150 protein-coding genes (1 of these 150 only partly in view) are annotated in these 165,152 nt (G+C 73.7%); 64 read left to right on the top strand and 86 right to left on the bottom strand.

The genetic code is table 11. The features are described from left to right. Both E4P39_RS09940 and E4P39_RS09935 read left to right on the top strand, forming a co-directional pair. Positions 1–804 (top strand): ThiF family adenylyltransferase (locus E4P39_RS09940; RefSeq protein WP_135136354.1); only part of this gene is annotated, 804 nt, incomplete at its 5' end. 69 nt (positions 805–873) lie between these two features. Then, positions 874–2,196 (top strand): AarF/ABC1/UbiB kinase family protein, encoded by a 1,323-nt coding sequence (locus tag E4P39_RS09935; protein ID WP_245159743.1) that lies wholly within the window; start codon positions 874–876, stop codon positions 2,194–2,196. A 44-nt stretch (positions 2,197–2,240) separates the two neighbouring features. Here E4P39_RS09935 and E4P39_RS22305 read toward each other — a convergent pair whose 3' ends face one another. The 4 genes from E4P39_RS22305 to E4P39_RS09925 form a co-directional block, all read right to left on the bottom strand. After that, on the bottom strand, positions 2,241–2,405 hold the full coding sequence (locus E4P39_RS22305; protein ID WP_167761732.1) for a hypothetical protein: 165 nt from the start codon (positions 2,403–2,405) through the stop codon (positions 2,241–2,243). Between the two features lie 62 nt (positions 2,406–2,467). Next, positions 2,468–2,812: a WhiB family transcriptional regulator gene (locus E4P39_RS22890; RefSeq protein WP_245159742.1), complete on the bottom strand. Its 345-nt coding sequence runs from the start codon at positions 2,810–2,812 to the stop codon at positions 2,468–2,470. A 143-nt stretch (positions 2,813–2,955) separates the two neighbouring features. After that, positions 2,956–3,285 (bottom strand): hypothetical protein, encoded by a 330-nt coding sequence (locus tag E4P39_RS22885; RefSeq protein ID WP_245159741.1) that lies wholly within the window; start codon positions 3,283–3,285, stop codon positions 2,956–2,958. Between the two features lie 222 nt (positions 3,286–3,507). Then, positions 3,508–5,520 carry an ATP-dependent DNA helicase UvrD2 gene (locus E4P39_RS09925; protein ID WP_135136352.1) on the bottom strand — a complete coding sequence of 671 codons (2,013 nt, stop codon included), beginning with the start codon at positions 5,518–5,520 and terminating at the stop codon, positions 3,508–3,510. Between the two features lie 208 nt (positions 5,521–5,728). Between E4P39_RS09925 and E4P39_RS09920 the strand changes: the two genes are divergently transcribed. The 3 genes from E4P39_RS09920 (at position 5,729) to E4P39_RS09910 (ending at position 7,390) form a co-directional block, all read left to right on the top strand. After that, positions 5,729–5,995 carry a glutaredoxin domain-containing protein gene (locus E4P39_RS09920; RefSeq protein ID WP_135136351.1) on the top strand — a complete coding sequence of 89 codons (267 nt, stop codon included), beginning with the start codon at positions 5,729–5,731 and terminating at the stop codon, positions 5,993–5,995. 121 nt (positions 5,996–6,116) lie between these two features. Then, the gene (locus E4P39_RS09915) at positions 6,117–6,740 is read left to right on the top strand and encodes an ANTAR domain-containing protein (protein ID WP_245159740.1); all 624 of its coding nucleotides are present in this window, start codon (positions 6,117–6,119) and stop codon (positions 6,738–6,740) included. 95 nt (positions 6,741–6,835) lie between these two features. Then, complete coding sequence (locus tag E4P39_RS09910; protein WP_245159739.1) at positions 6,836–7,390, top strand: uridine kinase; 555 nt, start codon at positions 6,836–6,838, stop codon at positions 7,388–7,390. Between the two features lie 7 nt (positions 7,391–7,397). On the opposite strand, the gene nudC is transcribed toward E4P39_RS09910, so the two are convergent. Genes nudC through E4P39_RS09890 form a run of 4 tightly spaced genes read right to left on the bottom strand, consistent with a single transcriptional unit; the run spans position 7,398 to position 11,880 of the window. Then, positions 7,398–8,312 (bottom strand): NAD(+) diphosphatase, encoded by a 915-nt coding sequence (nudC, locus tag E4P39_RS09905; RefSeq protein ID WP_135136348.1) that lies wholly within the window; start codon positions 8,310–8,312, stop codon positions 7,398–7,400. Beyond that, positions 8,309–9,661, bottom strand: coding sequence for a pitrilysin family protein (locus tag E4P39_RS09900; RefSeq protein ID WP_135136347.1), 1,353 nt, complete (start codon positions 9,659–9,661; stop codon positions 8,309–8,311). The genes nudC and E4P39_RS09900 overlap by 4 nt, the downstream gene beginning before the upstream one ends. Further along, the gene (locus E4P39_RS09895; protein ID WP_135136346.1) at positions 9,658–10,968 is read right to left on the bottom strand and encodes a pitrilysin family protein; all 1,311 of its coding nucleotides are present in this window, start codon (positions 10,966–10,968) and stop codon (positions 9,658–9,660) included. Before E4P39_RS09895 ends, E4P39_RS09900 begins: the two co-directional genes overlap by 4 nt. Positions 10,969–10,992: 24 nt before the next feature. Further along, positions 10,993–11,880 (bottom strand): DUF2510 domain-containing protein, encoded by an 888-nt coding sequence (locus E4P39_RS09890; protein ID WP_135136345.1) that lies wholly within the window; start codon positions 11,878–11,880, stop codon positions 10,993–10,995. Between the two features lie 96 nt (positions 11,881–11,976). On the opposite strand from E4P39_RS09890, the gene E4P39_RS09885 reads away from it, so the two are divergent. Then, positions 11,977–12,771: a putative protein N(5)-glutamine methyltransferase gene (locus E4P39_RS09885; protein ID WP_135136344.1), complete on the top strand. Its 795-nt coding sequence runs from the start codon at positions 11,977–11,979 to the stop codon at positions 12,769–12,771. Here E4P39_RS09885 and E4P39_RS09880 read toward each other — a convergent pair. Continuing rightward, positions 12,757–14,181 carry a M20/M25/M40 family metallo-hydrolase gene (locus E4P39_RS09880; RefSeq protein WP_135136343.1) on the bottom strand — a complete coding sequence of 475 codons (1,425 nt, stop codon included), beginning with the start codon at positions 14,179–14,181 and terminating at the stop codon, positions 12,757–12,759. The two genes, E4P39_RS09885 and E4P39_RS09880, sit on opposite strands and share 15 nt — an antisense overlap. A 36-nt stretch (positions 14,182–14,217) precedes the next feature. Between E4P39_RS09880 and E4P39_RS09875 the strand changes: the two genes are divergently transcribed. Beyond that, positions 14,218–15,069, top strand: a complete 852-nt coding sequence (locus E4P39_RS09875; RefSeq protein ID WP_135136342.1) for an alpha/beta hydrolase — start codon at positions 14,218–14,220, stop codon at positions 15,067–15,069. A 105-nt stretch (positions 15,070–15,174) separates the two neighbouring features. Here the strand turns inward: E4P39_RS09875 and E4P39_RS09870 are convergent, their stop codons facing one another. The 8 genes from E4P39_RS09870 to E4P39_RS09840 form a co-directional block, all read right to left on the bottom strand. After that, positions 15,175–18,627 (bottom strand): ATP-dependent DNA helicase, encoded by a 3,453-nt coding sequence (locus tag E4P39_RS09870; protein ID WP_135136341.1) that lies wholly within the window; start codon positions 18,625–18,627, stop codon positions 15,175–15,177. After that, the gene (locus E4P39_RS09865) at positions 18,624–21,824 is read right to left on the bottom strand and encodes an ATP-dependent DNA helicase (RefSeq protein WP_135136340.1); all 3,201 of its coding nucleotides are present in this window, start codon (positions 21,822–21,824) and stop codon (positions 18,624–18,626) included. Before E4P39_RS09865 ends, E4P39_RS09870 begins: the two co-directional genes overlap by 4 nt. A gap of 69 nt (positions 21,825–21,893) precedes the next feature. After that, positions 21,894–22,058, bottom strand: coding sequence for a hypothetical protein (locus tag E4P39_RS22300; RefSeq protein WP_167761730.1), 165 nt, complete (start codon positions 22,056–22,058; stop codon positions 21,894–21,896). Between the two features lie 91 nt (positions 22,059–22,149). Continuing rightward, positions 22,150–22,443 carry an MGMT family protein gene (locus tag E4P39_RS09860; protein ID WP_245159738.1) on the bottom strand — a complete coding sequence of 98 codons (294 nt, stop codon included), beginning with the start codon at positions 22,441–22,443 and terminating at the stop codon, positions 22,150–22,152. A 114-nt stretch (positions 22,444–22,557) separates the two neighbouring features. Further along, positions 22,558–23,136: a TIGR03086 family metal-binding protein gene (locus E4P39_RS09855; RefSeq protein WP_135136338.1), complete on the bottom strand. Its 579-nt coding sequence runs from the start codon at positions 23,134–23,136 to the stop codon at positions 22,558–22,560. A gap of 79 nt (positions 23,137–23,215) precedes the next feature. Then, the gene (gene moeZ, locus E4P39_RS09850) at positions 23,216–24,376 is read right to left on the bottom strand and encodes an adenylyltransferase/sulfurtransferase MoeZ (protein WP_135136337.1); all 1,161 of its coding nucleotides are present in this window, start codon (positions 24,374–24,376) and stop codon (positions 23,216–23,218) included. Positions 24,377–24,512: 136 nt separating this feature from the next. After that, the gene (locus E4P39_RS09845) at positions 24,513–25,445 is read right to left on the bottom strand and encodes a DUF3152 domain-containing protein (protein ID WP_245159737.1); all 933 of its coding nucleotides are present in this window, start codon (positions 25,443–25,445) and stop codon (positions 24,513–24,515) included. A gap of 105 nt (positions 25,446–25,550) precedes the next feature. Next, positions 25,551–26,651 (bottom strand): alpha/beta hydrolase, encoded by a 1,101-nt coding sequence (locus E4P39_RS09840; protein WP_135136335.1) that lies wholly within the window; start codon positions 26,649–26,651, stop codon positions 25,551–25,553. Positions 26,652–26,722: 71 nt separating this feature from the next. On the opposite strand from E4P39_RS09840, the gene E4P39_RS09835 reads away from it, so the two are divergent. Together E4P39_RS09835 and E4P39_RS09830 are read left to right on the top strand one after the other, a co-directional pair. After that, positions 26,723–27,367 carry a TetR/AcrR family transcriptional regulator gene (locus E4P39_RS09835; protein WP_135136334.1) on the top strand — a complete coding sequence of 215 codons (645 nt, stop codon included), beginning with the start codon at positions 26,723–26,725 and terminating at the stop codon, positions 27,365–27,367. A gap of 105 nt (positions 27,368–27,472) precedes the next feature. Then, positions 27,473–27,709, top strand: a complete 237-nt coding sequence (locus E4P39_RS09830) for a DUF3107 domain-containing protein (RefSeq protein WP_135136333.1) — start codon at positions 27,473–27,475, stop codon at positions 27,707–27,709. A 57-nt stretch (positions 27,710–27,766) separates the two neighbouring features. Here E4P39_RS09830 and E4P39_RS09825 read toward each other — a convergent pair whose 3' ends face one another. Both E4P39_RS09825 and E4P39_RS09820 read right to left on the bottom strand, forming a co-directional pair. Next, positions 27,767–28,429, bottom strand: a complete 663-nt coding sequence (locus E4P39_RS09825; RefSeq protein ID WP_135136332.1) for an SDR family NAD(P)-dependent oxidoreductase — start codon at positions 28,427–28,429, stop codon at positions 27,767–27,769. Between the two features lie 11 nt (positions 28,430–28,440). Beyond that, positions 28,441–29,091, bottom strand: coding sequence for a ferritin-like fold-containing protein (locus E4P39_RS09820; RefSeq protein WP_135136331.1), 651 nt, complete (start codon positions 29,089–29,091; stop codon positions 28,441–28,443). A 441-nt stretch (positions 29,092–29,532) separates the two neighbouring features. On the opposite strand from E4P39_RS09820, the gene E4P39_RS09815 reads away from it, so the two are divergent. The 4 genes from E4P39_RS09815 to E4P39_RS09800 are packed head-to-tail and all read left to right on the top strand — an operon-like array spanning position 29,533 to position 34,150. After that, entirely contained in the window at positions 29,533–31,146 is a 1,614-nt protein-coding gene (locus E4P39_RS09815) for a DEAD/DEAH box helicase (RefSeq protein WP_209306462.1), read from the top strand. A gap of 10 nt (positions 31,147–31,156) precedes the next feature. Beyond that, on the top strand, positions 31,157–32,314 hold the full coding sequence (locus E4P39_RS09810; protein WP_245159736.1) for a PQQ-binding-like beta-propeller repeat protein: 1,158 nt from the start codon (positions 31,157–31,159) through the stop codon (positions 32,312–32,314). A gap of 46 nt (positions 32,315–32,360) precedes the next feature. Next, the gene (locus E4P39_RS09805; protein WP_135136329.1) at positions 32,361–33,278 is read left to right on the top strand and encodes an alpha/beta hydrolase; all 918 of its coding nucleotides are present in this window, start codon (positions 32,361–32,363) and stop codon (positions 33,276–33,278) included. After that, positions 33,275–34,150, top strand: coding sequence for an oxygenase MpaB family protein (locus E4P39_RS09800; protein WP_245159735.1), 876 nt, complete (start codon positions 33,275–33,277; stop codon positions 34,148–34,150). Before E4P39_RS09805 ends, E4P39_RS09800 begins: the two co-directional genes overlap by 4 nt. A gap of 6 nt (positions 34,151–34,156) precedes the next feature. Here E4P39_RS09800 and E4P39_RS09795 read toward each other — a convergent pair whose 3' ends face one another. The 5 genes from E4P39_RS09795 to E4P39_RS09780 form a co-directional block, all read right to left on the bottom strand. Further along, entirely contained in the window at positions 34,157–35,014 is an 858-nt protein-coding gene (locus tag E4P39_RS09795) for a PD-(D/E)XK nuclease family protein (protein WP_245159734.1), read from the bottom strand. Positions 35,015–35,051: 37 nt separating this feature from the next. Next, positions 35,052–35,909: a PHP domain-containing protein gene (locus tag E4P39_RS09790; protein ID WP_135136328.1), complete on the bottom strand. Its 858-nt coding sequence runs from the start codon at positions 35,907–35,909 to the stop codon at positions 35,052–35,054. 43 nt (positions 35,910–35,952) lie between these two features. After that, positions 35,953–36,636 (bottom strand): PH domain-containing protein, encoded by a 684-nt coding sequence (locus E4P39_RS09785; RefSeq protein WP_167761728.1) that lies wholly within the window; start codon positions 36,634–36,636, stop codon positions 35,953–35,955. Between the two features lie 47 nt (positions 36,637–36,683). Continuing rightward, complete coding sequence (locus E4P39_RS22295; protein WP_167761726.1) at positions 36,684–36,842, bottom strand: hypothetical protein; 159 nt, start codon at positions 36,840–36,842, stop codon at positions 36,684–36,686. Between the two features lie 164 nt (positions 36,843–37,006). Beyond that, a complete protein-coding gene (locus E4P39_RS09780) occupies positions 37,007–37,630 on the bottom strand; it encodes a DUF6758 family protein (protein WP_135136327.1) in 624 nt (207 codons plus the stop codon). A gap of 111 nt (positions 37,631–37,741) precedes the next feature. Between E4P39_RS09780 and E4P39_RS09775 the strand changes: the two genes are divergently transcribed. Next, a complete protein-coding gene (locus E4P39_RS09775; RefSeq protein WP_135136326.1) occupies positions 37,742–38,176 on the top strand; it encodes an NUDIX domain-containing protein in 435 nt (144 codons plus the stop codon). A gap of 27 nt (positions 38,177–38,203) precedes the next feature. Here the strand turns inward: E4P39_RS09775 and E4P39_RS09770 are convergent, their stop codons facing one another. Then, complete coding sequence (locus tag E4P39_RS09770; protein WP_135136325.1) at positions 38,204–38,710, bottom strand: MaoC family dehydratase; 507 nt, start codon at positions 38,708–38,710, stop codon at positions 38,204–38,206. Positions 38,711–38,924: 214 nt separating this feature from the next. After that, positions 38,925–39,218: a WXG100 family type VII secretion target gene (locus E4P39_RS09765; RefSeq protein WP_135136324.1), complete on the bottom strand. Its 294-nt coding sequence runs from the start codon at positions 39,216–39,218 to the stop codon at positions 38,925–38,927. Positions 39,219–39,368: 150 nt separating this feature from the next. Here E4P39_RS09765 and E4P39_RS09760 point away from each other — a divergent pair, with 150 nt between their 5' ends. Beyond that, positions 39,369–43,661: an FtsK/SpoIIIE domain-containing protein gene (locus E4P39_RS09760; RefSeq protein ID WP_167761724.1), complete on the top strand. Its 4,293-nt coding sequence runs from the start codon at positions 39,369–39,371 to the stop codon at positions 43,659–43,661. A 3-nt stretch (positions 43,662–43,664) separates the two neighbouring features. On the opposite strand, the gene E4P39_RS09755 is transcribed toward E4P39_RS09760, so the two are convergent. From E4P39_RS09755 to E4P39_RS23185, 4 genes are all read right to left on the bottom strand, one after another. Further along, complete coding sequence (locus E4P39_RS09755; protein WP_135136322.1) at positions 43,665–44,177, bottom strand: hypothetical protein; 513 nt, start codon at positions 44,175–44,177, stop codon at positions 43,665–43,667. Positions 44,178–44,223: 46 nt separating this feature from the next. Next, positions 44,224–45,603 carry a wax ester/triacylglycerol synthase family O-acyltransferase gene (locus E4P39_RS09750; protein ID WP_135136321.1) on the bottom strand — a complete coding sequence of 460 codons (1,380 nt, stop codon included), beginning with the start codon at positions 45,601–45,603 and terminating at the stop codon, positions 44,224–44,226. 70 nt (positions 45,604–45,673) lie between these two features. Further along, on the bottom strand, positions 45,674–46,969 hold the full coding sequence (locus tag E4P39_RS09745) for a chromosome partitioning protein (RefSeq protein ID WP_135136309.1): 1,296 nt from the start codon (positions 46,967–46,969) through the stop codon (positions 45,674–45,676). After that, positions 46,969–47,727 (bottom strand): SAF domain-containing protein, encoded by a 759-nt coding sequence (locus E4P39_RS23185; RefSeq protein ID WP_135136306.1) that lies wholly within the window; start codon positions 47,725–47,727, stop codon positions 46,969–46,971. The genes E4P39_RS09745 and E4P39_RS23185 overlap by 1 nt, the downstream gene beginning before the upstream one ends. A 199-nt stretch (positions 47,728–47,926) precedes the next feature. Here E4P39_RS23185 and E4P39_RS09735 point away from each other — a divergent pair, with 199 nt between their 5' ends. Next, positions 47,927–48,193 (top strand): helix-turn-helix domain-containing protein, encoded by a 267-nt coding sequence (locus E4P39_RS09735; protein ID WP_135136304.1) that lies wholly within the window; start codon positions 47,927–47,929, stop codon positions 48,191–48,193. Here the strand turns inward: E4P39_RS09735 and E4P39_RS09730 are convergent, their stop codons facing one another. Further along, entirely contained in the window at positions 48,194–48,763 is a 570-nt protein-coding gene (locus E4P39_RS09730) for a hypothetical protein (protein WP_135136302.1), read from the bottom strand. It lies immediately after the preceding gene. Between the two features lie 100 nt (positions 48,764–48,863). Here E4P39_RS09730 and E4P39_RS09725 point away from each other — a divergent pair, with 100 nt between their 5' ends. Beyond that, on the top strand, positions 48,864–49,565 hold the full coding sequence (locus E4P39_RS09725; protein WP_135136300.1) for a hypothetical protein: 702 nt from the start codon (positions 48,864–48,866) through the stop codon (positions 49,563–49,565). A 44-nt stretch (positions 49,566–49,609) separates the two neighbouring features. Then, positions 49,610–50,170: an Rv3235 family protein gene (locus E4P39_RS09720; RefSeq protein WP_135136298.1), complete on the top strand. Its 561-nt coding sequence runs from the start codon at positions 49,610–49,612 to the stop codon at positions 50,168–50,170. 55 nt (positions 50,171–50,225) lie between these two features. Here E4P39_RS09720 and secA read toward each other — a convergent pair whose 3' ends face one another. Next, positions 50,226–53,198, bottom strand: coding sequence for a preprotein translocase subunit SecA (secA, locus tag E4P39_RS09715; RefSeq protein WP_280790845.1), 2,973 nt, complete (start codon positions 53,196–53,198; stop codon positions 50,226–50,228). A 97-nt stretch (positions 53,199–53,295) separates the two neighbouring features. Here secA and E4P39_RS09710 point away from each other — a divergent pair, with 97 nt between their 5' ends. Then, positions 53,296–53,688, top strand: coding sequence for a PPOX class F420-dependent oxidoreductase (locus tag E4P39_RS09710; RefSeq protein ID WP_135136294.1), 393 nt, complete (start codon positions 53,296–53,298; stop codon positions 53,686–53,688). A 42-nt stretch (positions 53,689–53,730) separates the two neighbouring features. On the opposite strand, the gene raiA is transcribed toward E4P39_RS09710, so the two are convergent. The 15 genes from raiA to E4P39_RS09635 all read right to left on the bottom strand — a co-directional run bounded on the left by raiA (position 53,731) and on the right by E4P39_RS09635 (position 73,247). Beyond that, a complete protein-coding gene (gene raiA / locus E4P39_RS09705) occupies positions 53,731–54,414 on the bottom strand; it encodes a ribosome-associated translation inhibitor RaiA (protein ID WP_135136292.1) in 684 nt (227 codons plus the stop codon). Positions 54,415–54,536: 122 nt separating this feature from the next. Then, positions 54,537–55,238: a ComF family protein gene (locus E4P39_RS09700; RefSeq protein WP_209306455.1), complete on the bottom strand. Its 702-nt coding sequence runs from the start codon at positions 55,236–55,238 to the stop codon at positions 54,537–54,539. Positions 55,239–55,324: 86 nt separating this feature from the next. Continuing rightward, positions 55,325–57,046 carry an LpqB family beta-propeller domain-containing protein gene (locus E4P39_RS09695; protein WP_135136290.1) on the bottom strand — a complete coding sequence of 574 codons (1,722 nt, stop codon included), beginning with the start codon at positions 57,044–57,046 and terminating at the stop codon, positions 55,325–55,327. After that, positions 57,043–58,794: an MtrAB system histidine kinase MtrB gene (mtrB, locus tag E4P39_RS09690; protein ID WP_135136288.1), complete on the bottom strand. Its 1,752-nt coding sequence runs from the start codon at positions 58,792–58,794 to the stop codon at positions 57,043–57,045. The genes E4P39_RS09695 and mtrB overlap by 4 nt, the downstream gene beginning before the upstream one ends. A gap of 112 nt (positions 58,795–58,906) precedes the next feature. Beyond that, complete coding sequence (mtrA, locus tag E4P39_RS09685; RefSeq protein WP_135136286.1) at positions 58,907–59,623, bottom strand: MtrAB system response regulator MtrA; 717 nt, start codon at positions 59,621–59,623, stop codon at positions 58,907–58,909. A 128-nt stretch (positions 59,624–59,751) separates the two neighbouring features. Further along, on the bottom strand, positions 59,752–61,236 hold the full coding sequence (gene ahcY, locus E4P39_RS09680; RefSeq protein WP_135136284.1) for an adenosylhomocysteinase: 1,485 nt from the start codon (positions 61,234–61,236) through the stop codon (positions 59,752–59,754). Between the two features lie 119 nt (positions 61,237–61,355). After that, positions 61,356–63,224 carry a glycosyltransferase gene (locus E4P39_RS09675; RefSeq protein ID WP_245159733.1) on the bottom strand — a complete coding sequence of 623 codons (1,869 nt, stop codon included), beginning with the start codon at positions 63,222–63,224 and terminating at the stop codon, positions 61,356–61,358. A gap of 133 nt (positions 63,225–63,357) precedes the next feature. Continuing rightward, entirely contained in the window at positions 63,358–65,658 is a 2,301-nt protein-coding gene (locus E4P39_RS09670) for a hypothetical protein (protein WP_209306454.1), read from the bottom strand. A gap of 237 nt (positions 65,659–65,895) precedes the next feature. Beyond that, the gene (gene manA / locus E4P39_RS09665; protein ID WP_135136282.1) at positions 65,896–67,068 is read right to left on the bottom strand and encodes a mannose-6-phosphate isomerase, class I; all 1,173 of its coding nucleotides are present in this window, start codon (positions 67,066–67,068) and stop codon (positions 65,896–65,898) included. A gap of 97 nt (positions 67,069–67,165) precedes the next feature. Then, the gene (locus tag E4P39_RS09660) at positions 67,166–68,914 is read right to left on the bottom strand and encodes a glycerol-3-phosphate dehydrogenase/oxidase (protein ID WP_135136280.1); all 1,749 of its coding nucleotides are present in this window, start codon (positions 68,912–68,914) and stop codon (positions 67,166–67,168) included. 53 nt (positions 68,915–68,967) lie between these two features. After that, the gene (locus E4P39_RS09655) at positions 68,968–69,924 is read right to left on the bottom strand and encodes a DUF808 domain-containing protein (protein WP_135136278.1); all 957 of its coding nucleotides are present in this window, start codon (positions 69,922–69,924) and stop codon (positions 68,968–68,970) included. A 124-nt stretch (positions 69,925–70,048) separates the two neighbouring features. Further along, positions 70,049–71,191, bottom strand: coding sequence for an SIS domain-containing protein (locus tag E4P39_RS09650; protein ID WP_135136276.1), 1,143 nt, complete (start codon positions 71,189–71,191; stop codon positions 70,049–70,051). After that, entirely contained in the window at positions 71,188–71,391 is a 204-nt protein-coding gene (locus E4P39_RS09645; protein ID WP_135136372.1) for a Trm112 family protein, read from the bottom strand. The genes E4P39_RS09650 and E4P39_RS09645 overlap by 4 nt, the downstream gene beginning before the upstream one ends. Positions 71,392–71,423: 32 nt before the next feature. Next, entirely contained in the window at positions 71,424–72,788 is a 1,365-nt protein-coding gene (locus tag E4P39_RS09640; RefSeq protein WP_135136274.1) for a phosphomannomutase/phosphoglucomutase, read from the bottom strand. A 108-nt stretch (positions 72,789–72,896) separates the two neighbouring features. Further along, positions 72,897–73,247, bottom strand: a complete 351-nt coding sequence (locus tag E4P39_RS09635; protein ID WP_135136272.1) for a DUF3499 domain-containing protein — start codon at positions 73,245–73,247, stop codon at positions 72,897–72,899. 164 nt (positions 73,248–73,411) lie between these two features. Here E4P39_RS09635 and E4P39_RS09630 point away from each other — a divergent pair, with 164 nt between their 5' ends. After that, positions 73,412–73,879 carry a metallopeptidase family protein gene (locus E4P39_RS09630; RefSeq protein WP_135136270.1) on the top strand — a complete coding sequence of 156 codons (468 nt, stop codon included), beginning with the start codon at positions 73,412–73,414 and terminating at the stop codon, positions 73,877–73,879. 56 nt (positions 73,880–73,935) lie between these two features. Next, positions 73,936–74,931 (top strand): hypothetical protein, encoded by a 996-nt coding sequence (locus E4P39_RS09625; RefSeq protein WP_135136268.1) that lies wholly within the window; start codon positions 73,936–73,938, stop codon positions 74,929–74,931. Here E4P39_RS09625 and E4P39_RS09620 read toward each other — a convergent pair. Next, positions 74,909–75,763 carry a hypothetical protein gene (locus tag E4P39_RS09620; RefSeq protein WP_135136266.1) on the bottom strand — a complete coding sequence of 285 codons (855 nt, stop codon included), beginning with the start codon at positions 75,761–75,763 and terminating at the stop codon, positions 74,909–74,911. The two genes, E4P39_RS09625 and E4P39_RS09620, sit on opposite strands and share 23 nt — an antisense overlap. 66 nt (positions 75,764–75,829) lie before the next feature. Beyond that, positions 75,830–76,096: a WhiB family transcriptional regulator gene (locus E4P39_RS09615; RefSeq protein ID WP_167761738.1), complete on the bottom strand. Its 267-nt coding sequence runs from the start codon at positions 76,094–76,096 to the stop codon at positions 75,830–75,832. A gap of 351 nt (positions 76,097–76,447) precedes the next feature. Between E4P39_RS09615 and cofD the strand changes: the two genes are divergently transcribed. The 6 genes from cofD to E4P39_RS09585 all read left to right on the top strand — a co-directional run bounded on the left by cofD (position 76,448) and on the right by E4P39_RS09585 (position 80,687). Beyond that, positions 76,448–77,407 carry a 2-phospho-L-lactate transferase gene (gene cofD / locus E4P39_RS09610; protein WP_348633813.1) on the top strand — a complete coding sequence of 320 codons (960 nt, stop codon included), beginning with the start codon at positions 76,448–76,450 and terminating at the stop codon, positions 77,405–77,407. Further along, positions 77,400–78,461 (top strand): coenzyme F420-0:L-glutamate ligase, encoded by a 1,062-nt coding sequence (locus E4P39_RS09605; RefSeq protein WP_135136260.1) that lies wholly within the window; start codon positions 77,400–77,402, stop codon positions 78,459–78,461. The genes cofD and E4P39_RS09605 overlap by 8 nt, the downstream gene beginning before the upstream one ends. Before the next feature lie 26 nt (positions 78,462–78,487). After that, entirely contained in the window at positions 78,488–79,108 is a 621-nt protein-coding gene (rfbC, locus tag E4P39_RS09600; RefSeq protein ID WP_135136258.1) for a dTDP-4-dehydrorhamnose 3,5-epimerase, read from the top strand. Between the two features lie 68 nt (positions 79,109–79,176). Then, complete coding sequence (gene rfbA / locus E4P39_RS09595; RefSeq protein ID WP_135136256.1) at positions 79,177–80,043, top strand: glucose-1-phosphate thymidylyltransferase RfbA; 867 nt, start codon at positions 79,177–79,179, stop codon at positions 80,041–80,043. Positions 80,044–80,100: 57 nt separating this feature from the next. After that, entirely contained in the window at positions 80,101–80,349 is a 249-nt protein-coding gene (locus E4P39_RS09590; protein WP_135136254.1) for a ribbon-helix-helix protein, CopG family, read from the top strand. Further along, a complete protein-coding gene (locus tag E4P39_RS09585) occupies positions 80,343–80,687 on the top strand; it encodes a type II toxin-antitoxin system PemK/MazF family toxin (protein WP_135136252.1) in 345 nt (114 codons plus the stop codon). The genes E4P39_RS09590 and E4P39_RS09585 overlap by 7 nt, the downstream gene beginning before the upstream one ends. Before the next feature lie 5 nt (positions 80,688–80,692). Here the strand turns inward: E4P39_RS09585 and E4P39_RS09580 are convergent, their stop codons facing one another. From E4P39_RS09580 to E4P39_RS09565, 4 genes are all read right to left on the bottom strand, one after another. Then, the gene (locus tag E4P39_RS09580; RefSeq protein ID WP_245159730.1) at positions 80,693–81,589 is read right to left on the bottom strand and encodes a DNA-3-methyladenine glycosylase 2 family protein; all 897 of its coding nucleotides are present in this window, start codon (positions 81,587–81,589) and stop codon (positions 80,693–80,695) included. 89 nt (positions 81,590–81,678) lie between these two features. After that, a complete protein-coding gene (locus tag E4P39_RS09575) occupies positions 81,679–82,452 on the bottom strand; it encodes an SDR family NAD(P)-dependent oxidoreductase (protein WP_135136250.1) in 774 nt (257 codons plus the stop codon). Between the two features lie 35 nt (positions 82,453–82,487). Further along, the gene (locus E4P39_RS09570) at positions 82,488–83,588 is read right to left on the bottom strand and encodes a mannose-1-phosphate guanylyltransferase (protein WP_135136248.1); all 1,101 of its coding nucleotides are present in this window, start codon (positions 83,586–83,588) and stop codon (positions 82,488–82,490) included. A 2-nt stretch (positions 83,589–83,590) separates the two neighbouring features. Continuing rightward, a complete protein-coding gene (locus tag E4P39_RS09565) occupies positions 83,591–84,523 on the bottom strand; it encodes a glycosyltransferase family 2 protein (protein WP_209306452.1) in 933 nt (310 codons plus the stop codon). A gap of 62 nt (positions 84,524–84,585) precedes the next feature. On the opposite strand from E4P39_RS09565, the gene glf reads away from it, so the two are divergent. From glf to E4P39_RS09550, 3 genes are read left to right on the top strand one after another with little or no spacing between them, the layout of a single operon-like run. Continuing rightward, a complete protein-coding gene (gene glf / locus E4P39_RS09560) occupies positions 84,586–85,773 on the top strand; it encodes a UDP-galactopyranose mutase (protein ID WP_135136246.1) in 1,188 nt (395 codons plus the stop codon). Continuing rightward, the gene (locus E4P39_RS09555) at positions 85,774–87,426 is read left to right on the top strand and encodes a glycosyltransferase (RefSeq protein ID WP_135136244.1); all 1,653 of its coding nucleotides are present in this window, start codon (positions 85,774–85,776) and stop codon (positions 87,424–87,426) included. Next, the gene (locus E4P39_RS09550; protein WP_209306451.1) at positions 87,423–88,349 is read left to right on the top strand and encodes a glycosyltransferase family 2 protein; all 927 of its coding nucleotides are present in this window, start codon (positions 87,423–87,425) and stop codon (positions 88,347–88,349) included. Before E4P39_RS09555 ends, E4P39_RS09550 begins: the two co-directional genes overlap by 4 nt. Positions 88,350–88,370: 21 nt before the next feature. Here the strand turns inward: E4P39_RS09550 and E4P39_RS09545 are convergent, their stop codons facing one another. The 6 genes from E4P39_RS09545 to E4P39_RS09525 form a co-directional block, all read right to left on the bottom strand. Continuing rightward, a complete protein-coding gene (locus E4P39_RS09545) occupies positions 88,371–89,309 on the bottom strand; it encodes a glycosyltransferase family 2 protein (RefSeq protein WP_280790844.1) in 939 nt (312 codons plus the stop codon). Further along, positions 89,306–90,052 carry an ABC transporter ATP-binding protein gene (locus E4P39_RS09540; protein WP_135136242.1) on the bottom strand — a complete coding sequence of 249 codons (747 nt, stop codon included), beginning with the start codon at positions 90,050–90,052 and terminating at the stop codon, positions 89,306–89,308. The genes E4P39_RS09545 and E4P39_RS09540 overlap by 4 nt, the downstream gene beginning before the upstream one ends. Positions 90,053–90,080: 28 nt before the next feature. After that, positions 90,081–90,914: an ABC transporter permease gene (locus E4P39_RS09535; protein WP_135136240.1), complete on the bottom strand. Its 834-nt coding sequence runs from the start codon at positions 90,912–90,914 to the stop codon at positions 90,081–90,083. A gap of 106 nt (positions 90,915–91,020) precedes the next feature. Further along, positions 91,021–94,098: a hypothetical protein gene (locus tag E4P39_RS09530; protein ID WP_167761722.1), complete on the bottom strand. Its 3,078-nt coding sequence runs from the start codon at positions 94,096–94,098 to the stop codon at positions 91,021–91,023. Continuing rightward, positions 94,098–94,628, bottom strand: a complete 531-nt coding sequence (locus E4P39_RS22290; protein WP_167761721.1) for a hypothetical protein — start codon at positions 94,626–94,628, stop codon at positions 94,098–94,100. Before E4P39_RS22290 ends, E4P39_RS09530 begins: the two co-directional genes overlap by 1 nt. Positions 94,629–94,868: 240 nt before the next feature. Continuing rightward, the gene (locus E4P39_RS09525; RefSeq protein WP_167761719.1) at positions 94,869–96,335 is read right to left on the bottom strand and encodes a VCBS repeat-containing protein; all 1,467 of its coding nucleotides are present in this window, start codon (positions 96,333–96,335) and stop codon (positions 94,869–94,871) included. A 192-nt stretch (positions 96,336–96,527) separates the two neighbouring features. Between E4P39_RS09525 and lhgO the strand changes: the two genes are divergently transcribed. The 3 genes from lhgO (at position 96,528) to E4P39_RS09510 (ending at position 100,276) form a co-directional block, all read left to right on the top strand. Further along, on the top strand, positions 96,528–97,721 hold the full coding sequence (gene lhgO, locus E4P39_RS09520) for an L-2-hydroxyglutarate oxidase (protein WP_135136234.1): 1,194 nt from the start codon (positions 96,528–96,530) through the stop codon (positions 97,719–97,721). Between the two features lie 204 nt (positions 97,722–97,925). Continuing rightward, positions 97,926–99,470: an LCP family protein gene (locus E4P39_RS09515; RefSeq protein ID WP_135136232.1), complete on the top strand. Its 1,545-nt coding sequence runs from the start codon at positions 97,926–97,928 to the stop codon at positions 99,468–99,470. Next, positions 99,470–100,276 (top strand): TIGR03089 family protein, encoded by an 807-nt coding sequence (locus tag E4P39_RS09510; protein ID WP_135136230.1) that lies wholly within the window; start codon positions 99,470–99,472, stop codon positions 100,274–100,276. Before E4P39_RS09515 ends, E4P39_RS09510 begins: the two co-directional genes overlap by 1 nt. A 40-nt stretch (positions 100,277–100,316) precedes the next feature. On the opposite strand, the gene E4P39_RS09505 is transcribed toward E4P39_RS09510, so the two are convergent. The 4 genes from E4P39_RS09505 to E4P39_RS09490 all read right to left on the bottom strand — a co-directional run bounded on the left by E4P39_RS09505 (position 100,317) and on the right by E4P39_RS09490 (position 103,691). Continuing rightward, positions 100,317–101,162 carry an aldo/keto reductase gene (locus E4P39_RS09505; protein WP_135136228.1) on the bottom strand — a complete coding sequence of 282 codons (846 nt, stop codon included), beginning with the start codon at positions 101,160–101,162 and terminating at the stop codon, positions 100,317–100,319. A gap of 101 nt (positions 101,163–101,263) precedes the next feature. Continuing rightward, on the bottom strand, positions 101,264–102,259 hold the full coding sequence (locus E4P39_RS09500; RefSeq protein ID WP_135136227.1) for an aldo/keto reductase: 996 nt from the start codon (positions 102,257–102,259) through the stop codon (positions 101,264–101,266). Further along, the gene (locus E4P39_RS09495; protein ID WP_135136225.1) at positions 102,256–102,654 is read right to left on the bottom strand and encodes a cupin domain-containing protein; all 399 of its coding nucleotides are present in this window, start codon (positions 102,652–102,654) and stop codon (positions 102,256–102,258) included. The genes E4P39_RS09500 and E4P39_RS09495 overlap by 4 nt, the downstream gene beginning before the upstream one ends. A 14-nt stretch (positions 102,655–102,668) precedes the next feature. Next, a complete protein-coding gene (locus E4P39_RS09490; protein ID WP_209306450.1) occupies positions 102,669–103,691 on the bottom strand; it encodes an alcohol dehydrogenase catalytic domain-containing protein in 1,023 nt (340 codons plus the stop codon). A 175-nt stretch (positions 103,692–103,866) separates the two neighbouring features. On the opposite strand from E4P39_RS09490, the gene E4P39_RS09485 reads away from it, so the two are divergent. After that, a complete protein-coding gene (locus E4P39_RS09485; protein WP_209306449.1) occupies positions 103,867–104,757 on the top strand; it encodes a helix-turn-helix transcriptional regulator in 891 nt (296 codons plus the stop codon). Between the two features lie 28 nt (positions 104,758–104,785). On the opposite strand, the gene E4P39_RS09480 is transcribed toward E4P39_RS09485, so the two are convergent. Beyond that, positions 104,786–105,940, bottom strand: a complete 1,155-nt coding sequence (locus E4P39_RS09480; protein WP_135136223.1) for an acyl-CoA dehydrogenase family protein — start codon at positions 105,938–105,940, stop codon at positions 104,786–104,788. Between the two features lie 273 nt (positions 105,941–106,213). Between E4P39_RS09480 and E4P39_RS09475 the strand changes: the two genes are divergently transcribed. Genes E4P39_RS09475 through E4P39_RS09465 form a run of 3 tightly spaced genes read left to right on the top strand, consistent with a single transcriptional unit; the run spans position 106,214 to position 108,462 of the window. Next, on the top strand, positions 106,214–106,477 hold the full coding sequence (locus tag E4P39_RS09475; protein ID WP_135136221.1) for an acyl carrier protein: 264 nt from the start codon (positions 106,214–106,216) through the stop codon (positions 106,475–106,477). A 3-nt stretch (positions 106,478–106,480) separates the two neighbouring features. Then, the gene (locus E4P39_RS09470; protein ID WP_135136219.1) at positions 106,481–107,752 is read left to right on the top strand and encodes an AMP-binding protein; all 1,272 of its coding nucleotides are present in this window, start codon (positions 106,481–106,483) and stop codon (positions 107,750–107,752) included. After that, complete coding sequence (locus E4P39_RS09465; RefSeq protein ID WP_135136217.1) at positions 107,749–108,462, top strand: SDR family oxidoreductase; 714 nt, start codon at positions 107,749–107,751, stop codon at positions 108,460–108,462. The genes E4P39_RS09470 and E4P39_RS09465 overlap by 4 nt, the downstream gene beginning before the upstream one ends. A 33-nt stretch (positions 108,463–108,495) precedes the next feature. Here E4P39_RS09465 and E4P39_RS09460 read toward each other — a convergent pair whose 3' ends face one another. Next, positions 108,496–109,266: a WxcM-like domain-containing protein gene (locus tag E4P39_RS09460; RefSeq protein ID WP_135136215.1), complete on the bottom strand. Its 771-nt coding sequence runs from the start codon at positions 109,264–109,266 to the stop codon at positions 108,496–108,498. Positions 109,267–109,307: 41 nt separating this feature from the next. Between E4P39_RS09460 and E4P39_RS09455 the strand changes: the two genes are divergently transcribed. Continuing rightward, the gene (locus E4P39_RS09455) at positions 109,308–110,060 is read left to right on the top strand and encodes an N-acetyltransferase (protein WP_135136213.1); all 753 of its coding nucleotides are present in this window, start codon (positions 109,308–109,310) and stop codon (positions 110,058–110,060) included. Between the two features lie 4 nt (positions 110,061–110,064). Here the strand turns inward: E4P39_RS09455 and purE are convergent, their stop codons facing one another. Both purE and E4P39_RS09445 read right to left on the bottom strand, forming a co-directional pair. Then, on the bottom strand, positions 110,065–110,580 hold the full coding sequence (purE, locus tag E4P39_RS09450) for a 5-(carboxyamino)imidazole ribonucleotide mutase (RefSeq protein WP_135136212.1): 516 nt from the start codon (positions 110,578–110,580) through the stop codon (positions 110,065–110,067). Positions 110,581–110,591: 11 nt separating this feature from the next. Beyond that, entirely contained in the window at positions 110,592–111,797 is a 1,206-nt protein-coding gene (locus E4P39_RS09445) for a 5-(carboxyamino)imidazole ribonucleotide synthase (RefSeq protein ID WP_209306448.1), read from the bottom strand. 80 nt (positions 111,798–111,877) lie between these two features. Here E4P39_RS09445 and E4P39_RS09440 point away from each other — a divergent pair, with 80 nt between their 5' ends. The 5 genes from E4P39_RS09440 (at position 111,878) to E4P39_RS23180 (ending at position 117,537) form a co-directional block, all read left to right on the top strand. Continuing rightward, positions 111,878–112,369, top strand: a complete 492-nt coding sequence (locus tag E4P39_RS09440) for a GtrA family protein (protein WP_135136210.1) — start codon at positions 111,878–111,880, stop codon at positions 112,367–112,369. 132 nt (positions 112,370–112,501) lie between these two features. Beyond that, positions 112,502–114,769, top strand: coding sequence for a hypothetical protein (locus tag E4P39_RS09435; RefSeq protein ID WP_135136208.1), 2,268 nt, complete (start codon positions 112,502–112,504; stop codon positions 114,767–114,769). A gap of 167 nt (positions 114,770–114,936) precedes the next feature. Beyond that, positions 114,937–116,085 carry a DegT/DnrJ/EryC1/StrS family aminotransferase gene (locus E4P39_RS09430; protein ID WP_135136207.1) on the top strand — a complete coding sequence of 383 codons (1,149 nt, stop codon included), beginning with the start codon at positions 114,937–114,939 and terminating at the stop codon, positions 116,083–116,085. A gap of 37 nt (positions 116,086–116,122) precedes the next feature. Continuing rightward, positions 116,123–117,055 (top strand): NAD-dependent epimerase/dehydratase family protein, encoded by a 933-nt coding sequence (locus tag E4P39_RS09425; RefSeq protein WP_135136205.1) that lies wholly within the window; start codon positions 116,123–116,125, stop codon positions 117,053–117,055. A gap of 5 nt (positions 117,056–117,060) precedes the next feature. Further along, positions 117,061–117,537 carry an acyltransferase gene (locus E4P39_RS23180; protein WP_167761717.1) on the top strand — a complete coding sequence of 159 codons (477 nt, stop codon included), beginning with the start codon at positions 117,061–117,063 and terminating at the stop codon, positions 117,535–117,537. 79 nt (positions 117,538–117,616) lie between these two features. On the opposite strand, the gene E4P39_RS09415 is transcribed toward E4P39_RS23180, so the two are convergent. Both E4P39_RS09415 and E4P39_RS09410 read right to left on the bottom strand, forming a co-directional pair. Further along, a complete protein-coding gene (locus tag E4P39_RS09415) occupies positions 117,617–118,582 on the bottom strand; it encodes a Gfo/Idh/MocA family oxidoreductase (protein WP_135136203.1) in 966 nt (321 codons plus the stop codon). A 1-nt stretch (position 118,583) separates the two neighbouring features. Continuing rightward, positions 118,584–119,675: a DegT/DnrJ/EryC1/StrS family aminotransferase gene (locus tag E4P39_RS09410; protein WP_167761716.1), complete on the bottom strand. Its 1,092-nt coding sequence runs from the start codon at positions 119,673–119,675 to the stop codon at positions 118,584–118,586. Between the two features lie 202 nt (positions 119,676–119,877). Here E4P39_RS09410 and E4P39_RS09405 point away from each other — a divergent pair, with 202 nt between their 5' ends. The 4 genes from E4P39_RS09405 to E4P39_RS09390 all read left to right on the top strand — a co-directional run bounded on the left by E4P39_RS09405 (position 119,878) and on the right by E4P39_RS09390 (position 125,118). Next, positions 119,878–120,579: an acyl-ACP--UDP-N- acetylglucosamine O-acyltransferase gene (locus E4P39_RS09405; RefSeq protein ID WP_135136199.1), complete on the top strand. Its 702-nt coding sequence runs from the start codon at positions 119,878–119,880 to the stop codon at positions 120,577–120,579. A 119-nt stretch (positions 120,580–120,698) separates the two neighbouring features. Then, positions 120,699–121,697, top strand: coding sequence for a lysylphosphatidylglycerol synthase transmembrane domain-containing protein (locus E4P39_RS09400; RefSeq protein ID WP_167761714.1), 999 nt, complete (start codon positions 120,699–120,701; stop codon positions 121,695–121,697). Beyond that, a complete protein-coding gene (locus tag E4P39_RS09395; protein WP_135136195.1) occupies positions 121,694–124,018 on the top strand; it encodes a hypothetical protein in 2,325 nt (774 codons plus the stop codon). The genes E4P39_RS09400 and E4P39_RS09395 overlap by 4 nt, the downstream gene beginning before the upstream one ends. Further along, positions 124,015–125,118 carry a glycosyltransferase family 2 protein gene (locus tag E4P39_RS09390; RefSeq protein WP_135136193.1) on the top strand — a complete coding sequence of 368 codons (1,104 nt, stop codon included), beginning with the start codon at positions 124,015–124,017 and terminating at the stop codon, positions 125,116–125,118. The genes E4P39_RS09395 and E4P39_RS09390 overlap by 4 nt, the downstream gene beginning before the upstream one ends. Positions 125,119–125,199: 81 nt before the next feature. On the opposite strand, the gene E4P39_RS09385 is transcribed toward E4P39_RS09390, so the two are convergent. The 4 genes from E4P39_RS09385 to E4P39_RS09370 form a co-directional block, all read right to left on the bottom strand. Further along, the gene (locus E4P39_RS09385; RefSeq protein ID WP_135136191.1) at positions 125,200–128,160 is read right to left on the bottom strand and encodes an AAA family ATPase; all 2,961 of its coding nucleotides are present in this window, start codon (positions 128,158–128,160) and stop codon (positions 125,200–125,202) included. After that, the gene (locus E4P39_RS09380; protein ID WP_135136189.1) at positions 128,157–129,305 is read right to left on the bottom strand and encodes an exonuclease SbcCD subunit D; all 1,149 of its coding nucleotides are present in this window, start codon (positions 129,303–129,305) and stop codon (positions 128,157–128,159) included. The genes E4P39_RS09385 and E4P39_RS09380 overlap by 4 nt, the downstream gene beginning before the upstream one ends. Positions 129,306–129,383: 78 nt before the next feature. Beyond that, positions 129,384–129,968, bottom strand: a complete 585-nt coding sequence (locus tag E4P39_RS09375; protein WP_135136187.1) for a PH domain-containing protein — start codon at positions 129,966–129,968, stop codon at positions 129,384–129,386. 75 nt (positions 129,969–130,043) lie between these two features. After that, entirely contained in the window at positions 130,044–130,895 is an 852-nt protein-coding gene (locus E4P39_RS09370; protein WP_135136185.1) for a biotin--[acetyl-CoA-carboxylase] ligase, read from the bottom strand. Between the two features lie 95 nt (positions 130,896–130,990). On the opposite strand from E4P39_RS09370, the gene E4P39_RS09365 reads away from it, so the two are divergent. From E4P39_RS09365 to E4P39_RS09350, 4 genes are all read left to right on the top strand, one after another. Continuing rightward, positions 130,991–132,619 carry an acyl-CoA carboxylase subunit beta gene (locus E4P39_RS09365; RefSeq protein ID WP_135136183.1) on the top strand — a complete coding sequence of 543 codons (1,629 nt, stop codon included), beginning with the start codon at positions 130,991–130,993 and terminating at the stop codon, positions 132,617–132,619. Positions 132,620–132,746: 127 nt separating this feature from the next. After that, positions 132,747–132,959 (top strand): acyl-CoA carboxylase subunit epsilon, encoded by a 213-nt coding sequence (locus tag E4P39_RS09360; RefSeq protein WP_135136181.1) that lies wholly within the window; start codon positions 132,747–132,749, stop codon positions 132,957–132,959. After that, positions 132,956–133,564 carry a Maf family protein gene (locus tag E4P39_RS09355; RefSeq protein ID WP_135136179.1) on the top strand — a complete coding sequence of 203 codons (609 nt, stop codon included), beginning with the start codon at positions 132,956–132,958 and terminating at the stop codon, positions 133,562–133,564. The genes E4P39_RS09360 and E4P39_RS09355 overlap by 4 nt, the downstream gene beginning before the upstream one ends. Positions 133,565–133,643: 79 nt before the next feature. After that, on the top strand, positions 133,644–135,401 hold the full coding sequence (locus tag E4P39_RS09350) for a biotin carboxylase N-terminal domain-containing protein (protein WP_135136177.1): 1,758 nt from the start codon (positions 133,644–133,646) through the stop codon (positions 135,399–135,401). A 9-nt stretch (positions 135,402–135,410) separates the two neighbouring features. Here E4P39_RS09350 and E4P39_RS09345 read toward each other — a convergent pair whose 3' ends face one another. Next, entirely contained in the window at positions 135,411–137,081 is a 1,671-nt protein-coding gene (locus tag E4P39_RS09345; RefSeq protein ID WP_135136175.1) for a hypothetical protein, read from the bottom strand. Positions 137,082–137,201: 120 nt separating this feature from the next. Then, positions 137,202–138,608, bottom strand: a complete 1,407-nt coding sequence (locus tag E4P39_RS09340) for an NAD(P)H-quinone dehydrogenase (protein WP_135136174.1) — start codon at positions 138,606–138,608, stop codon at positions 137,202–137,204. Between the two features lie 115 nt (positions 138,609–138,723). Here E4P39_RS09340 and E4P39_RS09335 point away from each other — a divergent pair, with 115 nt between their 5' ends. Beyond that, complete coding sequence (locus E4P39_RS09335) at positions 138,724–139,176, top strand: gamma-glutamylcyclotransferase family protein (RefSeq protein ID WP_135136172.1); 453 nt, start codon at positions 138,724–138,726, stop codon at positions 139,174–139,176. Between the two features lie 68 nt (positions 139,177–139,244). On the opposite strand, the gene E4P39_RS09330 is transcribed toward E4P39_RS09335, so the two are convergent. Continuing rightward, positions 139,245–140,624 (bottom strand): hypothetical protein, encoded by a 1,380-nt coding sequence (locus E4P39_RS09330; protein WP_135136170.1) that lies wholly within the window; start codon positions 140,622–140,624, stop codon positions 139,245–139,247. Between the two features lie 349 nt (positions 140,625–140,973). Between E4P39_RS09330 and E4P39_RS09325 the strand changes: the two genes are divergently transcribed. Genes E4P39_RS09325 through E4P39_RS09315 form a run of 3 tightly spaced genes read left to right on the top strand, consistent with a single transcriptional unit; the run spans position 140,974 to position 143,549 of the window. Then, entirely contained in the window at positions 140,974–142,077 is a 1,104-nt protein-coding gene (locus E4P39_RS09325; protein ID WP_135136168.1) for a DegT/DnrJ/EryC1/StrS family aminotransferase, read from the top strand. Between the two features lie 4 nt (positions 142,078–142,081). Next, a complete protein-coding gene (locus tag E4P39_RS09320) occupies positions 142,082–143,122 on the top strand; it encodes a glycosyltransferase family 2 protein (protein WP_135136166.1) in 1,041 nt (346 codons plus the stop codon). Next, complete coding sequence (locus tag E4P39_RS09315; RefSeq protein ID WP_135136164.1) at positions 143,115–143,549, top strand: GtrA family protein; 435 nt, start codon at positions 143,115–143,117, stop codon at positions 143,547–143,549. Before E4P39_RS09320 ends, E4P39_RS09315 begins: the two co-directional genes overlap by 8 nt. On the opposite strand, the gene meaB is transcribed toward E4P39_RS09315, so the two are convergent. The 6 genes from meaB to E4P39_RS09285 all read right to left on the bottom strand — a co-directional run bounded on the left by meaB (position 143,539) and on the right by E4P39_RS09285 (position 151,869). After that, positions 143,539–144,546, bottom strand: a complete 1,008-nt coding sequence (meaB, locus tag E4P39_RS09310; protein WP_245159729.1) for a methylmalonyl Co-A mutase-associated GTPase MeaB — start codon at positions 144,544–144,546, stop codon at positions 143,539–143,541. The genes E4P39_RS09315 and meaB overlap by 11 nt on opposite strands. Before the next feature lie 49 nt (positions 144,547–144,595). Then, on the bottom strand, positions 144,596–146,809 hold the full coding sequence (scpA, locus tag E4P39_RS09305; RefSeq protein WP_135136162.1) for a methylmalonyl-CoA mutase: 2,214 nt from the start codon (positions 146,807–146,809) through the stop codon (positions 144,596–144,598). Then, positions 146,806–148,740, bottom strand: coding sequence for a methylmalonyl-CoA mutase subunit beta (locus E4P39_RS09300; protein WP_135136160.1), 1,935 nt, complete (start codon positions 148,738–148,740; stop codon positions 146,806–146,808). Before E4P39_RS09300 ends, scpA begins: the two co-directional genes overlap by 4 nt. Continuing rightward, positions 148,703–150,034 carry an amidohydrolase gene (locus E4P39_RS09295; RefSeq protein ID WP_135136159.1) on the bottom strand — a complete coding sequence of 444 codons (1,332 nt, stop codon included), beginning with the start codon at positions 150,032–150,034 and terminating at the stop codon, positions 148,703–148,705. Before E4P39_RS09295 ends, E4P39_RS09300 begins: the two co-directional genes overlap by 38 nt. Further along, a complete protein-coding gene (locus E4P39_RS09290; protein WP_135136157.1) occupies positions 150,031–151,236 on the bottom strand; it encodes a glutamate--cysteine ligase in 1,206 nt (401 codons plus the stop codon). Before E4P39_RS09290 ends, E4P39_RS09295 begins: the two co-directional genes overlap by 4 nt. Before the next feature lie 66 nt (positions 151,237–151,302). After that, a complete protein-coding gene (locus E4P39_RS09285) occupies positions 151,303–151,869 on the bottom strand; it encodes a GNAT family protein (protein WP_135136155.1) in 567 nt (188 codons plus the stop codon). A gap of 67 nt (positions 151,870–151,936) precedes the next feature. Here E4P39_RS09285 and E4P39_RS09280 point away from each other — a divergent pair, with 67 nt between their 5' ends. The 3 genes from E4P39_RS09280 to E4P39_RS09270 are packed head-to-tail and all read left to right on the top strand — an operon-like array spanning position 151,937 to position 155,231. Continuing rightward, on the top strand, positions 151,937–152,743 hold the full coding sequence (locus E4P39_RS09280) for a purine-nucleoside phosphorylase (RefSeq protein ID WP_135136153.1): 807 nt from the start codon (positions 151,937–151,939) through the stop codon (positions 152,741–152,743). 11 nt (positions 152,744–152,754) lie between these two features. Next, positions 152,755–153,603: an NAD(P)-dependent oxidoreductase gene (locus tag E4P39_RS09275; protein WP_245159728.1), complete on the top strand. Its 849-nt coding sequence runs from the start codon at positions 152,755–152,757 to the stop codon at positions 153,601–153,603. Continuing rightward, complete coding sequence (locus E4P39_RS09270) at positions 153,603–155,231, top strand: phospho-sugar mutase (protein ID WP_135136149.1); 1,629 nt, start codon at positions 153,603–153,605, stop codon at positions 155,229–155,231. The genes E4P39_RS09275 and E4P39_RS09270 overlap by 1 nt, the downstream gene beginning before the upstream one ends. Before the next feature lie 96 nt (positions 155,232–155,327). Here the strand turns inward: E4P39_RS09270 and E4P39_RS09265 are convergent, their stop codons facing one another. From E4P39_RS09265 to upp, 3 genes are all read right to left on the bottom strand, one after another. Then, positions 155,328–155,744 (bottom strand): DUF805 domain-containing protein, encoded by a 417-nt coding sequence (locus E4P39_RS09265; RefSeq protein WP_135136147.1) that lies wholly within the window; start codon positions 155,742–155,744, stop codon positions 155,328–155,330. A gap of 100 nt (positions 155,745–155,844) precedes the next feature. After that, positions 155,845–156,735 carry a Gfo/Idh/MocA family oxidoreductase gene (locus E4P39_RS09260; protein WP_135136146.1) on the bottom strand — a complete coding sequence of 297 codons (891 nt, stop codon included), beginning with the start codon at positions 156,733–156,735 and terminating at the stop codon, positions 155,845–155,847. Positions 156,736–156,737: 2 nt separating this feature from the next. Beyond that, a complete protein-coding gene (gene upp / locus E4P39_RS09255; protein WP_135136144.1) occupies positions 156,738–157,361 on the bottom strand; it encodes a uracil phosphoribosyltransferase in 624 nt (207 codons plus the stop codon). Positions 157,362–157,478: 117 nt separating this feature from the next. Here upp and deoC point away from each other — a divergent pair, with 117 nt between their 5' ends. The 6 genes from deoC to E4P39_RS09225 all read left to right on the top strand — a co-directional run bounded on the left by deoC (position 157,479) and on the right by E4P39_RS09225 (position 164,405). After that, positions 157,479–158,474 (top strand): deoxyribose-phosphate aldolase, encoded by a 996-nt coding sequence (gene deoC, locus E4P39_RS09250; RefSeq protein WP_135136143.1) that lies wholly within the window; start codon positions 157,479–157,481, stop codon positions 158,472–158,474. 3 nt (positions 158,475–158,477) lie between these two features. Further along, complete coding sequence (locus tag E4P39_RS09245; RefSeq protein WP_209306447.1) at positions 158,478–159,926, top strand: aldehyde dehydrogenase family protein; 1,449 nt, start codon at positions 158,478–158,480, stop codon at positions 159,924–159,926. Between the two features lie 150 nt (positions 159,927–160,076). Next, on the top strand, positions 160,077–160,946 hold the full coding sequence (locus E4P39_RS09240; protein ID WP_135136141.1) for an aldehyde dehydrogenase family protein: 870 nt from the start codon (positions 160,077–160,079) through the stop codon (positions 160,944–160,946). A gap of 103 nt (positions 160,947–161,049) precedes the next feature. Then, positions 161,050–162,477 (top strand): APC family permease, encoded by a 1,428-nt coding sequence (locus E4P39_RS09235; protein ID WP_209306446.1) that lies wholly within the window; start codon positions 161,050–161,052, stop codon positions 162,475–162,477. Position 162,478: 1 nt separating this feature from the next. Beyond that, on the top strand, positions 162,479–162,934 hold the full coding sequence (locus tag E4P39_RS09230; protein ID WP_135136137.1) for a universal stress protein: 456 nt from the start codon (positions 162,479–162,481) through the stop codon (positions 162,932–162,934). Between the two features lie 115 nt (positions 162,935–163,049). After that, positions 163,050–164,405 (top strand): hypothetical protein, encoded by a 1,356-nt coding sequence (locus E4P39_RS09225; RefSeq protein WP_135136135.1) that lies wholly within the window; start codon positions 163,050–163,052, stop codon positions 164,403–164,405. Between the two features lie 76 nt (positions 164,406–164,481). Here the strand turns inward: E4P39_RS09225 and E4P39_RS09220 are convergent, their stop codons facing one another. Beyond that, a protein-coding gene (locus tag E4P39_RS09220; protein ID WP_135136133.1) for a DEAD/DEAH box helicase crosses the window boundary here: on the bottom strand, positions 164,482–165,152 show its 3' end. The gene runs 850 nt beyond the window's last position; only the last 671 of its 1,521 coding nucleotides appear in the window; its start codon lies beyond the right edge, outside the window — the gene reads right to left on this strand; it ends in the stop codon at positions 164,482–164,484.

Below are 165,152 nucleotides of genomic sequence, written 5' to 3'. Positions count from 1 at the left end.
CTGCCCGGCGCGCTGGCGCCCTCCGCAGGTGCCGGCTGGCGAGCGCGCCGGGCCGCCGCTGTCGTCGTCGAGGGCGCGACCCGCGTGGGCGCTCCCCTGGCCGCCGTGCTGGCGGCCAGCGGGGTGGGCCGGGTCAGCATCCGCGACTCCGGGATCACCGCCGCCGCCGACGCGGTCGTCGGCGGGCTCGGCGCGGCCGACGAGGGGCGTCCGCGCGCGCTCGCCGCGGCGGATGCCATCCGCCGGGTCAGCCCGCTCACCGATCTGCGACCGCTGTCGCCCAGCACGCCTGCGGACCTCGTCGTCCTCGCGCGCGCGTGGGCGGCGTCGGACCCCCTCGTCACCGAGATCCACCGGAGCGGCGTGCCGCACCTCGTCGCGGCGGTCCGCGGCGAGGTCGGCGTCGTCGGGCCCCTGGTCGTCCCCGGGGCGACGAGCTGCCTGCGCTGCGCCGATCTGCACCGCCGGGACGCCGACCCGCGCTGGCCGGCGCTCGCCGCCCAGCTCACCGCGGCGGAGCCGCTCCCCAGCGGTGCGACCGTGACCTGCCTCCTGACCGCGGCGACCGCGGCCCTGCAGGTGCTCGCCTATCTGGACGGCGCCGGCGCCCCCGGCACGCTCGACGCCACCATCGAGCTGAGGCCGCCCGACCATGCTCCGCGGCTGCGCCGGTGGACGGTGCATCCCGCCTGCGGCTGCGGTGCCGCCGGCCCCGCCCCGGACCCCGGGCCCACCCGGCCGGGGGACGTCGAGGGGGCTCCTCCCGGCGGAGTCGAGCCCGGGCAGGGAACAATGGGCCGCTGAGCGTGCACACGAGCTCACCCGAGGCGACCCCACGGCGTCCGGGCGCGGGATCGCCGGCGAGGAGGACGCGTGACTGACGACGGACCGGTGATGCCGAAGGGATCGGTCGCCCGGACCGCACGGCTGGCATCCCTTCCGCTCGGCGCAGCCGGACGCGCGACGCTCGGGTTCGGCCAGCGCCTCTCCGGGCGGCCCGCCGACGCCGTCGCCGCCGAGCTCCAGCAGCGCACCGCCGAGCAGCTCTTCGCCGTCCTCGGGCAGCTCAAGGGCGGGGCGATGAAGCTCGGCCAGACCCTGTCGGTCTTCGAGGCCGCCGTGCCCGAGGAGATCGCCGGCCCCTACCGCGAGGCGCTGGTGAAGTTGCAGGAAGAAGCGCCGCCGATGGCGGTGCGCACCGTGCACGCGGTCCTCGCCCAGCAGCTCGGCGGGAAGTGGCGGGAGCGGTTCCGCCACTTCGACGACGAGCCGGCCGCGGCGGCGAGCATCGGCCAGGTGCACCGCGCGACGTGGCGGGACGGCCGTGACGTCGCGGTCAAGATCCAGTACCCGGGTGCGGGGACGGCGCTCATGGCGGACCTCAACCAGCTGGCCCGGTTCGCGCGGCTGTTCGCCGCCCTGTTCCCGGGCCTGGACGTCAAGCCCCTGATCGCCGAGCTCAAGGCCCGGGTGGTGGAGGAGCTGGACTACGGCCTGGAGGCCGACTCGCAGCGGACGTTCGCCGCCGCGTACGCCAGCGACCCGGAGATCGTCGTGCCGCGCGTGGTCGCCAGCGCGCCGAAGGTCATCGTCTCCGAGTGGCTCGACGGCACCCCGCTGTCCAAGATCATCGCCGGCGGCACCCGGGAGCAGCGGGACCGGGCCGGGCATCTCCTGGCGGTGCTGCACTTCTCCGGCCCCCAGCGGGCCGGACTGCTGCACGCCGATCCGCATCCCGGCAACTTCCGGCTGCTCGCCGACGGGCGGCTCGGCGTCATCGACTTCGGGGCCACCGCCCGTCTGCCCGATGGACATCCCGAGCCGATCGGCCGGCTGCTGCGCTGGGCGCTGGCCGGCAAGGCCGACGAGGTGCTCGCCGACCTGCGGACCGAGGGCTTCGTACGGCCCACGGTGGAGGTCGACGCCCAGGGCGTGCACGACTTCCTGCGCCCGATGCTCGAACCGCTGGAGAACCGCCACTTCCACTTCACCCGCGCCTGGATGCAGGAGCAGGCGGGCCGCATCGCCGATCCCCGGTCCGAGGCCAGCCGGCTCGGGCGGCAGCTGAACCTTCCCCCGGCGTACCTGCTGATCCACCGGGTGACCATCGGGTCGATCGGCGTGCTGTGCCAGCTCGACGCCGCCGGGGACTTCCGCGGCGTCCTCGAGGAGTGGCTCCCCGGCTTCAAGGAGTGAAGCCGGGGAGCACATGACCTAGCGGTCCGGAGGACCGCAGTGACTCAGTAGACGGCGGAGCTGGCGCGGGCAGCGCGCTGGATCGCGCGCTCCGCACGCCGGGCCGCTCGCCGCGCGACGTACAGCCGGCGGGCGCGGGAGACGGCCTCGGCCTCCGCCTGCAACTCGCGCAGGCGGCTGCCGGCCAGTTCGTGCTCGATCATGTGCATGGCAGGTCCTTCAGGGAGAAGTGATCGGTTGCTGTCGGGTGTTCCGCGGCTGGACTGCGGCCTCACGCGGCCACGACCTTGCGGGGACGGCCCCGCGGTCGCTTCCGCGCGATGACCACGCCGCGCTCGAAGATCTCGCCGCCCCAGACCCCCCAGGGCTCGGCGCGGTCCAGGGCGCCGGCGAGGCAGGCGTCCCGCAGGGGACATCCGCCGCACAGGCGCTTGGCCACCTCCAGCTGGTCAGGGCTGTCGGCGAACCACAGCTCCGGGTTCCCCGCGCGGCACGGCAGGGGGCGCCGGACCGGAGCGGGTGCGACCGGGGTGCGCGGCCGCCTCGGGGACGAGCCACCGGTCCAGGGGAGCCCGTGCCGGCGGTAGGACGTCGGTCGGGCGATCGTCGGCTGCACTGCCGATCCTCCTCGTACTCGCTGTCTGCGACGGCCGGCGGGAGACCGCCGACCGGTGGTCGGGGCCGGGTGCCGCGGACAAAGAGAAAGGCCGCGGATCCCGGGTTCGGGTTCCGCGGCCTCGAGGAGGACCGGTCGAGCGGTTAGCTCTGCGGTCTCCCCGGGGAGTGGATCCCGAGGGTGGTGTCGTCGTTCTGGGTGGACTGCCGGTCGATGAACTTCTGAGCGGTCAACCGCGGAGCGAGGGGCTCGCGGGTCAGGACGGCGACCGAGCAGCCGCTCAGCGGACGCAGCCGGGCGGTGTCGTCGCCGGTCAGGCCGCGAACCTCGGCCGCGAAGCCGCCGGCGGGCAGACCGGTCCCGTGACCTGCCGCGGGGGTGGGGCAGACGACGACGCCGGGGTACGGGCGCACGTCGACGCTCCCCTGGCCGAGCACCCCGGCGGGAGCGAACATCCATGTGGTGGTGGTCATCGGTCCCCTCCTTCCGGGGTCGGATCCGGCCCGCGGCCGGTCCTACGTTGGCGCGCCGCGAGGAGTCCCCCAGGCGCGATCCAGACAGTAGGGGTGGCTCGGAAACCGGTCAACGCAATTAAGGAGCGGGTCCTCCGGACGGGGAGACGGAACCGGGCGGTACCGCCTGCCGTCGCCGTGCGCAACCGCCGCCTGGCCCAGTGCGACCGGACTGCGGTCAGCTCAGTCGCGCACCGCGGCCAGCACGTCCTCGCCGTAGAGATCGAGCTTGCGGGCGCCGATGCCCGGGAGAGCGGACAGCTCGTGCAGGTTGGCCGGCCGGGTCTCCGCGATCGCCTGCAGCGTCGCATCCGTGAAGACGACGTACGCAGGAACCGACGCCGTCTGGGCAGCCGAGCTGCGCCAGGCGCGCAGCCGCTCGAAGAGCTCGCCCGCCTCCCCCTCGAGCACGACCTTGGCCCGCTTCGCGGCGCGCCGTGCGGGTGGCGCGCTGGCGGTCGACTCCGGGGCGAGTCCGGTGAGGAAGCGGCTCCGCGGGCGGGCCCGCTTGGCGCCGGGATTGCGGGCCAGCGACCAGGAGAGGGTGAGCCGTTCCCGGGCACGGGTGACGGCGACGTAGAGCAGTCGCCGCTCCTCGTCGACCGCCTCCGGCCGGGCCAGGGACTGCGCGATCGGGACCACGCCGTCGACCAGGCCGACGACGAAGACGACGTCCCACTCGAGGCCCTTGGCCGCGTGCATGGACGCCAGCGTGACGCCCTGCACGGTGGGGGCGTGCTGGGCGTCGGCCCGCTCGGCCAGGTGCCCGACGAAGCCGGCGAGGTCCAGGGTCGGTTCCTCCGCCACCATGTCGACGGCGAGGTCGACCAGCGCGGCCAGCGACTGCCAGCGGTCGCGGGCCGCGCCGCCGGCCGGCGGCCGGTGCTCCGCCCAGCCGGTCGAGGCCAGCACGTCGCGGACCGTCGGGACCAGAGCGCCCGGGTCGCTGCCGCCGGCCGCGGCGCCCCGGAGCAGGAGCACCGCCTCGCGGACCTCGGGACGCTCGAAGAACCGCTCGCCGCCCTTCAGGACGTACGGGACGCCCGCGTCGGCCAGGGCCGCCTCGTAGACCTGGGACTGGGCGTTGATCCGGAACAGCACGGCCATCTCGGCGGCCGGCGTCCCCGCGTCGATCAGTGCCCGGCACTTCAGCGCGACGGCGGCGGCCTCCGCCGGCTCGTCGGGATGCTCGACGAACGTCGGCTCGGGGCCGTCCGCGCGCTGCCCGAGCAGCCGCAGCTCCGGCAGACCCTTGCGCCTTGGCGCCTGGCCGATCAACCGGTTGGCCAGCGCGACCACCTGCGGGGTGGAGCGGTAGTCGCGTTCGAGCTTGACGACGCCGGCGTCGGGATACCGGTCGGCGAACCCCAGCAGGTAGTCGGGGTTCGCGCCGGTGAACGAGTAGATCGTCTGGTTCGGGTCGCCGACGACGCAGACGTCCGCGCGGCCGCCGAGCCAGGCGTCGAGCAGCCGCTGCTGCAGCGGGTTGACGTCCTGGTACTCGTCGACCACGAAGTGCCGGTACTGGCCGCGCACCTGACGCGCGACGTCGGGGTGCTCCTCCAGCGCGTAGGCGGTGACGAGCAGGAGGTCCTCGAAGTCCAGGGCGCCGTCCCGCTGCTTCGCCGACTCGTAGCCGGCGTAGACCGCCGCCACCGCCGCCGCCTCGAAGGGCGGCTCCCGCCCCGCGGCCTTGGCGCGCGCGCCGTAGTCCTCCGGCGTCGCGAGGGTCGTCTTGGCCCACTCGATCTCGCTGGCGAGGTCGCGCAGGCTGGTGCGGTCGGTGGACAGGCGGGCCCGCGCGGCCGCCGTCGCCACGAGCCGGAGCTTGTTCTCGACCAGGGAAGGCATCGGGCCGCCGAGGACGCGGGGCGCGAAGTACCGGAGCTGTCGCATCGCCGCGGCGTGGAAGGTGCGCGCCTGGACGCCACCGACGTCCAGCGCGGCCAGCCGACCCCGCAGCTCCCCCGCGGCCCGGGCGGTGAACGTCACCGCGAGCACCTGCTCGGGGACGTAGACCCCGGTGTGCACGCCGTAGGCGATGCGGTGGGTGATGGTGCGGGTCTTGCCCGTGCCTGCACCCGCGAGGATGCAGACGGGACCGGACACGGCCTGGGCCGCCTCGCGCTGCTCCTCGTCCAGGGCGGCGAGCACGGCCTCGGCCCGGGACTCGACGTCCGGCACCGCACTGGTCATGTCACGCCTCCCTTCCCGATCCGTCCGGCTGGTCCCCTGATCCTCGCAGCCCGCGACGACGGTCCGGGGAAGCATCCCCAGGGAGTCTCGGTTGACCTGGACACGCGACCGATCGACCGGGCCACACCGCAGGCCCGGCCCGGAGCTTCCCGGGAGCCACCCCTCCCGGAGTGGACCTGCCCGGCACGACCATGGAGGATTCCCCCCGATGACCACGACCCCCGGCGCCGCCGTGACGATGTTCACCACCCAGTGGTGTGGCTACTGCGTGCGGCTCAAGAAGCTGATGCAGCGCGAGGGCATCGATTTCGCCGAGGTGGACATCGAGAACGACGCCGCCGCTGCGGAACTGGTCATGCAGGCCAACGGCGGGAACCGGACGGTGCCCACGCTCCTGTTCCCCGACGGGACGGCCCTGACCAACCCCAGCATCGACCAGGTGAAGTCCCAGCTGGGTCACCCGGCCGGGGAGTAGACCGCGCGTGATCCCGGGACCCCGCCCCCCGAGGGGGCATGATCGCCTCTCAGCGGGCCGCGACCGCGGCCTCGACGTCGTCCGGTCGATGCGGCCGGGCCTGGCCGAGGAGGCGGATGACGTGAGCGCGAGCGACGAGCGCGATCCGGCGTCCGGGGACCCGTCGGCAGAAGTCCCACCGGTCACGCTGACCCGCACGACGCGCGGCTGGTCGATCGTCTCACCCTCCGGCACCGCGCTGGCCGGCGACCTCGTCGAGGGCATGACGCTCGCCGACCTCGTCGCCGAGGAGTTCGGCGCGCTGATCGAGCCGGACCGCACCGCCCGCCGTTCCGCGCGGGGTCCCGGGCAGGCCGCCGTGCCGGCTGCGGACACTCCCGACGGCCGGCTGGCGGCCCTGGAGCGCACCGTCGCCCAGCTGGAGCACGCGCTGGCGGCACGGGTCTCGACGGAGCGGGCGATCGGCGTGCTCGCCGAGCGGCACCGGACCAGCCCGCGCGCGGCGTTCGACTCGCTGCGCCGCGAGGCCCGGTCGTCGGGGCGGCCCGTGGCAGAGCTGGCCCGTGAGGTCCTCGCCACGCTCGAGGAGCTGCCGGGGCTCGGGACGGACGCCGTCGCCGCTCAGCTCCCGCTCATCGGACCAGTCGCAGCGCCTGCTCCCCGGACCTCGTCGCGCAGGCCGGCCGCCGGACGCGGCACGCCCGTCGGGTCCCCGGCGGTTGCCGCAGCGGACGGCCGCTCCTGACCCGTCCGGAGCCGCTCAGCCCGGCAGCGCTCGCCGACCGTCTCGCCGCACTCCTGGCCCGGACGCCGCCGCCGGACGGCGCCACCGCGCTCCGGGTGGCGGTCGACGGCCCGGAGCTGGCCGCTCCGGAGCAGCTGGCAGAACGGATCGCCGAACGACTCCCCTCGGCCGGGCGGGCCGCCGTGGTCGTGCCGGCGGCCGGCTTCTACCGGCCCGCGTCGGTGCGGCTGGAGCACGGGCGGACGGACCCGGACGCGCGTTACACCGACTGGCTCGACGTCCGGGCGCTGGCGCGGGAGGTCCTTGACCCGGTGGGTCCCGGCGGCTCCGGCCAGTACCTGCCGGTCCTCTGGGACGTCGAGCGGGACCGGGCGGCCCGCGCCCGCCGGCTCCCGATGCCGCCCGGCGGCGTCCTGCTCGTCGCGGGGCCCCTGCTGCAGGGCGTGGGGCTGAGCTTCGACGTCGTGGTGCACCTGCGCGTCGCGCCCGCCGCGCGGCGGCGGCTGGTGGCCGCGGACCAGGCGTGGGTGCTCCCTGCCTACGACCGCTACGACGACGAGGTCGACCCCGCGGCACTCGCGGACGCGGTCGTCCTCGCCGATCATCCGGACCGGCCGGCGCTGGTGCTCTCCGGCCGCTTCGCCGGCTGATCGCCCGTCAGCCGAACTCGCCGGCCACCCACCTGTCGATGATGTGGCGGGCGATCGAGACCGGTGGCGGCAGGGCGCGCGGCCCGTTCCCCGTCCGCAGCTCCTCACGGGTGAACCAGCGGGCCTCCTCGATCTCGGAGGGGTCCGGCTGCAGCGTGTCGTCGCCCTCGATGCGGGCGACGAAGCCGAGCATCAGCGACTGCGGGAACGGCCACGGCTGACTGCCGACGTACCGGACGTCGGCGACGCGCAGCCCCACCTCCTCGGCGACCTCCCGGACGACGGCCGCCTCGGCGGACTCCCCCGGCTCGACGAACCCCGCCAGGATCGAGAACCGGCCCGGCGGCCAGGCGGCCTGCCGGCCGAGGACGACGCGATCGCCGTCGTGCACGAGCATGATCACGGCGGGGTCGGTGCGGGGGAAGAACTCGGCGCCGGTGGTGGGGTCTCGCTGCACCCAGCCGGCCCGCTCGACGGTCGTCGCGGCGCCGGTGAGCGGGCTGAAGCGGTGGCGGTCGTGCCACTCCAGGATGCCGATGGCCTGGACGAGGAGTCCGGCGTCGAGGTCAGCGAGGTCCGCGCCGACCTCCCGCAGACCCGCCCAGGCGTCGACCGTCCGGCCGTCGAGGGTGAGGGCGCGGTCGCCCCGGACGGCGGCGTAGGGCACCCCGTCGGCCTCGCCGAGATACACGGCACCCGCCGGCAGGGCCGGGTGCTCCACCCAGAGCAGCTGCGGCCCGTCGGGGCCTTCGGCCACCGGGACGGCGCGCTGCGGATCGACGAGCAGCACGCGGACCGGGCGCCCCCCGGTGGGATCCGGGAGCGTGCGGGACAGATGGGCCCGGTCGTGCGCGATCCGGGCCAGCACCGGGACGGCCCCGGTGGTCGCCGGTGTCCCCTCCGGCCAGGCGGGATCGGTCACTGCGCTGCGACGCTGACCGGCGCCAGCGCCCCCAGCGACCCGGTGATCCGGTCCGCGTCCCCGACGACCACCGTGGTCAGCGCACTCGCGGCGAGGTACCGGCGGGACGCCTCCTGGACCTCCTCGACGGTCACGGCGGCCAGGTCCCGCTGGTGCTCGGCCAGCCAGTCGACCGGGAGGCCGGAGCCGACCAGCGCCGACAGGGTGCTCGCCAGGCCCGCATGCGTCGCGGTGGCCAGCGCCATGCTGCCGAGGACGTAGCGGCGGGCGCCGTCCAGTTCCGCGTCGGTGACCGGGACGAGGGCCATGCGCCCCAGCTCGTACCAGGTCTCGAGGAGCGCGGGACCGGTCACCTCCGTCGCGACGTCGGCCTCGACGAGGAAGGACGAGCCGGCCGTCTGGTGGTCGACGGAGCTGCGCGGGCTGTAGGTGTAGCCGCGGCGCTCCCGGATGTTCTCGACCAGCCGCGAGGAGAAGTAGCCGCCGAAGATCATGTTGGCCAGGCGGACCGCGGCGAGGTCGGTAGCGGTGCGACCCGGAGCCGGCCCACCGAGCCGGAGATTGGACTGGACGGCGCCTGGCCGGTCGACGACCTCGATGCCCGCGGGGCGCAGCTCGGAGGCCGGTGGCGCCTCGACCGCGTGCCCGCTCGCCGACCAGCCGGCCAGGGCGGTGCCGACGGCGTCCGTCGCCGCCTGCGGGTCCAGGTCGCCGACCAGGACGAGGCTGCTGCCGGCGGGCAGCACGCGGTCGCGGTGGACCATCCGGAGCGCATCCCCGTCGACGGCGGCGACGAGCTCCGGATCGGGCAGCTGGATGGCGTACGGGTGCTCGCCGTAGCGCCGTGCCGCCAGCGCCGTGCGGGCGATGACCCCGGGCTGGGAGCGGGCTATCGCGATCCGCTCGGCGACCCGGTCCCGCTCGCCCTCGACGCGGTCGTCGGGATAGCTCGCCGCGGTGAGGAGCTCGGCCAGCACGCCGAGCACCGGCTGGAGCCCGCTCGTCAGCAGGGTGGTGGCGAAGAGCAGGCGGTCGGCGTCGGTGGAGACAGACAGCTCGGCGCCGTGGCTCTGCAGCAGCTCGGCGATCGCGGTCTGGTCGTGCGTCGCCGTCCCCAGGAGGACGGCGCCGGACAGCACCGACGCGTGCGCGGTGAGCGCCCGCGCGGCGGGAGCGTCCGCCGCGGCGAAGGGCACGCGCAGGCGCAGCTCGATCAACGGCACGCCGGGGCGGGGCACGACGACCAGCCGCAGGCCGTTGGGCAGCGTCGTCTCCTGCGCCACCGGCACCGGCTGCGGGCGCGGCTCGCCCAGGGGCGGGACGAGCGAGAGGTCGAGCACGGCGCTCATGAACGTCCTCCGGAGGGGCGCAGCTCGAGGACCGCGACGGTGTCGGGATCGAGGTCGCGGGCCGCGGCCTGCACCGCGTCCGGACCCACGCCGGCCAGCCGGGCGGCGAGTTCCCCGGCCAGCTCGGCCCGGCCGTGGACGATCTCGGCGGCGGCGAAGCCCAGCGTGCGGCCCAGCACCGAGTCGGCCTGGCGGAGCAACTGTGCCTCGGTGCGCGCCTGCACGCGGCGCAGCTCGTCGGCGCCGACGCCGTCCGCGGCGATGCGCGCGACCTCCTCGTGCACCGCCGACAGCACCTTCTCCACGGGAACCGCCGCGGGGTGGTGCACCTGGGTGGTGAGCAGGGTGGCGTCGCGGACGTCGAACGGGTCGCCGAACAGTCCTACGTAGCTGCTCTGCGCGATGGCGATCCGGTCGTCGTGGATGAGCCGCCGCTCCAGGCGGGAGGCGTCACCCTCGCTCAGCAGTTCGGCCAGCAGCACCGTGCCGAGGTAGCGGTCGAAGTCGCCGACCGGGTCGGGGACCCGCCAGCCGAGGGCGACGGCCGGGGCGGGCGCGAGGGCGTCCTCGACGACCGTGGAACGGACCTCCGTGGGCCTCGGCTCGCCGGTCGGCGGCACGGGCGGCACCGGCCGGGCGGCGACGGGACCGAACCAGCGCTCGATCAGGCCCTCGGTCTCGGTGACATCGAGGTCACCGCCGATGCACAGGACGGCGTTGCCCGGCGCGTAGTAGCGGGAGAAGAAGTCGGTGGCGTCGTCCACCGTGGAGGACTCGAGGTCGACGAAGGAGCCGTAGCCGTCGTGGGTGTTGGCGAAGCTCGCGAAGGCGATCTGGGGCAGCTGCAGCCAGGGGAAGGCGCCGTAGGGCCGGTTCAGCACGTTGACCCGGATCTCCTCCTTGACGACGTCGATCTGGTTGCGGAGGTTCTCCTCGGTGATCGCCGGCGCGGCCATGCGGTCGGCCTCGAGGAAGAGCGCCCGCTCCAGCGCCTCGGAGGGCAGGGCCTCGTAGTAGTTCGTGTAGTCCTGGTGGGTCGAGCCGTTGAACGTGCCGCCGGCGGCCTGGACCAGCCGGGCGTGCTCCATCTTCGGGACGTTGGCCGAGCCCTGGAACATCATGTGCTCGAAGAGGTGGGCGAACCCGGTGCGTCCCTCGGGCTCGTTGCGCATGCCCACGTCGTAGAAGACGCTGACGGCCACCACGGGGACGCTGCGGTCGGGCGCGAGCACCACGCGCAGGCCGTTGTCGAGCGTGAACCGCTCCACGGGGTGCCGCAGGGTCAGTTCAGCACCGGCTGTCGTCACGCTCCCGACAGTACGACGGCCGTCTCAGAGCACCTCCACTGCGTCGAGGACGCGATCGATGACGCCGTAGAGCTCCGCGTGCGTGTTGGGGATGGAGATGTAGAGCAACGCGGGGGCAGGGCGCCCGACGTCGATGAGCAGGAGCGCGGCCCGCTCGCCGGTCGCGTCGTAGCCGGGCACGTCCCAGGACAGCTGGAACTCGATGAGGTGTGCCGCGTGCCCGTCGACGGTCCGGGCCTCGTCGCGCGTCACCCGCCGCTCGTTCGGCCCCGGGTAGTAGTTGCCGCGCACGCTGTCGGCGATCGTCGCCGTCGTCGACTCGAGCGTCCCCGGTCCGGCCCAGCCGTAACCGTCGGCGAGCGGCCCGGACGTGCACTGGGCGATGAAGCTGCCGAGGGCGGGCGTGTCCTCCTGGGTCGTGAAGTACTGGCCGGCGATCTGCGAGGTCTCGTACTGGGGGTCGAGGTCCCACTCGTACCAGCCGTCGCCGAGGAACGGATAGGAGATCCCGGAGGCCTCGTCGATGATCCGCACCGTCCCGGGCGGGAACGTGGGGCCGGGCGGCGGGGACGGGAGCTGCACCGTCGTCTGGGCGGCAGGCGTGCCGCCGTTCCCGGACCGGCCCACCAGCAGGCCGGCGCCGACCACCAGGACGAGGACCAGGAGCGAGATCGCGATGATCCACCCCGCCCGTGGACCGTTCCCGGCCGGAGCCGGCTCCGTCGGCAACGGCGCGACCGCGGGGCGCGGCCGCGGAGCGAGCACCGGCGACACCTGGACGGCGACGCCCGGTCCCGCCGGCGTCGCGACGTCGGACCAGCCGGAGCCGCTCCACCACCGCACGAGGCCGGGTGCCCCGTCGGGGTCGGGGTACCAGCCCGGCGGCGGGGCCGGCTGCCCAGGTCCGGTCACGGTCTCACCCTAGGACGGCGGACACCCGGTCTCGGGTCGTCCCCGGTGCACGCGCCGCGCCGGGTACGGTTCCCGCCTCGGCCGAGGGGAGCCCGGATGACCGCCGCCCCGCTCGACGAGTCCGCCGTCGTGGCGCGGCTCCGGGCCGCCGGCTGCGTCTTCGCCGAGGACGAGGCCCGGCTGCTGACGGACGCGGCCGCGACGCCCGCCGAGCTCGCCGCCCTCGTGGACCTGCGGGTGGCCGGCTTCCCGCTCGAGCACGTCGTGGGCTGGGCTGAGTTCTGCGGGCTGCGGATCGCCGTCGACCCGGGGGTGTTCGTGCCACGGCGCCGCACCGAGGTGCTCGTCCGCGAGGCCGCTTCACTCGCCCGGCCGGGCGCCGTCGTGGTCGACCTCTGCTGCGGCTCGGGCGCCCTCGGGGTGGCGCTCGCGGCCGCCGTGACCGCGGTGGAGCTGCACGCGGCCGACGTCGACCCGGCTGCCGTCGCGTGCGCGCGGCGCAACGTCGGGGCCGTCGGCGGTTCGGTCCACGCCGGGGACCTGTTCGACGCCCTCCCGTCGGGGCTGCGGGGCCGCGTCGACCTGCTGCTGGCCAACGTGCCCTACGTGCCCAGCGGCGGGATCGCGTCCATGCCGCGAGAGGCCCGGGAGCACGAACCCCGCGGCGCGCTCGACGGGGGGCGGGACGGCCTGGACGTCGCCCGGCGGGTCGTCGCCGCGGCGCCCGCCTGGCTGAGCGCTCGGGGCTCCCTGCTGTTCGAGGTCGGCGAGAGCCAGGTTGCCGCCGCGGTCGACGCCGTCGCGGGCGCCGGGCTGCGGCCGCGCGTGGTCACCGACGACGACCTCGGTGCCACGGTCGTCGTCGGCACCCGGTCGTCAGAAGCGAACTGAGGCGAGCTCCCGCCACAGGTGCGCCGCCGCCTCGGCCCCGCGGGTGAGCATCGACAGCAGGACCCGCTCGTTGGGCGAGTGGATGCGGTCGGTGGGCAGCCCGGCGCCGAGGAAGAGCAGTGGGGCACCGAGCACCTCGACGAGATCGGCCTCCGGTCCGCTGCCGCCCTCGCGGGTGAAGAGGACCCTGTCGGCGTCGGTGTCGAAGGCCTGGGCGATCGCCCGCAGGAGGGCGTCCATGGCCGGGGAGTCGAGGTCGCTGGCGCATGGCGCGACACCGCCGGGCGGGGTGTGCACGTCCGCCTCGATCCCCGCCGGGAGGTTCGCCTCCACCCAGGCGCGCACCTGCGCGCCGACGTCCTCCGGGCGCTGGTCGGCGACCAGCCGGAAGGTCAGCTTGGCGTGCGCCTCGGCCGGGATGATCGTCTTGTGGCCCGGGCCGGTGTAGCCGCCCCACATGCCGTTGACCTCGGCGGTCGGGCGGGCGCCGGTCCGCTCGAGGGTGGTGAACCCTTCCTCGCCGGTGGCGACCCGGGACGCGGCGGGGCCGGCCAGCCAGGCCTGCTCGTCGAAGGGCACCCGGCCCATGAGCTCGCGCTCGCGGTCGGACAGCGGGCGGACCTTGTCGTAGAAGCCGGGCAGGGTGACCCGGCCCTGCTCGTCGTGCAGACCGGCGAGCAGCTTCGCCATGGCGTGCAGCGGGTTGGGGACGGCGCCGCCGAAGGAGCCGGAGTGCAGGTCGACAGCGGGGCCGCGCAGCGTGATCTCGGCGTCGGCGAGCCCGCGCATGGCCGTGACCGCGCTCGGCACGTCAGGGGCGGCCATACCGGTGTCGCTGACGACGACGACGTCGCAGGCGAGCCGGTCGGCCTTCTCCTTCAGCAGCGCGGCGAAGTGCGGCGAGCCCGACTCCTCCTCGCCCTCGATCAGCAGCTTGACGGTGACGGCGGGGGCGTCCCGGCCGGTGGCGGCGAGGTGCGCGCGCATGCCGAGCAGGTGGAAGGCGACGTTGCCCTTGTCGTCGATCGCGCCGCGGGCGTGCAGCTCGGGGCCGTCGGGGCCGTCGACGCGGGTGGGCTCGAACGGCGGGTGCTCCCACAGGTCGAGGGGGTCCACCGGCTGGACGTCGTGGTGGCCGTAGACGAGGGCCACGGGAGCGGCGGCGTCGTCCGACGGCCACTCGGCGAAGACGGCCGGCGCACCCGGAGTCGGCCAGATCTCCACGGTCGGGAAGCCGGTCCGGCGCAGGGCCTCGGCCAGCCAGGTGGCACTGGCCGCGACCTCGGGCGCGTACGTCGGGTCGGCCGAGATCGACGGGATGCGCAGCCAGGCGTCGAGGTCGGCGTGCAGGTCGTCGAGATGGGCGAGGACGTACGTGCGTTCGGCGTTGTCGCGTTCCGGGCTGCTCACGGGCACCGACGGTAACGCCGGGCTAGGTTCCCCTTCATGCCGGGACAGCTGCTGCGGGTCGACGTCGGCGATCTCACCTTCGACGTGCGGGCCGACGGACCCGAGGACGGCCGGCCGGTGCTGCTGCTGCACGGCTTCCCGCAGACGTCGCTGTCGTGGGCGTCCGTGACGCCGCTCCTCACCCGGGCGGGGCTGCGCACCTACGCCCCCGATCAGCTCGGCTACTCCCCCGGCGCCCGCCCCGGCGAGGTGGCGGCGTACTCGATGCAGAACCTGGCGCAGGTCACCGCGGACCTCATGACGGCTCTCGACGCGCCCGTCGCCGACGTCGTCGGCCATGACTGGGGCGCCAACGTGGCGTGGACGCTGGGCGCCTGGCATCCCGACCGCGTGCGGACGCTGACCGCAGTCTCGGTGCCGCACCCGGCCGCGTACACGGTCGCCTACCGCGCCGACCCGGAGCAGAAGGAGCGGTCGGCCTACATCCGGCTGTTCTGGCAGGAGGGCAAGGCCGAGGAGGTGCTGCTGGCGGACGACGCGCGCCGGCTGCGGCGGATGCTGACCGGCGGCGAGGGCGAGACCGGTGTGCCGGCCGAGGCCGTCGACGAGTACGTGGCCGTGCTGTCGGCGCCGGGCGCACTGACCGCGGCGCTGAACTGGTACCGCGCGATGAGCTCCGACGCCCGGGTGGAACCGGTCGGGGTGCCGACGACGTACGTCTGGAGCGACGGCGACGTCGCGATCGGGCGGACTGCCGCCGAGGCGTGCGCCAACTACGTGACCGGCGACTACCGGTTCGTCGAGCTGCCCGGTGTGACGCACTGGATCCCGGAGCAAGCACCCGATCAGCTCGCAGCCGCGATCCTGGATCGCGTCGCGGCGAGCTGAGAGCCCGCCTTTTGCCGCCGAGACCTCGGGCCAGGCCGCTGTCAGCGGTTCTGCGCCTCTCATCACCACGATGACCGCGCTGTCCCCGCTCATTGCGGTGAGGTGTCAGTCAGCAGATCCCGTCACCAGGGTCAGCAACCCGGCCTCGTCGAGGAGGTCGACCGGGCGCAGGGTCAGGTTGGCCGCGACGTGGTGGAAGCCGGCGCTCACCCGCTCGACCGGCACCCCGGCCAGCCTGGACCAGCCCAGCCGATACGCAGCCAGCTGCACTCCCGCCGCGACCAGGTCGGCGCCCGAGGGCGGCGGCCCGGTCTTCCAGTCGATCACCTCGTACCGGCCCGCCCCGTCGGCGTAGACCGCGTCGATCCGGCCGCGCAGCGTGAGCGGACCCAGCGGGGTCTCGAACGGCACTTCCACCTCGGCCGGCTGCCGGTCGGCCCACTCGCTGGCGAGGAAGGCCGCCTGCAGGTCGGCCAGCGCGCTGTCCGGGACGGCGAACTCGTCGCCGGAACCGGGCAGCTCGTCGAGGTCGACCAGCTTCGCCGCGCCGAACCGCTCCTCCAGCCAGGCGTGGAACGCGGTACCGCGACGCGCCTGGGGGGCCGGCGCCGCCGGCATCGGTCGGCGCAGCCGGCGGGCGAGCTCGGCGGGATCGCGGCGCAGGGTGACCAGCGCCGAGACCGACAGGTGGGAGGGCAGCGGGACGTCGACGGTCGGACTGGCGTGCCGGGCGCGCTCGCGCAGCAGGAGATCGGCGTCGCGGACCCACTGCTCCAGCTGCGGGTCGCCGCCGTCGAGGACCAGCTCCGGATCGAGCGGATGCGGCACCGCGGCCTCGACCAGCTCGGCGGCCGCGCTGAGGGCACGCCGTCGCCGGGCCGAGAGCGGATCGGCCGGCCAGTTCCCGATCGGCCACTCCTCGAGCACGGGGTTGGTCGCGTCGTCGGGGGGCGCGGCCGCCCAGTGCACGACAGTGCCGGCCCCGTCGTCGCAGGCCTCGCGCACGGTGGTGAGCAGTGCCGACGGCCCGCACGGCTTGACCCCGTCGCGCCACCAGCTGCCCGAGCAGAGCAGCAGGTGCCGGGCACGGGTCACCGCGACGTAGCCGATGCGGATCTCCTCGCCGAGACCGAAGGCCTTCCACTCCTGCACGTAGTCGTCGAGCGCGTCCTTCACCACGGCCTGGTCACCGGAGCCGGGGACCGGCAGCCGCAGTCGAGGGAGCTCCTCGCGGTCGGTCAGCCGCAGTTCGGCGGGCACGGTGCCGGGGTCGCGCACCCACGAGTCGCTCGTGTCGGTCTTCGACGGGAACTGGTCCTTGGTCATCCCGGGGACCGCGACGACGTCCCACTCCAGACCCTTCGCGGAGTGCCCGGTCAGCAGCTGGACGGCCTCGGGATTGACCGTGACCTCGCCGGGCTCGAGGCCGCGCTCGCGCTCCTCGGCGTCGCGGAGGTAACCCAGGAACGCCGGCAGCGACGGCAGCTCGGCCAGCTCGGTGAACTCCGCGGCGACCGCGTGCAGGGCATCGAGGTGCGCGCGCGCACCGGCGGGGCTGGCCTCCGGTGCACTGGCCAGCTCGGTCTCCAGCCCGAGCGTGCGGGCCACCTCGTCGACCAGGTCGGGCACGGACTCACCGAGGCGGTGGCGCAGGTGCGCGAGCTCCGCGCCCAGGCGCCGGAACCGGCGGTGACCTGCGGCCGAGTACGCGTCGGGACTGCCGAGGTCGTCGAGGGCCTCGACGATGCTGCCGCGCTCCTGCGGCGCCGCGACGACCTCCGGTCCTCCGTCGGACTCCTCGCTGCGTGCCGGCCGTCGCGAGTGCACCAGTGCCCGGGCACGGGCCTCCAGGGCGGCCAGGTCGCGCGGTCCGATCCGCCACCGGGCACCGGTGAGCAGCCGGCCGAGGGCATCGCCGGCGGTCGGGTCGACGAGCACGGTGAGCGTCGCGACGACGTCGGAGACCTCGGGCACCTCGAGCAGGCCGCCGAGCCCGACGACCTCGACCGGCAGGCCCCGCTCGCGCAGGGCGGCGGCGATGCCGGGGAGCTGCTTGCGCGCCCGCACCAGCACGGCGACCGTCGGGCGGCGCCCGTCCGCCATGACATCGTCGTCCTCCGGACGACACCGCGGCCCATTACCGTCCCCCGGTCGCGTGGAGCCGCTGCGTCGTCCCTGCGCGGACCCCTCCGGGGCCCACTCGGGACGACCTGTGTCCAGGCGTTTCGTGTGCCAGACGGCCGCCAGCCGGTCGGCCAGCGCAGCGGTCTCCTCGGCGACCGTGTCGTACAGGCCGACGGTCACCGCCCCCCGGCCGGCGGTGGGCGCGGGAGCGAGGTCGGGCAGCGGCTGGGCCGGCGGGGGCAGCATCCCCGACACGGCGTTCGCGACCGCCAGCACGGCCTGGTCGTTGCGCCAGCTCGTGGCGAGGGTGAGCCGCTCGGCGCGCCGGCCGGGCAGGCCGGGGAACGTGCGGTCGAAACGCTCGATGGTGCCGGCCGACGCCCCGCGCCAGCCGTAGATCGACTGCCGCGGATCGCCCACCGCCAGCACCGGATGGCCGGTGTCGCGGCCGAACAGCGCCTCCAGCATCCGCAGCTGGCCGACGCTGGTGTCCTGGTACTCGTCGAGCAGGACGACCTGCCACCGGGCGCGTTCCCGACGGCCCACCTCGGCGGAGGCGACCGCGATCCGCGCCGCGTAGGCGACCTGGTCGGCGTAGTCGATGGCCCCGGCGGCCCGCTTGCGTGCCTCGAACGCCTCGACCAGCGGCAGCAGAGCCACTCGCGCCCGCTGGCGGGCGAGCATCTCCTTCACCGGAGCCCGCACCCCCTTGGGGCCCTTGGGCGCGTCCGCGTAGCCGGCGATCTGGGTCTCCAGCCGGGCGGTCCACGTGCGCAGCTGCTGCGGGCTGATGTCGTGCTCGCCCAGCTCGGTGGCCAGCGCCAGCACGTCCTCGACGGTGATCAGCAGCGTCAGCGGGACGTCGGACATGTCGCCGGTCCACGCCGTCACGACGGTCGCGGCCTGCCCCCAGCACATGGCCGGCCCGAGTACCCCGGCCCCCGGCTCGACGCCGATCCGCAGCCCGTGCTCGGCGACCAGCGCCGCGGCGTAGCCGTGATACGTCGAGACGGTCGGCTGGGCGATGTCGAGTAGGCGGCGGAGGTCGTCGTCGGTGTCGGGGTGGCGGGCGAGCGCACCGAGGCGCAGCCGCACCCGCTCGTTCAGTTCGCTGGCGGCCTTGCGGGTGAAGGTGAGCCCGAGGATCGCCTCCGGCTCGACGATCCGGTTGGCGACGAGCCAGGCGACCCTGGCGGCCATCGTCTCGGTCTTACCCGACCCGGCCCCGGCGACGACGACCAGCGGCCGGTCGGCGGGCGCGGCCACCACCCGTGCCTGCTCCGGGGACGGGGCGTAGGACAGCCCGCAGCGCGCGGCCACCTCGGCCGGGTCGAGCAGCCGCCGGGGTGCGCGACGCTCCGCCGGGCCGTCGCCGAAGAGGTCGTCGAAGGACAGCTGGTCCTCGTTCGCGGCCGTCCGGGAGAGCGGGGTCATCCGGTCACCTGCCGGCCCCGCTCGTGCATCGGGCAGCTTCGCCGCATCGGGCAGCGCGAGCAGTGGGACCCGGTCCGGACCTCGAAGGTCGCCGCGCCCATCCCCTCCCCCACCTCGGCGATCAGCTGCCCGGCCCAGGTCTCGGTCACCGGCACGTCGGCGGGCAGCGGCTCCTGGTGCTGCTCCTTGGCTTTCGCGCCCGTGCCGACCTGCAGCAGCGCCGCCCCGCCGGGCACGGTGCCGTGGTCGGCGAACGCGCCTGCCGAGACGGCGACCTGGTAGGCCGCGAGCTGCCCGTGCTCCTCGGTGTTCCTTACGGGCGTCTTGCCGGTCTTGAGGTCGACGACGACCAGCCGGCCCTCCCCGTCGCGCTCCAGCCGGTCGACCTGGCCGCGGATGCGGGCCCGGCCGACGACGACGTCGAAGTCCAGCTCGGCGGCGATCAGCTCGCGGTCGTTCGCCGCGTGCCAGCGCAGGAAGCGGTCGAGCATCTCCTGTGCGGACAGCCGCTGCCGCTGATCGGACCAGCCCGGCCCGAGGTCGAGCTGGTCGAGCTCGACGTCCAGGGCGGCCGGCGCCTCGGCCGGGGGCAGCCCGTCGGCCACCTGCTGGGCCACGGCGTGCACGGCGGAACCGACGGTCTGCGTGGCGTCCGGGGACGCCTCGGCGCCGACCGCGCCGAGCACCCAGCGGAGGGGGCAGCGCTGGAAGGTCTCGATGGCGGACGGGCGGACGCGGACGTCGTCGTCCTCCGGCACCAGCGGTGCGTCGTCGGAGAGCGGCGCCAGCCCCCACCAGCCGACCGGGCGGGCACCGGGCACGCCCTCGTCGGCGAGCCGGCGCAGCACCGAGGCGGCCGCGGCCCGGCGCGCGGGCGGGGTGTGCTGGTCGGCCACCGCCCGGCGGAGGTCGGCCACGAGCGCGGGCAGGGTCAGCGACCGCGGCAGCTCGGTGACCGGTCGCCCGTCCTCCGGTGGCGGCGCGACCAGATCGAGGAACCGGGAGGCGTTCGCCCCGGCGTCGGCCCCGTCCAGCGCACCCTCCACCGCGGTGACCACCAGCCGGCGGCGGGCGCGCGTGCAGGCGACGTAGAACAGCCGCCGTTCCTCGGCGAGGGCCAGGGTGCGCCGGTCGACCGCGGTGCCGTCGATCCCGGACGCCCGTTCGACCAGTTCCTCGATGCCGAGCAGTGAGCTGCGGTCGCGCAGATCGGGCCACACGCCCTCCTGCACCCCGGCGACGCAGACGACGTCCCACTCCAGGCCCTTGGCGGCGTGCGCGGTGAGCAGCCGCACCGTGTCGCCCGCCACCGCCCGCGCGGCTCCTACCTCACCGGGCAGCTCCTGGGCCGAGAGGTGCGCGACGAAGGCCCGCACGTCGGCCGACGGGAGCCGGTCCACGAAGCCGGCGGCGGCGTCGAACAGCGCCACGACGGCGTCGAGGTCCCGGTCGGCGACGGCCCCCGAGGGACCACCGGAGGCGCTCGACCGGGCCCACTTGGCCGCCAGGCCGCTGCGCTGCCACATCGCCCAGAGCACGTCCTCGGCGGTGCCGTCCTGCGCCAGCGCGAGCCGGCCGGCGGCGAGCACCTCCGCGACCCGGCGGGCCGGCCTGGAGACGTGCTCCGGGAGCGACTCCAGGAGGGTGTCGTCGGCCAGCGCGGTCGCCAGGGGCGCGCCGCGCTCTGCGGCGTCGATGCCCTGCCGGGCCAGCGCGATGCGGACGGCGCGCCGGAGCCGGCGCAGATCCAGGACGGTCGCGCCGCCGAGCGGCGAGGCGAGCAGGGCCTCGGCGGCCGGCTCGTCCAGCCCTGCGGCGGCGCCGTCGGCCTCGGGGCCGGACCCGGACGCCGGCAGCAGCGCCGTGAGCGCGCTGAGCAGCGGTGCCACAGCCGGTTGTCCGGCGAGCGGGAGGTCGTCGGCGGAGACCGCGACCGGGACACCAGCCGAGGACAGCGCCCGGCGCAGCGGCCCGAGCGCGAGCGCCGTCCGCACCACCACCGCCATCTCCGACCACGGCACCCCGTCGAGCAGGTGGGCGCGGCGCAGCACGTCGGCCAGGTAGGCGGCCTCGACCGCCTCGGACGCGAAGACGTGCACCTCGGCGGCGCCGGGCTCGGTGCCCTCCCCCGCGGCCAGCCGGCGGTGTTCCCACGGCCCGGGCAGCCCCTCGGCGACCTTCCGGCTGACCCGGAGGAGCTCCTCCCCCGAGCGACGGCAGACGCCCAGGGACACCCGCCGGGCCGGCCGCCCGTCGGTGTGCCGGAAGCGATGGGGGAACTCGACGATGCCGCGCGGCTCGGCGCCGCGGAACGCGTAGATGGCCTGGTCGGGGTCGCCGACGGCCACGAGGTCACGGCCGCCGCCGGCGAGCAGCTCGAGCAGCTCGACCTGGGCGGGATCGGTGTCCTGGTACTCGTCGACGAACAGCCAGCGCGCGCGCTCGCGCTCCTGGCGCAGCAGCTCGGGGTCGCCGTCCAGCTCGGCGATGGCCGCCCGGACGAGCTCGGCCGGGTCGTACCCGGACGCGTCACCGCGGCCGGCGGTGGAGAACGCGGTGACGCCCTCGTACTGCTCCTGGAACGCGGCGGCCGGCACCCAGTACTCGCGCCCGGACTCGCGGCCCCAGGCGGCCAGCCGGTCCGAGCCGATCCCCCGCTCGGTCGCGCGGAGCAGGAGCTCGCGCAGCTCGGTGCGGAAGCCCGCGGTGGTCAGCGCCGGTGCGAGTGCCGCCGGCCACCGGACGGCGCCCTCCTCCTCGACGTCCCCGCGCAGGAGCTCCGCGACGACGGCGTCCTGCTCGGCCGAGGTCAGGAGCCGGGGCGGAGCCTCGCCGCGCAGCAGGGCGGCCCGTCGCAGCACGCCGTAGGCGTAGGAGTGGAAGGTGCGGGCCAGCGGCTCGCGGATCGTGCGCGCCACCCGGCCGGTGATCCGCGTCCGCAGCTCGGCGGCGGCCTTGCGGCTGAACGTCAGGACCAGGATCTGCTCCGGATCGACGCCCGCGTCGATCCGCGCTGCGACGGCCTCGACGATCGTCGTGGTCTTCCCCGTGCCGGGGCCGGCCAGCACCAGCAACGGCCCGGAGGGGTGGTCGACGACCGCCTGCTGGGTCGGGTCCAACGTGGGGGCCGTGAGCCGGACGGGCTCTCCCGCGACGAGCCGGTAGACCGGCCCGCTCTCGCTCCCCCGCTGTGCCACCCCCCGATGGAAGCACGGCCCACCGACAGTCCTGGGACCCGTGGGGCAGGGGTGTCGGGCGTCCTCGGGTCAGCCGAGCACGGCGTCCCGCAGCTCCGCTTCCTTCATCAGGTCCGCGGCCGTGGTCAGCCACCCCGCGACGAGGAGGAGCGGCCACGCCGCCTCGTCGTCCAGGGAGGCCGTCGCCGCCGAGAGCCCCGCCTGGGCCACCGCCCTGCACGCGTTCGTGTTCATGCCCTCAGGTCGGCATGCGCGGCACCGAACTGAAGACGACCGGGCGGAACTGGTCCGCAGGGGGCAGACGGTCACGCCCCGGCAACACGCCTCAGTCCGGCCAGCCCACGGCGGAAACATCGACGCGGCCGTTGCGCACCGGCACCCCCTCGGCGGCCAGCAGCGCCAGCTGCTCCACCCGCACCGGCTCGGCGGCCGTCCCGTCGGCCCGCACGACCCGGTACCAGGGCACGGCGCCGCCCCCGGAGGACAGGGCGCGTGCCACCCGGCGGGGGCCGACCCCGATCAGCCGGCCGATCGCGCCGTAGGTGCTCACCCGCCCCGGCGGGATCCGCTCCACGACGTCGAAGACCGCCTCGTCGACGTCGATCGCGGGGTCGGTCACCCGCTGATCATCGGGCATTCCGACGCGGACGCCCCGGAGCGTTGTCCCTGCACCGGACGTTCCGGACCCGCGAATGTCCGGTGGAGGGACAACGCTGTGGCAAAGGCGAACGCGTCAGCCCTTGCGACCGAAACGGGCGAGCAGCCGCTGCTGGGGAGACGCCGAGGCCGAGGTGTCCAGCGGCGGGTCGAAGAGGCCGGGGACGCCGTCCTCCGGGAGCTGCTCGGCGAAGACGAGGGCTGCGGTGACGAGCTCCCCGTCGAGCTCGGTGTCGCCCTGGGTCGCATGCGCCAGGTCCCAGGCGTGCACGGTGAGATCGGCGGTCATCTCGAGGATGTACTGGGTCGCCGGCGTCGGGCCGCGGGAGAGGTGCACGGTCCGCACCAGGGCGTCGTCCTCGGCGAAGGCGGACAGCGCGTCGTCGGCGGCGGACTCCCAGCCGATGAACGGATCACTGCCGAGCAGGTCGCTGGTGTCCTCCGGGAAGCGGCCCTCGGCGTACGGCTCCCCCGCCAGGAGCGGGGGCACCCAGAGCTGCTCGGTGACCAGATGGGCGACGAGATCCGCGACGGTCCACTCGGGCAACGCGGGGTCGTCCCACTGGTCCGGCGCGACCGCGTCGACGCGGTCGGTGAACTGGTTCTGGGCACGCTGGAAGAGCTCGAGCAGCTCCACCGGTGAGAAGTCGGCCATGGGGCCAGTAGACGTGCCGAGGGCCCGGCCCGCACCCCGGGACGGGGAGCGGAACCGGGCCCTCGGAGAACCCTGCAGGTCAGTACGTCGGCAGCGTCTTGTCGATGCGCGTGGCCCACGCCGTCACGCCGCCCTGCACGTGGACGGCGTCCCGGAAACCGGCGTTCTTGACGGCCGCGAGCGCCTCGGCGGAGCGGACGCCGGTCTTGCAGTGCAGCACGATCGGGCGGTCCTGCGGGAGCTGCGCAAGGGCGCGGCCGGACAGGATCTCGTCCTTGGGGATCAGCTTCGCGCCGGGGATCGAGACGATCTCGTACTCGTTCGGCTCGCGGACGTCGATGAGCTCGAAGTCCTTGCCGGCGTCCATCATGTCCTTGAGCTCGTCGACGGTGATCGTCGAGCCGGCCGCCGCCTCCTGGGCCTCGACGGAGACGACGCCGCAGAAGGCCTCGTAGTCGATGAGCTCCTTGATCGGCTCGCCCTCGGGGTCCTTGCGCACCTTGATCGTGCGGAAGGTCATCTCGAGGGCGTCGTAGACCATGAGCCGGCCCAGCAGCGTGTCACCGATGCCGGTGATCAGCTTGACCGCCTCGGTCGCCTGGATGGCGCCGATCGTCGCGCAGAGGACGCCGAGCACGCCGCCTTCGGCGCAGCTCGGGACCATGCCGGGCGGCGGGGGCACCGGGTAGAGGTCGCGGTAGTTGGGCCCGTGCTCGTTCCAGAAGACCGAGACCTGGCCGTCGAACCGGTAGATGGAGCCCCAGACGTAGGGCTTGTTCAGCAGCACGCACGCGTCGTTGACCAGGTAGCGCGTCGCGAAGTTGTCGGTGCCGTCCACGATCAGGTCGTAGTCGGTGAAGATCTCCATCACGTTCTCGCTGTCCAGCCGCGTCTCGTGCAGCCGGACGTCGATCAGCGGGTTGATCTCCTTGATGGAGTCCCGCGCGCTCTCGGCCTTGGACCGGCCGACGTCGGACTGCCCGTGGATGATCTGGCGCTGCAGGTTCGACTCGTCGACGGTGTCGAACTCGACGATGCCCAGCGTGCCGACGCCGGCCGCGGCCAGGTACATCAGCACCGGCGAGCCGAGGCCGCCCGCGCCCACGGCGAGCACCTTGGCGTTCTTCAGGCGCTTCTGCCCGTCCATCCCGACGTCGGGGATGATCAGGTGGCGGCTGTACCGGCGGACCTCGTCGATCGACAGGTCGGCAGCGGGCTCCACCAGGGGTGGCAGGGACACGATTGCTCCTCGGTGTTCGCGGACAGCGGCCCAGCTGGCGGCCGCGTTCGTGCGCATAACAGCGTGGCACGCGCACGTCTTCCCACTGTCGGCCCGGGTCGCTGCCGACCGCGCGGAAGGTGATCGGCGATACAGATCAGGGGTAGGGCCAGGCGTTCCTGACGCAGCCCTGGAGCCCGAGGGTCTGCTGCAGCATGACGGGGGCGAGCTGGCCGGGGCCGGGGCAGTCCACGTGACCGTTGCCGAGCACGTGCCCGACCTCGTGGTTCACGACGTAGTGGCGATAGGCCGTGATGTCGCCGTCGTAGTGCGGAACGGCCGTGGCCCAGCGGGCCAGGTTGATGACGGCGCGCTCGCCGTAGCGGCAGGAGGTGTAGCCGCCGGTGCCGACGCCCGGGCAGTACGTCTCCATGCTGCCCGGGCTGATCAGGCTGACCCTGAAGTCGTACTGGGAGGTCGCCGCCTCGGCGGCGCCCACGCGCTGGAAGGACATCCGGCCGCCGTTGCCCCAGGAGCCAGGGTCGCCGAGCGTCGTCTCGACGGCGGCGGCGAAGGCGGCCGCGTCGACCCCGATGCCGTCCTCGACCTCCACGACGAACCGGCGCAGTGGGCCACTGCCGTAGACGGCGGAGGACCCGTCGACGACCGAGACGGTGCCCGCGCCCTGCTCGACATAGGTCTCGGCGCCCACGACCTGCGGCACCGGGCTCGGTCCGGCGTCGGCCTCGGCCGGTGCGGGCTCCGGCTCCGGGTCCGGGGAGGGACTCGGGATCTCCGACGCCGACGCGGGGGCGACGCCGGCGGCGGCGGATCCCGAGTCGCCGTCCGGCATCGTGAGCGCCACGTCCACCAGCGCGATGAGGGTCGCGACGGTGAGCAGTGGAATCGCGTAGGCGCGCCAGCCGTAGCGCCGGACGAAGCGGCGGATCCGGCCGGGACGAGGCCGGACGGTCGATCGCACGCGAGGCGGCTGGGCGAGATCGGTGCGGGCGACGAGCGGACCCGGTCGGGGGACGGCGCGGACGGCGGTCGGGCGCAGGCCCGGGCCGTCGGCGGGGGGTCCTCCCACTGGCCGCACTCCTGCTCCTCGTCCGTACGCCGCTCTGAGCTCCTCAGGGTCTCACGCTCCGTCGCGTGTCGACCGCAGCGCGGCTCTCCCGGCACGTTGCCCGGGTCAGGGACCGCCCGGAGCCGCAGCCTGGGGAACGGCGGCCTGGGGGACGGCGGTCTGGGGGACGGCGGTCTGGGGGACGGCGGCCCCGGCCACGGCGGGGCCGCCCGGCGAGGGCCGCCGGTCGAGCGCTTCGACCATGCCGAGCACGGCCCGGGCGGTCGGCTCCGGCGCCTCGAGCATCGCGACGTGCCCGACCCCCTCGAGGACCAGCAGCCGTCCGTCGGGGACGGCGGCGGCGAGGCGGGGGGCGAGCGCCGGGTCGACCAGCTTGTCCCGGCTGCCCCACACCACCAGCGTCGGCATGCGCAGACCGCGGGCGGCCCGCCAGGCGTTGGCGGCGCCGACGCGGAGGTAGGAGGTGATGAGCCCGCGCATGCTGCGGGTCAGCGCGCGGTCGGCCCACGGCTGCTCCGCCCGCTCGCGCATCTCCTGCACGGCCCGCTCGACCCGCTGGCGGGGAACCCGGTCCGGCTCTCCGAAGCACATGCGGATCATGGCCCGGACGTTCTGCTCCGGCGTGACGCCGGCCATCCGACGCGCAGCGAGCGAGGGGACGCCCGGGAGCAGGAGCAGGACCAGCGCCCGGCTGAACGCCGGGGGTACGCGGTAGACCGGCATGGCCGGGGAGACGAGCGTCAGCGAGGCGACCAGGTCGGGACGACGCGTCGCCACCAGCAGGCTGACCAGCCCGCCGAGGGAGTTCCCGAGCAGGTGGACGGGCTCGCCGGCGGCCACGCCGGGCCGGGCGACGATGTGTTCGAGGACGTCGACGACGGCGGCGACGTGCCCGCGGATCGAGTAGCGCCCGCGCAGCGGGGGCCGTGAGCGGCCGAAGCCGGGCAGGTCCAGCGCCCATGCCTCGAACCGGACGGCGAGGAGCGCGGCGAGATCGGTCCAGTTGGTGGACGCACCGCCGAGGCCGTGGACGTACAGGGCCCGCTCGCGCGGGGCATCCTCCGCTGACGGGTCCACGGGGCCGGTCCACGGCGTGTGGCGCACGAACACCTCACCGGTTCGCAGGGGCAGCGCCTCGCCCGGCCACGGGGGCAGGGCCGGCGCCACGCGGGGCAGCGGGGTGGCGGACAGCGGGGCGTCGGACATCGGGGGCGACGGTAATCCACGCGCGGGACACCGCATGCGGAACGGCAACTCGCCGGTAACATAGGGCCGTCATGCAGCCCCCTCCCGCCGCCGCCCCGAACCGGCGCACGTCGCGACTGCCGCGGGGTGCTCGCCGGCTCCAGCTGCTGCGGGCCGCGCAGGACGTCTTCGTGGCCCAGGGTTTCCACGCCGCCGCGATGGACGACATCGCCGACCGCGCCGGCGTCAGCAAGCCGGTGCTCTACCAGCACTTCCCCGGCAAGCGGGAGCTGTACCTGGCGCTGCTCGAGGAGCACGTGTCCGAGCTGGCGGACCGGGTCGGCGAGGCGATGGGCGCCACCGACGACAACCGCGAGCGGGTGGACGCCGCCGTCGGTGCCTACTTCGACTTCATCGACGCGGAGGGCGAGGCGTTCCGCCTGGTCTTCGAGTCCGACCTCCGCAACGACGCGGACGTCCGGGCCATCGTCGACCGCGGCACCGGCGTCTGCGTGGACGCGATCGCCGAGGTCATCGCGGCCGACACCGGCGCCGACCCCGAGCGGGCGCTGCTGATCGCCGCCGGGCTGACCGGGCTCGCCGAGACGAGCGCGCGCTGGTGGCTGCCCCGCAAGGGCACCGTCTCCCGCGACGAGGCGGTTGCGCTCATGTCCGCGCTGGCCTGGCGGGGCATCTCCGGCTTCCCCCGGATCGACGGCGGCTCGCTGCCCCACTGACCGGCCCGGCGCCGTTCGCTGACGGCGCACCGGCGGAGCACGGCCGCGACCGCGCCACTGGGTTAGCGTGGGGACAGTCGCGCGAACCGAGGAGGCATCGCCTACGTGGAAGTCAAGATCGGCGTCCAGCACTCCCCCAGGGAGCTGGTCATCGACAGCCCCAAGACCCCCGACGAGATCGCAGCAGACGTGGCAGCAGCCATGTCCGGCTCGACGAAGGACGGCCTGCTGACCCTCGTCGACGAGCGGGGTCGTCGCGTCGTCGTCCCCGTCGACCGGATCGCCTACGTCGAGATCGCCCAGCCGGACCAGCGCCGGGTCGGCTTCATCGCCGGCGCCTGAGAACAACGCACGTCCCGACAGGGCGTCTCCGCTTCTGCGGGGACGCCCCGTTGCGTTTCACGGCGTCAGGTCGACCAGGCTGCGCCAGCGCTCTCGGGGGCCGGCGGTCTCGGCGACCAGTTCGGCGTAGAGCGCGGCGACCCGATCCGGGGTGATCTGCCGGTCCTCCCCGACGAGGCCGCGGATCGTCACCGTCGCCACGTGGACGCCTTCTGGTGCCAGCGCCTCGGCCTGCACCTGGGCCAGCGCCCGCAGCGCGGCCTTCTGCACACCGAGGGTCGCCATGGAGGTCATCGGCCGGTCCGCCGAACCACTGCCGGTCACCAGCACGGTGCCCGACCCGCGGTCGCGCATCCCGGGCAGCACCGCCCGCACCGCCGTCTGCAGACCCACGGCGCCGGCCGCCAGATCGGCCAGCAGGTCCTCCGGCGCCAGGTCGGGGATTGCCACCTGCCGACCGACCGAGACGTTGTAGAGCAGGACGTCGACCGGGCCGAACGTCTCGACGAACAACTCGACGGCCGCCGTCAGCGACGCGGGGTCGCCGGCTTCCGCGGGGGCGCGCCCGATGACGCCACAGCCCCGCAGGTCGTCGGCGAGCTCGGCGAGCGTCTCGTCGCGGCGCGCGATCAGACCGACGGCGTCCCCCTCGCGCGTCAACCGGCGCACAGTGGCGGCGGAGATCCCCGGTCCGGCGCCGACGATCAGCAGGTGCAGCATCGGAACTCCCCTCAGGGGTTGAGGCCGAGCGTCTTCATGCGCTCGGTGTGCGCGTCGGTGATCCGCTGGATCAGGCGGCCCACCCCGGTCAGGTCGCCGGTGCCGCCGACGATGAGCTCGGCGAGCCGGTCGTTCTCCGCGATGACCGCCTGGGAGCGGGTCATCGCCTCGCCCACGAGCCGCCGTCCCCAGAGGGCCAGCCGCCCCGCGACCCGGCGGTTGGCGGCGATGGCCGCGCGTACCTCGCGGACCGCGAAGTCCGCGTGCCCGGTGTCGGCGAGCACGTCGAGGACCAGGGCGCGGTCCGGATCGGGCAGGAAGGAGGCGATCTCCCGGTAGAAGTCGGTGGCCAGTCCGTCGCCCACGTATGCCTTGACCAGGCCCTCCAGCCAGGTGCTCGGCCGGGTGCTCTCGTGGAAGGTGTCCAGCGCCGAGACGAACGGGGCCATCGCGTTCGCCGGGTCGATGCCCAGCTCCGAGAGCCGGTCGGTGAGCCGGACGTGGTGGGCGATCTCGGCGGCCGCCATCCGGGCCAGCGCCGCCCGGCCGCCCAGCGTGGGCGCCAGCCGGGCGTCCTCGGCCAGTCGGTCGAAGGCGGTCAGCTCCGCGTAGGCGAGCACGCCGAGCAGGTCGACGACGGCGCGGCGGTCGACCGGTGGCACGGGCAGCTCCAGAGGCTCAGCGGGACCATCCGCGGACGGCCGCCGAGGGCGGGGAGCGCGGCGCGCCGAGGCTAACCGGTGCCCGCGCTACCATGGGAATCGGCGAGCCGCTCGGCTCGCTTGTGTATCTGTGCGCTGACACCGCTGGACGCCGCCCCTCGGGGCCGGTGATCGAGAGCCCCAGGGCTTTCTCCCGGGTCGATCCCCTTCGCCCGGTCTGCTGGCCGCGTCGGCGCTGGAACTGATCCCGCGACAACCGACCCCGCGGACAGGCCCGACGCTGCGGATCCCCGCCGCCGGACCCGGTCCCCCAGCAGACCAGAGGCGAGACCACTGACCTCCATCGAGAACACCCCCACGCCCGACCTCGAGCCGACCGCGCTCGACCACGCCGAGACCGGCGCTCCCGCTCCGGAGGAGCTCGAGTCGCAGGTCGAGGAGCTGGGCGGCGCGCCCGTCGCGCCCGACAGCCCGCTGTTCAGCGACTTCGACGTCCACCCCGACATCGTCCGCGCGCTGAACGACGCCGGGATCACCCGCACGTTCGCCATCCAGGAGCTGACGCTCCCGCTGGCGCTGGCCGGCCACGACCTCATCGGTCAGGCCCGCACCGGCACCGGCAAGACCCTCGGCTTCGGGGTTCCGATGCTGCAGCGCGTCGTCCCCCCGGCCGAGGGCGGCGACGGCGTGCCGCAGGCGCTGGTCGTCGTCCCCACCCGTGAGCTGTGCGTGCAGGTCTCCCGCGACCTGGCCACGGCCGGCGCCCGGCGCGGCATCCGCGTGCAGGCCATCTACGGCGGCCGGGCCTTCGAGCCGCAGGTCTCCGCGCTGCAGAACGGCGTCGAGGTCGTCGTCGGCACACCGGGCCGGCTGCTCGACCTGGCCCAGCGGGGCGACCTGATCCTGGGCAAGGTCAAGGTCCTCGTCCTCGACGAGGCCGACGAGATGCTCGACCTGGGCTTCCTGCCCGACATCGAGCGGATCCTCGCGATGGTCCCGGACAAGCGGCAGACGATGCTGTTCTCCGCGACCATGCCGGGCCCGATCGTGACCCTGTCCCGGTCGTTCATGACCCAGCCGACCCACATCCGGGCGCACGGCAACGACGAGGGCTCGACCGTCCCGCAGACGACGCAGTACATCTACCGGGCCCACAACCTGGACAAGCCCGAGCTGCTGTCCCGGGTGCTGCAGTCCCGCGACCGCGGACTGGTCATGGTCTTCTGCCGCACCAAGCGCACTGCGCAGAAGGTCGCGGATGAGCTCGTCGACCGCGGGTTCGCGGCGGCCGCGGTGCACGGCGACCTCGGCCAGGGCGCCCGCGAGCAGGCGCTCCGAGCCTTCCGCAGCGGCAAGGTCGACGTCCTGGTGGCCACCGACGTCGCCGCCCGCGGCATCGACGTCACCGGCGTCAGCCACGTCGTCAACTACCAGTGCCCCGAGGACGAGAAGACCTACCTGCACCGGATCGGCCGCACCGGCCGGGCCGGCAGCGAGGGCGTCGCCGTCACACTCGTCGACTGGGACGACATCCCCCGGTGGCAGCTGATCAACAAGGCGCTCGACCTGGACTTCGCCGAGCCGCCGGAGACCTACTCCACCTCGCCGTGGGTCTACAGCGACCTCGACGTCCCGGAGACGGCCACCGGCCGGCTGCCGCGCTCGCAGCGCACGCGCGAGGGCCTGGACGCCGAGACCCTCGAGGATCTCGGGGAGACCGGCAAGCGCAACCGGCCCACCTCGGGCGGACGCGACTCGGGCGGACGCGACTCCGGCGGACGCGACTCCGGCGGGCGCGGCGACTCGCGCGGCCCGTCGGGCAGCCGGCAGGGCGAGCGCTCCACCGACGGCGAGCAGGCCGGTCCCGGCAAGAGCCGCCCCCGCCGTCGCACCCGCGGCACCGGACCGACCGCCGAGGCCGGCGAGTCCACCCCGGCCGCGGCGGGCCCGTCCGAGGGATCGTCCGACGGCTCGGGCGAGGGCGGCGGCAGCAAGCCGCGTCGCCGTCGTCGCCGCGGCGGTTCCGGCCGCGGCGGCTCCGAGTCCGCCGCCTGATCCTCCGGCCGTGCCGCCTCTCCTGACCGGTCTGCGCCGCCCGCCGCTGCGGGTGTGGGTCTGGACGGCGGCCACCCTGGCGCTCGTCGTCGTCGCTGCGCTGCTCTGGCGCGGTTCGGACGCGGCGGCCACGGAGAGCACCACCGCGGCACCGGCCGACGCCCCCTCGGGGACGCCGGCCGGCGCCGTCTCCGAGGACTGGTCCGCTCCCGGCGGCTCGTTGCCGGAGACCGTCGTGGAGAGCGGGCGCGTCCTGCTCCGGTCCGCGCACGGGGTGCGCGCCCTCGACCCCGCGACGGGCGAGGAGGCGTGGCACTACACGCGCGCCAACGCGCGGCTGTGCGGCCTGACGGCCACCGACGGCGTCGCGGTGGCCGTGTTCCGCACCGCGGACCGCTGCGACGAGGCCATCGCCCTCGACGCCGGCACCGGCGTGCGGAGGTGGACGCGCAGCGTCCACTTCCGGGGGGACGCCACCCTCGACTCCACCGACCGGATCGTCCTCGCCGTCAGCGCCACGGGGCTGGTGACCCTCGACCCGACGGGCAACAACATCCGCTGGCGGTACGCCCCGCCGGACGGCTGCGTCCTGCTCGGCGCGGAGGCCGGGTCGGCGGGGGTCGCGCTCCTGGAGCGGTGCGGCGGGTCGTCCGCCGTACGGCTGCGGCTGCTGGACGGCTTCGAGGGCGACGCGCACTGGACCAGGGACCTGCCGGTCCGGGACGGTGCGGAGATCCGGCTGCTCGGGGCCGACGGCCTGCTCGGCGTCGTGCTGGACGGCGAGTTCCAGGGTCTGTCGCCGGCGGACGGGACCGTTCTGTGCCGGCTGCTGGTCCCGGCCGGTGCCGCCGACGCCGTCCAGCAGGTGGCGGTGGGCACCGTCGCGCTGGTCCGGCTCGGGGACACGTTGGCCGCTCTCGACTCGGCGTCCGGCGGCCTGCTCTGGTCGGCCGACGCGCTCGGCCTGCCCGCCGCCCCGGACGCCGGCGCGGACCCGGCGACTCCGCTGCCGGTGCCGACAGCGGTCGGCTTCGTCTTCCGGGAGACGTCGACCGGGCGTGAGGTCGCCCGGTCGGCGGTGAGCGGCCTGCCCGAGGGCGGGGTGGCCGCCACGGCCGGGGACGCCGTGGTCTACCGCCTGCCCGACCGGGTGCACGGCTTCCGCTGAGCCCCGCGGACGGCACGGCCGCAAGAACCGGGGTTCACTGGGCACCATGGTCCTGCCCGGTGGTCCCGACTTCTCCGTGCCGCTCGCCATCGCACCCGACGACCTCCGCCAGCTCGCCGCCCACGACGCGGCGCACCGCACGTTCCCCGGGCGCGCCGGTCCCCTCACCGCCCTGGACACCGGCGGGGAGGCGGTGCGCGGAACCGCGCTGCTGGTGGCCGGCTACACCGGCAGCAAGGAGGACTTCGCACCGCTGCTCGCCCCGCTGGCCGACGCCGGTTACCGGATCGTCGCGCTCGACCAGCGCGGGCAGTACGAGTCACCCGGCCCCGACGACCCCACGGCCTACTCGGTCGCCGAGCTGGGTCTGGACGTCGTCGCCGTCGCCCGGATCCTGCGCGAGGAGTCCGGCGAGCCGCTGCACCTGCTCGGGCACAGCTTCGGTGGCCTCGTCACCAGGGCCGCCGTCCTGGCGGAGCCGGCGCTGTTCACGTCGTTCACGCTGCTCGGGTCGGGGCCGTCGAAGCTGGGCGGGCGGCGGGCCGACCTCCTCGACCACCTCGGCCCGCTGCTCGATCAGGGCGGCGTGGCGCTGGTCCACCAGACGCTCGAGCAGGTCGCGATGACCGATCCGAGGGCGCAGACGGTCCCGGCGCCGACCCGGGAGTTCTACTCCCGCCGGTTCCTGCGCAACTCCGAGGCGGGCCTGCGCGGCATGGCCGAGGCGATGCTGAACGAACCCGACCGCGTGGCCGAGCTGGCCGCCACGGGAGTGCCGCTGCTGGTTGCCTACGGCGAGGCGGACGACGCCTGGCTCCCGCACGTCCAGGCCGACATGGCGGTCCGGCTCGGCGCCCGGCACGAGGTCATCAACAACTCGATCCACTCCCCCGCCGTCGAGAATCCGCCGCGCACGGTGGAGGTGCTGCTCGACTTCTGGGCGAACGCCTCGGTGGAGTCATGAGCCGGCTGGCGCCGCTGCCCTCGCCCGACGAGTGGACCGCCGAGGAGGACCTGCTCGGCTTCTTCGGGCCCGGCAGCGTCACCTGGCGGATCCACGCCGACCCGAGCTACGCGGTCGGCGGATTGCGTGCCCTCATGCTGCAGGCGCTGCACCCCGTCGCGATGGACGGCGTGGCCCGCAACTCGACCGGCTTCAAGGACGAGTGGTGGATGCGGATGACCCGCACGGGCCAGTACGTGGAGACCGTCACGTTCGGCACCCGCACCGAGGCCCGGCGCATGGCGGCGCGGGTGCGCGGATACCACCGCAAGCTCTCCGGCGTCGACGAGACCACCGGCCGGGCCTACCGGGTCGACGATCCGGATCTCCTGCTGTGGGTGCACAACGGCGCGGTCGACTCGCTGCTCTCGACGGCCCGGCGGGCGGGTCTGCCGCTGTCCGACGACGACGCCGACGCCTACGTGCTGGAGCAGATGGCGGCGGCCCGGCTGGTGGGGGTGCCCGAGGAACTCGTCCCTCGGACGGTGGCCGACCTCGACGCGTACTTCGAGCGGATCCGCCCGGAGCTGGCGCTGACACCGGCCGCCTCCGAGGGCGTCCGCCGACTGTTCGTGCCGCCGATGAAGGGCTGGGTGCAGGTGCTGACGCCCGCGCGCCCGGCGTGGGGCACGTTCGTGTCGCTGGGCTTCGCGACGCTGCCGCCGTGGGCGCGGCAGATGTTCTCGATGCCCGGCTTCTCCCTGACCGACGCGGCAGCCACGGCCGCGCTGAGGGCCTTCCGCACGGCGCTGCTCGCGGTGCCGGAGCGGGCGCGCTGGTCGCCGATCGTGCGGGCGGGGTACGCCCGCGTCGCCGACGCCCGCGCTGCCTGAGCGGGTTCAGGCGTCGTCCTCGGCGAGGAAGCTCCACGTCTCGCGGGCGGGCACCGCGGCCTGACCGGTCGGGCAGCTCGGCCGGAAGTCGCACCAGCTGCACTGCACGCCCGGGACCGCCGGGAAGGCGGCGTCCGGCTCCTCTCCCGCCGCCATCCTCTCGGTGGCCGCGGTGATGTCGACGGCGATGTCCTCCGCGCGGCGGACGTGGTTGGCCAGCGACCGCTCGGTGTGCTCGAAGGCCGCCACGGTGCCGCTGGGCAGGTGGTGCAGCTCGACGCGGGTGCAGGGCCGGCGCAGCGTGCGACGGACGCCGAGGACGTAGGCGGCGAGCGCCGGCGACCCGCGCGCCTCGTCGTCGGTGCACACGGCGCGGCCGGTCTTGTAGTCGACGACCACGAGCTCGTCGCCCCGCTGGTCGATCCGGTCGACCCGGCCGGAGATCGCCAGCCGTTCCGTCGTGGCACCGACCGTTCGCTCGTTGCCCACGGGCTCGTCGGTCGGGTCCAGTGTCGGGACGTACTCGGTCAGCCACCCGGCCGCGCGGGCCCGCCAGCGGTCGGCCTGCTCGGGATCCCGGAAGCCGTTCTGCGACCACGCCGCGTAGAGCAGCTGGCGGGCCGCCGCCGTCGTCCGCTTCTGCACCGGGAGGTCCCACCACGAGCGGAGCGCGGCGTGCACCGCGGCCCCGACGGTGTTGTGCGCCCACGCCGGGCCCTTCGGCGGCGTCGGGCGGTCGACGTAGGCGTACCGGTAGCGGCGGGGGCAGTCGGCGAAGGAGGCGAGCTTGCTCGGCGTCGCCGAGAAGAGCCGCCGGGGCATGCCGGGCATCTCGAGCTGGGTGCGCTGCCCGCCGACGGTCATGCCGGTCACGGTAGCCGCGGGGTACGACGGTTCCGGGTCAGTCGCGGTAGGGCGCGCTGCCCGTGCCGGCCGCCAGCAGCGCCTCGAACTCGGCGGGCTCCGTGGTGCAGACGGCGATCGCGGTCTGCTTGTTGGTGCCGTGGTAGTCGCTGGAGCCGGTGCTGATGAGGCCGAGGTCGGCGGCCAGGCCGCGCAGCTGCGCGCTCTGGTCGGGAGTGTGGTCGGGGTGGTCGACCTCCAGGCCGAGCAGCCCCGCCTCGGCCATGGCCGCGATGGCCTCGTCCCCCACGGTCCGGCCCCGGTTCGTCGCCAGGCCGTGGGCGAACACCGGGACCCCGCCGGCCGCGCGGATCAGCGCGATGCCCTCCCGTGCGTCGGTGTCCGCCTTCGTGACGTAGTACGGGCTGCGGTGGTGCAGGAGGGTGGCGAAGGCGTCGTCGACCGAGGCGACGACTCCGGCGTCCACCAACGCCCGGGCGACGTGGGGGCGGCCGACCACCCCGCCGGCGCACCCGGCGACGATCTCCTCCCAGACGACCGGGTGACCGTCGGCGGCCAGTGCGGCGACGATCCGCTCGGCCCGGCCCAGCCGTTCGTCGCGGAGGCGGGCGCGCTCGGCCACGAAGCCCGGGTCGAGCGGGTCGAAGAGGTAGGCGAGCAGGTGGACGCTGATCGGGGGCGCGTCCGACGGGAACCAGCGGCAGGACAGCTCCATGCCGGGGACGACGGTGAGCCCCGGCGGCCTCGCCGCGTCGGCCGCCGCCCAGCCGGCGGTCGTGTCGTGGTCGGTGAGGGCCACCACGTCCAGCCCCGCCGCCCGCGCCGTCGCCATGAGCTCGGCCGGGGTCTCGGTGCCGTCGGAGACCGAGGAGTGGGTGTGCAGATCGATCAGCATCACGCCCAGCCTGCCGCACGGCGTCGTGGCCCACCCGGCGGGCTCATGCGTTCGGCGGCGGGGGTCCCGGGATGGGCTCGCTGTCCCGCGGGCCGGCGGGCGGCGGGGCGGGAGGCGGCGGCGCGGGAGGCGGCGGGGCGGGAGGCGGCGGCGCGGGGGGCGATTCCGGTTCCGGATTGCCTTCGTCGTCCCCGGCCGCGGCACCGCCGTAGTCGCTGCTGAACAGCAGCCGGCTGACCTCCCGGTACAACCCCTGGGCGTCCGGCATGTAGGTGAGGTGGCGCAGCGCCTGGTCCTGGCCGGCGGACTCGAAGCGGAAGGTGCCGTACCCCAGCACCTGGCCGAGCAGCGTCTCCTGCCAGGTCAGGTCGGTGATCCGGCGCAGCGGCAGCAGCGTCACCGTGCGCACGATGACGCCCGAGGTGAGCAGCACCCGCCGCTTGGTGACGATGAAGTGCCGCATCCACCACTCGGCGACGCGCAGGGCGTAGTACCCCAGCGCCCCCACGAGAACGAGCAGACCCGCGGTGCTGGTCACCTCGTTGCCGGGGTCGAGCAGGAACAGCCAGCCGCCGGCGACGAAGGCCGGGATGAACTTCATCGTCGGCTCGATCAGGACGGCCCAGTGACGCCTCCTGGTGAGAACCGGCTCCTCGTCGTCGAGCAGGTACTTGGCGGCGTCCTTGCTGGCCCGGGACGGCAGCCGTCCCGGTGCCGGGCCGGTCACGCGGCAGCGCCGCTCGGCCGCAAGCCCGCACGCTCGGCCACGGCGGGCTAGACGAGCGAGCCGACGAAGGCCGCGAGAGAGGACGCCGCGTCACCGAGCGCGGTGCCGGCGTTGCGGACGATCTGGGCCGATGCCTCGGGCGCCTGGATCACGTAGAAGACGACGAAAGCGACGACCAGCCAGGTGACGACCTTCTTGAGGTTCACCGCCACCTCCGTGGGTGTTCGTTCGGGAGGTTCCGATTCTGCTCCGGAACCTGCGGGACAGGGTCTGCCAGAGTGCGGCGGACTGATTCGTCCCATGGGTAACACAGGTCCCAGTCGTCCCATCGGCGGCGCGCCGGTCGTGAAAAGGGCCCACCGGGTTCCGGTTACTTGCCCGGCAGGAGGTGCTCGCTCGGCGGCCCCAGCGGAAGGTCGGGGTAGATGCGGTCGCGCAGGTCGATCAGTACCAGCTGCTCGGCCAGCAGCCATGCGGCATTCATCGGCCACGTGACCAGCCACAGCCAGACGCCGTAGGCCTCACCGACGAAGGCGGCCCGGTCGTCGGAGGTGGGCACCGCCCACAGCGGCGCGTGCTGACCGGCGGCCTTGACGTCGACCGACGAGGGCCCGTCGATCACGTCACCGGGATCGAGGCCGGGGAGCCCGGCGTACCCGCACCCGACTCCGGTGCCGGGTTCCTCCGCGACGAGCACCAGCTCCGCCGAACCGCCGAGCGGGGCGGGCCCGGCGCAGTCGACGACGATGGCCCGGGCCCCGGGCTCGCCTCCCCAGGCCAGCCCGGTCACCGACCAGCCGGCCGGCATCGGGTCGGGCACCCAGGCGGGCACCCGCGCGTCGGCGGTCACCGCGGCGATCGCGTCGTGCGCGACGAGCACCGTGTGGTGGAGGGGGGTGACGGCGCCGTGGAGGTGGCACCAGGCCTGGGCGGAGGACCCCGGCCGGACGACCAACTCCTCGCCGCAGCGTGGGCAGACCGGCGACACGCTCATCGGGCATCACCGTCCTGTGGCGGGGCGGAATCGTCAAGCGAACCCCACCGCGTCGACCGCGACGGGCTCGTGCGGCGTGTCTGCGGGTGGGTACTGCGTAGCCTGCCGCGCATGGACGCGGCGGGCACCCCGGACGGCGTCTCGCTGCCCGTCGTCCCCTGTGTGGGCGCGATCGTGCACGACGCCGCGGGCCGACTGCTGCTGATCCGGCGCGGCCGGGAACCGCATCGTGGGCGGTGGTCGCTGCCGGGTGGACGGGTCGAGGCCGGCGAGTCCCCGGAGCAGGCCGTCGAACGCGAGGTGCGCGAGGAGACGGGGCTGTCGGTGCTGGCCGGAGCGCCGGTCGGACGCGTGCGGATCCAGGGGGACGGCGTCGTGTACGACGTCGTGGACCTGGCGTGCACGCTGGTCACCCCCGGCGAGGTGCCGGTCGCGGGGGACGACGCCGCCGACGTGCAGTTCGCCGACGCCGCCGTCCTGGCGGCCCTGGACTGCACGCCTCTGCTCGTGGAGACCCTCCGGGGGTGGGGCCTCCTGCCCGGCTGACCGGTCCCGGTCACGGCTGTCGCCGGCTCAGCGGGGTGTGGGCTCCGGACGCCCCGGCTGTTCACCGCCACGGCTCTCGCCGTAGGAGCGCTTCGGCACCATGACCTTGCGGCGGAAGACGCAGACGACCGTGCCGTCCTGCTTGTAGCCGATCGTCTCGACGTGCACGATGCCCCGGTCGTCCTTGGACTTCGACTCGGTCCGGTCGAGGACCGTGGTCTCGCCGTAGATGGTGTCACCGTGGAAGGTCGGGGCGACGTGCCGCAGCGACTCGACCTCCAGGTTGGCGATCGCCTTGCCGGAGACGTCGGGAACGCTCATGCCGAGCAGCAGCGAGTAGATGTAGTTGCCCACCACCACGTTCTTGCCGAAGTCGGTGGTCCGCTCCGCGTAGTTCGCGTCCATGTGCAGCGGGTGGTGGTTCATCGTGAGCAGGCAGAACAGGTGGTCGTCGTACTCGGTGACGGTCTTCCCGGGCCAGTGCCTGTAGACGGCCCCGACCTCGAACTCCTCGTAGTACCGACCGAACTGCATCTGACCCGCTCCCGACCTCGCACGCGTGGGGGTACGGCGGTACGCGGGACGGCGGGCCGACCGGTACGGAAGGCCAGCTGCCCATCACGAAGCGCCGGTGACCCGCCTGGACGGGCGCTGATCATACGGCGGCCCTCCGCCAGCCCCCGGGCCGCTCGGGCGGCCGTCGCGGCGGCGGACCGGGCGAGGAGGCCCGGTCCGCCGCGGGCCGGCCTCAGATCAGCGCGCCGATGCGGGCCGCCATGTCGGCCTCGTGCTGCTGGTAGGACCCGGCCACGCTCGTGAGCAGCGAACCCATGCCGGTCAGGGCGTCGCTGACCCCCTGGGCAGACATCCGCCACTGCTCGTAGAGCTCGCTGAACTGGACGGCGGCCTGGCTGTCGGTCCACCCGTCGAGCACCGACGTGTTGATGCTGCTCGACAGGGTGGCGTGCCTTCCGGCGGTGTCGGCCGCCTCCGACCGGCACTGGCCGGCCATGGACTGCAGGGTGGCGATGTCGACCTTCACGGGTCCTCCTCCGATCCGGGTCCCTCCCGGTCGGGGCGAACGGTAGGGCGGCGGGCCGCTGCGCCGTCCGCGCTGTCCACAGGCCGGTGGTTGTCCACAGGTCGGCGTCCTCGGGTCCCGCGCTGCCGGGGCAGCGGTCAGGATCGCCCGGTGATCCGACTCTCGACGTCCGAGCCGACGGCAGCGCGCTCCACCCGACGCTGGACCGTCGTCGTGGTCGGCGGCGCGGTCGACCTGGAGGTGACGGCCGCGGAGGACGCGACCCTCGGCACCGTGCTGCCCTGCCTCGGGCGGGAGCTCGGCAGCGAGATCCCCGGGCTCTGGGCCGGGTCGACCCGGCTCGATGACGACGTTCCGCTCACGGCGGCCGAGCTCGCACACGGGGCGGTGCTGGGGCTGGGACGGCCCGTGCCGCGCGTCGTGGCGGGCCGCGGTGCCAGTGCACTCTCGTTGCACGTCGTGGGCGGGCCCGACGCCGGCCGGACCCTCGCGCTGGGTCAGGGCCGGCACGTGCTCGGCCGGGGAGGCGAGGCCACCATCCGGCTCGACGACCCGGACGTCTCCCGCCGTCATGTCGAGGTCCATGTCGGTGGAGGCGAGATCACGGTCGCCGACCTGTCGTCGACGAACGGCAGCCGTCTGGACGATCGGGACCTGGACGAGCGACCGGTGAGCTGGCCCGCCGGCGCCGTCCTGCGGTTCGGCGCCAGTGCCGTCAGCGTCGCCGGCCCGGGCGGGGCGGGCGCCGCACTCACGCCGGCGGCCGGGGGGCGGGTGCGGCTGCGCCCGGCCCGGCGCATGTCCACCCCGAGGCCCGAGGTGGAGGTGACGTTCCCGCGCCCCCCGGAGCCACCGCCCCGCCGGCGGCTGGCCTGGGTGGCGGTCGCCCTTCCGGCGGTCGCGGGCGTGCTCATGGCCTGGCTCCTGCACACGCCGACGTTCCTGTTCTTCGCCCTGCTGAGTCCCGTCGTCGCGCTGGGCACGTGGCTGTCCGACCGATGGTCGGGCCGGCAGAGCGGACGGAAGGACGCGGCCGCCCACGCCCTCGAGCTGCTCGACGCGCAGAACCGCCTGGCCGACGCGGTCCGCTCATGCGTACGCGCCGCGGACGTCGCTCACCCCGACCTGGCCACGCTGGCCGGCGCCGCACGGCGGCGTTCCTCCCTGCTCTGGAGCCGGAGCCGCGGGGACGCCGACGCGCTGACCATCCGGGTCGGGACCGGTCCCGGGACGATCGGCGTCACCCGGATCGAGCCCGACGGCGCACGTCGTCCCGAGAGCGCGCCGCACGTCCCGGCAGTGGTGGACCTCCGCGCCGCCGGTGGGCTGGCCGTCATCGGGCCGCGCGAACGGACGGTCGGAGTGCTGCACGGCGTCCTCGCGCAGCTCACCGCGCTGCATCCGCCGGGCGAGGTCGACCTCCTCCTGCTGACCGACACCGACCGCCTCCGGGACTGGGAGTGGGCCCGGTGGCTGCCGCACCTCGACACGGGCGCCGTCCACGTCCGCCACACCGGCGCGAGCGGCACGGAGGCCCAGCAGGAGGACGAGGCGCTGCATGCGTGGCTGACCGGCATCACCGCCCGGCGCCGCGCGGCCGCCGGTCCGTCGGGCCGGCACGCAACTCCGCTCGGGTGGCTCGTCGTGGTGGTGGACCGTCCGCTGGACGCCCGGCTCGCCGCGGCGCTCCGCGGAGCCGTCGACGCCGGGATCCTGACGCTGGCGGTGGCGGACTCGGTGGCCGACCTGCCGGTGACCGTCGATGCGGCGCTGCGGCTGTCCGGTGAGACCGGGGACGTGGGCGTCCTCAGCCGGCAGGCCGTCGCCGACCAGAGCTCGATCGTGGTCGATCGTCTGCCTCGTTCCGTGGCCGCACAGTTCGCCCGCGACCTTGCCGCGCTCAGCCCCGTGACCTCGGACAAGAGCCTGCCTCGTCGCGTCCGGCTGCTGGACCTGCCCGTCGCAGGTCTGCGCCTGTGCGAGGACGGCGCGGCGACGGGTTCCTGGTCGCGATCGCGAGATCGTCTCGTGGCCACACTGGGGCGCACGGCGGAGGGCCCCGTCGAGATCGATCTCTGCCGGCAGGGCCCGCACGCCCTCGTCGCCGGGACCACCGGCTCGGGGAAGTCGGAGCTGCTGCAGACCCTGATCGCCGGGCTCGCGCTGAACCATCCCCCCGACCGGTGCTCGTTCCTGCTCGTCGACTACAAGGGTGGCGCGGCCTTCGCCGAGGCAGCCGCGCTGCCCCACACCGTCGGGCTGGTGACGGACCTCGACGGCCAGACGACCGCCCGCGCCCTGCGGTCCCTCGGCGCCGAGCTGACCCGCCGGGAGGCGATCCTCGCGACCCACCAGGTCTCGGACATCGCGGCCCTCCCGGACGAGGTCGACCTCGCTCGGCTGGTCATCGTGGTCGACGAGTTCGCCACCCTGGCCGACGAACTGCCGTCGTTCGTCCCGGGGCTGGTGTCCATTGCCCAGCGGGGGCGCTCGCTGGGGGTGCACCTCGTGCTGGCGACGCAGCGGCCGGGCGGAGTGGTCTCACCCGAGATCCGCGCCAACTGCACCCTGCGCATCTGCCTGCGGACCACGGACGAGACCGACTCGCGCGACGTGCTGGGCACGACGGACGCCGCACACCTGCCCGTCGATCTGCCCGGTCGCGCCTACCTCCGGGTCGGCAGCGGTGCCCCCGTCGCGCTGCAGGTCGCCCGGGTGGCGTCCTCCGCCTCCCGCGTCCCCGACCCGGGCCCGGGCCCGGAGATCCGGCGGTGGGCCTGGCCGTACCGTGCCGAGGCGCCGCCCGATCCGGCCGCCTCGGGGCAGGAGACGGACCTGGCGCTCCTGTGCCGGGCGGTGGCCCGACGGACCGGGACCGACGGCGTGCCGACGCCGCACCGGCCGTGGCGGCCCCCGTTGGCCGAGCGCATCCCGGCCGAGAGCCTGGACGGACCGGCCGACCGGAACCCCGGCGCCTCGGACGTGGACGACGCGAGTCCTCGCGGTGCGCGGAGGAGCACCCGCCTGCGGATCGGCCTGGTCGACCGACCGGACGGCCAGACCCAGGAGCCACTCGAGCTCGACCTCGCCGACGGCGGCACGTGGCTGGCGGTGGGCGGCCCCCGCAGCGGCCGGACCACCCTGCTGCGCAGCGTGCTGAGTGAGAGCGTGCGCCGGCTGGGACCGGCGGACCTCCACGTGCACGTGCTCGAAGCCGGCGCGGGCGCGCTCGGGACCGAGGCGGCCGCCCTGCCGCACACCGGCACCACCGTCGGCGGCGAGGACGTCCTCCGGGCCGTCCGACTGGTCGACCGCCTCGCCCAGGAGGTGGCTGCCCGCCGCGCCGCAGCGACACCCGGCGCCGGCTGGCCGCTGATCCTGCTCCTCGTCGACGGGGCGGAGTCGATCTGCACGGTCCTGGACGACGCGGACCCCGGCCGCGGTTCGGCGCACCTCCTCCGGCTCGCGCGCGACGGCGCCGCCGTGGGCCTGACCTGCATCCTCACGGCCGACCGGGCGGTGCCGGGCGGACGGCTCGCCGCCGTCGCCGGCCGGCGCCTCGTCCTGCCGCTGCCCGACCGCGCCGACTACGCAGTCGCCGGCGTGCCCGCCCGGGCCGTACCGGGCCACCGGCCTCCGGGCCGGGCGCTGCTCGGAGAGGAGGCGCTGGAGTGCCAGCTCGCCCTCCCGCGTCCGCCGGAACCCCGGGCCGCCGACCAGTGGTTCCCCCTCCCCCTGCGCATCGCCGACCTCCCGTCCGACCCGCTGCTCGACGTTCCGCACGACCTCCGGTCCGGGGTCCTGCCGGCGCCGGGCACCGCCGGGTCGCTCCCGCTGCCGATCGGCCCGGGAGGCGACACGGGCGACGTGCTGGAGGTGGACCTCCTGCGGACCGGCGGGCTCCTCGTCACGGGCCCACCGGGCAGCGGCCGCTCCACCGCGCTCGACGCGTTCAGCGCGCACCTCCAGGCCGTGGGGGTGGCGGTGCTGCGCCTGGGAGCGGCGCCCGCGGGAACACCCGTGGAGGCCGACCTCGTCTGGCTGGACCCGGGCGACGGGACCGGGATGGCCGCCTGGGTCGCGGAGCTGGACGGCCGCCCGGGCGTCGTGGTCGCCGACGACGTGGGGACACCGGCCGAGTTCCCCGCGCTCGGCCGGCTCCCGGCGCTGGGTTCGCGCGGCGGGATCGCGCTGCTGGCGGCCGCCGCGCCGGGCCACTTGTCCGGCCACTACCAGGGACCGATCGCGAGCCTGCGCCGCGGCCGTAGCGGACTGCTGCTCTGCCCGGGCCCCGGCGACGCCGAGCTCCTGGCCATCCGGCTGCCCCGGACGCCCCTGCCCGTGCGGCCAGGCTCCGGCTGGCTGGTCACCGGCGTGGGCATGGAGCGCGTCCAGGTGGCGCGTCGCCGGGCACCGGTTCCCGTGGCGGTGGGTTCGCGGTGAGGGTCAGAGCAGCTCGAGTGCGGGACCGATCTCCTGGTTCGCGTACCAGGCCAGCTCGTGGCCTTCGGCCTGGTCGACGACGAACTGCGCGTCGTCGCTGCCGAGGTCCGCCTCCAGCACCACGGCGACCGCAGCCTGCACGTCGGCCTCGGCGTCCGCGCCGTCGAGGTGCGCGCTCGCCACCTTCCGGAGCTCGACGTCGCCCGCCACCCGCACCGCGCCGCGGTCCGTGTCCGGATCGTCGATCGGCGCGACCGAGTCGTCGGCCACGTCGGCGGCCAGCACCACCCGCCGGCGGGCAGCGAAGGGATCGACGTCCAGCAGCCGCAGGCTCGCCCGGGCGGCCGCCAGGAGCGCGGCGTACTCCAGCTCCTCCGTGTCGGCCTCGGCCTCGCTGAGCGCGTAGAACTCCCGCAGCGCAGGCGTGACGGCGAACCCCGTCAGTGGGCCGGTCAGGCGGCCCTCGTCCACGAGCGTCCGGAGCACGGTCGTCGTCGCCGGCAGGTACACGCGCACGCGGGAACTCCCTCTCTTCGTGGAAGGGCGACGGTATCCCGCGGGCTCAGTCCAGCGACTCCACCAGCTCGCTGACCTCCTGCTCGATCAGGTCGGGGAGGATGTCCACGTCACCGACGCTGTCCAGGTCGGCGTTGAGCCCGAAGAACACCCGGCCGTTGTAGCTGGTCATCCCGATCGACAGGCCCTGTCCGCTGGCCAGCGGCACGACCGGGAACACCTCGAGCATCTGGCTGCCCGCGGCGTAGAGGGGCACCTGAGGGCCGGGCACGTTGGTCACGACCAGGTTGAACAGCCGACGCGACAGCCCGCGCGCCGCACGGGCGCCGAGGGCGTGCAGGGTCGGCGGTGCGAACCCGGTGAGTGCGATCAGGCTGTCCGCGCCCATGGACCGGCCGTGCTGCGCCGTGCCGCGCATGGCATAGCTCAGCCGGGTCAGGCGCACCCGGGGATTGGACTCACCGACCGGCAGGTCCACCAGGTAGGAGGAGACCCGGTTCCCCTGGACGGTGTCCTCGTCCTGCATGGAGATCGGCACCAGCGCGCGCACCGACGTGCCGGCGACCACCGGCTCCCCCCGGGAGAGCAACCACTCGCGCAGCGCACCCGTGAGCACGTTCAGCAGGACGTCGTTGACCGTCCCGCCATGCGCCTTCCGGATCCGCTTCACGTCCTCCAGCTGGACCCGCGCCACGGCCACCCGCCGGGAACGCCCGATCGGGGCGTTGAGCGGGCTGTGCTGCACCGGGAGCACCGCCTTGCGCGCCGTCCGCAGCAGCCCACCGGCGATCCCCGTGACGCGGGCGGCGGTGGAGCGGACGTCGGTCACCGCCTCCCGGACCGTCTCGACCGCGGACGACGGCCGGCGCACGTACTCGTCGATCGCCTCCCACACCAGCTCGACGCCCGACGGGGGCCGCCTCGGCGTCCACGCGACCGGAGCCGGCGCCGGGGCGTCGGGTGAGATGTCGAGCAGCACCTGGCCGATGTCGATCGCGCTCAGCCCGTCGACCAGAGCGGGGTGGGTCTTGGTCACCACGGCCACGCGGCCGCCCGGCAGGCCCTCCACCAGGTATGCCTCCCACAGCGGCCGGTTGCGGTCCAGGGGCCGCGAGGTCAGCCGGGAGACGAGGTCCAGCAGCTGCGCCTCCGTACCCGGACGCGGCAGACCGGACCTGCGGAGGTGGTAGGCGATGTCGAACTCCGGGTCGTCGACCCACACCGGGCTCGCCAAGTGCCCCGGCACCTCGGCCACGCGCTGCCGGTAGCGCGGCACCAGCGACAGTCGCGCCTCCACGAGTGCGGCCAGCGGCTCCAGCCCGCCCGCGGGCGCCTCGAGGATCAGCACCCCGCCCACGTGCATGGGGGTGCCGGGTTCCTCCAGGTACAGGAATGAGGCGTCCAGTCTGCTTAGCCGCTCGACCATCGATCTCCTCCCGGGTGGTGGCCCACGCTACGTGGGCACCGGGCGGCCGTCCGGCCGCCGTTCCCGACGGTCAGCCGGCCCCGCGGATCCGCCCGAGGCCGCGTCGCCTGCCCGCGGGCTCGGGAACCCCCACCACCGCCGCGGCCAGCGACCGGAGCGCCACGCGCAGCGGTGAGCCGGGCGCCACCTCGGCCAGCGTGCGCCCCGAGGCCAGCGCGGCATCGGTGGCGCCGCGGTCGGCCGGGAGGAAGAAGCGGACCTCGCGGCCGGCGAAGCGCTCGAGCGCCGCCGCGATCTCCTGCCGCGCGTCCCCCGGGACCGGCCCTCGCCGCACCTGGTTGACCACCACCACGGGGTCAACCTCGGGCAGCACCTCCCGCAACTCGTCGAGCGCCCGCACGCTGCGCTGCAGTGCCACGGGGTCCGCGCCGGTCACGCACAGCACGGTGTCCGCGGCCTCGAGCACCGCCAGGGTGGCACCGTTCCGCCGCGGCGCCGCGGTGTCGAAGGACAGCTCCTCGTCGTCCTCCAGGCTGAAGGAGCAGTCGACGACGGTGCAGCGGGCCAGCCGCCGCGCCTCCTCGAGCACCGTCGCCACGGCGCGCGGCCGCAGCTCCGGCCAGCGGTCCGCCCGCGCCAGACCGGTCAGCACCCGCAGCCGGGGCCGCACCGCCCACGCCAGCCGCACGACGGCGGCGCTGTCCAGGGTCCCCGCACCGGCGAGGCGCGCCGCTCCCGCCAGGCCCGGCGACTCGTCGAGCAGGCCGAGCACCTGCGCGACGACACCCCCGTAGACGTCGGCGTCCACCAGGAGCGTGGAGATGCCCAGCCGGGCCGCCTCGTCCGCGAGCCCGACGGCGACGGTCGTCCGCCCGGGGGCGCCCGTCGGCCCCCACACCGCCACGACGCTGCCCGGCCCCGCGGGCCGCTCCTCGGGCGCCTCGGGAACGCCGAGCGCCGGGAGGGCGGCGCGGGGGTCGGCCACGTCCCGGCCGGACGGCGACGAGCCCGCCACCGCCTCCCGGAGAGCCTGCGCGATCGCCTCCGGTTCGGCGTCGGCCGGGAGCACGCGCCGCACCCCCAGCTGCCGCAACCGCTCGGCTGCCCGCTCGTCACCCGGCTCGACGAGGCCGACGACGGCCACCCCGGCGGCATCCAGCCGGGCGATCGCGTCGCCGTCGAGACGGCGCAGCTCGGCAGAGAGCAGGGCTGCCTGCCCCGTGCCCGTGGCCGCGGCGGCGAGGAGCTCGGAGACGTCGACGCACCGGCGGACGACGGTGACCCCGTGGTCGGCCCGGTCCAGGGCGCCGACGAGCTCGGACTCCCAGGCGGCGCCGGTGACGGCGGTGAAGACGTTGAGCGCCATCAGCCGGTCGGACCCGCCGGCGCCGACGTGGCGGCGGCGCGCTCCGGAACGTCCACCCCCTCGCTCCCCGAGCCCGTGTCCACCGAGTCGTGCACGACGACGACCAGCGGCCGGCCCCCGATGGCGGTCAGGACGTCGGCGGCCCGGCCTGCGGGCACGGCGACCACCACCTGCACGGCGGAGGTCGGCGTCGAGAGCACCCCGTCGGACCGGCCGGAGATCGCCTGCACGGGTGCGCGCCCGACGACGAGGGTCACGCCACCGTCGGCAACCGGGGTGGCCCCGATCACCGGGTCGGCCACCGCGTACACGTCCACCAGCTGCCCGCGGCCCAGCCCCGGCGGCACGTAGCCCGCCTGCACGGGCAGCGCCAACTGGACCTGCTCGGCCGGCTCCTCCAGGACCGAGCGCGGCAGCAGCTCGCCGGCCCGCACGGCCCGGGCCAGCACCCGGCCCTCCGGTCGGGTGCCGGTGGAGAGATAGAGGGCAGTGGCGTCGAGCCGCACGTCGACGGCGACCAGGTCGTCGACGGTCAGCTCGGTGCCGGGCGCCAGGTCGGCGGCCGCCGCCCACACGGGCACGGTCGCGTCAGCGGCGCTGACGATCCGCGCCCCGAGCAGGACCGAGCCGAGCACGAGGAGCACGCCGAGCACGAGTCGCAGATCCAGCCACCGGGGCGGGCGGACCCGTCGCGGCGTCGGACCGGGCAGCACCTCCGGCGGGACCGTCGGGGTGCCCGCGGAGCGGACGGCGGTCACGGCAGGTTCTCCTTCGCGGGCAGGCGAACGTCGGTGTCCGGGCGATTGCAGGCCCGGACCGCGACTTGACGGCGTTCGGGTGCAGATGATGCGTCATGGATGCGTTCGCGCGCACTCGGCGTCCACACGTTCGGGTGTGGACAGTGGCCACGTTCCACCGATGGTGCTGACACACTGGCCTCGACCGGACGGAGGACCGATGCCCACGCCCCGCTTCCTGACCCTCGACGACGTCGCCGAGATCCTGAATGTCTCCTGGTCCCAGGCGTACGCACTGGTGCGGCGCAGGGAGCTGATCGCGATCCAGATCGGCGGCCGCGGCCAGTGGCGCGTCGAGACCGACGAGCTCGAGCGGTTCATCGAGCAGAAGTACGCCGAGGCCCGGGCCGGCGCCGTCCCCGACGAGCCCGCCGCGGCACCGGCCGAGGCCGACACGACCGCAGGAAGCCCGACCGCCCGGGCCTGATCAGCCGAATCCGGGCAGCCCCGTCCGGACGACGGCGACCGCGGCGAGCACGATCACCCGCACCCCCTGCACCGCCTCCGCCCGTCTCGGCTGGTCGGCCGGGTGCTCCGCGAGCTCCACGTAGTCCGCGCCCACCCGGTCCAGGGTCCCGGTCAGCACGGCACCGTCGTCGAGGACGACCTGGACGGCGGCGCGGTCGCGCGCCAGGGCGCGCAGCGCCCGGCGCAGGTCCAGCAGCCCACGCACCGCGCCGGGCCGCTCCGGCGGCGCCGCCCGTCTGCCCAGTCCGGCCACCGCCCGGACGGCCGCCGTCGCCACCAGGTTCTGCCGGCCGCGGTCGTCCTCCAGCAGCAGCCAGTCCGAGCCCACGTCGACCAGCACCCCGCCCACCTGCCCCGCCCCCCGGCAGGTGACCGAGACGGCTGCCCCCAGGGAGCCCAGCAGCCGCTGGGACAGCCGGACGGCGCCCATCTCCGCACGCGCTCGGGACGCCGACTCACTGCGCTCGGCCGCCGCCTCCTCCTCGTCGAACTGCGCCTGCAGATCGGCGAACAGCTGCTGCCACCGCATGTGCCACCTCCGTCGCCGCAAGCCTAGATCCATACCAATACTTGCGTTTGCATGTATTTGGTTGCTTTAGTGTGCATCCACCAACGACCCGGAGGGTGACATGTCGATTCGTCGACTCATCGGCACGGCGACGGCGATGGCGCTGATCGCCTGCGCCCTCGCGTCACTGACGCCGGGGATTCCCGCGATGGCCGCCACGCTCGCAGCCGCCCAGCGCACCGCGGACACCGCCGGGCCGGACGCGCTGGTCCTCTCCGCGGCGGGCCTGCTGGCGTGGGCGGTGTGGGCCTGGGGCGCGCTGGGACTCGCCCTCACCGCCGCTGCCGCGCTGCCCGGAATAGTCGGCGGCGCCGCCCACGGAGCACTCCGCGTCGTCCTCCCGGCAGGCGCCCGCCGGAGCGCCGCCCTCGCCCTCGGCCTGGGACTCGGTGTCGCCGGCCCCCTGTTCGGCACCGCGGCGCTGGCGGCCCCCTCCCCGGCCTCGGCCGCGGTCCCGGAGACGCCGCCGTCGAGCGTCGGTACGGCGCCCGACTGGCCCGCTGCCGTCGCCATGGCCGGGGCGGGCCCGGCTCCGGACTGGCCGGGCGCCGCCTCGGCCACGGACGCGCACGTCGTCGTCCGCGGGGAGTGCCTGTGGCACATCGCCAGCGACCGGCTGCTCGCGGAGCAGGGCCGGACGCCGACGGCCGGCGAGGTCGCCGCCGCGACCCGGGCCTGGTGGCAGGCCAACGCCGACGTCATCGGCCCGGACCCCGACCTGCTGCTGCCGGGTCAGGTGCTCTCCCCACCGGACCCGTCGTGAGCCGCCCCGCACACCGAACCGACCCCTCGACCTGGGAGCCCCCGATGACCGCAACCCGCGCCACCGTTCCCGCCGCGACCCGAGCCCCGCAGCCGCAGCGACCGCCGCTCCGGCTGGTCGTGGTGCCGACGCCGCAACCGCCGCTCGAGGACGTCCGGCAGCCGGTCCGCCTGCTGCTCCCCGGTGCGCCCGCTCCGCGGCCCCGCTACCGGCCGGGCCCGCGCCCGCTGATCGGGCCGGCCGCTTTCCGCGACGACTTCGGGCCGACCTGGTCCCGGCGGGCCGAGCTGCCCGACGCCCGGGACGCCGGCCGCCGCCTGATCACGCTCACGCTGGAGGCGCTGGCCGGACGGCGTCCCCTTCCCCAGCTGCAGCCGATGACGTCGGTCGGCGTGTTCGCCGCGCTCTCCGGCGGACGGCGGCCGCGCTGGTGCACCGAGGGGACGGCGCCCCTGATCGTCGGACCGGTGCACGTGTGCGAGCCGGTGGACGGCGTCGCCGAGGTCAGTGCGGTCGCCCGGCGCGCGGGCCGGGCCCATGCGGTCGCGGCCCGGCTCGAGGGCATCGACGGCCGCTGGCGCTGCACGGCCCTGCAGATCGGCTGACGGGACGACCGCGCCCCCACCGATCCCGATCGGCGGGGGCGCGGTGGACGCCGGCTCAGCGTGCGGCGGCTCCGTGGCAGAACTTGTACTTCTTGCCGGACCCGCACGGGCACGGGGCGTTCCGCGCCGGCTCCTTGGTCCCCGACACGGTCGCCGTCTTCGCGGCCTTGGCCGAGCCGGACTCCTTCGCCGACCCGTCCAGGGTCGGCGCCGAGTACTGCAGCTGCTCCGGCGCGCGGCGCGGCTCGTCGAGCCCCTTGACCGCCAGCTCCGGGCCGGTGCCCGTCGGCGTCCGCTCCACGACCGCCGGCGCCGTGGCTGCCACCGGCGCAGCCGCCTTCGGCGCGGCCGCCTTCGGGCCGCCCGACCGACGGGCGGAGGGGGCGGCCGCGGTCGTCGCGCTCCCGTTCCCCGCCGCGGCCGCCGCGGCCGCCGCCTGGCGGGCGAGCACGCGGGCGGTGCCCTCCTGTGCGGCGGCGAGCGCGGCCGCCTCCGCCTCGTCCTGCTTGGCCTTCGCCTCGGCCTCCTGCTCCTCCTTGGTCTTCACCTCGAGGTTGAACAGGAAGCCGACGGACTCCTCCTTGATGCCGTCGAGCATCGCCATGAACATGTCGTAGCCCTCGCGCTGGTACTCCACGACGGGGTCGCGGTTGGCCATCGCGCGCAGGTGGATGCCGGCCCGGAGGTAGTCCATCTCGTAGAGGTGCTCGCGCCACTTGCGGTCGAGCACCGACAGCAGCACCCGCCGCTCCAGCTCGCGCATGACCTCGGAGCCGAGCTTGGCCTCGCGCTCCTCGTAGGCGCGGTGCACGTCGTCCAGGAGCTCCCGCTTGAGCACCTCGGGGGCGAGGGACGACTGCTCGCCGTCGGAGGTGCGGTCCAGCAGCTCCTGCCGGTCCAGGCCCACGGGGTAGAGCGCCTTGAGGCCGGTCCACAGCTGCTCGAGGTCCCAGTCCTCGGCGTAGCCGGTCTCGGTGGCGCCGTCGACGTAGGCGCCGATGACGTCGTCGACCATCGTGCGCACCTGCTCGTGCAGGTCGGCGCCCTCGAGCACCTTGCGCCGCTCGTCGTAGATGACGGTGCGCTGGCGGTTGAGCACCTCGTCGTACTTGAGGACGTCCTTGCGGACCTCGTGGTTCTGCTGCTCGACCTGCGTCTGCGCCGACAGGATCGCGCGGGTGACCATCTTCGACTCGATCGGCTGGTCGTCGGGCACCCGCAACGTCGTCATCATCGACTCGAGCATCGGCCCGTTGAACCGGCGCATCAGGTCGTCGCCCAGCGACAGGTAGAACCGGGACTCCCCCGGGTCGCCCTGGCGGCCCGACCGGCCGCGCAGCTGGTTGTCGATCCGCCGGCTCTCGTGCCGCTCGGTGCCCAGCACGTAGAGGCCGCCGGTCTCGATGACCTGCTCGTGCTCGGCCTTCACCTGGTTCTTGGCCGCGGCGAGGGCGTCGTCCCAGGCGGCCTCGTACTCCTCCGGCGTCTCCGACGGCGAGAGGCCGCGGGCCCGCAGCGCCTCGTCGGCGATGAACTCCGGGTTGCCGCCGAGCTGGATGTCGGTGCCACGGCCGGCCATGTTGGTGGCCACGGTGACCGCGCTGAGCTGCCCGGCGGACGCCACGATCTGCGCCTCGCGCGCGTGGTTTTTCGCGTTGAGCACCTCGTGCGGGATCCCGCGCTGGAGGAGGAACTTCGACAGGACCTCGGATTTCTCCACGCTCGCGGTGCCGACCAGCACCGGCTGGCCGGCCTCGTTGCGCTCCGCGATGTCCTCGACGACGGCCTCGAACTTGGCCTTCTCCGTCTTGTAGATGACGTCGGAGCGGTCCTCGCGCACCATCGGCCGGTTCGTCGGGATGGGGACGACGCCCAGCTTGTAGGTCTGGTGCAGCTCGGCGGCCTCGGTCTGGGCCGTGCCGGTCATCCCGGAGAGCTTCTCGTAGAGCCGGAAGTAGTTCTGGAGGGTGATCGTGGCGAGCGTCTGGTTCTCGTCCTTGATCTTCACCTTCTCCTTGGCCTCGATGGCCTGGTGCATGCCCTCGTTGTAGCGACGCCCGGCCAGCACGCGGCCGGTGAACTCGTCGACGATGAGCACCTCGCCGTTGCTGACGATGTACTGCTGGTCGCGGTGGAACAGCTCCTTGGCCTTGAGCGCGTTGTTCAGGTAGCCGATGAGCGGCGTGTTGGCCGCCTCGTAGAGGTTCTCGATGCCGAGCTGGTCCTCGACGAACTCGACGCCCTCCTCGGTGACGGCGACCGTGCGCTTGGCCTCCTCCACCTCGTAGTGGACGTCCTTCTTCATCAGCGGCATGAGCCGGGCGAACTCGCCGTACCACTTGGCGCTGGTCTCGGCCGGGCCGCTGATGATCAGCGGCGTGCGCGCCTCGTCGATGAGGATCGAGTCGACCTCGTCGACGATCGCGAAGTGGTGGCCGCGCTGCACCAGGTCGGCCTTGCTCCACGCCATGTTGTCGCGCAGGTAGTCGAAGCCGAACTCGTTGTTCGTGCCGTAGGTGATGTCGCAGGCGTACTGCTCGCGGCGGTGCGCGGGCGCCTCGCCGGACAGGATCGTGCCCACGCTCAGGCCGAGGAAGCGGTGGACCCGGCCCATCCACTCGGCGTCGCGCTTGGCCAGGTAGTCGTTGACGGTGACCACGTGCACGCCGTCACCGGACAGCCCGTTCAGGTAGGCCGGCAGCGTGCCGACCAGCGTCTTGCCCTCACCGGTGCGCATCTCGGCGATGTTGCCCAGGTGCAGCGCGGCGCCGCCCATGAGCTGCACGCGGTAGTGCCGCTGGCCCAGCGTGCGGGTCGCCGCCTCGCGGACGACGGCGAACGCCTCGGGCAGCAGCAGGTCGAGGGACTGCCCGTCGGCATAGCGCGCCTTGAACTCGTCGGTCTTGGCCCGCAGCTCCGCGTCGGTCAGCGGGCTCACGTCGTCGGCGAGCCCCTCGACGGCATCGGCGATCTTGGCCAGCCGTCGGACGATCTTTCCCTCACCGGCACGGAGCAGTCTCTGGAACACCACACCACCAGCGTAGGCGGCGCCGCCAGCACCCTCGGCCCGTTGGGGGGTGGGGTGGGGCAGGTGTTCCGCACGGGACGCGACCTACCCTCGGCCGGTGGACTCCGCCCTCGACGCGCCCGGCCCCGGACTGCTCGCCTTCTTCGCCGAGCGGCACCTGGCGACACTCACCACGCTGCGCGCCGACGGCAGTCCGCACGTCGTCCCGGTGGGCGTCACCTACGACGCCCCCACGCGCACCGCCCGGGTGATCACGTCCGGGGGCTCCGTGAAGGCGCGGCACGTCCGCGGCGGGCACGGCCGGGTCGCGGTCTGCCAGGTCGACGGCCGGCGGTGGGTCACCCTCGAGGGGACGGCGGTGGTGCGCGACGACCCGGCATCGGTCGCCGACGCCGTGGCGCGCTACGCCGTCCGGTACCGGCAGCCGCGCGAGAACCCGGCCCGCGTGGTCCTCGAGATCGCGGTCGACCGCATCCTGGGCAGCGCCTGACGGGTCGGGAGGGCGCGGGCTGCCGCGCCCTCCCGACCGGACTCAGGCGGTCGTCGCGGCAACCCGCGGTGCGCCCTGCCCGACATGGGCGGGCCCGGCGCCGTTCTGCGGTACCTCGGTCAGGCGGATGAGGCCGTAGTCGTAGGCGTGCCGGCGGTAGACGACCGTCGGCTGATCGGTGTCGGCGCACTGGAACAGGAAGAAGTCGTGGCCGACGAGCTCCATCTCGTGCAGCGCCTGGTCCACGGTCATGGGCGTGGCGGGGTGGTGCTTCTCCCGCACCACCCGGCCGGGCAGGTGCTCGTCGAGATCGGTGACATGGGGACCCTCGGCGAGCTGACGGTCCCGGTCGAGGGCGCCCTCGCCGAGATCGGCGGCGGTGTTGTCGGTCATCCGGACACTGGCGGGGGTGCGTCGTCCGTGGTGCACCCGCCGTCGATCGGCGGCACGCCGCAGCCGGTTGTCGAGCTTGGCGCAGGCCAGGTCGAGCGCCGCGTAGAAGTCGGGCCCGGCCGCTTCGGCACGGACGACGGGACCCTTGCCGCGCAACGTGATCTCCACGCGCTGGCAGTGGGCGGACTGGCGGGGATTCTTCTCGTGGAACAGCTCTACGTCGATGCGCGAGAGCTTGGCGTCGAACCGCTCGAGCTGGCCGACCTTGTCTTCCACGTGCTGGCGGTAGTGCTCCGGAACCTCGACGTTGCGACCACGGACCACGATCTCCATCTGACCTCCCGGTGGACGGGTGTAGTCGCTTCGACGCTAGTCGCTCTGCCCCGCTCCCGACAGTCGATCGAGAGGGTGCCGACGGCCGGCCGGGACAACGCCCAGGTCGCACACCGAACACGTCACCCGGGCAGCCGCGGGGTCGCCGCGACCACCGCCGCGAGCACCGGCGGGGCGTCCGGCCCGGCCGCGCCGGTGAGGACTGCCGCCGCCTCGGTGAGCGTGGCGCCGCTGGTCACGACGTCGTCGACCAGGATCAGCAGCGCCCCGGCGGAGAGCCGCCGGCACCGCGGATCGAGCTCGAACGTGCCCGCCAGGTTGGCGCGCCGCTGCGCCGCCGACAGCGCCGCGGAGTCCTGGACCCGCCCGCGGCGGCGCAGCAGCCGGGCCTCCGCCACGGGCAGTCCGGCGGCCCGCAGTTCCGCGACCGCAGACCGGGTCAGCTCCCGGACGTGGTCCCGGCCGCGGATGCGCAGCGCGGCGCGGGAACTCGGCACCGGGACCAGCACAAGCCGCCCGTCCCGCTCCGGGACCCCGCGGCTCACGGCGACGACGGACAGTGCCAGCGCCGTCCCCAGCGGTCGGGCCAGCTCCGCCCGGCCCCGCTCCTTGAAGGCGAGGATCGCGGGCCGCACCGGGCCCCGGTAGGCGCCGGCGGCGACGGTCGGCGGAAACCCCCAGGGGACCCGCCGCGGCGTGGCCAGCCGTGGCCGCGCCAGCAGCGATGCGCACCGGCCGCACAGCACCCGCCCGGGGAGGGCACAGCCGGCGCAGGTCCGGGGCAGCACCAGGTCGGCCAGCGCGGCCATTCCCGACGCGCCCACGCCCCCAGCCTGTCCCGGCGGAGCGTCCGGGCGGCAGGTCGGCCGGCATCTGTGGACGGCCGCGCCGACTCGGGACGGGCAGCGCCTCAGAGCGGGTAGAAGGGCGCCGTCCCCGGGAGCGGTTCCTGGCCGCGCACCAGGGTGGCCCAGGTGCCGCCGGTGAGCTGCCAGATGGTGCCGCCGGCGTTGACCAGCGGCTGCCGCGTGGGCGCCGCACCGATCGTGGTCGCCTGGCTCGGCAGTCCGGCGGTCGGCACGTCGACCAGCCCCCAGCCGTCCACTCCGACCGCGTAGGGGACGGTCCGCTCCTCCCCCGCGTCCCCGGCCAGGACGAGCAGCGTGTCGCTGTCCCGCCACGCCGCATCGGCGACCTGGGACAGCGACGGAGCGATGTCGCGGAGGTCGCGCAGCGCCACGCTGCCGTCGTCGTCGCGGACGACGGTCCCGACGTAGAGGGCCGGCCCTTCGGGGCCCTCCACCACGACCGCGGCGCGGACACCGTCGGGCGAGAGCCGGAGCGACGTCGCCAGGCCGAGGCCGGGCAGCGTCGGGGCGCTGACCGGCTGCGGCGGCGCACCGGCCGGGACCCGCACGACGGAGGTCCCGTCGCGCACCACCCACGCCTCTTCCCGGGTCGCGGCGACGCTCGGCACGCTCAGCGTGGCCCCGTTGAGGACGGGGGCGAGGTCGCCCCCGTAGGGGCCGGCGACCAGGGTGGCCCCACCGGCATCCGCCCGCAGGCCCACGAGGAAGGAGAGCTCGCCCGTGCGGGTGTCTGCGGCGACCGCGGCGCCGGTCAGGGCGTACGCGCCTGTCCCCGCGGGGCCGGGGACGGGCTCACCGGCGGTCACCGTGCGCAGCGCCCCGCCGCTCACGTAGTGGCCCACCCCGTCGACCGGCACGGCGTCCGGGTCGAGGGACGCCCAGTCGTCGACCGTCTGCTGCGCCGGCACCCCGTCCAGGTCGACCTCCTCGCCATCGACCCGCACGACCACGCTGCGGATCGGTTGCAGCTGGGTCAGCGTCCAGACCAGCTGTGCGCAGATCTGCGCCAGCATGGGCGCCGGATCCGTGGCGAGGGCTCTCAGGTCGACGATCGCCTCCTGCCCGCGGACCGTGACGGCGGAACGCAGCTGGACCCCGGCGAGCGGGTTGCGGACCCCGGGGGCCAGCGCGGCCGACGGCCCCTCCAGGACGCGCTGCACCAGCGTCGTCGGCTGCGCCGCCCCACGGATGAGGTGGCGCGGGTCGGGGACGACGCGCTGACCGGTCGGGTCGAGGAAGTAGGCCGCCCGCTCGTCGTAGAGCCGCTCGAAGTCGGGTTCGGCCATGATCAGGCCGTCCGGGGGGTTGGTGATCCGCCACTCGCCCTCGACCTGCTCGAGGGTGAATTCCCGGGTGAACCGGGTCTCCCCGCCGACGGCGAACACCCCCCGTTCGTCGACCGTGCCCACGAGGCTGGCCGACACGGCCACCGAGCCGGCCTCGGTGGTGACGGTGGCGTAGTCGGGGCTGATCACCGTCATCCCGGCCTCGTCCGACCACGTGCCCGCCGGCTCCGTCGCGAGGTGGTCCCGCGCCACCGGGTGCCCCTGCCGGGTGCTGGCCGCGGCGTCGATGAAACCCCGCACGACGTCCTCGGGAGTCGCCCCGGGCTCCGGCGCGGCCGGCTCGATGCCGATCTCGTCGACCGGGCGGGCCGGCGCCTGGGTGATCTGCACCGTCGGGGAGTTGCTCGGCACCGTGGAGCAGGCCGGCAGGGCGAGCAGCAGCGCGAGTGCGGCGGCCACCGCGGGCGAGCGCGTCACGACCGGCTCCCGGGCCGGCGGAGGACGGCGGGGCGCAGCGGCAGGGGCGAGCTGGTCAGGTCGGCGCCCGCGGTCAGCGGCAGCGTGAGCCGGAACTGGGCACCGGAGCCTGGCTGGCCCCAGACCTGCAGCCAGCCGCCGTGCAGCCGGGCGTCCTCGAGGCTGATCGAGAGCCCCAGGCCGCTCCCTCCCACCGTCCGGACCCGCGAGGGATCGGCCCGCCAGAACCGGTCGAAGACGTGCTGGGCCTCGGCCGAGCTCAGACCCACGCCGAGGTCGCGCACCGTGATGGCGGCCGCGGTGGGGTTGGCCGCGAGCGTGATCTCCACCGGCCGTCCGGCCCCGTGCTCGATGGCGTTGCCGATGAGGTTGCGCAGGATCCGCTCCACCCGGCGCGCGTCGACCTCGGCGATGACCTCCTCGTCGGGCCGCTCCACCACCAGCTCGGTGTCGTGCCGCTCCGCCAGGCCGTACATGCCGGCGACCACGCGGGCGACCAGCGCGCCGAGGTCCGTCGGCTCCGAGTCCAGGACCGCCGCCCCGGCGTCGTACCGGCTGATCTCCAGCAGGTCGGTCAGCAGCCCCTCGAAGCGATCCAGCTCCGCGCTGAGCAGCTCGGCCGAGCGGGCCACGTGCGGCGCGAAGTCACCGCGCGCCTCGTGCAGCACGTCGGCGGCCATCTGCACCGTCGTCAGCGGCGTCCGCAGCTCGTGGGAGACGTCGGAGGTGAACCGCTGCTGGAGCTGGGAGAGCCCCTCGAGCTGGGTGATCTGACGCTGCAGGCTGTCGGCCATCGCGTTGAAGCTCGTCGCGAGGCGGGCCAGGTCGTCCTCGCCGCGGACGACCATCCGCTGCTCGAGCTGCCCCTCCGCCAGCCGCTGGGCGGTGCCCGCGGCGCGCCGGACGGGGTCGACGACGAGCCGGGTGACCAGCACGCCGATGCCGACGACGAAGAGCGTCAGCACCACGCCGATGATGATCACCGTCCCGCGGATGAGCGCGAGGCTCTCCTCCTCCTGGTCGAGCGGGAACGCGTAGTACAGCTCGATCCGCTCGCCACCGCCGGCGCCGCCGGGCACGGGTGCCCCGATCAGCAGGGTGGGCCGCGGTTCGGCGTTCTCGTCGGGGACGGGGGCGTACCGCCACACCTGGTTGCCCGAGTCGACCGCCGTCCGCAGATCGGCGGGCAGGGCCGGATAGACGTAGCGGCGGCTCGGGGCCGTGCGGTCCTCGTCGCCGGTCCGGTAGACCATGACGACGTCGAAGTCGCCGGCCGCGCCGCCCCGTTCCTTCAGGGCCCGCACCGTGCGGTCGAGGGCCGACCGCACGCTGGCCGCGTCGCCGGTGGCGATGCCCGCGACCTGCGTCTGGGCGTAGACCGCCCCGGCCTGGGCCTGGGCGATCGCCGCCTGCCTCTTCACCGACAGCAGCTGGTCCCGGATCTGGCTGAACAGCACGAGACCGACGATGACGACGACCGTGCCCGCGACGATCATGGTGATCGCGCCGATGCGCACCTGCAGCGAGGAGCGCCAGTCGTGCAGGGCCCGTGCGGCCACCCGGCGGAACGTGCGCCGGGCCCACCGGCGGCCCCGCACGACGCGGCGGCGCAGCCCGCGCCGGACCCGCCGGAGCTCGGCGGCGACGCGGGACGGCGCGGCGGATTCCGGCGACGCCGGTCCCTCGAGCGCCGGTCCCGGCGACGAGCCGACCCCGGCGCCCCCTGCGGGGAGATCCGTCCGGGTCACAGCCCCATTGTCACCGGAGTCGCAGGCAACACCGCGAACCCGCTCATGGTGCCCATCGGTTCGCTGCCGCGTCCCGCTCGTTCCTCGCCGCGATGCTCACGGGCCTGTCCGCTCACGGTGGCCCGGCCTTGTAGCCGACCCCGCGCACGGTGAGCACCACCTCGGGCTTCTCCGGGTCCTGCTCGATCTTGGCCCGCAGCCGCTGCACGTGGACGTTCACCAGCCGGGTGTCGGCTGCGTGCCGGTAGCCCCAGACCTGCTCGAGCAGCAGCTCACGGGTGAACACCTGGCGGGGCTTGCGGGCCAGCGCGACCAGCAGGTCGAACTCCAGCGGGGTCAGCGGGATCGGCACGCCGTCCCGGGTGACCTGGTGGGCCGGGACGTCGATCTGCACGTCCCCGATCGCCAGGTTCTCGGCCTGCCCCGTCTCGCCGCGCCGCAGCTGGGCGCGCACGCGGGCGACCAGCTCGACGGGCTTGAACGGCTTCGTCACGTAGTCGTCGGCGCCGGCCTCCAGCCCCTGGACGACGTCGATCGTGTCGCCCTTGGCGGTGAGCATCACGATCGGCACGGTCGACTGGGTGCGGATGTCCTGACAGATCTGCAGGCCGTTGCGGCCCGGCAGCATCAGGTCCAGCAGCACCAGGTCGGGCCGGGTCTGCTGGAAGACCCCGACGGCGCGGTTGCCGTCGGAGACGAAGGCCGGTTCGTACCCCTCGCGCCGCAGCACGATGCCGAGCATCTCGGCGAGGGCGGCGTCGTCGTCGACGACCAGGACACGGCCGCGACTGGGCCCGTTCTGGGGAGCGGTGGGTGGCACGGTGCCCATTCTGCGCTGAAGGGGGGCGAAGGTTCCCCACCCGCCCGGGTGAGACCCCCGGGCGGGTGGCTCGACCGCACGCCTTCGGTACCGGAAGCGTGCGGCCACACCGCCGCTTTCGGTACCGAAAGCGGATGTCAGTAGCGGTAGTGGTCGCTCTTGAACGGGCCCTCGACCGACACGCCGATGTAGTCGGCCTGGACCTTGGTCAGCTCGGTCAGCTTGACGCCGAGGGCGTCGAGATGGAGCCGCGCGACGTGCTCGTCGAGGTGCTTGGGCAGGACGGTCACGCCCGGGGTCCGGCCCTCGTAGGCGGCCCGGTTGTTCCACAGCTCGATCTGCGCGAGGACCTGGTTGGCGAACGAGGCGCTCATGACGAAGCTCGGGTGCCCGGTGGCGTTGCCCAGGTTCAGCAGCCGGCCCTCGGACAGCAGGATGATCGTGTGGCCGTCCTCGAAGCGCCACTCGTCGACCTGCGGCTTGATCGTCGTCCGGGTGACCCCCGGCGTGCGGGCCAGGCCGGCCACGTCGATCTCGTTGTCGAAGTGCCCGATGTTGCCGATGATCGCCTGGTGCTTGGTCCGGGCGAGCTGCTCGGCGCTGATGATGTCCTTGTTGCCGGTGGCCGTGATGATGATGTCGGCCTTGCCGATGACCTCGTCGAGGGTGGTCACCTCGTAGCCGTGCATCGCCGCCTGCAGCGCGCAGATGGGGTCGATCTCGGTCACGATCACCCGGGCGCCCTGGCCGCGGAGCGACTCCGCGCAGCCCTTGCCGACGTCGCCGTACCCGCAGACGACCGCGACCTTGCCGCCGATCATGACGTCGGTCGCGCGGTTGATGCCGTCGATCAGTGAGTGCCGGCAGCCGTAGAGGTTGTCGAACTTGCTCTTGGTCACCGAGTCGTTGACGTTGATCGCCGGGAAGAGCAGGCGGCCGTCGCGGGCGAGCTCGTAGAGCCGCATGACGCCGGTGGTCGTCTCCTCGGTGACCCCCTTGATCTCCGCGCCGATGCGGGTCCAGCGCTGCGGGTCCTCGCCGAGGCTGCGGCGCAGCACGTCGAGGATCACCGCGTACTCCTCGGAGTCGGAGTCGGTGGTGTCCGGGACGGCGCCCTCGGCCTCGAAGCGGGTGCCGAGGTGCACCAGGAGGGTGGCGTCGCCGCCGTCGTCCAGCAGCATGTTCGGCCCGATCACCGTCCCGGAGGTGTCGCGGAAGTCGAACAGCCGCTGGGTGCACCACCAGTAGTCCTCGAGGGTCTCGCCCTTCCAGGCGAACACCGGGACGCCGGCGGGCTGCTCCGGCGTGCCGTCGCCGACGACGATCGCCGCGGCGGCGTGGTCCTGGGTGGAGAAGATGTTGCAGCTCACCCAGCGGACGTCGGCGCCGAGCGCGGTCAGGGTCTCGATGAGGACGGCGGTCTGCACGGTCATGTGCAGGGACCCGGCGATGCGCGCCCCGGCGAGCGGCTGCTCGGCGCCGTACTCCTCGCGCAGGGAGACCAGGCCGGGCATCTCGTGCTCGGCGAGGGAGATCTCCTTCCGGCCGAAGCCGGCCAGGGAGAGGTCGGCGACCTTGAAGTCGCCATCGGTCAACGTGCGGGTGCGAGTGCTGGCGGTCATGTCGCTCCAGTGTCCGGCCGGCCTCGAACGGGCGGCAGGGATCGGATGGGGAGGCGAGCATGCCGAGGCTTCGGCGGGGCTCGTGCCGTCGTCCAGGGTACGCCCGGCGGGGCGCCGGTCTACTCGCTCTCGAACAGCCTCGTCCAGGTGTCCCGGTCGGTCAGCTCGGGCAGCCGGGCCCGGAACTGTCCCCGGACCTGCTCGCCCTCGCGCATCAGCCGCCAGAGCACCGAGCCCCCGCGGCGGGTGAGGTCGAGCATCGTGTCCCGGTCGAACCGGCGGACGCGGACGCCCTCCTGCGAGGGGTCGGTCACGACGGCGGTCGTGAACAGCGACACGTGCCACCAGTTGGCGTCGGCTGCCGAGATGGCGGCGGTGCCGCGGGACTTGCGCAGCAGCTGCCAGATGATCCGCTTGGCCAGCACCGCCTTCAGCATCGACGGCGTGCCCGCGTCCGACGACTTGGGCATGTCCACCGACGGGACGCCGGGCACCGCGAAGGCCGGGTGGTTCGCGGTCTCCGGGTACTGCGCCCACAGCTTCCGGACGACGGCGGAGGTCTCCGCGCCCCCGTCGAGCAGCACGTCCGGGCCGCGGAGGAAGTCCTCGACCGCGCGGATGATCAGCGCCGCGAGGCCGTAGCGCATCGAGACGATCGCCTCGGTCAGCTGCTTGGCCAGGTGGTCGACGATGCGGCGCCGGTCGAAGTCGCTGTGCAGCGCGCTGGTGATCAGCGAGTTGCGGAAGCTGAAGTACCGCGACCAGTCGTCCCAGTTCTTCCAGGTGAAGTCCGCGTGCCAGACGCCCGCCCCCGGCAGGGTCACGGTCGGGAACCCGGCACCCCGGGCGCGCAGGCCGTACTCGATGTCGTCCCACTGGAAGAACACCGGGAGCGGGTAGCCGATGGCCTGCACGACCTCGGAGGGGATGAGGCAGGTCCACCACGCGTTGTAGGCCGCGTCGACCCGGATCTCCTGCTGCTCCTCGGTGACGTCGGCCTCGGCCAGCGCGTCGTCCACCGGCAGCCCCGCCCGCAGGATGCTGAGGTCGGTGGTCTCGGCCCCGACGTGCAGCTGGTCCGGGTGCAGGAGGTTGAGCATCTGGCCGCCGACGAGGATCGGCTCGTCGGCGCGGTCGGCCAGCGCCCGGAGCCGGGTGACCGTGTCGGGCTCCAGCCGGATGTCGTCGTCCATGAGCAGCAGGTTGACGCGGTCGATCGTCTCGTTGCGGACGGCCTCGTAGATGCCCCGGGTGAAGCCGCCGGCGCCCCCGAAGTTCGGCTGCCGGATGTAGCGCAGCGACGCCCCGAGCGCGTCGCGCACGGCCGGGAAGGCCTCGCGGGACTCGACCGCGTCGGTGCCCTGGTCGATGACGTAGACCGCACTGAGCTCGTCGGCGACCTCGGGATCCGACGCCAGCGTCTGCAGCGTGGCCAGGCAGTCGTCGGCGCGGTTGTAGGTGCAGATCACCACGGCCGTCGCGCGACGGGCACGGGTCCGCCCCACCGACCAGCGGACCTGCTCGACCGTCATGCCGGCGGTCGTCGTCTCCAGCTCCAGCCAGAGCGCCCCGCCGTCGATGAACTTGTCGATCGCGACCGGAAGCTCCACCGGCTCGGAGTGGGCGTCGGTCACCCGGTGGGTCGCGATGGTGCGCGGGGTCCCGTCGCTGTCGGAGGCCATGATCCGCAGGAGGCCCGAACCGCTGACGACCGCGCCGACGTCCACCGACGTCGCCGACGTCCAGCGCTGCCAGTACGAGGCGGGGAACCGGCCGAAGAAGGTGTTGGTGTGGACCGCGGCGTGGCCGTCCAGGATCACGCGGTTCCGCTCGCGGACCATGACGCCCCGCACGACGACCGCGTACAGCTCGTCGGGTGCCTCCGCCGAGGGGCCGGCGAACAGCGTCCGCTGGGCGAGCAGCCGACCGGCCACCGGCCGGTCGGGCGAGACGATGCGCTCGCGCACCACCGGTTCAGAGGTGTACATCACCATGAGTTGCCTGGCCCCAATCACGCGACGGCGCCCGCGGAGGCGGGCGCAGCTCTTTCGAAAGGTAGCCCGCGACAGCGCCGGTGAACCGGAGCGACGCTGCCCGTCCGGGTGACCCCCCCGGTCGTCGCTACGCTCCGAGAACGACCTCTTGCACGGTGCCACGACGTGCCTGTGACCTGCGTCTCTGCCAGAGCCACAGCCCCGACTGGACGAGCACGGCCGCGGCCGCTCCCGACGCCGCCAGGACACCGGGCTGCAGGCCCGGCGTCGTGTGCCGCAGCTGCAGCGTGCCGGTCCCGGCGGGGACGTCCACGGTGACCAGGCCGGCCGGGCCGTCGTCGACGTCCACCGGGCGGCCGTCGACCGTCGCCGTGTAGCCCGGCCACGCCAGCCGGGCGAACACCACCCGGCCGGGACCGTCGGCGCGGTACCGGACCGATTCCCGGCGGGGGGACGCCGAGTCCGCGAGCACCTCGACGCCCGGCGAGGCCCAGGAGACGCGCCCCTCCCCCGCGAGCGGCTGCTCCCGGACCCACACGGTGCGCACCGGGGTCCGGTCCAGGACCCGCCACCCCGACTGCGGCGTGTCCTGGGCGGCCTCGGGCAGCAGGGACCGCTGGATCACCAGCGTGGACACGCGCAGGGCGTCGATCAGCCGGACGGGCACGCCCTCGCCGGTGGGCGCGAAGAGGCGGTCGAACGCCTCCGGGCAGGTGACGCCGCGGTAGTCGATGCAGAGCCGCTCGTTGAACTCCAGGAAGCCGATGCCGCTGTAGCTCGCGACGCTCTCCACGCCCGTGGCGCGGGGCAGGTTGCCGAAAAGGAGCTCACCGGCACGTTTCTGGCCGGTCGTGACGCCGTCCAGCCTGGCGAGCTGGAGGACCGTTCCCTCGTAGCCGGCCGTGCCGGCGGTCATGTCCGAGAGGTCGTAGGGCGGGTAGTGCGGGGTCTGCCCCTCCGGTATCGGCGGGAAGACGCTGGTCTGCAGCGTCAGGATCCCGGCCGTGCCCACGACGACGACCGCACCCAGCGCGGCCATGCCGCGGCGGTGGCCGGCCAGAACCGCGAGCGCCACGAGCACGGCGACCACCACCACGCCGGTGGCGTGGACGCGGTACTGCCCCGGCTGCACGGCCCAGGCGAGGTAGCCGCCCAGGACGACGATCACACCGCTGGCCAGGGCCCGGAAACGCACCCGGTCGGTCGCCAGACCGGCGGAGAGCGCGACCGCGAAGATCACGGCGACGGCGAGGTACAGGTACTCGATGAGGCGGACCGGCCAGCGGAACAGCCAGAGGTTCGACGGCCCGAGGGTGGCCAGGAGGTAGGCGCCGCCCACGACCCCGAGGCTGGTCAGCGACGCCGCCCGCCCGCGGAGCGCCCCCCAGCGCAGCCACGCCAGCAGGGGCAGGACGAACCAGGCCAGGTAGGTCGAGGGGAGCTGTTCCAGCAGGGCGCCGTTCCAGTTGGTGATGGACGGCAGATAGGTCGGCGAGCTGGCGCCGGCCAGGTCCCCGAGGTCGGGCACGAGGAAGGTGTCGTTCGCGAGGTTCGCCAGCTGCTGGCGCGCCGACACCGAGCTGGTGCCGAGCAGCGGGAGGAAGACGAGCAGCGCCACCAGGCCGACGCAGGCGCCCATGACCGTCAGGTGGGCGAGGCGGGCGAAGCGCCGCTGCAGGAGCAGTTCCACACCGATGGCCCCGAGCACGACGACCAGGCCGAGCGCCGCGTACGGGTTGCCGGTGGTCATGGCGAGGAAGCCGAAGAGGAACGGCACCAGCGGGATCAGCCGGCCGCGCGCGTGCCGCCGCGCCGACCACCAGAAGTGGGTGACCCAGGTGAAGGCCATGAGGCCGGCCGGCCAGCCGGACGCCTCGTACCAGAGCGTGAACCCGGAGAACGGGATGGCGACGGCGACGAGGACGGCGGGCACCCGGCCGGCGCCGTACTCGCGGGCGAGCAGGAACGTGCCCATCGCGAGGATCGCCAGGAACTCCACCATCACCGTGGCCGCGGCCAGCGACAGGTCGTCGAAGAAGGAGATGACGACGGTGTTGGCCAGGGTCACGGGGTTGAAGACCCCGTAGGCGGCCTCGCCGACCAGGTTTCCCCCGGTCCAGGCCGTGGGGTCGAAGACCAGCCACCGGCCCTCGCGGAGGGCGGCGCCGACCTCGTGCCACACCGGGATGAACGACTCGGGGTTGTCCCCGACGTAGAAGAAGAACGTGCCCCGCCACTGGGCGATCGCGCCGAGGAGCGCCGCCAGGACCCCCGCCCCGGCGGTCACCAGCCATTCGGGGGCCCGCCGGGCCAGGCCGGCGAGACGTCGCGCCGGTCGCGGTCCCGGCGGGACGGCGACGGGCGATCGGTCCTGCGGCTCCGCGGGGGGAGCCAGGACGGCCGCGTCGTCGGTGATGTCGGCGCTCACCCGCGCCCGCCCCGGCGGGCGAGCCGGGCGGCTGCCGGCTGTGCGAGCACCATGGCGAGCCTCCTCCAGCCTCGCCCAGTGCCTGGCAGGACGAGTGTCCGGGCATGCCGGATGCCCCGGTTGTCAACCTCCAGGCTAGAGCGCCGGAAGGACGAAGCAGAACCGAAGGCCCCCGATGCGGTGAGCTGTGCCCGCACCCGGCGCCGGGTGCGCGCACATCGCCCGGTCACGAGCCGGTCAGGAGAGACCGGTGGTGGCCCGGTAAAGGACGGCAGGCCCACGCGCGCGAAGCGGGGCACCCGCCGGCACGAACACCGATCCACCCTTCTCCACCGCGAGCTCGTCCTCGCCGGAGCTCAGAACGGCGCTGCCCTCGGTGCACAGCAGGACCTGGGGCCCACGAGTGGCTAGGGAACCGGCCTGGCCGTCGAGCTGGCATCGGGTCAGGTCGAAGTCGTCCACGGGTACGGGGTACCGCAGCCCACCGGGGCCCAGTACGGGATGGAGGATCGGTACCCGGCCGTCAGTGAAGTCGAGCACCTCGATCAGCGCGGCGAGGTCGACGTGCTTGACCGTCAGCCCGCCACGGATCACGTTGTCCGAGCTTGCCATCACCTCGACGCCGGCGCCGGAGAGGTAGGCGTGCAGGTTGCCGGCGGGCAGAAACACCGCCTCGCCAGGGGCCAGCGTGAGGTGGTTGCACATCAGCGAGATCACCACGCCCGGGTCGGCCGGGTAGGTTTTCGCGAGCGCGGCGGCCCAGCGGTAGGTGTTGATGAACTCCGGGTCGTGGGCGGCCACGAACCGGTCGGCGACCTCGGCGACGGCGTCGACCAGCGCGCTCCGGTCCTCGGGGGAGAGGGCGATCAGCTGCGGGATCGCCGCCCGGAGCCCACCGCGGGCCAGGGCCGCGATAGTCGGCCTCAGCTCCGAAACCTCCAGCTTGGCCAGGCAGTGCAGCGACTCCCCCACCGGCCGGAAGCCGCACAGCGCCTCGAACGGGGTCAGCGCAAGGAGCAGCTCTGGCTTGTGGAACGGGTCCTTGAACGTCCGCGCCGGGTCGTCGTGCGGCACGCCGGCGGCTTCTTCCGCGGCGAACCCCACGGCGGCCTGGGGACTGGTCGGATGCGCCTGGAGGGACAGCGGATGGTCGGCCGCCAGCACCTTCATCAGGAAAGGCAGCCGGTCGCCGAACCGCTCTCGCGCCGGTGCTCCGAGGAGGACCGGGCGCTGCGCGATCGCCTTGTCCAATGGGGTGCCGTCGTCGAGGACGCTGGGCGCGTCCGGGTGGGCGCCCAGCCACAGCTCCGCGTACGGCCGCTCGGCGGGGTTCGGCGCACCCAGGAGTTCGGGGATCACGGTGCGCGACCCCCACGGGTAGTGGCGCACGGTGTTGGTCAGGAGCCACATCGGCTCGGAGGCTACCCGTGCGGCGGCTCGCTGACGGCAGTTCGTCATCCCCCTGGGGGACCGCCACGGACGGGGCCGCGGAGCCGGGGCCCGCAGGTCAGACCGCCGCGCGGACGTCCGGGGCGCCCAGCCGTGCCGCGTCGGCGGTGTGGTCGTCGGGCATCCGCTGCGACTCCCGCTCGGCGTCCACGCGGGCGGCGTAGTGCGCTACCTCGCGCGTGGTCCGTTCCTCGTCCCAGCCCAGCTCGCGCGCCATGAGCGCGGCCACCTGCGGTGCGGAGTCGACGCCCCGGTGCGCGGTCTGGATGCTCACCCGGGTCCGGCGGGTGAGGACGTCGTCGAGGTGCAGCGCGCCCTCCGCCCGGACGGCGTGGACGACCTCGGCGGCGAGGTATGCCGGAGCGCCGTCCAGCGGGCGGGCCAGCTCCGCGTCGGCCCGGGCCAGGTCGAGCACCGCGCCCACCTGGTCGCCGTGCCGACGCAGCAACCGGGCCACGGTCTCCTCGGGCAACCCCGCCCCGGCCGCGAGCTCCGCCGCCGTGTCGCGGACCTCGGCCCAGCGCTGCGCGCCGACGAGCGGCAGGTTCGCGGTGCGCGAGGCCGGTACCGCGGGGAAGCCGGCGACGGCGGCGTCCACGGCGTCCTCGGCCATCACCCGGTAGGTCGTGTACTTGCCGCCGGCGACGAGCACGAGCCCGGGCACGGGCGTGACGACGGCGTGCTCCCGGGAGAGCCGGCTGGTCTCGTCCGACTCGCCGGCCAGCAGCGGCCGCAGGCCGGCGTACACACCGAGGATCGACTCGGGCCCCACCGGGCGGGTGAGCACCCGGTTCACCTGGTCCAGCAGGTAGTCGATGTCGGCGCTGCTCGCGGCGGGATGATCGCGGTCCAGCCGCCACGGGGTGTCGGTGGTGCCGAGGATCCAGTGCTCGCCCCAGGGGATGACGAACAGCACGCTGCTCGGCGTCCGCAGGATCAGCCCCGACCGCGTCCCCCCGGCGCCCTCGACGTCGGCGCCGTCGATCGCTCCGCGCGGCACGACCAGGTGCACGCCCTTGGAGGCCCGCACCTTCAGGTTCGGGGCCGACGAGCCCAGCATCTCGCCGATATCGTCGCTCCAGACGCCGGTCGCGGCCACGATGCTGCGCGCGCGGACTGTGAAGCTGGAGCCGTCGGTCAGGTCGGCCACCCGGACGCCGACCACCGCCGAGTCCGGCTCGTCGCCGTCGCGGAGCAGGCCCACCACCCGGGCGCTGGAGAGCGCCCTGGCGCCGTAGCCGGCCGCCGTGCGGACGACGGCCAGCGTGTGCCGCGCGTCGTCCACCTGCGCGTCCCAGTACCGGATCGCCCCACGGACGACGTCGCGACGCAACCCGGGGAACGCCGCCAGCGTCGCCTTCCGGGACAGGTGCCGGTGGACCGGCACCCCGCGGCCGGCCTTCATGGCCGCGCCCAGGACGTCGTAGAGGGCGACCCCGGCGCCGAAGTAGGCCCGCTGCCACACCGGCCTGGTCAGCGGGAGCAGGAACGGCAGCGGCGTCACCAGGTGCGGGGCGATCGTCTGCACCAGCCGGGCGCGTTCACCCAGCGCCTCGTGCACCAGGGGGAAGGCCAGCTGCTCGAGATAGCGCAGCCCGCCGTGGATCAGCTTGCTCGAGCGGCTGGAGGTCCCGGAGGCCCAGTCGCGGGCCTCCAGCAGGCCGACCGACAGTCCCCGGCTGGCCGCGTCCAGCGCGGCACCGGCGCCGGTCACCCCGCCGCCGATCACGAGGACGTCGACCACCTCGTCGGCCAGCCGCGCGCGGTCGGCCCGCCGTCGCTCCGGCGACAGCAGCGTGTTGCTCATGTCGCCCACTGTCCCCCGCCCACCGGAATCTCCCGGAGAACCCGCCCCGGCGGCTAGTGCTTCTCGGTCTCGCCCGCGTGTGCGGCCTTGCGCCGGTAGACCGTGAGGCTCATGACGACCACGATGATCACGCCGACGACGAGTCCGAGGAGCGCGCTGGCCAGCGTGTTGACCAGCCACGCCACCAGGCCGCCGAGCGCCCCGGCCGCGTCGTGCGCGATCTCCTCCACGTGGTGGACGGCCCCGTAGAGGACGTGGAGCCCCAGGTCGTCGGTGCCCACCAGCAGGATGTGACCGCCGACCCACAGCATGGCGGCGGTGCCGATCACGGTGAGCGCGGTGAGCAGCTTCGGCATCCCCTTGACCAGGCCGCGGCCGAGCTTGGCCACGCCCTTGCCGGGGCGCTCGGACAGGTGCAGCCCGACGTCGTCCATCTTCACGATGAGGCCGACGACGCCGTACACCAGCACGGTGATGCCGAGCGCGACGACGATGAGGATGATCGCCCTGGAGACGAACCCCTGATCGGCTACCTCGTTCAGCGAGATCACCATGATCTCCGCCGACAGGATGAAGTCGGTGCGCACGGCTCCGGAGACGATGGTGTTCTCGTCCGGGAGCGCCGCCTCGTCCGCAGCGTGCTCGTCGTGGTGGGGGCGGAGCTTGTGCCACACCTTCTCCGCGCCCTCGTAGCAGAGATAGCAGCCGCCGAGCATGAGGATCGGGGTGAGGAGGAACGGCAGGAACTGACTGAGCAGCAGGATCGCCGGCAGGATGATGAGCAGCTTGTTGCGCAGCGATCCGACGGCGATGCGCCGGATGATCGGCAGCTCCCGCTCGGCGGCCAGGCCGTGCACGTACTGCGGCGTGACGGCGGTGTCGTCGACGACGACGCCGGCCGCCTTCGCACTGGCCTTCGCGGCAGCGGCCCCGATGTCGTCGACGGACGCGGCGGCCGCGCGCGCCAGCACCGCCACGTCGTCCAGCAGGGCTACGAGTCCACCCGCCAAGGGAGGTCCTTCCGATCGGGCACCACGTGCAGGCGTGCTGGAGGAATGGTCGACCGCCCAGCCTTACCCAGCGGGGGCTCCTCGAACGCCCCGTCCGCGGTCGGCGATCCCGCGGCCGCGGTGCTCATGAGGGCAGCGCCCGCTCGTTGTCCAGGGCGAGCGCCAGGTAGACGGCGGTGAAGTCCGCGACGGCCAGCTGCCGGGCCAGCCGCGGGAGACGGCCGAACCGGGCGGGATCGCCGTGCTCGGCCAGGCCGCTGACCGGGACGCTGTGCGCGGCCGCGGTGCCCAGCACCTGCTCCAGAGCCTCGGCCGCGGACCGCGGCTCGCGCTCGCCGGCGACGTCGAGGGCTCCGGCGTCGGGGTCGCGGATGGTCAGCAGCCGCAGCCGGCGCCCGGGGTCGGCGGACCGGTCGCGGAAGAAGTCGTCGTCGGCGCCCGGCGCCAGCGGCCCGCCCAGGACGGCGCAGGCGGCGACCCGCTGATCGGGCAGCCGGAAACCGGTCACCGGCAGCCCGGCGAGGGTGGCCAGCTGGTCGGCGATCCGGGCCGCGGCGGCGTCGGCGAGCGGACCCTCGGCGGCGATGACGGGCAGGGCGTCCAGCAACTCCAGGGCCAGGGTCTTGGCGGGGTTGACGAAGGACTCCTGGGCCGGCCCGCACTGGGTGGCGATCTCGTCCAGGGCCGCCGCGACCTCCTCCGGGTCGGCCGCAGCGGCGGGGAGCAGCTCCAGGTCGATGGCCAGCCGGAGGAGCGGGGTGAGCATCGACCACAGGGTGGTGTGCCGCACCCGGGACTCCGGCAGCGGCACGTACGGCGCCCGGGCGCCGGAGCAGGCGGCCCGCAGCGGCGACTCCTCCGCGCCGATGCCCACCAGCGAGACCCCCCGGCGCGCGGCCTCGTAGGCGGGTGTGACCGCGTAGCGGCCGGCGCCCGTGCGGGTGGCGACCACGGCGATGTCGCTGGGCCCGGCCCACACCGGCAGCGCCGGACCGGGGACGACGTCCACGGTGACCGGGCTGCCCGGCCCGAGCAGGGCGCGGAGCACGGAGGCGGCCACCGCCCCCTCGCGCCGGGCCACGATGATCAACCCGCGCGGCCGGCCGCCTTCGGTGACGCGGCCGAGGCCGGCCTCCGCGGTCAGCCGGGCGGTCTCGCGCACCTGGGCGCCGGAGCCCGCTACCGCGGGCAGCAGCCCCCGGGGATCGCGGGCGCGCAGCAGCTCGAGGTCGTCGAGGACCTCCTCGGCGATCTCGGGGGAGGTCATGGTGTGCTGGGCTGGTCGCCCACCCCACCACCCCGATGCCTGGCCTCGTCGAGCAGGAGCACCGGGATGCCGTCCCGCACCGGGAAGGCGCGGTCGCAGGTGGTGCAGAGCAGCTCGCCCGCCTGCTCGTCCACGGTCAGCGGGCTGTGGTGGGTGTCGGGGCAGGCCAGGATGGCCAGCAGCTGCGGATCCAGTCCCAGCGGCCCTCCGGACGTGCCGTTCGTCCCTGCGGTCATGCGCGCACCATCCCCAGTACCCGGTCGGTCAGCTCGGTCATGCGCGCCGCGTCCGGCGCCTCGACGTTGAGCCGCAGCAGCGGCTCGGTGTTGCTGGCGCGCAGGTTGAACCACGCCCCGTCGGGCAGCTCGACGGTGAGCCCGTCCAGCTCGTCGACGGTGACGCCGTCCTGCTCCTCGAAGGCCTTCCGGACCTCCGCCGCGCGGGCCGCGGCGTCGTCCACGGTGGAGTTGATCTCCCCGGACGCCGCGTACCGGCTGTAGGCGGCGGCCAGCTCGGACAGCGGGCGCCCCTGCTCCCCCAGCGCCGCCAGCACGTGCATGGCCGCGAGCATGCCCGTGTCGGCCCGCCAGAAGTCCCGGAAGTAGTAGTGCGCCGAGTGCTCGCCACCGAAGACGGCGTCGGTGCGGGCCATCTCCTCCTTGATGAAGGAGTGCCCGACCCGGGTGCGGACCGGCTCGCCGCCGTGCTCCCGGACGATCTCCGGAACGGACCTCGACGTGATCAGGTTGTGGATGATCGTCGTCCCGCGGCCCTTGGCCAGCTCGCGGACGGCGACCAGCGCCGTCACGGCCGACGGGCTCACCGGGTCGCCGTTCTCGTCGACGACGAAGACCCGGTCGGCGTCGCCGTCGAAGGCGAGGCCGATGTCGGCGCCGTGCTGCCGGACGGCGGCCTGGATATCGACGAGGTTGGCCGGGTCCAGCGGGTTCGCCTCGTGGTTGGGGAAGGTGCCGTCGAGCTCGAAGTACAGCGGGACGACCTCCAGCGGCAGCCCGGCGAGGACCACCGGCACCGTGTGCCCGCCCATGCCGTTGCCGGCGTCCACCACGACCTTGAGCGGCCGGACGGTGGAGAGGTCGACCAGCGAGTGCAGGTACGCCGCGTAGTCGGCGAGGACGTCACGGCCGGAGACCGAGCCGACCCGGTCGGGCACGCGGTCGTAGCGGTCGCGCTCGGCCCACTCGCGGATGGGCAGCAGTCCGGAGTCCTGGCCGATCGGGGCCGCGCCGGCGCGGCACAGCTTGATCCCGTTGTACCGGGCCGGGTTGTGGCTGGCGGTGAACATCGCCCCGGGCAGGTCCAGCGAGCCGGCCGCGAAGTACAGCAGGTCGGTCGAGCCGAGCCCGGCCTCCACGACGTCGACGCCGCGGCTGATCACGCCCTCGGCGAAGGCGCGCGAGAGCGGGATGGAGGACTCACGCATGTCGTGCGCCGTGACGACGGCGGTCGCGCCGCTCTCGGTCAGGACGAACTCGGCGAACGCGGCACCGATGGCCCGGCTGACGTCCTCGTCCCACTCGTCCGGGACGACGCCGCGGACGTCGTAGGCCTTGATCAGCGCCGACAGATCGGACAATCCACATCCCCTCGCACCGGAGCGCACCGCGGCTCCACGGCCCGGCGGTGCTCGACCGACCCTAGTGGCGGGGTGCGACGACCGGCGCGAAGGGCCGGGTCGAGGAGCTCAGGGAAGGTCGGGCAGCACCCGGAGGTGGCCGCGGCGGAAGCCGCCGCCGTCGTCCGCGGGGTCGCGCGGCGGCTCGGGGCGGGCGGCCTCGCGGACCGCGTCGGCCAGTGCGAGCAGGTCGTCACCGGTCGGCCCCGAGTCCTCGAGGTCGATCTCGTGCCGGACGACGTCCCAGCCGCGCGGCACCGTCAGGCGTCCCGCGTGGAACTCGCACAGGTCGTAGCTGTGCGGCTCCGAGTAGGTCGCCAGGGGGCCGACGACGGCGGTCGACTCCGCGTACACGTACGTCAATGTCGCCGCTGCCGGTTGCGCGCAGCCGCTGCGCGAGCAGCGACGTGACTGCCTCACCACCGGTTCCTCACGCTCGGCACAGTAATCGTGCGGGGCGGCCGATGGGAGCAGGCGCACCGGAAAAGTGCCCCTCCGGGAACGCGCCGCCCCATCCTGCACGACAACCCCGTGGGCCCCGACACCGGTCCGGGGCCTCCCGGCCGCCGTAGGCTCGCCCCGTCATGACCCGTCCTCCGCGCCGCCCGACGCCCTCCCGCCGCGACCGCCACGGCCGTGGCCTGCGCGGTCGCCTCGTACCCGCCGAGGTGCCGCTCGCGCGCAGCCGGGCCGAGCAGTTCGACGACCTGGTGCTGGACGCCGTCGAGGATCTCGAGCGCCGCTGGGAGCGCGAGCTGGCCGGCGTGGAGTTCGCCGTCGAGGACGTCCCCTGGGTGGAGCACACCAGCCCCGACGACGCCCTGCCCGACGCCGACGTGCTCGACGACGGCAGCGTGCCGCTGGCCCGGGTGCTGCCGGCGCACCGGGAGGACGGCCACGAGGTGCCGCCGAGGATCGTGGTCTACCGCCGTCCGCTGGAGATCCGCGCGCACGACCGCGACGACCTCGCCGACCTGGTGCGCGACGTGGTCGTGGACCAGGTGGCGGCACTGCTGGGCCGCGACCCGGAGGAGATCGACCCCACCGGCTGACCCGGCGATCCCGACCACGGCAGGGCGGGGCGCCCCTCCCTGCGATGCTGGGCCCGATGGACATCTCGCAGGCCGGGCCCTGGATTCCGCCCTGGGTCCTGCTCGTGGTCGTCATGGCGCTCGTCCTCACCGCCGTGGGTGCGCTGCTCCTGCTGCGCCGCCGGAAAGGCCGGCGTCGCCTCCCCGCAGGGGGCGACGACGGACCGGCCGGCCCGCTTCCGTACCGCGACGACGACCTGGCCGCGTTCCTGGAGTCGCCGCCCGGCACCGCCGGTTCGCCGGCCCCGCCTCCCGGCGGCTGGCCCGCACTCGCCGGGGGTCCCGGCGCGGCGCCGTCCCCGGCTCCGGACGTGGCGCCGGAGCCGTTCACCGGACGAGGCCGGAACAGGGCTCTGGTGCTCGGGGCGCTGGCACTGATCGCCCTGCTGATCGTCGCCACCGTCCTCGCGCTCGCCCAGCGGCCGCCGGGTCCGGACCGGGACCGCATCCGGCAGACGGTCGACCTGCCGGCGGTGCCCGCGGCTCCCACCCCCGGGCAGCCGGGCGCGGGCGAGCTCGCCGACGCCTCCGTCCGGCCCGGCCGGGAGGGCGGCGCGGCCCGCCTCGAGTTCGGAGGGCTGGTGCTGGAGCAGCGTGCCGTCGGGATCACCGCGACCTATCCGGTCGTCGAGGCGACATGGAGCGGGCAGCAGGGCGTGGCCCACGTCCGGCTGCCCACGTTCAACTGCCTGACCGCGACGGCCCCGGAGGACCCGGTGGCGGCCGGATGCGTGCCGACGGTCCGCGAGTACGGCGACCTCCCCTCCCCCGCCCTCACGATCACCGGGAACGACGGCACGGTGCAGCTCTCGGGCCGTTTCCCGACGTACGTGCGGCCGAACGGCACGCCCCCGGGATGGACCGGCCGCGTCTACGAGCTCCGGGTGCGCGCCGCGCCGGTGGACGGCGAGCCGGCCGAGGGGTGGGTGCGCGCCGAGGGCGAGATCCGGCTGGGGTCCGGCCGGGCCGCGACGCTCGACTCCGCTGACGTCACCGTCCTGCGCCGGGGCTGAGAGCGCTCCATCCCCCCGCCGTCAGGCCGACCAGCGGCGCGCCCATCTCCTCCCGCAGCCCGCCGACCTCGCTGGTCCCCCACCAGGGCCAGCGGTCGTCGCCGTCCACGAGCGTGAGCAGCCCGGCACGGAGGACGCCGTTCTCATCCGCTACCGCCAGCTCCAGCTGCCCGATGGCGGCGTGCAGCCGCGCGGCGGAACGCAGGAAGGCGCGGGCGCGGGGATCGGCCACTCCGGCCAGGAGCGCGGGCAGCCAGCGCTCGAGGACGCGGGGGTCGCGGCTGCGCACCACCGGCGTGCCGCCCGGGCCGTCCCGGTCGTCGAGCCCGTCGACGAGGCGGGTGCTCCGGACGTTGGCCAGGACGGACGTGGGCAACCGGGCAGCCAGGGCGCGCGACGTGGGGTCCCCGAGCGGCAGTCCGGCCAGCTCCAGGCTCCAGGGCCCGCGCAGCGTGCCGAGCAGGTCGCAGAGTCCGTCCGCGAGGCGGGCCGCCGCCTCCTCGTCGCGCACCAGCAACCGCGCGGACGGGCGGCCGCCCGGCAGCGGCTCGGTCCCGCCGCCGAGCATCGAGACGACCGTCGTCAGGCCCCGACGCCGCAGGGACAGGAAGGCCGCCGCGTCCGGTCGCTGCCCGTCCACCGCGACGACGACCGCCACGGGGCGGGAGCGCGACCGGACGGGCCCGCCCTGGTTGACGACCGCCGTGAGCCAGGGCGCCCGGGCGGTCACCGGCGCCCGGAGCGCCGCCATGAGGGACGCCGCCGCGCGGATCTCGGCCACCACGCAGGCCCGTCCGAGCGCGATCCGCGTCGATGCGGGCCGGGCGGTCACGTCCCGAATACGACCACAGCCGCCGACGGGATCCGTCGGCGGCTGTGGGTCAGCTGGGGGTACGGGTCACACGGCGCGGCGGCGCAGGCGACGGCGCTCGCGCTCCGACAGCCCGCCCCAGATCCCGAAGCGCTCGTCGTTGGACAGCGCGTACTCGAGGCACTGGGCCTTGACCTCGCAGCCGGTGCAGATCTTCTTCGCCTCGCGGGTCGAGCCGCCCTTCTCGGGGAAGAACGCCTCGGGGTCGGTCTCGGCGCACAGCGCCTGCTCCTGCCAGGACTGGGCGTCCGCCTCGGCCCCGATGCCGAGCAGCCCGGCGATGCCCTGACCCATGCCCATGCCCTGACCCGTGCCGACTCCCTGACCGCCGATGCCGTGGCCTGCGCCGGCTCCGAACCGGTCCGCGGACCGGTCGTTCGCACTGACGTAGTCGCTCAACCACGAAATCTCGGCCATGGTGCGTCCCCTCTCGCTGTTGCCCCGGTGCGCGGTCCCCGGGACGTTCCCGGACCGGCCTGCACTCGATGACATCGCCGGAATTACACGCGTGTCGTTGCCTGCCCGTCAACCTTGCCCCGTGTAAGCGACACGCCACACCAGCCCCTCCTTTACCAGGCGTTCGTCAGATCTCGTTCCAACCCCCGACACGCCCATGGAACAGTCGACAACTGCCTATCGGGCACGATGTCTTTCGTGCAGATCGTGGTGCTGGCCGGAGGGACCGGTGGGGCTCGATTCCTGCGTGGGCTGCGGGCCGCGGCCCCGGACGCCGCCATCACCGCGGTCGTCAACACCGGGGACGACGTGACGATGCACGGTCTGCGGATCTGCCCGGACCTCGACACCGTCGTCTACACCCTCGGTGGCGGCATCGACGAGGAGCGCGGCTGGGGCCGGTCCCGCGAGAGCTGGACCGTCAAGGAGGAGCTCGCCGCCTACGGGGCCGACCCCGCCTGGTTCGGGCTCGGCGACCGCGACCTCGCCACCCACCTGATCCGCACCCGCATGCTCGACGCCGGCTATCCCCTCTCCGCGGTCACCGCGGCACTGGCCGACCGCTGGCAGCCCGGCGTCACGGTGCTGCCGATGAGCGACCAGCGGGTCGAGACGCACGTCGTCGTCGCCGACCCCGACACCGGACGGCAGCAGGCGATCCACTTCCAGGAGTGGTGGGTGCGCCACCGCGCGGCCCTCGAGCCGCGTGCCTTCGTCCAGGTGGGTGTGGACGACGCACGGCCGGCCCCCGGGGTGACCGAGGCGTTCGCGAGCGCCGACGCCGTCCTGCTGGCGCCGTCCAACCCGGTGGTCTCGATCGGCACGATCCTCGGCGTGCCCGGGCTGCGCGCGGCGCTGCTCGCCTCCCCCGGCCGCATCGCCGGCGTCTCGCCGATCGTCGGAGGTGCCGTCGTCCGGGGCATGGCCGACCGCTGCCTGCCGGCGCTGGGCATCGAGGTCAGCGCGGAGGGCGTGGGGCGGCACTACGGCGCCCGGGCGGCCGGCGGCCTGCTGGACGCCTGGCTGGTGGCCGAGGACGACGCGGCGGACGTGCCCGGCGTCGACGTCCGGCGGGTGCCGCTGCTCATGTCCGACCCCGGGGCGACGGCGGACCTGGCCCGCGCCGCCCTCTCCGCCGCCGGTGTCTGAGGTCCCGGCCGGGATCTCGGTCCTCCCCGTTCCCGGCCTGCCCGAGTTCTCCCCCGGCGACGACCTGGCCGCCGCGATCGCAGCGGCCGCCCCGTGGCTGGCCGACGGCGACGTCGTCGTCGTCACCTCCAAGGTCGTCTCCAAGGTGGAGGGCCGCCTGGTCCGCGTCGCGCCCGGCACGGATCGCGAAGCAGCTCGGCAGCGGGCGATCGATGCCGAGACCGTGCGGGTGGTCGCCCGCCGGGGACCGCTGAAGATCGTGCAGACGCCGCAGGGCTGGGTGGTGGCCGCGGCCGGCATCGACGCGTCCAACGTGGCGCAGGACGCCCTGGTGCTCCTCCCGGAGGACGCCGACGCCTCTGCCCGCGCGCTGCGCACCCGGCTGCGGAACCTGCTCGGCGTCGACGTCGCGGTGGTGGTGAGCGACACCTTCGGCCGGACCTGGCGCGAGGGGCTCACCGACGTGGCGGTCGGCTCGGCCGGCATCGTCGCCCTCACCGACCACCGCGGGCAGGTCGACGCCCAGGGCAACCGGCTGGAGACGACGCGGGTGGCGGTGGTCGACGAGCTGGCGTCGGCGGCCGACCTGGTGAAGGGCAAGCTCGCCGGCGTGCCCGTGGCCGTCGTCCGCGGTCTGCCGGTGGACCGGCCCGCTGGGGACGCCGACGAGGGCACCCGCCCCCTCGTCCGGCTGCCCGCCGACGACCTCTTCCCCTACGGCTCCCGTGACCTGGTGGGCTCGCGGGAGCCCGGGTGGGACCTGGTGCCCCGCGCGGGCGAGCTCGAGGCGGTCGCCGAGGCCCTGCGCGTCGCGAGTGCCGCCCTCCCGGAGTTCCCCGTGGTGCTGCGCTACGGGGGTGAGAGCGACGGCGTGGTCGACGTGCACCTCACCGACGTCCCCACCACGACGGCCGCGCTGAACCTGGGCGCATTGCTGGGGGCGGCGATCGTGCAGCTGCACGCGGAGGGCTGGACCACCCGCTGGGAACCCGTGGGTACGCCCGGCGGCTCGTCACTCGTGGGGAGGTTGTGGCTCGGCAGTCCCGCAACGTGACCGGCCCGGTTGACTACCGTCGACACGTGGACATCCGCGAGCTCGCCGTGCCCGACACCTATGTGTTGGACCTGGTGCCGCACGGCGACTCCCGCGGGCGGTTCGTCGAGTGGTTCCGGGCCGACGTGCTCACCGACGTCATCGGGTATCCGTTCCCCCTCGCCCAGGCCAACCACAGCGTCTCCGGCCGCGGCGCGCTGCGCGGCGTCCACTTCTCCACCGTCCCGCCGGGTCAGGCGAAGTACGTGTACTGCCCGTCGGGCGTGATCCTCGACGTCATCCTCGACATCCGGGTCGGCTCCCCGACCTTCGGCGTGCACGACTCCGTCCTGCTGGACAGCGAGGAGCCGCGCGCCGTGTTCCTCTCCGAGGGGGTGGGCCACGCGTTCCTCTCCCTGGCCCCGGCCAGCTCGGTCGCCTACCTGGTCTCCACGCCCTACGCGCCGGAGCGCGAGTTCGGGATCGATCCGATGGACCCGGAGCTGGCCCTGCCGTGGCCGGACGACGTCGAGTTCGAGCTCTCCGCCAAGGACCGCGCCGCGCCCTCGTTCGCCGAGGCCCAGGAGCGCGGTCTGCTGCCCACCATGGAGCAGTGCGCCGCCCGGTACGCGGAGCTGCGGAACCGGGCTCCCTCGTCCGTCCGGTAGTCCCGGCGGCTCGTCGTCAGGGCAGGTCCGGCGGGGGGCGACCGAGGCGGGTCGGTACGGTTCCGCCCATGCGCGGGATCATCCTGGCCGGGGGAACCGGTAGCCGCCTCTTCCCCATCACCCAGGCCGTCAGCAAGCAGCTGATGCCGGTCTACGACAAGCCGATGATCTACTACCCGCTCTCCACGTTGATGATGGCCGGCGTCCGCGAGGTGCTGGTCATCACCACGCCCGAGGACCAGGAGGCGTTCCGCCACCTGCTCGGCGACGGCGCCCGGCTCGGGATGCGGATCGAGTACGCCGCCCAGCCGAAGCCGGAGGGGCTGGCGCAGGCCTTCCTCATCGGCGCGGAGTTCCTCGACGGGCAGGCGGCGGCGCTCGTCCTGGGCGACAACATCTTCTACGGCGCCGGTCTGGGGACGGCGCTGTCGCGGCTGCCCGAGCCCGAGGGCGGCCACGTCTTCGCCTATCACGTGGCCAACCCCGAGGACTACGGCGTCGTGCACTTCGACGACGACGGCCGGGTGCTCTCCATCGAGGAGAAGCCGGCGGCACCGAAGAGCTCCTACGCGGTCCCGGGCCTGTACTTCTACGCCGGGGACGTCGTCGAGGTCGCGCGGGGCATCAAGCCCTCGGCCCGGGGCGAGCTGGAGATCACTGCGGTCAACGAGCACTACCTGCGCGAGGGCCGGCTGACCGTCACCGCCCTGGACCGCGGCACCGCGTGGCTGGACACCGGGACGTTCGCGTCGCTGCGCCAGGCGACGGAGTTCGTGTCCGTGGTCGAGGAGCGGCAGGGACTCAAGATCGGCTGCATCGAGGAGGTCGCCTGGCGCAACGGCTGGCTGGACGACGACGGCCTGCGCGCGGCGGCCGGCCCCCTCGGCAAGAGCGGCTACGGCGACTACCTGCTGGCCCTGCTGAACGGTCTCTGACCGGCCCGCAACCGGCCGAAGCTGGACGGCGTAGTTATACCCGGTCATACTGGCGGGGTGAAAACCGCCATCTCGCTTCCTGATGACACCTTCGAGCGGGCGTCCCGTCGAGCGCTCGAACTCGGCATGAGCCGGTCGGAGTTCTTCGCGCGGGCCGCCCAGCGCTACCTCGAGGAACTCGACGCCCAGTCGTTGACCCACGAGATCGACAGCGCACTGGACAGCCTGCGAGAAGGTGACGACTCCGGCGCCGCCGCGATCGGCGTCGGACGGCGTCTCATGGCCGGCACCGCCGACGAGTGGTGATCGAACGGGGTGGCATCTACTGGGCCGACCTCGGACCGGCCGTCGGAAGCCGCCCGGCGAAACGACGCCCTGTGCTGATCGTGCAGTCGGACGCCTACAACGCCAGCCGCCTGGCCAGCGTGGTGGCCGCGGTGATCACCTCGAACACGGCACTGGCGACCATGCCGGGAAACACGTTCCTCCCGTCGACGGTCAGCGGGCTCCCCCGCGACTCCGTCGTCAACGGAACCGCCTTGGTCACCCTGGACAAGAACGACCTCGACGACCGGGCCGGCGTCCTTCCAGCGGCCCTGATGCAGTCCGTCGACCGAGGCCTCCGCCGAGTCCTGGGCCTCTGACCGCGTCAGATCCCGCGGTAGTTCGTCGGGGCGTTGCGCGGCCCGCGGCGTGGCGGCCGCGCCGCTCCTCCCTTGGTGAGGATCAGCCGCACGACGCGCTGCCGCTGACCGCGCCACGGCTCGAGCAGTTCGAGCATCCCCTCGTCGTCGGTCTTCCGGCCGGCCAGCGCCCAGCCGACGATGTTCTTCAGGTGGTAGTCGCCGACGCTCACGGAGTCGGGGCAGCCGAGAGCCCGCTGCGCCACCTCGGCCGCCGTCCACACCCCGATGCCGGGCACCGAGCACAGCCGCCGCTGCAGGGTCGCCGAGTCGCAGCCGTCCTCCGGCTCCAGCCGGGCGGCGACCGTCGCCACCGCCCGCAGCGCCCGGCGGCGCGCGCCGTCGAGGCCGCAGCGGTGCCATTCCCAGTCGGTCACGTCGAGCACCCGGCGCGCCGAGGGCACGACCCGCATCCCGGCCGGCGCGGGCCCCGGCGCCGGCTCACCGGCCAGCCGCAGCAGCTCGCGCCACACCCGGTTCGCCTCGATCGTGGTCACCTTCTGCTCCAGCACGGCCGGCACGAGCGCGTCCCACGTGCGGCCGGTCCGGCTCAGCCGCAGCCATCCGGTCCGGCGGTGCAGGTCGGCGACCAACGGGTGCGCGCCCGGTGAGAAGGCCTCCGGCCGGTCCGCCGCCCCCAGCCACTCCGGCACCGCCGCGCCCGCCCGTTCGGCGCCCGCCCCCCACGCCGCGATCCGCACCTCGCCCGCCGCGACGGTGATGCGGACGGACGCCGGCCCGTCGGCCGTGCTCGTGGTCCGCCACAGCCCGTCGTCGGCCGCGCGCATGGCCGGGTCGCCCGCGCCGCGGCGGTGCGGCGCCAGGGCACTCAGCAGGTCCAGCGGCCAGTCCGCCGTCCACACCGCCTCGTAGGCGGGGGCGGTCGCGACGGCGGTGCTCAGGAGCTGCTCCGGGGAAGAGGGATCAGCGGCTACTGATCAGCAACAGTGGATCAACGAGGGGCCATGCGCAGCGCGCCGTCCATCCGGATGACCTCGCCGTTGAGGTAGCCGTGCTCGATGATCCCGAGGGCGAGCTGGGCGTAGTCGGCCGGCTGGGCCAGGCGCTTGGGAAAGGGTATGCCCGCCGCGAGGCTCTGCCGCGCCTCCTCCGGGAGACCGGCCATCATCGGCGTGTCGACCAGCCCGGGCGCGATGGTGCACACCCGCACGCCGACGCTGGAGAGGTCACGCGCGGCCGGGAGGGTCATCCCCACGACCCCACCCTTGGACGCCGCGTAGGCGATCTGCCCGATCTGGCCGTCGTAGGCCGCGATCGAGGCGGTGTTGACGATGACACCGCGCTCGCCGTCCTCGTCCTCCGGCTCGGTGGCCGCCATCGCGGCGGCCGCCAGCCGCAGCACGTTGAACGTGCCGACCAGGTTCACCATCACCGTCTTGGTGAAGACGCCGAGATCGTGCGGCTCACCACCCCGGCCGACCGTGCGCTGCGCCCACGCGACGCCGGCGCAGTTGACGGCGATCCGCAGCGGCCGGTCCTTGGCGGTCGCCTCGGCGATCGCGGCCTGCACCGAGGCCTCGTCGGTGACGTCTGTGCGGACGAAGGTCGTGTGCCCGCCGAGCTCCGCCGCGAGGGCCTGTCCGCGGTCCTCCTGCAGGTCGAGGACGGTCACGGCGGCGCCCTTGGCGGCCAGTGCGCGGGTGGTGGCCTCGCCGAGCCCGGAGGCTCCTCCGGTGACCACGGCTGCGACGTCGAAGCTCTTCATGCCTCGGAGCCAACCATGCGCCCGCGCGGGGCCGGTCAGCTGTACCGGAGGCCGTGCCGCTCCTCGACGGCGGCGAGCAGTTCCTTGACCCGCTCGGCGTCCGCGACCGGGCAGACCATCGTCACGTCCGCGGTGTGCACCACCACGCTGTTCCGGACGCCGACCAGCGCCACCACGTGCGCCGGGTCGTCGCTGAGGACGATGTTGCCCGACCCGTCCAGCACCACGGTCAGCCCGCGGACCGCGTTGCCGGCCCCGTCGGGGTCGAGCGTGTGCGCCAGGGCGGGCCAGGAGCCGACGTCGAGCCAGTCGACGTCGAGGTCGGCGACGAGGACGCGGCCGGGCTCGGCGGCGGCGGGCTCCAGCACCGCGTAGTCGACGCTGATCCTCGGCAGCGTCGGGAAGACCTCCGCCAGGACGGCGTCCCGGGCCGGGCCGCGCTCGGCGGTGACGATCCGCCGCAGGCCCGCCGCGGTCTCCGGCAGGTGGCGGGCGAGCGCGTCGAGAACGGTCTGCGCGCGCCAGACGAACATCCCGGAGTTCCACAGGTACGTCTCTGAGGCCAGGTACGCCTCGGCCGTGACCCGGTCGGGCTTCTCGCGGAAGGCGGCCGCCTCGGCCACACCGGGGATCCCCGTCGGCGCCCCGCGCTGCACGTAGCCGAACCCGGTGGCCGGCGACGTGGGAGTGATGCCGAGCGTGACCAGCGAGTCGGGCCGCGCGCTGAGCGCGTCGAAGGCCGTGGCCAGGACGGCGACGAAGCGGTCGACCGGGCGGATCACGTGGTCGGCGCTCACCACGGCGAGCTCGGCATCGGGATCGACGTCGGCCACCAGCGCGGCGGCCAGCCCGACGGCGTTGGCGGTGTCGCGGGCCACGGGTTCGAGGATCAGCCGGTCTGCGTGCAGTTCGGGCAGCGCCGCGCGCACCTGCTCGCCGTAGCGGGCCGCCGTGCACACCCAGATCCGATCGGCCGGGAGCAGGGTGCGCAGCCGGTCGAACGCCTCGACCAGCAGGCTGTGGGCACCGCCGTCGGGGCCGGACACCACGTCCAGGAGCTGCTTGGGGCGGCCGGCGCGGGACAGCGGCCACAGCCGTGTGCCGGAGCCACCGGCCATGATCACCGCGTGGCGCACCCTCAGTCCTTCGAGAGGTCGGGCGCGGCCGGGCCGAGCTCCGCGGCCCGGCGCTGGAACCGCGCGCCCGCGGCCACCTTCCCGCTCACGTAGGAGACCAGCATCCGGGCGCCCAGCCCCGCCCGCAGCGCGCCACGCAGCGGCGCGTGACGGCGCCCGGGGTACTGGCCGGCCAGATACCGCAGCGCGCTGGTGTGGTGCACCCGCTGCATCCGGTGCGGCTCGCGCCGGGTCGCGTGGCCGCCCTCGTGCACGACGACGGCGGACGGCGCGTAGATGTGCAGCCACCCCCGGCGGGTCAGCCGCTCGGCGAGGTCGACGTCCTCGAAGTACATGAAGTAGCCCGGGTCGAAGCCCCCCACGGACCAGAAGGCCGCGAGGTCGACGAGCAGGCAGGAGCCCGAGAGCCAGCCCGCCGGCCGCTCCCTCGGCGCCTCCCGCTCACGTCGGTAGCGCGCCGTCCACGGGTTGGCCGGCCAGGCCCACCCGAGCAGCGCATGGCCGGCGCCGGTCGACAGCCGCGGCAGGTCCCGCGCCGAGGGGTAGAGCTCCCCGTCGGGCGTCATGATGGCCGGCCCGACCGTGGCCGCCCGGGGCCACCGGCGGGCGACGGCGATGAGCTCGTCCACCGCCCCCGGCTCGAACCGCACGTCGGGATTGGCGATCAGGGCGTAGCCCGAGGTCAGCCCCGCCAGCCCGGCGTTGGCCGCGGCGCCGTAGCCGATGTTGCCGCCGGTGGGCAGGAACCGGACGAACTCATGGCGCGCGGCGGCCCGCTCCGGCACCTGGTCGGTGGAGCCGTTGTCGGCCAGGACCACCTCGACGGGCAGCGTGGTCGCCTCGGTCAGCGAGGTCAGGAACCCCTCGAGCACCTCGCCGGGCGAGTAGGTCACGGCCACCACGCGCAGCGCTTCCTGCGTCGACACGTCAACCACGGCTCGACCCTAGACGTGCGGCCTCCGGAGGCTTCGTGCTCCCGACGGTATCGTCCCCAGGCGTGACTACAGCCAGCCCTGACCTCGTGGTGGTCGGCTCCGGATTCTTCGGCCTCACGGTCGCCGAACGGGTGGCCAGCCAACTGGACAAGCGGGTGCTCGTCATCGACCGCCGCGACCACATCGGGGGCAACGCCTACTCGGCCCCCGAACCCGAGACCGGCATCGAGGTGCACGTCTACGGGGCCCACTTGTTCCACACGTCCAACGAGCGGGTCTGGCAGTACGTCAACCAGTTCACCTCGTTCACGAACTACCAGCACCGCGTCTTCAGCATCTACTCGGGCAAGACGTACTCGCTGCCGATCAACCTCTCGACGATCTGCCAGTACTTCGACCGCAGCTTCTCCCCCGACGAGGCCCGCGCCCTGGTCGCCGAGCAGGCCTCCGAGGTCGAGACGGCGGAGGCGGCCAACCTCGAGGAGAAGGCGATCTCACTGATCGGCCGGCCCCTCTACGAGGCGTTCATCCGCGGTTACACGAAGAAGCAGTGGCAGACCGAGCCGACCGAGCTGCCCGCGGCGGTCATCGCCCGCCTGCCGGTGCGCTACACGTTCGACAACCGGTACTTCAACGACACCTACGAGGGCCTGCCGGTCGACGGGTACACCGCCTGGCTGACGAAGATGGCCGACCACCCCAACATCGAGGTCCGGCTCTCGACCGACTACTTCGACGTGCGCGGCGAGCTGCCGCAGGACGTGCCGACGATCTTCACCGGCCCGATCGACAAGTACTTCGACTACGAGGCCGGCGAGCTCGGCTGGCGGACGCTGGACTTCGAGACCGAGGTCCTCCCGATCGGCGACTTCCAGGGCACGTCGGTGATGAACTACGCCGACGAGGACGTGCCCTTCACCCGGATCCACGAGTTCCGGCACTTCCACCCCGAGCGCGACTACCCCGAGGACAAGACGGTCGTCGTCCGCGAGTACTCCCGCTTCGCCGAGTCCGGCGACGAGCCGTACTACCCGATCAACACCGCCGAGGACCGCGCGAAGCTGGAGCGCTACCGGGAGCTCGCGGCGAAGGAGGCCGCGGAGCGGCGGGTGCTCTTCGGCGGCCGGCTGGGCACCTACAAGTACCTGGACATGCACATGGCCATCGGGTCGGCGCTGACCATGTTCGACAACCGCATCCGGCCCTTCTTCGACCAGGGCGCCTCCCTCGACGGCCGCCTGGAGGACTGAGTGAGCGTTCCGCCCGCCACGGCCGGCTCCGGTCTGACCTACGACGTCGTCGACCCGCCGGCCTGGTTGTCCGGGCTCAGCGTCCGTGAGGCACGGCTGCTCGACGGCGCGCTCACCTTCCACTGCCTGGTCCGGCCCGGGCAGCGCGTCCGCGCGACGGTGCTCCGGCCCGTCGAGCCGGACTTCCCCGCGCTGACCGACGAGACGACGTCCAGCATCGAGTGGCCCGACGGGCGGGCCACGGTCGGCAGCGTGCTCGCCTGCGCGACCGGCGTCCCCACCCGTGACGACGTCGTCCCCACCGACGTCGTCGTCGACCTCGGCGCCGCGCAGGTCGGGTACCACCTGCGCGGCGGCGGCACCGAGGTCAGCCGGCTCGGCACCGTGCGCCACGCCGTCCGTGCCCGCGTGCCGGTCGCGTTCGACGCCCTGCGCCAGCGGCGGACGGACCACATCGAGAACCGGCGGGCGAGCCGCCCGATCCCGTGCACGCCGCGCCCCGTCGGAGGCGGTGCCGGGGCTCGCCGCGGCACCCGCCCGGCGGTCCTCTTCGGCCTGCACTGGCTGGAGCTCGGCGGCGCCGAGAGCTGGGCGATGGAGACCGTGGCCATGGCCCGGGAGGCGGGGCTGCTGCCGATCGTGGTCACCGACCGGCCCTCGGGCCACCCCGACATCGACCGGCCCGCCTTCGACGGCGCGCTGGTCATCCCCCTGACCACCCCCATGGCCGAGGAGCACGAGTCCCGCCTGCTCGCCGAGCTGTTCACCCGGTTCGACATCCGGGGCGTGCACGTGCACCACTGCACGTGGCTCTACCAGCGGCTGCCGTGGATCCGGACCCAGTACCCGGACACCCAGATGGTCGACTCGCTGCACGTCCTCGAGTGGCGCACCGGCGGCTTCGTCGACATCGCCGTCCGCCTGTCCGACGTGATGGACGAGCACCACGTCATCTCCCCGCAGCTCCGCGACTACCTCGTCGACCGGCACGGGCTGCCGAAGGAGAAGGTCACCCTCGCGACCCTGGCGGACCTCACGGTGGAGTCGCGGCACGACACCGCCCCGGACGAGCCGGTACCGCACGCCGTGACGACGCCGGCCACCCCGGACCGCCCCTTGACCATCGCGTTCGTCGGCCGGTTCACCCAGCAGAAGCGGCCCTACCTGTTCCTCCGGCTCGCCGACCGCCTGCACGCCCGGTTCGGCGACCGGGTCCGGTTCGTCATGCAGGGCGACGGCGAGCTCGGCGACGAGGTGCGCATCGACCGTGACCGGCTCGGTCTCGGCGAGTTCGTCGAGCTGCGCGACTCGACCCGGTCGGTCGCGGACACGCTCGCCGAGGCCGACGTGCTGGTGCTCAGCTCCGACAACGAGGGCGTCACGCTGACGTCCTTCGAGGCCGACGCGCACAACGTCCTCGTGCTCAGCTCCGACGTCGGGTCGCAGGCCTCCGTCGTGGCCGAGGAGCTGCTCTGCCCCCGCCCCCCGCTCGCCTTCCTCCGCGCCGCGGAGGAGCGCCTCGCCCGGCTGGCCGAGGACCCGGCGCTGGCCGCCCGGCTGGCCTCCAAGCAGCACACCCGGATGCAGGCGTTCGCGGCCCTTCCCCGCGCGCGCGACTGGACCCGGTCCCTCTACGAAAGGTGGGCCTCGTGACGGCCGACGGACCGACCGACACCGCGACGAACGTGGCGGCGGTGATCGTCACCTACAACCGCGCGGACAAGCTCGGCACGGTGCTCGACCACGTCCTCGCGCAGGAGCGGGCTCCGCAGCAGGTGATCGTGGTCGACAACGCCTCGACCGACGACACCGCGAAGGTGCTGGCCGCCTACGCCGACCGGCCGACGGTGAGCATCGAGCGGCTGGCCGAGAACACCGGCGGGGCCGGCGGCTTCTCCCGCGGGATGGCCCTGGCCTACGAGCGCGGGGCCGACTTCGTCTGGATCATGGACGACGACTGCTACGCCGACCCCACCGCGCTGGGCGAGCTCCTCGACGGTCACGCCGCGGCGGAGAAGAGCATGGGCATGCGACTGCCCTACGCCTGCTCGGTCGTGCGCTGGACCGACGGCGACATCTGCGAGATGAACAATCCGGAGCCGACGTGGGACTGGGGGAAGCTGCTGGTCCGCGGCCAGTCCTCGGTGCTGGTCAACTCGTGCTCGTTCGTGTCGGTGCTCTTCCCGCGCTGGGTGCTCGGCGAGTTCGGCCTGCCGCTGGCCGAGTACTTCATCTGGTTCGACGACCAGGAGTACACCCGCCGGATCACCAAGGCCGGCCCCGGCATCCAGTGCCTGAACAGCACGGTGACCCACGACCTCGGCGTCAACCGCGGCGTCAACTTCGGCGACGTCAACCCCGGCAACATGTGGAAGTTCGAGTACGGCGTCCGCAACGAGGCCTCCTACCGCTGGCACCACGAGGACCCGTTCGCGGCGATGCGCTTCGCCCAGCGGCTCTACCGCGGGCTCAAGGCCGGCCGCGTGTCGCGGCGGCTGCGCCTGCGGCTGGCCCGGAAGTTCCTGGAGGGCGTCCGCTTCGACCCGAAGCCCAGCTTCCCGCGCACCGTCCTCTGACCGCGCCGGCCCCGCCGGGCGTCAGGGACGACGGAAGCGTTCCCGGCGGCCGGCGCGGGTCAGGCCGAGCCACGTGCGCAGGCCGCGCAGGTCGCCGCGGCTGAGGAAGAAGTAGCCGAACCGCACGAGCTCGAGCGGGAACAGCCAGCGCATCCCCGGCTGGGCCATGAGGTAGCCGCGGTTGCGGTAGGTGAAGTAGCGCTTGACGTCGTCGTTCGGGTACTGGGCCGCGAGCCGTCCGCCGAGGATCGGCAGGAACTCGTCACCGCCCTGGGGATGCAGGTAGGTGGCCCGCATGGTGGTGCCGAACCGCAGGCCCGAGCGCTGCAGGCGGCGGTGCACCTCGGTCTCGTCCCCGCGGATGAACAGCCGCAGGTCCGGCACGCCGACCGCCTCGAGGGTGCCGGCGCGGAAGAGCGCCCCGTTGAACAGCGAGGCGTAACCCGGCAGGAACTCGTCGCGGCCGAAGTCCGAGACGGATCCCTTCCAGCGCACCCCCCGGCGCAGCGGGAACGCCAGCCGCAGCGGGTCATCCTTGTCGACGACGGCCGGTGACACCTCCGCGAGGTCCCGGCGGCGGGCCTCCTCCAGGAGGATGGCGAGGGCGTCGGCGCTGCCCGGGCGTCCGTCGTCGTCGGCGCACCAGATCCAGTCCGCTCCCCGCGCCAGCGCCGTCAGCAGCCCGAGCGCGAAGCCGCCGGCGCCGCCCAGGTTCGCCTTCGACGGCACGTACGCCACCGGCAGGCCGCACCCGCGGACGACCTCCTCCGTCTCCGGGTCGGCGCCGTTGTCGACCACGACGACGAGGTCGAGGGAGCGGGTCTGCTCGGCGATGGCGGCCAGGCTCTCCCGGAGGAGTCCGGCCCGGTACCGGGTGACGACGACCGCCGCGACGAACTCGGCCGCGGCAGGGGCGGACCGGGCGGGCACGGCACTGTCGGCCCCCGGACGGGCGGTCACGCGACCTCGGGGCTCTTGTAGGCGCGGAGGACGTCGTCCAGGTGCCCGTGTGCCTTCACCCTGCCGTGGTTCATCCAGATGGCCGAGGTGCACAGCTGCCGGAGGAACTCGTCGGAGTGCGAGGCGAAGACGAGCAGGCCGGCCCGGTCGACGAGGTCGCTGAGCCGGGTCCGCGCCTTCTCCAGGAAGGCGGCGTCCACGGCACCGATGCCCTCGTCGAGCAGCAGGATCTCCGGATCGATGCTCGTGACCACGCCCAGGGCCAGGCGGACCCGCATGCCCGTCGAGTAGGTGCGCAGCGGCATCGACAGGAAGTCACCGAGCTCGGTGAACTCCGCGATGTCGTCGACCCGCTCCTCCATCTGCTTCCGGGACATGCCCAGGAACAGGCCGCGGATGATGATGTTCTCGTAGCCGGAGATCTCCGGGTCCATGCCGACGCCCAGGTCGAACACCGGCGCGACGCGCCCCGAGACGACAGCGGTGCCACTGGTCGGCTCGTAGATCCCGGCCAGCAGGCGCAGCAGCGTGGACTTGCCGGCACCGTTGTGGCCGACCAGCCCCACGCGGGCGCCGTGGTCGAGGTCCAGGGTCACGTCGTGCAGCGCCTGGATGACCGGGACGCGGTCCTCGCTGGAGATGTTGCCGCCGACCATCCCGAGGACGGTCTTCTTCAGCGACCGCGTCTTGGCGTTGAAGATGGGGAAGTCGACCGACGCGTCGCGCGTCGCGATGCTGACCACGAAGTCTGTGCCTTTCTGCCCCGGGTCCTCAGACCCAGTAGGCCACGCGTGCCCGGTAGCGCCGCATGATCACGAAGGTGAGCGCCCAGCCCGCGACGGTGATCGCCAGGACGACCAGCCAGTGCCGCAGGTGCTGGTCCGCGCCCAGCATGGGCGCGCGGATGATCTCGAGGAAGTGCAGGAACGGGTTGAACTCGGCGATCCGGGCCCGCTCCGCGATGCTCGGGTTGGGGCTGTTGAGGAGGTCCCCGTAGATCCAGACGATCGGCGTCATGAAGAACATCAGCTGCACGATGCTCTGGGTGATCGGCGTCAGGTCACGGAACCGGGTGCTCACGATGCCCGCCGCGAGCGCCACCCAGGCGCCGTTGAGCACCAGCAGCACGAACGCGGGGATCGCCATCAGGCTCGCCCAGCCCAGCGGCTGCGGGAAGACGATCAGCATGACCGCGTAGACGGCCAGGTTGTGGACGAAGAACAGGACCTGCCGCCAGATCAGCCGGTACACGTGCACGCTGATCGGCGCGGGCAGGTGCGTGATCAGCCCGACGTTGGCGATGAACACCTCGGAGCCCTCGTTGATGCAGCCCGCGATGAAGCCCCAGACGATGAACCCGACGAGGATGTAGGGCAGCTGCTCCTCGAGCGAGTTGCCGAACAGCCCGGCGTAGAGGATGCCCAGCGCGATCGCCGTGACCGCCATGCTGATGGTGATCCACAGCGGGCCGAGCAGCGACCTGCGGTAGCGCTGCCGGATGTCCTGCCAGCCCAGGTGCCCCCACAGCTCCCGCTGACCCCAGCCCTCCCGCACGTCCTGGAGAGCCCGGGCCGAGGGCGAGGGTTGGATGCTGGTCGAACTCACGCTCGCACGGTACCTGCGGCGCCGGTCGGCGCCGTCGGCGCGTCGCGAGTCGCTCGGCTCGGTGGTAACGGGAGCAACGGGCGCCCCGGTAGGTGGCACGGCTACCTCAACCTGTGATCTGGCCGGACTGGAAGTCGTTGCGGACTCCGCCCGTCACGGCATAGGTGTTCGACGTCGGCCACCCGTACGACGAGGCGGGACCGCCGGCCGCGCGGTACTGGGTGTCCACCGCCGTCAGGACGAAGCGGACGCCGGTGGACGACGACCCGTAGATCGACCCGCCCTGGAAGGTGGTCACCGTGCCGGTCGAGCCCACCCCGGCTGCCGTCGCGGTGTCTACGGTCGGGAAGCCGAGCGGGCCGGTGACCCCTCCCGCACCCCAGAAGGCCGGCAGGGCCACCGAACGCACCACGTGCGCCCCGGTGCCGGCCGAGGAGTAGATCGACGCGTGCTGCAGGGCCGCGGCCTCACCGCCGGTCACCGGCGCCTGATCGGCCACCGGGAATCCCAGCACCGCCGGACCACCCGCCGCCAGGTACGCGGCCAGCACGTTCCCGGACAGCACCGCCGGTGCCGTCGCCGACGAGCTGTACACCGTGCCGCCCGAGAAGGCGCCCACCTGGCCCTCGACCCCGCCGGCACCGGTCACCGCGGCCGTGTCCGCTGTCGGATAGCCCAGCGGGCCGGTGATCCCACCGCGAGCCCACCAACCCGACCGGACCGCACCCGACACCACGTGCGCACCAGTGCCGGCCGAGGAGTAGATCGACGCGTGCTGCAGGGCCGCGGCCTCACCGCCGGTCAGCGGCGCCTGATCGGCCACCGGGAATCCCAGCACCGCCGGACCACCCGCCGCCAGGTACGCGGCCAGCACGTTCCCGGACAGCACCGCCGGTGCCGTCGCCGACGAGCTGTACAGCCGGCCGCCCGAGAAGGCGCCCACCTGGCCCTTGACCCCGCCGGCACCGGTCACCGCGGTCGTGTCCGCGGTCGGATAGCCCAGCGGGCCGGTGATCCCACCGCGAGCCCACCAACCCGACCGGACCGCACCCGACACCACGTGCGCACCGGTGCCGGCCGAGGAGTAGATCGACGCGTGCTGCAGGGCCGCGGCCTCACCGCCGGTCAGCGGCGCCTGATCGGCCACCGGGAATCCCAGGTCCGCCGGACCGCCCGCCGCCAGGTACGCGGCCAGCACGTTCCCGGACAGCACCGCCGGTGCCGTCGCCGACGAGCTGTACACCGTGCCGCCCGAGAAGGCGCCCACCTGGCCCTCGACCCCGCCGGCACCGGTCACCGCGGCCGTGTCCGCGGTCGGATAGCCCAGCGGGCCGGTGATCCCACCGCGAGCCCACCAACCCGACCGGACCGCACCCGACACCACGTGCGCCCCGGTGCCGGCCGAGGAGTAGATCGACGCGTGCTGCAGGGCCGCGGCCTCACCGCCGGTCACCGGCGCCTGATCGGCCACCGGGAATCCCAGGTCCGCCGGACCACCCGCCGCCAGGTACGCGGCCAGCACGTTCCCGGACAGCACCGCCGGTGCCGTCGCCGACGAGCTGTACACCGTGCCGCCCGAGAAGGCGCCCACCTGGCCCTTGACCCCGCCCGTGCCCGTCAGGTCCGCGGTGTCGACGGTCGGGAAGCCGAGGGGGCCGGAGGTACCGCCGCGGGCCCACCAGCCCGCACGGACCCCGCCCTGCACGGCATGGGCGCCGGTGCCGGGCGAGGAGTAGATGGAGCCGCCCTGGAACGCCGCACCCGTGCCGCCGGGCACCGCGACCAGGTCGCTGGTCGGGAAGCCGAGCGTGCCGGTGGTCCCGCCCAGTGCCCACCACCGGCCACGGATGTCGTCGGCAAGCCAGTGCGCCCCCGAGGTCGGTGACCAGTAGATCGAGCCGCCCTGGAAGGCCCCTCCGGTGCCGCCGCCCGCGACCGGGCCACTGCTGGCCACCGGCCATCCGAGCCGCCCGGACGCACCGCCGGCCGACCACCAGCTCCCCAGCAGCTCCTTGCCGATGGCGGCGGCCCCGGTGGTCGGGGACCAGTACACCGAGCCGCCCTGGAAGGCCCCGGCCGCTCCACCGGTGATCGGGCCGGAGTCGGCGATCGGGTAACCGAGGGTGCCGCTGACGCCACCGGTGGCCCACCAGCCGGCCCGCACCTCGCCTTCGACGACGGCTGCGCCCGACGACGAGGACCAGTAGATCGAACCGTTCTGGTAGGCCCGGCCACACCCTCCCGCAGCGAGGCCGCAGGACGTCGCGGCCACCGGTTCGCCGAGGTAGGACGCGCTGCCGCCCATCGCCATGTACTTCAGATTGATCGCGCCGCTACCCGTGGATTGCGTGGAGCCGAACCAGTCGGTGAAGTAGCTGAAGAAGTTCCGGTTCCCGTAGGAGGAGCACTTGCCCCCGTTGCCGTAACCGGCGGCGAGCGCCGCGGCGTCGGGCACGTAGGGCGTGTAGTTGTACAGCGCCGCGGTGGCGCCGTTCTGGATGTAGACGCTCTGGCGTCCGCAGTCGTTGTACGGGTGGTAGAGGATGTAGTTCGTGATCCCGGCTCGGTAGGCGTAGCGGGTCGGTTCCTGGACGTAGCGCTGGAACTGGCCGGCGGCGCGGTAGAGCTGGTTCTGCAGGCCCGCATAGGCCGGATCGCACTGTCCGGTGCCGTTGTCGGGGCAGGCGTACCCCATCGCCCGCTCGTACATCTTGGCCGTGGGATTGGTCGTACGGATGAAGCCCATTTCCTTCTGCAGGGTCACCAGGAGAACCTGCGGGTTGATCCCGCAGGCCTGCGCCACCTTGTAGATGATCATCGCGGCGCTCTCCTGAGCGGCGCCCTGGTAACCCGCCGGGCAGAGGGTCGTGGCTGCGCGGGAGGTCGTGGCCATCGTGTAGGAGTGCAGGCACTCGCTCTTGTCGGCGCCGAGCTCGCACGCGGAACCCTTGTCGGCCAGGAACGCCTGGACGCCGGCCGCCGACATGCTGCCGGAGTCGAAGAAGACCTGGTCGGTGATGATGCTGCCCGGGTTGAACTCACGCAGGTCCGCGGCACTCACGAGCCTGGGCGAGGCCGCCACCCAGATCGTCGCGAGGAGACCGGCGACGGCCAGCCCGACGAGCACCGTGGTCGTCACGGGCAGCCGCAGCAGCGACCCGGCCTTGCTCGGCACGGCCGGCATCACGGCACCTCGATCGTCGTGGAGGCGTCGGCCACCGAGTGGCCGCCGGGAGAGGAGTACGTGACGTCGGCCGTCCACGTGCCCGGCGCGACCTCGGCGTAGGGCACGAGGAGTTGCCCGCAGCTGGTCGTGGAGGCGTCCGCAACGCCGTCGGTCGTCACGGACACCGGCTGCCCGTTGCCGGACAGCGTCAGGGAGCATTCCCCGCCGTCCTCGATCAGGCCGCCGATGTATGCCCCGACCACGACGCCGCCGGCGACGTCGTCGGCGCCCGCGTAGGTGATCTGCAGGGCAGCAGCCGCGGGGGTGGCCGTGTCCGTCGCGACGTCCTCGGGATCGGCCGGCGGCTCGATCGCAGCGCCGGTGGCCGGCGCCGTGTTGCGGTCCGTCGAGGGGGCGACCACGACGTTGTCCGCGCGGGCGGTCCAGGGCTCTCCGTTCCCACGGGCCGCCACGTAGACACCGCCGGCTGCCGCCGCCACGACCAGCCCGCCCGCGATGACGAGCGCGACGCGCCGGGCCTCAGGCACCGTCACCACCCCGCAGCTGCGCTCCGGCATGCGGGGAGACCGAGACCGCGGACGCGGACGGGAGTGCGATGGCGCCTAGCACGTGGGGTCCTCCAGGAGCGGCCGCCTACAGCACGGCCCGGTGGCGAAACCCCATGGTGCATCGCTCTCCGCCTTCGCGGTGTGACCCCAGGTAACCGGCGTGTCGATTGGTACGCCTGGTGCCAGACGTACCAATCGACGCGATCCCGTCGGCGTGGCTCAGAGCAACGTGTCGTGCATCTGCCAGCCGGAGCCGCCGAAGCGGGGAGACGTCGGCGTCCCAGTGGCCGTCGTCGGGTACAGGTAGCGGTCACCCGTGCTCCGCTGCCGCCCGAACAGGTCGGGGCGGCCGTCGCCGGTCTGGTCCACCGTCGGGATCAGCGTGTCGTGCATGCCCCACCCGTATCCGACCGAGTTGGCCGTCCTGAACCCGCCGGCGCCGTCCCCGGAGTAGAACCACAGGACGCCGGTCGACGCCTCGCGGGCCCAGAGGTCCGCGAAACCGTCACCGTTCACGTCGCCGGGCGCGATCAGCGCGTCGTGCATCTGCCAGCCGGAGCCGACCCAGCGCGGAGCGGTGGGGACACCGCCGGCCGAACCCGGGTACAGCCAGAGGTAGCCGGTCGCCCGCTCGCGCGCCCAGAGGTCGGGCAGGCCGTCGCCGGTGACATCCCCGGCGGCCATGAGCGCGTCGTGCATGTGCCAGCCCCAGCCCACCTGGGTGGCGGCGGTGAAGCTGCCCGTGCCGTCGCCGGGGTAGACCCAGAGCCCTCCGGTCCCGAGGTCCCGGGCCCAGAGGTCCGGCCGCCCGTCTCCGGTGAGGTCCGGGCTGAGCACCATGGAGTCGTGCATCTGCCAGCCGGAACCCACGACCCGCCGGCTGACGACACCGCCCGCGCCGTTGCCCGGGTAGAACCAGAGCGTGCCGGTGCCCTGCTGCCGGCCGATCGTGTCGGCCCGCCCGTCGCCGTCGAGGTCCCGGCTCGCCGAGGTGCCCCGGTTCACCGGACGGGGGACGGCCGGCGGGCACGGGGTGTAGCGCGGACCGCTGTAGGCGGGGGCGAACTCACCGATGTAGACCATGCAGGGCCCGACGTCCTGCTGGGCGACGGCGACGCCGGTCCACCACGAGGTGCGCTGGTAGGCGCCGTCCCAGCTCAGGCTCACGTGTACGTGGTCGGTGTGCGGGCTGACCCCGCTGTAGGGCAGCCACCCGGAGGCGGCGTCGGACGCCGACCAGATCCTGCGGTTCCAGATGACGTACATGACGCCGAGCCGACGGGCGTTGCCCGCCGCCTCACCCCTGCCGTCGGTCCCCGTGAGCCACAGCGTGAAGTCGTCGCCGACCGCCCGCTGACCCGGGTTGTTCGCGTCCAGCATCCAGTCCCAGGCGCGTCCCTCCTGGTGCTCGCTGCGTGCCGAGATGTTGCACGCGCGGGTGATGCCACCGTCGCGGCCGACGCCGTAGTAGCCCATGACCATGTCGCGCAGCGCCCGGAGGCCGGGCTTGACGACGGGGTCGCAGGTGGTCTGCCCGCGGTAGGCGGCCAGGGCGTCCGGCGCGGTCGTCATCGACACGGCCGGGACCAACAGCCCGGCGGCACCGGCAGTGCCGGCCGTGAGCATGAGGAGCCCGGCGGCGAACACCGTGACGGAACTGCGGACCAGGGAGCGCTTCGTGAACACTGCAAAACCACCGTTGTCGAGAGGGGCTGTCCCCTTCATCAGCGGCAGATCCGCGCATCTCCTTGAGGATTTTCCGGCTGTTCCTCCTCCTGGGACGCCGTTCCGGGAGGGGCATACCGTCTTCCCCGGGTGCGGAGAGCACGCCGAGGACAGGGACGAGCAGGGGCCGCACGGCTCCGGACGGGGGAACACGTGATCTACGACCACTGCGTGATCGGCGGCGGAATCGTCGGCATGGCCTCGGCGATGGCGTTGCTGCGGCGGCGGCCCGGGTCCAGCGTCCTGGTCCTGGAGAAGGAAACCGACCTCGCCCGCCACCAGACCGGGCACAACAGCGGCGTCGTGCACTCGGGCATCTACTACCAGCCGGGCAGCCTCAAGGCCGAGCTCAGCCGCAAGGGCGCCGTGGCCACCAAGGAGTTCTGCGCCGAGCACGGGCTGCCGGTCAAGGAGCTCGGCAAGCTGCTCGTCGCCACCGACGAGCGGGACGCGCGCCGCCTGGAGGACCTGGTGGAGCGCGCCGCCGCCAACAAGATCGAGGCGCGCCGCGTGTCCGCCGCGGAACTGCACGAGATGGAGCCCGAGGTCGCGGGGGTGGGCGCGCTCCTGGTTCCGATCACGGCGAGCGTCGACTACGTGGGGATCACGCGCACGATGCGGGACGTCGTCGAGCGGGCCGGCGGGCAGGTGGAGCTCGGCCAGACGGTGACCGGCATCCAGGAGAGCGGCGACCAGGTCGCGATCACCACGCCGGGCACCACGTGGCGGGCCCGGCGGCTGGTCGTGTGCGGAGGGCTGCAGGCCGACCGCCTGGCCCGCCTCGCCGGCCTGACCTCGGCCGCACGGATCGTGCCGTTCCGCGGCGAGTACTTCCAGCTGCCCCGGGAGCGGTCGGGGATCGTGCAGCGGCTGATCTACCCCGTGCCCGACCCGAGTCTGCCGTTCCTCGGGGTGCACCTGACGCCCATGGTGGACGGGCGGGTCACGGTGGGCCCGAACGCCGTCCTCGGGCTGGCCCGGGAGGGGTACCGGAAGGGCAGCGTCAACCGCCGCGACGTGCGCGACATCGTCACGTTCCCCGGCTTCTGGCGGCTGGCCCGGGGCCAGGTGCGGACCGGTGCGGTCGAGATGCGCAACTCGCTGTTCAAGCGCGGCTACCTCGCCGCCGCCCGCCGGTACTGCCCGAGCCTGCAGCTGTCGGACCTGCTGCCCTACGAGGCCGGCATCCGGGCGCAGGCGGTGCTCGCCGACGGCACGATGGTGCACGACTTCCTGCTGGAGGAGACCGCGCGCAGCCTGCACGTGCTCAACGCGCCGTCGCCCGCCGCCACCTCGGCGATCCCCATCGGGGAGATGATCGCCGACCGGGCCCTCGCGACCGCCTGACCGGCGTCCCCCCGCGCCCGGCGGGGGGCGCGCGCGTCGGATGTGAACGGTGTGTCGGGCGGGGTGAGACACGGGCCCGGCCACCCTGCGGAGGGCCGGGACGGACCGTTTCGCCGTCGTACTGTGGGCCTCGACCAGCCGCCAGACGACGGGCCACCCCGGATCCCCAACGGCGCCGGCACCCCCCGACGTGAGGACGACCCCGTGAACCGTGACGAGCGTGAGCCACGGGACCCGTCCCGCGGGCTCCCTCCCCGGCTGGACCCGCGCGCCGGCAAGCCCCCGCGGCGCGGCCGCGAGTCCGCCGAGAACCGTCCGGCGACCCCGGCCGGATCCGGCAGGGCCGCCAGGGGCGGTCGCGTCGTCGCCGCCGTCCTCTCGGTGACGCTGCTGGCCGCGAGCGGCTGGGGCTGGCACCTCGGTCGCGTCGCCGAGGCGTCGGTGAACCGGACCGATGCCATCCCGACCTCCGGCAACGACCAGACCGGCCGCTCCGGCGAGGCGATGAACCTGCTCCTCGTCGGCAACGACAGCCGCGCGGAGATGACCGACGAGCAGCTGCGCGAACTCAACGCGGGCACCGACTCGGGTCACAACACCGACACGATGATCCTGGTGCACGTGCCGGCCGACGGCTCGAAGGCGTCCTTCGTCTCGTTCCCCCGGGACTCCTACGTGCAGATCCCCGGCTACGGCTGGGACAAGCTCAACGCCGCCTACTCGTACGGCTACCAGGACGCCCCCGAGAGCGCCAGCGAGGAAGCCAAGCTCGCGGCCGGTGCGCAGTTGCTCGTGCAGACGCTGAGCCGGCTGACCGGGCTGCAGATCGACCACTACGCCGAGGTGGACCTCCTCGGCTTCTTCAACCTCAGCTCCGTCGTCGGCGGCGTCGAGGTCACCCTCTGCGAGGCCGTCGACGACCGGCGGTGGTCCGGTGCGGTCTTCCCGGCCGGCAAGCAGACGATCAGCGGCGCCGAGGCGCTGAAGTTCGTCCGCCAGCGGCACGGTCTCCCCCGCGGCGACTTCGACCGCATCATCCGGCAGCAGGTCTTCATCGCCGGCGTGCTGCGCAAGATGCTGTCCGAGGAGGTCCTGCTGAACCTGGGCAAGCAGCGCGAGCTCGTCGAGGCCACGGCCGAGTCGCTGACCATCGACCAGTCGCTGAACCTCATGCAGCTGGCCGAGCAGATGCAGACGGTGAAGCCCGACAGCATCGACTTCCAGACGGTCCCCTACGTCGGTGACGACGCCGACGAGCAGGGCCGCTACATCCTGCAACTCAAGGAGACCGAGGAGCTGCACGCCTTCTTCGCGGACCTCTCCGCGGAGCCGGAGCCGGCGCCGGAGGCGGCGCCGACGACGACCGAGGCCCCGGCGACCGTGGCTCCCTCGGGCGTCACCGTGGACGTCTTCAACGGCTCGGGGACGCCCGGCCTGGCCGCCGGCGCCGCCGAGGGGCTCGAGCAGGCCGGGTTCATGATCGCCGGCACGGGCAACGCGGACTCGACGAACTACACCGTCACCGAGATCCGGCACGCCGCCGGCGACGAGGCCCTGGCCACTACCGTGGCCGGCCACGTCCCCGGTGCGACCGTCAAGGCCGTCGACGACGCCGTTCGCGGCACGGTCCAGCTCGTGCTCGGCTCGGACTTCAACGGGGTGGGGCAGCAGGTGACCGCGGCTCCGCCGGCGCCCGTCACCGAGGGCGAGGACCCGCGCAGCGCCGCCGACACGACCTGCATCAACTGATGCCCGGACCGTCGGCAGCGCTGCCCGCGGATCTCCTCGCCGCCGCCGTCGCACGGGCGGGCGCGGCCCCGCTGATCACATTCTACGACGACGCGACCGGCGACCGGGTCGAGCTGTCGGCGGTGACGCTGGCCAACTGGGTGGCCAAGACGGCGAACCTGCTCCAGGACGAGTTCGACGTCGGCCCGGGCAGCACCGTGGGCGTCGCGCTGCCGGTGCACTGGCAGACCGCCGCCGTCCTGCTCGCCGTCTGGAGCTGCGGCGCGGCGGTGCTCGACACCGCCGCCGAGGACGACGGCCGTTTGGGCGCGGCGGACGTGATCCTCGCCGACGTCGACCGGTTGCCCCCGCTGGAGGAACAGGGGCTGGACCAGCTGCTCGGCCTCTCGCTGCACCCGCTGGGTCTCGGCATGGTGGACTACGCCGGGCCGGCCCGTGACTTCGCGCTGGAGGTCCGGGCGCACGGGGACCAGTTCGTCCCGTGGCAGCTCCCCGAGGCCGGCGGGACCGGGCTGCTCCTCGGCGGCGGCGGCGAGCTGACGCTGGGCGGGCTCGTGGAGACCGCGGCGGAGCTCGCCGCCCGGCTCGGGATCGCCGTCGGCGACCGGGTCCTGGTCGACGAGCGCGCCGCTCAGGAGGCCGGGCCGGTGACCTGGCTGCTCGCCCCCCTCTCGGCGGGGGCGTCCCTGGTCCTCTGCCGGTCGGCGGACCCGGCCGCTCTGCCCCGGCGTGCGGAGAGCGAGCGCGTCACGGCCACCCTGGGTCTGCGGCTCGACGGCATCCGCGAGCTCGGCCGCCCCGCCTGACGCACCCGGACCTCAGCGGCGCGCGAGCCTGGTGACGCGATCAGTCGACACGGGCGTTGCCGAGCCGGCTGACCATGACGGGGTCGCGGTGGTCGAAGAAGAGCGACGCACCGGTGTCCATCTCGGCGATGCGGGCCATCTCGTCGTCGGTCAGCACGAAGTCGAAGACATCCAGGTTCTCCGCCATGCGCTCGGGGCGGACGGACTTCGAGATCACCACGACCTCGCGCTGGATCAGCCAGCGCAGGACGACCTGGGCGACGGACTTGCCGTGCGCGGCGCCGATCCCGCTCAGCAGCGGGTCGGTGAACAGGTCGTTGCGGCCCTCGGCGAACGGCCCCCACGACTCGATCTGGACGCCGCGCTCGCGCATGAGCGCCTGGTCGTCGGTGCGCTGGAAGTACGGGTGCGTCTCGATCTGATCGACCGCGGGAGGGATCTCGTTGTGGTCGAGAAGGTCGACCAGCCGGTCGAGGTGGAAGTTGGAGACCCCGATGGCCCTCGTCAGGCCCTGCCGGTGCAGGTCCTGCATCGCCCGCCAGGAGCCGTAGTAGTCCCCGTAGGGCTGATGGATGAGGAACAGGTCGAGACGGTCCAGGCCGAGTCGCTGCACCGACCGGTCGAACGCGCGCCGGGCGCCGTCCTCCCCCGCGTCGGAGACCCACAGCTTGGTGGTGACGAACAGCTCGTCGCGCGGGATGCCGCTGGCCCGGAGGGCGCGGCCGACGGCCTCCTCGTTGCCGTAGGCGGCGGCGGTGTCGATGTGGCGGTAGCCGGCGGCGAGGGCGTCGGTCACGGCCCGCTCGGTCTGCTCCGGGGGGATCTGGTAGACGCCGAAGCCGAGGATCGGCATCCGGACGCCGTTGTTCAGGGCGACTGTCTGCATGAGGTGTCCTTCCGTGGTGGTGTGGGTGGCCGTCACCGGCTGATCAGTCTGGCGAGGTTCGACGACGCCCGCGGGTCGTTCCGGAGTGCGCCGGCCGGCCGTCAGCTGCGGTCGACCATGCGCTCCAGGTGTTCGGGGTAACGGGCACCCTGCACCTGGATCCGCGCCGCGGCGGCCTCGATCTCCGCGAGGTCGCCGGGGGTGAGCTCGACGGCGGCCGCCCCGACGTTCTCCTCGAGGCGGTGCAGCCTCTTCGTGCCGGGAATGGGGACGATCCACGGCTGCTGCGCCAGCAGCCAGGCGAGCGCGAGCTGGCCGGTCGTCGCCTGCTTGCGCTCGGCGATCCTCGCGAGGAGGTCGACGAGCGCCTGGTTGGCCTGCCGCGCCTCCTCGGTGAAGCGCGGGATCGTGCTGCGGATGTCGTCGTCGCCGAACGTCGTGGTGGGGTGGACGGTCCCGGTGAGGAAACCCTTGCCGAGCGGGCTGAAGGGGACGAACCCGATGCCCAGCTCCGCGAGCGTGGGCAGCACCTCGCGCTCCGGTTCCCGGAACCAGAGCGAGTACTCGCTCTGCACCGCCGTCACCGGCTGGACGGCGTGCGCGCGCCGGATGGTCCGCGGCGACGCCTCGGACAGCCCGAAGTGCCGCACCGTGCCGGCCGCGATCAGCTCCGCCACCGCGCCGGCGACGTCCTCGATCGGCACGTCGGGGTCGACCCGGTGCTGGTACCAGAGGTCGATGTGGTCGGTGCCGAGCCGGCGCAGCGAACCCTCGGCCGCCCGACGGATGTCCGCCGGCCGGCTGGACAGGCCGGTCGACCGGCCGTCGGCGTCGAAGGCGAAGCCGAACTTGGTCGCGATGACCACGCGGTCCCGGACCGGCCGCAGGGCCTCGCCGACGAGTTCCTCGTTGACGAAGGGCCCGTAGACCTCCGCGGTGTCGAAGAACGTCACGCCGCGATCGACGGCAGCCCGGAGCAGGTCGACCGCCGCACGACGATCCGGCACGGGGCCGTAGCTCTGGCTCAGGCCCATGCAGCCGAGTCCGAGCGCCGACACGTCCAGGTCCTGCCCGAGCGTGCGCGCAGGGAGCGTCATGCCGTCCATCCCTCCGGATAGCCGTACTCGTCGTCGGTCACGTGGGCGCCCCACGTGGTCTCGTCGCCCTCCCAGATGGCGGTGTGCGCCATGAAGCGGTCGGGGGCGGCGCCGTGCCAGTGCTCCTCGCCGGGCGGCGTCCAGACGACGTCGCCGGGCCGGATGACGACCACCTCGCCGCCGCGGGACCGGACCAGGCCGACGCCGTCGGTGACGTGCAGGGCCTGGCCGTTGGCGTGCGAGTGCCACGCGGTGCGGGCGCCGGGCGCGAACCGGACGGTGTTGACGCGGGTGCGCATCGGGTCCTCGCCGCGGAACACGACGTCGAAGTGGACGTCGCCGGTGAACCACTCGGCCGGGCCCTTGACGGTCGACTGCCTGTATTGGATCTCCACTGTTCTCTCTCCTCTCAGGGGCGGACGAGGACCTTGAGCGCCTCGCGGGCGTCCATCGCGCGGTACCCGTCGGGGACGCCGTCGAGGCCGACGGTGGTGTCGAAGACGCGGCCCGGCTGGAGGCGGCCCTCGAGCACGTCGGGCAGCAGCTCCTCGATGTAGGCGCGCTGCGCGCCGGGCCCGCCGGTGAGGGTGATGTTGCGGCCGAACAGGCTGCCGAAGCCGACCGGCGCCTCCTCGTACTGCGGCACGCCCACCCGGCTGATCACCCCGCCGGCCCGGACCGTGCCGACAGCCTGCTCGTAGGCCGGCATGTGGCCGACGCACTCGAGCACGGCGTGCGTGCCGTGGCCGCCGGTCAGCTCGCGGACCTTCGCGACGCCCTCCTCGCCGCGCTCGGCGACGACGTCGGTGGCGCCGAAGTCCCGGCCCAGGTCGGTGCGCGACGTGTGGCGGCCCATCAGGATGATCCGCTCGGCCCCCAGCCGCCGGGCCGAGAGCACCGCCAGCAGGCCCACCGCGCCGTCACCGATCACCGTCACCGACGTGCCCGGGGTCACCCGGCCCGTCACGGCCGCGTGGTAACCGGTGATGAAGACGTCGGACAGCGTCAGCAGCGACGGCAGGAGCTCCGAGTCCTCGCCGACCGGCGCCGTGACCAGGGTGCCGTCCGCCTGCGGCACGCGCACCGCCTCGGCCTGCGCGGTGGAGAAGAACCCGCCGTGCTCGCAGGAGGTGTTCAGGCCCTCGCGGCAGAACGAACAGGTGTTGTCGAACCAGGCGAACGGGGCGATCACGAAGTCGCCGCGCTTGATCCTGGCGACCTCGGAGCCGACCTCCTCGACGACGCCGATGAACTCGTGGCCCATCGGGCTGCCTTCTGCGGAGGCCGGCCTGGAGTGGTAGGGGTGCAGGTCGCTGCCGCAGACGCAGGAGCGGACCACCCGCACGAGGGCGTCGGTGGGTTGCTCCAGCTTCGGATCGGGCGCGTCGACCACGCGCACGTCGCCGGCGCCGTACATGAATGCTGCTCGCATCGGAGGAGATCCCATCTCTGTGCTGTCGGTGGAGCCCGGCGGGCCCGGCTCCGAGAGGAGCGGCCCGGGGCGCGATCCCCAGCGAACCCCGGACCGGGGCCGCGTGGCAGTGCCTGCCGTTCCAGGTACCGACAGGGCCCCCCTTCCCGGTTGCGGCCGACCTAGCCTCGAGGTCGTGGACAGCAACGCGATGCGCGACGAGGTGCGCGACTTCCTCGCCTCCCGGCGCTCCCGGATCACTCCCGAGCAGGCCGGCCTGCCGGTCTACGGCGGCAACCGCCGGGTGAAGGGACTCCGCCGCGAGGAACTGGCGATGCTCGCCGGCGTATCGGTGGACTACTACACCCGCCTCGAGCGGGGCCACCTCGGCGGCGCCTCCGACAGCGTGCTGGACGCGATCGCCCGGGCGCTGCAGCTCGACGAGGCCGAGACCCAGCACCTCTTCGACCTCGCCCGTGCGGCCGGTTCGGCCCCGGCCCGGGCTCGACGCCGCTCGTCGCAGCCGAGGGTGCGGGCCAGCGTGCAGGCGATGCTGGATGCCATGACCGGCGCGCCGGCCGTCGTCCGCAACGACCGGCTGGACATCCTCGCCAGCAACCCGCTCGGCCGCGCGCTGTACTCCGAGCTGTACCGCGATCCGGTCCGGCCGGCCAACCACGCCCGCTTCGCGTTCCTCGACGCGCGGGCCCGCGACTTCTGGGTCGACTGGGAGCGCGCCGCGAACGACACGGTCGGCGTCCTGCGCGCCGCGGCGGGCCGCAACCCCTACGACAAGGCGCTCACCGCGCTCGTCGGGGAGCTCTCCACCCGCAGTGAGGACTTCCGCACCCGGTGGGCGACGCACCACGTCCACCTGCACCTGGGTGGGGCGAAGCTGATCAACCACCCGGTCGTCGGCCGGCTCGAGCTCATGTACGACACCCTGGAACTCCCGGCCGACCCCGGCCTGACGATGCTGGTCTACACCGCCGAGCCGGCGTCCCCGTCGGCCGACGCCCTCACCCTCCTGGCCAGCTGGGCGGCGAGCGACAGCTCCGAGCCGGCCCCGGCAGCGGACCGGCCCTGAGCGGCGACGGCTGCTTCAGGAGGCTCTGCTACTTCAGGAGACTCCGCGCGATCACCATGCGCTGCACCTGGTTGGTGCCCTCGTAGATCTGGGTGATCTTGGCGTCCCGCATCATCCGCTCGACCGGGAAGTCCTGGGTGTAGCCGGCGCCGCCGAACAGCTGGACGGCGTCGGTGGTCACCTGCATGGCGACGTCGGAGGCGAACGCCTTGGCCGACGCGGAGACCCGCGTGACGTCGGACCGGCCCTGCTCGCCTGCCGCGGCCGCCACGTAGACCAGGTGCCGCGCGGCCTCGATCTTCATCTCCATGTCGGCGAGCATGAACTGGACGCCCTGGAAGCTGCCGATGCTCGTGCCGAACTGCTTGCGGTCCTTGACGTAGGCGACCGAGGCGTCGAGCGCACCCTGCGCGACACCGACGGCCTGCGCGCCGATGGTGGGGCGGGTGAAGTCCAGCGTCCGCAGCGCGGTCTTGAAGCCGGTGCCGGGCGCCCCGATGATCCGGTCGGCCGGGATGGTGCAGTCGGTGAAGTACAGCTCGCAGGTGGGCGACCCCTTGATGCCCATCTTGCGTTCCTTCGGGCCGACGGCGAAGCCCGGGTCGTCGCGGTGGACGACGAACGCGGAGATGCCGTTGGCACCCTTCTCGGCGTCGGTGACGGCCATGACCGTGTACCACTCCGAGATCCCGGAGTTCGTGATCCAGGCCTTGGTTCCGTTCAGCACCCACGAGTCCCCGTCGAGCCGGGCGCGGGTCCTCATCGCGGCGGCGTCGGAGCCGGCCTCGCGCTCCGAGAGCCCGTAACTGATCATCGCGTCACCGGCGGCGATCGACGGCAGCACCTTCCGCTTCACGTCCTCGGACGCCGACAGGATGATCGGCATCGAGCCGAGCTTGTTGACCGCCGGGATCAGCGACGCGCTCATGTCGACCCGGGCGACCTCCTCGATCACGATGCACGTCGCGATCGCGTCGGCGCCCTCGCCGCCGTAGGCCTCGGGAATGTGCGTTGCGTGGAAGCCCGCCGTCGTCAGCGCCTTCTGCGCCTCGATCGGGAAGCGGGACTCGGCGTCCACCTCGGCCGCGAACGGGGCGATCTCGCGTTCGGCGATCTCGCGGACCGCCTCCCGGATGGCGTCGTGCTCGTCGGTCAGCGCGTACAGCGAAACGTTGTTACCCACGGGTACAGCGTAGGCCCGGACACCCGCTCGTCGGCAGCCGGACGCTCCCGAAGGTGTGGCTGCGGGCGACCGCGGCCGGGGCCGATCACAGGGCGTCGCGGCCGCCGTCGTGGTCGGACGGCTCAGAGGACACGCGGCAGGGCCGCAACTGCCGGCAAGTAGGGTGACCGAGCGGCAACCCACCATGTCCGGCTGGGTCGGACAGTCAAGCAGACCGGCCGGCTGGTCTCAGCCAGGAGGCCAGCCGCGTTCATGCGTGTAACTGGAGGTTCAGTGACCGACTTGGCGCACGTTCGAGAGGTCATCACGCGGGAGATCACGGATCTCTTCGTGGAAGAGGGCAAGCCCGTTCCCAAGCTCCAGGACGACGACATCCTGCTGGAGTCAGGGCTCGACAGCCTCGGTTTCGCGGTCATCGTGACGCGGCTCGAGGAGTCCCTGGGTTATGACCCCTTCACCGTGATGGACGAGCCCGTCTACCCGCAGACGCTGGGCGAGTTCGTCGACATCTATGCCGCCCACGCCCCGACGCGCTGAGCCGTGAGCTCGGCACCGAACTTCGCGACGGGCCGCGGGGACGCGATCCGGGACCGCTCCCTCACCGTCACCCACGAGCAACTGGTCTCCGACGCCTTCGGGCTTCGCACGCACGTCCCCTTCGGAGCAGCGGTGGCGCTGCGCGGCCGACGGGCCCGGACCGTGGCGGCGGCCGTGCTCGCCCTCGAGGGCTGGGCGTCACGGGTGGACCTGCTCGGACCGGTCGAGGACACGCCGGAGGACGCCGATCGGGTCCTGGTGGACGACACCCTGGTGTCGGATCAGACGACTCCAGCCTCCGCGACGGTCGTCTCGGAGCGCCCCGCCACGGAGACACCGACGGTCTGGCGGCTGTTCACCTCCGGAACGACGGGTGCGCCCAAGGCCATCGATCACACTCTGGCGTCGCTGACCCGCACCGTGCAACGGGCCCGCGGGGACGCCGGCATGCGGCGCACCTGGGGCCTCGTGTACGAGCCGACCCGCCTGGCCGGCATGCAGGTTCTCCTGCAGTCGCTGAGCAACGGGGATCTGCTCCTCGACGCGGCGTCCGACGAACCCCTTCCCGAGCGGCTGCGGTGGCTCGCCGAGCAGCGTGTCGACTCGCTGTCGGCCACCCCCACCCTCTGGCGCCAGGTGTTGCAGAGCGCCGATCCCGCCTCACTGCCCCTCAGGCAGATCACGCTGGGCGGGGAGATCGCCGATCAGCTCGTGCTCAATGCTCTCGCCCGGACGTTCCCGGACGCCCGGATCACCCACATCTTCGCGTCCACGGAGACCGGGGCAGCTTTCGCCGTCAACGACGGTCGGGAGGGCTTCCCGCTCAGCTACCTGTCCGAACCGCCCCGAGGCGTCCACCTCGAGGTTCGCGACGGCATCCTGTTCGTCGAGGCGCCCGGGACGAGCGCCGCCGGTCCGGATGGCTTCGCGAGCACCGGGGACCTCGTCGAGGTCACCGACGATCGGGTGATCTTCCTGGGCCGCGCGTCCGGAGTGGTCAACGTCGGAGGCGTCAAGGTGGCACCGGAGCAGGTCGAAGCGGTCCTCCGCGCCCATCCGGACGTGCTGGACGCCGTCGTCCGGTCACGCCGCAACGCCTTCAGCGGCTCCATCCTCGTGGCAGACGTCGTGGTCACCCCCGACGCCTCCCGCGAGGCTCTCTCCGCGCGCCTCCGGGCGCATGTCGCGGCACAGCTCCCGTCCGCGCACGTACCGGCCTCGGTCAAGGTCGTGCCGGAGCTCTCCACCTCAGTCACAGGAAAGGCCGGCCGATGAGCAGCGACGACCTCGTGGTGATCAGCGGGACCAGCAGCGGCCTGGGTCAGGCCACCGCGCGCCGGCTCACGGCCGACGGGTACCGCGTGCTGGGACTCTCACGGCGGGACGTCGACCCCCAGGACATCGGCAAGGGCTACTCGCACCTGGCGGTCGACCTGAAGGACCTCGACGGGCTCCCGGCCGTGGCGCGCCGGGTCCTCGACGAGCACGGCACCCCGTACGGCCTGGTGAACAACGCGGCCGCGGGCAACGACGGCCTGCTCCCTACGATGCACAACAGCGAGATCCGCTCGACCATCGAGCTGGACCTGCTCTCCCCCATCCTCCTGACCAAGTACCTGTGCCGCCCGATGCTCTCCAAGGGACGCGGCCGAGTCGTCAACGTGTCGTCGATCATCGCGACCACCGGCTTCCGCGGGCTGTCGGTCTACGGCGCGGCGAAGGCGGGACTCGAGGGCTTCACGCGTGGCCTCTCCCGCGACCTCGGCGCCCGCGGGGTCACGGTGAACTGCGTGGCACCGGGCTTCGTCGCGACGGAGATGACCGACGTCCTCGGCGGACAGCTCGACCGGATCAAGAAGCGCAGCCCGCTGAACCGTTTCGCGACCCCCGACGAGATCGCCGGGGCCATCGCCTACCTGCTGTCGCCCGACGCCGCCGGCGTCACCGGGACCGTGCTCACGGTGGACGCCGGATCGACGGCCTGAGGCCGGCTTCTCGGCGGACCGACCCCGGTTCCGTCAGCCCGTAACGAGCGCCTCGAACTCGGCGTAGTCGCGGATGTAGTCGGCGGCGTCGTAGCGATCCGAGGCCAGCACCACGAGCACGGAGTCGGGCTCGTAGTCGAACTGACCGCCCCACACCATCGGCGGGACGTGCAGACCGACGCTCGGCCGGTCCAGCACGACCTCGGCACGGTGCCGGCCGTCGTCCACCAGGGTCCGGACGCTGCCGTGCACGCAGAGCAGGAACTGGTGGAGTTCCCGGTGGGCGTGCTCACCCCGCGCCTCGCGGGAGGGAACGTCGTACTGGATGAAGACACGGCGCGGCACGAAGGGCAGCTGGGCGTCGACCTCCGCGAAGGAGAGCGCCCCCCGGACGTCGCGGATGTCGGGCAGGGCGACCAGCCGGGCGCCCTGGACCGCCCCCATGTCTCCCAGAGCACTCGCACCACCGGAGGAGGCCGTCGACGTGCCGACGTAGCCGGTGATCCGCGGAGGCGTGCCGCCGACGATGGCCCGGGCCGGTACGTCGGTGAGCAGCACCGTCCCGGCCTCCACCCGCGCGTACCGGCCGATGGTCACCCGGCCCTCGACCACGGCGCGGGCGCCGACGACGCTCTCGCGACCGATGACCAGACGCTCGCCGGGTGGCGCGCTGAGCACCGCGAGCGGCCCGATGCGGGCGCCGGCCTCGACGACGACCTCGCCGTGCAGCACGGCACCTGGACCGATCGAGGCGGTCGAGTCGACCAGGGCTGCTTCGTCGATCCATCCAGGCACGTCGGTCACGCCGAAAAACCTACCCGAGGGCGGCAGGTAGCCTTCGGCGCGTGATCCACCCCACGGCCATCATCGACCCGGCGGCACGTCTCGGCGAGGGGGTCGAGGTCGGGCCCTTCTCGATCGTCCACGCCGACGTGGAACTGGGTGACGGGTCGGTCGTCGGCTCGCACTGCGAGCTCGGCCACCCGGCGGCGGCCGGTGACGTCGGCCCGCTCCGCATCGGATCGGGCGCCCTGATCCGCTCGCACAATGTCGTGTACGCCGGCTCCACCTTCGGGGACGGGCTGCAGACCGGTCACCAGGTGACCATCCGCGAGGGCATCGAGGCCGCCGAGGGCCTGCGGGTGGGAACGCTCGGCGATCTCCAGGGCGATGCCACCTTCGGCCGCCACGTGCGCCTGCACTCCAACGTCAACATCGGCCGCGGATCCAGGATCGCCGAGTTCGTCTGGATCTTCCCCTACGTCGTCCTCACCAACGACCCGCACCCACCGAGCGACGGCTTCCACGCCGGGGTGACCATCGAGCGGTTCGCGGTCGTGGCGACCTCATCCGTCGTCTTCCCAGGGGTGACCATCGGCGAAGGATCCCTGGTCGGCGCCCAGTCCCTCGTCCGAGACGACGTCCCGCCCGGGATGATCTACTCGGGGAACCCCGGCAAGGTGCTCGCACCGGCCAAGCGCCTGCTGCTCTCCGACCGCTCGGGGCCGGCCTACCCGTGGCGGCGGCACTTCCACCGGGGCTACCCGGACGACGTCGTCCAGGGCTGGATCGCCGAGTTCGCCAAGCCGGGCTCCTGACGCCTCAGTCCGCGGCCAGCCGCTGCTGCAGGAGAACGTCCCGGGCGAGGACCTGATCGGCCAGATCGGCCTGGAAGCGCTCCACCGCGGCGCGGAGGGCGTCGTCCCCGGTGGCCAGGATTCGGACGGCGAGCAGTCCGGCGTTGCGTCCCCCGTCGATGCCGACGGTCGCAACGGGCACGCCGGCCGGCATCTGCACGATCGACAGCAGGCTGTCGAGGCCGTCGAGCCGGTCCAGCGGGCGCGGGACGCCGATGACGGGGAGCGGGGTCGCCGCGGCGATCATCCCGGGCAGGTGGGCCGCGCCTCCGGCTCCGGCGATGACCACCCGCACACCCCGGCCGGCCGCGGACTCCGCGTAGTCGAGCATGCGTCGCGGCGTCCGGTGAGCCGAGACGACGTGCGCCTCGTACGGGACGTCGAACTCCTCGAGGGCGAGGGCCGCGGGCTCCATCATCGGCCAGTCCGAGTCGCTGCCCATGACGATGCCCACCGCGGGGTCCCCGGACGCGTCGCTCATGCCCACACTCCTCAGTGCTCCTGCTCGAAGGCGAAGGCGTCGTCGAGAATGCCTTCGGCCAGGTACCGGGCGGCGGCGGTGGCCCGCGACCGGACCTGGTGGAGGTCCTCTCCCAGCGCCGTGACGTGGCCCAGCTTGCGGCCCGGGCGTTGCCCCTTGCCGTACCAGTGCAGCTTCACGTCGGGCCAGTGCGCCATGAGGTGGTGCATCCGCTCGTCCAGCGGCGGACCCTCCCAGCCCGCGGCCGAGGCGGCGCCGCCGAGCACGTTGACCATGACCACGACGGGGGCCGTCATGGCGGTCGAGCCCAGCGGGTAGTCCAGGACGGCGCGCAGATGCTGCTCGAACTGGCTGGTCCGCGACCCCTCGATGGTCCAGTGGCCGGAGTTGTGCGGGCGCATCGCGAGCTCGTTGACGAGCACCCCGTCCGCGGTCTCGAACAGCTCGACGGCGAGCATCCCGACCACGCCGAGCCTGTCGGCGATCCGGACGGCGAGTTCCTGGGCGGCCGTGGCCCGCTCGCCGGCGAGTCCGGGAGCCGGGACCAGCACTTCGTTGCAGACGCCGTCACGTTGCACGGTCTCGACGACGGGCCAGACGGCGACCTGCCCGAAGGGCGACCGCGCCACCTGGGCAGCCAGCTCCCGCACCATGGCCACGCGCTCCTCGACGAGCAGGGTGCCGTGCGTGTCGAGCAGGGCAGCCGCCTCCGCCGCGTCATCCACGACGAACACGCCCTTGCCGTCGTAGCCGCCCCGCGGCGTCTTGAGCACGACCGGCCAGCCGTGCGCGGCCGCGAAGTCCTCGACGTCCGCTACCTGCGACGCCTCCACCCACGCAGGCTGCGGCTCACCGGCGGTGGCCAGCGCCGCCCGCAGGACCAGTTTGTCCTGGGCGTGGACGAGCGCCGCCGGGCCGGGCGCCACGCGGTGCCCGGCCTGCTCGAGCGCCACCAGGTGCTCGGTCGGCACGTGCTCGTGGTCGAAGGTTACGACGGTGGCGCCCTCGGCCAGCCGCTGCAGGTCGGCCAGGTCGCGGTGGCTCCCGATGTGGACGTCGGCGGCGACGAGCGCGGCGGACTCCGACGGTTCGGTGGCCAGCACGCGGACCGACTGCCCGAGCGCGATGGCCGCCTGGTGCGTCATCCGGGAGAGCTGCCCGCCGCCGACCATGGCCACCACCGGCAGCATGGTGCGCGGGTCCAGGGGATCGGCCATGGTGGGCGTAGGTTAGCTGCCGCGCTCCCGCCGGCTCCGCGGTACGCCACCGGGGCGTCCGGCGTCGGTACAGTTCCGGCGTGCCGGTCGAACCTCTCCGTGGCGCCCTGCGCGACCGCTGGCGGGTGCTCGGCAAGGAACTCAGCGCCTTCGGCGTCGTCGGGGCGACCTGTTTCGTCCTCGACCTCGCGCTGTTCCAGCTGCTCTACGTCCACGTCGGGGCGGGCGCCGTCACCTCGAAGCTCGTGGCCACGCTGATCACGATGGCCCTGGCCTTCGCCGGCCACCGCCTCTGGTCGTTCTCCCACCGGGCCCGCACGGGCCTGACCCGGGAGTCGCTGCGCTTCGCCGTGGTCAACGGCGTCACGCTCGGCCTGGGCCTGGGCATCGTCGCGTTCGTCCGGTACCCGCTCGGCCAGGACGACGCCGCGGTGCTGCAGGTGGCCAACGTTACCGCCATCGCCCTCGGAACGGTCGTGCGCTACCTCTCCTACCGGCACTGGGTGTTTCCCGCCCTGCCCGGACCGGCCACCGCAGCGGACGGGCGGACCGTCTCGGCGCACGCGGGCTGATCCGCGGGGGACGGACAGGTTCACCGCGAGGGCGTGCGGCCCCTGCGACACCGCATCGCCACTGTGACGGACGGGGTCTCTCCCCGGGCGGTGCGGCGACGAGACGCACTCCTTCCGTTACCTTCGGTCATCGTGACGACCGCGATGCTCCGGCCGACGACACCTGACGACGGTGGGGCCACGACGGTGGACGACCCGGACGCCAGTCGCACGGGGGTGCGCGGCTCTCGTCGGCGCGGTCGGCCTGCTCCGGACGCCGCTCTGCTCGCCGCGGCGATCGCCACGGTCGCCGTCCTGGTCAAGTTCACCTGGCCCCGGTTCACCTGGTTCGGCGACAACACCGAGTCCTTCTACCCCATGTGGCACATGGTGGGTTCGGCCCTGCGCGAGGGGCGCTGGCTCGGCTTCGACCCGACCGGCTTCGCGGGTGCGAATGTGGTCGGCGAATCGGGCTACGGGCTGTTCAACCCGGTGACGCTGGCCAATGCGGTGTTCATCTCGGGCTTCGACGAGCTGGCGCGGGCCTCCTTCCTCGTCACGGCCGAGTTCCTGATCCTTCTCGGCCTCGCCGTCCGGCGCCTCGCCCTGACCTACGGCGCCGGCCGCGCGTCCGCCTTCGCCGTCGGCATCATCGTTCCGTTCAGCGGCTTCACCCTCTACTGGGACGCGGGCAACTGGATCGGCGGCCTCATGTCGATCACGTGGGTCGTCTGGACCTGGGGGGCGGCCCGCCGCTATGCCACCGGGGCCGGTGGTCCGGGCGCACTCATCGTCTTCGGGGCCCTCGCGGTCACCGTCGGGTACCCGTACGCCCTGCTCGGCGTGGTCGTCGTCCTGGCCGGATCGAGCGTCGAGTTGCTGTCCGCCCGGCGGTTCCGACGCCTGGGCGGCCTGGTCGTCGCCGGCCTGTGCATCGGCGCCGCGGCCCTGTTGACCTACCTCCCCCTGATCGCCGCCCTGCCGATGGGCTACCGCGACGGCGCGGCGACGGTCTCCAACGTGAGCTACCTCGCCCCGTCGATCGGGGACCTGCTGGGGCTCAGCAGCCCCACCCTGCTGCCCGAGATCAACGCCTGGGGGGGCACGTCCGACGTCGTGCCGTCGGTCTACCTGAGCTGGGTCGTGCTCCCGCTGCTGCCGTGGCTGCGGTGGCGCAGCTCCGGCGACTGGCGCGGCCGCCTCGGGTTGCTGGTGCCCACCGGGTTCTTCCTGCTGTGCACCCTGGGGCCGGACCGGCTGTGGATGTTCCGGTGGCCGCTGCGGCTGGTCGAGTACTCCTATGTCGGGCTCGTCGTCTGCTTCGCGATACTGCTGTCGGCGGGGCTGGCGACCGACCAGGTGCGGCGTCGTGCCGGTATCAGCGCGGGAATCGTCGCGGCCGGCTTCTTCTTCGCCTGGTCGAGCACCCCCGACGACGTGCTCGCCCACCTGGGCTGGACGGCGGCGGTCGGTGCCCTCGTCGCGGGGACGATCATCGCGGTCCGGCGCCGCGGCATGGGCGCGTTCCCCGCCATGGTGCTGGTCGGCACGATGATCGTCACGCCGGCCCAGGCAGGGACCCACGGCTGGGACCACCACCCGGTCGTGCCCGACCTGGACCTGGGCCGGGTCAGCGACCTGGCGGCGGTGCGGGGCGCCTCCGAGACCTTTCGGGGGACGGTCCTGCAGCTGTCCAACGTGCACACGATCGGCGACGCGGGCGCCACCCGCGGGGGCCGCCTGACCTACGGCAACATGCTGGCCGCTGCCGGGTACGTCTCCGTGAACCACTACACCGGGATCGGTTACGCCGCGTTCCAGCGCAGCCTCTCCTTCGACCACCGCGGCTCTCTCCTGGACAACGACCCGATGCGCCAGCTCAACCGGAACGTCCCGGGCTACCGGGCGCCGCTCGTCGACGTCCTTGGGGTCGACACGCTCGTGCTCACCCGCGGCGCGTTCCGGCCCCGGGACTACGTGCCCCGCCCCGGCTGGCGCACCGTGCTGCGCGACGAGGCCCGGCACGTTCTCCAGCGACGCGAGGTCCCCGCTCCCGGCCCCCGCGTCACCGCGAGCCGCGGCGTCGACGTCGTGGCCGCCGAGGACGCCGGACTGGGCGCGCGAATCTCGGTGCGCTCGGACGACGGCGGCACCATCCTGCTCAACCGGCTCAACTGGCCCGGGTATCGGGCGTCGACGGAGGACGGCCGCACCGTCGCGGTCGGCGAGGGCCCGTACGGCCTGGTGGAGCTCACCGTGCCCCCGGGTGGGACGGTCGTCCACCTGGAGTACGAGATCCCCGGGCTGCGCACCGGCCTCCTGGTCGTGCTCGTGGGCGCCCTGGCCGCCTTCGCGCACCAGTTGCTGTGGCGGCGGGCCCAGCGACGTCCCGGTACGCCGGTCACCCGACCCGTCGCCTAGCGAGAGGTGCCGAGAACGGCGCTCGAGGGCATTTCTTCGGCGCGGGTGACCCTTCCGTCACAGAAGTCGCCGTCGTTCCGGCTGATCCCGGACCGTCCCTGCTCGAGCACGTAGTCTCGAGACCGGGCCGTGACCTTCGCCGGCCCTTCCCGTACGTCAGGAGCCCCATGTCGAGCCCAGCCACCACCGTCGATGTCATCGCTCTCGGGCAGCCGACCTTCGGCGATCCGGAGATCCGCGCCATCGAGGAGGTGTTCCGCTCCGGCTGGGTCGCCGGTCAGGGGCCGACGGGCCAGCGGTTCGGCGAGGCGTTCGCGCGGTCGGCGGGCACCCGGTTCGCCCTCCCGGTCAACAACTGCACGGCCGCGCTGCACCTGGCCGTCTCCGCGCTCGGCCTGAAGGCCGGCGACGAGGTCGTCGTCGCCGACTACACCTTCCCCGCCACGGGGCACTCGGTCGTCTACGGCGGCGGCACGCCGGTCTTCGCCGACGTCCTCCCCGACACCTGGACGATCGACCCCGCGGCCGTCGAGGCCGCCATCACCGAGCGGACCGTCGGCATCATGGCCGTCGACACGCTGGGTCAGCTCGCCGACTACGCCGAGCTCGAGGCCATCGCGGCCAAGCGCGGCCTCTGGCTGGTGGAGGACGCCGCCTGTTCCTCCGGCGCGACCTACCAGGGCCGCCCCGCGGGCAGCTTCGGGGACGCCGCCTGCTTCTCCTTCCACGGCCGCAAGGGCATCACCGCCGGTGAGGGTGGCGCGCTCACGACCGACCGCGAGGACATCGCCACGCGCGCCCGCAAGACGCACAACTTCGGCATCGAGAGCGCCCTCTCCCGCGCCGGCACCACCGGCCTGCCGGTGCCCGAGTTCGACGAGATCGGCTACAACTACAAGCTCTCCGACGTCTCCGCGGCCATCATGCTGGCCCAGCTCGACCGGCTCCCCGACCTGGTGAAGGCCCGCCAGGACGTCGCCGCGGCCTACCAGCGGCTGCTCGGCGACTTCGACCTGGTGACGCTGCCGGTGACGGGCAAGGACCGCACGCACTCCTGGCAGAGCTACGCGCTGACGCTGGACCCGAGCGTCGACCGCGGCGTCGTCGCCTCCGAGCTGCGCAGCCGCGGCGTGCAGTGCAACTTCGGCACCTACGCCTCCCACCTGCAGCCGGTCTACGGCGAGACGAACCCCTGCCCGGTCTCGGCGGACCTCTTCCGCCGGCACCTGGCCATCCCGATGCACGCCAACCTCACCGAGGATCAGATCGAGCGGGTGGCTGCGGCCGTGCGCGAGGTCGTCCCCACCGCTCGCTGACCGCCCCAGCTCACCGAACCTCCCAGGGAGTACTGCCATGTCCACCGTCTTCGTCACCGGAGGGGCCGGCTTCATCGGTTCCCACGTCATCCCCATGCTGCTCGAGCGCGGCGACAAGGTCGTCCTGTTCGACAACATGTTCCGCGGCGACCGCGACAAGGTCGCGGAGTGGGTCGCCACCGGCAACGTGACGTTCATCGACCAGGACGTCCGCTACGGCGGCGCCGTCCACGCCGCCATGAAGGGCTGCGACAAGGTGATCCACCTTGCCGCCGTGTCGATCAACAAGAGCCAGGCCGACCCCTTCGAGAGCATCGACATCAACGTCGTCGGTGAGAACAACGTGTTCGCCGCCGCCGCCGACCACGGCATCGACCGGGTCGTCTTCGCCTCCAGCGCCTCGGTCTACGGCGACCCCGAGACCCTTCCCATGCGGGAGGACGGCCCGGTCAGCCCGCTCACTCCCTACTGCATCGCCAAGCTCGCCGGCGAGCACCTGCTCGACTACTACGCCCGCCGGTCCGGCCTGACGTGGATCGGGCTGCGGTTCTTCAACGTGTACGGCCCCGGCCAGAAGCCGACCGCCTACTACACGTCGGTCATCAACCACTTCGTCAAGCGCCTGCGGGCCGGCGAGCCGCCGATCATCGACGGCAGCGGCGAGCAGTCGATGGACTTCGTGCACGTGCACGACATCGCGCGCTCGGTCGTCATGGCCCTCGACACGGACCCGGCGAAGGCCAACGTCGCGATCAACATCGGCACGGGCCTGGACACCACGGTGGCCGAGCTCGCGCGCACCCTGATCGCCGCCGTCGGCGTGAACGTCGAGCCGCAGTTCAACCCGCGCGACGTGCTCGTCTCGCGGCGGGCCGCCGACATCACGCGCGCCCGCGAGGTGCTCGGCTGGGAGCCGACCATCGACGTGCAGACGGGCATGAAGGAACTGGTCGAGACCGAGATCGTCTGACCCCGGTGACCCGCCCCGACGTCCCGCACGACGACACGGCCTTCCCGCCCAACCCGTACAACCCGCACGCGTGGGTGATCGGGGAGCCGGTCGTGGGTGAGGGCACCTGGATCGGCGCCTTCACCATGATCGACGGCTCCGGCGGGCTGACCATCGGCAGGGGCTGCGACATCTCCAGCGGGGTGCACCTCTACACGCACTCGTCGGTGCGTCGGTGCGTGTCGGGGCGGGAGTTCCCCACGGTCGAGCGGGCGCCGGTGCACATCGGCGACCACGTGTTCATCGGTGCCGGGGCGATCGTGAACATGGGTGTGCGGATCGGCGACCACAGCGTGGTCGGGGCGGGGGCCGTCGTCAGCAGGGACGTCGACCCCTACACGGTCGTCGGCGGCGTGCCGGCCCGGCCGATCGCCACGGTGCACATCGACGGCGGCACGGTGACGTTCCGGCCGCTGGAGGGCGGCGGGGCGTTCCCGGACTGACGGGCGTCCGGAGACCGCAGAAGGGCGGGGGCACCTCGGTGCCCCCGCCCTTCTGCGTCCAGAGGTCAGATCAGCGCGCTCACACCAGCGCGGGGGCCGAGGCGACGACCTCACCGATGACCCGGTGCGCCGGCATGATCGACGCCCGTTCCTCGGCGGCGTCGGCGGTGCCCTCGATGAGGTCGACGAACCGGTTGAGCTGGGCGCCCAGCGGCTCCCCCATGTTGACCAGCGCCGGGATCTCGATGACGGTCTGCTGCCGGTACCCCAGGCCGTCCTCCGTCGCGGCGTCCCCGTCGATGTGCCGGTAGAGGGTCACGCCCTGACGCAGCAGGTCGACCTCGATGACGCGGTCCACCTCGGTGATGGTCAGCGTCCGGATCTTCTGCTGGCCGATCCGCGAGGCCGACGCCGAGGTGAGCCGGCCGCCGGGGAAGGAGAGCATCACCTCGGCCATGTCCTCCGCGCCGGGGACCGACGAGGGGTGGAAGTAGCCCAGCGTGGCGTCGACCTTCGACGGCTCGTCCCCGAGGATCCGCAGGGCGATGTCGACGTCGTGGACCAGGAGGTCCCACGACACCCCGGTCTTGATCCGCGGCGCGTACGGCGAGTGCCGGGTCGTGCGGACGTGCACCGGCTCGCGGGTCAGCTGCATCGCCGTCACGACGGCGCTGTTGTAGCGCTCCAGCAGGCCGCACATCAGCGGGAGGTCGGCCGCGGCCGCCGCGTCGACGATCTCCTGGCTCTTCTCCAGGCTGTCGGCGACCGGCTTCTCCACCAGCATGGGCAGCCGGGCGTCGATCACCTGCAGGGCGAGGTCGTGGTGTGCGTGGGTCGCGGCGGCCACCACGACGGCATCGACGCGGCTCAACTCGGAGAGATCCGGCGCCCACGCGGCGCCGAAGCGGTCGGCCACCGCCCGGCCGATCTCCTCACGGGGCTCCACGACCACCGCGAGGTCGGCACGGGGCGAGTTGTGCAGGACACGGGCGTGCAGGGAGCCCATGGACCCGGTGCCGACGACGGCGATCTGCGGACGTGCCATGTCAGGCTCCCAGTGCTCGGCGGACGGAGTCGACGATCGTGTCGAGCTGCTCGTCGGTGAGGTGCTGGTGGACGGGCAGGGAGAGGCAGCGGCGCGCGACCGACTCGGCCACCGGCACGTCCTCGATCACGACGCGCGGCTCGCTGCGGTAGCAGTCGTAGTCGAACACCGTCCTCGGGTAGTAGATGCCCGCGCCCACGCCCGCCTCGCCGAGGTCGGCGACGACCCGATCCCGGTCGGCCGACTCGTCCAGCAGGACGGTGTACTGGTGCCAGACGTGCGACCGGCCGGGCAGCTCGCGCGGCGGCGTCACCCCGGCGACGTCGGCCAGACCGGCGGTGAGCCGGGCCGCGTTCTTCTTCCGGCGCTCGACGATCTCGTCGATGCGGCCCAGCTGCGGGATGCCGACGGCGGCCTGCAGGTCGGTCATCCGGTAGTTGTGGCCGGCCATCTCGTACTGGTACCGCTGGCGCATACCCTGGTTGCGGAGCACCCGCAGCCGGTCGGCGATCCCGTCGTCGTCGGTGGTGATCATGCCGCCCTCACCGGTCGTGAGGTTCTTCGTCGCGTAGAACGAGAAGCACCCGGTCCCGAACGAGCCCGCGCCCTTGCCCTCGTAGGTGGCGCCGTGCGCCTGGGCGGAGTCCTCGACGACGTGCAGCCCGCGGTCGCGGGCGATGTCCATCAGCGGGCCCATGTCGGCGGTCTGCCCGTAGAGGTGCACCGGCATGAGGACCTTGACGCGGTCCCCCACGGCCGCGGCCACGGCCGCCGGGTCGACGGCGAAGTCGTCCTCGCGGATGTCGGCGAACCGGGCGGTGGCGCCCGCCTCCAGGATCGCGTTGAGCGTGGCGACGAAGGTGAACGGCGAGGTCACGACCTCGTCCCCCGGCTGCAGGTCCAGCACCTGGAGCGCGGCGACGAGTGCCGTCGTCCCGTTGTTGACCGCGACCGCGTGCCGCACGCCGACGATCTCCGCGAACGCGTCCTCGAGCCGCTTGACCATCGGGCCCTGGGCGATGACGCCGGATCGGATCACCTCGAGGACGAGAGGTTCTGCGTCACGGACGTCGACCACGCTGATGGGGATCACGACAGCTGCTTCCGTTCGGTCGTCCAGATCTGACCCGCCCACGGTAGCCGGACGCCCGGACGCCTCAACTCCGACCGGCTCACCCGGCACTCCCGTCTCCCCGGGACCACCCGGCACGATCCGGGCACCGCGTGGCACCCTCGCCCGGGGAAGACCGGCGGCCGCCGGGACCGGCCGGAACCGTCGCGCACAGGAGGCATGCATGGCCAACCGGATCCACCCGACGGCCGTCGTCGGACCCGGTGTGGAACTCGGCAGCGGCAACGTCGTGGGCCCCTACGCGGTGCTCCTCGGTCCCTGCACCATCGGCGACGACAACTGGATCGGCCCGCACGTGGTGCTCGGCACGCCACCCGAGGTGCGGCGGCACGACCACGGGGCGGCCTGGGACGGCGACCTGGTCGGCGCCGGCGTGGAGGTCGGCAGCGGGACGACGCTGCGCGAGTACACGACGGTGCACTCGGGTTCGGCGAAGACGACGCGGATCGGCTCCGACTGCTACGTGATGAACAAGGTCTACCTGGGACACGACGGCTACGTCGGCGACGGCGTCGTCATCGCCTCCAGCGTGACCATGGGCGGCCACGTCTCCGTCGGGGACAACGCCAACCTGGGGATGGGCGCGATCATCCACCAGACGCGGGTCGTGGGCCCCGGGGTGATGCTGGGGATGGGCTCGGTCGTCACGCGCGACGTGCCGCCGTTCGCCAAGGCTTTCGGCAACCCGGCGCGCGTGCAGGGAGTCAACAGCGTGGGCATGACCAGGACGGGCCTCGACGTCGCCGACGCCGAGGACCTGGGCCGGCTCTACGCGTCGGGCATCGACCTCTCGGTCGACTGGCCGGCACCTGCCGCGCTGCAGCCCGCGCTCGACTGGTGGTGGGCGCGCACGAGCGCCACGTGAGGAAGCTGTGACTACCGTTAGTAACAAATCGTGACTCAGAAGCAATGCGCTGTTAGCCTCGGAAAGCGGCGCTGGTCTGCCCCTCCGACGTGGGCCCGGCCCACGAGGAGACGAATCGCGTGGCTATCGACACGACCCTGCCTGTGCGGGCGGAGCTGGTGACCCCCCCTCCCCGCACCGCGAGGGCCACCCTGATCAAGGGCATCCGCGTCGTGATCACCCTGGCGATCGCGGCGTCGATCGTCTACGCGGTCGTGCGCCTGTGGCCCGACGTCCGCTCCACGCTGCTCCGCCTGAACGCCTGGACGCTGGCCGGCTCGTTCCTGGCCGCGCTGGCCGCGATCGCGGCGAACGTCAAGGCCTGGCAGGCCGTCCTGCGCGAGCTGGACCACGACGTGCCCACGGTGCGGGCGGGTCAGATCTACCTCGTCGGGCAGCTGGGCAAGTACCTGCCGGGCAGCGTCTGGGCCTTCGTGCTGCAGATGGAGCTCTCGCTGCGCGCCGGCATCCCGCGTGCCCGCTCGTTCGCCGCCTCGCTCATGCTCGTCGGCCTGTCGACCACGGCGGCCCTGCTGCTGGGGTTGTTCGGCATCCCGACGCTCGTCGAGGTCGGCGGCGCGGCGGTGTGGGGTGCGGCGATCCTGGCGCCGGTCGCGGTCATCTGCGCGATCCCCCCGGTCCTCAGCCGGCTGGTCGACCTGTTCCTGCGGATCCTCGGGCGGGCCGGCCTCAACCACCGCCTGCGGCTGACCGGACTGCTCCGGATCATGGGCTGGTCCATGCTGGCCTGGACGCTGTTCGGGGTGCACTTCTACCTGCTCGGAGTCGGCGCCGGCGGCAACCTCAGCCCCACGCTGACCGACGCCATCGGCAGCTTCGCCCTGGCGATGACCGCCGGACTCCTCGCGGTGGCCTCCCCCTCCGGTCTCGGTGTCCGCGAGGCGGTGCTCGTCGCCTCGCTCTCGCCGTTCGGCGGAGTCGGCACCGCGCTCGGCGTGGCCCTGGCGTCCCGGCTGGTCCTGACGGTCGCCGACGTCCTGGCCGCCGGAGTGGCGGCCTGGTCGGCGCGCGGCATCCGGGCCGAAGAGCCTTCCGGCGCCTCCGAGCCCGTCCTGTGACCGCGACGACGCAGGCGCTTCCCGACAGCCGGCCGCAGCCGCTCCCCGCCCAGCCGACGCCGCGGCGGGACCCCCGCCACCAGTCGGCGGCCCCGCTGACGATGCTGGGCGCCGTTTTCCTCGGCATCTGCGCGCCGCTGCTGCGCGTGCCCACGTTCTACTACTGGGACGACACCGCCGGCGCGTCCGTCGGAGCGTGGCGGCACACCGCCGATGCCCTGCTCGAGGGCCGGCTGCCGCTGCTGAACCTGGAGCTGTGGCGCGGCGGCAACTACGCCGCCGAGGCCGCCTTCGGGCTGTTCAACCCGCTCCTGCTGGGCCTCTACGTGGGCACCAAGCCCATCGACGACCTGGCCATCGCCGCCCTGGTCATCAAGGGCTTCATGTTCCTCGCGATGGCGCTGGGTGCCTACCTGGTGTGCCGCGAGTACGGCGTCCGCCCGTGGGTCGCCGCGCTGGCGGGCACGATCCTGCCGCTGTCGGGCTTCACGCTGTGGATGGACGGCGCCGCGTGGGTGACCGGGCTGACCGTGACGGCGCTGACCCCGTGGGTGCTGTGGACCGGCAAGCGCGCGGCGGACGGCCGCGGCTCCCTGCTCTGGGCGGTGCTGGCCGGCTACCTCTGCGCGTCGGCCGGCAATCCCTACGGCCTGCTGTCGACCGGCCTGGTCTTCGCCGCCCTGATCCTCGACGTCCTGATGAACCGGGAGATCCGGCGCGTGTGGGGTCTCGTGGTGGCCGGGGTCGCGGTCGCGCTGCTGGCGGTCGGCACCTACCTCCCGTTCGTGCTGTCCTCGTCGGTCAGCTACCGGGCCGGGTCCGGGACCTACAACGACGAGTACCTCTCCCCCGGGCTGTCGGACGTCCTCGGGCTCAGCTCCCCTTCCCTGCAGCCCTACGTCAACGTCTTCGGCGAGACGGTCTTCAGCTTCCCGGCCCTGTATCTCTCCTGGCTGGTCATGCCGCTGCTGCCGTGGGTGCGCTGGTCGGTGCTCCGGGAGCAGGGGCGGCGCCTGACCGCGGTCTACGCACTCGGCGTCGTCAACCTGCTGATCGTCGTCGGCCCGTCGCAGATCGGCTTCTTCCGCTGGCCGGTCCGGCTCGTGCCCTACCTCTGGCTGAGCGTCGTCGTGATCTTCGCCGTCCTGCTCAGCGCGGGGCTGCACCGGTCCCGGGCCCGGCAGCGGTGGGTCCTGACCGTCGCGGTGGTGTTCGCCGGGTTCTGGCTCGCCTGGTCGGACCTGCCGGTCCAGTGGGACCGCCACCTGTTCAGCGCGGTCATGGTCATGGTGCTCCTGGTGGTCGTCGTCCGGGCCGCCCGGCACTCCCAGCGGCTCCTGGCGCTCACCGCCATGGGCGGCACCCTGGTGGTGCTGGTGGTCCAGCTCAGCTGGATGCCGATGAACTCCAACGTCCTCGACTACCGGTTCCCGCGGAGCGAGGCCGCGATGGAGGAGTCCTTCGCCGACTACCGCCCCGGCCTGACCGTGCAGATCGCCGACGTGCATCGGGTGGAGTCCGACGACCTGCGCGCGGAGAAGGTCTACCAGGACATGCTGTTCGGGTCGATGTACGCGGTGGCCGGTGTCGAGTCGCTGACCGCCTACAGCGGTGTCGGGTTCAACGTGCTCGACGCCGAGCAGTGCGTGGCCTATCAGGGCTCGACGTGCCGGGACGCCTGGAAGAGTCTCTGGGACGAGCCCGCGGGGTCCGACGTCGTGCTCGCGGACCTGCTGCGGGTGGAGACCGTCGTGGTCCAGCGCGAGATGCTCAGGACCCGGGCCGACGACGGCCCCCGGGGCTGGGAGCTCAGCGAGCGCACCGAGTACGTCGACGTCTGGCGGCGGACGGCGCCGCTGCCGTGGACGCAGGGGCGTCTCTCGGACGTCTCCGGTCCGGTCACCGTCACCTCCGACGAGCGCACGGGGGACGTCGGTGAGACCGTGGACTTCCGTCGGGACGGCTCCGGCGCGGCCGAGCTGACCTTTGCCCGCCTCGCCTGGCCCGGCTACACCGCGGAGATCGACGGCCGGCAGGTGCCGGTCGAACAGGGGCCGGCGGGGCTGCTGACCGTCGAGATCCCCGACAACATCGAGGACGGGACGCTCACACTGGCCTGGTCGCCGCCGGGCACCACGGTGTCGCTCGCCGCCGCCGGTCTGGGGCTGGCTCTGGCTGCTGGTCTGGGCCTGACCGAGCGGCGGCGCCGTCGGGCCGCTCGCACCAGCGCGGACGGTCCCGGCGACCAGGGAGAGCCGGGCAACCGCACGGCGGACGAGCTGGCCGACTCCGCCGGGCACACAGGAGAACTGAGGACATGACCGACCACCGCCGCACACCGCAGCCCGCAGGGGTCGGCCCGACGGCCGAGGTGCCGCTCGTCAGCCTGGTGATCCCGGCGTTCAACGAGGCGGAGAACGTCCAGGGCCTCGTCGAGCTGGTCCGGCAGATCGGCGCGAGCCACCCCGACCACCGCTTCGAGCTGATCCTCGTCGACGACGGGTCGTCCGACGGAACCCCGAACCTGCTGGTCAGCGCGCTCGACGGAACCGGCATCACCGCGCGCGTGGTGACGCTGTCCCGGAACTTCGGCTCGCACGCCGCGATCACCGCCGGCTTCCGCACGTCCCGCGGCGACTGCGCCATGACGCTCTCGGCCGACCTGCAGGAGCCCCTCGAGGTCATCGGGCGCTTCCTCCGGACCTGGGAGGACGGCCACGACGTCGTCTGGGGCACCCGGGTGACGCGCTCGGTGCCCAAGGGTGTCGGCAACGCGATGTCCCGCGCCTTCTCGCGCTGGTTCCACCGCTGGTCGACCATCCCGACCTATCCGGCCGAGGGGCCGTCGATCGTCCTGGTCTCGCGCGCCGTCCTGGACGTCGTCAACGCGATGCCGGAGGCCAACCGGAACATCTTCGGGCTCGTCGCCTGGGCCGGTTTCGACCAGGCGACCGTCGGCTTCGAGCAGCTGGCCCGGCCGGCCGGCACGAGCAAGTGGACCAACGCGAAGAAGATCAAGCTGGTCGTCGACTCCTTCGTCGAGTTCAGCCAGGCCCCGGCGCGCGTGGCGGGCTACCTGGGCGCCGTCCTCTGCGTCGTCGCGGTCGCCGTCGCCCTCGTCGGCGTGGTCGTGGCGGCCCTCCCGGCCGGCGGCGCCGGCTTCTGGTTCGTCGGCGCGCTGGTCCTCCTGACCGGCGGGCTCAACCTGGGATTCCTGAGCGTCATGGGCGAGTACGTCTGGCGCGCGGGCGACGACGCCCGCCGGCGGCCGATCTACGTCGTGCGGTCCGTGGCCGACGTCGCCGGGGCTCCGACCGTGCCGGTGGCCGACGAGGCCGTGGTCGGCTCGGCGGACCAGCACCGGGCGCGTGCCGCCGAGGCGCGGCTCGGCTCGATGGCGGTCGACGCCCGGGTGGGCTGACCGCTCCGCGGGCACGCACGCCGCCGGCCCCCGATCGCGTCGACGGACGCGACCGGGGGCCGCGTCCGTCCGCGGCGCAGGTCAGCCGGCGAGGCGGGAACCGTTGCGGCCGGCGAGGACCTCCAGGCGCGTGGGGATCCGGGTCCGCAGCTCCTCCACGTGACTGATCACCCCCACGGTCCGTCCCCCGCGGCGCAACTCGTCGAGCACACCCATGACCGCGTCGAGGGACTCGGCGTCCAGCGTGCCGAAGCCCTCGTCGACGAAGAGGGTGTCGATCTCCACGCCGCCGCTCTCGGCGCTGACGACGTCGGCCAGCCCGAGGGCCAGGGCCAGCGAGGCCATGAAGCTCTCGCCCCCGGACAGCGTCTTGGTGGGCCGCCGGACACCGGTGTACTCGTCGAGCACGTCGAGCCCGAGACCGCCGCGGGTGCCGTTGCGGCCCTGGGCGTCGCTGTGCAGGAACGTGTAGCGGCCGCCGGACATCTCCTGCAGGCGCCGGCTCGCGACCTCCGCCACCTGCTCGAGGCGGGCGGCGAGGACGAACGACTGCAGGCGCATGCGCAGGGTGTTGGCGCCCCGGCCGTTGGCCAGGTCGGCCAGCTCCGCGACCCGGTCGGCCCAGCCGCGGCGCTCCTGGAGCTCCACCTGCGTCGCGGTGATCTCACCGGCGATCGCCTCCAGCGACGCGGAGCACCGCCGTGCCCGGTCCAGCGCCGCGACGGCGTCCTCCCGCCGCCGGGTGACCTCGGCGCACCGCTCGCCCAGCGCGTCGAGGTCCGGGCGCGGACCCAGGTCCGCCAGCTCCGGCTCGGCGAGCGTGGCACGGAGCACCGAGAGCATCCGGTCGTGCTCGTCGATCCTCCGGTCGAGGGCGGCCAGCCGGCCGCCGGCCGGCAGGGCGGCGGCCGCGGCCAGCACGTCGGCGAACCCCGCCTCCACGGCCCGCTGCCCGGCGGTCGTCCGGGCGGTGTCGGCGGCCGCCCTGGTCCGGAGCTCGTCTGTCTCGGCGGTGAGGACGGCCTCGCACCGCTCCGCCTCGTCGGTGAGCCGCCGCACCCGGGCGGGCAGGTTCCGGTCCTCGCCCCGGACGGCCGTGAGCCGCTCGGTGAGCTCGGCCAGCGCCACCCGGACGGCGGTCTGCTCGGCGGTGCGGGCCTGCAGCTCCTCCCGGTCGGCGGCCAGGCGGGCGGCTGCGGCCTCCCGTTCGGCGACCAGGGCCGCGCGGGCCCGCCGGGCAGGCTCGAGATCGTCGGCCAGCTCGGCCGCGGCCCCGACCTCGGCGACCTGCGCCGCGAGCGTCTCGGCCAGCTCGGCGACGGCGCGCTCGCCGGCCCGGGCCCGCAGGGCCGCCAGCTCCCGTTCCTGTCCCTCGACGACCGCGAGGGCCGCCGTCGACGCCGTCTCGGCACGGTCGACGGCGGCGCGGGCGGCCTGCTCGTCGGCGGCGGTGACGGCGGGGCCGTCATGGGTGGCCGGGCGGGGGTGCTCGACGGCGCCGCACACGGGGCAGTCCGCCCCGTCGGCGAGCTGCGCGGCCAGCTCGGCCGCCATGCCCTCGAGCCGGGCCGCCCGGAGGGTGACCCAGTGCTCCCGTGCCGCCACCCAGGCCTCGCGGGCACCCAGGGCGGCCGCGCGGGACCCGGTGAGCGTCGTCCCCACGTCCTGGGCCGCGCGGCCTGCGGTGAGCGCGGCCCCGGTCGCCTCGGCTGCCGCGCGCAACCCCGGCAGCCGGGCGGCCGCCTGCTGGGCGACCTCGACGCGCCGCTCCTGCTCGGCCAGCCGCTCGGGCCAGGACGCCGCTGCCGTGGCGCCCTCCTCGCAGCACCCGGTGAGGCGCTGGACCACGCCGTCCAGCCGGGCGAGGGAGCGCTGCAGCGTCGTGCCACGGTCGACCTCCGGCAGGAGGGCACGCACCTCCGCCGCCTCGTCGCGTAGCGACCGGGACAGCGACGAGGTGGCGTCGCGGTCCCCCGCGACCGCCGACCACGCCGTCCGGGCGGACTCGAGAGCGGCCGCGGACTGCTCCGCCGTCAGCGCCGAGCGACCGGCGGCCTCGAGGACGTCGCGGAGGGGCTCGGCCCGGCGACCGGCGTCCCGCTCCGCCCGGAGGGGAGACAGCTCGACCTCCTGCGCGGTCAGCCGGTCCAGGTCGCGGCGGGCGCGGTCCCGGCGCGTGTGCCGGTCGGCGACGGCCCGCGCGGCGGTCAGCTCGGCGTCCACCCGCGCCGCGTCCTCGGCGGCTTCGTCGGCCGCGGTGGTGGCGGCCGCCAGCCGGTCGCGGGCAGTCGACCGGACGGCGGACACCCACGGGTCCACGTGCGCGCCCGGGGCGGCGCCGACGAGCTCGGGCGCGAGCCCCTCCGGGACCTCCGCGTCGGCGATCTGCGCCACCCGCGCCAGGAGCGTGCTCATCGAGGCGCGGACGGTCTCCAGCGCGGCCCGGGCGGCGGCCCGCTCGGTGGCCAGCCACTCCTCGGCGCGGGCGAAACGGTCGACGTCGAAGAGGGTCCGCAGCAGGCGCCCCCGGTCCTCGGGCTCGGCGCGGAGGAAGCGCGCAAAGTCGCCCTGCGGGAGCAGCACCACCTGGCAGAACTGCTCGGCCGAGAGACCGAGCCTCGTGCGCAGGTACTCCGACCCCTCGTCGATGCGCGTGCTGACGGGCTCCCAGGTACTCCCGGCCCAGCGCTGCACCGTGAGCTTCGCCTGCTCGGTCGTCGACCCGCTGCCGCGCTTCTTGGGCCGCTGCTGCTCGGGCCGGCGGATCACGCGGATCCGCTCGCCGGCGAGCGTCACCTCGCACGTCACCTCGGTGCGCACGGCGTCCCCCGTGTGGTCGCTGCGCAGCCGGCGCTCCTCCCCCCGGGCGCCGGGCACGGTGCCGTAGAGGGCGTAGACGACGCCGTCGAGCAGCGTGGTCTTGCCCGCGCCGGTCGGGCCCCAGAGCAGGAAGAGCCCGTCGCGGCCGACCTCGTCCAGGTCGACCTCGACGGTGTCGGCGAACGGCCCGAACGCGGTGAGCGCCAGGGAGTGGACCCTCATCGGGCCGCCTCGTCGCGGTCGGCCGCGGTCAGCGCGCGGCCGAGCAGGGCGAGTTCCGCGGCGCCGGCCGGCACGCCGCGGACGTGCCGGACGAACTCGCCGGCCACGTCGAGATCGCCGCGGCCGCGCAGGCGCTCCTGGTAGCTGCGCCCGTCGGACACGGCCCCGCTGCCGGTCCACTCCAGATGCACGCAGTGCGGGAACCGCGTCTGCAGCGCCCGCATCGGGTCGGCGGGCCGGACCGGGTCGGTGAGCCGGGCCGAGACGAAGTGCTCCACGGCGTCGCCGTGGGCCGGGTCGGCGAGCAGCTCGGACAGCGTGCCGGTGAGGACGCTCAGCGGGCGGGGCGTGGGCAGCGGGACGGCACGGACGTCGGCGAGCCCGGACGCGTCGAGGTCGAGCAGCCAGGCCTGCTTGTCCTGCCCGGCCTCACCGAACGAGTAGGCCAGCGGCGAGCCGCTGTAGCGGACGCGCGGGCTGAGGGTCTGCGGGCGGTGCAGGTGCCCGAGCGCGACGTAGTCCACGCCGTCGAACACCGAGGCCGGCACGAGGTCGACGCCCCCGACGCTGATGTCCCGCTCGCTGTCGCTGGCCACACCCCCGCCGACGAAGGCGTGGGCCAGCACCACGGAGCGGGTGCCCGGCCGGAGGAAGAGGTCGGCCCGCACGCGGTCCATGGCCGTGCCGAGGACCGCCTCGTGACTGCGCGCGGTGGTGACGCCGAGCTCGAACCGCGCCAGCTCGGGCTCGAGGAAGGGCAGGCCGTACACCGCGACGTCGCCGTGCTCGTCGGAGAGCAGCACGGGCTCGTCGAGCCGCGAGGTTTCGGCGCGCACGTGCAGACCGCCGACCGCCAGCAGCTCGGAGAACGTGCCGAGCCGGCGCGCGGAGTCGTGATTGCCCGGCGTGAGCACGACGGTGGCACCGGCGCGGCGCAGGCGGGCCACGACCCGGCTGAGCACCGCCGTGGCATCCGCGGAGGGCACCGCACGGTCGTAGACGTCGCCGGCGACGAGGACGACGTCGACCGACTCGGCGGCGACGACGTCGGCCAGGGCGCCGAGCACCGCCTCCTGCTCGGCGAGCAGATCGGTGCCGTGCAGGGACCGTCCGATGTGCCAGTCGGAGGTGTGCAGCAGCCGCATGACCGGAACGTATGTGGGGGTACCGACAGAACCGCAGAGGCTCGCCGTGACGGAACGGTCACAGTCCGCTGGGCACGGTCAGAGCAGCGCGGTGGAGTACCCCGTCTCGCCCCGGAACCGGGTGCCGGCACCCTCGCCGTGGTCACCCCGGATGTAGCCGGCGCTCTCCTGGGCCCGGCGGTCCGAGTCCTCCTCGACCATGTGGTTGAGGAGCTGCTGGACGCCGTCGCTGTCCGGGATCCGCCTGAGCACCGTGGCGCTCTCGGCCGTCTGGATGGTGACCGTGCCGGAGTTGATGATCCGTTCCCACAGCGTCTGGGTGAAGGAGACGTCGGTGATCCGCGAGTGGGCGAGGTCGCGGCCGCGGCGGGTCAGGATGCCCTCCCGGAACAGCAGCCGGTGCGTCGTGATCACGTAGTGGGTCGTCCGCCAGCGCAGCACCGGAACGACCACGGCGACCAGCAGGAGGAGGACGGCGAGCGCGAGGACGAGCATCCGGACGATGCCCTGCTGCGGGCCGGCGGGGATCACGGCCAGCGCGAAGGAGGCCGCACCGACGATCAGCAGGAACCGCACGACCGGCCAGAAGACGGTGAGCCAGTGCGGGTGCAGGTGCTGGACGATCTCCTCGTCCTCGCCCAGCAGCTTGTCCGGATACGGCATACCGCCAGGATGACGCACCCGGCGCCGCCCGCCCGGCTCTCGCGCGCGTGTGCGGCAGCGGGAGCGTCCCGGCCGTCACACGCGGCGCACGTGCCGCACGTCCCCGGACGCGAGCTCGACCGTGCCCTCGGCGGTGGCGACGACGAGCCGGCCGTCCCAGTCCACCGCCTGCGCGGTGCCCTCCAGGGTCGAGCCGTCGGGCAGGGCGACGGCGACCTCCGTCCCGACCGTGGAGGACCAGGCGAGGTAGTCCTGGGCCAGGCCCGAGGAGACCGGATCCCCGAGGACGTCGACCCAGCGCCGGTACCGCTGCTCGACGGCCCGGAGGAAGGCCAGCAGGACCGTGCCCCGGTCCACGGTCCCCCCGGTGATCCGCGCCAGCGACGTCCCCGTGTCCGGCAGCTCCTCCGCCGTGGTCGAGACGTTGAGGCCGGTGCCCACCACGACCGCGGGCGGGTGGGGGCGTGTCACGGTCTCGGCGAGGATCCCGGCGAGCTTCCGGCCGTCGGCGGCCAGCAGGTCGTTGGGCCACTTGAGCGAGGGCAGGACGCCCGTCACCTCGCTGACCGACTCGGCCAGTGCGACGCCGGTGAGCAGCGGCAGCCAGCCCTTGCGGGCGGCCGGCACCTCGGGCCGCAGGAGGAAGGAGACGGTGAGCCCCGCGCGCGGCGGGGAGGCCCAGACCCGGTCGAGCCGGCCGCGGCCGGTGACCTGGTGCTCGGCGACGAGGACCGTCCCCTCCGGGGCACCGCCCTCGGAGGGATCGGCGGCGCGGCCGATCAGCTCGGCGTTGGTGGAGCCGATCTCCTCGACCACCTCGAGCGAGCGCCACAACCGGCTGTCCCGGGTGAGCACCGCGCCGAGGGAGGGAGCGTCGAGCCGTGGCCGGTCCAGATCCGACCAGCGGGAGAAGGAGGATTCGGGCACTCCCTTACGCTACGGCCCGTGATCGAGCTTGCGAGATCACGCATGAGCAGAGCAGCGACGCGAACGCGGCCGACGAGCGTCAGCGAGGAGAACGTGTGAGCAGTGCCGAGCTGGAGAGTGCCGGGGAGCACGTGCCCGACGACGTCGACATCCACACCACCGCCGGAAAGCTGGCCGACTTCGAGCGTCGCGTGCAGGAGGCGACGCACGCCGGCTCCGAGCGTGCCGTGGAGAAGCAGCACGCCGCGGGGAAGATGACCGCCCGGGAGCGCATCGAGGCCCTGCTGGATCCGGGCTCCTTCACCGAGTTCGACGAGTTCGCGCGGCACCGCTCGGGCAACTTCGGCATGGACGCCAAGCGGCCCTTCGGCGACGGCGTCGTCACCGGGTACGGCACCGTCGACGGGCGGCCCGTCGCGGTCTTCTCTCAGGACGTCACGGTCTTCGGTGGCAGCCTCGGGGAGGTCTACGGCGAGAAGATCGTGAAGATCCTCGACTTCGCCGTGTCGAACGGCTGCCCCGTGATCGGCATCAACGAGGGCGGCGGCGCACGCATCCAGGAGGGTGTGGTCTCCCTCGGCCTGTACGGCGAGATCTTCCGGCGCAACGTGCACGCCTCCGGCGTCATCCCGCAGATCTCCCTGGTCATGGGAGCGGCGGCAGGTGGGCACGTCTACTCCCCCGCCCTCACCGACTTCGTCGTGATGGTCGACAAGACCAGCCAGATGTTCATCACCGGGCCCGACGTCGTGAAGACCGTCACCGGCGAGGAGGTCACCCTCGAGGAGCTCGGCGGGGCGCGCACGCACAACACGAAGTCCGGCGTCGCCCACTACCTCGCCGAGGACGAGTCCGACGCCCTCGACTACGTGAAGGCGCTGCTGTCCTACCTCCCGAGCAACAACCTCGACCCGCTGCCGGCGCTCGACGTCGCACCGGTGGAGACGGTCCTGCCGGACGCCCTCACCGACTCCGATCTCGAGCTCGACACGTTCATCCCCGACTCGACGAACACCCCCTACGACATGCACACCGTGATCGAGCACGTCGTCGACGACGGCGAGTTCCTCGAGGTGCAGCCGCTGTTCGCGCCGAACATCCTGGTCGGCTTCGGCCGGGTCGAGGGCCGGCCGGTGGGGGTCGTGGCCAACCAGCCCACCCAGTTCGCCGGCACCCTGGACATCGACGCCAGCGAGAAGGCGGCCAGGTTCGTGCGCACGTGCGACGCCTTCAACCTCCCGGTGCTCACCTTCGTCGACGTCCCCGGCTTCCTCCCCGGGACGTCGCAGGAGTGGGAGGGCATCATCCGGCGCGGCGCCAAGCTCATCTACGCCTACGCCGAGGCGACCGTCCCGCTGGTCACCGTGATCACCCGCAAGGCCTACGGCGGCGCCTACGACGTCATGGGTTCCAAGCACCTGGGCGCCGACGTGAACCTCGCCTGGCCGAGCGCGCAGATCGCCGTCGTCGGGGCGCAGGGCGCGGTCGGGATCCTCTACCGCAAGGAGCTCGCCGAAGCGGACGATCCGGACGCCCGTCGCGCCGAGCTGATCGCCGACTACGAGGACACCCTCGCCAATCCCTACATCGCCGCGGACCGGGGCTACGTCGACGCCGTCATCCCGCCGTCGCACACCCGCGTGCAGGTGACCAAGGCGCTCCGCGTGCTGGCGAACAAGCGCCAGACGCTGCCGCCCAAGAAGCACGGGAACATCCCGCTGTGACGATGACACTGTCGTCCTCCGGACGACACCGCGACCAGGTGCCGTCCCCCACCTGCGTGGAGCCGCTTCGTCGTCCGATCCCGGAGACCCTTCGGGCCTCCACTCCGGACGACACCGGGAGTCCGTCGTGAGCGACGAACGTCCCCTGCTCCGGGTCGTCAAGGGCGAGCCGACGGCGGAAGACCTGGCCGCGCTGACCGTCGTCGTGGCCGCCCTGTCGCAGCGCCGCACCCGCCGCCGGCCGGTGCCGATCGGCGCGTGGGCGTCCCACGCAGCAACCCACCGCCGCCCGCTGCGCCACGGCGACGGCGGCTGGCAGGCATCAGGGAGGCCCGCATGACCACGCAACGCAGGCTCGTGCTCGCCTCGGCGTCGCCGGCCCGGCTCTCGCTGCTGCGGCAGGCCGGGCTCGCCCCGGAGGTGGTGGTCAGCCGCGTCGACGAGTCGGCAGTGCGCGCACCCCGGGTGGCCGAGCAGGTCGCGCTGCTCGCGGCGGCCAAGGCCGCGGAGGTGGCGAAGAACGAGAAGGACGCGCTGGTCATCGGCGCCGACTCCCTGCTGGAGTTCTCCGGCAAGCCCCTGGGGAAGCCGGCGGACGCCGCGGAGGCCCGCGAGCGGTGGCGGCGGATGAGCGGCCACTCGGGGATCCTGCACACCGGTCAGGCGCTGTTCGACGTGCAGGACGGCTCGGTCGTCAGCCGCGACATCGCGGTCGCCTCGACCGTCGTCTACTTCGCCTCCCCGACCCCGCAGGAGCTGGAGGCCTATCTGGCGACCGGCGAGCCGCTGGCCGTCGCCGGCGCGTTCACCCTCGACGGTCTCGGGTCGCCGTTCGTGCGCCGGGTCGAGGGCGACCCCGCCGCGGTCGTCGGGCTGTCGCTGACCCTCCTGCGCACCCAGCTGAGCAAGCGGGGTCTCGCCATCACCGATCTCTGGCGCCGCTGACCGTCGTCCGTCCCGCGGTCCTGCGCGCCAGGCCCGCGAACCACCGTCCGAAGGTTCGACCCGAGAGGAAGAGACGCCGGTGCAGAAGGTCCTGATCGCCAACCGCGGTGAGATCGCGGTGCGCGTCGCGCGCGCCTGCAAGGACGAGGGCCTCACCAGCGTCGCCGTCTACGCCGAGCCCGACCGGGACGCGCTGCACGTGCGGGTGGCCGACGAGGCCTTCGCCCTGGGCGGCACGACGCCCGGCGACTCCTACCTCGTCATCGACAAGATCATCGAGGCGGCGAAGGCGTCGGGCGCCGACGCGATCCACCCCGGCTACGGCTTCCTGTCGGAGAACGCCGAGTTCGCGCAGGCCGTCGTGGACGCCGGTCTGACCTGGATCGGCCCCTCCCCCGACGCGATCATCGCGCTCGGCGACAAGGTGCAGGCCCGGCACATCGCCATGGCGGCCGGTGCCCCGCTGGTCCCGGGCACCAAGGACCCGGTCAAGGACGCCGACGAGGTGGTCGCGTTCGCGCAAGCGCACGGGCTGCCGGTGGCGATCAAGGCGGCCTTCGGCGGCGGCGGCCGCGGGCTGAAGGTCGCCCGGACCATCGAGGAGATCCCCGAGCTGTTCGACTCCGCCGTCCGCGAGGCCGTGTCCGCCTTCGGCCGGGGCGAGTGCTTCGTCGAGCGGTTCCTCGACAAGCCGCGGCACGTCGAGGCCCAGGTGCTGGCCGACACGCACGGCACCGTCGTCGTCGTCGGCACCCGCGACTGCTCGCTGCAGCGGCGCAACCAGAAGCTGGTCGAGGAGGCGCCCGCGCCGTTCCTCACCCATGAGCAGCGGGCCGAGATCCACTCCTCGGCGAAGGCGATCTGCCGGGGCGCGAACTACGTCGGCGCCGGCACCGTGGAGTACCTGGTCGGCAACGACGGCTCGATCTCCTTCCTCGAGGTCAACACCCGCCTCCAGGTGGAGCACCCGGTCAGCGAGGAGACCGCCGGCATCGACCTGGTCCGCCAGCAGTTCCGGATCGCCGACGGCCAGAAGCTGCAGATCACCGAGGACCCGGCGCCGCGCGGCCACAGCTTCGAGTTCCGGATCAACGCCGAGGACCCCGGCCGCAACTTCATGCCGGCCCCGGGGCCGGTCCAGCGCCTGGAGATCCCGCAGGGGCCCGGCGTGCGCTGGGACTCCGGCGTGGCGACGGGCGGCGAGGTCGCGGGGGCGTTCGACTCGATGCTGGCCAAGCTCATCGTCACCGGCGCGACCCGCGAGGAGGCGCTCCAGCGCGCCCGCCGGGCACTCGACGAGCTGATCGTCGAGGGCATGCCCACGGTGATCCCCTTCCACCGGGCGGTCGTCCGGGACGAGGCGTTCATCAGCGAGCCGTTCTCGGTGCACACGCGCTGGATCGAGACCGAGTGGGACAACCAGGTGCAGCCCTACGACGCCGCGCCGGCGGAGCAGGACGAGGAGGCGCCCCGGCAGACCGTCGTCGTCGAGGTCGGCGGACGGCGGCTCGAGGTCTCCCTGCCCGCCGGGCTGGCGGCCGGAGGGACCGCCCCGGGTGCGGCGGCCAAGCCCCGCAGACGCGGGGGCGGGCACGGCGGCTCGGCCGCCTCGGGGGATGACCTGACGTCGCCGATGCAGGGCACGATCGTCAAGGTCGCCGTCGAGGACGGCGCGACCGTGGAGGCCGGCGACCTGATCGTCGTCCTCGAGGCGATGAAGATGGAGCAGCCGATCGCCGCGCACAAGGCGGGCACGGTCTCGGGCCTCTCGGCCGAGGTGGGAGCCGCTGTCACCAGCGGCGCGGTCATCTGCACGATCGCCGACGCCGCCGGATAGGCCCAGCGGTCAGCGGACCCGGATCCGCGGCTTCCGGGCGATGCGGAGGCCGACCAGCGCGGCCCCGACCAGCACCGACCCGGCAGCCGGCACGAGCCATCCGGCGCCCCACGTCGTCCCGGCGGCCGGCTCCAGGAACGGCGTGCCCGACCGGGCCGGGGCGAACTCCGGGGCCGTGAACGGGAGGACGGCCGGGGCGGCACCCTCGGCGACCGTCACGCCGGGCAGCACCTGGCCACGGCCGGTGCGCGGCTGCGGCGCCGGGCTGCCCGCCGCCGTCGGCGCGGGCGTGATGTCGATGACGGCGCCCGCGGCCGATACGCTGCGGACCACCACGGTGAAGTTCCCGCCGGAGACCGGGACGGCGGCGCCGACCGGGAGCGCCGACTGCAGGTCGGCGTCCCAGTCGGCGGCGGCCGCCGGCGTGCCGTCCAGGAGCAGGGAGGTGTCGGGCAGGTTCGTGCCGGCCTGGCGCAGCAGCACGCCGGAGTCCAGCCGGTAGGAGTTCCCCGTCCCGAGCCACGCGTCGCGGGCGGTCGCCGTCCGGTACTCGAGCCAGTAGTCGATGCCGTCGGCGTCGGTCAGCCGCACCGCGCGCGTGCCGACCCGGCCACCCAGCGGCGCCAGGGTGACGGTCGTGGTCGGGCTCTGGCCCGACAGCGACTGCACCTGGGCCTCGGGCAGCACGTCCAGCCGCGCCGCCTGCGCCGCGTTCAGCGAGCCGAGCTGGCCCCAGGAGACCCCCATGACGTCGTAGTAGTCGCGGTAGGCCGCCGTGCGGCAGCTGCCGGTCTCCACGGCCGCATCGCACTGCCGGCCCGAGGAGTGCCCCAGGCCGAAGTTGTGGCCCAGCTCGTGGCCGATCACCGACGGAAGCGTGTCCCGCACGTACAGCCGCCCGCCGGTCGCGGCGTCGCCGCCGACCTCGGCGAGGGCGTACGCGCAGTCCGCCGCCGCCTCGGTGACGTACAGCATGAGGTGCTTCCCGGGGCCGGGCTGGAAACCGGCCTTCGCGCCGGCCTCGTCCCACAGCTTCATCGGGTCGGCGCATCCCTCCGTGGTCGTCGTCCAGTCCTGCGACGCCGTGACGCCGACCCGGATGGCGCCGTCGCTCTGCTCGGCCCAGAAGTCGGCGACCGGCCCGTCCACGGCCCGGACGACGTCCGCCAGGACGGTGGTGTCCTCCTCGGCACCGGCCGGCGCGACGAGGACGACGGTCACCTCGTTCGTGAGCCCGCGGACCGGCGCGGCCGGGGCGGTCGGCTGGCTGGGTCCCGCCAGGAAGCTGCTGGCCAGCACCGCGCGGGCCGGCTCGACGCCGTGGGAGCTCGCGGCCTCGTCGTCCACCTGCGCGCCGACGGTCACCGAGACGGTCGCACCGGCCTCGAAGGCCTCGACGTCCTCGGTGGGGACGCGGACGGCGTCCCCGGCGCTGGTCTCGACGTAGCTCAGCGGTCGCTCGGCGGCGGAACCGGCTGCGTGGTCGGAGTCGTCGTGCTTTCCCTCGGCCCAGACCTGCACGAGCCGACCGACGACCGCGGTCCCGGCCGCCTCGTCGGCGGAGGCGACGGCCCCGGGCAGCACCGCCGAGACGGCGGCGGAGCACACGAGGGCCGAGGCCACCACGACGGAGCGCAGCAGCCGGCCGGAGGGGGCGAGAGCGTCCCGAGCAGAAGACATCTGCTTCTGAATCGGCGGTGCTCGCGCCCGTCGGCACCGTGGAACGGTTCTGAAGGCGAAAGTTCCGTCCCATCCGTCGCAGCGGCGCACTGGACCCCCAACGGGCCCAGCGGCCCCGCGTCAGGACAGGTCGTCGACCCCCATCAGCCGCCGGCCGGCCTCGGTGATGGAGCCCGACAGGGAGGGGTAGATGGAGAAGGTGTTGGCCAGGTCGGCCGCGGTCAGCCCCTTCGCCACGGCCAGCGCGATCGGCAGCACGAGCTCCGAGGCGCCGGGCGCGACCACCACCCCGCCGACGACGACGCCGGTCGAGCGGCGGGTGAACAGCTTCACGAAACCGTCGTGGAGGTCGCTCATCTTGGCGCGGGCGTTCGTGGCCAGCGGCAGCCGGACGACGTCGACGTCCTGGTCGTCGGTCAGGGTCTTCTCCTGGACGCCGACGGTGGCGATCTCCGGGTGGGTGAACACGTTCGCCGAGACGGTCCTCAGCTTGATCGGGCTGACCGCCTCACCCAGGGCGTGCCACATGGCGATCCGGCCCTGCATGGCCGCGACCGAGGCGAGCTGGAAGACCCCCGTGACGTCGCCCGCCGCGTAGATGCCGGGGACCGACGTCCGGGAGACGCGGTCGACGACGATGTGCCCGGCGGAGGTCACCTCGACCCCGCAGTGCTCGAGGTTCAGCCCCGACGTGTTCGGCACCGTGCCGACCGTCATCAGCGCGTGCGAGCCCTCGACGGTGCGCCCGTCGGTGAGCTCGACGACGACGCCCTTCTCGGCGCGCCGGACCGACGCAGCCCGTCCCTTCTCGGCGATCCGTCCGCCGCGGGACTGGAAGACCTTCTCGACCACCGCCGCCGCGTCGGCGTCCTCACCGGGCAGCACCTGGTCACGGGAGGAGACCAGCGTGACCGGGACGCCGGCCTCGAGGTATCCGGAGGCGAACTCGGCGCCGGTCACGCCGGAGCCGACGACGACGAGGTGCTCGGGCATCTCCTCGAGGTCGTAGACGTCGCGCCAGTCGAGGATCCGCTCGCCGTCGGGCTCGGCACCGGGCAGCACCCGCGGGTCGGCGCCGGTCGCGATGAGGACGACGTCGCTCTCCAGCTCCTCGGTCACCGCGCCGTCGGCGTCCAGCACCTGCACGCGGTGGGCCGCGAGGCCGCGGACCTCGTCGGCCAGCCGCCCCTGCCCGGACACGATCCGGACCCCCTCGCCGGTCAGGCGGGCGTGGATGTCGGCCGATTGGGCCATCGCCAGCCCCTTGACCCGGTGGTTGACCGTGGCCAGGTCGAGCGCGACCGTCGCGAGGTCGGCGCCCTGCAGCCCGAGGACGGCGGAGTCGCGCACGGAGGTCATGGCGCCGGCGGCGGCGATGAACGTCTTCGAGGGGACGCAGTCGGTGAGCACGCTGGCGCCCCCGATGCCGTCGCGTTCGACGACGGTGACCTCGGCCCCGAGCTGTGCGGCGACCAGCGCGGCTTCGTAGCCGGCCGGTCCGCCACCGATGATCACGATGCGGGTCATGGGCCCTTTCCCCGGTGCTGAGCGGACGGTCGGGGGGTCATTCTCCCCGGCGCGCCCCCCGAACGTGGAACCGCCGTCCTCGGGCCTGCCGGATCCGGTCGTTAGTCTCGGCCGAATGGGTCTCTACGCCGCGTACGGGTCGAACATGGACCCGACCCAGATGCTGAGCCGCTGCCCCTCCTCACCGCACACCGGCACGGGCTGGATCCAGGGCTGGCGGCTCACCTTCGGGGCCGAGGAGTACGGCTGGGAGGGGGCGATGGCGACCCTCGTCCCCGACGAGCAGCACGCCGTCTTCGTGGCGCTCTACGACCTCACCGAGGCCGACGAGCGGGCGCTCGACGCCTGGGAGGGTGCCGACTCGGGCCTCTACCGCCGGGTGCACCTGCGCGTGCACACCCTGACCGGCGACGCGGTGGCCTACGTCTACGTGCTGGACGCCTTCGAGGGCGGGCTGCCCTCGGCCCGGCACCTGGGCGGGATCGCCGACGCCGCCGAGGCCGCCGGGGCACCCACCGACTACGTCACGGCGCTCCGCTCCCGGGAGTGCCGCTCCACCGGTCCCTGATCTCCGCCAGCACGGCGAGCACCGCGGCAGGCGCGGAACGAGCCGCGCGTGCGGAAGCGCCTCCCGGCTCAGCTGTCGGCACACTCCGCCGCGGTGACGACGCCCTCGAGCGGGTGCCCCAGGCCGATGTGACCCACTCCGAAGAGGGCCACGATCGCGACGAGGGCACCGGCGACCCACGCCCGGGGCGGGGCACTGCCCGGCCGGAATCCGTCCGCGGCCAGCAGTGCGCACCCGGCGATACCGAACACGACCAGCGTCAGGGCGAACCTCGCCTCGGTCGTCGACGTCGCGAGCGTCACCACCGACGATGCCCACGCGATCACAGCGGCGGCCTGCGCGAGCGAGGCGTCCCTTCCCGCTCGGGCGACCCGTCGCAGCAGCGCCGCAGCGCCGATCACGGCCACGGCTGTCACCAGCAGTGCGAACAGCGCATTCACGCCGGGGGCCGGCGCTGCGTACGGAGTCGCAAGCGGCCAGTGCAATGCCGCACCGATCTTCTGCGCTGAGAAGACCAGCGACTGTGGCATGTGGGCAAGAAGCGTGCCCGCCAGGTCGCCCGGCGACGACGGGACATTGCCGTTCACCGCCTCTGCCATGGCCGGGCTGCAGTACATCCGTCGCGGTTCCTCGATGGGCCCGGAGCCGACCGGACCCGCGAACACCGTGTCGTACCGGACGACGTAGGCCGCGTAGGACGACTGGAGCGTGGTGAGGAAACCGGTCATCTCCGGCCAGGGCGTCCAGGTGCTCCCGCGCCAGGCGTTGAGCAGCACCTGGGGGACGAGAGCGACGGCAACGCCGAGCCCGAACAGGATGCCGGACCAGCGGCGGGCCACGAGGACCGCCAGCCCGACGGCGGCCAGCGGAAGGAGCGACGCCGGGCGGATGTTGAAGGCCGCGCCGCCGGCCAGGCCGGCCACGAGCAACCAGGGCGCCGTGCGTCGTCCCAGAGCGATGACGGTGATCAGGAGCAGCGCAGCCGCCCAGAGATCGGTCAACGGGAAGGGCGCGAAGCCGGCGAGGGTGACTCCGGCCCCGACAGCCGAGACGACCACGACCGGCACGGTCACCGGCCGCCAGAGCGCCACCAGCGCGGGGATGAGCACCACGCCGATGACCGCGATGAGGACCGAGTTCTCCGCGAGGACGGCGATCCCGGCGAGAGAGTTCCCCCCGGCCTCGGTGATCACGGCCGCGGGCAGGTAGAGGAATCCGGTGAGTACGCCGCGCAGCGCGAGTGCCCCGTCGCCGACGAAGCTGCCACCGCCGACCAGGGCCTTCGACAGGTTCCAGTAGTACCCCGCGTCGTAGTGGAAGGTCGACGTCGCTGGTTGCAGGAAGACGATGGTGGCGAGCGCAGCGCCGATGAGGCCTCGCTCCCGCCGCAGGCGCGACGGGGCGGACTGGCCCGTTTCCAGAACGTCGGTTGCCCGAGTGTCGAGCACAGGTCGGCCTTCCTCGGGAGAGCGATCACAGAAGCTCCGGCGCACCGTCCGGGCGCTCGATCGCGCCGGCGGGGCACGAGACCGCCATCAGTGATGTGCCGTCACGGACGGTACGTGAAATCGGGGACACGATCCGTCACCGCTGAACCGCAGAGGCGGGTGTGACGAGAGAGGCGACTGCGTCGAAGAACTGGTTCGTCACAGTGACCGATCGACTACAGAGTGGTTAGCTGCATTCAGATCCTGAACCGCGTCGGGCGACAACCGCCGCCCCGGGCCGGACCACGACCCCGTGGCCGCCGCTGATGCCTGCTGGACGACCCGCGCTCATGAGAGGCCCCTTCCGGACATGACCGACGTACCCCTCAACGATCTCCGCCGGGGCTTCCTCGAACTGGAAGCACCGCTGCGCGCCGCCGTGGACGAGGTGCTCTCGAGCGGCTGGTACGTGCTCGGCCCGCAGCACGACGCCTTCGAGCGCGAGTTCGCCACCGTGATCGGCGCCGCGCACTGCGTCGGCGTCGCCAACGGGACCGACGCCCTGGAACTGGCCCTGCTCAGCGTCGGCTGCCAGCCGGGCGACGAGGTCGTGACCGCCGCGAACGCGAGCATGTACACCGCGACCGCCGCGCTGAAGGCCGGCCTCGTGCCCCGCTTCGCCGATGTCGACCCCGGTTCGCTGCTGCTGACCGCCGCGACGATCGAGCCGGCGCTCACGCCGCGCACCAAGGCCGTCGTGGTCACCCACCTCTACGGGCGGATGGCCGAGATCGCCCCCATCCGCGACCTGTGCCGCGCGCACGGCGTCGCGCTGGTCGAGGACTGTGCGCAGGCCGCCGGCGCGCGCAACGAGGAGGGCCCGGCCGGGTCGCTCGGTGACGTCGCCGCCTTCAGCTTCTTCCCGACGAAGAACCTCGGCGCCCTGGGCGACGGCGGCGCCGTCGTGACCAACGACGACGAGCGGGCGGCGCTGGTCCGCCGGCTGCGTCAGTACGGCTGGTCCTCGAAGTACACGGTGACCGAACCCCGCGGACGCAACAGCCGCCTCGACGAGCTGCAGGCGGCCGTGCTGCGCGTGAAGCTCCCCCACCTCGACGCGTGGAACGCCCGGCGCCGCGAGATCGTCGCCCGCTACGCGGAGGTGCTCGGCTCCGGGCCGCGCCGCATGGTCCACGGCAACGCCACGGACTCCCCCGCCTACGTCGGCCACCTCGCGGTCATGATCACCGAGGACCGCGAGGGCGACCGGGCCGCGTTCGCCGAGGCCGGCGTGCGCTCCGACGTCCACTACCCCGTGCCCGACCACCGCCAGCCGGTGCTCGCCTCCGCCACCGCCGACGTGCAGCTGCCCGTGACGGAGCGGGCCGCCACGCAGATCCTGACGCTGCCCTGCTTCGCCGAGATGACCGAGACCGAGATCGAGAGGGTGTGCGATGTCCTTCGCAAGCTCTGACCTGATGGCCCGGCACGAGGCCGCCGGGCCCGTGGTCCTCCCTCAGCAGCGGATCGACCCGAAGGTCGCGCGCCCCGCGTCCGCGGAGGTCGCGGTGACCTACACCGTCGTCGTCCCCGTCTACGGCAACGAGGCGACGATCCCGGCCCTGATCTCGCGGCTGGCCACCCTCAGCCACGAGATCGACGGTGGGTTCGAGGCGGTCTTCGTCGTCGACGGCTCCCCCGACGGCTCGCTGCTCCTCCTGCGCCGGCTGCTCCCCGACTCGGGTCTGCAGTCGCAGCTCGTGACGCTGTCGCGCAATTACGGGTCCTTCGCGGCGGTCCGGGCCGGCCTGGCCGTCGCCCAGGGCGAGTACGTCGCGGTCATGGCCGCGGACCTGCAGGAACCGGTCTCCCTCGTGGAGGACATCTTCCGGGAGCTGAGCACGGGCGAGTACGACGTCGCGGTCGGCGTCCGTACCGCACGCCAGGACCCGGCCATGTCCTCCACGGCCTCACGGGCGTTCTGGGCCTTCTACCGGCGGTACGTGCAGAAGGACCTGCCCGCCGGCGGCGTCGACATGTTCGGTTGCACGCGACAGGTGGTCACCGAACTCCTGCAGCTCCAGGAGTCGAACACCAGCCTGATCGGCCTGCTCTACTGGCTCGGGTTCCGGCGGGCCGAGGTGCCCTACGAGCGTCAGGAGCGCGAGGAGGGCAAGAGCGGCTGGACGCTCAAGAAGAAGCTGCGCTACATGAACGACAGCATCTTCTCGTTCACCGACCTCCCCATCACCCTGCTGATCACCGCCGGTCTGTGTGGCGTGGTGGGGTCCCTGTGCGCCGGCGTCGCGGTCTTCGCCGCCTGGGCCAGCGGCAACGTCCAGGTCGCGGGCTACACCCCGCTGATGTTGGTGCTGTTCCTGCTGTGCTCCCTGATCCTGCTCGCACTCGGCATCGTCGGCAGCTACGTGTGGCGGACCTACGAGAACAGCAAGGGCCGTCCCGGCGCGGTGCCGATGCACCACGAGCGCTTCCCCGCGCTCGTCGCCAACCATGGCTGACACCGCGGTGGCCCTCCCGGCCACGGGCGCGCGCCGGGCACCGCTCGGCGCCCGGTACGGGGAGCTGATCCGGTTCCTGCTGGTCGGGGGCAGCAACACCCTGGTGACGCTCGCGCTGTTCGTCGTCCTCCAGCGGTGGCTGTCGCCGGGCGCGGCCTACACGGTGGTGTTCGCGCTCGGGCTGGCGTACACGACCGCCCTGACGGCGACCGTCGTCTTCGGCAGCCGCCTCACGTGGCGTCGCGGTGCCGCGTTCGCCGGCTGGTACCTGCTGGTCTACGCCGTCGGCCTCGCCGTCGTGCAGGGAATGACGGCCCTGTGGGAGCCGTCCTCGCTCACCACGGCCGTGGTCACCGTCGCGGTGACCGCTCCGCTGAACTTCCTCGGCGGCCGGCTGCTGTTCTCGCCCGAGCGCGTCACGAGCTGACGGCGGGCGCCTCGCCGGGAGCCGCGAGGAACGTCTGCAGGATCTGCTGCGCCGCCAGCGCGGGGGTCAGCTCACCGGAGAGCACCGCCTTCTCCAGCTCGGGCACGGCCGCGCGCACGCCCGGGTGCTCGCGCAGCTGGTGCTCGAGCCCGTCGCGCACGAGCTGCCAGGTCCAGCGCACCTGCTGGGTGCGGCGCCGCTCCTCGAACGCCCCCGAGGCCGTCATCCGGTCCTGGTGCTCGACCAGTTTGGCCCAGACGACGTCCAGCCCCTCGCCGGTGAGGCCCGCACAGGTCAGCACCGGCACGTCCCAGCCGCCCTCGACGTGCCCGCGCAGCATCCGGATCGCGCCGGCCAGCTCGCGCGCCGCCTTGCGGGCGTCCACCGCCCCTGGCCCGTCGGCCTTGTTGACGGCGATGACGTCGGCGATCTCGAGGATCCCGCGCTTGATGCCCTGCAGCTGGTCGCCGGTGCGGGCGAGGGTGAGGAAGAGGAACGAGTCGACCATCTCGGCGACGGCGATCTCGGACTGCCCGACGCCGACGGTCTCCACCAGGACGACGTCGTAGCCGGCCGCCTCGACGACGACCATCGACTCCCGCGTGGCCTGCGCGACCCCGCCGAGCGTGCCCGAGGTCGGCGAGGGCCGGATGAACGCGTCCGGGTCGACGGCGAGCCGCGACATGCGCGTCTTGTCACCGAGGATCGAGCCGCCCGACCGGGCCGACGACGGGTCGACCGCCAGCACCGCCACCTTCGAGCCGGCCGCGGTCAGCGCCACCCCGAGTGCGTCGATGAAGGTCGACTTGCCGACGCCGGGCACCCCGCTGATGCCGACCCGCCGCGCACCCCCGGCGTGCGGCAGGAGCTCGACGAGCAGCTGCTGGGCCAGCGCGCGGTGGTCGGCGCGGCGCGACTCCACCAGCGTGATGGCGCGCGCCATCACCCGCCGGTCCCCCGCCAGCACGCCTTCCGCGAGCGCCGGGACGTCGATCACCCGTCTCAGCGCGCACCCCGAAGGGCCAGAAGCACGCTGATGGCCCTGATCACGGGTGGCCGAGGCGGGAGGACAGCGTGCGCAGCAGTTCCTGCGCCGCCTCGGCGATGACCGTGCCGGGCGGGAACACCGCGGCCGCACCCATCTCCTTGAGCGTCGGGACGTCGTCGGGCGGGATGACGCCCCCCACCACGATCAGCACGTCGTCGGCACCGAGCTCGGCCAGCGCCGTCTTCAGCGCCGGGACCAGGGTGAGGTGCCCGGCGGCGAGCGAGGAGACGCCGACCACGTGCACGTCGGCCTCCACCGCCTGGCGGGCGACCTCGTCCGGCGTCTGGAACAGCGGGCCGACGTCGACGTCGAAGCCGAGGTCGGCGAACGCGGTCGCGATCACCTTCTGGCCGCGGTCGTGGCCGTCCTGGCCCATCTTCGCGACCAGGATCCGCGGGCGGCGGCCCTCGGACTCCTCGAACGCCTCGGCCATGCGGCGGGTCTCGTCCAAGGGCCCGGATGCTCCTGCCTCCTCGCGGTACACACCGGAGATGGTGCGCACCTGGCCGGCGTGCCGCCCGTAGACCGCCTCCAGCGCGTCGGAGATCTCGCCGACGGTCGCCTTGGCCCGGGCCGCGTCGACCGCGAGCTTGAGCAGGTTCGAGTCCAGGTCGCTCCCCCGCCGTCCCTCGGCGGCCGCGCGGGCCGCGTCGGTGAGCCGGCCCAGCGCGTCCTGCACGGCGCCGGCGTCGCGGGAGGCGCGCAGCTCCGCCAGCTTGGCCTTCTGCTGGGCGAGGACGTCGGCGTTGTCCACGCGCAGCACCTCGATGGCCTCGTCGGCCTCGACCCGGTACTTGTTGACGCCGATCACCGGCTGGCGGCCGGAGTCGATGCGCGCCTGGGTGCGCGCGGCGGCCTCCTCGATCCGCAGCTTCGGGATGCCGTCGCTGATGGCCTGCGCCATGCCGCCGTGCTCGGCGACCTCCTCGATGTGCGCCCAGGAGCGGCGGGCCAGGTCGTAGGTCAGCCGCTCGACGTAGGCCGAGCCACCCCACGGGTCGATCACGCGCGTCGTCCCCGACTCCTGCTGGAGCAGCAGCTGGGTGTTGCGGGCGATCCGCGCGGAGAAGTCGGTGGGCAGGGCCAGCGCCTCGTCCAGCGCGTTGGTGTGCAGCGACTGGGTGTGCCCCTGGGTGGCGGCCATCGCCTCCAGGCAGGTGCGGACGACGTTGTTGTAGACGTCCTGCGCGGTCAGCGACCAGCCCGAGGTCTGCGAGTGGGTGCGCAGCGACAGCGACTTGGGGTTCTTCGCCCCCGCCACGTGCACCAGCTTCGCCCACAGCAGGCGTCCGGCCCGGAGCTTGGCGACCTCCATGAAGAAGTTCATGCCGATGCCCCAGAAGAACGACAGCCGGGGCGCGAACGCGTCGACGTCCATCCCGGCGGCGACGCCCGCCTGCAGGTACTCGACGCCGTCGGCGAGGGTGTAGGCCAGCTCCAGGTCGGCCGTCGCCCCGGCCTCCTGGATGTGGTAGCCGGAGATCGAGATCGAGTTGAACCGCGGCATCTGCTGCGAGGTGAACGCGAAGATGTCGCTGATGATCTGCATCGAGGGCTTGGGCGGATAGATGTAGGTGTTCCGCACCATGAACTCTTTGAGGATGTCGTTCTGGATCGTCCCCGTGAGCCTGTCGGGCGACACGCCCTGTTCCTCCGCGGCGACGACGTAGAGCGCGAGCACCGGCAGGACGGCGCCGTTCATGGTCATCGACACGCTCATCCGGTCCAGCGGGATGCCGTCGAACAGCTGCCGCATGTCCAGGATCGAGTCGATGGCCACACCCGCCATGCCGACGTCGCCGGGCACCCGCGGGTGGTCGGAGTCGTAGCCGCGGTGGGTCGGCAGGTCGAAGGCCACCGACAGGCCCTTCTGACCGGCGGCCAGGTTGCGCCGGTAGAACGCGTTGGACTCCGTCGCGGTGGAGAACCCGGCGTACTGCCGGACCGTCCACGGCTGGGTCGTGTACATCGTCGGGTAGGGCCCGCGCAGGAACGGCGGCAGGCCGGGCAGCGTGTCCAGGAAGTCCAGCCCGTCGAGGTCGGCCGGGGTGAACAGCGGCGGGACGGCGATGCCCTCGGGCGTCTCCCAGGTCGACTCCTCGACGCCGCGGCCGGTGCCCTCCTTGAACGCCTTGGCCCAGGCATCGTGGTCAGCCCCGCCCGCGGCGGGGCGGCCCAGCTGGACGGAACCGAAGTCGGGGATGGCGCTCATGCCTGGCCTCCTTCAGGGCCGAAATGGCCATTCTGGCCGAGCAGTTCATCGTGCACCCTCCGGAGCGTCGCGAGGGCGTCGCACCCCGCGAACACGTACCCGTCGACGCCGTCGATCCCCAGATCGGGCTTGCCCGCCAGCCAGACCTGGTTCGCACCCGCGGCCTCGAGCTCGGCGGCCAGCCCGGCAGCGGACGAGGTGTAGTCCTTGTCGGTGCCGCAGATGCAGGCGACCGTCGTCGCCGCCTCGGCGAAGCCCGCGGCACCGTCCCCGGACGGCGTCCCGAGGCCGCCCGCCTGGAACAGGTTGCCGGCGAACGACGCCCGTGCCGTGTGCCGCGCGATCGGTCCGATGGTCGCGAGATAGACCGTCGGCCGCTGCCCGGCGGCGTCCGCGGCGTCGCGCAGCTCCTCGAACTCCTGCGCGGCCCGGACGCGCGGCAGGCCACCCGTCGGCAGCACCTCGGCGGCGGGCTCGCGCGAGGGCAGCTTCTCGGCCAGGTTCGGGAACTCGCTGACGCCGGTGACCGGGTCCTTCCGGGTGGCGAGCCGCTTCGCGCGGGCGTCCCACGCGGCACCGATCCGGTCCCGCACCAGGCCCGAGTCGAGGGCCGCCGGGAGCCCGCCGGCCCGCTCGATCTCGGTGAACAGGTCCCAGGCGGCCCCGGCGAGGGAGTCGGTCAGCGACTCGACGTACCAGGACCCCCCGGCCGGATCCAGCACCCGCGCCAGGTGCCCCTCCTCGACCAGCAGGCTCTGGGTGTTCCGGGCGATGCGGCGGGAGAACGCGTCGGGCAGGCCGAGCGCGGCGTCGAACGGCTGGACGGTGACGACGTCGGCGCCGCCCACGCCTGCGGCGAAGCCCGCGACCGTCGTGCGCAGCAGGTTGACCCAGGGATCGCGCTTCGTCGTCATCACCGAGGAGGTGACGGCGTGCTGCCGCTGGGCGCGGGCCTCGGGCGAGGCGCCGCTCTCCTCGCCGACCCGGTCCCACAGCCGGCGGGCGGCGCGCAGCCCGGCGATCGTCGTGAACTGGTCGGCGCTCGCGGCGTAGCGGAACTCCAGCTGGCCGAACGCCTCGTCGACGCTCAGCCCTGGGCGGGCGGGCGACGATTCGGTCAGCGCCCGCAGGTAGGCGACCCCGGCGGCGATGGAGCAGCCGAGCTCCTCCACGGCCGAGGCGCCCGCGTCGTGGAAGACGGTCGCGTCGACGACGACGGTGCGCAGGCCGGCATGAGCGGCCGCCCGCCGGGCGACGTCCGCCAGTCCGGAGAGGTCCTGCGCCTGCCCACCGGCGGCGTGCACGCCGAGCGGGTCGAGGCCCAGCGAGCTCCCCGGCGCCAGGTCGGTGCGCCCCTCCACCAGGGACAGGAACGCCTCGGCGGCCGGCGCCCCGCCCTGCACGGTCACCGGCGCCAGGTCGAGCAGGACGCCGTCCAGCACCTCGCCCAGCGAGCCGACCGGGATCGCGCCCTCGCCGAGCACGAGCCACAGCGAGGTGACGCCGTTCTCCAGGTCGGCGGCGATCGCCTCCTTCGTGACGGCGACGTCCGGGTGCGCGTGCCGCTGCCGGATGTCCCAGCCGGCGGGCGCCCCGCTCTCCGGAGCCACGCCGGCCCGGGCCCCACGGACGAACGGAGCGACGCCCGGGACGCCCACGGCGCTCGGCAGGTCACCGGCGTCCTCGGCCGTGTAGAGCGGCGCGACCCTGACCCCGGTGGCCACCGTGCGGCTCAGCGCGTCCTCGACCGGATCGGGCAGGTCCTCCCGCCCGGCCTTGCGCAGCACGCCGGCCACGAGCTCGCGCCACTGCTCCCGCGTGACGGGATCGAACTCCCCGGCGAGGGCCAGGGTCTCCGGCACCTCGTGCTCGGCCGGGATCTGCGCGTCGGTGTCAGCCGGCGTGGCGGTCTGCTGGTCGGTGGAACGCATCGTCGGGTTCCCTTTCGACGGCTCGTCGTGCAGAAGTGTCCCCGGGTGCGGGGCGCCGTGTGCGCGGGGGTGCGGGAGGGCCGGCGGGATCGCTCAGGGCGTCGGCCTCCAGGGCGTGCAGGGCGGTGCGCGCGAGCAGGCGGATGCCGACCCCGATCGCCCGTTCGTCCACGTCGAAGGTGCCCCGGTGCAGGTCCAGCGGCGGCCCACCGGGATGGGTGCCCAGCCGGGCGAGCGCGATGGGCATGACGTCGGCGAACCAGCCGAAGTCCTCGCCCCCCATGCTCTGCGGCGACACCACCACGTGGTCGTGGCCCACCGTCTCCAGCGCGGCGGCGCGCATCAGGGCGACCGCCCGCGGGTCGTTGACCACGGGCGGCAGGCCGCGGACGTAGTCGACGTCGACGTCGGCCCCGGTCGTCGCCGCGACCCGCTCGACGAGCGAGCGCATGAGGTTCTCGGCGTCCTTCCACAGCTCGCGGTCGAGCACCCGGACGGTGCCCCGCAGCGAGCCGCGCTGCGGGATGGCGTTGGCCGCGATGCCCGCGTTGACCGCCCCCCAGACCAGGGACATGCCCGACCGGGGATCGACCTGCCGGGAGAGCAGACCGGGCAGGTCGGTGATCAGCCGCCCGAGGGCGTCGACCAGGTCGACGGTGAGCTGCGGGCGCGCGGTGTGCCCGCCGGGGCCGGTCAGCGTGATGTCGATCCGGTCGCAGGCAGCCGTGATGGCCCCCGTGCGCAGCCCCACGGTGCCCGCGGGCACGGACGGGTCGCAGTGCAGGGCGAACGCCCGCGAGGCGCCGTCGAGCACGCCGGAGGCGACGACCTCGGTGGCTCCGCCCGGGATGGTCTCCTCCGCGGGCTGGAAGATCACCCGCACGGTGCCGGGCAGCCCGTCGAGCGTCGCCAGCGCCATGGCGACGCCCAGGGCGACGGTCGTGTGCACGTCGTGGCCGCAGGCGTGGCAGAGGCCCTCCTTGGTGGACGCGTAGGGCACGTCCTTCTGGTCGGGCAGCGGGAGGGCGTCGATGTCGGCGCGGAGGACGACCATCGGTCCCCCACCCGCCGCATCCGATCCCACATCGCAGACCAGCCCGGTGCCCGTCGGCAGCCGCCGCGGCTTGAGCCCGACCTCGCGGAGCCGCTGCTCGAGGTAGGACGTCGTCTCGAACTCGGCGAAGGCCAGCTCCGGATGGGCGTGCAGGTGCCGCCGGGTGGACACGAGCTGGGCGTTGTTCTTCTCGACCCACTCGTCGACCGCGGCACCCAGCTTCTCGACGACGGGGTTCATGCCGCGTGTCCTCCCCCGCAGTCGGCCGGGCCGGGGACGGGCCCGGTCGGACCGCCGGCCGGGGCGGTGGCGGGCAGGCCGTCCCGCATCTCGCCGAGGAGGCTGTCGACGACCGCGCGCAGGTCCCCGCCGGTGGCGGCGGCCACCGCGCGCTGCCGCTGGTAGGAGGCCCCGACGGCCATGACGCGTTCGACGTCGGCGAGCTCCGCCTCGCAGCCCAGCCGCTTCGCCGTCGGCGTGAGGTCCTCGACGAGGTCGAGGAGCGCCTGGCGGACCGGCCGGACCGTGCCCTTCTCGTCGATGACCACGTCGGCGTCGAGGCCGTAGCGGGCCGCCCGCCACTTGTTCTCGCGCAGGATCCAGCTCGCGGGCGTCGGCAGGGTGTAGCCGCGGTCGAGCTGGGTGTCGAACTGCTCGACCAGGCACTGCGTCAGGGCGGCGACCGCACCGATCTCGTCGAGGGTCGGCAGGCCGTCGCAGATCCGCAGCTCCACGGTGCCGAAGCCCGGGTGCGGCCGGACGTCCCACCACACCTCGCGCACGCTCTGGATCGAGTTCGTGGAGATCAGCGTCTCCATGTAGGTCTCGAACTCGTCCCAGCCCGACAGCTGGTAGGGCAGCCCCGCCGTCGGCATGGACTCGAAGACCTTGGTGCGCGAGGACGCCAGCCCGGTGTCGCAGCCGACCCAGAACGGGGAGGACGACGAGAGCGCCAGGAAGTGCGGCAGGTACTGGCAGAGCGCGTTGACGACGGGGATCGCCTTCTCCGGCGACCGGACGCCGACGTGCACGTGGACGCCGAAGATCTGCAGCCGCCGGGCGAGCCACTGCATCCGCTCGACGAGCTGGAGGTAGCGCTCCTTCGGCGAGATGAGCTGGGTCTGCCAGTCGGTGAACGGGTGGGTGCCCGCGCACATGAGGCCCAGGCCCCGACGGTCGGCGGCGGCCGCGACCTCGGCGAGGGTCCCCGCCAGGTCGGTCTTGGCCTCCTCGACGGTCGTGCAGATGCCGGTGATGATCTCGATCGTCGACTGGAGCAGCTCGTGCTTCGCCTTGGGGTGCTCCTCGGCGCCGTCGGGCCGGATCTCCTCGAGGATCTCCACAGCGCCCGCGGACAGCTCGCGGGTCTCCCGGTCGATGAGCTGCAGCTCCCACTCCACGCCGAGGCTGGCGCGCTCCGAGGACTCGAACGGGATCTGCACGTCGGAAGTCTAGGTTCGATCAGGGGGTGCCACCCCCCGGCCGGGCAGGATCACTCCTGCCGGTGATCAGGGCGCCGGACGCGGGTCCGTCGCCAGGAGGGCATACAGGACGACGTCGCTCGGCCGCCCGCGGTGCAGGAACCGCTGCCGGACGGTCCCCTCGGCGCGGAAACCGGCGCGCTCCGCCACCCCGCGCGAGCCCGCGTTGCCCGGGTCGACGAGCAGCTCGACCCGGCGCAGTCCGCACGGATCGAAGGCCCACCGGCTCAGCAACCGGAGCGCTTCCGCGGTGAACCCCCGGCCCCTGGACCCGGGCGCCGTCCAGTAGCCGGCCTCGGCGAAGCCGTCGCGCGGGGGGAACAGGCCGATGCTGCCGGCCAGTGGCCCGCCGTCGCGCGGCTCGACGGCGAACAGCGCGCCGCCCGCGGCCCACGTGTCCGGCGCCGCGACGCGCACGAAGCCCTCCGCATACTCCCGCGCGTAGGGAACCGGCACCTGCGTCCAGCGCTGGATGTCGGGGTCCTGGCAGGCGGCGTGCACGGCGTCGACGTCGTCGGGCCGCCACGGCCGCAGCCGGACGTGCCGACCCGTCAGCGTGGGCTGCGGCCCCCGGTCGCTCGCCGTGCCAGGCATCGGCCCATCCTCCGTGCGCGGGCCCAGCGCCGCACACCGTCTTCCGGTGCTGCGTTAGCGTCCCCGCGTGAACCAGGCCTCCCGAACCGACCCCGCCACCCTGGCCGCCCAGGCCGCCGAGGCCCTCTCCTCGGCGCTCGGCGGATCCCACGACGTGGCGGTGGTGATGGGCTCCGGCTGGGCCCCGGCCGCGGACGCCTTCGGCCCGGCCGAGGGCCGCGTCGCCATCGGCGAACTGCCCGGGTTCGCGGCCCCGACGGCCGTCGGGCACGGCGGCGAGGTCCGCTCGGTACGGGTGGGCGACCGGAAGGTGCTGCTGTTCCTGGGCCGCACGCACTTCTACGAGGGCCGCGGTGTCGAACCGGTCGTGCACGGCGTGCGGACGGCGGCCGCGGCGGGCGTGCAGACGGTCGTCCTCACCAACGCCGCGGGCGGGCTCGCGCCGGACCACCACGTCGGGCAGGCCGTGGTCATCAGCGACCACCTGAACCTGACCGCCACCTCGCCGCTCGTCGGGGCGAACTTCGTCGACCTGACCGACCTGTACTCCGCGCGGCTGCGGTCGCTCGCCCGGGAACTCGACCCGACGCTGACCGAGGGGGTCTACGCGGCGCTGCCGGGCCCGCACTACGAGACCCCCGCCGAGATCCGGATGCTGCGGACCATGGGCGCCGACCTGGTCGGCATGTCCACCGCCCTGGAGGCGATCGCCGCCCGCGCCGCCGGCCTGGAGGTCTTCGGGCTCTCGATGGTCACCAATGCGGCGGCCGGCATCACCGGCGAGAAGCTGGACCACCAGGAGGTGCTGGCCGCGGGCAAGGCGGCCGCGGGCCGGCTGGGGCAGTTCCTCGTGCAGCTCATCGGGCGGGTCTGATGAGTGGGCCGGTGCTGATCACCGGAGCCGCCGGGCGGATCGGCACCTGGCTGCGCGGCGGCCTGCCGGAGCGCGGCTGGGCGGTGCGCTGCCTCGACGTCGTCCCGGTGACCGACGTCCGCCCCGGCGAGGAGCACCTCGTCGCCGACATCACCGACCTGGCCGCCATGCTCGACGCCGCGCAGGGCGCGGCCGCCGTCGTGCACATGGCCGGCATCTCCGGTGAGTCGACGTGGCCGGCCATCAGCCACGCGAACATCGAGGGCACCTACTGCGTGCTGGAGGCGGCCCGGCGCGCCGGCGTCCCCCGGGTGGTCCTCGCCAGCAGCAACCACGCGACCGGGTACACCCCGCGGCCCGGTTCCGGCCTGCTGACCGAGGCGGACGCGCCGCCGCGGCCGGACACCTACTACGGCGTCGCGAAGGTGACGATGGAGGCGCTCGGCTCGCTGTACGCCGACCGGTACGGCCTGGACGTCGTCTGCCTGCGCATCGGCAGCGCGTTCGCGGAGCCGACGTCCACCCGGCACCTGTCGACCTGGCTCTCCCCCGCCGACACGGTCTCCCTGGTCGACGCCGCGCTGAAGGCGCCGTCCCCCGGCTTCTCCGTCGTCTGGGGCGTCTCGGACAACACCCGCCGCTGGTGGGACCTCACGGTCGCCCGCGCGCTCGGGTACGAGCCGGCCGACGACGCCGAGGTCTACGCGGAGGCGCTGATCGAGGCCCAGGGCGAGCCCGATCTCGCCGATCCCGTGCACGCGCGGGTCGGCGGCGAGTACACGCTGGCCGAGTTCGACGCCGAGAACTTCGACCCGCCCGCACCGCGGGCCGACATCGCGCCGGGCAGCGGGGTCCGGTGATGACCGCCGACCTGCTGCTCACCACCGCCCGCGAGTGGGCCGACGCCGACCCGCACGACGGCGACCGCGCCGAGATCGAGGCCCTGATCGAGGCGGAGGACGTCGAGGAACTGGCCCGACGCTTCGCCGGCCCGCTGACCTTCGGGACGGCGGGGCTGCGGGGTCCGCTGCGGGCCGGGCCGGCGGGGATGAACGCCGCCGTCGTGACCCGGGCCGCGGCAGGGCTCGCGCGCCACCTCTCCGACACCGGCCACGCCGGCGGTGGCGTGGTCATCGGCTTCGACGCGCGGCGACGGTCCGACGAGTTCGCCCGGATCAGCGCGGAGGTGCTGGCCGGCGCCGGGTTCGCCGTCCAGGTGCTGCCGAAGGCGCTGCCGACGCCGGTGCTGTCCTTCGCCGTGCGGCACCTGGGCTGTGTCGCCGGCGTGATGGTGACCGCCAGCCACAACCCGCCGGACGACAACGGTTACAAGGTCTACCTCGGCGACGGCGCGCAGCTCGTGCCGCCGGCCGACCGGGAGATCGAGGCCGCGATCTCTGCGGTGGGCCCGGCGCGGGAGGTGCGGCTGAGCGACGAGTGGCAGACCCTCGGGCACGAGGTCGAGGCCGACTACGTGTCCGCGGTGGTGGCCGCCCTCGATCCGTCGTCCGTGGCCGACCGGTCCGCGCTGACGGTCGCCTACACGGCGATGCACGGGGTGGGTGCGGAGACGACGCGGGCGGTCTTCGCGGCCGCCGGGCTCGCCGCGCCGGTCAGCGTGCCCGAGCAGGACGAGCCCGACCCGGCGTTCCCGACCGTCACGTTCCCCAACCCGGAGGAACCCGGCGCGGTCGACCTGCTGATGGCGCTGGCCGACCGGGTGCTTGCCGACGTGGCGATCGCCGAGGACCCGGACGCGGACCGCTGTTCCGTCGTCTGCGGCGGCCGCCAGCTGACCGGTGACGAGGTCGGCGCGCTGCTCGCCGACTGGCTGCTGCGCCGGGGTGTGCGGGGCACGTACGCGTCGTCGCTGGTCAGCGGCTCGCTGATGCACGTGGTCGCCGGCGCTCACGGGGTGCCGTCGGAGGAGACCCCGACCGGCTTCAAGTGGATCATGCGGGCGGGGTCGGTGGGGGCGCCGCTCGTGTACGGCTACGAGGAGGCGCTGGGATACTCGGTGGCGCCGTCGGTGGTCCGGGACAAGGACGGGATCTCCGCTGCGCTCGCGGTCGCGCTGCTCGCCGCGGAGCTGAAGGCGTCCGGCCGGACGCTGCTGGACCGGCTGGACGAGCTGGCCCGGGAACACGGGCTGTTCGTGACCGGGCAGCTGTCGGTGCGGGTCGAGGACCTCACGCTCATCTCCCGGGCGATGGAGCGGGTGCGTGCTGCGCCGCCGTCCTCGCTGCTCGGCCGCGAGGTGGCGTTCGCCGACCTTGCGTTGGAGGACCCGCCGGTGGACGCCGTCCGGCTGCTCGGCGACGGCGTGCGCGTGATCGTGCGGCCCAGCGGCACCGAGCCGAAGCTCAAGGCGTACCTGGAGACGGTGGTGCCGGTGCACGACGACGCCGGGCTGATCGCGGCGCGCGGCCGCGGCGAGGACGAGCTCGACCAGCTCCGCGCGGAGATGTCCACGGCGCTCGGCCTGTAGCTCCGGGGGCGCTTTGCCGGTGGTGTTCCGGCATTGCGGCTGCTGCAGCACGCGCAATGCCGGGACAGCACCCGCACTGCGGTCGACCGACGAGGGTCAGAGCCGATACGGCAGGGAGCCGGCCGCGCCCGGCAGCGGCGGCGGCCCGTACTTGTTCGGACCGGCCAGGCCGCGCAGGAACCCGTTCAGCACGAACACCACGATCCAGCCGAAGAGGGGCAGCGGGAGCCAGAGCAGCCACCACGCGGAGAGACCCCGGTCGTGCAGTCGTGCCACGCTCGAGCTGATCCCGGGAACCAGCGTGAACAGGGCGATCACCGTGCTGAGCGGGCCGCCCGTCCAGGTGTAGAACGACTCGGGATCCGTCGCGCCCGTCGACAGCCCCGGGTAGCCGAAAGCGGTGTCCGCGGCCGCCGCCAGCACGCTCAAGGTCAGGATCGGCAGCGTGTACTGGGTCCACCAGGTCCGGCGGGGAATCCGACCGCGCCGCACGTACCACTCTCTGAACGTCATCGTCTCCCGTTCGCGTTCTCACTCCTGGAGCGTCGTGCGCGCTCCCGGTGGCCTGCAGAACTCCCGGAGCGCGGAAAGCGGTCCGGGAGCAGGCCCGGGGTCAGCTGCCGACGGCTTCGCGACAGCCGGAGGCGAGCGCCCGCTGCGCCGCCGCCAGCACGACCACCACGTCCCGACCGAACGCGACGTCGCACGGATGGGTTCCGCCGGTCAGCGCCGCCGCCGTCAACTCGTCCACGGCGACCCCGAACGACTCGACGGCCGACTGTTCGTCGGGCAGCAGCACCAGCCGGCCGGCGTCCCCGTGCACGAAGAACTCGGTCCCGCCCGACAACGGCGCCACCGTGTGCGACAGCGTCAGCGTCGAGGCGGCACCCGAGGCGTGCGTGAGCACCAGGTGCACGGTGTCGCGCAGTCCGGGGGCCGCCAGCACCGAGACCACCGGACCGAGGGCCGGCACGAGGAGCGACAGCGCGTGCGGCCCCAGGTCCCACAGCGCCCCGCGCTCCTTGCGCCAGGGTGAGTCGTCGAACGGAGTGCCGGCCAGCGACCCGAGCCAGGAGCCGGCCCCGCCGGCCAGGGTCGTCCGGCCGGCCTGGGTCAGCCACGTGGACGTCGCCTGCTGGAACCGGAACGTGAAGAACACGACCGACGCGACGCCGGACGCCCGCACAGCAGCCACGATCCGGTCGGCGGCCGCCACGTCCAGCGCGATGGGCTTCTCCAGGAGCAGGTGCCTCCCGGCCTCGGCCGCGCGCTCGGCCAGCGGCGCCTGCACGTCGGGGGGCAGCGCGATGGCGACGGCGTCGACCTCGGCCAGCAGCGCGTCCACGTCGCCGTACCCGGGGACGTCGAACTCAGCGCCCACGCCCTTGGCCTTGGCGACGTCCCGGCCCCAGATCCCGGCCAGCTCGGCGTCCGGGTGCGCCGCGAGCGCCGCCGCGTGGACCTCCTTCGCCCAGAACCCGGTGCCCAGGACGCCGAAGCGCATGGTCAGACAGCGCCGAACTGGCGGTCGCCCGCGTCACCGAGCCCCGGGACGATGTAGGCCTTGTCGTTGAGCCCCTCGTCGATGCTGGCGGTGAACACTCGGAGCGGCAGGCCGCTCTCCTCCAGCCTCCGGATGCCCTCGGGCGCCGCGAGCGCGCACAGCACGGTGATCGACGTGGCGCCCCGCGCGGTGAGCAGCCCGCAGCAGTGCACGAGCGAGCCGCCGGTGGCCAGCATCGGGTCGAGCACGAACACCTCGCGGTCGACCAGCGTCTCCGGCAGCGAGGCCATGTAGGCCTCCGGCTGGAACGTCTCCTCGTTGCGGGCCAGCCCGACGAACCCCATCTGCGACTCCGGCAGCATCCCGTGCGCGGTGTCTGCCATCCCGAGCCCGGCGCGCAGCACCGGCACGATCAGCGGAGGGGCCGCCAGCCGGTACCCGGTCGTCCCGGTCACGGGCGTGGTGATCGGCTCCTCGGCTACGGTCAGGTCCCGCGTGGCCTCGTAGATTAGCATCTGGGTGAGCTCACGGAGGGCGGCCCGGAACATGGCGTTGTCCGTCCGCTCGTCCCGCATGCGCGAGAGGCGGGCGCGGGCCAACGGGTGATCGACGACGGTGAGCTGCACGCGCGACACCGTAGCGGCCCGCCGGACGCGGCATCGAGCATGCGTCGCCGCGCACCGTTCCACTCCGGGCGGGTGAGCGCTGCTCACCCGCCGCATCGGGCAGGGGAGAATGGCCGCATGACCCACGTGCTCGACCCCGACGCGCTGTCGGACGACGCCCGGCTGACGGCGCCGCCGCTGCCGCCGTTCAGCGACATCACGCGCTCCGACGCGTCCCTCCGAGCGTTCCTCCACGGGCTGCCCGGCGTCGACCAGGTCGGCGCCGAGGCGCGGGTCGCGGTCCTCGGCACCCGGTCGATCAAGACCACCGCCAAGGCCTGGGCGATCGATACCGCCATCTCGATGGTCGACCTGACCACGCTCGAGGGGTCGGACACTCCCGGCAAGGTGCGCTCCCTGGCCGCCAAGGCGAAGCGGCCCGACCCGGGCGACCCGACCTGCCCGCCCGTCGCGGCCGTCTGCGTCTACGGCGACCTCGCCGGTGTCGCCCGCGAGGCGCTGGCCGGCACCGGCCTGCACGTCGCCGCCGTCGCCACCGCCTTCCCCAGCGGCCGGGCCAGCCGCGAGGTCAAGATCGCCGACGTGAAGGACGCCGTCGCGAACGGCGCCGACGAGATCGACATGGTCATCGACCGGGGGGCGTTCCTCACCGGCCGCTACCTCGACGTCTACGACGAGATCGTGGCCGTCAAGGAGGCCTGCGGATCGGCTCACCTCAAGGTCATCCTCGAGACCGGCGAACTGGTCACCCTGGACAACGTCCGCCGCGCCTCATGGCTGGCGATGCTCGCCGGCGGCGACTTCATCAAGACGTCCACCGGCAAGATCTCCCCCGCCGCGACCCTGCCGGTCTGCCTCGTCATGCTCGAGGCGGTCCGCGACTTCCGGGCAGCGACCGGCCGGCAGGTCGGCGTCAAGCCCGCCGGCGGCATCCGGACGACGAAGGACGCGATGAAGCACCTGGTCCTCGTCAACGAGACCGCCGGGCCCGACTGGCTCTCCCCCGACTGGTTCCGCCTCGGTGCCTCCAGCCTCCTGAACGACCTCCTGCTGCAGCGGCAGAAGCTCCGCACCGGCCACTACTCCGGTCCCGACTACGTCACGGTGGACTGACCCATGACCAGCCTGTTCGAGTACGCGCCGGCGCCCGAGTCGCGGTCGATCGTCGACATCAGGCCGTCCTACGGCCTGTTCATCGACGGCGTGTTCGTCGACGGCACCGGCGAGCCGTTCAAGACGGTCAACCCGGCCACCGAGGAGGTGCTCACCGAGGTCTCCAGCGGCAGCGCGGCCGACGTCGACCGCGCCGTCGCGGCCGCCCGCCGGGCCTTCACCCGCACCTGGGGCCCGATGCGCCCGGCCGACCGCGGGAAGTACCTGTTCCGCATCGCCCGGCTGCTGCAGGAGCGCGCCCGCGAGTTCGCCGTCCTCGAGTCGCTGGACAACGGCAAGCCGATCCGCGAGTCACGGGACGTCGACATCCCCCTGGCGGCGGCGCACTTCTTCTACCACGCGGGCTGGGCCGACAAGCTCGACTTCGCGGGCCTCGGCCCGGGACCGCGCCCGCTCGGCGTGGCGGGTCAGGTCATCCCCTGGAACTTCCCGATGCTGATGCTCGCGTGGAAGATCGCGCCCGCGCTGGCCACCGGCAACACCGTCGTCCTCAAGCCGGCCGAGACCACGCCGCTGACCGCGCTGCTGTTCGCCGAGATCTGCCAGCAGGCCGACCTGCCGCCCGGCGTCGTCAACATCGTCACCGGCGCCGGCGAGACCGGCCGGGCCGTCGTCGAGCACGGCGACGTCGACAAGGTGGCGTTCACCGGCTCCACCGAGGTGGGCAAGTCGATCGCCCGCGCGGTCGCCGGCACTCGCAAGTCGCTCACCCTCGAGCTCGGCGGCAAGGCCGCCAACATCGTCTTCGACGACGCCGCGATCGACCAGGCCGTCGAGGGCATCGTGCAGGGCATCTTCTTCAACCAGGGGCACGTCTGCTGCGCCGGCTCCCGGCTGCTCGTGCAGGAGAACGTGCACGACGAGGTCATCGCGAGCCTGCAGCGGCGGATCAGCACGCTGCGCGTCGGCGACCCGCTGGACAAGAACACCGACCTCGGCGCGATCAACTCTCACCTGCAACTGGCGCGCATCCGGGAGCTGGTAGACATCGGGGACGCCGAGGGCGCCCAGCGCTGGCAGCCGGACTGCGTGCTGCCCGAGAAGGGCTTCTGGTTCAAGCCGACCGTGTTCACCCAGGTCTCCCCCGCCCACCGCATCGCCCGCGACGAGGTGTTCGGGCCCGTCCTGTCGGTCATGACCTTCCGTACTCCCGACGAGGCCGTGGCCAAGGCGAACAACACCACCTACGGGCTCTCGGCCGGCATCTGGACGGAGAAGGGCTCGCGGATCCTCAAGATCGCGAACCAGCTCCGCGCCGGCGTCGTGTGGGCCAACACGTTCAACAAGTTCGACCCGACGTCGCCCTTCGGCGGCTACAAGCAGTCCGGGTACGGCCGCGAGGGCGGCCGCCACGGGCTGACGGGTTATCTGAAGGGAGCTGACAGGTCGTGAGCATCGCAGCCAGCGCCAGCGAGCGAGGAGCGGAGCGGCCGCGGAAGCGACCCATCAAGAGAGGCGCTGTGCAGTGAGCGAGCTTGCGAGCGAACCAATGAGCACAGCAGCCCTGCGAACGCAGCCGACGAGCGCTAGCGAGGAGGACAAGTGAGCTCGGACCGCCTCGCCGTCCGCAAGACCTACAAGCTCTACGTCAACGGGGCGTTCCCGCGCTCGGAGTCCGGACGCACCTACGAGGTCACCGATCCCCGCGGTCACTTCCTGGCCAACGCCGCCTGGGCCTCGCGCAAGGACGCCCGGGACGCCGTGGTCGCCGCCCGAGGCGCCTTCGGGAAGTGGTCGGGCATGACCGCCTACAACCGCGGCCAGGTGCTGTACCGCGTGGCCGAGGTGATGGAGGGCCGGCACGCCCAGTTCTGCGACGAGGTGGCCACCGGCGAGGGGCTCTCGGGCTCGAAGGCCCGCGCGGCCGTCGACGCCGCCATCGACCGGTGGGTCTGGTACGCCGGGTGGACCGACAAGCTGGCCGCCGTCCTCGGCGGGGCCAACCCGGTTGCCGGCCCGTACTTCGACTTCTCGATGCCGGAGCCGACCGGTGTCGTCGCCGTCCTCGCGCCGCAGGAGTCGTCGCTGCTCGGGCTGGTCAGCGTGCTGGCCCCCGTCCTGGCGACCGGCAACACCGGCGTCGTCGTGACGTCGAAGGATCGCCCGCTGCCCGCGGTGACCCTCGGCGAGGTGCTCGCGACCAGCGACGTCCCCGGCGGGGTGGTCAACCTGCTCACCGGCGACGCCGCGGAGCTGGGCACCTGGCTGGCCGAGCACGCCGACGTCGACGCCATCGACCTGACCGGTGCGCCCGCCGGACGGGCGATGGAGTTCGAGCGGGAGGCCGCCGGCACGGTCAAGCGCGTCGTCCGCCCACCGGCGACGGAGCCGGACTGGACGGCCGACCCCGGCCTGTCCCGGATGACCCCGTTCCTCGAGACGAAGACGGTCTGGCACCCGATGGGCGTCTGAGGACAAGCGGAGCGCTGAAGTACCGGTTTCGCCGGGCGGCAGCTCGTGGATGACGGCAGGATCGGCCGTCACTACGTTGCGCTCGACGGGAAACGAGGTCCTCGTGGATGAAGCCGTCACCACCACAGTCGACGACGAGGAAGGCGGCCTCCGGCGGTCCATCACCGGGAAGCAGCTGTTCTTCTACACGCTCGGGGACGTCCTCGGTTCCGGGATCTATGTCCTGATCGGCCTGGTCGCAGCAGCCGTCGGCGGAGCGTTCTGGATCGCCTTCGCCCTCGGCGTCACCGTCGCGGCCATCACCGGGGCGGCCTACGCCGAGCTGGTGACCAAGTACCCGCAGGCCGCCGGAGCCTCGCTGTACGTCAACAAGGCGTTCGGCAACATGGCGCTGACCTTCCTGACCACCGTGTCGTTCCTGGCGGCCAGCTTCGCGGCGACCGGCTCGCTGGCCACGGGGTTCGCGTCCTACTTCGCCACGCTCTGGGAGGGCCCGCCGGCACTGCTGGTGTCGCTGGTCTTCCTCCTCGCCCTGGTGGTCGTCAACTTCATCGGCATCACCGAGTCGGTGGTGATGAACATGCTGATGACCTTCGTCGAGGTCGCCGGCCTGCTCATCGTGATGGTCATCGGCATCTGGTACATCGCCCAGGGCAACGCCGACTTCGGCGTTCTCACCGACATCAGCGTGTCGGGCAACCCGGCTCTCGCGGTCCTCGCCGGGATCGCCTTCTCGTTCTTCGCGATGACCGGCTTCGAGAACACCGCCAACGTCGCGGAGGAGACGATCGACCCGCACCGCGCCTTCCCGCGGTCCCTGGTCGGCGGCATGATCGTCGCGGGCGTGGTCTACGTCCTGGTCTCCATCGCCGCCGCGCTGACCGTGCCCGTCGACCAGCTCGCGGGCTCCGACGCCGCCCTGCTCGAGGTCGTCAAGCAGGGCATCCTGCCCTTCTCGACCGAGTTCATGACCACGCTCTTCTCGATCATCGCGCTCGTCGCGATCACCAACACCACCCTGGTCACCGTCGTCACCCAGCCGCGGATCCTCTACGGGATGGCCAAGGAGGACGTCGTGCCGGGCGTCTTCGCCAAGATCCACGCCACCCGGCGCAGCCCGTGGGTCGGGCTCCTCTTCAGCGCAGCGGTGGTCGCGGCCCTGCTCATCACCGGCAACTTCGTGCAAGCCGGCGGCGGCATCGACCTGGTCAACACGCTCGCCCTGGTCACCGTCGTCTTCCTCCTGGCCATCTACGCCCTCGTGATCGTCACGTGTCTCAAACTGCGTGGGCGGGACGAGGACGAACGCACGTTCCGGGCCAACACGCCCCTGCTCATCGTCGGGCTGCTCGGCAACCTGGCCATCCTCGGGTTCTCCATCTACGACGACCCCAGCTCGCTGATCTGGTGCGCCGGCCTTCTCGCCGTCGGCGTGGTGCTGTTCCTGATCGAGAACGCCTTCGGCTCCCGGAACCGCCCCGCGGGCGCCGGTCGGGGCGATCCCGAGGCCGCCGACCGGAAGGACGCCTGAGATGCACGTCATCGTCGCCACCGACGGGTCGCCGCAGTCCCTGGCCGCGGCGCGCCACCTGACGTCCTTCGCGGACCCGCAGAAGATCACCACCATCTCGGTGGTCGTCGTGATCCGGCCGCTGGCCTCGGTCGCCTTCGCCGACGAGATCTCCGAGGCCGAACCGTCCGGCCCCGGCGAGGGGGCGGGCAGCTTCCGGGACGCGGCGCAGGGTGCCGTCGACGCGGTGGCCGCCGTCTTCGACGACTGGGGGCCGAGGATCGACAAGCAGATCCGCAGCGGGTCGCCCGCCGCGGAGATCATCAAGCTCGCGAAGCAGTACGACGCCGGTCTGGTCGTGGTGGCAGCCGGAGGTCGCGGGATCAGCGATGCGATCCTCCCCGGCAGCACCGCCCAGCGGGTCCAGCACTACGCGCCGTGCCCGGTTCTCGTCGTCCGCCCCGCACCCAGGCCGTAGAGACCACCCAGCCGAAGGCCCGATCCAGCGCCGAACGGTCCGGCACCCGATGGGCGTCCTATCGCCGGCCGTAACCCCGAGGCGGGCCTCCAGGGTGACCTGGCAGGGTGTCACCGTGGCCAGGCCCAGCATCGTCCCGATCGCACTCACCCTCGATGACCGCACCGGCTACACGCTGTGGGCTCCGCCATGGGAGGAGGACGGGGAGGAGTGGCAGGCGTTCCTCGGCACCACCGAGGACGACGTCGCGAAGGTCCACCTCTTCCCCAGCCCGGCGGCCCTGGCGGACTACTGCCGGACCAGCACCGACCACGACCTCGCCGATCATCCGGTCTGGCCGATCGTCGTCGGGCTCGGTGCGGCCGACCTGACACCGGACGACGACCACCGCTACGACCTCGACGGCGTCTACGACATCGCCGCGGAGAACCCCGACCGCTGGGCGGTCGAGGAACTGGCCGCCACCGTCGACATCGTCACCCGGCTGGCCGAGTGCCTCGACACCGGCGGCGATGCCGACGACGAGCTGGACGACGCCGAGACCGAGGGCCAGTTCGAGGCGGTCGCCGAGCTCGCCGCGAAGCCCGAGATCGGCTCCCTCGGGCTCGGGGTGGACGCGTTCGTCGGGCGGTCCGGCGAGGACGCCTGGGTCGGTGTCGGCGGCATCCTCGACGACCTCTGGGAGGACGTCGTCGAGGAGCTCTCCGAGCACCTGGACTGGACCGGTGCCGGCTCGGCGACCCTGGAGGACTACCCGCCGGCCTCGGAGGCCGAGGACGCGGACCGCGACGAGCTCCCGGAGGACGCGGTCCTCGTGGACGACGACGCACCGGGCGGCGCCGCAGCGGCAGCCGGCCCCGGTGTCCGCACGATCGCCCGGGGCGGCCGGATCAACGCGTCCCCGGCCGAGGTCGCCGCCGCCGCCGACTTCTGGGAGTCGGTCGGCATCCTGCCGGTCGAGGTCGTGGTCCCCGAGGGGGCCGGCCTCACGCTGCGCTGCTACGTCGAGGACGTCGCCCGCTTCCTGGGCCGCGACGGTGACGTCTACCTGTTCGCGACGCCGGACGAGCTCGCGCGGTTCTGCGCGGGGAACGAGAACCACGACCTGAGCGAGATCGCCACCTGGCCCGAGGTCGCCGAGACGAACCTCCCTCCCCTGCCCTCGGAGCAGGACCGCTACGACCTGTCGGAGCTGTCCGAGGTGCTGAAGGAGGTGGCCGACGGCGCGGCCGGCCTGGTCGACCACCGCGCGTTCGCCCAGCCCGTCGAGGGTGCGCGCGACCTGGCCGAGCACGCGGGCCTGGCGCGGGTGGACGAGCTGCTGTCACCGACGTCCCCCCTCGGGCGCGCGGTGGCGCGGGGCGAGAGCGAGCCGCACGCCGTCCTCCGTGCCGAGGACGCCGCCGAACTGCGCCCGCTGTGGGACGAGGTCGTCACGCTGGTCAGCGGCAAGCTGGTCTTCCGCGACTGACGCGACCCGCTTTCTGTACCGAAAGCGGGCCCACCCCCCACCGCCGTTCTCGGTACAGAGAGCGGGACGACGACGCCTAGCTGGAGTAGCGGGCCGGCCGGCTGGGCCGCCCACCGGAACGGGGCCCGCGGTCCCCGTAGGAACGCTCGCCCGAGGACGACCGCTCGCCGTAGGACGAGCGCTCACCCGACGGCCGCTCGCCGGCCGGCCGGGGCCGGTCGCCGAACGAGCGACGCGGGCCGCCACGGCTGCCGCCGGGACGGTCGCCATCGCGGCGCGGACGGCTGCTGGGGCCACCCGGACCGCGGCGGTTGTCGCGCTGGGTGCGCTCCTTGGGCTCGACCGCGACGCCGGTGGCGACGAGGTCGGTGATCGGGGAGTCGCCCGGACGGATTCGGACGACATCCGGGTCGACCTTGGCCGTGCGGAAGCGGCGCTTGGACTGCCCCACCTGGTCGGGCAGCAGCAGCGAGACGACGACACCGGCGGCACCCGCGCGGGCGGTACGGCCCGAACGGTGCAGGTAGGTCTTGGCGTCCGTCGGCGGGTCGTAGTGCAGGACCAGCGAGACGTCGTCCACGTGGATGCCGCGCGCGGCGACGTCCGTGGCGACCAGGACCGGCGAGCGGGCGTCGGTGAACTCCTCCAGCGCCCGCTTGCGGGCGGCCTGGGGCAGTCCGCCGTGGATCGCCTCGGCCTTGATGCCGGCGGCCTTCAGGTTCTCGGCCAGCCGGTCCACACCCAGCT

Source organism: Blastococcus sp. CT_GayMR19 (genome assembly GCF_004570385.1).
In the GTDB taxonomy this organism is placed as follows: domain Bacteria; phylum Actinomycetota; class Actinomycetes; order Mycobacteriales; family Geodermatophilaceae; genus Blastococcus_B.
The sequence above is the reverse complement of the archived record's forward strand: the minus strand, read 5'-3'. Positions and strand labels throughout refer to the sequence as shown.

What these genes read in the sequence shown, in the direction of transcription:
- E4P39_RS22305 (WP_167761732.1), bottom strand. Translation starts at nt 2,405, where the DNA reads ATGCACATGATCGAGCACGAACTGGCCGGCAGCCGCCTGCGCGAGTTG.
- E4P39_RS22885 (WP_245159741.1), bottom strand. Translation starts at nt 3,285, where the DNA reads ATGACCACCACCACATGGATGTTCGCTCCCGCCGGGGTGCTCGGCCAG.
- E4P39_RS09925 (WP_135136352.1), bottom strand. Translation starts at nt 5,520, where the DNA reads ATGACCAGTGCGGTGCCGGACGTCGAGTCCCGGGCCGAGGCCGTGCTC.
- E4P39_RS09920 (WP_135136351.1), top strand. Translation starts at nt 5,729, where the DNA reads ATGACCACGACCCCCGGCGCCGCCGTGACGATGTTCACCACCCAGTGG.
- E4P39_RS09900 (WP_135136347.1), bottom strand. Translation starts at nt 9,661, where the DNA reads ATGAGCGCCGTGCTCGACCTCTCGCTCGTCCCGCCCCTGGGCGAGCCG.
- E4P39_RS09885 (WP_135136344.1), top strand. Translation starts at nt 11,977, where the DNA reads ATGACCGCCGCCCCGCTCGACGAGTCCGCCGTCGTGGCGCGGCTCCGG.
- E4P39_RS09875 (WP_135136342.1), top strand. Translation starts at nt 14,218, where the DNA reads ATGCCGGGACAGCTGCTGCGGGTCGACGTCGGCGATCTCACCTTCGAC.
- E4P39_RS09870 (WP_135136341.1), bottom strand. Translation starts at nt 18,627, where the DNA reads ATGACCCCGCTCTCCCGGACGGCCGCGAACGAGGACCAGCTGTCCTTC.
- E4P39_RS22300 (WP_167761730.1), bottom strand. Translation starts at nt 22,058, where the DNA reads ATGAACACGAACGCGTGCAGGGCGGTGGCCCAGGCGGGGCTCTCGGCG.
- E4P39_RS09855 (WP_135136338.1), bottom strand. Translation starts at nt 23,136, where the DNA reads ATGGCCGACTTCTCACCGGTGGAGCTGCTCGAGCTCTTCCAGCGTGCC.
- E4P39_RS09840 (WP_135136335.1), bottom strand. Translation starts at nt 26,651, where the DNA reads ATGTCCGACGCCCCGCTGTCCGCCACCCCGCTGCCCCGCGTGGCGCCG.
- E4P39_RS09835 (WP_135136334.1), top strand. Translation starts at nt 26,723, where the DNA reads ATGCAGCCCCCTCCCGCCGCCGCCCCGAACCGGCGCACGTCGCGACTG.
- E4P39_RS09825 (WP_135136332.1), bottom strand. Translation starts at nt 28,429, where the DNA reads ATGCTGCACCTGCTGATCGTCGGCGCCGGACCGGGGATCTCCGCCGCC.
- E4P39_RS09805 (WP_135136329.1), top strand. Translation starts at nt 32,361, where the DNA reads ATGGTCCTGCCCGGTGGTCCCGACTTCTCCGTGCCGCTCGCCATCGCA.
- E4P39_RS09800 (WP_245159735.1), top strand. Translation starts at nt 33,275, where the DNA reads ATGAGCCGGCTGGCGCCGCTGCCCTCGCCCGACGAGTGGACCGCCGAG.
- E4P39_RS09795 (WP_245159734.1), bottom strand. Translation starts at nt 35,014, where the DNA reads ATGACCGTCGGCGGGCAGCGCACCCAGCTCGAGATGCCCGGCATGCCC.
- E4P39_RS09790 (WP_135136328.1), bottom strand. Translation starts at nt 35,909, where the DNA reads ATGCTGATCGATCTGCACACCCACTCCTCGGTCTCCGACGGCACCGAG.
- E4P39_RS09780 (WP_135136327.1), bottom strand. Translation starts at nt 37,630, where the DNA reads ATGAGCGTGTCGCCGGTCTGCCCACGCTGCGGCGAGGAGTTGGTCGTC.
- E4P39_RS09775 (WP_135136326.1), top strand. Translation starts at nt 37,742, where the DNA reads ATGGACGCGGCGGGCACCCCGGACGGCGTCTCGCTGCCCGTCGTCCCC.
- E4P39_RS09770 (WP_135136325.1), bottom strand. Translation starts at nt 38,710, where the DNA reads ATGCAGTTCGGTCGGTACTACGAGGAGTTCGAGGTCGGGGCCGTCTAC.
- E4P39_RS09750 (WP_135136321.1), bottom strand. Translation starts at nt 45,603, where the DNA reads ATGGTCGAGCGGCTAAGCAGACTGGACGCCTCATTCCTGTACCTGGAG.
- E4P39_RS09745 (WP_135136309.1), bottom strand. Translation starts at nt 46,969, where the DNA reads ATGGCGCTCAACGTCTTCACCGCCGTCACCGGCGCCGCCTGGGAGTCC.
- E4P39_RS09735 (WP_135136304.1), top strand. Translation starts at nt 47,927, where the DNA reads ATGCCCACGCCCCGCTTCCTGACCCTCGACGACGTCGCCGAGATCCTG.
- E4P39_RS09730 (WP_135136302.1), bottom strand. Translation starts at nt 48,763, where the DNA reads ATGCGGTGGCAGCAGCTGTTCGCCGATCTGCAGGCGCAGTTCGACGAG.
- E4P39_RS09725 (WP_135136300.1), top strand. Translation starts at nt 48,864, where the DNA reads ATGTCGATTCGTCGACTCATCGGCACGGCGACGGCGATGGCGCTGATC.
- E4P39_RS09720 (WP_135136298.1), top strand. Translation starts at nt 49,610, where the DNA reads ATGACCGCAACCCGCGCCACCGTTCCCGCCGCGACCCGAGCCCCGCAG.
- raiA (WP_135136292.1), bottom strand. Translation starts at nt 54,414, where the DNA reads ATGGAGATCGTGGTCCGTGGTCGCAACGTCGAGGTTCCGGAGCACTAC.
- mtrA (WP_135136286.1), bottom strand. Translation starts at nt 59,623, where the DNA reads ATGGGCACCGTGCCACCCACCGCTCCCCAGAACGGGCCCAGTCGCGGC.
- ahcY (WP_135136284.1), bottom strand. Translation starts at nt 61,236, where the DNA reads ATGACCGCCAGCACTCGCACCCGCACGTTGACCGATGGCGACTTCAAG.
- E4P39_RS09675 (WP_245159733.1), bottom strand. Translation starts at nt 63,224, where the DNA reads ATGTACACCTCTGAACCGGTGGTGCGCGAGCGCATCGTCTCGCCCGAC.
- manA (WP_135136282.1), bottom strand. Translation starts at nt 67,068, where the DNA reads ATGTGGCTCCTGACCAACACCGTGCGCCACTACCCGTGGGGGTCGCGC.
- E4P39_RS09660 (WP_135136280.1), bottom strand. Translation starts at nt 68,914, where the DNA reads ATGAGCAACACGCTGCTGTCGCCGGAGCGACGGCGGGCCGACCGCGCG.
- E4P39_RS09650 (WP_135136276.1), bottom strand. Translation starts at nt 71,191, where the DNA reads ATGACCTCCCCCGAGATCGCCGAGGAGGTCCTCGACGACCTCGAGCTG.
- E4P39_RS09630 (WP_135136270.1), top strand. Translation starts at nt 73,412, where the DNA reads ATGACCCGTCCTCCGCGCCGCCCGACGCCCTCCCGCCGCGACCGCCAC.
- E4P39_RS09625 (WP_135136268.1), top strand. Translation starts at nt 73,936, where the DNA reads ATGGACATCTCGCAGGCCGGGCCCTGGATTCCGCCCTGGGTCCTGCTC.
- E4P39_RS09615 (WP_167761738.1), bottom strand. Translation starts at nt 76,096, where the DNA reads ATGGGTCAGGGCATCGCCGGGCTGCTCGGCATCGGGGCCGAGGCGGAC.
- cofD (WP_348633813.1), top strand. Translation starts at nt 76,448, where the DNA reads ATGTCTTTCGTGCAGATCGTGGTGCTGGCCGGAGGGACCGGTGGGGCT.
- rfbA (WP_135136256.1), top strand. Translation starts at nt 79,177, where the DNA reads ATGCGCGGGATCATCCTGGCCGGGGGAACCGGTAGCCGCCTCTTCCCC.
- E4P39_RS09575 (WP_135136250.1), bottom strand. Translation starts at nt 82,452, where the DNA reads ATGAAGAGCTTCGACGTCGCAGCCGTGGTCACCGGAGGAGCCTCCGGG.
- E4P39_RS09530 (WP_167761722.1), bottom strand. Translation starts at nt 94,098, where the DNA reads ATGCCGGCCGTGCCGAGCAAGGCCGGGTCGCTGCTGCGGCTGCCCGTG.
- E4P39_RS09510 (WP_135136230.1), top strand. Translation starts at nt 99,470, where the DNA reads ATGCCCGGACCGTCGGCAGCGCTGCCCGCGGATCTCCTCGCCGCCGCC.
- E4P39_RS09505 (WP_135136228.1), bottom strand. Translation starts at nt 101,162, where the DNA reads ATGCAGACAGTCGCCCTGAACAACGGCGTCCGGATGCCGATCCTCGGC.
- E4P39_RS09500 (WP_135136227.1), bottom strand. Translation starts at nt 102,259, where the DNA reads ATGACGCTCCCTGCGCGCACGCTCGGGCAGGACCTGGACGTGTCGGCG.
- E4P39_RS09490 (WP_209306450.1), bottom strand. Translation starts at nt 103,691, where the DNA reads ATGCGAGCAGCATTCATGTACGGCGCCGGCGACGTGCGCGTGGTCGAC.
- E4P39_RS09465 (WP_135136217.1), top strand. Translation starts at nt 107,749, where the DNA reads ATGAGCAGCGACGACCTCGTGGTGATCAGCGGGACCAGCAGCGGCCTG.
- purE (WP_135136212.1), bottom strand. Translation starts at nt 110,580, where the DNA reads ATGAGCGACGCGTCCGGGGACCCCGCGGTGGGCATCGTCATGGGCAGC.
- E4P39_RS09445 (WP_209306448.1), bottom strand. Translation starts at nt 111,797, where the DNA reads ATGGCCGATCCCCTGGACCCGCGCACCATGCTGCCGGTGGTGGCCATG.
- E4P39_RS09430 (WP_135136207.1), top strand. Translation starts at nt 114,937, where the DNA reads ATGTCGAGCCCAGCCACCACCGTCGATGTCATCGCTCTCGGGCAGCCG.
- E4P39_RS09425 (WP_135136205.1), top strand. Translation starts at nt 116,123, where the DNA reads ATGTCCACCGTCTTCGTCACCGGAGGGGCCGGCTTCATCGGTTCCCAC.
- E4P39_RS09415 (WP_135136203.1), bottom strand. Translation starts at nt 118,582, where the DNA reads ATGGCACGTCCGCAGATCGCCGTCGTCGGCACCGGGTCCATGGGCTCC.
- E4P39_RS09405 (WP_135136199.1), top strand. Translation starts at nt 119,878, where the DNA reads ATGGCCAACCGGATCCACCCGACGGCCGTCGTCGGACCCGGTGTGGAA.
- E4P39_RS09390 (WP_135136193.1), top strand. Translation starts at nt 124,015, where the DNA reads ATGACCGACCACCGCCGCACACCGCAGCCCGCAGGGGTCGGCCCGACG.
- E4P39_RS09385 (WP_135136191.1), bottom strand. Translation starts at nt 128,160, where the DNA reads ATGAGGGTCCACTCCCTGGCGCTCACCGCGTTCGGGCCGTTCGCCGAC.
- E4P39_RS09380 (WP_135136189.1), bottom strand. Translation starts at nt 129,305, where the DNA reads ATGCGGCTGCTGCACACCTCCGACTGGCACATCGGACGGTCCCTGCAC.
- E4P39_RS09375 (WP_135136187.1), bottom strand. Translation starts at nt 129,968, where the DNA reads ATGCCGTATCCGGACAAGCTGCTGGGCGAGGACGAGGAGATCGTCCAG.
- E4P39_RS09355 (WP_135136179.1), top strand. Translation starts at nt 132,956, where the DNA reads ATGACCACGCAACGCAGGCTCGTGCTCGCCTCGGCGTCGCCGGCCCGG.
- E4P39_RS09345 (WP_135136175.1), bottom strand. Translation starts at nt 137,081, where the DNA reads ATGTCTTCTGCTCGGGACGCTCTCGCCCCCTCCGGCCGGCTGCTGCGC.
- E4P39_RS09340 (WP_135136174.1), bottom strand. Translation starts at nt 138,608, where the DNA reads ATGACCCGCATCGTGATCATCGGTGGCGGACCGGCCGGCTACGAAGCC.
- E4P39_RS09335 (WP_135136172.1), top strand. Translation starts at nt 138,724, where the DNA reads ATGGGTCTCTACGCCGCGTACGGGTCGAACATGGACCCGACCCAGATG.
- E4P39_RS09325 (WP_135136168.1), top strand. Translation starts at nt 140,974, where the DNA reads ATGACCGACGTACCCCTCAACGATCTCCGCCGGGGCTTCCTCGAACTG.
- E4P39_RS09320 (WP_135136166.1), top strand. Translation starts at nt 142,082, where the DNA reads ATGGCCCGGCACGAGGCCGCCGGGCCCGTGGTCCTCCCTCAGCAGCGG.
- E4P39_RS09315 (WP_135136164.1), top strand. Translation starts at nt 143,115, where the DNA reads ATGGCTGACACCGCGGTGGCCCTCCCGGCCACGGGCGCGCGCCGGGCA.
- scpA (WP_135136162.1), bottom strand. Translation starts at nt 146,809, where the DNA reads ATGAGCGCCATCCCCGACTTCGGTTCCGTCCAGCTGGGCCGCCCCGCC.
- E4P39_RS09300 (WP_135136160.1), bottom strand. Translation starts at nt 148,740, where the DNA reads ATGCGTTCCACCGACCAGCAGACCGCCACGCCGGCTGACACCGACGCG.
- E4P39_RS09295 (WP_135136159.1), bottom strand. Translation starts at nt 150,034, where the DNA reads ATGAACCCCGTCGTCGAGAAGCTGGGTGCCGCGGTCGACGAGTGGGTC.
- E4P39_RS09285 (WP_135136155.1), bottom strand. Translation starts at nt 151,869, where the DNA reads ATGCCTGGCACGGCGAGCGACCGGGGGCCGCAGCCCACGCTGACGGGT.
- E4P39_RS09270 (WP_135136149.1), top strand. Translation starts at nt 153,603, where the DNA reads ATGACCGCCGACCTGCTGCTCACCACCGCCCGCGAGTGGGCCGACGCC.
- E4P39_RS09265 (WP_135136147.1), bottom strand. Translation starts at nt 155,744, where the DNA reads ATGACGTTCAGAGAGTGGTACGTGCGGCGCGGTCGGATTCCCCGCCGG.
- E4P39_RS09260 (WP_135136146.1), bottom strand. Translation starts at nt 156,735, where the DNA reads ATGCGCTTCGGCGTCCTGGGCACCGGGTTCTGGGCGAAGGAGGTCCAC.
- deoC (WP_135136143.1), top strand. Translation starts at nt 157,479, where the DNA reads ATGACCCACGTGCTCGACCCCGACGCGCTGTCGGACGACGCCCGGCTG.
- E4P39_RS09245 (WP_209306447.1), top strand. Translation starts at nt 158,478, where the DNA reads ATGACCAGCCTGTTCGAGTACGCGCCGGCGCCCGAGTCGCGGTCGATC.
- E4P39_RS09230 (WP_135136137.1), top strand. Translation starts at nt 162,479, where the DNA reads ATGCACGTCATCGTCGCCACCGACGGGTCGCCGCAGTCCCTGGCCGCG.